The organism is Chryseobacterium soldanellicola (assembly GCF_900100115.1).
In the GTDB taxonomy this organism is placed as follows: domain Bacteria; phylum Bacteroidota; class Bacteroidia; order Flavobacteriales; family Weeksellaceae; genus Chryseobacterium; species Chryseobacterium soldanellicola.
The window spans coordinates 115,343-346,028 of record NZ_FNKL01000003.1 but is presented as its reverse complement, the minus strand read 5'-3'; the positions used below and the strand labels follow the sequence as shown (position 1 = coordinate 346,028).

The 230,686-nt window shown below is 35.3% G+C and carries 208 protein-coding genes, 2 tRNA genes and 2 riboswitches (2 of these 212 cut by a window edge); of the genes, 126 read left to right on the top strand and 84 right to left on the bottom strand.

Going from position 1 to position 230,686, the window contains the following annotated elements:
* A protein-coding gene (locus BLT04_RS11085; RefSeq protein ID WP_228421939.1) for a helix-turn-helix domain-containing protein crosses the window boundary here: on the bottom strand, positions 1 to 1,087 show its 5' portion. 533 nt of this gene lie to the left of the window's left edge; the window shows 1,087 of its 1,620 coding nt (coding positions 1-1,087); it begins with the start codon at positions 1,085 to 1,087; its stop codon lies beyond the left edge, outside the window.
* A 149-nt stretch (positions 1,088 to 1,236) separates the two neighbouring features.
* Between BLT04_RS11085 and BLT04_RS11080 the strand changes: the two genes are divergently transcribed.
* On the top strand, positions 1,237 to 2,550 hold the full coding sequence (locus BLT04_RS11080) for a T9SS type A sorting domain-containing protein (protein ID WP_089755873.1): 1,314 nt from the start codon (positions 1,237 to 1,239) through the stop codon (positions 2,548 to 2,550).
* A gap of 83 nt (positions 2,551 to 2,633) precedes the next feature.
* Here BLT04_RS11080 and BLT04_RS11075 read toward each other — a convergent pair whose 3' ends face one another.
* From BLT04_RS11075 to BLT04_RS11055, 5 genes are all read right to left on the bottom strand, one after another.
* Positions 2,634 to 3,425 carry a hypothetical protein gene (locus BLT04_RS11075; protein WP_089755872.1) on the bottom strand — a complete coding sequence of 264 codons (792 nt, stop codon included), beginning with the start codon at positions 3,423 to 3,425 and terminating at the stop codon, positions 2,634 to 2,636.
* A 327-nt stretch (positions 3,426 to 3,752) separates the two neighbouring features.
* Complete coding sequence (locus tag BLT04_RS11070) at positions 3,753 to 4,052, bottom strand: barstar family protein (RefSeq protein ID WP_089755871.1); 300 nt, start codon at positions 4,050 to 4,052, stop codon at positions 3,753 to 3,755.
* Positions 4,053 to 4,079: 27 nt separating this feature from the next.
* Positions 4,080 to 4,592 carry a ribonuclease domain-containing protein gene (locus BLT04_RS11065; protein WP_089755870.1) on the bottom strand — a complete coding sequence of 171 codons (513 nt, stop codon included), beginning with the start codon at positions 4,590 to 4,592 and terminating at the stop codon, positions 4,080 to 4,082.
* A 132-nt stretch (positions 4,593 to 4,724) separates the two neighbouring features.
* Positions 4,725 to 5,519, bottom strand: a complete 795-nt coding sequence (gene nadE / locus BLT04_RS11060; protein WP_089755869.1) for an NAD(+) synthase — start codon at positions 5,517 to 5,519, stop codon at positions 4,725 to 4,727.
* Between the two features lie 70 nt (positions 5,520 to 5,589).
* Positions 5,590 to 6,231, bottom strand: coding sequence for a leucine-rich repeat domain-containing protein (locus BLT04_RS11055; RefSeq protein WP_089755868.1), 642 nt, complete (start codon positions 6,229 to 6,231; stop codon positions 5,590 to 5,592).
* Between the two features lie 51 nt (positions 6,232 to 6,282).
* Between BLT04_RS11055 and gldB the strand changes: the two genes are divergently transcribed.
* The 9 genes from gldB to BLT04_RS11010 all read left to right on the top strand — a co-directional run bounded on the left by gldB (position 6,283) and on the right by BLT04_RS11010 (position 13,379).
* Positions 6,283 to 7,266 (top strand): gliding motility lipoprotein GldB, encoded by a 984-nt coding sequence (gldB, locus tag BLT04_RS11050; RefSeq protein WP_089755867.1) that lies wholly within the window; start codon positions 6,283 to 6,285, stop codon positions 7,264 to 7,266.
* Positions 7,267 to 7,322: 56 nt separating this feature from the next.
* Complete coding sequence (gldC, locus tag BLT04_RS11045; protein WP_089755866.1) at positions 7,323 to 7,649, top strand: gliding motility protein GldC; 327 nt, start codon at positions 7,323 to 7,325, stop codon at positions 7,647 to 7,649.
* A 127-nt stretch (positions 7,650 to 7,776) separates the two neighbouring features.
* On the top strand, positions 7,777 to 8,916 hold the full coding sequence (locus BLT04_RS11040) for a cystathionine gamma-synthase (RefSeq protein WP_089755865.1): 1,140 nt from the start codon (positions 7,777 to 7,779) through the stop codon (positions 8,914 to 8,916).
* Between the two features lie 167 nt (positions 8,917 to 9,083).
* Complete coding sequence (locus BLT04_RS11035; protein ID WP_089755864.1) at positions 9,084 to 9,560, top strand: nuclear transport factor 2 family protein; 477 nt, start codon at positions 9,084 to 9,086, stop codon at positions 9,558 to 9,560.
* Between the two features lie 7 nt (positions 9,561 to 9,567).
* Positions 9,568 to 10,017: a GNAT family N-acetyltransferase gene (locus BLT04_RS11030; RefSeq protein ID WP_089756417.1), complete on the top strand. Its 450-nt coding sequence runs from the start codon at positions 9,568 to 9,570 to the stop codon at positions 10,015 to 10,017.
* Positions 10,018 to 10,126: 109 nt separating this feature from the next.
* On the top strand, positions 10,127 to 10,630 hold the full coding sequence (locus BLT04_RS11025) for a DinB family protein (protein ID WP_089755863.1): 504 nt from the start codon (positions 10,127 to 10,129) through the stop codon (positions 10,628 to 10,630).
* 114 nt (positions 10,631 to 10,744) lie between these two features.
* Positions 10,745 to 11,170: an IS200/IS605 family transposase gene (gene tnpA / locus BLT04_RS11020; protein ID WP_089755862.1), complete on the top strand. Its 426-nt coding sequence runs from the start codon at positions 10,745 to 10,747 to the stop codon at positions 11,168 to 11,170.
* Between the two features lie 64 nt (positions 11,171 to 11,234).
* The gene (locus BLT04_RS11015; protein WP_089755861.1) at positions 11,235 to 11,783 is read left to right on the top strand and encodes an L-threonylcarbamoyladenylate synthase; all 549 of its coding nucleotides are present in this window, start codon (positions 11,235 to 11,237) and stop codon (positions 11,781 to 11,783) included.
* Between the two features lie 174 nt (positions 11,784 to 11,957).
* Complete coding sequence (locus tag BLT04_RS11010) at positions 11,958 to 13,379, top strand: CCA tRNA nucleotidyltransferase (RefSeq protein ID WP_089755860.1); 1,422 nt, start codon at positions 11,958 to 11,960, stop codon at positions 13,377 to 13,379.
* A 160-nt stretch (positions 13,380 to 13,539) separates the two neighbouring features.
* Here the strand turns inward: BLT04_RS11010 and BLT04_RS11005 are convergent, their stop codons facing one another.
* From BLT04_RS11005 to cdd, 3 genes are all read right to left on the bottom strand, one after another.
* Positions 13,540 to 14,577, bottom strand: coding sequence for a YncE family protein (locus BLT04_RS11005; RefSeq protein WP_228421938.1), 1,038 nt, complete (start codon positions 14,575 to 14,577; stop codon positions 13,540 to 13,542).
* 18 nt (positions 14,578 to 14,595) lie between these two features.
* Positions 14,596 to 16,422: a TonB-dependent receptor plug domain-containing protein gene (locus BLT04_RS11000; RefSeq protein ID WP_089755859.1), complete on the bottom strand. Its 1,827-nt coding sequence runs from the start codon at positions 16,420 to 16,422 to the stop codon at positions 14,596 to 14,598.
* Between the two features lie 33 nt (positions 16,423 to 16,455).
* Positions 16,456 to 16,632, bottom strand: a riboswitch (cobalamin riboswitch).
* Positions 16,633 to 17,262: 630 nt separating this feature from the next.
* A complete protein-coding gene (cdd, locus tag BLT04_RS10995; protein ID WP_089755858.1) occupies positions 17,263 to 17,745 on the bottom strand; it encodes a cytidine deaminase in 483 nt (160 codons plus the stop codon).
* Between the two features lie 104 nt (positions 17,746 to 17,849).
* Between cdd and namA the strand changes: the two genes are divergently transcribed.
* From namA to BLT04_RS10980, 3 genes are read left to right on the top strand one after another with little or no spacing between them, the layout of a single operon-like run.
* Positions 17,850 to 18,899: an NADPH dehydrogenase NamA gene (gene namA, locus BLT04_RS10990; RefSeq protein ID WP_089755857.1), complete on the top strand. Its 1,050-nt coding sequence runs from the start codon at positions 17,850 to 17,852 to the stop codon at positions 18,897 to 18,899.
* A gap of 25 nt (positions 18,900 to 18,924) precedes the next feature.
* Positions 18,925 to 19,218 carry a DUF2752 domain-containing protein gene (locus tag BLT04_RS10985; RefSeq protein ID WP_089755856.1) on the top strand — a complete coding sequence of 98 codons (294 nt, stop codon included), beginning with the start codon at positions 18,925 to 18,927 and terminating at the stop codon, positions 19,216 to 19,218.
* Between the two features lie 21 nt (positions 19,219 to 19,239).
* Positions 19,240 to 19,572 carry a CCC motif membrane protein gene (locus tag BLT04_RS10980; protein WP_089755855.1) on the top strand — a complete coding sequence of 111 codons (333 nt, stop codon included), beginning with the start codon at positions 19,240 to 19,242 and terminating at the stop codon, positions 19,570 to 19,572.
* Positions 19,573 to 19,637: 65 nt separating this feature from the next.
* Here BLT04_RS10980 and BLT04_RS10975 read toward each other — a convergent pair whose 3' ends face one another.
* A complete protein-coding gene (locus BLT04_RS10975; protein ID WP_089755854.1) occupies positions 19,638 to 21,164 on the bottom strand; it encodes an endonuclease in 1,527 nt (508 codons plus the stop codon).
* Positions 21,165 to 21,532: 368 nt separating this feature from the next.
* On the opposite strand from BLT04_RS10975, the gene BLT04_RS10970 reads away from it, so the two are divergent.
* Positions 21,533 to 22,342, top strand: a complete 810-nt coding sequence (locus BLT04_RS10970) for a T9SS type A sorting domain-containing protein (RefSeq protein ID WP_089755853.1) — start codon at positions 21,533 to 21,535, stop codon at positions 22,340 to 22,342.
* Positions 22,343 to 22,470: 128 nt separating this feature from the next.
* Here the strand turns inward: BLT04_RS10970 and BLT04_RS10965 are convergent, their stop codons facing one another.
* Positions 22,471 to 22,998, bottom strand: a complete 528-nt coding sequence (locus BLT04_RS10965) for a DUF4136 domain-containing protein (RefSeq protein WP_089755852.1) — start codon at positions 22,996 to 22,998, stop codon at positions 22,471 to 22,473.
* Between the two features lies 1 nt (position 22,999).
* Positions 23,000 to 23,182 (bottom strand): DUF5522 domain-containing protein, encoded by a 183-nt coding sequence (locus BLT04_RS10960; protein WP_029294953.1) that lies wholly within the window; start codon positions 23,180 to 23,182, stop codon positions 23,000 to 23,002.
* Between the two features lie 40 nt (positions 23,183 to 23,222).
* Here BLT04_RS10960 and BLT04_RS19045 point away from each other — a divergent pair, with 40 nt between their 5' ends.
* From BLT04_RS19045 to hemL, 4 genes are all read left to right on the top strand, one after another.
* Positions 23,223 to 23,549, top strand: coding sequence for a hypothetical protein (locus tag BLT04_RS19045; protein WP_089755851.1), 327 nt, complete (start codon positions 23,223 to 23,225; stop codon positions 23,547 to 23,549).
* Positions 23,550 to 23,972: 423 nt separating this feature from the next.
* On the top strand, positions 23,973 to 24,881 hold the full coding sequence (locus BLT04_RS10950; protein WP_089755850.1) for a 1-aminocyclopropane-1-carboxylate deaminase/D-cysteine desulfhydrase: 909 nt from the start codon (positions 23,973 to 23,975) through the stop codon (positions 24,879 to 24,881).
* A gap of 67 nt (positions 24,882 to 24,948) precedes the next feature.
* A complete protein-coding gene (locus BLT04_RS10945) occupies positions 24,949 to 26,007 on the top strand; it encodes a glucosaminidase domain-containing protein (RefSeq protein ID WP_089755849.1) in 1,059 nt (352 codons plus the stop codon).
* A gap of 87 nt (positions 26,008 to 26,094) precedes the next feature.
* Entirely contained in the window at positions 26,095 to 27,378 is a 1,284-nt protein-coding gene (gene hemL / locus BLT04_RS10940; protein ID WP_089755848.1) for a glutamate-1-semialdehyde 2,1-aminomutase, read from the top strand.
* 171 nt (positions 27,379 to 27,549) lie between these two features.
* On the opposite strand, the gene BLT04_RS10935 is transcribed toward hemL, so the two are convergent.
* Positions 27,550 to 28,761, bottom strand: a complete 1,212-nt coding sequence (locus BLT04_RS10935; protein WP_089755847.1) for a hypothetical protein — start codon at positions 28,759 to 28,761, stop codon at positions 27,550 to 27,552.
* Between the two features lie 24 nt (positions 28,762 to 28,785).
* Complete coding sequence (locus BLT04_RS10930) at positions 28,786 to 31,254, bottom strand: TonB-dependent receptor domain-containing protein (protein ID WP_170828467.1); 2,469 nt, start codon at positions 31,252 to 31,254, stop codon at positions 28,786 to 28,788.
* Positions 31,255 to 31,441: 187 nt separating this feature from the next.
* Between BLT04_RS10930 and BLT04_RS10925 the strand changes: the two genes are divergently transcribed.
* The 4 genes from BLT04_RS10925 to BLT04_RS10910 all read left to right on the top strand — a co-directional run bounded on the left by BLT04_RS10925 (position 31,442) and on the right by BLT04_RS10910 (position 35,708).
* Positions 31,442 to 32,119, top strand: coding sequence for a response regulator transcription factor (locus BLT04_RS10925; RefSeq protein WP_089755845.1), 678 nt, complete (start codon positions 31,442 to 31,444; stop codon positions 32,117 to 32,119).
* Between the two features lie 47 nt (positions 32,120 to 32,166).
* Positions 32,167 to 33,198 carry a sensor histidine kinase gene (locus BLT04_RS10920; RefSeq protein WP_089755844.1) on the top strand — a complete coding sequence of 344 codons (1,032 nt, stop codon included), beginning with the start codon at positions 32,167 to 32,169 and terminating at the stop codon, positions 33,196 to 33,198.
* A gap of 131 nt (positions 33,199 to 33,329) precedes the next feature.
* On the top strand, positions 33,330 to 33,929 hold the full coding sequence (locus BLT04_RS10915) for an IS1096 element passenger TnpR family protein (RefSeq protein WP_089756415.1): 600 nt from the start codon (positions 33,330 to 33,332) through the stop codon (positions 33,927 to 33,929).
* Positions 33,930 to 34,358: 429 nt separating this feature from the next.
* Entirely contained in the window at positions 34,359 to 35,708 is a 1,350-nt protein-coding gene (locus BLT04_RS10910; RefSeq protein ID WP_089755843.1) for an alpha-amylase family glycosyl hydrolase, read from the top strand.
* A 102-nt stretch (positions 35,709 to 35,810) separates the two neighbouring features.
* Here BLT04_RS10910 and BLT04_RS10905 read toward each other — a convergent pair whose 3' ends face one another.
* The gene (locus BLT04_RS10905; RefSeq protein ID WP_089755842.1) at positions 35,811 to 37,340 is read right to left on the bottom strand and encodes a hypothetical protein; all 1,530 of its coding nucleotides are present in this window, start codon (positions 37,338 to 37,340) and stop codon (positions 35,811 to 35,813) included.
* Positions 37,341 to 37,726: 386 nt separating this feature from the next.
* Between BLT04_RS10905 and BLT04_RS10900 the strand changes: the two genes are divergently transcribed.
* The 8 genes from BLT04_RS10900 (at position 37,727) to BLT04_RS10865 (ending at position 49,062) form a co-directional block, all read left to right on the top strand.
* The gene (locus tag BLT04_RS10900; protein WP_089755841.1) at positions 37,727 to 38,167 is read left to right on the top strand and encodes a hypothetical protein; all 441 of its coding nucleotides are present in this window, start codon (positions 37,727 to 37,729) and stop codon (positions 38,165 to 38,167) included.
* Positions 38,168 to 38,428: 261 nt separating this feature from the next.
* Positions 38,429 to 39,178 carry an SDR family NAD(P)-dependent oxidoreductase gene (locus tag BLT04_RS10895; RefSeq protein WP_089755840.1) on the top strand — a complete coding sequence of 250 codons (750 nt, stop codon included), beginning with the start codon at positions 38,429 to 38,431 and terminating at the stop codon, positions 39,176 to 39,178.
* 122 nt (positions 39,179 to 39,300) lie between these two features.
* Positions 39,301 to 40,095: a thymidylate synthase gene (locus BLT04_RS10890; RefSeq protein ID WP_089755839.1), complete on the top strand. Its 795-nt coding sequence runs from the start codon at positions 39,301 to 39,303 to the stop codon at positions 40,093 to 40,095.
* 83 nt (positions 40,096 to 40,178) lie between these two features.
* Complete coding sequence (locus tag BLT04_RS10885; protein WP_089755838.1) at positions 40,179 to 40,409, top strand: hypothetical protein; 231 nt, start codon at positions 40,179 to 40,181, stop codon at positions 40,407 to 40,409.
* Between the two features lie 12 nt (positions 40,410 to 40,421).
* A complete protein-coding gene (locus tag BLT04_RS10880; protein WP_089755837.1) occupies positions 40,422 to 42,935 on the top strand; it encodes a M1 family metallopeptidase in 2,514 nt (837 codons plus the stop codon).
* 142 nt (positions 42,936 to 43,077) lie between these two features.
* Complete coding sequence (locus BLT04_RS10875; protein ID WP_089755836.1) at positions 43,078 to 44,406, top strand: hydroxymethylglutaryl-CoA synthase family protein; 1,329 nt, start codon at positions 43,078 to 43,080, stop codon at positions 44,404 to 44,406.
* A gap of 375 nt (positions 44,407 to 44,781) precedes the next feature.
* Positions 44,782 to 47,583: a SusC/RagA family TonB-linked outer membrane protein gene (locus BLT04_RS10870; RefSeq protein ID WP_089755835.1), complete on the top strand. Its 2,802-nt coding sequence runs from the start codon at positions 44,782 to 44,784 to the stop codon at positions 47,581 to 47,583.
* Positions 47,584 to 47,595: 12 nt separating this feature from the next.
* Positions 47,596 to 49,062: a RagB/SusD family nutrient uptake outer membrane protein gene (locus BLT04_RS10865; RefSeq protein WP_089755834.1), complete on the top strand. Its 1,467-nt coding sequence runs from the start codon at positions 47,596 to 47,598 to the stop codon at positions 49,060 to 49,062.
* A 75-nt stretch (positions 49,063 to 49,137) separates the two neighbouring features.
* Here the strand turns inward: BLT04_RS10865 and BLT04_RS10860 are convergent, their stop codons facing one another.
* Positions 49,138 to 50,337, bottom strand: a complete 1,200-nt coding sequence (locus tag BLT04_RS10860) for a dicarboxylate/amino acid:cation symporter (protein ID WP_089755833.1) — start codon at positions 50,335 to 50,337, stop codon at positions 49,138 to 49,140.
* Positions 50,338 to 50,429: 92 nt separating this feature from the next.
* On the opposite strand from BLT04_RS10860, the gene BLT04_RS10855 reads away from it, so the two are divergent.
* The 3 genes from BLT04_RS10855 to BLT04_RS10845 all read left to right on the top strand — a co-directional run bounded on the left by BLT04_RS10855 (position 50,430) and on the right by BLT04_RS10845 (position 52,336).
* Positions 50,430 to 51,341 (top strand): DnaJ C-terminal domain-containing protein, encoded by a 912-nt coding sequence (locus BLT04_RS10855; RefSeq protein ID WP_089755832.1) that lies wholly within the window; start codon positions 50,430 to 50,432, stop codon positions 51,339 to 51,341.
* A gap of 3 nt (positions 51,342 to 51,344) precedes the next feature.
* Complete coding sequence (locus BLT04_RS10850; RefSeq protein ID WP_089755831.1) at positions 51,345 to 51,644, top strand: chaperone modulator CbpM; 300 nt, start codon at positions 51,345 to 51,347, stop codon at positions 51,642 to 51,644.
* Between the two features lie 164 nt (positions 51,645 to 51,808).
* Positions 51,809 to 52,336, top strand: a complete 528-nt coding sequence (locus BLT04_RS10845; protein WP_089755830.1) for a hypothetical protein — start codon at positions 51,809 to 51,811, stop codon at positions 52,334 to 52,336.
* 133 nt (positions 52,337 to 52,469) lie between these two features.
* Here the strand turns inward: BLT04_RS10845 and BLT04_RS10840 are convergent, their stop codons facing one another.
* Together BLT04_RS10840 and BLT04_RS10835 are read right to left on the bottom strand one after the other, a co-directional pair.
* Entirely contained in the window at positions 52,470 to 53,453 is a 984-nt protein-coding gene (locus tag BLT04_RS10840; RefSeq protein WP_089755829.1) for a PLP-dependent cysteine synthase family protein, read from the bottom strand.
* 471 nt (positions 53,454 to 53,924) lie between these two features.
* On the bottom strand, positions 53,925 to 55,154 hold the full coding sequence (locus BLT04_RS10835) for an ABC transporter permease (protein ID WP_089756414.1): 1,230 nt from the start codon (positions 55,152 to 55,154) through the stop codon (positions 53,925 to 53,927).
* Between the two features lie 4 nt (positions 55,155 to 55,158).
* Here BLT04_RS10835 and BLT04_RS10830 point away from each other — a divergent pair, with 4 nt between their 5' ends.
* Positions 55,159 to 56,355, top strand: a complete 1,197-nt coding sequence (locus BLT04_RS10830) for an exo-beta-N-acetylmuramidase NamZ family protein (RefSeq protein ID WP_089755828.1) — start codon at positions 55,159 to 55,161, stop codon at positions 56,353 to 56,355.
* Between the two features lie 105 nt (positions 56,356 to 56,460).
* Here BLT04_RS10830 and BLT04_RS10825 read toward each other — a convergent pair whose 3' ends face one another.
* The 3 genes from BLT04_RS10825 to BLT04_RS10815 are packed head-to-tail and all read right to left on the bottom strand — an operon-like array spanning position 56,461 to position 58,475.
* A complete protein-coding gene (locus BLT04_RS10825) occupies positions 56,461 to 56,667 on the bottom strand; it encodes a hypothetical protein (protein ID WP_089755827.1) in 207 nt (68 codons plus the stop codon).
* A 3-nt stretch (positions 56,668 to 56,670) separates the two neighbouring features.
* Positions 56,671 to 57,294 (bottom strand): DUF3575 domain-containing protein, encoded by a 624-nt coding sequence (locus BLT04_RS10820; RefSeq protein WP_089756413.1) that lies wholly within the window; start codon positions 57,292 to 57,294, stop codon positions 56,671 to 56,673.
* A gap of 5 nt (positions 57,295 to 57,299) precedes the next feature.
* The gene (locus BLT04_RS10815) at positions 57,300 to 58,475 is read right to left on the bottom strand and encodes a thioredoxin family protein (protein WP_089755826.1); all 1,176 of its coding nucleotides are present in this window, start codon (positions 58,473 to 58,475) and stop codon (positions 57,300 to 57,302) included.
* Between the two features lie 240 nt (positions 58,476 to 58,715).
* On the opposite strand from BLT04_RS10815, the gene BLT04_RS10810 reads away from it, so the two are divergent.
* The 11 genes from BLT04_RS10810 to BLT04_RS10760 all read left to right on the top strand — a co-directional run bounded on the left by BLT04_RS10810 (position 58,716) and on the right by BLT04_RS10760 (position 67,637).
* Positions 58,716 to 59,078, top strand: a complete 363-nt coding sequence (locus tag BLT04_RS10810) for a hypothetical protein (protein WP_089755825.1) — start codon at positions 58,716 to 58,718, stop codon at positions 59,076 to 59,078.
* A 141-nt stretch (positions 59,079 to 59,219) separates the two neighbouring features.
* Complete coding sequence (gene ureA / locus BLT04_RS10805) at positions 59,220 to 59,522, top strand: urease subunit gamma (protein ID WP_089755824.1); 303 nt, start codon at positions 59,220 to 59,222, stop codon at positions 59,520 to 59,522.
* Between the two features lie 77 nt (positions 59,523 to 59,599).
* Complete coding sequence (gene ureB / locus BLT04_RS10800; RefSeq protein ID WP_394331116.1) at positions 59,600 to 60,001, top strand: urease subunit beta; 402 nt, start codon at positions 59,600 to 59,602, stop codon at positions 59,999 to 60,001.
* A gap of 1 nt (position 60,002) precedes the next feature.
* Complete coding sequence (gene ureC, locus BLT04_RS10795) at positions 60,003 to 61,724, top strand: urease subunit alpha (protein WP_089755822.1); 1,722 nt, start codon at positions 60,003 to 60,005, stop codon at positions 61,722 to 61,724.
* Positions 61,725 to 61,782: 58 nt separating this feature from the next.
* Positions 61,783 to 62,295, top strand: coding sequence for an urease accessory protein UreE (gene ureE / locus BLT04_RS10790; protein ID WP_089755821.1), 513 nt, complete (start codon positions 61,783 to 61,785; stop codon positions 62,293 to 62,295).
* Between the two features lies 1 nt (position 62,296).
* Positions 62,297 to 62,986, top strand: a complete 690-nt coding sequence (locus tag BLT04_RS10785) for an urease accessory protein UreF (RefSeq protein ID WP_089756412.1) — start codon at positions 62,297 to 62,299, stop codon at positions 62,984 to 62,986.
* A 238-nt stretch (positions 62,987 to 63,224) separates the two neighbouring features.
* Positions 63,225 to 63,863 carry an urease accessory protein UreG gene (gene ureG / locus BLT04_RS10780; RefSeq protein WP_089755820.1) on the top strand — a complete coding sequence of 213 codons (639 nt, stop codon included), beginning with the start codon at positions 63,225 to 63,227 and terminating at the stop codon, positions 63,861 to 63,863.
* Positions 63,864 to 64,652: an urease accessory protein UreD gene (locus BLT04_RS10775; protein WP_089755819.1), complete on the top strand. Its 789-nt coding sequence runs from the start codon at positions 63,864 to 63,866 to the stop codon at positions 64,650 to 64,652. It begins immediately after the preceding gene.
* Between the two features lie 105 nt (positions 64,653 to 64,757).
* A complete protein-coding gene (locus BLT04_RS10770) occupies positions 64,758 to 65,459 on the top strand; it encodes a hypothetical protein (RefSeq protein ID WP_089755818.1) in 702 nt (233 codons plus the stop codon).
* A gap of 125 nt (positions 65,460 to 65,584) precedes the next feature.
* A complete protein-coding gene (locus BLT04_RS10765) occupies positions 65,585 to 66,472 on the top strand; it encodes an urea transporter (protein ID WP_089755817.1) in 888 nt (295 codons plus the stop codon).
* A gap of 274 nt (positions 66,473 to 66,746) precedes the next feature.
* Positions 66,747 to 67,637 carry a helix-turn-helix domain-containing protein gene (locus BLT04_RS10760; protein WP_089755816.1) on the top strand — a complete coding sequence of 297 codons (891 nt, stop codon included), beginning with the start codon at positions 66,747 to 66,749 and terminating at the stop codon, positions 67,635 to 67,637.
* A gap of 140 nt (positions 67,638 to 67,777) precedes the next feature.
* Here BLT04_RS10760 and BLT04_RS10755 read toward each other — a convergent pair.
* The 5 genes from BLT04_RS10755 to BLT04_RS10735 all read right to left on the bottom strand — a co-directional run bounded on the left by BLT04_RS10755 (position 67,778) and on the right by BLT04_RS10735 (position 72,693).
* A tRNA-Phe gene (locus BLT04_RS10755) sits at positions 67,778 to 67,850 on the bottom strand.
* A gap of 171 nt (positions 67,851 to 68,021) precedes the next feature.
* The gene (locus tag BLT04_RS10750) at positions 68,022 to 68,825 is read right to left on the bottom strand and encodes a hypothetical protein (RefSeq protein ID WP_089755815.1); all 804 of its coding nucleotides are present in this window, start codon (positions 68,823 to 68,825) and stop codon (positions 68,022 to 68,024) included.
* A gap of 6 nt (positions 68,826 to 68,831) precedes the next feature.
* Positions 68,832 to 69,563, bottom strand: coding sequence for an MIP/aquaporin family protein (locus tag BLT04_RS10745; RefSeq protein ID WP_089755814.1), 732 nt, complete (start codon positions 69,561 to 69,563; stop codon positions 68,832 to 68,834).
* 27 nt (positions 69,564 to 69,590) lie between these two features.
* Positions 69,591 to 71,087, bottom strand: a complete 1,497-nt coding sequence (gene glpK / locus BLT04_RS10740; protein WP_089755813.1) for a glycerol kinase GlpK — start codon at positions 71,085 to 71,087, stop codon at positions 69,591 to 69,593.
* Positions 71,080 to 72,693 (bottom strand): glycerol-3-phosphate dehydrogenase/oxidase, encoded by a 1,614-nt coding sequence (locus tag BLT04_RS10735; protein WP_089755812.1) that lies wholly within the window; start codon positions 72,691 to 72,693, stop codon positions 71,080 to 71,082. The genes glpK and BLT04_RS10735 overlap by 8 nt, the downstream gene beginning before the upstream one ends.
* A gap of 116 nt (positions 72,694 to 72,809) precedes the next feature.
* On the opposite strand from BLT04_RS10735, the gene BLT04_RS10730 reads away from it, so the two are divergent.
* Positions 72,810 to 73,574, top strand: coding sequence for a DeoR/GlpR family DNA-binding transcription regulator (locus tag BLT04_RS10730; RefSeq protein ID WP_089755811.1), 765 nt, complete (start codon positions 72,810 to 72,812; stop codon positions 73,572 to 73,574).
* A 90-nt stretch (positions 73,575 to 73,664) separates the two neighbouring features.
* Here BLT04_RS10730 and BLT04_RS10725 read toward each other — a convergent pair.
* From BLT04_RS10725 to BLT04_RS10715, 3 genes are all read right to left on the bottom strand, one after another.
* A tRNA-Phe gene (locus BLT04_RS10725) sits at positions 73,665 to 73,737 on the bottom strand.
* A 106-nt stretch (positions 73,738 to 73,843) separates the two neighbouring features.
* Complete coding sequence (locus BLT04_RS10720) at positions 73,844 to 75,685, bottom strand: lysophospholipid acyltransferase family protein (protein ID WP_089755810.1); 1,842 nt, start codon at positions 75,683 to 75,685, stop codon at positions 73,844 to 73,846.
* A gap of 22 nt (positions 75,686 to 75,707) precedes the next feature.
* Positions 75,708 to 76,946, bottom strand: coding sequence for an aspartate kinase (locus BLT04_RS10715; protein ID WP_089755809.1), 1,239 nt, complete (start codon positions 76,944 to 76,946; stop codon positions 75,708 to 75,710).
* Positions 76,947 to 77,258: 312 nt separating this feature from the next.
* Here BLT04_RS10715 and fbp point away from each other — a divergent pair, with 312 nt between their 5' ends.
* From fbp to BLT04_RS10685, 5 genes are all read left to right on the top strand, one after another.
* Positions 77,259 to 78,275 carry a class 1 fructose-bisphosphatase gene (fbp, locus tag BLT04_RS10710; protein ID WP_089755808.1) on the top strand — a complete coding sequence of 339 codons (1,017 nt, stop codon included), beginning with the start codon at positions 77,259 to 77,261 and terminating at the stop codon, positions 78,273 to 78,275.
* Positions 78,276 to 79,280 (top strand): o-succinylbenzoate synthase, encoded by a 1,005-nt coding sequence (locus BLT04_RS10705; protein ID WP_089755807.1) that lies wholly within the window; start codon positions 78,276 to 78,278, stop codon positions 79,278 to 79,280.
* 540 nt (positions 79,281 to 79,820) lie between these two features.
* Positions 79,821 to 81,494: a glutamine--tRNA ligase/YqeY domain fusion protein gene (locus BLT04_RS10700; RefSeq protein WP_089755806.1), complete on the top strand. Its 1,674-nt coding sequence runs from the start codon at positions 79,821 to 79,823 to the stop codon at positions 81,492 to 81,494.
* A 215-nt stretch (positions 81,495 to 81,709) separates the two neighbouring features.
* Entirely contained in the window at positions 81,710 to 82,939 is a 1,230-nt protein-coding gene (locus BLT04_RS10695; protein ID WP_394331115.1) for an MFS transporter, read from the top strand.
* 291 nt (positions 82,940 to 83,230) lie between these two features.
* A complete protein-coding gene (locus BLT04_RS10685; protein WP_089755803.1) occupies positions 83,231 to 85,261 on the top strand; it encodes a TonB-dependent receptor in 2,031 nt (676 codons plus the stop codon).
* 9 nt (positions 85,262 to 85,270) lie between these two features.
* Here BLT04_RS10685 and BLT04_RS10680 read toward each other — a convergent pair whose 3' ends face one another.
* Positions 85,271 to 86,257, bottom strand: a complete 987-nt coding sequence (locus BLT04_RS10680) for a S41 family peptidase (RefSeq protein ID WP_089755802.1) — start codon at positions 86,255 to 86,257, stop codon at positions 85,271 to 85,273.
* A 60-nt stretch (positions 86,258 to 86,317) separates the two neighbouring features.
* A complete protein-coding gene (locus BLT04_RS10675) occupies positions 86,318 to 87,280 on the bottom strand; it encodes a YpdA family putative bacillithiol disulfide reductase (RefSeq protein WP_089755801.1) in 963 nt (320 codons plus the stop codon).
* A 148-nt stretch (positions 87,281 to 87,428) separates the two neighbouring features.
* Here BLT04_RS10675 and BLT04_RS10670 point away from each other — a divergent pair, with 148 nt between their 5' ends.
* Positions 87,429 to 88,067, top strand: coding sequence for a hypothetical protein (locus tag BLT04_RS10670; RefSeq protein WP_089755800.1), 639 nt, complete (start codon positions 87,429 to 87,431; stop codon positions 88,065 to 88,067).
* On the opposite strand, the gene BLT04_RS10665 is transcribed toward BLT04_RS10670, so the two are convergent.
* The 6 genes from BLT04_RS10665 to BLT04_RS10640 all read right to left on the bottom strand — a co-directional run bounded on the left by BLT04_RS10665 (position 88,064) and on the right by BLT04_RS10640 (position 94,744).
* A complete protein-coding gene (locus BLT04_RS10665) occupies positions 88,064 to 89,365 on the bottom strand; it encodes a glycosyltransferase family protein (RefSeq protein WP_089756411.1) in 1,302 nt (433 codons plus the stop codon). The genes BLT04_RS10670 and BLT04_RS10665 overlap by 4 nt on opposite strands.
* 44 nt (positions 89,366 to 89,409) lie before the next feature.
* A complete protein-coding gene (locus BLT04_RS10660; RefSeq protein ID WP_089755799.1) occupies positions 89,410 to 91,947 on the bottom strand; it encodes a YfhO family protein in 2,538 nt (845 codons plus the stop codon).
* A 31-nt stretch (positions 91,948 to 91,978) separates the two neighbouring features.
* Positions 91,979 to 92,206 carry a hypothetical protein gene (locus BLT04_RS10655; protein WP_170828466.1) on the bottom strand — a complete coding sequence of 76 codons (228 nt, stop codon included), beginning with the start codon at positions 92,204 to 92,206 and terminating at the stop codon, positions 91,979 to 91,981.
* A gap of 120 nt (positions 92,207 to 92,326) precedes the next feature.
* Positions 92,327 to 93,379 (bottom strand): DUF6263 family protein, encoded by a 1,053-nt coding sequence (locus BLT04_RS10650; RefSeq protein ID WP_089755797.1) that lies wholly within the window; start codon positions 93,377 to 93,379, stop codon positions 92,327 to 92,329.
* A 23-nt stretch (positions 93,380 to 93,402) separates the two neighbouring features.
* A complete protein-coding gene (gene rlmB / locus BLT04_RS10645) occupies positions 93,403 to 94,155 on the bottom strand; it encodes a 23S rRNA (guanosine(2251)-2'-O)-methyltransferase RlmB (RefSeq protein WP_089755796.1) in 753 nt (250 codons plus the stop codon).
* 115 nt (positions 94,156 to 94,270) lie between these two features.
* The gene (locus BLT04_RS10640) at positions 94,271 to 94,744 is read right to left on the bottom strand and encodes a DinB family protein (protein WP_089755795.1); all 474 of its coding nucleotides are present in this window, start codon (positions 94,742 to 94,744) and stop codon (positions 94,271 to 94,273) included.
* Positions 94,745 to 94,995: 251 nt separating this feature from the next.
* Between BLT04_RS10640 and BLT04_RS10635 the strand changes: the two genes are divergently transcribed.
* The 10 genes from BLT04_RS10635 (at position 94,996) to BLT04_RS10590 (ending at position 103,780) form a co-directional block, all read left to right on the top strand.
* Entirely contained in the window at positions 94,996 to 96,000 is a 1,005-nt protein-coding gene (locus BLT04_RS10635) for an AAA family ATPase (RefSeq protein ID WP_089755794.1), read from the top strand.
* Positions 96,001 to 96,006: 6 nt separating this feature from the next.
* Positions 96,007 to 96,462: a GNAT family N-acetyltransferase gene (locus BLT04_RS10630; RefSeq protein ID WP_089755793.1), complete on the top strand. Its 456-nt coding sequence runs from the start codon at positions 96,007 to 96,009 to the stop codon at positions 96,460 to 96,462.
* Positions 96,463 to 96,525: 63 nt separating this feature from the next.
* Positions 96,526 to 97,389: a DUF58 domain-containing protein gene (locus tag BLT04_RS10625; protein WP_089755792.1), complete on the top strand. Its 864-nt coding sequence runs from the start codon at positions 96,526 to 96,528 to the stop codon at positions 97,387 to 97,389.
* Positions 97,390 to 97,464: 75 nt separating this feature from the next.
* Positions 97,465 to 98,361 (top strand): BatD family protein, encoded by an 897-nt coding sequence (locus tag BLT04_RS10620; RefSeq protein ID WP_089755791.1) that lies wholly within the window; start codon positions 97,465 to 97,467, stop codon positions 98,359 to 98,361.
* The gene (locus BLT04_RS10615; protein WP_089755790.1) at positions 98,354 to 99,346 is read left to right on the top strand and encodes a VWA domain-containing protein; all 993 of its coding nucleotides are present in this window, start codon (positions 98,354 to 98,356) and stop codon (positions 99,344 to 99,346) included. Before BLT04_RS10620 ends, BLT04_RS10615 begins: the two co-directional genes overlap by 8 nt.
* Entirely contained in the window at positions 99,346 to 100,353 is a 1,008-nt protein-coding gene (locus tag BLT04_RS10610) for a vWA domain-containing protein (protein WP_089755789.1), read from the top strand. Before BLT04_RS10615 ends, BLT04_RS10610 begins: the two co-directional genes overlap by 1 nt.
* Positions 100,354 to 100,450: 97 nt before the next feature.
* Positions 100,451 to 101,197, top strand: a complete 747-nt coding sequence (locus tag BLT04_RS10605; protein WP_089755788.1) for a tetratricopeptide repeat protein — start codon at positions 100,451 to 100,453, stop codon at positions 101,195 to 101,197.
* Positions 101,197 to 102,933: a BatD family protein gene (locus BLT04_RS10600; RefSeq protein ID WP_089755787.1), complete on the top strand. Its 1,737-nt coding sequence runs from the start codon at positions 101,197 to 101,199 to the stop codon at positions 102,931 to 102,933. Before BLT04_RS10605 ends, BLT04_RS10600 begins: the two co-directional genes overlap by 1 nt.
* Before the next feature lie 44 nt (positions 102,934 to 102,977).
* Positions 102,978 to 103,580: a MarC family protein gene (locus BLT04_RS10595; protein ID WP_089755786.1), complete on the top strand. Its 603-nt coding sequence runs from the start codon at positions 102,978 to 102,980 to the stop codon at positions 103,578 to 103,580.
* Between the two features lie 5 nt (positions 103,581 to 103,585).
* Positions 103,586 to 103,780 carry a hypothetical protein gene (locus BLT04_RS10590; RefSeq protein ID WP_089755785.1) on the top strand — a complete coding sequence of 65 codons (195 nt, stop codon included), beginning with the start codon at positions 103,586 to 103,588 and terminating at the stop codon, positions 103,778 to 103,780.
* 178 nt (positions 103,781 to 103,958) lie between these two features.
* On the opposite strand, the gene BLT04_RS10585 is transcribed toward BLT04_RS10590, so the two are convergent.
* The 9 genes from BLT04_RS10585 to BLT04_RS10545 all read right to left on the bottom strand — a co-directional run bounded on the left by BLT04_RS10585 (position 103,959) and on the right by BLT04_RS10545 (position 113,173).
* A complete protein-coding gene (locus BLT04_RS10585) occupies positions 103,959 to 104,927 on the bottom strand; it encodes a chorismate-binding protein (RefSeq protein WP_089755784.1) in 969 nt (322 codons plus the stop codon).
* A 21-nt stretch (positions 104,928 to 104,948) separates the two neighbouring features.
* Positions 104,949 to 105,842 carry a hypothetical protein gene (locus BLT04_RS10580; RefSeq protein ID WP_089755783.1) on the bottom strand — a complete coding sequence of 298 codons (894 nt, stop codon included), beginning with the start codon at positions 105,840 to 105,842 and terminating at the stop codon, positions 104,949 to 104,951.
* A gap of 10 nt (positions 105,843 to 105,852) precedes the next feature.
* On the bottom strand, positions 105,853 to 106,974 hold the full coding sequence (locus tag BLT04_RS10575) for an RNA polymerase sigma factor (protein WP_170828465.1): 1,122 nt from the start codon (positions 106,972 to 106,974) through the stop codon (positions 105,853 to 105,855).
* A 4-nt stretch (positions 106,975 to 106,978) separates the two neighbouring features.
* On the bottom strand, positions 106,979 to 108,055 hold the full coding sequence (locus tag BLT04_RS10570; RefSeq protein WP_139166238.1) for a hypothetical protein: 1,077 nt from the start codon (positions 108,053 to 108,055) through the stop codon (positions 106,979 to 106,981).
* Positions 108,056 to 108,169: 114 nt separating this feature from the next.
* Entirely contained in the window at positions 108,170 to 108,598 is a 429-nt protein-coding gene (locus tag BLT04_RS10565; protein WP_089755780.1) for a PaaI family thioesterase, read from the bottom strand.
* A gap of 78 nt (positions 108,599 to 108,676) precedes the next feature.
* A complete protein-coding gene (locus BLT04_RS10560; RefSeq protein ID WP_089755779.1) occupies positions 108,677 to 109,258 on the bottom strand; it encodes a 1-acyl-sn-glycerol-3-phosphate acyltransferase in 582 nt (193 codons plus the stop codon).
* Positions 109,259 to 109,561: 303 nt separating this feature from the next.
* Positions 109,562 to 111,280, bottom strand: coding sequence for a PspC domain-containing protein (locus tag BLT04_RS10555; RefSeq protein ID WP_089755778.1), 1,719 nt, complete (start codon positions 111,278 to 111,280; stop codon positions 109,562 to 109,564).
* Between the two features lie 11 nt (positions 111,281 to 111,291).
* Positions 111,292 to 111,621 (bottom strand): PadR family transcriptional regulator, encoded by a 330-nt coding sequence (locus BLT04_RS10550; RefSeq protein WP_089755777.1) that lies wholly within the window; start codon positions 111,619 to 111,621, stop codon positions 111,292 to 111,294.
* Positions 111,622 to 111,832: 211 nt separating this feature from the next.
* Positions 111,833 to 113,173, bottom strand: a complete 1,341-nt coding sequence (locus BLT04_RS10545; protein WP_089755776.1) for a cytochrome P450 — start codon at positions 113,171 to 113,173, stop codon at positions 111,833 to 111,835.
* Positions 113,174 to 113,599: 426 nt separating this feature from the next.
* Between BLT04_RS10545 and BLT04_RS10540 the strand changes: the two genes are divergently transcribed.
* Complete coding sequence (locus tag BLT04_RS10540) at positions 113,600 to 114,289, top strand: XAC2610-related protein (RefSeq protein ID WP_089755775.1); 690 nt, start codon at positions 113,600 to 113,602, stop codon at positions 114,287 to 114,289.
* A 2-nt stretch (positions 114,290 to 114,291) separates the two neighbouring features.
* Entirely contained in the window at positions 114,292 to 114,882 is a 591-nt protein-coding gene (locus tag BLT04_RS10535; RefSeq protein ID WP_089755774.1) for an HD domain-containing protein, read from the top strand.
* A 42-nt stretch (positions 114,883 to 114,924) separates the two neighbouring features.
* Here BLT04_RS10535 and BLT04_RS10530 read toward each other — a convergent pair whose 3' ends face one another.
* From BLT04_RS10530 to BLT04_RS10515, 4 genes are all read right to left on the bottom strand, one after another.
* Complete coding sequence (locus BLT04_RS10530) at positions 114,925 to 115,308, bottom strand: acyl-CoA thioesterase (RefSeq protein WP_089755773.1); 384 nt, start codon at positions 115,306 to 115,308, stop codon at positions 114,925 to 114,927.
* A 116-nt stretch (positions 115,309 to 115,424) separates the two neighbouring features.
* Positions 115,425 to 115,602: riboswitch (cobalamin riboswitch) on the bottom strand.
* A gap of 59 nt (positions 115,603 to 115,661) precedes the next feature.
* Complete coding sequence (locus tag BLT04_RS10525) at positions 115,662 to 116,462, bottom strand: hypothetical protein (RefSeq protein WP_089755772.1); 801 nt, start codon at positions 116,460 to 116,462, stop codon at positions 115,662 to 115,664.
* A 145-nt stretch (positions 116,463 to 116,607) separates the two neighbouring features.
* Positions 116,608 to 117,096 carry a YcxB family protein gene (locus BLT04_RS10520; protein ID WP_089755771.1) on the bottom strand — a complete coding sequence of 163 codons (489 nt, stop codon included), beginning with the start codon at positions 117,094 to 117,096 and terminating at the stop codon, positions 116,608 to 116,610.
* A 9-nt stretch (positions 117,097 to 117,105) separates the two neighbouring features.
* Positions 117,106 to 119,253 carry an endonuclease MutS2 gene (locus BLT04_RS10515; RefSeq protein ID WP_089755770.1) on the bottom strand — a complete coding sequence of 716 codons (2,148 nt, stop codon included), beginning with the start codon at positions 119,251 to 119,253 and terminating at the stop codon, positions 117,106 to 117,108.
* A gap of 161 nt (positions 119,254 to 119,414) precedes the next feature.
* Here BLT04_RS10515 and BLT04_RS10510 point away from each other — a divergent pair, with 161 nt between their 5' ends.
* The 3 genes from BLT04_RS10510 to BLT04_RS10500 are packed head-to-tail and all read left to right on the top strand — an operon-like array spanning position 119,415 to position 120,944.
* On the top strand, positions 119,415 to 119,924 hold the full coding sequence (locus BLT04_RS10510) for a GNAT family N-acetyltransferase (RefSeq protein ID WP_089755769.1): 510 nt from the start codon (positions 119,415 to 119,417) through the stop codon (positions 119,922 to 119,924).
* Positions 119,925 to 119,970: 46 nt separating this feature from the next.
* Complete coding sequence (locus BLT04_RS10505; RefSeq protein ID WP_089755768.1) at positions 119,971 to 120,273, top strand: hypothetical protein; 303 nt, start codon at positions 119,971 to 119,973, stop codon at positions 120,271 to 120,273.
* Between the two features lie 29 nt (positions 120,274 to 120,302).
* Positions 120,303 to 120,944: a uracil-DNA glycosylase gene (locus BLT04_RS10500; RefSeq protein WP_089755767.1), complete on the top strand. Its 642-nt coding sequence runs from the start codon at positions 120,303 to 120,305 to the stop codon at positions 120,942 to 120,944.
* Here the strand turns inward: BLT04_RS10500 and BLT04_RS10495 are convergent.
* The 3 genes from BLT04_RS10495 to BLT04_RS10485 form a co-directional block, all read right to left on the bottom strand.
* Positions 120,931 to 121,440, bottom strand: a complete 510-nt coding sequence (locus BLT04_RS10495) for a hypothetical protein (RefSeq protein ID WP_089755766.1) — start codon at positions 121,438 to 121,440, stop codon at positions 120,931 to 120,933. The genes BLT04_RS10500 and BLT04_RS10495 overlap by 14 nt on opposite strands.
* A gap of 11 nt (positions 121,441 to 121,451) precedes the next feature.
* Positions 121,452 to 121,943 carry a DUF456 domain-containing protein gene (locus tag BLT04_RS10490; RefSeq protein ID WP_089755765.1) on the bottom strand — a complete coding sequence of 164 codons (492 nt, stop codon included), beginning with the start codon at positions 121,941 to 121,943 and terminating at the stop codon, positions 121,452 to 121,454.
* A 76-nt stretch (positions 121,944 to 122,019) separates the two neighbouring features.
* Complete coding sequence (locus BLT04_RS10485) at positions 122,020 to 123,207, bottom strand: carboxypeptidase-like regulatory domain-containing protein (RefSeq protein ID WP_089755764.1); 1,188 nt, start codon at positions 123,205 to 123,207, stop codon at positions 122,020 to 122,022.
* A 302-nt stretch (positions 123,208 to 123,509) separates the two neighbouring features.
* On the opposite strand from BLT04_RS10485, the gene BLT04_RS10480 reads away from it, so the two are divergent.
* Positions 123,510 to 124,775 carry a mechanosensitive ion channel family protein gene (locus BLT04_RS10480; protein WP_089755763.1) on the top strand — a complete coding sequence of 422 codons (1,266 nt, stop codon included), beginning with the start codon at positions 123,510 to 123,512 and terminating at the stop codon, positions 124,773 to 124,775.
* A 108-nt stretch (positions 124,776 to 124,883) separates the two neighbouring features.
* Here the strand turns inward: BLT04_RS10480 and BLT04_RS10475 are convergent, their stop codons facing one another.
* Both BLT04_RS10475 and BLT04_RS10470 read right to left on the bottom strand, forming a co-directional pair.
* On the bottom strand, positions 124,884 to 126,581 hold the full coding sequence (locus BLT04_RS10475; protein WP_089755762.1) for a SusD/RagB family nutrient-binding outer membrane lipoprotein: 1,698 nt from the start codon (positions 126,579 to 126,581) through the stop codon (positions 124,884 to 124,886).
* 31 nt (positions 126,582 to 126,612) lie between these two features.
* A complete protein-coding gene (locus BLT04_RS10470; protein WP_089755761.1) occupies positions 126,613 to 129,750 on the bottom strand; it encodes a SusC/RagA family TonB-linked outer membrane protein in 3,138 nt (1,045 codons plus the stop codon).
* Between the two features lie 448 nt (positions 129,751 to 130,198).
* On the opposite strand from BLT04_RS10470, the gene BLT04_RS10465 reads away from it, so the two are divergent.
* The 9 genes from BLT04_RS10465 to BLT04_RS10425 all read left to right on the top strand — a co-directional run bounded on the left by BLT04_RS10465 (position 130,199) and on the right by BLT04_RS10425 (position 138,638).
* A complete protein-coding gene (locus BLT04_RS10465) occupies positions 130,199 to 130,924 on the top strand; it encodes a pyridoxine 5'-phosphate synthase (RefSeq protein ID WP_089755760.1) in 726 nt (241 codons plus the stop codon).
* A gap of 83 nt (positions 130,925 to 131,007) precedes the next feature.
* Positions 131,008 to 131,787 carry an alpha/beta fold hydrolase gene (locus BLT04_RS10460; RefSeq protein ID WP_089755759.1) on the top strand — a complete coding sequence of 260 codons (780 nt, stop codon included), beginning with the start codon at positions 131,008 to 131,010 and terminating at the stop codon, positions 131,785 to 131,787.
* A gap of 126 nt (positions 131,788 to 131,913) precedes the next feature.
* The gene (locus tag BLT04_RS10455; RefSeq protein WP_089755758.1) at positions 131,914 to 132,147 is read left to right on the top strand and encodes a microviridin/marinostatin family tricyclic proteinase inhibitor; all 234 of its coding nucleotides are present in this window, start codon (positions 131,914 to 131,916) and stop codon (positions 132,145 to 132,147) included.
* A gap of 27 nt (positions 132,148 to 132,174) precedes the next feature.
* Positions 132,175 to 132,372 (top strand): microviridin/marinostatin family tricyclic proteinase inhibitor, encoded by a 198-nt coding sequence (locus tag BLT04_RS10450; RefSeq protein ID WP_089755757.1) that lies wholly within the window; start codon positions 132,175 to 132,177, stop codon positions 132,370 to 132,372.
* A gap of 74 nt (positions 132,373 to 132,446) precedes the next feature.
* On the top strand, positions 132,447 to 133,403 hold the full coding sequence (locus BLT04_RS10445) for an MvdC/MvdD family ATP grasp protein (protein ID WP_089755756.1): 957 nt from the start codon (positions 132,447 to 132,449) through the stop codon (positions 133,401 to 133,403).
* Positions 133,393 to 134,400: an MvdC/MvdD family ATP grasp protein gene (locus BLT04_RS10440; RefSeq protein WP_089755755.1), complete on the top strand. Its 1,008-nt coding sequence runs from the start codon at positions 133,393 to 133,395 to the stop codon at positions 134,398 to 134,400. The genes BLT04_RS10445 and BLT04_RS10440 overlap by 11 nt, the downstream gene beginning before the upstream one ends.
* Positions 134,401 to 134,706: 306 nt before the next feature.
* Positions 134,707 to 135,720 (top strand): NAD-dependent epimerase/dehydratase family protein, encoded by a 1,014-nt coding sequence (locus tag BLT04_RS10435; protein ID WP_089756410.1) that lies wholly within the window; start codon positions 134,707 to 134,709, stop codon positions 135,718 to 135,720.
* Entirely contained in the window at positions 135,717 to 137,483 is a 1,767-nt protein-coding gene (locus BLT04_RS10430) for an AMP-dependent synthetase/ligase (RefSeq protein WP_089755754.1), read from the top strand. The genes BLT04_RS10435 and BLT04_RS10430 overlap by 4 nt, the downstream gene beginning before the upstream one ends.
* A 99-nt stretch (positions 137,484 to 137,582) precedes the next feature.
* Positions 137,583 to 138,638: a diphosphomevalonate decarboxylase gene (locus BLT04_RS10425; RefSeq protein ID WP_089755753.1), complete on the top strand. Its 1,056-nt coding sequence runs from the start codon at positions 137,583 to 137,585 to the stop codon at positions 138,636 to 138,638.
* 80 nt (positions 138,639 to 138,718) lie between these two features.
* Here BLT04_RS10425 and BLT04_RS10420 read toward each other — a convergent pair whose 3' ends face one another.
* Complete coding sequence (locus tag BLT04_RS10420; RefSeq protein ID WP_089755752.1) at positions 138,719 to 139,801, bottom strand: endonuclease/exonuclease/phosphatase family protein; 1,083 nt, start codon at positions 139,799 to 139,801, stop codon at positions 138,719 to 138,721.
* Positions 139,802 to 139,902: 101 nt separating this feature from the next.
* Between BLT04_RS10420 and BLT04_RS10415 the strand changes: the two genes are divergently transcribed.
* Together BLT04_RS10415 and gloA2 are read left to right on the top strand one after the other, a co-directional pair.
* Positions 139,903 to 140,346, top strand: coding sequence for a nuclear transport factor 2 family protein (locus BLT04_RS10415; protein WP_089755751.1), 444 nt, complete (start codon positions 139,903 to 139,905; stop codon positions 140,344 to 140,346).
* Between the two features lie 6 nt (positions 140,347 to 140,352).
* Positions 140,353 to 140,730, top strand: a complete 378-nt coding sequence (gene gloA2, locus BLT04_RS10410; RefSeq protein WP_089755750.1) for an SMU1112c/YaeR family gloxylase I-like metalloprotein — start codon at positions 140,353 to 140,355, stop codon at positions 140,728 to 140,730.
* A 3-nt stretch (positions 140,731 to 140,733) separates the two neighbouring features.
* On the opposite strand, the gene BLT04_RS10405 is transcribed toward gloA2, so the two are convergent.
* Together BLT04_RS10405 and BLT04_RS10400 are read right to left on the bottom strand one after the other, a co-directional pair.
* Positions 140,734 to 141,117 carry a DUF1634 domain-containing protein gene (locus tag BLT04_RS10405; protein WP_089755749.1) on the bottom strand — a complete coding sequence of 128 codons (384 nt, stop codon included), beginning with the start codon at positions 141,115 to 141,117 and terminating at the stop codon, positions 140,734 to 140,736.
* On the bottom strand, positions 141,117 to 141,947 hold the full coding sequence (locus BLT04_RS10400; protein ID WP_089755748.1) for a sulfite exporter TauE/SafE family protein: 831 nt from the start codon (positions 141,945 to 141,947) through the stop codon (positions 141,117 to 141,119). The genes BLT04_RS10405 and BLT04_RS10400 overlap by 1 nt, the downstream gene beginning before the upstream one ends.
* Positions 141,948 to 142,031: 84 nt before the next feature.
* Between BLT04_RS10400 and BLT04_RS10395 the strand changes: the two genes are divergently transcribed.
* Entirely contained in the window at positions 142,032 to 142,583 is a 552-nt protein-coding gene (locus tag BLT04_RS10395; protein ID WP_089755747.1) for a DUF1543 domain-containing protein, read from the top strand.
* A gap of 35 nt (positions 142,584 to 142,618) precedes the next feature.
* Complete coding sequence (locus BLT04_RS10390; RefSeq protein WP_089755746.1) at positions 142,619 to 143,731, top strand: 5-(carboxyamino)imidazole ribonucleotide synthase; 1,113 nt, start codon at positions 142,619 to 142,621, stop codon at positions 143,729 to 143,731.
* Positions 143,732 to 143,780: 49 nt separating this feature from the next.
* Here the strand turns inward: BLT04_RS10390 and BLT04_RS10385 are convergent, their stop codons facing one another.
* The gene (locus BLT04_RS10385) at positions 143,781 to 144,695 is read right to left on the bottom strand and encodes a DMT family transporter (RefSeq protein ID WP_089755745.1); all 915 of its coding nucleotides are present in this window, start codon (positions 144,693 to 144,695) and stop codon (positions 143,781 to 143,783) included.
* Between the two features lie 145 nt (positions 144,696 to 144,840).
* On the opposite strand from BLT04_RS10385, the gene purE reads away from it, so the two are divergent.
* Positions 144,841 to 145,344, top strand: coding sequence for a 5-(carboxyamino)imidazole ribonucleotide mutase (gene purE, locus BLT04_RS10380; protein ID WP_089755744.1), 504 nt, complete (start codon positions 144,841 to 144,843; stop codon positions 145,342 to 145,344).
* Between the two features lie 518 nt (positions 145,345 to 145,862).
* Here the strand turns inward: purE and ahcY are convergent.
* Positions 145,863 to 147,179, bottom strand: a complete 1,317-nt coding sequence (ahcY, locus tag BLT04_RS10375) for an adenosylhomocysteinase (protein WP_089755743.1) — start codon at positions 147,177 to 147,179, stop codon at positions 145,863 to 145,865.
* Positions 147,180 to 147,453: 274 nt separating this feature from the next.
* Here ahcY and BLT04_RS10370 point away from each other — a divergent pair, with 274 nt between their 5' ends.
* Positions 147,454 to 148,068: a 4'-phosphopantetheinyl transferase superfamily protein gene (locus BLT04_RS10370; RefSeq protein WP_089755742.1), complete on the top strand. Its 615-nt coding sequence runs from the start codon at positions 147,454 to 147,456 to the stop codon at positions 148,066 to 148,068.
* Here the strand turns inward: BLT04_RS10370 and BLT04_RS10365 are convergent.
* The 3 genes from BLT04_RS10365 to porU form a co-directional block, all read right to left on the bottom strand.
* Positions 148,049 to 150,310: an FUSC family protein gene (locus BLT04_RS10365; protein WP_089755741.1), complete on the bottom strand. Its 2,262-nt coding sequence runs from the start codon at positions 150,308 to 150,310 to the stop codon at positions 148,049 to 148,051. The two genes, BLT04_RS10370 and BLT04_RS10365, sit on opposite strands and share 20 nt — an antisense overlap.
* Positions 150,311 to 151,012: 702 nt before the next feature.
* A complete protein-coding gene (gene porV / locus BLT04_RS10360; RefSeq protein WP_089755740.1) occupies positions 151,013 to 152,176 on the bottom strand; it encodes a type IX secretion system outer membrane channel protein PorV in 1,164 nt (387 codons plus the stop codon).
* A 59-nt stretch (positions 152,177 to 152,235) separates the two neighbouring features.
* Complete coding sequence (gene porU / locus BLT04_RS10355; protein ID WP_089755739.1) at positions 152,236 to 156,132, bottom strand: type IX secretion system sortase PorU; 3,897 nt, start codon at positions 156,130 to 156,132, stop codon at positions 152,236 to 152,238.
* 164 nt (positions 156,133 to 156,296) lie between these two features.
* Here porU and gldJ point away from each other — a divergent pair, with 164 nt between their 5' ends.
* Together gldJ and BLT04_RS10345 are read left to right on the top strand one after the other, a co-directional pair.
* Complete coding sequence (gene gldJ, locus BLT04_RS10350; protein ID WP_089755738.1) at positions 156,297 to 157,898, top strand: gliding motility lipoprotein GldJ; 1,602 nt, start codon at positions 156,297 to 156,299, stop codon at positions 157,896 to 157,898.
* Between the two features lie 63 nt (positions 157,899 to 157,961).
* Entirely contained in the window at positions 157,962 to 159,233 is a 1,272-nt protein-coding gene (locus BLT04_RS10345; RefSeq protein WP_089755737.1) for a UDP-N-acetylmuramoyl-tripeptide--D-alanyl-D-alanine ligase, read from the top strand.
* On the opposite strand, the gene BLT04_RS10340 is transcribed toward BLT04_RS10345, so the two are convergent.
* On the bottom strand, positions 159,226 to 159,837 hold the full coding sequence (locus BLT04_RS10340) for an NUDIX hydrolase (protein WP_089755736.1): 612 nt from the start codon (positions 159,835 to 159,837) through the stop codon (positions 159,226 to 159,228). The genes BLT04_RS10345 and BLT04_RS10340 overlap by 8 nt on opposite strands.
* Before the next feature lie 35 nt (positions 159,838 to 159,872).
* Here BLT04_RS10340 and BLT04_RS10335 point away from each other — a divergent pair, with 35 nt between their 5' ends.
* Both BLT04_RS10335 and BLT04_RS10330 read left to right on the top strand, forming a co-directional pair.
* On the top strand, positions 159,873 to 160,262 hold the full coding sequence (locus BLT04_RS10335; RefSeq protein WP_089755735.1) for an orotate phosphoribosyltransferase: 390 nt from the start codon (positions 159,873 to 159,875) through the stop codon (positions 160,260 to 160,262).
* 139 nt (positions 160,263 to 160,401) lie between these two features.
* Positions 160,402 to 161,172, top strand: coding sequence for an alpha/beta hydrolase (locus tag BLT04_RS10330; protein ID WP_089755734.1), 771 nt, complete (start codon positions 160,402 to 160,404; stop codon positions 161,170 to 161,172).
* 4 nt (positions 161,173 to 161,176) lie between these two features.
* Here the strand turns inward: BLT04_RS10330 and BLT04_RS10325 are convergent, their stop codons facing one another.
* From BLT04_RS10325 to BLT04_RS10315, 3 genes are read right to left on the bottom strand one after another with little or no spacing between them, the layout of a single operon-like run.
* The gene (locus BLT04_RS10325) at positions 161,177 to 162,220 is read right to left on the bottom strand and encodes an anhydro-N-acetylmuramic acid kinase (RefSeq protein ID WP_089755733.1); all 1,044 of its coding nucleotides are present in this window, start codon (positions 162,218 to 162,220) and stop codon (positions 161,177 to 161,179) included.
* Positions 162,221 to 162,225: 5 nt separating this feature from the next.
* Positions 162,226 to 162,816: an LPS export ABC transporter periplasmic protein LptC gene (gene lptC / locus BLT04_RS10320; RefSeq protein ID WP_089755732.1), complete on the bottom strand. Its 591-nt coding sequence runs from the start codon at positions 162,814 to 162,816 to the stop codon at positions 162,226 to 162,228.
* A 1-nt stretch (position 162,817) separates the two neighbouring features.
* Positions 162,818 to 164,101 carry a hypothetical protein gene (locus BLT04_RS10315; protein ID WP_089755731.1) on the bottom strand — a complete coding sequence of 428 codons (1,284 nt, stop codon included), beginning with the start codon at positions 164,099 to 164,101 and terminating at the stop codon, positions 162,818 to 162,820.
* Between the two features lie 288 nt (positions 164,102 to 164,389).
* Between BLT04_RS10315 and BLT04_RS10310 the strand changes: the two genes are divergently transcribed.
* The 6 genes from BLT04_RS10310 to BLT04_RS10285 all read left to right on the top strand — a co-directional run bounded on the left by BLT04_RS10310 (position 164,390) and on the right by BLT04_RS10285 (position 172,280).
* Complete coding sequence (locus BLT04_RS10310; RefSeq protein WP_089755730.1) at positions 164,390 to 165,508, top strand: DNA polymerase III subunit; 1,119 nt, start codon at positions 164,390 to 164,392, stop codon at positions 165,506 to 165,508.
* A 330-nt stretch (positions 165,509 to 165,838) separates the two neighbouring features.
* Positions 165,839 to 166,465, top strand: a complete 627-nt coding sequence (locus BLT04_RS10305) for a TetR/AcrR family transcriptional regulator (protein ID WP_089755729.1) — start codon at positions 165,839 to 165,841, stop codon at positions 166,463 to 166,465.
* Positions 166,449 to 167,771: a TolC family protein gene (locus tag BLT04_RS10300; protein ID WP_089755728.1), complete on the top strand. Its 1,323-nt coding sequence runs from the start codon at positions 166,449 to 166,451 to the stop codon at positions 167,769 to 167,771. Before BLT04_RS10305 ends, BLT04_RS10300 begins: the two co-directional genes overlap by 17 nt.
* A 14-nt stretch (positions 167,772 to 167,785) precedes the next feature.
* The gene (locus BLT04_RS10295) at positions 167,786 to 168,889 is read left to right on the top strand and encodes an HlyD family secretion protein (RefSeq protein ID WP_089755727.1); all 1,104 of its coding nucleotides are present in this window, start codon (positions 167,786 to 167,788) and stop codon (positions 168,887 to 168,889) included.
* A 506-nt stretch (positions 168,890 to 169,395) separates the two neighbouring features.
* Complete coding sequence (locus tag BLT04_RS10290) at positions 169,396 to 170,973, top strand: DHA2 family efflux MFS transporter permease subunit (RefSeq protein WP_089755726.1); 1,578 nt, start codon at positions 169,396 to 169,398, stop codon at positions 170,971 to 170,973.
* A gap of 755 nt (positions 170,974 to 171,728) precedes the next feature.
* The gene (locus tag BLT04_RS10285) at positions 171,729 to 172,280 is read left to right on the top strand and encodes a DNA-3-methyladenine glycosylase I (protein ID WP_089755725.1); all 552 of its coding nucleotides are present in this window, start codon (positions 171,729 to 171,731) and stop codon (positions 172,278 to 172,280) included.
* A 155-nt stretch (positions 172,281 to 172,435) separates the two neighbouring features.
* Here the strand turns inward: BLT04_RS10285 and BLT04_RS10280 are convergent, their stop codons facing one another.
* The 5 genes from BLT04_RS10280 to BLT04_RS10260 form a co-directional block, all read right to left on the bottom strand.
* Positions 172,436 to 172,945 (bottom strand): hypothetical protein, encoded by a 510-nt coding sequence (locus BLT04_RS10280; protein WP_089755724.1) that lies wholly within the window; start codon positions 172,943 to 172,945, stop codon positions 172,436 to 172,438.
* A gap of 63 nt (positions 172,946 to 173,008) precedes the next feature.
* Positions 173,009 to 173,497, bottom strand: coding sequence for a hypothetical protein (locus BLT04_RS10275; protein ID WP_089755723.1), 489 nt, complete (start codon positions 173,495 to 173,497; stop codon positions 173,009 to 173,011).
* A 4-nt stretch (positions 173,498 to 173,501) separates the two neighbouring features.
* Positions 173,502 to 173,939, bottom strand: coding sequence for a hypothetical protein (locus BLT04_RS10270; protein WP_089755722.1), 438 nt, complete (start codon positions 173,937 to 173,939; stop codon positions 173,502 to 173,504).
* A 38-nt stretch (positions 173,940 to 173,977) separates the two neighbouring features.
* Positions 173,978 to 175,564: a patatin-like phospholipase family protein gene (locus tag BLT04_RS10265; protein ID WP_089755721.1), complete on the bottom strand. Its 1,587-nt coding sequence runs from the start codon at positions 175,562 to 175,564 to the stop codon at positions 173,978 to 173,980.
* A gap of 113 nt (positions 175,565 to 175,677) precedes the next feature.
* Complete coding sequence (locus BLT04_RS10260) at positions 175,678 to 176,577, bottom strand: magnesium transporter CorA family protein (protein ID WP_089755720.1); 900 nt, start codon at positions 176,575 to 176,577, stop codon at positions 175,678 to 175,680.
* A 73-nt stretch (positions 176,578 to 176,650) separates the two neighbouring features.
* Here BLT04_RS10260 and BLT04_RS10255 point away from each other — a divergent pair, with 73 nt between their 5' ends.
* The 6 genes from BLT04_RS10255 (at position 176,651) to BLT04_RS10230 (ending at position 184,434) form a co-directional block, all read left to right on the top strand.
* Positions 176,651 to 177,673 carry a 3-oxoacyl-ACP synthase III family protein gene (locus BLT04_RS10255; protein ID WP_089755719.1) on the top strand — a complete coding sequence of 341 codons (1,023 nt, stop codon included), beginning with the start codon at positions 176,651 to 176,653 and terminating at the stop codon, positions 177,671 to 177,673.
* 443 nt (positions 177,674 to 178,116) lie between these two features.
* Positions 178,117 to 179,226, top strand: a complete 1,110-nt coding sequence (locus tag BLT04_RS10250; protein WP_089755718.1) for a hypothetical protein — start codon at positions 178,117 to 178,119, stop codon at positions 179,224 to 179,226.
* A gap of 416 nt (positions 179,227 to 179,642) precedes the next feature.
* Positions 179,643 to 181,580 (top strand): hypothetical protein, encoded by a 1,938-nt coding sequence (locus tag BLT04_RS10245; protein ID WP_089755717.1) that lies wholly within the window; start codon positions 179,643 to 179,645, stop codon positions 181,578 to 181,580.
* A 539-nt stretch (positions 181,581 to 182,119) separates the two neighbouring features.
* The gene (locus tag BLT04_RS10240) at positions 182,120 to 182,872 is read left to right on the top strand and encodes a hypothetical protein (RefSeq protein WP_089755716.1); all 753 of its coding nucleotides are present in this window, start codon (positions 182,120 to 182,122) and stop codon (positions 182,870 to 182,872) included.
* Positions 182,873 to 183,036: 164 nt separating this feature from the next.
* Positions 183,037 to 183,639 carry a hypothetical protein gene (locus BLT04_RS10235; RefSeq protein ID WP_139166237.1) on the top strand — a complete coding sequence of 201 codons (603 nt, stop codon included), beginning with the start codon at positions 183,037 to 183,039 and terminating at the stop codon, positions 183,637 to 183,639.
* A 6-nt stretch (positions 183,640 to 183,645) separates the two neighbouring features.
* Positions 183,646 to 184,434 (top strand): hypothetical protein, encoded by a 789-nt coding sequence (locus BLT04_RS10230; protein WP_139166236.1) that lies wholly within the window; start codon positions 183,646 to 183,648, stop codon positions 184,432 to 184,434.
* A 77-nt stretch (positions 184,435 to 184,511) separates the two neighbouring features.
* Here the strand turns inward: BLT04_RS10230 and BLT04_RS10225 are convergent, their stop codons facing one another.
* The 4 genes from BLT04_RS10225 to pruA all read right to left on the bottom strand — a co-directional run bounded on the left by BLT04_RS10225 (position 184,512) and on the right by pruA (position 188,463).
* Positions 184,512 to 185,672 (bottom strand): thioredoxin family protein, encoded by a 1,161-nt coding sequence (locus BLT04_RS10225; protein WP_089755713.1) that lies wholly within the window; start codon positions 185,670 to 185,672, stop codon positions 184,512 to 184,514.
* A gap of 195 nt (positions 185,673 to 185,867) precedes the next feature.
* Complete coding sequence (locus tag BLT04_RS10220; RefSeq protein WP_089755712.1) at positions 185,868 to 186,077, bottom strand: hypothetical protein; 210 nt, start codon at positions 186,075 to 186,077, stop codon at positions 185,868 to 185,870.
* A gap of 243 nt (positions 186,078 to 186,320) precedes the next feature.
* Entirely contained in the window at positions 186,321 to 186,545 is a 225-nt protein-coding gene (locus BLT04_RS10215) for a cytochrome C551 (RefSeq protein WP_089755711.1), read from the bottom strand.
* A 292-nt stretch (positions 186,546 to 186,837) separates the two neighbouring features.
* The gene (gene pruA, locus BLT04_RS10210) at positions 186,838 to 188,463 is read right to left on the bottom strand and encodes an L-glutamate gamma-semialdehyde dehydrogenase (RefSeq protein ID WP_089755710.1); all 1,626 of its coding nucleotides are present in this window, start codon (positions 188,461 to 188,463) and stop codon (positions 186,838 to 186,840) included.
* Positions 188,464 to 188,599: 136 nt separating this feature from the next.
* On the opposite strand from pruA, the gene BLT04_RS10205 reads away from it, so the two are divergent.
* Complete coding sequence (locus BLT04_RS10205; protein ID WP_089755709.1) at positions 188,600 to 189,103, top strand: hypothetical protein; 504 nt, start codon at positions 188,600 to 188,602, stop codon at positions 189,101 to 189,103.
* A 3-nt stretch (positions 189,104 to 189,106) separates the two neighbouring features.
* Here the strand turns inward: BLT04_RS10205 and BLT04_RS10200 are convergent, their stop codons facing one another.
* Positions 189,107 to 190,213, bottom strand: a complete 1,107-nt coding sequence (locus BLT04_RS10200; protein WP_089755708.1) for a DNA topoisomerase IB — start codon at positions 190,211 to 190,213, stop codon at positions 189,107 to 189,109.
* A 201-nt stretch (positions 190,214 to 190,414) separates the two neighbouring features.
* Positions 190,415 to 190,852 carry a DUF6526 family protein gene (locus BLT04_RS10190; RefSeq protein ID WP_089755706.1) on the bottom strand — a complete coding sequence of 146 codons (438 nt, stop codon included), beginning with the start codon at positions 190,850 to 190,852 and terminating at the stop codon, positions 190,415 to 190,417.
* A 290-nt stretch (positions 190,853 to 191,142) separates the two neighbouring features.
* On the opposite strand from BLT04_RS10190, the gene BLT04_RS10185 reads away from it, so the two are divergent.
* The 4 genes from BLT04_RS10185 (at position 191,143) to BLT04_RS10165 (ending at position 198,639) form a co-directional block, all read left to right on the top strand.
* Entirely contained in the window at positions 191,143 to 192,912 is a 1,770-nt protein-coding gene (locus tag BLT04_RS10185) for an aminopeptidase P family protein (protein WP_089755705.1), read from the top strand.
* A 724-nt stretch (positions 192,913 to 193,636) separates the two neighbouring features.
* Positions 193,637 to 195,022, top strand: coding sequence for a tRNA uridine-5-carboxymethylaminomethyl(34) synthesis GTPase MnmE (mnmE, locus tag BLT04_RS10175; RefSeq protein ID WP_089755703.1), 1,386 nt, complete (start codon positions 193,637 to 193,639; stop codon positions 195,020 to 195,022).
* A 376-nt stretch (positions 195,023 to 195,398) separates the two neighbouring features.
* A complete protein-coding gene (locus tag BLT04_RS10170; RefSeq protein ID WP_139166235.1) occupies positions 195,399 to 197,744 on the top strand; it encodes an nSTAND3 domain-containing NTPase in 2,346 nt (781 codons plus the stop codon).
* Between the two features lie 325 nt (positions 197,745 to 198,069).
* Positions 198,070 to 198,639 (top strand): Crp/Fnr family transcriptional regulator, encoded by a 570-nt coding sequence (locus tag BLT04_RS10165; protein ID WP_089755701.1) that lies wholly within the window; start codon positions 198,070 to 198,072, stop codon positions 198,637 to 198,639.
* A gap of 26 nt (positions 198,640 to 198,665) precedes the next feature.
* Here the strand turns inward: BLT04_RS10165 and BLT04_RS10160 are convergent, their stop codons facing one another.
* The 3 genes from BLT04_RS10160 to BLT04_RS10150 are packed head-to-tail and all read right to left on the bottom strand — an operon-like array spanning position 198,666 to position 201,328.
* A complete protein-coding gene (locus BLT04_RS10160; RefSeq protein ID WP_089755700.1) occupies positions 198,666 to 199,580 on the bottom strand; it encodes a helix-turn-helix domain-containing protein in 915 nt (304 codons plus the stop codon).
* 18 nt (positions 199,581 to 199,598) lie between these two features.
* Positions 199,599 to 200,336 carry an SDR family oxidoreductase gene (locus tag BLT04_RS10155; protein WP_089755699.1) on the bottom strand — a complete coding sequence of 246 codons (738 nt, stop codon included), beginning with the start codon at positions 200,334 to 200,336 and terminating at the stop codon, positions 199,599 to 199,601.
* Positions 200,337 to 200,350: 14 nt separating this feature from the next.
* Positions 200,351 to 201,328: an aldo/keto reductase gene (locus BLT04_RS10150; protein ID WP_089755698.1), complete on the bottom strand. Its 978-nt coding sequence runs from the start codon at positions 201,326 to 201,328 to the stop codon at positions 200,351 to 200,353.
* Positions 201,329 to 201,648: 320 nt separating this feature from the next.
* Here BLT04_RS10150 and BLT04_RS10145 point away from each other — a divergent pair, with 320 nt between their 5' ends.
* From BLT04_RS10145 to BLT04_RS10085, 13 genes are all read left to right on the top strand, one after another.
* Entirely contained in the window at positions 201,649 to 202,902 is a 1,254-nt protein-coding gene (locus BLT04_RS10145; RefSeq protein WP_089755697.1) for a hypothetical protein, read from the top strand.
* Positions 202,903 to 203,030: 128 nt separating this feature from the next.
* Positions 203,031 to 203,708: a response regulator transcription factor gene (locus BLT04_RS10140; protein ID WP_089755696.1), complete on the top strand. Its 678-nt coding sequence runs from the start codon at positions 203,031 to 203,033 to the stop codon at positions 203,706 to 203,708.
* A 50-nt stretch (positions 203,709 to 203,758) separates the two neighbouring features.
* Positions 203,759 to 205,051 carry a sensor histidine kinase gene (locus tag BLT04_RS10135; RefSeq protein WP_089755695.1) on the top strand — a complete coding sequence of 431 codons (1,293 nt, stop codon included), beginning with the start codon at positions 203,759 to 203,761 and terminating at the stop codon, positions 205,049 to 205,051.
* A gap of 257 nt (positions 205,052 to 205,308) precedes the next feature.
* The gene (locus BLT04_RS10130) at positions 205,309 to 207,555 is read left to right on the top strand and encodes an outer membrane beta-barrel family protein (RefSeq protein WP_089755694.1); all 2,247 of its coding nucleotides are present in this window, start codon (positions 205,309 to 205,311) and stop codon (positions 207,553 to 207,555) included.
* 136 nt (positions 207,556 to 207,691) lie between these two features.
* Positions 207,692 to 208,726 carry a sulfite exporter TauE/SafE family protein gene (locus tag BLT04_RS10125; protein WP_089755693.1) on the top strand — a complete coding sequence of 345 codons (1,035 nt, stop codon included), beginning with the start codon at positions 207,692 to 207,694 and terminating at the stop codon, positions 208,724 to 208,726.
* Between the two features lie 30 nt (positions 208,727 to 208,756).
* Positions 208,757 to 209,341: an HD domain-containing protein gene (locus BLT04_RS10120; RefSeq protein WP_089755692.1), complete on the top strand. Its 585-nt coding sequence runs from the start codon at positions 208,757 to 208,759 to the stop codon at positions 209,339 to 209,341.
* 33 nt (positions 209,342 to 209,374) lie between these two features.
* Positions 209,375 to 210,172 (top strand): phosphatase PAP2 family protein, encoded by a 798-nt coding sequence (locus BLT04_RS10115; protein WP_089755691.1) that lies wholly within the window; start codon positions 209,375 to 209,377, stop codon positions 210,170 to 210,172.
* 279 nt (positions 210,173 to 210,451) lie between these two features.
* Positions 210,452 to 211,702: a hypothetical protein gene (locus tag BLT04_RS10110; protein WP_089755690.1), complete on the top strand. Its 1,251-nt coding sequence runs from the start codon at positions 210,452 to 210,454 to the stop codon at positions 211,700 to 211,702.
* A 124-nt stretch (positions 211,703 to 211,826) separates the two neighbouring features.
* Positions 211,827 to 212,393, top strand: a complete 567-nt coding sequence (locus tag BLT04_RS10105; protein ID WP_089755689.1) for a Crp/Fnr family transcriptional regulator — start codon at positions 211,827 to 211,829, stop codon at positions 212,391 to 212,393.
* 149 nt (positions 212,394 to 212,542) lie between these two features.
* Positions 212,543 to 212,935: a RidA family protein gene (locus tag BLT04_RS10100; RefSeq protein WP_089755688.1), complete on the top strand. Its 393-nt coding sequence runs from the start codon at positions 212,543 to 212,545 to the stop codon at positions 212,933 to 212,935.
* A gap of 135 nt (positions 212,936 to 213,070) precedes the next feature.
* A complete protein-coding gene (locus BLT04_RS10095) occupies positions 213,071 to 213,529 on the top strand; it encodes a VOC family protein (protein WP_089755687.1) in 459 nt (152 codons plus the stop codon).
* 451 nt (positions 213,530 to 213,980) lie between these two features.
* A complete protein-coding gene (locus tag BLT04_RS10090; protein WP_228421954.1) occupies positions 213,981 to 215,645 on the top strand; it encodes a sensor histidine kinase in 1,665 nt (554 codons plus the stop codon).
* Entirely contained in the window at positions 215,629 to 216,282 is a 654-nt protein-coding gene (locus BLT04_RS10085; RefSeq protein WP_089755685.1) for a LuxR C-terminal-related transcriptional regulator, read from the top strand. Before BLT04_RS10090 ends, BLT04_RS10085 begins: the two co-directional genes overlap by 17 nt.
* Positions 216,283 to 216,735: 453 nt before the next feature.
* Here the strand turns inward: BLT04_RS10085 and BLT04_RS10080 are convergent, their stop codons facing one another.
* Positions 216,736 to 217,197 (bottom strand): Lrp/AsnC family transcriptional regulator, encoded by a 462-nt coding sequence (locus tag BLT04_RS10080; RefSeq protein ID WP_089755684.1) that lies wholly within the window; start codon positions 217,195 to 217,197, stop codon positions 216,736 to 216,738.
* A 444-nt stretch (positions 217,198 to 217,641) separates the two neighbouring features.
* Positions 217,642 to 218,112 carry an Lrp/AsnC family transcriptional regulator gene (locus tag BLT04_RS10075; RefSeq protein ID WP_089756409.1) on the bottom strand — a complete coding sequence of 157 codons (471 nt, stop codon included), beginning with the start codon at positions 218,110 to 218,112 and terminating at the stop codon, positions 217,642 to 217,644.
* 143 nt (positions 218,113 to 218,255) lie between these two features.
* On the opposite strand from BLT04_RS10075, the gene BLT04_RS10070 reads away from it, so the two are divergent.
* The 3 genes from BLT04_RS10070 to BLT04_RS10060 all read left to right on the top strand — a co-directional run bounded on the left by BLT04_RS10070 (position 218,256) and on the right by BLT04_RS10060 (position 222,656).
* Positions 218,256 to 219,644: an MFS transporter gene (locus BLT04_RS10070; protein ID WP_089755683.1), complete on the top strand. Its 1,389-nt coding sequence runs from the start codon at positions 218,256 to 218,258 to the stop codon at positions 219,642 to 219,644.
* A 76-nt stretch (positions 219,645 to 219,720) separates the two neighbouring features.
* Complete coding sequence (locus BLT04_RS10065) at positions 219,721 to 221,886, top strand: outer membrane beta-barrel protein (RefSeq protein ID WP_089755682.1); 2,166 nt, start codon at positions 219,721 to 219,723, stop codon at positions 221,884 to 221,886.
* 221 nt (positions 221,887 to 222,107) lie between these two features.
* Entirely contained in the window at positions 222,108 to 222,656 is a 549-nt protein-coding gene (locus BLT04_RS10060) for a DUF2652 domain-containing protein (RefSeq protein ID WP_089755681.1), read from the top strand.
* A 455-nt stretch (positions 222,657 to 223,111) separates the two neighbouring features.
* Here the strand turns inward: BLT04_RS10060 and BLT04_RS10050 are convergent, their stop codons facing one another.
* Complete coding sequence (locus tag BLT04_RS10050) at positions 223,112 to 225,373, bottom strand: glycoside hydrolase family 3 C-terminal domain-containing protein (RefSeq protein WP_089755679.1); 2,262 nt, start codon at positions 225,371 to 225,373, stop codon at positions 223,112 to 223,114.
* A gap of 397 nt (positions 225,374 to 225,770) precedes the next feature.
* On the opposite strand from BLT04_RS10050, the gene BLT04_RS10040 reads away from it, so the two are divergent.
* From BLT04_RS10040 to BLT04_RS10015, 6 genes are all read left to right on the top strand, one after another.
* Positions 225,771 to 226,064 carry a GNAT family N-acetyltransferase gene (locus tag BLT04_RS10040; RefSeq protein WP_089755677.1) on the top strand — a complete coding sequence of 98 codons (294 nt, stop codon included), beginning with the start codon at positions 225,771 to 225,773 and terminating at the stop codon, positions 226,062 to 226,064.
* Positions 226,065 to 226,079: 15 nt separating this feature from the next.
* Entirely contained in the window at positions 226,080 to 226,391 is a 312-nt protein-coding gene (locus BLT04_RS10035) for a hypothetical protein (protein ID WP_089755676.1), read from the top strand.
* Positions 226,392 to 226,396: 5 nt separating this feature from the next.
* Positions 226,397 to 227,272 carry a pirin family protein gene (locus BLT04_RS10030; protein ID WP_089755675.1) on the top strand — a complete coding sequence of 292 codons (876 nt, stop codon included), beginning with the start codon at positions 226,397 to 226,399 and terminating at the stop codon, positions 227,270 to 227,272.
* A gap of 25 nt (positions 227,273 to 227,297) precedes the next feature.
* Positions 227,298 to 227,996 (top strand): M17 family peptidase N-terminal domain-containing protein, encoded by a 699-nt coding sequence (locus BLT04_RS10025; RefSeq protein ID WP_089755674.1) that lies wholly within the window; start codon positions 227,298 to 227,300, stop codon positions 227,994 to 227,996.
* 201 nt (positions 227,997 to 228,197) lie between these two features.
* Complete coding sequence (locus BLT04_RS10020) at positions 228,198 to 230,318, top strand: type IA DNA topoisomerase (RefSeq protein WP_089755673.1); 2,121 nt, start codon at positions 228,198 to 228,200, stop codon at positions 230,316 to 230,318.
* Positions 230,319 to 230,459: 141 nt separating this feature from the next.
* A protein-coding gene (locus BLT04_RS10015; protein WP_089755672.1) for a PaaI family thioesterase crosses the window boundary here: on the top strand, positions 230,460 to 230,686 show its 5' portion. Its footprint extends 196 nt past the window's final position; only the first 227 of its 423 coding nucleotides appear in the window; its start codon is at positions 230,460 to 230,462; the stop codon falls past the right edge of the window.

Here is a 230,686-nt window from a genome sequence, read left to right as displayed (position 1 = left end):
ATGCCAGAATCCAGAATCGCTTTAATTCATTCTGTTTCTGAAATTCAAGATTTTTATTCTGATAATTTTCTACTAGCTTAACAATATATCTGATTCCTTCTCTTTGGCCGGAATCCAGCTGGGTCTTTGTTTCCATATAAAGCTTGTTGTATTGATGGTACTTTTCATCATTATGCAAGGCAAAATAATTGTTGGATAAAGACTCATAAATCCTTACTTTTAGTCCGTTATACGGTAAATTTTGAATTTTTAATAATGATTTTTCTAAATTTTCAACTGCTTTTCCATAATCTTGTTTAATGAAAAAATAACGTGACAGATTTTCATAAGCCAAAGCGGTAAGAAATTGATAATTATAATGTTGATTGAGATTTATAATAACATTTTCAAGAAAAATTCTGGCTTCTTCCACTTTTCCCTGCTTCATTAAATAAGAAGAACGAAAAATTTTATTTTCAAAGCCGATAATTTTATTTTCTTCATTATGCGTGTCAATATATTGATCACTTTTGTCGAAATTTTCAAGAGCTTTATTGTAATCTCTTGTAATTCCGTAGTTTAAACCCTGAAGCTGATAGAGTTTTGCAATTGTTATTTTAGATTTCTGGTCATCATTTCTGAAGGTCTTTTTATCATTTAAAAGATCAGAAATAATTTTTTGTGACTGGTGATAAAGATCCAGATTTTGATATTGATCTGCGAGGCTGTAATCTGTAAAAAGCTTTAAAAATCCGGAGTAGTTTTGTTTCCCAGCATCTTCCATCTCGCCCGAAATCGTAACTGATTCTACATAATTGCCTTTCATCGCATAGGCTTGGGAAATAATATTTTGTAAAACAATTTTATGCTCTGTGTTCTGATCACTGTTTAATAAACTTTGCGTGTAATTAATGCAGTCATCGGGATTTTGATATAATTTCTGAAACGCTTTATCAGCTAAAATAGTAAAATCAGGTCCGGATTGTCCGTTTGTAAAAATGGAAACAAAGAATATAAGTAAAAAAAATAGACTGTTTTTGAATCTTTCAAATGAAAAAAATTCGTTAATTATTTCTTTTTTGTTAATATTTTTTAAGTTTTTGCCCAAAATTTGATTGATGTATATTATTGATTTTAAAGTATTTATTTTTTTAATTCTTTTAAATTTCATGAATTATGTAAGCCAAAAGCTTTTGAGAGCTTAAATATAATGTTAATATTGTTCTCACCAATTCAAAATATTAAACATAAACAATTATGAGAAAATTTTACAAAATTCGAATTCTGTTTTTGTTCGCTTTTTTAGTATTGAATATTTCTTTACTGAATGCTCAATTAACAGTAATGGCAACCGGCAATTACACAATAGGTGGAATTTCTGACAACGGAGTGGTAAGCATGCACACAAGCAGCGGAACAATTTATAAATGGGATTCAGCAAATGGTTTGGTACAGATCGGAAATATTTCCAATGGTTATCCTGCCGCAGGAAGAACGCTGATTACGGCGGATGGCTCAAAAATAGCTTCCTCGATTACCAACGCAGGGACCAATTTTAATGAAATATCGACTTATAACACCGGCTCATCAACCTGGACCAATCTTGGAGGTCTTGTGCCCACAGGTTGGGATGGCAGCGTAAGTTCTACCTGGGGAATGTCTCCAAACGGAAATACGATTGTTGGACTGGGCTGGATAAACGCAGGAACTGCACACGCCGTAAAATGGACCGCACAAAATGGCATGACAGATCTTGGAAGCATGATTGCCAACAGAAGTTCAAGAGCTAATGCCGTAAATGCTGATGGAAGTGTAATTGTAGGCTGGCAGGATCAGGCTGACGGCTTTAGAAGCGGCGCAAAATGGGTAGACGGTGTGGGAAGCTTTATAACAGATATAAATGGAAACAGTGTTGGCGAAGCGGGAGATGTTTCTGCTGACGGGAATACGATAATTGGTATGAATACGCCCGAACCTTACGTTTGGAACAGTACAACCGGACTTACATACATAACACATCCAAATTCCTCAGCCTTCTTCAGAGGTGGAGCAACGGGAATTTCTGCTGATGGCAGCAAGGTGATTGGCTTCTTTAGACCTTTCCCGGGACCGCCAATGACAGGAGAAGGCTTTTTTTGGACGGCGGCAGGTGGCAGAGTAAACCTTAATGATTACGCTACAAATTTAGGCATTAATACACAGGGAGTTACAATGTCTCTTCCGTTGGCGATTTCTCAAGACGGAAAAAAAATTGCAGGCGTAGGAATGAATGCTGCTAATCAGATTGTAGCTTTTTATCTTGATCTGACGGAGTATCTTTCTACAAGCGATGTTGTAAAAACAAAAAATACGATATCCATATATCCAAATCCTGTAGAAGATATTATTTATATCAAAAAGGCAGGTAAAATTGACAGAGCAGACGTATATAATAAGGTAGGTCAGAGGGTGGCATTTTTTGATTCTGTGGCAGATAGAATTGATGTATCATCTTTATCTCCGGGGAATTATGTTTTACAAATTTTTGTGAAAGGGGAAGTTTCACAAAGTTTTACATTCATAAAACAGTAAAAATTTAAATTAGACACAAGCCTCAACTTAGACCGGAAAACTCGCAGATTACTGCGAGTTTTTTTTATATAAAATTTATAAAATTATTTAATTGGTGTAGCTTTTACCTGAATATTATCTGATCCTGCATCCCCAAATAACAGTTTATATCCGGTATCACTGGCTCCACCACCTTTCATAGCAAGAGTATATGTTCCAGCCGGTAAGTTTAAAATGGCGTGAGGTGTAAGATAATAATACCCGCTGATTACATTTCCGTTTGTGGAAGAAGTATTGGTATAGGACATTGATGCCGATCCGAATTTTGAATTGACAGGAATTCCTGATGGAGCATTTGTAAATAGGAAATAGACACTGGCCAATTTCACGGAAGAATCGGTCAGCGGTAAATCCGTTACTTTGGTAAAAACACTCGAAATATTCCCGCTAAATTCTACGACTGATGGTTTGGTTAAAGTAAAAGAAGGGAGTGTTATCAGTGTTGCATCGTTGTAACTGCTGCCATCTCCGAGAGTCACCGAAGTAGGAGAGAGCTGGTCGGTAATAGTTCCGCCTACAAGCATTCTAGTTTCACTTGCTGTAATTTTTCTGTTCCATTGAGTGCCGTCATTGTAATATTCTCCCGGATATACAGGATTCGATGCACTTGAAGTATTGGTAGCAGTGTTATAGACGGTCATTCCGGCGATATGCGAACTTACTGGTGATGCATTATTGGTTGCAGTAAGAGCTACTCTGGGAAGTATAAATCCTTTATTTGTACTGCTTAACTCTAAAACTGAGTTAGTGTTTGGATAGGCGGTACCTATTCCAACCTGGCCATATAAAAACTGAACTGTAAGAAATAATAAAGAAGTAAATGTAATTTTTTTCATATTGTTTTTTAATAGAAAGTAAAAATAGAAAGACTTTAAACCATTTTCAACTTCTATTGAATTAATTTTGATAATTGACCTATATTGTTGTATTTGAACATATAACGGTTTATTTTTTTAAGTTTAATTTTAAATATTTCAGTAAAAATAATTCACTTAAGATGAATTGATTGTAGCGAAATTTAAAAAATTAAGATCTTTATAATTCTTTTTAAAGGGATTTAATTATAAAAAGATAAAAAAAATTAAGTTTTTATCATGCTGAAAAAAATTCATGAAAAAAGTCACCACATTAAGGGGTGACTTGGTATTTTTGATTATTAAACATTAAATTTCTTCGCTTTCTTCATCTTCATACTGTTCCAGATAATAGGTGAAAGAAAAGTCTTCAACCTGATCTTCAGCATCTTCAAGGGTCGTCAGCAGATCTTCAAAAAGTTCCAGCTGATCTACGCTCATATTAACGAATTCGATGTGAAGAGGCATTTCCAGTTCGCCTGTAATCACATCAGAAAGTGCATCCAGATTGTCTCCGAAATAATCGGGAAGGGGTAATTTTTCTTTTAACTGAGCATAGAAATCTTCATAATCTCCTATGTCTGTGAAATCTATATATATTGTCTTCATATTTTACTTTTTATCATTAAGGTCTACTTACTGCTTTTCAAAACTTTTATAATGATTTTTAGATAAATAAACATTGCCGTTTTTGGTAAATACAATTCTGTCTGCATTTCTGTTTCCGCAGTTGTAATTGACGTCGGCTTCAAAATATTTTTCACCTTTTGGAAGATTCCCTTCTCTGTTGCTGAAATAATCACCGCCAATTGCTTTTCCGGGCAAAACGTCACAAAGATTACCTTTTGAAGGGTTCCAGCCGGATTTTCGGGCTTCACTCTTAGTGATATAAAAATCAGGAAGTTGATGGTTTTGTTTTACATAATTAATGACTGCTTTCTCTTCCGTTAGCTGATCAATAGACTGATCCGAAGAAAAATTAGCAGGAGATACCGCAGGATTTTCATCGGCAGTTCCATATTCTATAACTGATTGATTGGTTGGATTACCTTTTGTATCCGCGATAAAATTATTATAAACATACATCACAGACATTCCGAAAAGAAGCCCTAAGCAAATAAAAAACAGAGACCTTATTTTACCATTCATATTTTTGTCAATTATTATATATGTGAATTGTCAATTTTACTTTGTAAGGCAACTGTCAATTTTAGATTTAATTTTCTAAATATCAAAAGTTTAATCACAAAAATTCACAATTGACCATTCACAATTCATTTTTTAATCTTCTCTCCATTCTTCCGGAATATCGCAAATCGGGATAGGAACCATTTTATGTTTGGCTGCTTTATGCATTCTGTCGAAAATTTCAAATACTTCTTTGTCGCGGCCTTCATAATCTCCGGCAGCTTTTACACCATACTCTTTCTGGATTTTTTCCAACTCGGGGTATGTGGCACCGATCTGATCTTCGTCGGTTCTTTCCGCATCCCAAAGGCCGTCTGTAGGAATAGCATTTTGAATGCTTTCGATAAGATTTAAAGCTCTTGCCAATTCATAAACTTCAGTTTTGTAGAGATCGGCAATTGGCGAAACGTCTACACCGCCGTCACCATATTTTGTGTAAAATCCAATCCCGAAATCTTCCACTTTATTTCCTGTTCCGCAAACCAAAAGCCCGTGAAGCTGCCCAAAATAATACAAATTCAGCATTCTGAAACGAGATCTGGTATTGGCAAGCGCCAGATTATTGCTCCATCTTCCTTCCACATGATCATGAACAACGGCTTCAAAGCTCTCAAAAACCGGCGTCAGATTGATGGTTTTTGCCTGCACATTTGGAAATTTTTTCTTTAAATCTTCCATATGATCCTGAGCGCGGTTTACCTGATCTTCTTTTTGGCGGATCGGCATTTCCAGAAGCAAAACTTCAAGTCCTGTCATTGCGCAAAGCGTAGAAACCACGCCGGAATCAACCCCTCCGGAAACTCCGATTACATAACCGTTTACCTTTGCTTTTACGGCGTAATCTTTCAGCCAGCTTACAATATGGTCTATTACTTTTTGTGTCTGCATTATTTTATTTTTTAGTCTATTTTGATTTTTTAGTTTAATTTAAATTTCAAAATTACTATATTTTTTACTTTTATTCCGGTTCGGCACCGAATAGGGTGAAATCCGTTTTTGCTCCTTTTTTAATATCAGATTCTTTCATTTTCGTTCCGCCGATATTTAAGGTTTGTAAATTAAGATTTTTAGAGATATTGAGCTTTGTAATCTGATTGTGTTCGACATTTAATTTTTTCAGGTTTTTAAGCGAACTGGTATCAATTGTTTTTAATTTATTCAGAGATATTGTTAGCTGATCAAGTCTTGTAAGGCCTTTGAACGAAATATTTTCAATTAAATTATTATCCAGATAAAGAGAAGCCAGGCTTTTAAGGTTTTCCGCACTGAAAGTTGAAATTTTACATCCGGTACACGAAAACAATTGAAGATATGTTAAATTCTTAATAGTCGCATTCGGGATCATATTGTCATCCAGGACAATCATCGTCGCATTGGGAAAAAAACTGAGATCATCAGTAGAAGTGATTCCTTTATTAACCAGGAATAAATTGGTAATCCTGTCTGCTTCAAGCTGATTGATAGAGCCGCTTCTGTCGGTGTCAAAGTTTTCCAGAAGTGCTTTTTCAATATTCTTATCCTTAAAAGTAAGATCCTGAGCATAAAAAAACGATAAACCCGAAAAAAGGGTGAGGGTTATAAATATTTTGTTTTTCATCATAAGATTGTGTTTTAATCCTTATTTTTGTAGCTTAAATTTCATGTAAAAATAATGAAGATTTTTAAAATTATTGCAATTTCCACCATTTTAGTTGTGAGCTTGAATTCTTGCAAAAAAGAGACCAAAGATCAATGGAAAGTAGAAGTGAAAAATCCTGCTGAAAAAGTTGAAATTACAGATATTTCCAAAGAATTTTACGATCAGAATGTTCCATTGGACCAGTTCAAGGCTAAATTTCCTTGGTTTCAGGGAACAGTAAGCGATGCAGATTTTGGAAAGAGAAGGGCTGATGCACAGGAAGTGAAAATTTACAAAGAAGCAATCGGGAAAATTGACCAGAAAAAGCTTCAAAAGGATCTTCAGGACTTATTTTCTCATATAAAATTTTATTTTCCTAAGTTTCAGAGTCCGAAAGTTTTCCTTTTTTCATCGGCATTGCAGATGGTTCAGGATCCTATTTTCTATGATGCAAAAGGAAATCTTTTATTCATCGATGTAACAGGTTTTATGGGTGATGGAAATGCCAATTACAAAGGCTTGGAGCTGTATTTCCAGAAATCAATGAATCCGAATAATATTGTTCCTAAAGTTTCAATGATTTTCGCCGAAAATTCTGTAATGGAATCTCAGGACCATCAGAAATTCATCGATCAATTGATTCTGAACGGGAAAATAATGATCTTACAGGATGCATTTTTGCCCGATTTCCCGGATTATCTGAAAATGAATTATACACAAAAACAATACGATTGGGCAGTCGCTAATGAAGCTAATATCTGGAATTATTTTGTGGAAAACAACCTTATTTTCGGTGATGACCCGAGATTGGTGGAAAGATTTATTACTCCAGGTCCGTTCTCAAAATTTTATACAGAAATTGATAACGAGTCTTCACCACAAATTGGGATTTTCACGGGCTGGCAGATTTGTAAAGCATATTTTAAGCAAAAACCTGAAACTAAATTAACAGATTTCCTGAAAATGGATGCAACGGTGATTTTTAATCAATCGGGTTATAAGCCAAAGCTGAAGTAAAATTTAGGTTAGAAATTAGAAATAGTAGAATTTAAATTATAGAAAAAATAGAAAAAATGAGAAAGACTCAGATAACGATAGATGTAGAGCTTGATGAAAACCATATCCCGGAAATAATGACCTGGAACGCTCAGGACGGAGGGGTTGAAAAGGAAGAAACGAAAGCGGTCATGATTTCTGTTTGGGACGAAAAAGCAATGGAAGCGTTGAGAATCGATCTTTGGACAAAAGAAATGCCGGTTGACCAGATGAAAATGTTTATGCATCAGATTTTGGTTTCTTTGGGAAATACTTATCAGAGAGCAACAGGAGAGGAAGATGTGGCACAATGGATTGAGCAAATGGCAGAAGAATTTGCTATCAAATCTGCAATAAAAATGTAAAACCGCTTTTGGCTTTTAGCAACTGGCAATTGGCTTTTTGCTAAAAGTAGTAAGCAAATAATAATAAAGTTTTGGCAGATTAGTTATACAGCTAAATGTCAAAAGCAATAAGCTAAAAGCAAAAAATATGAATTTTAATACAAAAGTTATTCACGGAGGACAGCATCACGAATCTGCAACAGGTTCTGTGAACGTTCCTGTATTTTTAACATCTACATTCGCACAAAAAAGTCCGGGAGTACATTCCGGGTATGAATATTCAAGAGCGGCAAACCCTACAAGACAGGCGTTGGAAGACTCTTTGGCAAGCATTGAAAACGGAGCGAGAGGTTTGGCTTTTGGATCTGGTTTGGCTGCTATCGACTGTGTTTTAAAATTATTAAATCCTGGAGATGAGGTAGTTGCCGTTGATGATCTTTACGGCGGAACATACAGAATGTTCACCAGACTTTTCGAAAAATATCAGTTGAAATTTACATTCGTGAATTTTGATGATGCGCCAAAAATTGCGGATGTTATTACAGATAAAACCAAGCTGATCTGGATTGAAACACCAACCAATCCGTTGATGAAATTGGTTGATATTAAAGCAGTTGTAGAAATAGCAAAAGGAAAAGATATCCTTGTTGCGGTTGATAATACTTTCGCAACACCTTATCTTCAAAGACCAATTGATTTGGGAGCTGATATTGTAATGCACTCTGCCACGAAATATTTGGGTGGCCACTCTGATGTGATCGCAGGAGCTTTAATTGCTAAAGATGTTGAATTAGGAGAGAAATTACACTTCATCCAGTTTGCAAGCGGCGGAATTTTAGGACCTCACGATTCTTATCTGGTATTGAGAGGGATTAAAACATTGGCATTAAGAGTTCAAAGACACTCAGAAAATGGGATGGCAGTGGCAAAATATCTTGAAAATCATCCTGCCGTTGCTCAGGTAATTTATCCGGGACTGGAATCTCATCCGCAATATGAATTGGCAAAATCTCAAATGAAAGATTTCGGAGGAATGGTTTCTTTCACCTTTAAATCAGGAAAAAAAGAAGATGCTGTGAAGTTTTTAGAGAAAGTAAAAGTTTTTACGCTGGCAGAATCGTTAGGAGGTGTTGAATCTTTGGCGAATCATCCGGCTTTAATGACTCATGCTTCAATTCCTGCTGAAAAGCGTGCAGAATTGGGTATTACAGACGATTTGGTTCGTTTAAGCGTGGGAATTGAAGATGCAGAAGATCTTATCGCAGATTTAGAAAAAGCTTTTTCTTAATTTAAATTTTTTTAGAAGCTGTTTCCCGCTTTCCACTATATCTTTTGTTACGCTTCGCTACACAAAAGGATGTCGTTGCAATCGGGGCTAGGTTTGTAATCGTTTATTTAAACATTTGGAAAATACTCACAAGTGTGAAAGTAAAATTAATTAAAAAATAAAAAATAATGAGAAAGATTCAGGTTTTATTGTTATTAATTTTAAGTCAGATTGCATATTCTCAGGTAAAAAATACCGATGAATTGTATAAAACGGTAAAAAAATTAGACAGTTTGATATTCGATATCGGATTCAATAAATGTGATCTTTCTCATTATGATACTATAATAAGCGATGATCTTGAATTTTATCATGACATTGGAGGAGTTACTTTAGGTAAGAAAGCATTTATTACATCTGCAAGAAATAATATTTGTGGCTCTCCGAATAAGTTAAAACGTGAGTTGGTTGCAAACAGTATGAAAGTGTATCCTTTATATAAAGATAAAACTCTTTATGGATTGATACAGGAAGGTAATCACGATTTTTTTTTCAGTGAAAACGGAACATGGAAAAAAGGAGGAAGCGCCAAATTCACGCATCTATGGATTCTTGAAAATAATCAATGGAAGCTTAAGCGCGTTTTAAGTTATGATCATCAATAAATTTCACATGAAAAATACAAGAAAAGCTACAATTCAGGATTTGGCTCAATTGGCTGAATTGTTCGATCAATACAGAGTTTTTTATCATAAAAATTCTGATATTCCGGCTGCTGAAATCTTCCTTAAAGAAAGAATTGAAAATAAAGATTCTGAAATTTTTGTTGCTGAAGAAAACGGAAATTTAGTTGGATTTGTACAGTTATATCCTTTGTTTTCATCAACAAGAATGAAACGGTATTGGTTATTGAATGACCTGTATGTCAACAAAAATTATCGTGGAAAAGGCTTTTCAAAAGAATTAATTGAGGAATCAAAAGAATTGGCAAAATCCACAAACGCAAGCGGAGTTCTACTGGAAACGGGGAAAAGCAACGACATCGGAAATCAATTGTATCCGGCTTGCGGTTTTGAATCGTATGATTCCGTAAATTTCTATGAATGGACGAACAATTCATAAACGATCATTGATCAATTATAAATGATGAAAAGTGTGATTATCATCATTTATCGCTTATTATTTATCAATTATTATTACTCATTACCAATTATTTGTTACTCATATTACCATGACTGATTTTCAGAAATACGTTCAGAGATATTTAGACAATATTCCATCCGAAAACTGGTTGGAAGAATTAAAAAAATCCGGAGAAAAGACGGTTGAAGTTTATTCAAATCTTTCAGAAGAACAATCGCATTTCGCCTATGACGACGGAAAATGGACGTTAAAAGAGATGCTTTTACATTTATCCGACACGGAAAGGGTTTTTCAATACCGAATTTTGGCTTTCGCAAGAGGAGAAGAAAATGAACTTCCCGGTTTTGATGAAGAAATTTATGCTAAAAATTCCTTCGCAAATGAAAGAAGCCTGCAATCATTATTGTATGAATATAAATTAGTCAGAAGATCTTCTCAGATTTTTTTAGAAACCCTGAATCCATCTGCTTTAAACAATATCGGAACAGCCAACGGAAACCAGATTTCTGTAGAAACAATCGCAAAATTGATCGTAGGGCATAATATTCATCATTTGAATATTATTGAGGAAAGATATTTGCCGAGATTGTAAATAAAAGATAATTTTATCAATAGGAACGGGCTTTAGCCCGTTTTCTTATTTAATAGATCAATCGGCTTTAGCCAAAACTTAAAAATAATTTATATTTTTGGCAAAACAACACAAATGCCTTTTATTAAAATTTATATTCATATTGTTTTTTCGACAATAAACAGGATCCATTATCTTAATACTTCAGACCTAGGAATAAATGTTTGGAAACATATTAAAGATAACGCAGCAGAAAAAGGAATTTTTTTAGATATGATAAATGGTTATTCGGATCACTGTCACTGTTTAATTTCATTAGGTTCAAATCAAAATATTGAAAAGATTGTTCAATTATTGAAGGGAGAGTCTTCTTATTGGATTAATAAAAACCAATTAACAAAAGAAAGATTTGCTTGGCAGGATGAATATTTTGCTGTTTCTATTTCGGAATCAATGGTGCAGTCTGTTCGAAATTATATTAAAAATCAGGAAATACATCATAAAAAGAAATCATTTGAAGAGGAATATCATGAGTTTATGGAAAAGTATGATTTTAGATAAGTTTTGGCTAAAGCCAAATGATTGCTTAATTTTGAAGGCGGGCTAAAGCCCACCCCTATTGAATATGGAAAACATCATACAAATATTAAAATCCGGCGGCACCATCCTTTATCCGACAGATACGATCTGGGGAATCGGTTGTGACGCGACAAATATTGAAGCGATCAACAAAATTTTTGATATCAAGAAACGTGAAAAAAACAAATCCATGATTATTTTGGTGGAAACTGAAAAGAGATTACAGGATTTGGTTGACGTTCCGGAAATGGCTTGGGAAATCATTGATTTAAGCGAAAAACCCGTAACAATGGTTTATGAAAATCCAAAAGGTTTACCGAAAGAATTATTGGCAGAAGACGGAAGTATAGGAATTCGTCTGGTGAAAAATGATTTCTGTAAAAAATTAATCACAAAATTAAACAGGCCTTTAGTTTCAACATCTGCCAATTTCAGTGGAGAAAAAAGTCCGTTGAAGTTTTCAGATATTTCAAAAGAAATAATTGATTTAGTGGATTATGCGGTGGAAGAAGACCGCGAAAAAGTTTCAAAATATTCCGGATCTTCAGTGATAAAAATCTGGAGTGACAACAGAATAAAGGTTCTTCGCGAGTAAAAGAAAAGATTTTAATTATCTTTGCAAAATCATTTAGCCATTAAGAAATTGGAATTTTAGTTTTTAAACTTAATAACCGGTTTCTTGATGGTTTTAAGTTAGATATTGTCAGTAGCTATAAACAGATAGTTGTACGGCTAACATCTAACATTTAACATCTAACATCTAAAAGAAATGTTCATTAATCTTAATCAAAATAAAAATCTAAAACTTTTCAAAATCATTTCTGAGGTTGCTGCAGAAAACAATCAGTCTGTATATATTGTTGGTGGCTACGTTCGGGATTTATTGATGAAAAGAAAAGCATCGACGGATATTGATTTTGTAACTGAACAAAGCGGAATTGAGCTTGCCCAGAATGTTGGAAAAGAAATTGATCCCAAAATGAAAGTTTCCGTTTTTAAAACATACGGAACGGCGATGATTAAATATAAAGATCTCGAACTTGAATTTGTAGGTGCCAGAAAAGAAAGTTATTCTGAAAACAGCCGCAAACCGGAGGTTGAAGGCGGAACAATTGAAGATGATCAGAAAAGGAGGGATTTTACCATTAATGCAATGGCAATTTCTCTAAATAAAGATAATTTTGGCGAGTTAATTGATCCTTTTAACGGAATTGACGATTTGAAAAAAGGTATTTTAAGAACACCTCTAGAGCCCGCCCAAACCTATTCTGACGATCCTTTGAGGATGATGAGAGCGATTCGTTTTGCATCAACTTTACAGTTCACGATAGAAGAAAATTCACTGGAAGCCATCAAACTGGAAGCGGAAAGAATCAAGATCGTTTCTATGGAAAGAATTATGGTTGAGTTTAACAAAATCATGCTTTCTGTAAAGCCGTCAATAGGGTTAAAATTAATGGAAGAAACAGGTTTAATGAAATTAATTATTCCTGAATTGATAGAATTAAAAGGCGTTGAAGAAGTTGAAGGGCAAACCCACAAAGACAATTTTTATCATACTCTGGAAGTGGTAGACAACATTTCTGAAAATACGGATAATCTTTGGCTGCGTTGGTCGGCATTGCTTCACGATATCGGAAAAGCTCCAACAAAAAAATTCGTTGAAGGAACAGGCTGGACGTTCCACGGGCATGAGTTTTTAGGTTCAAAAATGACAAAATCTCTCTTCCAGAGATTGAAGCTGCCTTTAGGACCTGATATGAAATATGTTCAGAAAATGGTTAAGCTTTCATCCCGCCCGATTGCTTTGATCACAGATGATGCTTCTGATTCTGCATTAAGAAGACTGTTATTCGATGCCGGAGAAAATCTGGAGGATTTGTTTACTCTTTGTAAAGCTGATATCACCACTAAAAATTCTAAAAAACAGGATAAGTTTAAAAAGAACTTTGAATATGTTGCCAATAAAATAAAAGAGGTTGAAGAAAAAGATCACGTAAGAAATTTTCAGCCGCCCATTTCCGGCGAAGAAATTATGGCAATGTTTGACCTTAAACCCGGACGCGAAATCGGGATTTTAAAGGAAAAAGTAAAAGAAGCTATTTTGGAAGGCGAAATTGCCAATAAAAAGGAAGAAGCAACCAAGTTTGTGATTGTAGAAGCGGAAAAATTAGGATTACAATTAAGCTAGAAAATAGTAACAATATAATGAAATGCAATCGATTTTTTCGGTTGCATTTTGTTTGAATACATGATAAAAAAATCCGGGCGGTTTCGAAGAAACCGCCCGGAAAAAAACACAAATGATGAAAAAAAATAAAATTTATAATAAATACCGAAGTATTAATTTCTTAGTTTGCGTAGAATCCGTTTGTACCTTTACCTGCTGTAAAAGTTTTAATGACAGATCCTGTAGATGAATACACAGTGATTTTGCTGTCTTCTGTAAATCCATTCGCATCTGATACGAAAATTCCGCCATTGATAACGTTAAATCCATATAAAGTAGAGTAAGGATCAGTGCTGCTCGCAACAGTGAATAGTGGAGCTGGAACAGTTGTAGCATTCATAGCCATTTTATAAACATTGTTTCCGGATGTGAAATAAAAATTACCATTTTCAATTTCAAGGTTTGTTGCGTTGGTAATACCTGTCAATGTCGTCGTTTTTGTAATGCTTCCTGCGCTTGAAATTTCATAGATATAAGAATCTGCCGTACCTGCAGCAATGGCGTACACTTTTTCATTGTTGGTGATCATTTTGTTGATGTCCCCGTTGGGAAGAGTGATCGTAGACTGCACTTCGTTGTTTGAAGTCGTGATATAAGAAATCTTATTCCCGAAACCGTAAGAGGCATTCTGAACAAAAATATTGTTTCCGGCTTCTACAACTCTTTCAGCTGCATCTGTAAAAGAGATTTTTTTAACGAAAGAATAATCTGAAGCTTTATAAACAGCGACATATTTTTCACCGTTAAATTTATCATTCGTTACATAAATATTATTATTAGCAAAAGCAAGATAACGAGGCTGGTTGATCTGAGAAGTGATCTCTGTTACTTTTTTGAAGGTATAACGGTTGACAACCTGGATTTTATTTGAATTGTTTAATAAAAGGTAAGCATTTTCACCATTAAAAGCGATAGTCTGCAAAACATCTCCAAGGTTTGAACCGCCGTTGTTAGCCGAGAAAATATTATCCTGTTTAAGGCTTAAATCTCCGGTTAGAAAAGTGACATCGGCATTAGGTTTCCCGAAATTTCCTTCATTGGCAACCAAAATACCATTACCATAGTACATCTCTTGCGTAAATTCAGAATCGCTGTTACAAGAAATGTTGAATAGTAAAAGGAATCCGAAAAATAGTTGTAAAAGTCTAGTTGTTTTCATATCTATCATTAATTAATTTTAAAAATTTATTGTAGCAAAAACGCTGTAATTTCTTTTAGGCATCGGGTAGTAAGAAACCGTTTCATACACTTGATCAGTTACATTATTTACCCTGAAACCTAGAGTATATTTCTTTAAGACTGTTGCAGAAATCCCTGTATTTAAAACAAAATAAGGTTCAATCGCATCAGCTCTTTTTTCGTCTGTTGTAGTATATGTCAATCCGTTAAAAAGCCCTTGTACAAACACTTTTAGGAAATCGTACCGATAATCGATATTTCCAAAAGCTTTATGAAGAGGCACATACGTCATCTGCTTTTTGGTTTCCTGGTTAATTGATTTTGCAAAATTATAGCCTGCATTAAGTGTAAAAGCGTGTTCCCCGAATTCTTTATGGAAAGTAATCTGAGATTCAAGACCGTAGGATTTTACCTGATATGTATTGAAAGGCGCCCAATATCCGTAAGGCGTCGGAAGCCAGTTAATATAATTTTTAATATCCATGTAGTACGGACTTAAAGTAATCTTGAAATCTCCAAAGCTCAATTCATGATCCATATCAAAATTGGTGGAAGTCTCCGATTTTAAATCAGGATTTCCGCCGGGCTGCCAATATAAATCATTAAATGAAGGAAATCTGAAGTTTCTGGAAACACTTAGATTAACATGATACCAATTCAAAGCATTCCATTTCCCGGAAAAAGAATATAAAAGTGGAGAAGTGATGTTTTCTACAAAATCTTTCTTAATTCCAGCTTCAAAACGAAGATCTTTTGTGGCAAAATAACGTATCAAACCAGCCAGAGAGCCTACATTTCTGCTGATATTTCCAATTCCTGATGCATAACCTTCCCCTTTATTCACCTGAAATTCTCCAATCGCATTGATATTGAATTTCGGCGAAATGAAATAATTAAAATCATTCTTAAAAATGTAGTTTTTACCTTCTGCGCCGCTGGATTTAGGTTGGTTTACATCTCCGAAATACTGGAAATTATCTTCCGTATAAGCTGCTTTTAAGCTGTTGGAAAGATTATTTTTATTAATATCCCAAGCCAATAAGCTTCTCAATGTCTGAGAATTATATTTTGTCTTATTGCCGTTTTCTACAAAAATAGGGTAGTGCTGCGAAGCATCATAGATCTGATTCTGCCAAGAAATCGTCTGATAAGGTGCAATTTTGTAAGAAGCTCCAACATTGAAAGTCGTGTTGTAATATCTGCCGTTTCTGTTGATATACTGTTTTTCTTCTACTTCATAATCATTCTGGCTGATAAAATAATTCCCAGAGACTTTCACGCTGAATTTATCATTGCTAAAAGAAGCTTTCGCAAAATTATTATACGTCGCAAAGGAAGAAACTTCGGAATAAACAGACGCATCAAAACCTTTGTTAAAAGCCAGTTCATTATTTAAATGAATACTTCCGCCAATCGCTCCGCTTCCGTAAACCACACTTCCGCCTCCGGATTTCACCTCCATCTGATCATACCCGAACAATGGAATATTATTAATATCGCCTTGCCCCAGAAAGTTAGAATTAATGTTAATCCCGTTCCAGACAAAAGCAGTCTGCTGCGATGAAGTTCCTCTGAAAGATGGTGAAGAAACTGCTCCACGACCGTTTTCTTTGATATAAACCGCCGTTTGAAATCGCAAAACATCTGATAAATTAGCCGAATTTTTTTGAATATCTGCAGGAGAAAGAGTGGTAATCTTATGAAAAAGCTTAACCTTATTCATTTGATTATCAAAAATATAAACAGTGTCTATGGTTTTCTCCTGTGCGAAAAGAAAACAGCTGTAAGACGACAATAGCAGTATTAAAGACTTTTTTATATGCATTACTATTTTACTTTTCCTCCGAAAGCAATCTATTTTTTGATTATAATTTTGGCAGGTCTCCTGACTTTCGCTTTTTTACACCTTCCCGTTTGCACAGTGGTTTTTCGTAAAAAATATTGTTGCGATCTACAGTTGCGGGGACAGTTTGGGCATCTCACCCAATTCCCTATTATTTCCAAACTCTTGGAAACCAAAATTTTTGCAAAGATAAGTTTTTAGATTGATTGCGCAAATTTGTAAAAAAAGCGAATGAGTATTACTTATTACCAATTATTCATATTTTTTGGAGTTATTTGACTTTGTCGAATTATTATTTATATTATTTTTAAGGAGCAATTTGATTACATCGAAAAGCTGTTTTTATTTTTATTTGAAGCTTTTTCCCGCTTTCCGTTGCAATCTTTTTCTTCAAAAAAGGATTTCCTCTTCAATCGGGGCTAGGGTATTTGTCTTTAACTCAAACTTTCATAACCATATCAACGCTCTGTTTATAAAGCCTTGACAAGGCTCACTCACAATTAATTCAGTACTCTGTTTGTCATCCTGAAACCTTTAGGTTCGACGTAGTCAAAGGATCTCGATATAGTATTAGCGATGTCATGCTGAGCTTGTCGAAGCATCTAAACCATTGCTTACCACTTAGTTTATCTTTCCGTAGGAATCTCAACAATATTATTTAAAAACTTAGTTTAGATTCCACGCTCCACTTTGTTCCGCTCTGAATGACAAAAATACCGCACAATCTTTACTGAGTGAAATCGAAGATTCGACGTAGTCAAACGCCCTTGCGCCTTAAAAAAACAATACAATTTTAAGAAAAACCTTGCGTCTTCGAACTTATTACAAAAACGTCGCATCAAAATAAAAAGGCAAAAGATCCTTAATAGAATACACTTTTACCACCTCTTCATTCATGCTTGAAAAATAAAGATCGATATCCTGGCTTTGTTTAGTTTCGTATTCGATCAAGCTTTGTCGGCACGCTCCACACGGCGGAATTGGCGGGTTTTTCTCATGAAATTCTCTCGGACCACCCACGACAAATATCTTTTCAATTTTTTCATTCGGGAAATTGGCGGCAACCCAGAAAAGGGTCGTCCTTTCTGCACAAAGGCCGGACGGAAAAGCTGCATTTTCCTGATTGTTCCCGGAATATATTTCTCCGTTTTCAAGAAGGATGGCGCAACCCACCAGAAAGTTGGAATAAGGGGCGTATGCATTTTCACGAGCTTGTTTTGCTCTGTCGAATAATGTCTTTTCTATATCGCTCAGTTCGCTGCTATTCTTAAAATATTCGTAACTGATGTGATTTTCTTTTTTCATATATTGTGGATTCAAAAAAGGGGGATAAATTTACCTCTTTTTAATAAGGTGGGCAATATTATTTTATTTTTCAAAATTTTAACTTTAAAATATTCAAATCAGAAATGTTATACACTCCAATTAAATTCAGAAATGTTGAGTTGAAAAACCGTTGGGTAATGTCACCGATGTGTATGTACTCTTGTGAAAATGGTCTTGCTAATGATTTTCATTTTGTGCATTACGGAAGCAGGTCGCAGGGCGGGACAGGATTAATAATGGTTGAGGCAACCGGAGTAGAGCCAAAAGGAAGGATTACCAATCACTGCATGGGAATCTGGAATGACGAACAGGCTGAAAAGCTGCAGAAAATTGTGGAATTTATTCACAAAAATTCAGAAAGTAAAGTTGGGATTCAGCTGGCTCACGCCGGAAGAAAGGGCTCAACATGGAATAACATTCAGATACCGATTGAAGAAGGCTGGGAAACAGTCGCACCGAGCCCGATTCCTTATCATCCGACGGAAAGAATTCCACATGCTTTGACGATTGATGAAATTAAAGAAATTGTTCAGAATTTTAAAAAAGCTGCAAAAAGAGCCATAAAAGCAGGATTTAATGTTATAGAAATTCACGGTGCGCATGGTTATCTGGTTCATCAGTTTTTATCGCCACTTTCCAATATCAGAACTGATGAATATGGCGGAAGCTTTGAAAATAGGATCCGATTTTTACTGGAAATTGTAGATGCCATCAACGAAGAACTGAATGAAAATACAGCTCTGTTTGTAAGAATTTCAGGAACAGAATACGCAGAAAACGGTTGGGAAATTAATGACAGTGTGGAATTAGCCAAAATATTGAAAAATCACAACGTTGATTTGGTAGATGTTTCAAGCGGCGGAAATATTCATGGTGTTAAAATTCCGCTTTTTGACGGCTATCAGGTTCCGCTTTCTTCACAGGTAAGAAATGAAGCTGAAATAAAAACTGGAGCTGTAGGATTAATCAAAAAGGTAGAACACGCGGAAGAAATTCTCCAAAAAGGCGATGCTGATTTAATTTTTATTGCAAGAGAGATATTAAGGAATCCTTACATTGCGGTTCAGGGGTCTTTTGAAATGAAAGAAGATTGTTTTTTTCCACATCAATATTTAAGAGCAAAAATTTCTTAATTTAGGCCGATCAAAAGTTTAAAATATGAAAATCGAAGACTTCATGCTGACCTGCCCAAGCAAAAAATTCCTGGGAATAGAATGCTTTGGCTGCGGAACTCAACGAGCGATTGTTATGGTTTTTGAAGGAAGATTTGCAGATGCTTTTCATATGTTTCCGGCAGTTTATACTTTACTGTTGTTTTTTGCAACCATTGTGCTGAATTTTGTAGACCGAAAAAGAAATTATGGTAACATATTGATTTTCCTGGCTATTATTAATGCAGTTATTATGGTAATTTCATATTTTTACAAGCACTTATACTTAAATACACACTAATCAAATATTAAAATTATAACTATGAACCAACAAAAATTACCAAACGCAACGGCGGTATTAGTTTTAGGAATTGTATCTATTGTCGGATGTTGCTGCTATGGGCTTCCGGGCTTAATTGCCGGAATTATTGCACTTGTTTTATACAGCAAAGACGCGAAACTGTATATGGCAAATCCTACGGAATACTCTAATTACAGTAACCTGAATACGGGTAGAATTTTAGCAATTATCGGGATTATTCTGAGTGTACTGTATGTGATTTACGTAATCGTATTGATCTCAACAGTGGGGTGGGAAGCAATGAAAGACCCTCAATTGATGCAGGAAAGGATAAAAGATATGATGGGACAATAATTAAATTACAATAAATAAAAAGACCGCAAATTGCGGTCTTTTTTATGAAAAATATGTTCTGTTTTCTACTTAACGATAAACTTTAGTGTAGAATGATCAAGCTTCAGCAAATAAATTCCCTGTTCTAAATTTTTAATTTTAATTGAATTTCTGTTATTCTTAAAGGGATTATCGATCGTCTGCATCACTTTGCCCTGAAGATTGTAGATTTCAGCTTTTTTGATGCTTTGAGTTTCACCTTTTACAAAAATTTCGTTATTTGTAATAGGATTCGGAGAAATCTGTAGATTTTTTACGTCATTAATTTCAGAAATATTTTGAATCTGTTTTGATGTTCCGGAATAACAGGTCCAGCTCAGATTATCAATCGCAACTCTGTTGCTTGTCGAGCTGTTAACCAAACTTACCACTACATTTCCGGAAACATTGATGTTGTTAATGGTTGTCGTTGTAGAATTTGCGTTGTAAGGAATTGTTCCAACGGTCGTTCCGTTTACTTTTACATCAAAAGTTCCGTTGCTTCCCGTGAATTTCAATTGAGTGGTTACCGTTAATGAACCGATTCCGTTGGCTGAGCTGCTCGATGTTAAAGAACCATTTCTTACGGTGATCGCTTTTGTAGAAATCGTCTGATCAGTTCTTGAATCTGTTGCTGTCCAGGTAATTCCGCTGTTTGTCCATGTTCTTGTTAAATAAGAACCCGAGCTTGCTGTAGGAATTGTCTCGAAAGTTTCATTCACGCAATCTGTGCCTGTGGGAGGATTTGTTGTTCCGCCGCCGCCAGAACCAGAACCCCAGATTTGATTCACATAACTCGGATTATCGATAAATGGATTTCTGTTTCCCTGATAGGTGTAAGATGCATTATTTCTGTTGATTTCTGCCTGAGAAACAGGGTCTTGACTGTTCCATGCTAATAAAACATTAAGCTCCCACGTCTGTAATCCCGGAAAAGCTGTATTTCCTAACATATTTCCTGAAGAAAATGTCGAAAGCTTGCTTTGATAACGCGTTACAAAATAGAAAATCATTCTCGCTACATCACCTTTAAATTCGTCAATTGGCTCAAAAACCACCCCGGAATATCCTGAAGAAACAGAATTTCCAAGCTTAGAACCATTTTTAGAAGTAAAAGTTGCGGTTCCTACTTTCCCGAAAGGATAATTTGATCTCATTCCGTTCACTTTTCCGTCAGTTGCTCTGATGAAATTGATGTCAGAAACCATTGGTGAAGCTTCATTAAATAAGCTTTGAGGAACGATATGCTCTCTATTGTAGCAATTTCCTTCAACGGAATATGTTCCGCATTGGCTGGTTCCAGGAGTGAATTTGTATGGATCTACCGTAGTTGGTTTTTCAGAATAAATATCCATAATTGAGCCGTCGTTTTCGTAGGTTTTATCGATATCAGTGGTTTTATAACCGGTCCAAAGTCCGTTGTAGCCTTTGTCTTGATGGCCGTTGGTGATAATTGTGCTTAAAGCTGTCTTTAAAGAAGCTCCCGACAGCCCATTGGCAGAACTGTAATATCCTGAAGGAGCCTGTGCATTCACTACACCTGCAAATACAAGAAATAATAGTGTTTTTTTCATATTAATTATAAATTTTTGTAAGATTAATACATTTTGGTGAATATAAAATTACGGAATTATTAAATTTCAATAGATGATGAATTATTGTTTAATCAAATCAAGATGCTTCGACTTGGCTCAGGATGACATTTCTAATACTAGACGTTTAATTTGTAGCGATTTCATCCTGAGCGGAGTCGAAGGATCTTTCAGTCAATAAATTCGTGTCATTTATGAAATTTGTGTTTTAATAATTCATATTAAAATATGGTTGGCTAATCAATTTAAAATCTTATATTAATTTTACATTACATTGATAAAAATCATAATATTTTTAAATAGTTTTAAAGATAAAATGAATTATTTTCGCAATATTATTTTTATTTAGAATGATTAAAAATTTACCTTTTACAATGTGCCTTCCTTTGATGGGATTAGTATTCGGCACCGCTGTCACCAATGCTCAATGCACTGCTGTTGACAGTTTTTCAGAAAATTTTGATGCTTATTCATGCTGCAATATGGGAGTTGTTCCTACATGCTGGAACAGTATTTTGTTAAACGGGGCAAGCCAGATTATTTCCAGCTCGCAGCCTGCTTCAGGAACGAGCCAGATCTATCAAAACGGTTATGGTGCAGGGAAAATTAGCATTGTGATTATGCCGCCAATTACTAATATCAATGCGGGAACACACCGATTGAGAGTGAAAATGAAAGCCAATAGTGCAGGATATTTAGAATTGGGATACATTAAAGACCCTGCAGATGCCAATACTTTCTTTGTTATCACGCCAATTACGATCACTAACAGTTCATATGACGGTACTTCAGAAAGAACGTTTACGATTCCGACGACAGTTCCTGACGGAGCGAGATTAGCAATTCGTAATCCGGGAACATCTTTCGCGGGACATTATTGGGATGATGCCGTTTGGGAACCGATTCCGAATTTAGGAACCAAGGATATTGCTTTGTCAAAAGTGGACATATATCCGAACCCTTTTAATGATGTTTTGAATATTTCTGATATTAAGGACGTGCAAACGATTACAATTTCAGACGCCATTGGAAGATTGATAAAAACGATCGAAAAACCGGAAACTAAATTACCGTTAAATGACCTTCAAAAAGGGATTTATTTTGTAACGCTTAATTACAAAAACGGAAATGATAAATCATTAAAAGTAATTAAGAACTAATTTTTAAACTTTGAACTTTAACTGAGAAGCTGCCGCATGTTGTGACAGCTTTTTCTATGATTAAACAAAAAAAGTCAACACAAAAATTTGCATTGACTTTCTATATATTTGATTGATTTAAATCTTAATTATTTTCTTTGTGGAGGATAATTTTTCATGATTTCCGCTACAATTTCAGGGATTTGTCTTTGTTTAGCTCTTGGAGAGTCTACAGAAATTCCGCTTCCGATCCCTTGCCAAACCAATTTTTGAGATTTTGAATCAACAAGATCGACAATGATAGCTCCTTCATTATAATTGCTGGACCAGGTTCTGCTCATTCCAACTCCCCAACCGAAAGGTCCGCCCCAACCGTACATTCCGTAAGGTGAGCCGCTGTTGATGTCTGTTACTTTTTTATGATTGGCTTTTACATTTACAATTAAATCAGGATTTTCGCCCGACTGAAGACCTTTGCTTTGAAGCTGTTTCGACAATTCATTCAAAACCCTGTCTTTATCAATATCGTTCAGCTTCAGATCGTCAATTCTTATTTTATACGTTTTATAAGAAGTGAAAGGAGCTGTCTCAGCATAATCTGAACGTACCTGAAAAGGACTACAAGATGTTAAACCCAACGTAGCCGCTGCTAACAAAATAAAAATATAATGTTTCATTTTATTTATTTTTTTTATCGTTTTTAATGAATGTATCGGTTTTTTTATCGTATCCGTACGGACAATGTCTACAGCCACTTTTACAGCAATGCCCTCTTTTCAGATGAAATTTTTCTGTAAAAACCTTATATCCCTGCTCGTTGTAGTAAAAGTCTTCACCTTCTTTGATGTCAAAAAGTGCCATAGGTTAAATCTCTAAGTCAAAAAACTTTATATTTGTTATTATGATAATTGTGTGCCAAAAGCCATTAAAAAAACTTAAAATTAATGGCATCGCTCTTTTTCCCTTTATCTTCATAAGAAAACCCGAAGATAAGGAAAATAAAATACTTATCAATCACGAAAAAATCCATCTCAGACAACAGCTTGAGATGCTCATTATTTTCTTCTATATTTTCTATATTATTGAATATTATTATTGGGTTTTTAAATTGAAAGACAGTTATTTAGCCTATAAAAAAATTTCTTTTGAAAGGGAAGCTTATGCCAATGAATCTGATTTAAATTATCTTAAAAAAAGAAAGTTCTGGAACTTCAGAAAGTTTTTGTAGTTAATTATGAATTATGAATTATGAATTATGAATTATGAATTATGAATTATGAATTATGAATTATGAATTATGAATTATGAATTATGAATTATGAATTATTTTTATTAAACACTATATTTTCCAACATCAATAGGAACGGGCTTTAGCCCGTTTATAAAAGTGAAAACCTTCATTTGGCTTTAGCCAAAACCTATTTTTAAACAAATTTCATAAATCTTTACACAATAACACAAACGTTATGTAAGAATTACTGTCTTTTTTGTCATTCCGTAGGAATCTAAATAATGCTTTTTAATTATTAATATCCCACTTCATTCCATTTCAGAATTACAACGTATAGGATAAAATAAGCTCTTTGCTAAGTGTTAGCTTCTCCAAACTTAAAAAAACAGTAATTTTGTTAAAACAATATCATTAATAAAAATGTTATTACAATTTCCAACAAACCCCGTTCCCATCCAGGAAATCTCCATCAATAAAAATATAAAGCTTTTTATTAAAAGAGAAGATTTAATTCATCCTCAAATTTCGGGAAATAAATATTGGAAGTTATTTTTCAGCATTAATGATTATTTACAAAAAAATCCCGAAAAGCCTTATATAATTACCTTTGGCGGAGCTTATTCAAATCATATTTCAGCCGTTTCATCTGTAGGGAATTTAGCAGAAATTCCAACCTTGGGAATTATTCGGGGAGAAGAATTAAAGAATAAATGGCGTGATAATCCGACTTTGACCTTCGCAAAAAGAAACGGAATGAATTTGCAGTTTGTCACCCGCGAAGAATACCGTCACAAAGAAAAATTAACCGAATTTTTACAGCAGGAATTTCCCGATGCATTGATCATTCCGGAAGGCGGAACCAATGAAGATGCAGTGCGCGGCGTGAAAATGATGCTCAATAACGATACAAAAGATTTTGATTATCTTTGCACTGCAGTCGGAACAGGAGGAACGATTGCCGGAATTTCCAGGTTTTGTGAAGATAATCAGAAAGTTATCGGTTTTAAGGTAGTTGATGATGTTTCACTGGAAAATAAAATTTTAGAATTAACCTTAAAGAAAAATTTTGATCTAATAGATTCATGTTTTGGAGGTTACGGTAAAATAAATGATGAAAACATCCGTTTTATCAATGATTTTAAAGAGAAATACGGAATTCCGTTGGAACCGATTTATACAGGAAAAATGATGCAGAAAGTTTTTGAACTTATCGATGAAGGATATTTTCCTGAAGACAGCAAAATTTTGTGCTTTCATACCGGTGGATTACAGGGAATTGAAGGGGCAAATTTGCTTTTAGAAAAACAGAACAGAAATTTAATTATATAAAGTAAATTGAAAAACGTGAAACATTAAGTGTTCCATCTTTCATTTTAAAAACAATAAAAATTATAAGATGAAAAGACTTTTCTTACTCGTAAGCCTTTTAGTTTTATCAAAATTCTCGGCTCAGACTTGGGCTACTGAAGATCAATACATTCAAAAATTCGCTCCATATGCGGTGGAAGAAATGGAAAAGTATAAAATTCCGGCTTCTATCACGCTTGCTCAGGGATTATTGGAAACCGGGGGAGGGCAGAGCAGGCTGGCTCTGGAAGGCAAAAATCACTTCGGAATTAAATGTAAGGAAGACTGGACAGGGAAGACCATGAAGCATACCGATGACGCTCCCAATGAGTGTTTCCGTGTGTATGATGACCCGAGACAATCGTATGAAGACCATTCGAAATTTTTATCTACAAGAAAATATTATACAGGTCTTTTCAATTTAGATATGAAAGATTACAAAGCGTGGGCTTATGGTCTTAAAAAGGCCGGTTATGCGACAAATCCGCGTTATGCATCAATCTTGATCGGTAAAATCGAGAGATATAAGCTGTACGAATTTGACAATACAAGCTCTAAAGAAGTTTTGTACGCGGTTCTGAAGATGTATCCTGATTTGAAAGACGACAGATCTTTTATGGCGCAGCTGGAACCTTCAAAAGCGGTGAAAAAATCTAAGGATCCTGTTACGGTAGAAGTTCCTTACAAGCAAACTTCTTACGCTCAACAACAAAAAAGAGTGGAAAGAATTAAGACAAAAGCAGAAATTCTTAATTCAATTTTAATTAAAAGTCATCCAAATGACGGATTGAAATATATTGTAATTCCTGAAGATACCAATGTGAAATTTATTGCCAATAAATTCAAAGTAAGCGAAAGCAGATTGATGAAATGGAATGAATTGGAAACTGATGTTTTACATAAAAACGATATCGTTTTCCTTGAATCTAAAAATTCCGATGGAAATACCGCAACCTACAAAGCGGAATCAGGCGAAGATATGCATGATATCGCTCAGAAATTCGGAATTAAATTAAATAAATTATACGCAAAAAACAGAATGGATGAAGGTCAACAGCCATCTGTAGGACAATTGATTTATTTAATCGACAAAAAACCAAGAAACTAAAAAAAGTTGCTAGTTGTTAGTTATCGGTTGACTGTTTACGTTTGCTGATAAACTGTCAACAAGTAACACTCAACCATCAACAAAAAAATGAAATATCAAAGAAGTTCGGCTTTATTCGATGAAGCTCACCAATACATTCCTGGAGGGGTAAATTCTCCTGTTCGTGCATTCAAATCAGTGGGAGGTGTTCCTGTTTTTATGAAGTCTGCAAAGGGCGCTTACCTTACAGATGCTGATGATAATACGTATATTGATTACATTAATTCCTGGGGACCTGCGATTTTAGGTCATACACACCCGGAGGTTTTGGAGGAATTAAAAATTCAGGCAGAGAAAGGTTTTTCTTTTGGTGCTCCGACAGAACTGGAAACGGAAATTGCAAAATTTATCGTAGAAAATGTTCCGAATATTGATCAGATCAGAATGGTTTCTTCGGGAACGGAAGCTTGTATGAGCGCAATCAGATTGGCGAGAGGTTTTACGGGAAGGGATAAATTCATAAAATTTGAAGGCTGTTATCACGGGCATTCAGATTCATTTTTGATTAAAGCGGGAAGTGGTGCCGCAACGTTTGGAAATCCGAATTCTCCGGGGGTAACTACGGGAACAGCAAAAGATACTTTATTGGCTAGATATAATGATTTTGAGCAGGTTGAAGACTTATTCAGACATAATCAGGGTGAAATTGCAGCCGTAATTATCGAACCGGTCGCCGGAAATATGGGTTGTGTACTCCCTGAAAATGAATTCCTTCAGAAATTAAGAAAAATCTGTGACGAAAATGGTGCCTTATTGATTTTTGATGAAGTTATGACGGGTTTCAGACTGGCTTTTGGCGGCGCTCAGGAACTGTATAATGTAAAAGCAGATCTGGTGACCTACGGAAAGGTAATCGGAGGCGGCTTGCCGGTTGGCGCTTTTGCAGGAAGAAATGAAATTATGGATCATTTAGCTCCAAAAGGCGGTGTTTACCAGGCCGGAACCTTGAGCGGAAATCCATTGGCAATGAGAGCGGGATTGAAAACGCTTCAATTGATCAAAAATGATGAGAATTTCTTTAACAGATTAAGCAAAACAACAGAAACGTTAGATTTTGAGATCGGAAAAATTTTAAACGAAAAAGGAATTGCCCATAAAATCAACAGAAAAGGGTCGATGATGTCTGTTTTCTTTCATATTAACAGGGTTTCTAATTTTGATGAAGCTCAGGAAGCAAATCACGCTTTATTCAATAATTTCTTTCATCAAATGCTGACAAATGGAATATACCTTCCGCCAAGTGGATATGAAACGTATTTCATTAGTGATGCCATTAAAGACAGAGAAATTGATATGACATTGGAAGCTGTCAGAAAATTTGAATATTCTTAACATTAAAAAATATAAAATATACAAAGGATGAGGTTTAAAGCTTCGTCCTTTTTTATTTTAATGAAAGTTAAAAATTAAATTTCACAGATGGTTTTTCAATAATAAAACACCCTCGGAAAATCAATTTCCGAGGGTGTTTTCAATTTGAATATGAAGAAACTAATTACTATCTTAATTCATAGAATCTGCAACGTCGTAGCTCGATAAGCCAGTCCAGCCTTTTGCCCAATCTGGCAAAGCAGTTCCGCTTCCGGCACCTAATGCAGATGCGTTTTCAGTATAAATTCCAGTAATATCTACAGCTGTACCAGCAGTATTTTTAGCTTTAGATTTAGTGGTAACGTTTACGAATCTTACGTTTTTAACATAAGAACCACCTTGGAACCAAGTTAAAGTTCTGTCTGTTTCAAGATCTAAACCTGTAGTGTAGTTTGCTAAAACGATGTTGTCAAACTGACCGTTTGATCCGGCTCTTACTTTTAAACCTTGAGATTCTGCACCAGAAGTATTTCCTAAGAAAGTAGCATTGGTGATCATAGGGTTAGAAGCTCCGTTTCCGAAAGTGGTATTAGGGTTTGTATCCTGAGTATCAGCTTCAATACCTCTGTTTCCAGGCTCAGTATTATTCTGATATTGTTTTTTTCTGGCAACATATAAGAAGCTAGCATTTCCTTTGTACCCTTCAGTCCAGTCAAAACCGTCATCTCCAACTCCTGTTACTACGATGTGGTCTACATTCGGGCTACCACCGAAACATTCAACGCCATCATCAGCACCGTCAGTTACGTATACATAAGAGATCGTCGTTCCGCTACCAACACCGAATAAAGAAAGTCCGTTGAATTCTTTTTCAGGGTTATATTTGAAACCGCTGTCTTTGATTACAACATATTTAATAACACCGGAGTTATCGTTATTATCAGTACCTCCGTACGTTAAATCACCTAATTCCGAAGTAGAAGTTCCCGCAGCACTTCTGTTTGATGGAGCGTTACCTAAAAGTACGATTCCTCCCCAGTGACCTTGCTTGTGAGTAGTACCTTCAAATACAACAGGGCTAGAAGCTGTACCGTTGATGAAAAGCTTACCACCTCTGTCTACGATAAGATAATTTGCACCTTCCGCTACAGTGATTCTTGTACCTGCAGGGATGATAAGGTTTGCACCGCTTTCCACTAAAACTCTTCCGGTGATTGTATATACTTTTGTCGGATCTAAAGTTACAGTAGTTCCTGCAGCGATTTTTCCTTGAAAGTTACTAGGATCTACAGATGATGTTGTGTTTTCTGTTTCATCATCATCGTTGCTACAAGAGATTGCGGTAGATGAAAATGCCGCAGCTAATGATAAGAAAAGAGCAGCTTTAAAAAATGTCTTTTTCATAACTATTATTAGATTTAAATTATATTAAAATTTGTATGATAAGTTTAATCCAACTTGACGACCCATTGTGTAGTCTCTGTTGATAAGGGTTGCAGTTTTGTTTTCCTGCTCTATTTTATTGTGAGGATTGATCAGGTTTTTAGCAGAAATACCGATTCCTATTTTGTCTAATGTAAAGTTTAGGTTTAGGTCTAAAAGATGTCTTGCTGCTTCGTAGAAGTTTCCGATATCTGTAGTTCCTACAGAATAAAGGTTTTTCCCGATGTGAGAATAAACGACTACAAAGTCTAAGCTGTTTAAGTTGTTATTCCATTTGTAGTTGTACCCTAAGTTTACGTTGGCAATGAAATCTGCAGCTCCCTGAAGGTCAGCTTTAGGATTAGAAAAGACAACCCTTTTACCGTGATTTTCCTTTGCTATTTGATCTTCAGATTTAAACTTCTGCTCAGAATGCATATACGTTCCGTTGATGAAAGTATAGATTTTTGAATTGCTCCAAGAATAAATATCTTTTCTTACCTCTACTTCAGCGCCTACGATATATCCATAATCCGAAAGGTTAAAATAAGTCATATCACTTGGTGCAGAACTTGCGTAGGTAGTTCTTGCAATTGGATTCTGAATATATTTTCCGAAAGCTGCTACTGAAATCAACTCACCGGATTTAGGAAAGAATTCCCATTTTAAATCTGCATTATAGTTATCAGAAGGAGTAAGATCCTGGTTACCGTAAACGTTCGTAGTTACATCATAATATGCAATCGGAGAAAGTTCTTTGGCCTGAGGCAGAGTATATGTTTTAGAGAAAGATAATCTTAAGTTTTGTTTGTCGCTAAGACTGTATTTAGCATTCAAAGCTGGTAAGAATTTGTTGTACTGCTTGTTCTTTTTACCATCCTGTAAAACAGCATCAAACCACTTCAGCTGCATATCGATGTAATCGAAACGACCGCCAACCTGCACTACAAATTTATCAGTAAGGTTAATGTCTACATTGGCAAACCCAGACTGAATATTTTGCTTCACATTAAAATAGAAAGGCTTGAACAAGTTTGTGCTCGGCTGGAATGTCTGATAAGAGAATAACCCGTTATTAGAAGCATTGATAAAGCCATCAATATTATTAGGATCTACCTGAGGCGAAAGGCTGAAGTTCATCCCAATCGTTGTATTGTCGAATTTTCTGTCCTTGTACTGCCCGTCGTATCCTACCGTAATTTTAAATTTGTCTAAAGTTTTAGATAAATAAGCGTGACCCAAAACCGTATTGTCTTTTAGCTCATCAAAATATCTGTGGTTATTGATCGCACTTCCTGTAATAAGCTGCATTGTTGTAGCATCAATTGTATTCTGCATACGATCAGGTCTTTTGCTGTTTAGCATATTGTGCCCAACTGCCCAATCAGCATTCCAAGTTTCACCCAACTTATGAGTACCGAATAACTGGTTGATCCAAGTACTTGTAATTTTGTTGTCTCCTCTGTTGATGATCACATTTTTATCGACATCATAAGAATATCCTGTGAATATTTTAGCCGTCTGATCAGAAGAGTGGATGAAATTTGAAGTGAAGTTAATTTTATTATTAGCGTTGAATTTATATCCTAAATTAATTAACGCTGTTGTATTTGTCTTATATTTAGAACGTTCAACATCAAACTTTTTGTTTGGTGTATTATCTGCGAAGTAGAATCCTTCCTGTCCTTTACTGTATTCGTAAGAGTTTTCAAATCCTGCATATCCAAACAAAGAGAATTTTCCGAAGCTTGCGCCTCCTTCAATATTCATATCTGTATTAAATGGGTTGTCAGCATTTTTGAAATTCCATTTTGAGGTAAAAGGATACGTTTGATAAGGATTTCCTTTAATGAATTTAGTTTCTTTGAATCCGAAGAATCCCGGAGCTCCATCCTGTACCTTGAAGTTATTGTTGTCAAAAGTCTGAAGATTGATGCTGCTTCCCAAACCTATTTTGAAATAAGGCTTTCCTGTATGTTCTTTAGAAACAATGCTTATGCTTGCTCCACCAAAGTCACCAAGCATTTTCGGATTATAAATTTTATCCAGTGAAATATACTCGATCATTGAAGTTTTGAAAATCGAAAGATCGATGTTTCTGTTTTCCGGATCATCTGACGGGATTGGCAACCCGTTTAAGGTTGTGCTGTTATATCTGTCACCAAGACCTCTTACGAAGATCTGCCCGCTTCCTTCCTGCTTTATTGTTCCGGTAGCTTTCGTTACAGCCGTTGCAGCATCTCCTACACCTTGTTTGGCAAGCTGTACAGAACCTACACGTTCTATTACTTCTACAGATTTCTTTTGTAAGTTGATAAGGTTGGCCTCAGTTCCTTTTTTAGTGGATCCTTTGATTACTACACCTTCAATCTTCTTTTCGTTCTTAACAGAATCCTTTTTGGTTTCTTGAGCGTAAAGTACAGTTCCTGATGTTGTCAAAAACAAAACCGCGATACTCAGTTTTCTAAAATTCATTTCTTTTTTACTATATTCTTTCGGTGCAAAGGAATGAAACATTAATGGTGAATATAGTTTAGCGAAATTTAAATTTTCCTTAACTATATATTAACAAAACGATATTATTGTTAACTTTATGTGAACGATAACCGTTTTGTTAAACTGTGCTTTAAAAATTATTAACTTTGACTCGTAAAAATTAAAAATGAATCAAAAGAAAATACTCTTAATAGACGACGAACTGGATATTTTAGAGATTCTGTCTTACAATTTAGAAAAAGAAGGCTACGACATCTACACAGCCACAAACGGTAACGAAGGTATCGAAAAAGCCAAAGAAATTGTCCCTGATCTTATACTGTTAGACGTAATGATGCCGGAAAAAGACGGTATCGAGACTTGTCAGGAGCTTCGTAAAGTGAAAGAACTTCAAAAAACACTTATCGTTTTCCTTTCCGCAAGAAGTGAAGAGTTTTCTCAATTAGCAGGTTTCCAGGCGGGAGCAAACGATTACATTGTAAAACTCATCAAACCGAAAATTCTTATTTCTAAAGTTAATGCTTTATTACAACTGACTTCTCAGGTTTCTGATAATGCTAAATTAATCGAAATCGGGGATTTGGTAATTGATAAAGATAATTTCAGAGTTTCTAAAGCCGGACAGCAGTTTTTACTTCCGAAAAAAGAATTCGATCTTCTTTATCTATTAGCTTCAAATACCGAAAAAGTGTTCAAAAGAGAAGAAATTCTTGAGAAAGTTTGGGGAAATGACGTAATTGTAGGAGAAAGAACGATCGACGTGCATATCAGAAGGTTGAGAGAAAAATTGGGAATCAATACCATTCAGACGTTAAAAGGAATAGGATATAAGCTGATCGTTTAATTAAAAAAATCCTACCTTTACCTTATAACCCATAAAATTTTGTAAAATTGAAATTTTACAGGCTTACCCTCGTAGCATCATGTCTCTTGACATTGGTGATGTTCCTTCTGGTCATCATTTTTGATTCATTGAAGGATATTTATTACAGAACACCTTTCTTTAAGATTGGCTTATTCATCTGTCTTGTCCTTATTTTTGTCATTAATTATGTGGTTTTAGAGCTGCTTTTTAATTATTATGCCAAAAAGCAGGTTCGTGGCCTTTCACAGATTTTACCTCAGGAAATCGTGCATGACAACGATGAAAATATTACCATCAAAGAATTGGGAGAAAGATTTTCTGATCTCAATCAGCAGCAGGTAACAGAAATCGACATGATGAAAGAAATGGAAAGCTACCGTAAGGAATATATAGGAAATGTTTCTCACGAGCTTAAAACACCATTATTTTCCATTCAGGGATATGTTGAGACCTTAAGAGATGGCGGGGTCGATAATATGACCATTCGTGACAAATATCTGGAGAGAATTGATACTTCCGTGGAACGCTTAATTGCCATTGTGACCGATTTAGATATGATCAATAGGCTTGAAGCCGGGGAAATCAACCTTACCGTTTCAAGATTTGATGTCAATCTTCTGGTTAAAGAAATCTTCGATCTGCTCGATCTTGAAGCCGAAAAACGCAACACAACTTTACAGATACAAACTTTACACCCGCAGATTTTTGTGGATGCTGACAAACAGAAAATCTCACAGGTTTTTATCAATTTAATTTCTAATGCCATTCATTACGCAAACCGGCAGGAAGCCAAAGTGGTCGTTAAAACAAGCATTCTCAAAAATAAAGTGCTCATTGAAGTCATAGATAACGGAATGGGAATAAAATCTGAAATTCTGCCCAGGATTTTTGAAAGATTTTACCGCGTGGAAACCAGCCGAAGCAGACGTGAAGGAGGCTCAGGGCTCGGTTTGGCGATTGTAAAGCATATTCTTGAAGCCCATAACGAAAACATTACAGTAGAGAGCGTCTACCTCGAAGGGACGAAATTTAGTTTTATGCTTGAAAAAAGTAAATAATTTTGCAAAATGTAAGAAAAAAAAATATTTTAAAAAATCCATAAATATTTTTTTGTCACATCTCATTTATTTTATATTTGCAACAGAAATTTATCATAATAATTAAGGCAAAAAGTAATTTAAAAACTGATATGGTTTACAAAATCCGCGTAATATTAGATGCGAAAGAAGATATTTTCCGAGATATCGAAGTTAAAGGAAAACAGACGCTATGGAACTTACACTTAGGAATTAAAAGTGCATTCAGCTTGCAGGGAGACGAGCTTTCTGCCTTTAATTTGCTGGAAGAAGACGGTACAATAGTAAAAAGTGTTCCGTTAGAAGATATGAGCGACGATGGTGATGGCGAAATTATGTCGGACGTGTATATCGATGAAGCCTTTGAAAATGCAGGGGATAAAGCGCAGTTTCAGTACGGGTTTCTTGATCTTTGGGAATTCTTCTGTGAGCTTGTTGAGGTGATCGACGAGACAAAAGGGGTCAATTATCCGATCACAGTCTACAGATTCGGAAACGTACCTTTGAAAGCGCCAAGCAAAAACGGAAGCGGTACAGGAGGTAAAAAGAAATCTGCAATGCCTTTAATGGATGATGATTTTACTTTTGAAGATGATTTTGAAAGCACCGGTAATTTCGCGGACGAAGATGATGAAAGCTTCGATGATGAGGAAGAAGAAAACTATGATGACGATGTTTTCGAAGATGAAGAAGATAACGACGATGAAAGATAACATCTGAAAAATATACAGCCCAGGATTTTTAATTCGGGGCTTTTTTTATTCCAGATTTTGGATTATTAATTACACATTACTTCTTACACATTATTTATTTTTAAAGAGCTATTTCCCGCTATCCACTCATACTCCTCACCCCACGCGCTCCAACACCTGAACCCTCAAACTCTCCAACTCCTGGCTGCGGGGTAACCGTTCCTATCGGGGCTAGGGTATTTGTCTTTCATTCAATTATCACAGCCGATTTAACACTCTGTTTTGAGAAAGAATTTAAGCCATTGCGAACTTAGTTCAGTAGCGACGAAGCAATGACTTTTGCCCACTATTTCTCTATTTTCACTTAAAATTCACGTGCAAAGCAAAATTCACCATTGACAATTCACCCTCTTATCTCACGATTCGTTATTTTTGTCTAAAATCAAATTAATGAAAAAGTTAATTTTATTAGCCGTAATTGGTCTGGGAATTGTTTCCTGTACCGTTCAAAATACAAATAAGAATACTATGGATTTGCCGAAAGACTGGAAGCACACAACGAATATTTATGAAGTAAACGTACGACAATATACAAAAGAAGGTACCTTCAAAGCATTTGAAAAAGAAATGCCGAGACTGAAATCAATGGGAGTGAAAACACTTTGGTTTATGCCTGTCACCCCGATTGCGCAGCAAAATAAAAAAGGAAGCCTGGGAAGTCAGTACGCAGCGTCAGACTATACCTCCATCAATCCTGAATTCGGAACTTTGAATGACTTTAAGCATATGGTAAATGAAGCTCACAGATTGGGATTTAAAGTGATTATCGATTGGGTAGCCAACCATACAGGATGGGATCACGTTTGGACAAAAACTCATCCCGAATTTTATCTAAAAGATACCGGCGGCAAATTTCATGTGGCTTCCGGAATGGATGATATCATTGAATTGGATTATAAAAATCAGGAAATGCGCCAGGCAATGATCGATGCGATGAAATTCTGGATACAGGAAACAAATATCGACGGTTTCAGATGTGATCTCGCTTCTTGGGTTGAGGTAGATTTCTGGCAACAGGCGCGTCCTGAAGTTGAAAAAATAAAGCCACTTTTCTGGATCGGAGAATTTGATGAATTAGAAAGCCCGGAATATGGGAAAATATTCGATGCAAGCTATTCCTGGAAATGGATGCATAAATCTGAAGATTATTACAAAAAAAACGAGCCGCTTCAAGAGCTTAAAGATCTTTTGATACAATATTCTAAAATCGGCGATAATTCAATGCGAGCCTGGTTTACCACCAACCACGATGAAAATTCCTGGAACGGGACAGAATATGAGAAATACGGAGTAATAGCAAAGCCAATGGCGGTTTTTTCAGCAACCTGGAACGGTATTCCTTTATTATATTCCGGTCAGGAGCTTCCTAATATGAAAAGATTAGAGTTTTTTGAAAAAGATGTCATAAAATGGACAAACACTTACCAAATGGCTGATTTTTATAAAACTTTATTCAATCTAAAAGCTTCAAATCCAGCTTTAAGAGGGGGTGATACAAATGTTTCAACTTATCTTCTCAACACGACAGCCAACGATAAAATTTTAGCTTATGTTAGAAAAAATGGAAAAAATGAGGTTTTAGTCGTTTTAAATATGTCAAAAGAGCCTGTGAATTTCAGTATTGAAGACGAAAACCTTTCAGGGACTTTTAAAAATATATTTGAAGGGACAAAAAGAGATTTCAATAACGGAAAGGATTTTAATTTTAAAGTTTCCGATTTTGCGGTCTTTGAAAAATGAAAATCTCAGCCCATAAGATTTTGATTAAAATTATAAACTGAAAATAAAATCCCTGCTTAGTTTTGTAAGCAGGGATTTATTAAAAGCAAATATTAAAATGTATTATGGAGCAACTAGTTTAATATCATCAACTACCCAATATTCATCTTGTGCAGCGGTTTGATTATGTTTTACGGTAATCCTGAATCTTAACTGAGAAACCGTATTCGGAATTCCTGTTATGGTAAGGGTGGAAGGGCCATTGGCAAGATTATTACCCGATCCTGAATTTTGGCTGAAATCAGAGCCGTAAGCAGCACTTGTAGAGCCTGTTGCGCTGAACGCCCAGTTGGCATTGCTGTTACCGCCTACCTGCACGGAAGCGGCACTGTAAGTTGATCCGCCATCAGAAGAAACTTCTACAAGGACAAAATCATTAGTCCCTGAATCAAGACCTGCGCCTGAAGCGGTTCCGAAAGCAGCTACTTTCATCGAAAAGGTCATGTTATTAGTGTATTGAGTAGCATTAATTACCGGCGAAATAAATACTGCACTGGCCCCACTGGCGCTCGCAGTACCGCCAAACTGATAGCCACGCGTTCCTGAAGCTGCTCTTGGGCTGTTTGCCGGGCTCCATCCAGATGCGGAATTTGAGTTTACAACGCCTGTATTGGTGTTTGCAGATGTTGTGGTTAATGCAAAATATCCATTTGCTGTTCCGGATTCAAACCCTTCATTAAATACATCTCCGGAAATAAGCGTTAATACAGCAATCGGCCCTTTATACGGCGAGCCGGTTTCGGAACCGTTTGTTGTGCCTGTAGTTGCAATCGGAGTTACATAAAATTTGATATATTTATTAACATCAGTTGCTGTTAAGGAGTAATTTTTGGTGTTGGCTCCTGCAATTGGTGTTTCATTGGTTCCTGATGCATCATCAGAACGGGTCCATCTGAAAGTTGATGTTCCCTGCGCATTTCCTTCGCTGTCATTATAAGTATAAACTCCTGTAAGGGTCTGACCCTGCGTTGCTGTCCCTGAAATATTGACATTTGAAGCGGTAGGAGGCTGGTTTAAGCTTACCGGTCCGCCCCAAGCAGAACATTTAATGTTTCCCGGTGATGCGCCCGCGGAAGATCCCGGAGTTACGCAGAATTGGATGTACTTATTTTGATCAGCAGCCACCAAAGTATAATTTTGTGAAGCTGCAGAAGGAATGATCACTGTATTTGCTCCTGTTGCAGTATCTGCTCTTTTCCAGACAAATGTGCTGGCGTCATCCGGATTGCTTTGCGCATCAGAAAACGTATAGTTTGCAGTAAGCAATGATCCTGTGGAGTAGGTTCCTGTAATGCTTAAATTAGTTGCGGCAGGAACGGTATTGATCTCTTCATAGCCCAGGTTTTGCCATTTAACGCCATCCCAGCCCAAAAAGGCTTTTTGCTCTTTATTGTAAACGATTAATCCCTCGCTTGCTGTAGTTGAAAGATCACTTACAGCTGCAGAGCTTAGTCTTGGAACAAGAATTCCTTTGGTATCGGAACTTACATCTAAAACGGCAGACGGGTCAGGATTTTGGGTGTTAATTCCGACTTGTGAAAAAATTGACGTGTAAGATGTAATTAATGCAATAGTAAATAATTTTTTTGTCATGAGTACTTTAAATAAAAATTAGGAGGCAAATATATGTATTGTTGTATTTTAAAACTTAATTATTAAAAAAGTTAAATAAAAGTTAATGATTATGTAATTTTTAATATTTTTTGTTATTGAATATTTGTTTGAAAAAATGAATAAAATTTGTCGATTATGTTAATTTTAATTTTGCATTCAATACAATAAATCTTTTATTGGAGAATTTAACGGTAAAATTTTTACAGCTTTTAAAATAGCTGCCGATGAATAATAATTCCTAAAATGAAGATTTAATCAGAAACATTTCGAAAAAAAATATTATTTTAAGTTTGTTAAATTTCATTAATATAGAAACTGTTTATTTTAATACATTTGATGACTTTTTATGCAAAACTGCCTGAATTATGGATAAATCTAAGATATTGGAAATCGTAAAAAATAAAATTTCAGATAAAATTCAACAGTTGGAAAATCTTATTGCTGAAACCAGAGCATCAAGCAATGACACCAAAAGCTCGATGGGGGATAAATATGAAACCGGCCGCGAAATGCTTCAGCAGGAAATCAACAATCTCCAGAGGCAGCTTAACGAAACACTGAATCAACAGGCAATTATTCAAAAAATAAGTTCTGATCCTTCATCTAAAGTGCAAAACGGTGCGTTGGTAAAAACGGATAAAGGCTTATTCTATATTTCGGCATCTATTGGAGAAATTAATTTTGAAAATCAAAAGATTATGACCATTTCTTCAGAATCTCCATTGGCAAAAATAATGTCAGGATTAAAAAAAGGAGAAAACTTTTCAATTAATAAAAATGATCAGGTTATTGAGAATATCTGGTAATGAGGTCTTTAATTAAATAATAGATTTGAAAAAAAATACTATTGTTTTTTATAATTAAAGCATCTGCGAAAATCTTTAAAATGTAATAATGAAAGTTTTAAATATTTGAATAAATTTTGTTTTTATTGATGTTGTTTTTGAAAATTTAATAGTAATCTCTAAAATTTAAGAAAACTTTATTGTTAAAGTTTAAAATGATAAAACGATTGTGTCGTAAATTAGACTTAGTTATTTAATAAAATCATATAAAATTTTATCAATATGGGAATTTTAGAAAATAAAGTGGCTCTGGTGACAGGTGCCGGCTCAGGAATCGGATTGGCAATTGCTCATGCCTATGCAAATGAAGGTGCAAAAGTGATAGTATCAGACATCAATGAAGAACATGGTAAACAAGCCGTTGAAAAGATTAAATCAGAAGGTGGTAACGCTGCTTTTGTAAAGGCGGACACCTCAGATCCAACAGAGGTTGAAGCACTTGTCAAGACAACAGTAGAAATATACGGAAGATTGGATATTGCCTGTAACAATGCCGGAATCGGTGGTGAACAAAAATTGACGGGTGAATACAGTCTGGATAGTTGGAGAAAAGTTTTAAGTGTAAATTTAGACGGTGTTTTCTATGGCTGTAAATATGAGCTCGAACAAATGGAGAAAAACGGCGGCGGAGTTATCGTTAACATCGCATCCATCCACGGAACGGTTGCAGCACCACTTTCATCAGCTTATACATCCGCAAAACATGCAGTTGTAGGCTTAACAAAAAATATCGGAGCAGAATACGGGCAGAAAAATATCCGTTGTAACGCGGTCGGTCCTGCATATATCGAAACTCCTCTTCTGGAAAGTGTAAGTGGAGATATGAAACAGGCTTTAATTGCAAAGCATCCCATGGGAAGATTGGGAAGACCGGAAGAAGTTGCCGAATTGGTATTATTTCTAAGTTCAGAAAAATCATCATTCATGACAGGTGGCTATTATCTTGTTGATGGTGGTTATACTGCGGTTTAGATAAATCAAAAATAAAATAATATAGAAAGCATTCATCAAAGTGAATGCTTTTTTTATGACTTATGATAACAAAAAATCGTTTGGTTTTTTCTAAATTTGAACCATAAAAATCGCTTTTCAACATGCAGAATTACTTAGACCTTTTACAGCATATTTTAGACAACGGAACAGATAAAACCGACAGAACGGGAACGGGAACGAGAAGTGTTTTCGGATATCAGCTGAGGTATGATCTGTCGAAAGGTTTTCCTCTGGTAACCACGAAAAAGGTGCATTTGAAATCAATTATCTACGAATTGCTTTGGTTTTTAAAAGGCGATACCAATATTAAATATTTAAAGGACAATGGCGTTTCAATCTGGGACGAATGGGCGGATGAAAACGGAGATTTAGGCCCTGTTTACGGTGCCCAGTGGAGAAGCTGGAAAGGTGCAGACGGAAAAGTTGTTGACCAGATTACCGAAGTGATCGATCAGATCAAAAAAAATCCCGATTCCAGAAGGTTGATCGTTTCTGCCTGGAATGTCGCGGAAATCCCAAATATGGCGCTGGCGCCTTGTCATGCGTTATTCCAATTTTATGTGGCCGACGGAAAATTGTCGCTTCAACTCTATCAGAGAAGTGCAGATGTTTTCCTGGGAGTGCCATTTAATATTGCGAGCTATGCCTTGTTATTGCTGATGGTTGCGCAGGTTTGTGATCTTGAAGTGGGTGATTATGTGCACAGTTTTGGAGATGTTCATATTTATAACAATCATTTTGAGCAGGTTAATAAGCAGCTTTCAAGAGAAACTAGGCCGCTTCCGACAATGAAATTAAATCCTGAAATTAAAAATATATTTGATTTTAATTTTGAAGATTTTACCTTAGAAAATTACGATCCGCATCCGGGGATTAAAGCGCCTGTTGCGATCTAATGAAAAATAAAATATAAATGAAAGTGAAGCTCAAAACTTCACTTTTTTTGTAACTTTCAAGGTAAATTTAACACTTATCAACTATGAAATATTTAAAAATAAATATAACAGAAAACACCGACGCCGAAAAGCTGAAAGAGCTTTTACTTCAGGTGAAAGGGATTGATTCAATAGAAATTATCGATGATGAAAATCCGGAAAGCGAACTGAAAAAGGCTTTTAACAAAACTAAAGAGCAGTTTAAAAAAGGAGATTACGAAACCGTTGTCAATGATATTTTTGATATTCTAACAAAAAATAATTCTAAAAAATAATTAAATAATAAAATGAAAAAAGCCATTTTATCGATTGCTATATTGGGCGGGATTTTCTTTTCCGCAAATGTATCAGCACAAACCGAAACTTCAGGCAGAGAAAAGGTCTACAGAGCCACTCATACCAAAGTAACGGAACTGAAACACACCAAGCTGAAAGTAAATTTCGATTATCAGAAGGAACAGATGAACGGGGAAGAATGGCTGACTGCCGCTCCTTTTTTCTATCCTGCCAACGAATTGACGCTTGATGCAAAAGGTATGTTGATTCATGAAGTAGCTTTAGATATTAATGGCAAAAAAACTCCTTTAAAATATGATTATAGCAATGATATTTTAAAAATCACTTTAGATAAGACCTATCAGAAAAACCAGGATTACACGGTTTATATTAAATATACTGCTCGTCCGAACGAGGTAAAACAACAGGGAAGCGCGGCAATTAATGATGCAAAAGGTCTGTATTTCATTAATCCTCAAGGTAAGGAAACCGGCAAGCCAACTCAAATCTGGACACAGGGGGAAACAGAATCTTCTTCCGCATGGTTCCCGACTATCGACAAACCGAATCAGAAGTCAACCGAAGAAATTTTCATGACAGTTCCTGATAAATATGTCACGCTTTCCAACGGAATTATGAAAGATTCTCAAAAAGAAGCCAACGGAATGAGAACCGATCACTGGGTGATGGATAAAAGGCATTCGACCTATCTTTTCTTCATGGCAGTAGGTGATTACGCGATCGTAAAAGATAAATGGAAAAATATTCCGGTTGATTATTATATTGAAAAAGAATACGAGCCATACGCAAAACAGATCTACGGAAATACACCCGAAATGATTGAGTTTTTCTCTAAAAAAATGGGCTACGACTATCCTTGGGCAAAGTATGCGCAAATTTCAGGAAGAGATTACGTAAGTGGTGCCATGGAAAACACGACAGCAACGTTACATGGAAGTGATATTTTACAAAAACCGGGACAGCTAATCGATGAAAATAAATGGGAAGATACCATCGCTCACGAGTTATTCCACCATTGGTTTGGAGATTTGGTCACAGCGGAAAGCTGGAGTAATTTAACGGTCAACGAATCTTTTGCAAACTACTCAGAATATCTTTGGAACGAATACAAATACGGAAAAGATCAGGCAGATTATCATCAGCAGGAAGATGTCAATCATTACATTCACAATCCTTCCGATTTTAAGAAAAATTTAGTGAGATTCAATTATGACTCCCGTGAAGATGTTTTCGATTTGGTTACCTATCAAAAAGGAGGCGGAATCCTTCATATGTTAAGAAATTATTTGGGTGATGATGCATTTTTTGCAGGAATGAATGATTATTTAAAAACAAATGAATATCAAAACGGAGAAGCTCATCAATTAAGATTATCATTTGAAAAAGTTTCGGGAAAAGATTTAAATTGGTTCTTTAATCAATGGTATTTCGGAAGCGGACACCCGAAAATCAATTATTCTTCCACTTTTGAACCTGTAAAAAAACAAGTTTCGGTTACCATTAATCAGACTCAGGATCAGCCGTTTGAATTTCCTTTAGCAATCGATGTTTACGATAACGGGAAACCGAAAAGATATAATGTTTGGGTGAATGCAGAAGCAAAAAATACATTCAATTTTGATGTTTCTAAAAATGCAGATTTGATTAACATCAATGCAGATGGTGTTTTGTTGGCAGATATTACCGAAACGAAAACTCCTGAGCAAAATTTAATGCAATTTACAGGTTCCAAGGAGTTTAAAAGCAGATACAATGCCTTAAATGCAATTAAAGATCAGGTTGGGAAAAATCCTGCAGCGACAAAATTATTGGCGGCAGCAATTAAAGATCCTTATTTCAGAGTGAGAATGAAAGCATTGGAATTAATGGATTTATCAAATGCGGATCAGTTTAAAGCATTAGGTTCTGATGTTGAAAAACTGGCTTCCAATGATCCTAAAACATTGGTTCAGGCTTCTGCAATCAAGGCATTGTCAAAAACAAAAGATAAAAAATACACTTCAATTTTCGAAAAAGGAATGAATGCGGTTTCTGATGCGGTAAAAGCAAATTCCGTGGCAGCAATTATTTCTGTTGATCCTTCAAGAATCAATAGTTTGGCCGATAAAATTAATCTGGAAGGCGCGTCTGATGATCTTTTGGAAGTTCTTTTGCCGGTTGTGGTAAAAAATAAAGTGACCTCACAAATGTCAAATATTGCTCAGATCGCAGCATTTTATCCTTTCATAAAATTCCAAAATCCTGAATTGGGAAAAGCAGGTGAAGATGGGTTTAACTGGATCATGACCTCAGATAATCTGGAGGCTACGCAAAGTATTACCAAGCTTTTAGGTCAGGCAAAAGGTCAAATGGGTGATAATCCGCAAGTTAAAATGATGATCGTTCAAATGTTAAAAGACGGTCTCAGCAAAAAAATGGAACTGTTAAAGCAAAATCCACAAAACGCAGCAAGCATCAATAAACAGATCGACGAGCTGAATAAAGCTATCGAAAATTTTAAATAATAACCAATTTTTTAAATTAATTGAAAGCACTTCGTTATGAGGTGCTTTTTTATGATACTTACACGAAAAGTGCAAAAAATTGAATAAAAACAAGAGTCTTTTTGAATTATCTTTTTTAAATTAGTATAAAAATTTATAAAATATGACTTTTGGAATTGAGGCTGCGAGCTATTATGTACCTTCTTTGTATTTGGAAATTAAAGATTTAGCTGAAAAAAGAGGAATAGAACCGGCAAAACTTGAAAAGGGGCTCGGTTTGCATAAAATGGGTTTTCCTGATGTACACGAAGATGCAGCGACTTTTGCGGCAGAAGCTTTATTAAAATTGATAAAAGATTATACGATTAATCCAAAAGATATTTCACGAATTTACTTAGGAACAGAAAGTGCCTTGGATGCAGCAAAACCAACCGCTTCATATGCAATGCAGATGGTTGAAAAAGCGTTGGAGAAAGAATTTGGAGAAAGGTGTTTCAAAAATTGTGATGTTGTAGATATGACTTTCGCCTGCATCGGAGCGGTAGATGCGCTTCATAATTCCCTTGATTTTGTAAGGTCAAATCCCGATAAAAAAGCAATTGTTATTGCAAGTGATTATGCGAAATATGAATTGGCTTCTTCCGGCGAATATACACAGGGCGGGGGAGCTGTTTCGTTGTTAGTTTCCACAAAACCAGATCTTTTGGAAATTGAAAACAAGTGGGGAATAGCTACAGAAAGTGTTTTTGATTTCTTCAAGCCAAGACGTCATTTCAAAAAAGAAAATCTTATTAATGCTCCCGAAACTTTCCCCGATAAAATTGAGGTTTTTACTGATGAACCGGTTTTTGACGGCCAATATTCTAATCAATGCTACCAGGACAGAATCAGAGAAGCATATGATCATTATAAGGAAATTACAGGAAAAAATAATCCTCATAAAAATTGGAAATATTTAATCTTCCATCTTCCGTATGCTTTTCATGGGAAAAGGGTTTTTACAGAAATTTACAGTTTGGAAAACGGACTTTCCTATGAAACACCTGAAGAGCAAAAGGCTGTTGCAAAATCTGAGGATTATATTCAGTTTATTAATGATAAAATAGAAAAATCTCAACGTGCATCTTCAGAAATCGGAAATATGTACACGGCTTCTATTTTTATGGCGCTATTGTCTGCCTTACAGGTTTCTTTTAATGAAAAAGAAGACCTCACTGGCTCTGAAATTGGGTTCTTAGGGTACGGAAGCGGTTCAAAATCAAAAGTTTTTTCCGGAAAAGTATCTCGAAACTGGAAAAATGTGGTCTCAAAATGGAATTTATTTGAAGATTTAAAAACCAGAACGGCAATTAGCTTTGAAACCTATGAAAAGCTGCACAGAAAGCAGCTTGAAGAGTCCGTCAACCCAAATTACAAAGGTTTTGGCTTACAATCCGTTGAGCTTGAAAATCCTTTGTTACTAGGAGCAAGATATTATGAATATAAGGCCTAATTTTAAATTATATACTACAAAACACCTCAATTGGGGTGTTTTTTTTATGTCATTTTACTTATAAGCTGGAATATGAAAAAATATTTAGTTTATTTTTTTAGCAATAAAGCTATTATTTAACAAATTTTATTATACAATACTTAAAATTATCATGATACTGCTTGATTTTGTTTGAATTAAAATAATTTCAGTTAACTGCTGTTTAGTAGTAATTTTTAAATGTTAAAATGAAATTTGTGTATTCATAAGTGGTAAATAGCCATAAATAAAGTTAATTTTTTTCTTTTTAATTGATTGTTAATCAGTGTTTTACATTTTTGATATGTTAATATTTCTTAACATATTTGTGATTCAAAAAATTAAATTTTGTTAAATATGAATGTAAAATTACGTGTATTAAGTGCTGGAGTACTCTTTTTTTTAGGGCAGACTTCCTTTGCACAAAAAACAAAAAATGATACTGTCCCTAAAGAGAAACAAATTGAAGAGGTTGTGGTTACAGGTTACCGAACCAAGAAAGCTGATGAGATTACTCAAGCTCAGTCTATTATTGGGAGCCAAGAATTAAAACAGCAATCAAACACACAGTCTTTAACAAATATGTTACAAGGGAAAGCTCCTGGGGTATTGGTTCAAACAAACAGCGGTCAGCCAGGAAGTGCAGGTTCAATAACAATTAGAGGTTTTTCTAATTTTTCTAATACAGGAGCTTTGGTTGTTATTGATGGACAATATTCAACTTTTGCTCAACTAAATGCTATAAATCCTAGTGATGTAGAATCTCAGGTTATCCTTAAGGATGCTGCCGCAACAGCACAGTACGGTTCAAGAGCAGCTGCGGGTGTTATTGTAGTAACAACTAAAAAGGGGACGAGAGGAAAAACAAACTATAGTTTTGAATCAAGATTTGGCACATCTTGGAAGGTTTCGGATAAAGAAATGAATTTCCAAATGATGGATGCTGGTCAAAAATTAGCTTTTGAAAATGCTATTTCTTCTATGGTTGGAAATACACCTCATACAGATGCAGAAGTATTAGAATTAACGGCTTTAAACCATGATTGGCAGAAAGATATTTTACGGAATTCTAGTGAAGAATCGTATTTTTTTACTGCAAGTGGAGGAACTGATAAAAGTATATTTTATTATTCATTAGGATATGATAGTAACTCAGGCATAATTAAATATATTGATGCATTAAAAAGATATAGTGCAAGATTTAACTTTGAGAACCAGTTAAGTGATAAAATAAAAATTGGAGTAAATGCATCATTACAATATCAGAAAACACAAAATCAAAGAGATTTAAATAATGGTCAAAATCCTTTTAGATTTATGTATGGTGCAAATCCCTATGAACCTGTGTTTTTAGATGATGGAAGTTATAATCCAACTACTTTAGGGTTTCCTGTACTGGAAGCTTTACAGCGAAATACATCTAATAACAGTAATATTAGACTAAATGGTAATATTTTTGGAGAATATAAATTTACAGATTGGTTAAAATTCAGATCTACATTATATAACACATTTGCTCAATTAAAAACTAAAACTGTTCTGGAGCCCGGATCATTTTTAGATGTCATTTTAGGATATAATGGACAGGTCAGTTTAGCTAATAATGATTTATACTATCTTACAGCAAATCAAAGACTAGATTTTGATAAAAGTTTTGGACGTCATAAAGTAAGCGCAACTGCTTTCTACGAGTATAGTACTGAAGATACTAATACTATGACTGCAACTGGTAGAAATTATAGAACTCCAGGTTTAGATATTCTAAGTAATATGGTTACTCCCAATGCTACTACAGGATCAAGAGTGCAAACAAGAAGAACCTCTTTAGCATTATTAACTGATTATAATTATGACCTAAGATATTTATTGAGTGCTTCAGTTAGAAGAGATGGCTCATCAAGATTTGGATTAGAAAATCAATTCGGAACTTTTTGGAGCGTGAGTGGTGCATGGAATATCGCTAAAGAATCATTTGTTAATATACCAAAATTAAAATCATTAAAATTAAGAGGATCATATGGTATAGCTGGAAATGATGCTCCTCTTCCTGACTATGTAAATCAGCCATATGTTGGCTTTGGATTGTATGGACCAAGTGCATCAACTGCTGTACCCATAACAGTTGGAAATAAACAATTAAAATGGGAAAAAGTAAAAATAACAAACCTTGGATTAGATTTTAATTATAACAATAGGATTAGAGGATCATTTGAGTATTTTATAAATAAGAGAAGTGATTTTTTACAGTTAATTCCTTATCCTACTGTACAAGGAGGTTATACCATTTATGATAACGCGGGAGATCTTGAAAATAAAGGTATTGAAGTAGAAATTTCTGCAGATATAATTAAAAAACAAGATTGGAGTTTTCAATTGAGAGGGAATATTTCAAATGTTAAAAACAAAATTTTAGCATTGAGACCTGGTGAAATGTCACGAAATATTGGAAATAACAATAAATTGGAAGTTGGAGAAATGCCATTTTACTATAGAATGGTACGATATGCTGGTGTAAATCCAGATACAGGAGACGCATTATATTTTACAAATCGTACTACTGCTGTTAACGGAGAGACTTTTTATGATTTGCCAGGTGGTAGGGCTACTAATGTATATACTACAAATGATATTCAGGATATTAAAGATAAGACCCCATTTCCTAAAATTTTTGGAGGATTTGGAGCTACATTTACTTATAAGAATTTTGATATAACGGCAGATTTTACCTATAAATTTGGTGGATATTCAGTAAATAATCAGGCTCACAGTTTGCTTGACCCATCATCATTTGATACTAATCTAAGGGTTGATGCTATAAATTACTGGCAAAATCCTGGTGATACAAATGTATTACCAAAACCAAACCCAGATGGAATTTGGTTAACAGATTACTTTTTACAAAAAACAGATTATATTAGATTTAGAAGCTTAAATATAGGATATACTTTTGATAAGAATTTTCTCGGAGATAATGTCCCTTTAAACTCAATCAGAGTTTATGCTCAAGCTCAGAACTTAATTTTATGGACAAACTATGAGGGAGATCCTGAAGTAGCTGTAGGTTCAGGAGAGGGTAATACAGATGTGCCAGGTTCTTATTCTTTATATACTTATCCTACTCAAAAGACTGTAACAGTTGGTGTTGAATTACAATTTTAAATTAACTAAATTATGAAAAATAAAATAATAAAATTAACAATATTAAGTATTTTTACAATTGTTGCTTTAAGTTCATGCGAGAGAGAATTAGATCAAAATGCTTTTAATCAAATTCCTCTTGATGATGCAATGACTTCAGAAACAAACTTTACTCAGGCTATTAATGGAGCATATAGTGCAATTAAAGGGACAGGATATTTTTCTGTTGATACTGGTAACCAAACTATAGTTCCAGATGTAACTACAGATAATTTAATTTATAATCCACAAGGACGAAGTTCTAACTTTACGGCTTATAACTGGAGCTTTTCACCGGACAATGCCTCTGTAACAGGGCTATTTACTCAAGCATATTTTGTAATTTCTAGAGCTAATATGCCATTGAAATATATCAATAATCTTCCTGTTGGTAGTTTTAGAAATAATATAGAAGCTCATGCGAAAGCAGTAAGAGCAGCAGCTCACTTTGATGTAGTAAGAGCTTATTGTAAGATACCAACGCAATCTTCTGATGCAAATACATCTATGGGAATTCCATATGTTACTGAATTTAATCCTTTAGAAACAACAACTATTAGAAATCTAACAGTAGCTCAGGTTTATGACAATATTATTTCGGATTTAAATTTTGCAGTAAATAATATTGTAGATGCACCGACTGATAAATCAAAATTCTCGAAAGCAGCTATATATGGTTTATTATCAAGAGTTTATTTATATAAAGGTGATTACAACAATGCTGTTGCAGCAGGTAATTCTAGTATTGCCTTATCTGCAAGCGTTGGGTCATTAGTGAACTTTCCTAATGTTTGGGGGTCTAATAATACAGATGGTGTACTTTTGAAAATACTTAATTCTACGCAAGAGAATATTACAGTTGGCGTTGCTTATCAACAAGGAGCAACTGCGACTGGTGGAAATATAAGATCTGAATATGTTGTACCAATGTCTCTATATAATCTATTTGTGAATACCGATATCAGAAAGAGTGCTTATATGAGAAGAAGTGCATATCAAAATGTACAAAGAAATCATGTTATTAAATGGGCATTTAATACGGGTGGAGGAACACCTTTAAATGTTGTTGAAGCAAAATATTTAAGAACTGCAGAAGTATACTTAAATGTTGCTGAAGCTGCGTATAAGCTAGGAAATGAAACATTAGCCAATACATTATTAAATACTTTAAAGACTCAAAGATATGCAGGATATACCCCTGTAACTTTATCAGGTACTACATTATGGAATGAGATTATGTTGCAAAGAAGACTTGAATTAGCTTTTGAAAATGATAGATTTTATACATTCAAGAGATTAGGTCTTACAATGCAAAGAACTGGTGAAGGACCAAATATTGATGGCACCGGTGTACCTTCTGTTATTCAAACTATAACTCCAAATGATACAAGATGGCAATGGCCAATTCCACAAGCAACAATTAATATAACTCCAACCTTCCAACAAAACCCTGGATACTAAATTAAATAATTATATTTTAAATAAAAAACCCTGCAAAAAAGCAGGGTTTTTTTTATTTAGTAAAATGATAAAACCTTAAACCTTCACAAACCGATTCACAAAAATCGCTGCCGCAAGCTGTCCGACAGCATTCAAGACGGTTGCCAGGGGATCAACCAATGTTCCGATGATCATTACTGCGGGAATTGCTTCCTGTGGTAATTTATAAACAGAAATCATTAACATTTCCCCAATATATCCGCCGTTTGGAATTCCGCCGGCGACAATACTTACAAAAACTGTAATTCCTAAGGCGAGCAAAAGATTGGTGGGTTCAAAAAAATCTCTTCCAATGATTAAAAAAGCAACATAAATTTTAATAATAGAAGACATTGAAGACCCGTTCTTGTGCAAAGTCGTCCCAATCGGAATCACCAGATTAGCAATTGAGCTGGGAATGCCAATTTTTGAAGCAGCCTGTAAATTGGCAGGCATTGTGGCAAAGCTGCTGCAAGTGCTTAATGCAGTTAATGTTGGATAAATAGCATTTTTCCAGAAACTTTTTACTCCATTTTGTCCGTTTGCCATGAAAGCGTACAATGAAAAAAATACAATGAAATAAATAATTCCGGCAATATAATACAGCCCTAAAGGTTTAGCATAAAATCCAAAAAGCTGAGGTCCCAAAGTGGCCACCTGATACGCGAAGTAAGCTCCCAACCCGATTGGTGCAATTTTCATAATTAATAAAAGCAGTTCTTTCATCACTTCATATCCTGAAGCGATAAAAAGCCTGAATGGCTGTCCTTTTTCCCCGGATTTTCTCGCTGCAAAACCTGTTAAGAAAGCAAAAATTAGAAGCGCTAACATATTTTTTCGAGAAAAAACCTCGGTAAACTCTCCAACAGTAAAAAAACTTACAATCCTGCTTCCCCATGTATCCTGATTTACGGTTTCAGTGATAACTTCTGAGCTTCCCGAAACACCCGAAACAGGGAAAAGGTAAACGACACAAATGGTAAAAACGGCAGCAGTTAGTATGAAAAACAGGAATGTTACAATCATCGTAAAAATAATTTTTCCGAATTTCGACTGCTGTTCCAGAGACGCAATAGAATTGGCCACTGCAAAAAATACCAACGGAACAACACTTACAAAAAGAAGGTTCAGGAAAATATCACCCAAAGGTTTTATATACTCAACAATCCCCGGAGCCACAATTCCGAGGATGCTTCCGACAGTGATCCCTAGGAGTAAAAGTATGATTCCCGAGTAATTTTTAAATACTTCTTTCATGTAGCTTTTTTATCAAAGATAGCTTTATTTTAACATTCTATTATATTATTTTCAGGCTTAAATTCGCTAAATTTGAGTAAATAATCGTTTTTATGGCTTATATAGATTACTATAAAATTTTAGGCGTAGATAAAAGCGCAACGCAGGATGACATCAAAAAAGCTTACCGGAAACTAGCCAGAAAGCTGCATCCTGACCTTAATCCCAACGATAAAGAAGCAGAAAAAAAATTCAAAGAGCTTAATGAAGCCAATGAGGTTCTCAGCAATCCCGAAAACCGTTCAAAGTATGATAAATACGGAGAAAACTGGAAACACGGCGAAGAATACGAAAAAGCGCAGCAACAGCAGAGACAATATCAAAGTCAGAATTATGGTGGCGGATTTTCCGGTGCTGATTTTGGGGAAGGTGAAGATTTTTCAGATTTTTTTCAGAGTATGTTTGGCGGCGCAGGAAGCGGTTTTGGCAGAAATTCGCGGGGAAGTGCATCGGGAAAGTTCAAAGGGCAGGATATTCAGGCTGAATTGAATTTAAGCTTAAAAGATGCCGCAACAACGCATCCGCAGACTTTTGATATTAATGGTAAAAAAGTACGGATTACAATTCCCGCAGGAGTATATGACGGACAGCAAATTAAGTTGAAAGGTCACGGAAGTCCAGGTTATAATGGCGGTCCGAGTGGAGATTTGTACATCACTTTCAATATTCCGGTGGATCCTGATTTTGAAAGAATAGAAGATGATTTAAAGACAAAAGTCACCATTGATTTATACACCGCAGTTTTAGGCGGAGACGTAAAAGTAAATACATTGGACGGAAGCGTGAACCTTAAAGTAAAACCCGAAACTCAAAACGGAACGACGGTGAGACTGAAAGGAAAAGGTTTTCCTGTGTATAAAAAAGACGGACAATTTGGTGATTTATTCGTGACTTATGAAGTAAAATTACCGACTAATCTTACCGAACAGCAGAAAGAACTTTTTGAAAAACTTAAAAATTCCTAAGCCATGAGTGAAAGAATATCGCGAGAAGAGCTCGTAAAAGTATACAATATTGAGATCACTTTTTTTGATGAATTGGTAGATTCCGGTTTATTGAGCATCCAAACGGAGAATGAGATTCGATATTTGATGTATGAAGATCTTCCGGTTTTTGAAAAATTTGCCAATTGGCATTATGATCTTGAAATCAATCTTCCGGGTTTGGAAGTTATTCATGATATGCTCCAAAAAATGGATGAATTAAAACAGAAAAACCGTGAATTAATGAATAAATTGTCTGCAATAAATAAACATAAAGAAGGGTAATTTTTCATCTAAGGAGTTCCGAAGGAACGACTTAATTCAGGATAGGATGAAATCCTATCAATAATTGCATAATATATTTTGAATTTTTGATTTATGCAGTCTTAATGCTTTATTGAAGATAAGATGAAAAAACTATCTTTGTACACATTAGAGAAAATTTAATTATGACTGAAGAAAAGGTTATTGTTTTAAAGCCTAAAAGACAGGATTTCGAAGATATTTACTTCAGCGGCAATGAGGGAAATTTATTTTTTTCGCCCACTACCAGGGGAAAAACAATTACAACGATCGTTGTAGGTTTAATTTTATTTATTCTGTTTTGTTTTAAAGATGATTTAAGCAAAGAAAAATTTGGGATTTTATATTTTGTGAGCTTTTTATTTTTGCTTTGTACAGTATATCTTTCTTTAAGCATCAATAAAGTTTCAAGATGGAAAAAACAGGTCAACAGATATTTAAAATCACTCGAAGATTCCAAAATATATGAGCTCAGATTTAATAATGAAATTTTTAATGTAAACCTTAACCATCAGGAGGAATTGAGTAAATGGGAAGATTTTAAGGAATTTGATATCAATGATCAATTTATTGCTTTAGAAGGCAAATTCAATTATATGTTCCCGAAAAAATCAATGAGCAAAGGAGATTATGATTTGCTTAAACAAACAATAAATAAAAATATCAAAGAATAAGAATAAGAATAAGAATAAGGAATAAAAAAATCAGAGTAAATTTTACTCTGATTTTTATTTATATAACTAATAAATTTGCTAATTGCTAATTGCTAATTGCTAATTGCTAATTGCTAATTGCTAATTGCTAATTTTAATCAAGCCAACCCATTTCTCTCATCCAGTCATCATTATAGATTTTTCCTACATATCTTGAACCGTGATCGTGAAGAAGAACAACAATGACATCATCTTTCGTAAACTGATCTTTCATCTGAATCAAAGAAGCGATCGCACTTCCGGCAGAATATCCACAGAAAATTCCTTCTTCTTTAGCCAGTTTTCTGGCATAGATTGCACCATCTTTATCAGTTACTTTTTCAAAATGATCGATTACCGACATATCATAGTTTTCAGGAATGATATCTTCACCAATTCCTTCTGTGATGTACGTGTAAGCATGATCGTAATGCAATTCACCCGTTTCATGGAATTCCTTCAAAATAGAACCGTACGTATCAACTCCGATCACTTTAATGTTAGGATTTTTCTCTTTGAAGAAAGTTCCGCAACCCGTAATTGTACCTCCCGTTCCGGCTCCAACCACAAAATGTGTTAATTTCCCGTCTGTCTGTTCCCAGATTTCAGGGGCAGTAGATTCGTAATGAGCGGTTCTGTTTGATAAATTATCATATTGATTCACATACCATCCGTTTTCTGTTTCGGTCGCCAGTCTTTTTGAAACCGAGTAATAAGAACGCGGATCTGTAGGTTTTACGTCGGTCGGACAGACAATTACTTCAGCTCCAACGGCACGAAGAATATCACATTTCTCTTTTGACTGTTTAGCATTGGTCACAAAAATACATTTGTAACCTTTGATGATCGCTGCAAGGGCCAGTCCCATCCCGGTATTTCCGGAAGTTCCTTCAATAATAGTTCCACCGGGTTTTAATCTTCCATCTTTTTCAGCATCTTCAATCATTTTCAGGGCCATTCTGTCTTTCACAGAGTTGCCCGGATTGAAGGTCTCAACCTTTGCCAAAACTAATGCCGGAAAATCTTCTCCCAAAACTTTATTAAGCTTTACAAGTGGTGTATTTCCGATAGTTTCAAGGATGTTTTGTGCGTATTTCATAAATGTTTTTTATAAGCGCAGCAAAGATACAGCTTTCAGATAATTAATAATTATGATTTGAATATTATTATAAAGTGAATGGTTAATTGTGAATGGAAAATTTAAAAATTAAACTGGAAAAATTGACAATTCACTACTGACAATTCACCATTCATCATTAAAGATTTCCAAAAGCTATTTCCCGCTTTCCGCACTCGCTATTTTTCTAGGGTTTCGGCGGCGGCAAAGCCGCCGCCGAAACCCTAGAAAAATGAGCTCAAACAAATGCTCCAATCGGGGCTAGGGTATTTGTCGTCATTATTGTCATTGCGAAGAGCGCAGCGATGAAGCAATCTCAATATAAAGAGAGTTAAGCTTAATGCTCTTAAATTCTTAATCCAACCTTAATAGTTAAAATTTTAAAATATTCAGAGGATAAATTAACAAAAGATTGCTTCACCTTCGGTTCGCAATGACATTATAGATTAAACCTTAATTATACTTAATCGCTTTCACCGGAGAAATCTTACTGATCAGATAACTCGGAATGATCAAAGCCAATGCAGAAATAATTAAAATGCCGACAGAAATTGAAATAATTGCAATCGGATTCAAATCAACAGGAACTGTGCTTACATAATAGTTTTCAGGATTAAGCTTAATAATTCCAAAAAACTTTTGAAGTAAAAGCAATCCTAAACCTATCGCATTCCCGTACAAAAGCCCGGGAATCATGATGATTAAAGTATAGTTGATAAAAGTTGCTCTGATCTGAGAATTGCTGGCGCCCAATGTTTTAAGCAAACCAATCGAATTCGTTCTTTCAATGATCAGAATTAAAAGAACCATAATAATATTGATTACCACAACAATCAGCATGATAATAATGATTAATGCAATATTTGTATCAAAAATACTGATCCAGTCGGTGATTTGAGGGAATTTTTCAGTTGCTTTTTCAGCATAGTTTTTATAGCCGATCAGTTTTTCGATTTCAGGAAAATCTCTGTCGATATCGTTGATGTTTTTCAGGAAAATATCGATTCCTCCCACTTCATCAGGCTTCATATCCTGAATTTTTCTTACATGATTGATCCCTCCGATAACGAACTGCTCGTCTATCATTTTAATATCAGTTTTATAAATCCCGACTACCTCAAATTTCCTGTAGATGGGCTTCTGATCAGCTTTTGAAAATATAGTGACAATGCTGTCTTTAACTTTTAAATGAAGGTCATTCGCTATTTTTTGAGAAATGGTAACACCGTTATTAAACCCGATTTCTGTAATTTTTGGTGTCGTTCCCGCAACAAGAAATTTTTTAAACCGTAAGCTGTCAAAATCCTTTCCGACACCCTTGAAAATAATGCCGGCAAAATTATTTTCGTTACGCATAATTCCTGTTACCATCGCATATTTCTGGACAGTTTCAACATCAGGAAGCTCTCTTATTTTCTGAATATTTAAACCCTGCTTATCGAGAACCGAAGTATTGTAGGAAGAATTTGACCGTGTAGATTTTACAGTAATATGGCCGCTGAAATCAGCCAGCCTTTCTTTAATCGCTTTCTTGGAGCCGAATCCGGTGGAAACGGTAATCAGGGAAACAATAATTCCTAAAGCCACCGAAAGCCTGCCAATGAAGATGATAACCCTCGAAAGGTTATTTTTGTTATCTTTGGAAAACGCTATTTTTCTAGAGAAATATAAAGGAAACTTCAAGCTTATGAATTTAGATTTCAAAATTAAAAATTTACTTCTGATTTGCCTAATTTTTTTAGGAGTATTCACCCAATATTATTCTCAGACTCATGATAAAATTGATTTTAAGACCGGTGCAGATCAACCTGAGTTGTATTTGCCTTTATTGAAAGGTAAAACGATCGGAGTTGTTACCAATCAGACAGGTTTGATGAGCGATCGAACTCATCTGGTAGATTTTTTAGTAAAAAACGGAATTAAAATAAAATCGATTTTCGCTCCTGAACATGGTTTCAGAGGCGATGCCGATGCAGGCGAAAAAGTGAAAAACGGAATCGACGTAAAAACAGGAATTCCCATCGTTTCTTTATACGGAAATAATAAAAAGCCAAAACAGGATCAGTTAAAAGGAATTGATGTCGTTGTATTTGATATTCAGGATGTTGGAGTGAGGTTTTACACCTATATTTCGACATTAACCTATTTAATGGAAGCCGGAGCGGAAAATAATGTTGAGATCATGGTTTTAGACCGTCCAAATCCGCATGACGGCTACACAGACGGCCCTGTTTTAAGAAAAAAATGGTCGAGTTTTGTCGGAATGCACGAAGTTCCTGTCGTTTACGGTCTGACAATCGGCGAATACGGAAAAATGGTCAACGGAGAAAAATGGCTTAAAAGTGGAGTTCAGGCAAAATATACTTTAATTCCAATGAAGAATTATCATAAAAAACAACGTTATGCTATTTTGGATAAGCCTTCGCCCAATTTACCGAATGATAAATCCATTAATTTATATCCAAGCTTATGCTTCTTTGAAGGCACTCAGGTTTCGGTGGGAAGAGGAACTGATCTGCCTTTCCAGATTTATGGTTCGCCCTGGACACCGAATTTACCTTACCAGTTTACGCCCAAACCAAATTCAGGAGCAAAAGACCCTTTTTTAAACGGAAAACTTTGTTATGGTGAAAACCTTTCCGATTTTTCAAAAGATTTAAAAGAATTAAACCTCGAATGGATCATTAAAGCTTACAAAAATTATAAAAATCCTGATCAGGACTTTTTTCTAAAAAACCTCTGGTTTGATACATTATCCGGAACAGATGAATTCAGAAAGCAAATTATCGCAGGAAAATCAGCTCAGGAAATCAAAGCTTCATGGAAACCCGATTTAGATAAATTTGAGAAGATCAGAACAAAATACGTCGTCTACGAAAACTAGAGAATTGGTCAGCTGTGAATAGTCAATCCGTTGTGCTTGTGAATTTTGCAGCCATTTTTAGATTGACTAAAAGTTAAATTGACGATTCACAATTTTGACATTGTCTTAATCAAAATCCGGTGGTGGAGTTTTGTCATCTTTGCCTTTTTTAAGGATAAAAAGCCCGATCGTTAAACCGATAACACCTGCGAAAGCGATCATTAATGCGCTCTGTATTTTATCCGGCTGATTATTTCCGATGTAATTCATTAAAAAAAGAATAACAAATGTAATAATTGAGATGATAATATGGTTTTTTCCAAATAATTTCATGAGTTATTTTATTTTGTAAGAAATCATGATTCCGCCTCTGTAAGGAAGAATTTCGCCACTTTTATTATATCCGTCGGCTACATCATAGCGTCTTCCCGTACTGCGGTCGTAACCTTTGTAGAAATCTTGTGAAGTTCCGATTGTTCCGTAGACATCAAGATTCCAGTTTTCAGATAACTGAAACTGGTATCCAGCCGTAAGACCTACAATGAGTGAAAATCCTTTTTGGTAAAGATTTGATTTTTCAAAAGTTTCATTATTATCATTAACATATGGCCCCCCTCCCCAATAATTCCACTTTTGCAAAACAAAAGATGCTGCTGAAAGATTAGCACCTAAATACCAGTGCTTAAAAGCCTCATCAAAATAATATCTGCCTTCTATTGATGCAGAATAATACTGGAATTCATGGCCCGCAAAAGATTTCCACGGAGAAATAAAAACGTCACCCTGCAAGGTGTATTTTTTGCTTAATTGATGCTCAACTCCCACATTTAAAACTCCGATTGGTATAAATAATGCGTTTCCTTTTACATAAACGCTAACATCTTTTTCCTGTTCCTGCGCAGTTAAATTTCCAAATAAAAAAATACTTAGAAAGCTTATTAAAATTGTATTCTTAAACATTAGCATTATTTAATTTGCTTTAATAATTCTTCCGCAAGATTAGAGTCTTTACCGGCTTGTTTTGCGAGATTTTTAGATATTTCGGCGTAAGATTTTGCCTGATCTTTATTTCCCGTCAAAGAATAAAGCTTCGCTAAAATGTAAGTATTTTCAGAGGTATCGCCTCTCATGACAGATTTTTCGGCCCATTCAACAGCTTTTTTTAATGAAGCCTGATTTTTTACGTGATCTGAAAATATCCAGGCAGCCTTTAATAGCTCATTAGGCTCAAAAGCATCTGAATTTTTATAATAGTCCAGCGCAGCTTTTTCATATTCCGGAAAGTTGGCATTTTGCTCGTAATACGTTAATTTCGTTTGATTTAGCTTAACCTGAGCGTCGTATTTTCCAACTAAAGGCTCTGCTGTCTTCATGAAATATTCATCATTAATTCTTTTGTTTTTATCATCAATAGATTGCTCCACAATTTTTCCTAAAAGCATTTGATTATTAAATTCTTTATAGGTTTCTTCGGGTAAAAATTTGATAATTTCAGCTTTTCTGGATGTAAAAACTTTATAATTCGGATCTTCTGATGATTTTACGAAATATAATAAAAGTCCGACATCATCTTTGGAAAGCTCTTCCGTATTTTTTTTGTTTTCAAAATATCTTTCAGAAGCTTTTTTAGCAAAATCAAAATCTGAGGTTGAATTTAATTTCATTATATTAATCAGGAATTCCGGATCTTTTTCTCCTTTTGCAAAACGTTCCTTTAAAGAACCTTTTTTGTTGTTGGGAGAGTTAACATCCTGAGCCATTGCAATAAAGGGGCTTTCATCCATATACCCGAAATTTTGTGAAACAAGCTCGCCGTCACCGTTTAAAAATAAATAAGTCGGATAAGAACGGACTCCGTATTTTGCTGCGATCTCTCTTCCTTCTCCTTTTTCCATATCGAATCTGGCATTCACAAAATTGGAGTTATAATAATCTCCGACCGTTTTTTTAGTGAAAATGTTTCTTTCCATCATTTTACAAGGGCCACACCAGGAAGCATACGCATCAATAAAGACAATTTTGTTTTCTTTTTTTGCTTTAGCTATAAGATCTTTAAACGGAATGTCCTGAAATTGAATAGCTTCTTGTGCGAATGTAATAATGGAGGTAAATAAAAATAATCCTAAGATGATCTTTTTCATTTTCAAATAAAATTTGCTAGCGAAGATAGGTAATTTTAAAGAGATGAACGGCGAGTTTAAGATTCTGATAGTTGATATTAACTAAAATTTAAGACTTCACCTCAGAAATTTGAGTTTTTTAATAGTAATAATAATTTTGCCTTAACGTACTTCATTTTGTCACGATTTTGAACATTTTAAATGATTTTTTCGATAGGTCCGGACTTTTGTTTGCTCTAATTTTACCCCATTAAGACAAATATGAAAAAAAGAATTGTATTGTTTTCTCTCGTGGTATTTTTCACGACTTTATGCGTAGGATTGTTTGCACATAAGGGCAATACTCATTTTTCACCTGATCTTTCCTCAAAAAGCAAGCTTTTACAAAAACCGGACTGTGATTCTCAACCTGAAATGTATATCCTTTCAGATGTTCAGGATAATGCTGATTCTGACGACCTTGAAAAGGAAAAATTTGATTTTTCTCTTATTCTAAAGGAGCATATAAGTTATTTTGTAACGGATTATTCTTTTAAAATTCAATCGGTTACTATTCCTGATTCTAATCATATTGCGGTACCCAGATATATTTTATATCATTCTTTGCAGGTTTCCGACCACTAATTTCTTATTTATGAACCTTCTTTGTGATTTGCATTGAATGCAGATTTGGAAGGTTCGTCTTTATTTTCCATTTTTTATATTCTTCAATTGCCTTTGCCGAAATGGCAGAAAAATATAGTATGTTCAATTTAAATAAATAATATGCATTTAACACCAAGAGAAACAGAAAAACTCATGCTTTATATGGCCGGAGAGCTGGCTTTGAAAAGAAAAGGCAGAGGCCTTAAACTAAATTATCCCGAATCTATAGCATTAATCAGTCATTTTTTGCTTGAAGGAGCAAGAGACGGTAAAAGAGTTGCCGAGCTGATGCAGGATGGAGCAAATCTTTTGACAATCGATGATGTAATGCCGGGAGTTGCAGATATGATTCACGATGTTCAGATCGAAGCAACTTTCCCGGACGGAACTAAGCTGGTTACTGTACATAACCCAATTCGCTAATTTAAATTATTATGAAAGAAAAAAAATATAAGAGTATTATTCCTAACAAAAATGTAGAGGATCTAGAGATAAAAGTAATTAATGCAGAAAATCTTCTCGGTGAAAAAATTGTAATACCGGGTGAAATTTTTGTAAAAGAAGGCACCATTGTCTGTAATGCAGGCAGGAAAACCGTAAAAATAAAAGTAACAAACACAGGTGACCGTCCTATTCAGGTTGGGTCTCACTTTCATTTTTTTGAGGTTAATAAAGCAATGAGCTTTGACCGTGAAAAAGCTTTCGGAAAAAGGCTGAATATCATAGCAAGTACAGCTGTCCGTTTTGAGCCGGGTGAAGAAAAAGAAATTGAATTAGTAGAAATCGGTGGACATAGAAAAGCAATGGGCTTTAATAATCTTGTTGACGGATCTGTAGATTCTGAAACATTAAAAAAAGAAAGTCTTGCAAAAGCCGAAGAATTAAATTTTAAAAATCATTAACATGAGCTTACATGTAGACAGGAAACAATATGCCAATATATTAGGACCCACAGCCGGAGACAAAATCAGACTGGGAGATACCGAAATTATTATTGAAATTGAAAAGGATTTTACACATTATGGAGATGAAGCCGTTTTTGGAGGGGGAAAAACCGTACGTGACGGAATGGGACAAAATGTTACCGCCAAAAGAGAAGCCGGAGTGCTTGATCTTTGCATCACAGGAGCTGTAATTATCGATCATTGGGGAATTGTAAAAGCTGATATCGGGATTAAAGACGGTAAAATCATAGCTATCGGAAAGGCAGGAAATCCTGACACGATGGATGGTGTAACACCCAATATGATTATCGGTGCTTCCACGGAAGTTCATGGCGGAAAAGGCTATATTGTAACCGCAGGAGGAATTGATACACATATTCATTTTATATGCCCGCAACAGATCGAAACGTCCTTATACAGCGGAATAACAACAATGATCGGCGGCGGAACCGGGCCAAATGACGGGACCAATGCGACCACCGTTACGCCAGGAAAATTCAATATGCAGAAAATGTTGGAAGCGGCAGAAGAATATCCTATGAATTTAGGTTTTTTCGGAAAAGGAAACTGTTCTGCAGAAGAACCGATTGAAGAGCAGGTGGAAGCCGGAGCTTTAGGTGTAAAAATTCATGAAGATTGGGGAGCAACTCCCGCAGTAATCGACGCTGCATTGAAAGTGGCCGATAAATATGATATTCAGGTAGCGATTCATACAGATACTTTAAATGAAAGCGGTTTTCTTGAAGATACAATGAGAGCAATCAATGGCAGAGTAATTCACACCTTTCATACAGAAGGGGCGGGTGGAGGCCACGCTCCGGATATTATTAAAGCTGCAATGTATCCTAATGTGCTTCCTGCTTCCACAAACCCGACGCGTCCTTATACGGTTAATACAATTGATGAGCATTTGGATATGTTGATGGTTTGCCATCATTTAAGTAAAAATATTCCTGAAGATGTAGCTTTTGCAGATTCACGTATTCGCCCGGAAACGATTGCTGCAGAAGATATTTTGCATGATATGGGAGTTTTCAGCATCATGAGCTCAGATTCTCAAGCGATGGGAAGACCCGGAGAAGTGATCACAAGAACGTGGCAGACCGCCAGTAAAATGAAAGAGCAGAGAGGTTTTTTACAAGAAGATGAAAATGAAGGAAACGATAATTACCGAGCCAAAAGATATATCGCTAAATATACGATCAACCCGGCTATTGCTCATGGAATTTCGGAATATGTCGGCTCTGTCGAAAAAGGAAAATTAGCAGATTTAGTCATCTGGAAACCTGCATTATTTGGAGTAAAACCTGAAATGATTGTAAAAGGAGGATTCGTAATTGCTGCAAAAATGGGCGACCCAAATGCGTCAATTCCTACACCACAACCTGTTATTTACAGAAACATGTTTGGTGCTCACGGAAAAGCTAAATACGGTATTTGCGCCAATTTTGTTTCTCAGATTTCTATCGATAACGGAACAATTGCAGATTATAAATTACAGAAAATGATTCTTCCGGTAAAAAACTGCAGAAATATTTCTAAAAAAGACCTTATTCATAATGATAAAACGCCTTTAATCGAAGTAAATCCTGAAAATTATAAAGTAACCGTTGATGGTGAATATATCACTTGTGAGCCTGCGGAAAAACTCCCGCTGACACAATTGTATTATTTGTTCTGACAATGAAATAAACCTTAGGTTCAGAAAAATATTAAGTCCAGCAAATAGAATTAGAAAAATGATTATTAACGAAACTATTGGAAATATTTCAGATCATGTTTTAGAAGGAAAAAACATCGATTATCTCGATCTGGAATGGTTTGAAGCCACAAAAAGAATTCAACGTAAAAAAACAAGGCAAGGACAAGATATTGCGATTAAATTTCTTAGAGAAGGGCAATATTTGCGGGAAGGAGATATTCTTTTTGAAAGTGAAGAAAAAATTATTGCCGTTAATATTCTGGAAACAGAAGCCATCGTCATGTCGCCTATATCTTTGCTGGAAATGGGAACGGTTTGCTATGAAATCGGAAACAAGCATATTCCGCTTTTTATCCAGAATGATAAAGTAATGCTGCCTTTTGAAATGCCGATGTACAGATGGCTGGAAGCAAGCGGATTTAATCCTGAAAAGCACTCCGTAAAATTGATGAATATTCTTAAATCTAATGTAGAGCCTCACGGCCACGGAAGCTTAGGATCAACAATTTTCTCTAAAATTTTAAAAATGGCAGCTCCAAAAGATGAATAAAATGAATTTAAATTTTTTATCCGGTTTATTGCATATTTCAGATCCTACATTGCCCATCGGCGGATACAGTCATTCAAGCGGCCTTGAGACCTATGTTCAGAAAAGGATTGTGAATAATCTGCAGACGGCAAAAGAGTTTGTAGAAAATATGCTGCAGTATAATCTTAAATATAATGACGGCGCTTTTGTTAAGCTGGCCTATGAAGCTGCTCAAAATGAAGATCTTCAATTATTAATAAAGCTTGATCATGAATGTAATGCAATAAAATGTCCGAAAGAAACCCGTCAGGCAAGCCAGAAATTAGGACTTCGACTGATTAAAATTTTTAAAAGAAAAGATAGTTTTCCATTGATGGAATCCTTTGAAAAAGCAGTTCAGAATAAAGAAGCCAATTCACATTACTGTATCGTGTTCGGAATTTATTGCTCACTGATGAGCATTCCTTTGTATGAAGCGCTTTTAGGGTTTTATTACACTTCTGTTGCGGGAATTATTACCAATGCAGTGAAGCTAGTCCCTCTCGGACAGCTCGACGGGCAGGATATTCTTTTCTCCTTGTATTCGGTGATGGAAAAAACGGTTTTGGAAACAATGGAACTCGACAGAGATCTGGTCGGGCTTTGCAATACGTCTTTCGACATCAGATGTATGCAGCATGAAAGACTGTATTCGAGGCTTTATATGTCTTAAAAGTGAATTGTAAAAAATAAATTGTAAATGGTGAATTGTCAATTTTTTTATGATGTATGTAAATTCACAATTCACCCTTTACAATTCACTTTTCTAGCCCCGATAGGAACGGTTACCCCACAGCTAGGAGTTGGAGAGTTTGAGGGTTCAGGTGTTGGCGCGTGTTGGCGCGAGGAGTAGGAGTGGATAGCGGGAAATTGCTCCTAAAAAATTAACTAAATCAGTCAAATCTAAGAAAATGGAAAACAGAAAATATATAAAAGTAGGCGTGGCAGGACCTGTAGGCTCAGGAAAAACAGCTTTACTGGAGCGTTTAAGCAGAAAAATGTTCGGAAAATATGATATCGGAGTAATAACCAATGATATTTATACAAAAGAAGATGCGGAATTTATGGCTAAAAACAGCCTGCTTCCTTATGAAAGAATTATCGGAGTGGAAACCGGAGGATGCCCCCACACAGCGATTCGTGAAGATGCCAGTATGAATCTGGAAGCGGTTGACGAGCTTGCAGAGCGTTTCCCGGAAATTGAATTGATTCTTATCGAAAGTGGCGGCGACAATTTATCGGCGACTTTCAGTCCGGATCTTGCAGACATTACCATTTTCATCATTGATGTGGCAGAAGGCGAGAAAATTCCCAGAAAAGGAGGCCCTGGAATTACAAGATCAGATCTGTTGATTATCAATAAAATCGACCTTGCACCTCATGTCGGGGCAAGCCTCGAAGTGATGGAAACGGATGCCAGAAGGATGAGAAACGGAAATCCTTTCGTATTTACCAATCTTAAAACCGATGAAGGCCTGGAAAAAGTGATCGGATGGATCAAAAAATATGCGCTTCTGGAAGATTGTGACGAACCGAACCTTGTACGATAAATGGACAGTCACTTAAATATAATCGCAGGATTCAAGAACGGAAAATCTTATGTGAAAGACCTTTATGTATCACTTCCTTTCAGGTGTGTTTCTGTCGGACAGCGTAAAAATGATGGCAAACTGTATCAGATGATTATGAGTTCCTCGCCCGGAATTCTCGATGGTGACCATTATCATTTAAAAGTTTCCCTGGAAAAAGGAGCTTCGCTGCAATTGCAGTCACAGTCGTATCAAAGGTTGTTTAATATGAAGGATAAAGCAGTTCAGGAGCTTGATATTGTGCTGGAAGATGAAACTTCTTTTGCCTATGTTCCACATCCGGTGGTTCCGCACGAAGATTCAAATTTTAAAAGTGAAGCTAAAATTCATATCGGAAAAAACAGTCAGATTATCATCAGCGAAATAATTACCTGCGGAAGAAAGCATTATGGTGAAGTTTTTAAACTAAAACGTTTCCAGAATCTCACGGAAATTTATCATGAAAATAAGTTGATAGTAAAGGATAATATTCTCATTCAGCCAGACTTGATTCCGATAAACAGTATTGGTAATCTTGAGCAGCATACCCATCAGGGAACATTTATTTTTTTCAGCACAAAAGATGATGTAAAAAGAGATGAATTGATAGATAATATTGTTGAATATGCCGAACGGTATCAGGGCGAAATGGAAATTGGAGTTTCAGCAATGGAAAATAACGGTTTTATTATCAGGTCTTTAGGGAATGGCGGTGAAATCATGTACAACTTTTTTCTGCATGTTCAGGAAGTTCTCTGGAATTTAAATTAAATACTATTAAGAATAAATTCTCCGGATGTATTTAACAGGAACGGGCTTTAGGCCCGTTCCCGGAAATTTTAAAAATCGATTGGCTTTAGCCAAAACTTATTAAAAATGGACAGTACAATTTGGGCACTTCTAATAAGTGCAATATCAATAAGTTTCATTCATACCGCGTCTGGACCGGATCATTATCTGCCGTTTATCGTGATCTCAAAATCTAAAAAATGGAGTCTTGTGAAAACTTCGGTTTTAACAATATTTTGCGGATTGGGACACGTTTTAAGCTCATTAATTCTAGGTTTTATCGGAGTTTTTCTGGGTTGGCAGCTTAATAAAATTTCGTGGTTTCAGAATTTAAGAGGAAATTTTTCCGGCTGGGCATTGCTCATTTTCGGTGTGATTTATCTGATTTACGGATTAATTCAGGCTATCCGAAATAAGCCGCATAAGCATTTTGATGTCATGGGCGAAGATGTCTATGTCTACGAGCATAATCACAGTGAAGTCGTAATGCCGCAAGCGAGAATAAAAGTTACGCCTCTGGTTCTTTTCATGATCTTCGTGATGGGGCCGAGCGAGCCGTTAATTCCTCTTTTATTCTATTCCGGAGTAAAACATTCAACCGCTGAAATTTCAGTTTTAGTGATTTCTTTTACCATAACGACGGTTTTTACAATGCTTGGGATTGTGCTGTTGGGTCGTTACGGATATTCAACTTTATTTAATACAGAAAAAATAGAAAGATATATGGGCGTCGTAAGCGGAGCTGTGGTCACAATCTGCGGAATCGGAATGGTCTTTTTAGGATGGTGATTTGATTGTGAATTTGTTAGATTTAATTTTAAAATTGACAATTGATTTGTAAATCAAATTCATCATTGCCAATTCACCGTTCACCGTTCATCATTCACCTTTTAAACCTTTAAACTCATTATTTTATGGACAAATTTTTTGAAAAATTCCCTTTTGTAGATATTATTTTAAAAGGAATCGGGCAGATTATGCTTCAGGAAAACCGATGGACTGGTCTTTTATTTCTAATTGGTATTTTCCTGGGGAGCTGGCAGGGTGGTGTTGCCGTCTTGCTTTCAACGGCCGCGGGCACTTTTACTGCGATGAAGCTTAATTATGACAAATCAGAGATCAATGCAGGATTGTACGGCTTCAGTGCTGCGTTGGTGGGTGTTGCGTTGTCTTTTGTGTTTCAGGCAACACTTCTCATCTGGATTCTTATCATTATTGGCGGTGCTTTGGCGACTATTATTCAGCATTTTTTTATTCAGAGAAAAATCCCGGTTTTTACACTTCCTTTTATTGTAATTACCTGGCTTTGTGTGTTTTTGCTGCATTATTTTACCCATATTCCACCATCGGAAATGATCTCGGCAAAAATAGAGCCTGTCGAAAATGATGATTTTTTAACCTCTATTAACGGATTTGGAGAAGTTATTTTTCAGGGTGGGATATTTTCAGGAATCATCTTTTTTATCGCTGTTTTTATCAGCTCTCCTGCCGCAGCGCTCTATGGTTTGACAGGTTCTGTGTTGGGTGCATATATTTCTCATGTTAACGGGGAACCGATTGAAGAAATTCACATGGGATTATTTGGCTTTAATGCGGTACTTTCTGCGATCGTTTTTTCAGGATTTAAGAAAATTAACGGGCTTTGGGTGCTTGTAGCTGTATTACTTACGGTGGCTATTGACGATTTCCTTATTGATAACAATATTCTCAGTGAAGTCGGCGGAGTGCTTACGTTTCCTTTTGTAGCCGGAACATGGGCTACATTATTGATCCAGAAAGTTTTGAAATTAAAAGAAAAATAATTTTAATAGAATCTAAAAAACGGGTTAAAATAAAATTGATTTGTGATGTTCGAAAAATCCTCTAATTAGATAAAGTACAGAAGTAATTACACTCATTTCGTCAACGATTGATTGGTGAAATTTCCTATAAATATTTATAATTTAAATGAAAAATTTAATAGCTAAAAAAAAAATAAATCATTATTAATTTTCTCATTGAAAATAGGTTTAATTCAATAAAATATGCCGAGTCAGTATTACATTTGTAAACCTTAAATAATTTATAATCAAGGATATGGAAATATTATCCAATTTTCAGTATAAAAAACTTTTTCTTCCCAACATAACGGAAAATATATTGACAAACAATGCAGATGTACAGCTTTACAGGCTCGAAAATTATCTTAAAGGAATTTTAATGCCGGTCATTCCGTACCGTACGACCTTTAATTTCATTATTTTCGTTACAAAAGGGCATATTAAGCAATATCTTGAAAATCAGGAATACCATGCAGAAAAGGGCAGCGTGATTTTTATCAGGCAAGGCACAATTACCGCGACAATAGATTTGTCTGATGATATTGAAGGTTATTTTTTAGCATATGAAAACAATATTTTATCTGAACAGGAACTGCCGAAACATAAAACGAACATTTTCTTTATGACACCTTTTCTTACTTTGGATAGCCTTACTTATGACACTGTTATTCAGCTTCTTCTGATCATGGAACAGGAATTATGGCTAAATACTCTAAAGGTAAATGATGTCGTAATCACAGTTTTACATCTTATTTTGATTAAAATATTAAGCACAGATTCTGATGGGCAACACAAATCCGCTACCCGCACCATGGAATTGTCACTTCAGTTCCGTGATCTTCTGTTCAAATATCATATAGGCGAAAAAAGAGTGGCTTTTTATGCTGATAAACTGTCTGTTACAGAAAATTATCTTAATAAATGTGTGAAAAATGTAACACAAAAATCTCCAAAACAATGGATTAACGAAATTGATATTAATTATAGCAAAGCATTACTGCATTCAAGTAAAGATATTGCCGAAATTGCTTATGAGCTTAATTTTCATACGGCTTCACACTTTACCCAGCTTTTCAAAAAAATTGCCGGAATTACTCCCAAAGAATATAGAATTCAATTCCTTAAAAATAAAATGATGTCATTCTAAGCTAAATATGTTATTAACTGTAATTCTGAAAATTTACAGCTGATGTTGATTTTTCAAGCAATTTTAATGAAGACAGGTTTATTCAAATTAAATGTAAAAAAAAAAATCCCTTGTAAACATTTGTTTAAAAGGGATTTAAGTGGTTTCTCCAGGAATCGAACCAGGGACACATGGATTTTCAATCCATTGCTCTACCAACTGAGCTAAGAAACCATTAATAACGTTTGTTACTTCGTTATTTAAAGTGGTTGCAAAAGTAATAATTTTTATTATACTGTACAAATATTTTTTTCGTTTGGAATAAAAAGCTCTCTGATTAAGCATAAAAATGATATTTAATAAAGAAAACTCCTCCAACTATTGATTGGAGGAGTTAAAATGCTATTAAAATATCGTTGCTCCGAGCTGAATTCTTGCATATTTGTTTGCAGGATTCCACATGGCCGTCATAAAAACAGGAAGGCTGTAATGTTCAGTAATTTTAATCGATTTACTGGCTTTTAAGCCTACATTTACAATTTCGAAACTGCTTTTTCCGTTCCCGTACAGAAAATTGGTGTCATTAAGGGCAAATCCTGCACCGATAAAAGTATCAAGATTCACTTTTTTACCCGATATTACCGGATAACTTACCTGGACGTAGGTTGAATATTTGTTCTTTTTATAAGTTCCGTCAGGTTTTAAAACCACTTCTCCGGCGTTGGCGCCTCCGTATAGCATAACATCTGCTTCAATATTGATTGGAAATGAAGGTCCGAAGGTATAATTGGTCCTTAAATCGATAATATGAGCCGTTCTTCTGTTTGAATAATTAAAAATATCGTCTGAAGCAACTTCAGTATTGATGTTTCTGGCATTAAATAAGTCCCATAATCCGATATAAAACCGCCCGTCTGAATATTGCACATAATAATTGATTTCTTTATAATGCGTTCCGTCTTTATCATCCGTCATGGAAGATGCGCCCCAAAGTCCGACTTTCCATTTTTTTTCTGCATCTAAGGCATAAGAAAGATTTCCCATAACAACTGGTTTGTCAGTAATAATAAGTCCTCTCCAAAGATGATTGGTTTGGATATTTGCTGTGAAATCGAGCCTGTTATCGTCTTTATTTTCTGTTGCTTCCTGGGCAAAAAGCTTCCCTGTGCCCAGTGTTGCCAGGCATATAATTATTGAAATTTTTTTCATTTGTATTTAATTTAAAATCATATATAAGAATGCTGCAAGTGCGGCTCCCAAGATTGGTCCCACAACGGGAATCCATGCATAACCCCAGTCGCTGCTTCCTTTTACCGGAAGAATGGCGTGCATAATTCTCGGCCCCAGATCCCGTGCAGGATTGATTGCGTAGCCCGTTGTTCCACCCAACGAAAGGCCGATTGCCCAAACCAATAAGGTTACAGGAAGAGCACCAACGGATCCTAATCCTACTTTTGCCGCAGGATCATTGTGTAAAGAAATGCTGGCATCAGAAAAATGAAAAATAACGAATACAAGAACAAAAGTACCGATGGTTTCACTGATAATATTTGAAAAAGTGTTTCTAATTGCCGGCCCGGTACTGAAACAGGCTAATTTTGCGCCTTCGTCTTCTGTGATGGCAAAATGATCTTTATTAAATAGCCATACCAGAAACGCGCCCAATGCTGCACCTGTCATTTGTGCCGCAATGTACAGCGGAACCTGGTCCCATGAGAATTTTCCGGCAATAGCCAGACCAATTGTTACGGCAGGATTAAGGTGAGCGCCGCTAATGGGGCCTGCGACCTGAACACCTACAAAAACGGCCAGAGCCCAGGCGGTGGTAATAACGATCCATCCGGAATTATTTCCTTTTGTACCTTTTAGAACAACATTGGCTACAACGCCGTTACCTAATAATATAAGAAGCATTGTACCAATTACTTCTGCTATAAATGGAGTCATATTTGTATTTTTTTTATGTGAATGAGATTAATCTTCTATCCAGTTTTGAGAACGTTTTACAGCCTTATTCCAGGTATGAATCATTTTTTCTGATTTTTCTTTGTCTAATTTTGCATGAAAATCTTTGTCAACGATCCATTGAGATTGTATTTCATCAATATTTTTCCAATATCCAACGGCAAGCCCGGCAAGGTAAGCTGCGCCTAAAGCAGTTGTTTCCAGTGTTTTAGGTCTTGTAATTTTAAATCCGAACAAATCTGCCTGTATCTGCATTAGTAGATCACTGGCTGAAGCTCCGCCATCGACTCTTAATTCAACGCTTGGGGTCCCGGAGTCAGCTTCCATGGCTTTTACAATGTCGTAAACCTGAAATGCAATGCCTTCCAGAGTGGCTCTGGCAATATGTCCGTTGGTTGTTCCGCGGGTTACGCCAACGATGGTTCCTCTTGCGTATTGATCCCAATACGGAGCTCCCAAACCGGTAAGCGCGGGAACAAAATAAACGCCGCCATTATCTTCTACAGTTTGAGCGAGATCGTTTATTTCTTCTGCAGAATTAATGAGTTTAAGCCCGTCTCTTAACCACTGAATGGCTGCTCCTCCAACAAAAACGCTGCCTTCAAGGGCGTAATTTACTTCTCCGTTTATTTTCCAGGCAACGGTTGTTAACAAATTATTTTTGGATGAAACCGCTTCTTTTCCTGTATTCATTAACAGGAAACAACCTGTTCCATAGGTATTTTTTACCATTCCCGGCGTGGTGCACATTTGCCCGAATAACGCGGCTTGCTGATCTCCTGCAATCCCGGAAATAGGAATTTTAGTTGAAAACAAAGTCGTTGATGTTTCACCATAAATTTCACTGCTTTGCTTTACTTCAGGCAAAATAGCTTTCGGAATACTAAATAATTTCAATAAATCTTCATCCCATTCAAGCGTATGAATGTTCAAAAGCATCGTACGGCTGGCATTAGAAACATCCGTAATAAACATTTTTCCGCGGGTAAGTTTCCAGACAAGCCAGGTATCAACAGTTCCGAAGCATAATCTTCCGGCTTCAGCATCTTCTCTTGCGCCTTCTACATTATCAAGAATCCATTTTAATTTTGTTGCAGAAAAATAAGCATCCAGAACAAGGCCTGTTTTTTCTTTGATCATGTCGGTATATCCTTCTTCCTTCAAAGAATCACAATATTTGGATGTTCTTCTGTCCTGCCACACAATAGCATTATAAACGGGCTCACCGGTTTCTTTATTCCAAACAATGGTGGTTTCCCGCTGATTGGTAATACCGATTGCGGCTACTTCTAAACCTGAAATGCCTGCTTTTGCGATCACTTCGGCTGCTACAGAAATCTGGGACGACCAGATTTCATTGGGATTGTGCTCTACCCAGCCCGGAGTAGGGTATATCTGTTCAAAACTCTTCTGAGAAATGTATTCTATTTCTCCGCTGTGATTGAATAAAATAGCTCTAGATGAGGTTGTACCTTGATCTAAAGCAAGAATTAATTTTTTACTCATATTGTGTATTGATTAAGGTTGATTGTTTAGGAGAGTAGGGAGTCAATAAATACCCTTTTGCTAATTCAATGAATTCTTTTTCCTGCTGAGCTGCCCATTCCTGAGGAAATCCTTTTTCTTTCGCAATAATTAATGCTACTTTATGTGCGCTGTCAATTGCAGCTCTTGCATCTAAAAATAACAAACGGACTCTTCTGGCTAGAATATCTTCTATGGTTTCTGCCATTTCATTTCTTATCGCCCATATTATTTCTGCGACGGTAAATTCATGATCGGGATGGATTTTTTCTGAATATTCAGGGTTATTATGCTGTAAAGCTTTTATAGAAGGAATATCTGATCCGTAAACGTACAGATGGCTGCTTCTATCGACCTGTTCTGCTTTCATATTACCATGGATGGACAGGTTTTCAGTTTTGGATGTTGTCATTCCCAGTCTGTGAATTTCCATGGCTTTGTTGATGGTATCTTCTGCCATTTTTCTGTAGGTGGTCCATTTTCCGCCGATAATAGAAACCAATCCTGTATCTGATGTTATGACTTTATGGCTTCTGGAAACTTCTTTTGTGCTTTTTCCTTCACCTTCAGGAGCCGCGAGTGGTCTGAGACCTGCAAAAACAGACTTTACATCTTCCCGGGTTGGTTTTTTAGATAAATATTGTCTTGCGGTATTTAAAACAAAATTAATTTCTTCTTCCAAAGCCCGCGGTTCAAAACTTTCGTTTTCCAATAAAGTATCTGTTGTGCCCACCAAAGCTCTGTCGTGCCACGGAACAACGAATAAAACCCTTCCGTCCGAAGTTTTAGGAATCATAATGGCATCATCACTTTTTAAGAAAGATTTATCTAAAACCAAATGTATTCCCTGGCTTGGAACAACAAATTTACCATGCTTGGGATTATTCATATTAAGAATATCATTGGTGAAAACTCCTGTCGCATTAATGACCACTTTAGCGGAAATTTCATACCTTTTTTGGGAAAACTGATCTTCAGCAACAACTCCGGTTATTTTATTGGAATCATTTTTTAGAAGATTAACCACTTTTAAATAATTAATGGCGCTTCCACCTTTTTCAATGATGGTTTGTGCAAGATTAATTGCTAACCGGGCATCATCAAATTGCCCGTCCTGATAAATAACTCCGCTCACAAGATTTTTTTGCTCTATGGTCGGAAGTTTGCTGACAGTCTTTGATTTGCTGATATATTGTGTTCTTCCAAGGCTTAATTTGCCTGCCAGAAAATCATAAATGGATAAGCCTATTTTGTAATAGATGCCTCCCCACCATGTGTAATTCGGAATAATAAAAGATTGATTTTTAACTACATGAGCTGCATTTTGGGCCAATAATCCTCTTTCTTTTAAAGCCTCCTTTACCAATCCGATATCTCCTTGCGCAAGGTATCTTACGCCGCCATGCACCAGTTTTGTGCTTCGGCTGGAAGTTGCTTTTGCGAAATCATGAGATTCAAGCAATAAGGTTTTAAATCCTCTGCTTGTAGCGTCTAATGCTGAACCTAAACCGCTAGCTCCACCGCCTATAACCACAAAATCCCATTCTTTGGTGACGGCTAATTTATTGAGTTCTTCATTTCGTTTCATTATTCTTTCTTTTTGGTTTCGTTTTCAAATTTATAAATTAAAAATGAAACAAAAAAGAAAATAAATGAAATTTTTTTGATGTTAAAAAAAATGATAAATTTGATAAAATAAATTGAATGGAAAAGTTAATAGCAAGACATACGGACATTTTGAAGGTTTTAGATGAAAAAGATTATGTGCTTGTTCAGGATTTGTGTGAAAAATTTAATGTGTCGTCTGTTACGATTCGAAAGGATTTGAACTATTTAGAAAGTTTAGGCCTGCTTTTTCGAAATCACGGTGGAGCAAGTAAGTATGTAAGATTTGCCTATGAAAGAAATGTAGACGAAAAAGAAAATATTAATGTAGAAGCAAAGCAAAACATTGCTAAAGCCGCTTTACAGCTCATTCAGGAGAATGACTGCATTATTTTGGCTTCAGGGACGACCATGCATTATCTTGCCAGAATGCTGGTGAATTTTGGTCAGCTTACTGTTCTTACTTCTTCATTAAGAGTGGCTCTTGAGCTCTGTAATAACCCGAATATCAATATTATACAATTGGGAGGCGAGGTTAGAAAAAGCTCTACTTCTATCGTTGGCTCCATATCAGAAACTATTCTTAAGCAGTTTTCTTGTAATAAGCTTTTTCTGGGAGTTGACGGAATTGATCTTGACTTCGGAATCAGCACATCCAATGCTGCAGAAGCACATCTTAATCAGCTGATGATCGACTGTTCCGACAAGGTAATGATCTTGGCCGATTCTTCAAAATTAAATAAAAAAGGTTTCGGAAAAATTGCTCCGTTGGATAAAATCGATTATCTGATAACTGATAATGATATTTTGGAAGAAGATAAAAAACGACTCGAAGAAATCGGAATATCTGTCATTACAAAATAGATTATTTTTACACTTAAGACGTAAATTTTTTCATAAAAAAAATCCCTCAAAATGATTTGAGGGATTTAATCAGAAATTATTAATTTCTAGTGGTTTCTCCAGGAATCGAACCAGGGACACATGGATTTTCAATCCATTGCTCTACCAACTGAGCTAAGAAACCATATATTTTGTTTAACTTACTTCGTTGTTTTAAAGTGATGCAAAAGTAGTAAGTTTTCATATATGAAGCAAGTATTAATACTACTTTTTTTAACAAAACTTAAAACTTACTGATTCTCAGCCGAATTATTTTCCTGTTCCTTTCTTATCTGCTCACTCATTTCCTCTAATACAGGCTTTATCGTACTTTCAGGAAGGTCGCTGATTCTGATATACATCAGTCCGTCGATCGCGTCATTAAAGTTCGGATCAACATTAAATGCAATAACTTTTGCGTTTTGTTTAATATATTTCTTAATTAAAACCGGTAATCTCAGTTCAGGTTCCAGATCATCGATGATTTTATCTAATTTATTTAAATCAGATTCCATTTCATCAAAAAAAAGATTTTTATCCCTGTCACGAAGCTTTACCTTATATTCATTTCTTGGTGTAATGTATTGAGCAACAGCGGAATCGTAGTAATTCGAGCGCATGAACTCAATCATTAAAGATTTTGAAAATTCAGAAAATTTATTGGAAATACTTACCCCGCCCATTAAAAATTTGTGATCGGGATTCCTTAGACAAACGTGTACAATTCCTCGCCACAAAAGGAAAAGAGGAAGCGGTTTCTGCTGATATTCTTCACAGATATAAGCGCGCCCCATTTCAATTACTTTTTTGAAAAAAGGATGAATGTCCTGTTCAAATTCAAATAGAGAGCTTGTGTAAAAGCCTTTAATTCCAGACTTTTTCATGACTTCTTTACCCAAAGCCATTCTGTATGCCCCGACCAGTTTTTCCTCGGCATTGTCCCAAAGGAAAAGATGGTGATAATGCTTATCGTATTCATCCAGATCAAAAGGCATATTGCTTCCTTCACCCACTGCACGGAACGTAAGCTCTCTCTGACGGCCGATTTCCCTCATAATAGACGGGATTTCTTCGTAAGCCGTAAAGTACACCTCATAATTTCCGTTGCTGAAAAACATTTTATCGGTGCCTTTCAACTTGTTGATATCTTTAAGGATATCTTCTTTCGGAGTTTCGTCAATAATATTCTGAACAATATTTTCTTCCTTTAATAAAGGGAATTTTACCGATAAATTCTGAAGATTAATACTTTGGGCTAATGATTTTCTTTTTTCATAGTAAGATTTCATCATATAAACCTTACGTTTCAAAAATTCACCCAATTCTTCGATATTTTCCATATCATCCATCGCTTTTACGGCGATAGGTCTTCCTATTCTGATACGGATCGGCTTTTCCCTGTCGTTCATCATTTCTGCAGGAAGCATCAGGGTCTGTAAATTCGGATGCAGCTTTGAAACCTGATAAAATAAACGACTGTTTTTTGCATGAAAATACATAGGAACCACCGGCACTTTTGCCATTTTTATCAGCTTAAGAGCCGGTTTTTCCCATTCTTTATCTAAAATTTCTCCGTAAGGATTGTTTTTGTTTGAAACTTCTCCTGCCGGGAAAATGCCTACACAGCCTCCGTTTTGTAAATGCTTTAAGGTTTCACGCATTCCGGCTGAGCTGCTGTAAGCTCCTTTTCTGTTTTCAAAAGGGTTTACAGAAATTACATACGGCTCCATCGGCTTGATTTTTTCCAAAAGGAAATTCCCCATCACCTTGAAATCCGGACGAACTTCTGATAAGATCTTGCACATCAAAATCCCATCAATCGCGCCAAGCGGATGATTGGAAACCAAAATAAACGGCCCCGTTTTCGGAATTTTTGCCAAATCTTCTTCAAAAGCAATGTAGCTTAAGTTCCGTTCTCTCACAAATGAGTCGAAAAAGTCTTTACCTTCCTTGTTTTTTAATTTATCATATAGCCTGTTTACTTCATTTATTTTAGTAAGGCTCATCACAGCAGATGCCACAGGATTTTTCAGAAATCCTATTTTACCTAAGCCGGAAGCTTGAATTAGATCGTTTTTCGAAATTAAACTCATGTGTGTTTAGTCGCAATTAGTTTTATTGTGTTACCATTTGAAGCGTATTCTTTGAAATCTGTTCCAATAATACACTTTTTTCCTGGTAAAATTTATCAATGTTCTCCATTTTCGCATTTCTTACCGTAAATAAAGATACATTTTTTACAACTTCTGTTTTAAATACTTTTTGTAATTCTTCATTCAAATCATCTACTGTACTAAATTTATCTTCCAGACATAAAGCTAATGAAATTGCAGAATTCTGCATCAGGGAAACTTTAATTTTGTATTTAGATAAATATCCGAAAATCAGACTCATATGATCTTCCGCGATGAAAGAAAAGTCTCTTGTTGAGATTTTAAGCAGCGTTTGATTTTCTTTTAAAATATAAGACTCTTCGCTCTGATTTTTCTCTGAAGCACCTACTTTTGTTCCACCTTTTGTAGGATCCACGAAAGATTTTACATAAAAAGGAATGTTTTTTTGCTGTAATGGCTGCAATGTTTTCGGATGAATTACACTGGCTCCGTAATACGCCATTTCGATCGCCTCTTCATAAGAAATATTTGAAAGAAGTGTCACATCCTTGAATTTTCTCGGGTCACCTGTCATCACGCCCGGAACATCTTTCCAGATCGTCATGGCCTCTGCATTTAAGCAATAAGCGAAAATCGCGGCAGAATAATCCGAACCTTCTCTTCCCAGCGTTACTGTGAAATTATTTTCATCAGAACCGATAAAACCTTGCGTTACGTAGCAAATTTCAGTATTCAGATGAGAGATAAATTCTTCCGTTTTTTTCCAGTCTACATTACCGTCTCTGTAAGAATTATCCGTTTTTATATAATCTCTGGCATCAAGCCATTGATTGGTAAATTGGATCTCGTTTAAATATTCACTTAAAATTTTAGTAGAAATCATTTCACCGGAACTTACCACCTGATCGTACACAAAATTGTAATTCGGAGATTTATTTCTTCTTAAAAATGAATCAACATCATCGAAAAATAAGTTGATTTCTGCAAAAACCGCATGATTTTCAGGAAATAAGCCTTCTGCAATTTCGATGTGTTTTCGTTTTATCTTTTCAATTTCTGTTTGGTAATTATCCTTCTTGAAATAAAGTTCTACAACCTTTTCCAATTCATTAGTCGTTTTGCCCATCGCTGAAATCACCAGCAAACATTTGGCAAATCCCTGGCTTTTTAAAACCATAGACACATTTTTTACGCTTTCAGCATCTTTTACTGATGCTCCACCAAACTTGAAAATTTTCATTAAATTGTTAAAAATAAAATTGTTAGATAAAAATTATATGAGTTTTTTACGGGTGTCAAAATTATAAATTTACAACGAGATATGAAAGAGCCTGTTAATTTGGAGGGCTTAAGATTTTATTAAAATCAAAAAAAGGTGTCAGATATTCAGATTGCCGTAACAAATTGGGGAAAATTTAATGATAAAATTTTAGGTAAATTCTTAAAATAATCTTGTATAATATTGATTAATAGGTGCTAAGGTCTTTTAACAGAAAATTCTTTAAAATGTAATAAATTTTACGAAATTTGAGCAAAACGTAAAAAGAAAAATATGTCAGATCAACCATTACAGACTTTAGGAGAGTTTCTTATTGATAAGCAGGACGATTTTCAATATTCTACAGGTGAATTTTCACGTCTTCTGAGTGCGATAAGACTGGCTTCAAAAGTAGTAAACAGGGAAGTAAATAAGGCCGGAATTGCAGATATCATCGGAAAAGCAGGGAATGAAAATATTCAGGGGGAAGAGCAGCAGAAGCTTGATGTAATCGCCAATGAAATTTTTATTACAGCATTATCGCAAAGAGAAGTCGTTTGTGGTATCGCTTCTGAGGAAAATGATGATTTTATTGACATTAAATGCGGCGAAAACGGGCATTTGAGCAAATATGTTGTATTAATTGATCCCCTGGACGGTTCTTCAAATATTGACGTCAATGTTTCTGTAGGTACAATTTTCTCCATTTACAGAAGAGTCACTGAACCGGGAACTCCTGTTCAGCTTGAAGATTTTTTACAGAAAGGAGTTAATCAGATTGCGGCGGGATATGTTATTTACGGTTCATCAACCATGATTGTTTATACGACAGGAAATGGAGTAAACGGTTTTACGCTTGACCCGTCTTTAGGTACTTACTATCTTTCCCACCCGAATATGACATTTCCGAGAACGGGTAAAATTTATTCTATCAACGAAGGAAATTATATAAAATTCCCTCAGGGAGTTAAAAATTATCTTAAATATTGCCAGATGGAAGAAGGTGACAGACCTTATACTTCAAGATATATTGGTTCGTTAGTTGCTGATTTTCATCGGAATATGCTAAAAGGTGGAATTTATATTTATCCTTCCTATTCACAATCTCCAAATGGTAAATTAAGATTATTATACGAATGTAATCCGATGGCATTTTTGGCTGAGCAGGCTGGTGGAAAAGCAACCGACGGTTTCAGAAGAATTTTGGAGATTGAACCTACAGAATTACATCAAAGAATTCCGTTTTTCTGCGGAAGTGTCGATATGGTGGAAAAAGCAGAAGAATTTATGCGAATCGATAGTGTAAAATAAATGAAAGCAGAATATTCTAAATATTTATTACAATTTAAACGCCCGAGTGGAACATCTCGCGGCGTTTTGCTTGATAAAGAAACTTTTATTCTTGAAATTTCTGAAGGCGAAAAAAAAGGAATAGGAGAATGTGCAGTTTTCAGAGGATTAAGCTTTGATGATAGACCCGATTATGAAGAAAAGCTACAATGGCTTTGTGAAAATATTCAACAGGATTATGAATTTTTAAAGAAAGAATTAAAAGAATTTCCATCAATTTGGCTGGGGTACGAACAGGCCGTTTTGAATTTAAAACACGGTGAAAATCTTTATTTTCCGAGCGAATTTACAAATGGTCAAACTCCAATTATCATCAATGGTTTAATCTGGATGGGCGATATTGGTTATATGGAAGAACAGATTCACGAAAAATTGGAGAAAGGTTTTCATTGTATTAAATTAAAAATCGGTGTCGACTGGAAATCTGAGCATGAAGTTCTTCAAAAGTTGAGAGAAAAATTCTCAAAAGATCAATTGGAGCTTCGGGTTGACGCCAACGGAGGTTTTAATAAAGAAGATGCAAAAATTGTGTTGCAGCAATTGGCAGATTTGTCAATTCATTCGATCGAGCAGCCCATTAAAGCAGGAAATTGGCATGATATGGCTGAATTATGTGTCCAAACTCCGACTCCAATTGCTTTAGATGAAGAATTAATCGGAATTATTGATTGTAATGAAAAGAAAAAGCTTTTAGAAACAATACAACCTCAATATATCATCTTAAAACCATCTTTGGTAGGAGGTTTTACAGGTTCAGATGAATGGATTTCTCTTGCTCAGGAGCAAAACATAGGCTGGTGGATCACTTCTGCTTTAGAAAGTAATATAGGATTGAATGCAATTGCTCAATATACATTTACAAAAAATAATAAAATGCCTCAAGGTTTAGGCACAGGAAATTTGTTTACCAATAACTTTGACAGCCGGTTGGATCTGCAGGGCGAGCGTTTGTTCTTTAAAAGATAATGTAGTTTTATATTCGGATAATCAATGTTTTGTAATTAATAATCAGTTAGTTAAATCACATCCTTTACGAAAATTACTTTCTTAATATACTCTATTAAATAAGAAAACTTTCTTTTAACTTTCTTCATGATATAAAATTTAGTGTTTCTTTACTTTAAAATTTTTACAATCTCTGTGCCATAATATATGGAGCCTTTTGATCTATTTCATGATTTTTTTCATATTGTTAAATAATTTATTTTATTATAAGGTAATTGCGAAAATATTTTCATTATTTTTTAGTCTATTAGCATTAAAATTTTTATTTATACCATATAAATTTGAAATTTAGCGCTTAACTCTGAGCCAAATCCTTTATGGTTTCAACATCAATTTAATTTGATTAGCAGATCGATTTTTGAGAAAGGATAGATTATTCCTAAATTAAGAAAAATATTGAATTATTAATAATTATAGTTTTAAATTATAATTTCCGTAAACCCTTAAAATTTCCTAAATTTGCAAATTGTCGTATTATTCGACATCTTAAAGCGAATTTTAATGGAAGAAGAAAAAAAATCACTCAATTTTATTGAGCAAATTATCGAAGATGATTTGGCAAACGGTCTGAAAAGAGAACAGATCCGTTTCCGTTTTCCGCCTGAACCAAACGGTTATCTGCATGTAGGTCACACAAAAGCGATCTGCATCAACTTCGGTTTGGGTGAAAAATACAATGCTCCCGTAAACCTTCGTTTCGACGATACGAATCCTGAAAAAGAAGAGCAGGAATTCGTAGATTCTATTATGAAAGACGTTGAATGGCTGGGCTTTAAATGGGATAAAGTCTTGTATGCATCCGATTACTTCCAGCAGCTTTATGATTGGGCTGTTCAGCTGATTAAAGAAGGAAAAGCTTATGTAGATGAGCAGCCGTCGGAGGTCATTACTGAGCAAAGAAAAAATCCTACAGAACCGGGAATTGAATCTCCATTTAGAAATCGTCCTGTTGAAGAGTCTTTAGACTTATTTGAAAGGATGAAAAATGGTGAGTTTGAAGAAGGTTCAATGTCTCTTCGCGCAAAAATCGATATGGTTTCACCTAATATGAATATGCGTGACCCTGTGATGTACAGAATTTTAAAAAGACCTCACCACAGAACAGGAACAACATGGAAAATTTATCCGATGTACGACTGGGCACACGGTGAATCTGATTATATTGAACAAATTTCGCACTCGCTTTGCTCTTTAGAGTTTGAAAACCACAGACCATTATATAACTGGTATTTAGACCAAGTATATGAAGAAGGAAGGGTTAAAAACAAGCAAAGAGAATTCGCCAGGATGAATGTTTCTTACATGATCACTTCCAAAAGAAAACTGCAAAGGCTGATCGCTGAAAATGTAGTCAACGGATGGGATGATCCAAGAATGCCTACGATTTCCGGAATGAGAAGAAAAGGCTATACACCTGCTTCTATCAGAAATTTTATAGATAAAGTTGGCGTTGCAAAAAGAGAAAATTTAATTGAAATTCAGTTGTTGGATTTCTGTGTCCGTGAAGACCTGAATAAGGTTGCAAAACGTGTCATGGCGGTTGTAGATCCTATTAAATTAGTCATTGAAAACTATCCTGAAGGTCAGGAAGAATGGCTTGAAACCGAGAATAATCCTGAACAGGAAAATGCAGGAACAAGACAAATTCCATTTTCAAGAGAATTGTATATTGAGCGTGAAGATTTCAAGGAAGAAGCTGGTAACAAGTTCTTTAGACTGAAATTAGGAGGCGAAGTCCGTTTAAAATCTGCTTACATCATTAAAGGTGAAAGAGTTGAAAAGGACGAAAACGGAGAAATTACCACCATTTATGCGACTTATGACGAAAAATCTAAGTCTGGAAGTGGAACTGAGGAAAGTTTAAGAAAAGTAAAAGGTACTATTCACTGGGTTTCTGCAAAACATGCAATTCCTGTGGAAGTAAGAAATTACGAGAAATTATTCACTGTGGAACAGCCTGATGCTGAGAAAGATGTAGATTTCTTAAACTTCATCAATCCGGAATCTATTTCTACGATTCAAGGATTTGGTGAGCCTGGTTTAAAGGATGTTGCTGTTGGAGAGCCGCTTCAATTCCAGAGAATTGGTTATTTCACCAAAGATCAGGATTCTACAGATACAAATTATGTATTTAACCGTACTGTGACTTTAAAAGACTCTTATAAGCCGGAGTAAAATTTATTTATATCATTATAAATGAAACAGGGCTTAATTTTTAAGCTCTGTTTTTTTATGTCATTGCGAGGAGCGAAGCGACGAAGCAATCTCTTGGTAGTAAGGTCTTGCTGAGTGAAACACTTTGCGAGCTTAACTCAAAGAGTCCCGAAGGGACGATTTAACGAAGAATAGGATGAAATCCTATCTAAAAAATATTAATTAAAACATAAGAAATTGTGAAAATAATAAAAATATATACCAATTCATTCAAAGGACTTTCCCAGGAAAGTTGGATGCTCGCGTTGGTAATGCTCATCAATCGGGCGGGTTCGATGGTGCTTCCGTTTTTGGGAGTTTATATGACGAATCATTTACATTTCAGCATAGAAAATACAGGAATTGTTTTAAGCTTTTTCGGGATCGGTTCTGTAATCGGATCCTGGCTGGGAGGTTTTATTACGGATAAAATTGGAGAATATAAAGTTCAGTATATGAGCTTGTTATTGAGTGTGCCTTTATTTTGCTTAATTCCGGTCTTTAAAACAGAAATTGGAGTTGCAAGTATAATTTTACTGCAAAGTATTGTGAGTGACACTTTTCGTCCTGCCAATTCGGTGGCGATCACAAAATATGCAAAACCGGAAAATATTACAAGGGCATTTTCATTAAATCGTATGGCGGTCAATTTGGGATTCTCCATTGGCCCTGCGTTGGGTGGAATTTTATCTGCAATTTCCTACAATTTTTTGTTTTACAGTAATGCTTTAGCGGCTTTACTCGCTGGGATATTGTACATTTCTTTCTTTTACAAACGAAATAAATTAGCAAAAATAAAAATCACAAAAGTAAAAGAAGCGATTGAAGTAAGAAAAGAAAATTCGCCTTACCGGGATGGTAAATTCTTGATTTACTGTTTCTTTTGTTTGCTATTTTCGATGTGTTTTTTTCAGCTATTCAGCACTTTGACGATATTTTATAAAGATGTTGCGAAGTTGAGTCAGGAAAATATAGGCTATATTTTAGGATACAGCGGTTTTCTTATCGTATTGCTCGAAATGGGCTTTGTACAGATTGCAGAAAAATATTTTAATCTGGCTTTTACCATGCTTTTAGGGACTTTCATTTGCGGATTTTCGTATGCGATGATGGCTTTTGATTACAGCATACTCGGGCTGATTATTTCAATGACATTACTTTGTATCGGAGAAATCTGGACACTTCCTTTCATGTCGACCATCACTGCAAAACGTTCCGGACAAAACAATAAAGGAGCTTACATGGGACTGAACGGGATTTCTTTTTCCGCGGCATTTATTATTACGCCATACTTAGGGACTTTATTGGCTGAAAAATTCGGGTTTAATGCCTTGTGGATCGGAACAGGAGTTCTGGCGACGATTATTGCCGTTGCTTTTTACTTTATCGTTCCGTGGATGATTGATGATAAGAAAGAAGAAGCATAATTATTTATTGGGGCGTGTCCTAGAGATTTGCCAGCTCCGGTCCATTCCACAAATCTCTAGGACCGGGCTGCTTTGGGGTCCGCTTCGCTTCCGTACTCGTTCGTTCCTCACTCGCACCGGCTCCTTCGTCGCCGCCCGCCGCATCCCTCACGCAAAAGAGGGCCACAAAAATATTCCCTTGTCGAGGGTTTGAACCTTGACAAGGGAATATTTTCATTAAAAAACAACCATTTACAAAACTTTAGCCTTAAATTAAATAAGAAAAGAATAATTTTTGCTATCAACTATTCAATGACAAAAATATATTTTCTACTTTCCTTATTTTCCGTTTCATTTTTCTTTTCACAAAAGAAAGATTCCGCGACATTGATTTCGGAAGTTAGGATTGATGCCTATAAAAAATCAACGCCTTTTATGGCTTCTACAAAGTCAGTTTCGGTGGTTTCTGAAAATTTATTGAATCAAAATACACCGGAAAGAATGTTAGAATCCATTAATCAAATTGCAGGAGCCCGAATGGAAGAACGTTCTCCCGGAAGTTACAGGATTTCCCTTCGTGGAAGCACGTTGAGATCACCTTTTGGTGTCAGGAATGTGAAGGTTTATCTGGATGATTTTATTTTGTCGGATGCTTCAGGAAATATCTATTTCAATCTTATTTCTCCCGAATTAATTCATAAAATTGAAGTTTATAAAGGTCCAGAAAGTGGCGATTACGGCGCAGTAACGGGTGGAACGCTTCTTCTTAAAACGAAAGATTCCGAGAATTTATCTGCTAATCTTGCCATCGGAAGCTATGGAATTTTTAATCAGAGTTTTGATATTTCGAAACAATTGGAAAAACATTTTGTTGAGATTTTTCAGAATTATTATCGAACCGATTCTTACAGAGAGCAGTCTGCTGTTGAAAGAAAGCAGATTTTTATTAAAGACGATTTTCAATATTCAAAAAAAGCTATTTTGAAAGCCATGCTGTTGTATTCTGATCTTGGTTATGAAACTCCGGGCGGGTTGACGTTTGAGCAGATGCAAGCCAATAGAAAACAAGCCAGGCCAGGAACAGCAACACTTCCCGGCGCAAAAGAGCAAAACGCAGGAATTCAAAATAAAATGATTCTTGCCGGACTTTCACATGAGTTTACGATCAGTCCGACTTTCTCACATTTTCTTTTAGTTCAAGGCTCGTATGTTGACTTTGAAAATCCTTTTATTACCAATTTTGAAAACCGTTTTGAAAAGAATTTTGTATTACGAACTCATTTTAATTATGAGAAAAGCTGGAGTAATGTTTCATTAGCTTACAGATTTGGTTTTGAGGGCGGAATCAATGATATTTTGATTAAAAACTATGATAACAACAAAGGGATTGAAGGGAATCCACAGAATTTTGACCAGATTAAAAATACTTCAGGATTTTATTTTCTTTCGCAAAAATTAAATTTTAACGAAAAATTATTTACAGATGTTTCTATCAGCTTAAATTCCAATTCTTATAAATTTGAAAGACTTTTCCCGACTTCTGAAAATGGAAATGTTAAGTTTAAAAATCAATGGCTTCCCAATTTTGGAGTGACTTATCTTTTTGCAAAAGGATTTTCAATCAGAGGAAAGATCGGAAAAGGAAATTCTGCTCCGACCAACGAAGAAATTCGTTCTTCTAATCAACAATTTAATGTAAATCTTGTTCCCGAATATGGTTGGAATAAAGAAATTGGAATCAGAAAACAATTTGGAAACTCTATTTTTGTAGAAGGAAGTTATTTTGATTTTCGAATGCAAGACGCGATTGTCAGAAGGCAAAATGAAGCAGGACAGGAGTATTTTGTAAACTCGGGTGAAACAGTTCAAAAAGGCGTTGAAGTTCTTTTGGAATCTAAGAATTTTAACTTTAAAAATAATGTTTTCAGTAATTTCAGATTCAGATTTTCCGGAAGTTTTTATCAGTTTAAATTTGAAAATTATAAACAAGACAACAATGATTTTTCCGGAAACGATTTAACCGGAGTTCCACGAACAACAATAAATAGTTTATTAAATTTTACTTTCTTTAAAAAGCTTTCCGTTGATTATTACCATTTTTATACCTCAAAAATGCCTTTGAATGATGCCAATTCCGTTTGGTCGGAATCAAGTTTTGTAGGAAATATTCAATTCAGATTTCCTATAGATTTTGAAAAAACGAGACTGAATTTATATCTGCAAATTCAGAATTTGTACAATACAGATTACGTTTTAGGCTTTGATATCAATGCTTTTGGAAACCGTTTTTACAATCCGGCTGCAAAACGGAATTTTATTTTTGGTGTAAAGATTGATTTTTAAATTTGCTGATTATTTGCCATCAATATATTTAAAAGCTTTATTCAAATATTCCTCGTTGGTTTTTCCTTCGTCGCTTGATTTTTCTACCTTGATATTTGGGAAAATACCCTCGCCGATTTTAGCATATTCCTTTCCGGTTCTGTCAACGATATTTCCGATCGTTAGAACAAGAAAAGATCCGTCCGACAGCTTATATTCTTGATTCCCTGAAGTTAAACCCTGCGTATTTACACCAATTAATTTTACATTTTTTTGACCGACAAAAGCTGCTGCAATAAATTCTGCGGAACTGCCGGTTACTTTATTTACCAATATGGCAACTGGTTTTTCTGTCTGTTTTGGATTTTTTTGCGTTAACTGAAATTGCTGAGTTACCTGTGAGCCTTCGTAAAATTTACCGTTTTCATAATTAAAATAGGTAATTTTTCCTTCTGCATCCTTAGTTCCGACGACATTTTTCTTATCTAAAAACGGAGCAATTGCGGCGTACATCGGATAAAGCATTCCACCAAAATTTTCTCTCAGATCAATAATCCAGCCTTTTAGTTTGTGTTTTTGTAGTTCATTGACCTTCGAATAAAAAGTATCTATATACAAATTCCAGTCATCATTGTTAAACGATCCGATGTTTGGTAAACTGATATAGGCATAATTGTTTTTTAAAAGCTCACTTTTTATTACCGGAAATTCTTGACCGGTTGCCTTGTAACCCATTGTGTACGCTCTTACTACATCTTCAGGATAAAAATTAGAATGGGCGTCTTGTAATGAATGTAATGCGTCTTTTATAACAGGATAAGTTTCCTTAATTGTTTTTGCTTTTGAAGATTCACGTAATGTTTTGTCATAAATTTCCTTCCAATTTACCTTTGCTTTATTTACAGATTTATCTTTCATGATATTCAATGCATTGGTAACGTAGACCTTAATACTGTCCACCTGAGCCGAAACACTCATTGTAGTCATTAAAGTTAAGATGATTGAAAGTTTTTTCATATTGGAAATTTAATTCCTCAAAAGTAGTGACTTATATTGTAAATTTTTTTAATGAAATAATTATTTAGAAAGAATATTTTTTATAATCATTTCCGCATGAATTCTAGAGTTCTCAATAAACCAAAGGTGGGTGTCTTTTCCACCACAGACAACCCCAGCCAAATAAAGATTCTCAACGTTAGTTTCCATCGTTTCAGGATTGTACAACGGATTTAAGCATTCTCCCTGCAGTTCAATTCCCGAGTTTTTCAAAAAATCAAAATCGGGAAGATAGCCAGTCATAGCCAAAACAAAATCATTGTCAATTTCCTGGATTTGTCCGTTTTCATCTTTGAAAATGACTGTTTTTTCTTTGATTTCGATAATTTCAGAATTAAAATGCACTGCAATACTTCCTTCTTCGATCCGGTTTTCGATGTCAGGTTTTACCCAATATTTCACACTTTTTGATATTTCAGAATGGCGTACGATCATCGTAACTTGAGCTCCTTTTCTATAAGTTTCCAATGCGGCATCTACCGCTGAATTACTCGAGCCAACGACCACAATTTTCTGTTTTGCATATGGATAGGGCTCTGTATAATAATGTTTTACTTTTTCCAGATTTTCTCCCGGAATATTCATCGTATTTGGAATATCATAGAATCCTGTTGATATGATTACGTTTTTAGCGAAATATTTTCCTTTTGAGGTTTCAACTTCAAATACATCATTTTCTTTTGAAACTTTTAAGACCTTTTCATAAAGATTAATGTTGATGCTTTTCTGTCTGGCGATTCCCTGATAATACTCCAAAGCTTCTTGTCTGCCTGGTTTTGGAGCAGTTGAGATGAACGGAATTTCATCGATTTCTAATTTTTCTGCCGTTGAAAAAAAACGCATATATAAAGGATAATTATATAAAGAATTGACGATGGTTCCTTTTTCTATAATCAAATATGTAAGGTTATTTTTTTTAGCTGCAAGGGCACAATTCAGTCCTATTGGCCCGGCTCCGACAATGAGAATATCCAGAATTTTCATAGAGCAAATGTACAAAAAAGCAGTAATTTAAAAGACTTCAGGCTTTAAGCAAACTATATTTATCAAAATTAAGCCCCATTTCAAACCTCAAACGCTCACATTCAAAAATGGCATCAGTTTTGTCGTTTAATTCAATTAATATTAAAAAATGAAAAAATTATTTCTTTCAGTATTCATTGTAAGTTTGGTGGGATGTACTAAAGAACCCAGCAAAAATAATGACAAAAAAACTGATTCTACAGCCCAAACCAATGTAAAAGAACCATATCCTGATCAGATAAAAATAAGCAAAGAAGAAAGCATAAAAAAAGCTAATGATGATATTTTAAACACCTTAAAAAATCATGATTATAAACAATTTGCACAATTTATTCATCCTGAAAAAGGAGTTCGGTTTTCAATGTATGCCTTTGTAGATCCAAAGGAAGATAAGCATTTTTCAAAAGCTGATTTTGATAAATACCAGCCGACAAAAACAATTTTCACCTGGGGAACGATGGATGGTTCCGGAGATTTGTATAAAGCGACAATTGACGATTATTTTACCAAATGGGTGTATTCAAAAGATTTTGTAACTGGACAGTTTTCATTCAATAAATTCCAGGGAAAGGGAAATTCATTGAATAATTTAAAGGAAATTTATCCTAAAGCAGATTTCACAGAAAATTTTATCAAAGGTTCACAAGCCAATGCCGAAATGGATTGGAAGTGTCTTCGATTGGTTTTTGAAGAGTTTCAGGGGAAATATTATCTGGTTGGTGTTATTAATGACCAGTGGACAATTTAGCCTAAAATCTCAGTCAATTTTTTTGTCAAATTTCTTCTTGAAAATTGTTCTATATTTTGAGTGTTTTCAAGAAGATCTCCATTTTTCCACAATTCAAATTTTTCTAAAATGAAATTTTTGATGCTTTCGGAATCATCATAACTGAAATGCTTTCCTGCATTGGTTTCATTTAAAATTGAAGAGACATCGGCTTCATTTGGGCCAAACGAAATAATTTGCTTTCCGGTGGCCAAATATTCAAATATTTTTCCGGGAATAATCCCTTTTGATGATTCATTAGGGAAGTTGGTTATTAATAAAAGCGAAGATTTTGCCATTTCACTGATTGCTTTGTCATGTGAAATATAACCTAAATTAAGAACATGATTTTTTAAACCGGAATTTTCAATTGAGTGTAAAATTTTATCATCAATTCTTCCCGCAAACTTTAATGTAAAATTTTCAGCAAAATCTGAATTTATATTCACTAAATTATCGAGCGTTTTCCAAAGATTTTCGGGATTTCGGAGTTGCTCTAAAACACCGATATAACTCAATGTAAATTTTTGTTTGAGAGTCTGAGAATTTGAGGGTTTGAGGATTTGAGAAGCGTCTGTTTCATCAAAACCGTTCGTGATACAAACTGCGTTCGCTCCTTTTTTGCGGAAATTTTCAGCGTCTGTATAACTTGTTGCCAATGTAATGTCTGCATTTTTGAAAACATCGCTTTCTAATTGGCGGTGCTTTTTGTCTGAATTTTTGGTTAGTTTTAAATGGTTATAGTAAGAAATTTCTGTCCATGGATCACGAAAATCAGCGATCCATTTTAGATTCGGAAGCTTCTTTTTTAATTTTAAACCAATCAAATGCAGAGAGTGTGGCGGACCGGAAGTCACCAAAACATCAATTTTATTTTCTTTTAAATATTGTTCTAAAAATTTTGTCGAAGGTTTTACCCAAAAAATCCGGGCATCAGGAATGAAAAAGTTTCCTCTTACCCAAATCGAAAGCTTGGATTTCCAGCTTTGGTTTTTGCCGACATCAAACTGTCCGGCTTTGAATTTTTTATTGCTTTTATTAAGCTTTTCAGCCAATTGATAAGGTTCCCAGATCTTTGTTTTAATAATTTCCAAGTTTTCAGGAACATCTTTCAGCAGGCTTTCATCCAACAAAGGATAACTCGGATTTTCAGGCGTAAAAATAATAGGTTTCCAGCCGAATTCAGGTAAATATTTTGCAAATTTTAACCATCTCTGAACACCGGGACCTCCCGCAGGAGGCCAGTAATAGGTGATGATCAATATTTTTTTTTGTTCCATTAACTTATGAATTCTTTTTGTCATTCTGAATGACAATGCGAAGTTTAAGCTTTTTCAATTAAAATTTCCTTCTTCTTGTTTTTATTCATCCAGAAAATTCCGAAACCACTTAATAAAATAAATAATCCGAAGCAAAGAAGAGAAATCCATTTTCCTGTTTCGATAACTTCCGGTTCGAAAATCATTCTGATATTATGTTTTCCGGCAGGAACGTGTACTGCGCGAAGCAAATAATCTGCTTTGATGTACGGAACTTCTTTTTCATCAATAAACATTTTCCAGCCGTGAGGATAGTAAATTTCAGAGAAAACTGCCAGTTGCGGAGTTTTAGATTCAGATTTGAACTCAAGCTCGTTGGGCTGATATTTTGTTAATTTGATAAATGCCGTAGGATCTGCCTGAACAGGTTTTGTATTAAAATAATTTTTATCAGAAGCTGCAATTACAGCTGTTTTTTTACTATCGATTACTCCGATAGATTTAATTTCTTCGTTTGGAGTATTTACAAATTTTAAATCACTTATAAACCACGCATTTCCGTTTGCTCTTGGATTTGGAATGGCTTGTGGCTGCTCCGGCCCGCCAAGAACCAGATATTTTGTATTTAAAAGGCTTAGAACTTTCGGAACTCTTACAGAATCCATGGTCTGGAAATATTCATTGATCACATCATCGTATCTTCTCAGTTTTACGGCATGATAACCACCGATCGAAGATTTGAAATAGGATGTATTTGTTTCACTGAATGTCCCTAAAACATTGTTGAAAATTCTATAATGAGTTTTGTCTCTTTCAGCGATGGTTTCAAGGGTTTTATTAACATTTACACTTGATAAAATCGATTCTAAATTTGGATTTCCCTGCACTTTATCAGCCAATAAATCCGAACTTTCCGTTTGAAAAGGATTTTCAGCAAAGATCTTATCAACGTAATTTTCATCATTTAAATATCGCTTGTTTACAGACCAAAGATCGAATAAACTTACAGCTCCAATGATAATTAAAGCAATATTCTGACTTAGTTTTTGTTTTAAAGCCATGAATAAAGCTCCCGCAGCAATTGCAACATAGAGGAATGCTTTTAAGGCATCGATTCTAAATAGTTTAAACCTTTCATCCACCAGATAATCCAATAAGAAAGGAGGTAAGTATGTTTTTTCGTTTTCTGTATGGAAGCCTAGTAAAGATTTCCCGAAAACTAAAAGAATTAATAATAAACCTAGCGTTCCGCCACTTACATACAAGAGAATTTTCTGTTTGTATTCCTGTGTTAATTTTTCGTCTGTGAAAAATCTGTATAACCCGATAATCGCAATTAAAGGGAATAATAACTCCACCACAACCAAAATAGAAGACGGCGCACGGAATTTGTTGTAGAACGGAACAAAATCAATGAAAAAGTCTGATAAAGGCATAAAATTACTTCCCCAAGCCAATAAAACAGTTAAAATTGATGCTCCTAAAATCCAGTAACGGTATTTTTTCCATCCAAAAAAGAATCCTAAAAAGGCTAAGAAACAGACAATGGCGCCCTGATAAGCAGGTCCTGAAGTTCCCGGCTGATCACCCCAATAAGTCACTGATCCAAAGCCTTTTGTAACTCTGTCCATTTCAGCTTGAGAAGTTACATTTTCCTGAACTAATTCCTGAATTTTATTCATCATTTCCTTTCCTTCAGGCTCCTGGCTTCCGCCACCCATTAATCTGGGGATGAATAAGTTAAGGGTTTCCAATTTTCCGTAGCTCCACATCAGCATGCTTTCTTTATCCATTCCGGATTCTCCTGAAATATGGCTGTCGTTGGTCAAGATTTGTTTTCCACGAACGGTTTCTTTGATGTACTCGGAATTAGCCATAATTCGTTGAGAATTCATCCCGACTCCGATCACACAAGCAGCAGCAATAATTCCCGAAGAAATTAAGAAATGCTTCATTGGCGTTTTTTTCTGAATTGCTCTGATTAATTCTGATAAGAATAAAAATCCTAATGCAATGAACAGATAATAAGTCATTTGCGGATGGTTTGCCGCTATTTGTAATCCCATGAAAAGGGTTGTGACAATGAATCCCCAAATGTAATTTTTCCGAATATAAACGAGCAAAATCCCGGCTAAAAGCGGTGCGAAATATTCAATGGTATTGACTTTTCCGTTGTGTCCTGCCGCGATAATGATATAAAAATAAGTCGAAAGCCCGAAAAAAGTAGCTCCCAAAAGAGCATATTTCCAGTTTCTGACGGCAACCATTCCCAAAAGGAAAAAGCCTGCAAAAAGCAAGAAAAGATAATTGACAGGCCTTGGAAGAACATTCAGATAGCTGTCGATTTTTTTGATGATATCGCCATCAAAACGGCTTCCCATCTGATAGGTCGGCATTCCTCCAAACATGGAATCACTCCAGTACGTTTCTTTTCCGGTGTCGGCTCTGTAATCGAGAAGTTCTTTTGCGCCTCCTCTGTACTGCACGATATCATGCTGAAAAAGCTGTTTTCCTGTAAAGACAGGAGTGGAATAAAAAAATGCTAAAACTATAAATACAACTAATGAAATTGCAATATAAATTGCGTTTTTGTTTTTCGCCATGTTGGTTATTATCTTTATTTTTTCCTGGGAATTACCTTTTGTCTTTAGTTTCCTTTACCTCTTCATAATCCACGGTTTCTGCATCCCAATGGATTTTTTTGTTATTCTTTTCAGAATTTTGCAGGTCCTGTTGCTTATTATTCTGGTTGTTATTGTTAAATCTGTAACTGTAAAAAGTTTTAAAGAAGATCCTTTTAAGAATATTCCAGACAAAAAACATAATAATAGCGGTAAGTACCAGCTCAAAAATGAACTTCATAATAATAAATTTTATTTAAAATTCGAAGTTTAGGGTTTGAGGTTGTTGCTAGTTTGTTATTAAAAATTATTCGTTCTCAAACTCTCCAACGCTCCAATTCTCAAACTCTTTCTACTTCATTTATTTTCCTGAAGGATTTACCATTACAGCAGTATTTGAAACACTTTTCATAGACTGAGTCTGTTTTCCGTCAGAAATTGATTCAATCTGTGTCGTTACTACTTTAATATTCTGGTTGGTAATCCATCCTGTATTCTGGTCAAATTTTATGGTACCGTTTTGTGCTAATTCGCTGCTCAAGCTGTGAGTAATTGCTCCCTGGTTTTTCTTTTCGGTTTTCTTGGGAATACCTCCTGAGATCCCGATTTCAACAATTCCGTTTCCTGCGCTTTTCAATACGTAGTTTGAAGTCACTTTGATGCTTCCTGTTGGATCTGCATTTTCAGAATTTGTCCATTTATCACCTACTTTTACTCCTTTTTTAGGAATAAGAGTGATGATTTTGCTTAATTGATCTTTTAAAACTTTTTCATTAAAGCTTTCCTTAAGACTTGCAACAACACTTGCTTTTTGATTGGCATCTTTCACAAGAGTTCCCACCGCAGTTGAAACTTTAGCATAAATAGGATCAAAGCCGGTAATAGAAATAATATTTCCTTTGGTATCCATTTTTACATTTAATTTGTTGCCTGTCAATGCTTTATTGATGTTCCAGATCATTTTGAGATCATCTTCTTTTGGAATTGGCAGCTTTGTATCAACGATAACCGTTTTTCCCTGAGCGGTCTGTGAATTTCTTTTTCCGACAAGATTTAATGTTAAATCATACACATTTCCTTTAATATCATTCATGGTAAAAGACATTTCGTCGGTAGATTCACTCGTTCCGTTCATGGTTTGCCCTTTAGGATCGGTCATTGTTTTTGTATCTCTCTGATACGTTGTCAGAGGATATGTTTTTCCTTTTTCAAACTTAAAGGTCTGTTTAAAAATACCCGCAGAATCTTTGATTGCAGGATTTTCTGCTACTTTTGCTACAGAATCGGCAGGAACTTCCACTGTAATCGTTTTCCCTGTTTTCGGGTCTAATTTTGTGATTTTTGTGGTTTCTTTCTTATTACAAGATACTAAAGCTATGGTTGAGATTAGCGCTAATGCTGCTATGTTTTTCATTGTTTAAATTTTAATGTTATCGATTAATTTGTTTTCACTAATTTCTGTCTCATTGCTTCATACAAGATCGCGCCACACGCTACAGAAACATTTAATGATTGTGTTTTTCCTTCAATAGGAAGTTTTATTTTTTCGTCTGAATGATGCAGAACTTCTTTGGAAATCCCTGTTTCTTCATTTCCCATTACGATCGCGCAAGGTTCTGTGAAGCTGACATCATAAATTAATTTTTGAGCTTTTTCTGTTGCTGAAAATACCGAAATTCCGCTTTGCTGAAGGTAATCAACAACGTGCGCTAAATTAGGTTCCTTACAAATTTTAATATTGTAAAGTGCTCCTGCTGAAGTTTTTATAGAATCAGAATTGATAGGTGCACCTCCTTTTTCCGGGATGATAACGGCGTCGATTCCGACACATTCTGCTGTTCTGCAGATTGCTCCGAAGTTTCTAACGTCCGTCAATCTGTCCAAAATCAATAAAAACGGAGTTTTTCCTTCTTCAAATAGCTGAGGAACAATATCTTCCACTCTATGAAAAGGAACGTCCGAAATAAAAGCAACTACACCCTGGTGATTTTTTCTCGTAAAACGGTTCAGCTTCTCAATCGGAACATAGTTGGGACGAATTTTATTCTGAGCTAAAATAGCTTTCAATTCTGCATAAATTTCCCCTTGCAATGCATTTTGTACAAAGATCTTGTCAATTGTTTTTCCTGCTTCAATAGCTTCAATTACGGGACGGAGCCCAAAAATAAAATCGTCTTTTTTATCTGTCATTTTAATATTTTAAATAGTGAATTTGTCAAATATCAATTTTACTTTGTCAATCAATTGGTTGTGCTTTAAAATTCACATTTGACCATTGACTTACGCAGCAAAAATTCATTTTTAACTATCTTCCTTTTTCTCCTAAAATTGCTCTTTTTTGCGACATGGCATAACCGTAATGCAAGCTCTCGTGCATATTATTAAAGATAATGGCATCTTGAATACTTTTCAGATCCATCCCGAAACTTGTGGTGTAGGGTGTGTAATCTGAGAAAAAATCACTGTCATAATCCTTCATTAAAATCTTTGAAGTTTCGGTCAGTAAAAATTCCAGATCTTCAACTTCTGATTTTTGCACGTTCAGATTGGGTAAGGTGCCTTTTTTGTAGGTTTCAATCCAATATTTATCGATTCTGAAAGGGTTTCCGCTTAGATAATAATGTAAAAGCTGCTGTGTAGCAACGGTGTGCGCAATATTCCAGTAAAGATTATTGTTAAAACCATCCGGGATCAGCAAAAGATCTTCATGAGAAGTATTTTGTAAGATATCCAGAAGGTTTTTTCTTACCTGTCTGTGAGCTTGAAAATGATAATTCATTTTGCAAAATTTTTAATCACCAAAAATAGTTTAATAAACTGGAAATGACAATTTTTGAAAGGTACATTAAAGCAAATTTTATATATTTTTATGAAAAAAAATACTAATCTTATTGAGTTTTAAGGTTTATACTATTCGGAATCTTGCATTAATGCTGGAATATTTAACAAACTTTAACTCAAAAATGGCATTAATTGTGTTGATTAATGCAAGTATTTATTAGAAATTTACCAATTATTTTAAATTAAGCTATGTCAGATACGTATCAAGCAGAAGATATTCGTCAATTAACGGAAAAAGTAAAGGAAAAAAACTACTTATTTGCTCTTCTGAGACAGGAAATCAACAAAGTTATTATTGGGCAGGAATACATGATAGACCGTCTTTTAGTAGGCCTTTTGGGGAATGGTCACGTCCTTTTGGAGGGTGTTCCGGGGTTGGCAAAAACTTTAGCGATAAAGACTTTGGCAGAAGCTGTGCACGGTGATTTTTCAAGGATCCAGTTTACCCCAGATTTGCTTCCGGCAGATGTGGTGGGAACGATGATCTTCAATATTAAAGACAATGATTTTTCGATAAAAAAAGGTCCGGTTTTCGCGAATTTCGTATTGGCGGATGAGATCAACCGTGCGCCTGCAAAGGTACAGTCGGCTCTTTTGGAAGTGATGCAGGAAAAGCAGGTTACAATCGGGGATGAAACGATGAAACTTCCAAAACCGTTTTTGGTATTGGCAACGCAAAACCCGATCGATCAGGAAGGAACTTATCTTTTACCGGAAGCTCAGAGCGACCGTTTTATGTTGAAATGTACCATCGATTATCCTGAATTTGAGGATGAAAGAAAAGTAATGAGAATGGTTTCAACTTCACATCAACCGGAAATTAAGCCTGTGATTTCTTTACAGGATATTGTTGAGGCTAAAGAATTGATTAATCAGATTTATTTAGACGAAAAAATCGAAAAATATATTCTGGATATGGTTTTTGCAACCCGTTATCCTGAAAGATACGGACTTGCAGAGCTTAAAAATTATATCAGTTTCGGGGCTTCTCCGAGAGCGTCAATCAACCTGGCGATCGCATCCAGAGCGTATGCATTCTTGAGAGGAAGAGCTTTTGTGATTCCTGAAGATGTAAAAGCGCTGGCGAAAGATGTGTTGAGACACAGAATTGGATTAACTTTCGAGGCGGAAGCAGAAGAGGTTTCATCAGAAGAAATTGTCAACAGAATTTTAGCTAAAATTCAGGCTCCTTAATTTTTAATGGAAGAAATTATAATCAGAAAAGCAGTCCGGAAAGATTGTGCTGCGATGTTGGAGTTAATTAAAGAATTGGCCAACTATGAAAAGGCTTTGCATGAAGTTACCTTAACTTTAGAGCAATTCATGGAAGACGGATTCGGAAAATCTCCGGTTTGGGGAGCTTTTGTAGCGGAATTTAATGGAGAAATCGTCGGAATCTCATTATATTATGACCGATATTCAACCTGGAAAGGAAGAAGATTGTATCTGGAAGATTTGGTGGTGACGGAGAAATTGAGAGGAAAGCAAATCGGAAAGAAATTATTTGAAGCCACATTGGAACACGGAAAATCAAATCAATACAGCGGAATGGTTTTTCAGGTGTTGAATTGGAATGAGCCTGCAATTAATTTTTATAAAAAATACAGCCCGAAATTTGATGATGAATGGTTTAACGTGTCGATTGAGTTTAAATAAAGAAAAGATGGAAGTTCAAATACTCAAAAAACACTCAAACTCTAAAACCCTCAAACACAAAACATGCAGATAAAAGATATTGTAAAAAAAGTCAAACAGATAGAAATCCGTACCCGAAAGAAGACGGAAGCTTCTTTGATGGGACAATATCACAGTGCTTTTAAAGGGCAGGGAATGACTTTTTCAGAGGTTCGCCCGTATCAGTTCGGCGATGTAATCCGTAGAATCGACTGGAATAAAACAGCCCGTTTCCGCGAGCCTTTTGTGAAGGTGATGGAAGAGGAAAGGGAATTGACGATGATGATTTTGGTTGATATTTCCGCTTCAATGGATTACGGAACGAAAACCCAGCTGAAAAGAGAATATGTTGCAGAAATAGCTGCAAGTTTAGGGTTTTCAGCAGCGGGAAATAATGATAAAGTGGGATTGATTTTGTTTGCGGATAAGGTTTATAAAGTAATTCCGCCACAAAAAGGCAGAAAGCATATTTTGTCGATTATCAGTACGATTTTAACGGCAGATTACGTCCCGGCAGAATCCAAAATTGATAAGGCGATGGAGTATATGATGGGGATTTTTAAAAGAAAATCACTGGTTTTCCTTTTTTCGGATTTTGAGGATGAATATGATTCTAAAATGTTGAGGGTGGCCTCCAAAAAGCATCAGCTGTTAGGAATGAGGATTTTTGATGACAAAGACAATGAAATTCCCGATGTAGGATACACACTTTTATATGATTCCGAAACAGGAAAACAGGTTTGGGCAAATACTTCCAGCGCAAGATGGAGATATACTTTTGCCGAAGCTCAGAAACAAAAGTTGAGAGCCCTTGAAGAAGATTTTGCCAACAGTTCCGCCAGTTTTATGAATATCAGCACTGGCGAAGATTATTCGAGATTATTGTATAATTATTTTCAAAAGAAATAATCAATAGGAGCGGACTTTAGTCCGCTTAGAATTAGAAATAAAACATAGGCTTTAGCCAAAATTTATTATTTAAAATTGAAAAAAATACTATTTATAATATGTTCCTTGGTCTGTGCAAATGCTTTTTCACAGATACTTTCTTCAAATATTGAGAAGAAAACCCTTGCATTGGGCGAGGTGGATCAGCTGGTTATAAAAATTGATAATTTAAGTAATCAAAAAGTTTCTGCAGCAGCAAAAAATGAGCTGTTGCCTTTTCATTTTGAAGAAATAAAAGACAGCATCGGGCAAAATCAAAATCTTTATGAAAGAAGAATTGAGTTTGCTGTTTTTGAAGAAGGAAAATTTACTATTCCCGAGCTGGAATTTAAAGTCGGGGATAAAATTTTAAAAACCATTCCTTACGAAATTGAAGTCATCAATACTGCTCAAAAAGGCGATCAGATCAATGACATCATGAATAATAAAGAGGTAAAGCTTGAAGTAAAAGATTACTGGGAACTTTACAAATTCTACATTTTGGCTGCATTGGCGGTTATAGCGTTGATTGTTGCCATCATTATGTTCGTGAAATGGGGAAGAAAATCAAAAGATTCACCAGTTGTGGCGACCAATCAGACTTTAAAGGAATTGGATTCACTTAAAAAGAAAAAATACATAGAAAGTGGTGATTATCGCGCTTTTTATGTTGAATTAATTGATATTTCAAGAAAATTTATCACAAAACAATACGGTTTGCCGGCAGATGTTCTTTTAACGGATGATTTGATTGATTTAATGAAGAAAAATAACACCATTTCTCAGGAAAATGAAAAAGTGGTAGAAAATGTATTTCTGAGAGGGGATTTGGTGAAATTTGCCAAAACTTTCCCTGATAATGTGACGATGGAAAAGGATTTTGCAGATATCAAAGATTTCGTGAAGAGGTCTTCAAAAGATATAGAATTTGAAAACTTGAGAAAGGATGCTTAATTTTGAGTTTTACAGTCCATGGTTTTTATTGCTTTTTCTTTTGTTTATTCCTCTTTTAATCAGGGATATAAGCAAGCAAAAAAGGAAAGGAATAAAAGTTCCTACGGTTAAAAATATGGATGGCAGCAACGGAATTCTGCCTGTGCTTTTCTTATTAAGAATATCAAAGTACATCATACTTTCTGCGTTGATCGTTGCGATGGCGAGACCACGAACTTTCACTGTTTCTCAGGACAGGGACGATACGAAAGGGATTGATATTATGCTTTCCGTGGATGTTTCTTTGAGTATGCTCGCGAAAGATCTGACGCCGGACCGTTTGACCGCCCTAAAAGATATTGCCATAAAATTTGTCGAAAAAAGACCAAACGACAGGTTGGGTTTGGTGACTTATTCAGGGGAAGCTTTTACGAAAGTTCCTGTAACTTCTGATCATCAGGTTGTTATCGATGAATTGAAAAATTTGAATCCTCTCGAGCTTGAGCCAGGAACTGCAATCGGAGAAGGGCTTTCCGTTGCTGTCAATCACCTGAAGAACAGCAAAGCAAAGAGCAAAATCATCATTTTAATGACTGACGGTGTGAATACGATTGAAAATGCAATGCCGCCACAAATTGCTGCAGAACTGGCGAAAAACAACAATATTAAAGTGTATTCAATAGGAATCGGAACAAACGGTTATGCTTTGATGCCGACTCAGACAGATATTTTTGGGGATTTGGTTTTTACAGAAGCGGAAGTGAAGATTGATGAACCGGTGTTAAAAGATATTGCTCAAATGACGGGCGGAAGATATTTCAGGGCAACGTCGAACAGCAGTTTGGAGGAAGTTTATGATGAAATTAATCAATTAGAGAAATCTGATGTAAAAGTTTCAAAGCTTTACAATTATGAAGAATATTTTAAAATCTTTCTTTGGATTGCGCTAGGAATGTTGTTTTTAGATGCGCTGTTGAGATGGGTTGTTTATAAAATTTTAAGTTAATGGATTGGTATTTAGGGAATTATTGGTATTTATTATTGCTGTTGCTTTTGCCGCTGTTCGCTTTCTTTTTGATCCGTTATTTAAAATGGAAAAATAAGAAAAGAGAAATTTTTGCAGAAAGTAAATTTCATGAAGAATTATTTGAAAAAAAATCAGCGTTCACGAAATTTTTTCCGGTTTTATATCTTTTAGCAACGTTATTTTTAATTTTTTCGATCATTGATTTATTGAGTGGTTCTGAAGAAGTCGAAACTCAACAAAAATTAAATAATGTGATTTTTATGCTTGATGTTTCCAACTCGATGAATGCGGAAGATGTTAATCCCAGCCGTTTGACGGAAGCAAAAAATCTGATGATCAACACCATGCAGAAAATGCGGAACGACAAGATCGGGATCGTGATTTTTGCAGGCCAGGCCGCTTCTATTATGCCTTTAACGACAGATTATAATTCTGCCGAAACCTATATTAATGCCATTGAGACAAACTCGATGCAGATTCAGGGGACGGATTTTTTAAAAGCAATGGAAATTGCGGTTCAAAAATTTAAAAATGTTAATAAAGGTTCTCGAAAAGTCGTTTTGCTAAGCGATGGTGAAGATAATGAGGGAAATGATGATGAAGCGATAAGACTGGCCAATAAAGAAGGAATAATGATAACTTCTGTCGGGATAGGTTCTGAAGAAGGTGCTCCCGTTCCGGAATATGTTTTTGGACAGTTGATGGGCTATAAATCTGACAGAAACGGGCAAACCGTAATCTCCAAAAGACAAACCGAAGCTCTTTCTAAAATGGCTCAGGCGACAGGCGGAACATACATCGACGGAAATAATATCAATGAAGCTCCCGACAGAATTCTGGATGCTTTAAATAAAAAAATGTCTTCAATGGTAACGACGGTTAAATCCCAAAATGCCAATCATTATTATCAATACTTTTTGGCTGTTTCAATATTTTTCTTCGCGATCATTTATATTTTTAATCCAAAAAGAGATTTTAATGTTTAATATAATTTTATCGTAAAAATTTCAAATCCATACTTTAACCCAACTTTAACAAATAAGACTCTGTTTCTTAACATATAAAGGAATAATTTTGCAGTAGATGAATACTAAAATCATATTTTTATCGTTAATAATTGCTTTTTCATTCTCAGGCTTTTTGTTTGGGCAGGAAAATTACAGGACTTTAGTCTACGACGGCAATCAAAAATTTAACGGAAAAGACTATGATGGAGCGTCTTCAAAGTATATGGAGGCTATAAAATCTAATGCAAAAGATTTTACGGCGCATTATAATTTGGGAAACGCTTTGTATAAGAATAAAAAATATGAAGAAGCCAGGGCTGAATTTGAGAAAGCCCAGCAGCTTTCCCAGTCGTTACCGGATAAAGCGGCTGCTCTTCATAATTTGGGAAATACTTATATGCAAATGAATCAGCCTGAAAAAGCGGCAGATTATTATAAGCAATCCTTAAAGCAAAATCCCCGCAGTGAAGCGACAAGAAAGAATTACGAAATTGCCAAGCTGAAGGAAAAAGAAAACCAGCAAAAGAAAAACCAACAGAATAACTCAGGTAAAGGAGGCGGTGGTAAAGACCAACAACAAAATGATGATCAAAAAGGAAATCCTAAAGATCAGAAACAAGATCAGGGAAAAGGGCAACAGAATCAAGGGGAAAGCCCACAAGGAAATAACCCTGATCCAAAGAAAAATAATGAAGGCAAAATACCGAAAGATCTTGAAAACGCAATATTAAATAAAGTAAGCGATAAAGAAAAAGAAACCGCCAGAAGAATTTTAAACAAAAATTCTTATTCGATGCCCGAAAGCAACGAGAAAGATTGGTGATGCAGAATAGACTGATCTACATATTATTCATTTTCACGTCCGTAATTTCTTACGGACAGATCAACTTTTCAGTAACGCCGGATAAAACCGATTACAACGGTAAAGAAGTGATCAACCTTACGATCGTTCTGGAAATGAACGGGAGCGAATATAATCAGCAAACGCCTTTACGCCTTCCGGATCTGTCTAAATTTAATATAATAGGCAGTGGCTCTGTCAATAACGGATTCATGGATCCTGAAACCAATACGGTCGTTACACAAACAGTAACAAGATTAGCTTTAGAACCCAAGCAAAAAGGAAAAGTAAAAATAGGATCTGTACTTGTTACCATTAATAACAGAATCTACAAAACAGAACCGTTCGACGTTTTTATAAAAGATATTGAGAAAAAAGCGGTTGCGAGCAATGTATCCAAAGATGTTTATCTGAACATGGAAATTGAGGACAAAGATGTCTATCAGGATCAGGCGACTTTTGCTGTTTTAAAGGTCTATTCTAAAAACATGGATAACCTTAGAAAGGTAAAAAATATTAACCTTCCCGAGCAGGAGAACATCGATGTGCATCCCGTGAGCTTTGTGAAATCAGAGATCGATCCTTCAGGGTACGGAAATATGGCGTCACAGATTTTGGCCGTATTCATGGTATTTCCGAATGAGGCAGGTTATGTTGAAGTTCCGGGTGTCTCGGCTTCTGTGAATACTTTCAGCAAAAATAATCATATTGTTTCCAATAAGGTAAAGCTTAATGTTAAAAAGCTTCCGGAAGGCTCTCCTGAATGCTTTAAAAATGCGGTCGGAAATTTTAATGTAAGTATTTTAAATGCTTCAAAAGAGAAAGTTGAGGTTAAAAAACCAATTAATGTTGTGGTAAGGGTAACGGGCGAAGGAAACATCTCAGACATGGAGTTGCCGAAAATTGCAGCTTCTCCCGATTACGAAATTTTTGCTCCGAAAATCACCTCGAATGTTGCCGCAGGAACAACCGGAATGAAAGGAGAGATTTTGGCAAATTATGTAATTATTCCAAAAAAAGCTGGAGAGATCGCTATAAAAACAGACCAGTTTGCCTTTTTTAATCCGGCTAATAAAGAATATGTGGATCTGGGACAGCAGACGTTGGCTCTAAATGCTTTTTCCCACGATCAGATTTTGGAATCCCGTACGACGGTTGAAAAAGTAAATGAATACACGAATAATTTACTAGAAACGGTAAATACTCCGGTTTTAAAAACAACTTCATTTAAAGTAAAAGAAAAAAGTAAGTTCCACTGGAATATACTTTTAACCAATATTGCTATTTTAATAGGATTATTTATAGTTTATCTTTTATTCAAGACTTGGCAAAAAAAACGTACTTTAATTAGAGAAACCGTACCATCAAAACCTTTGGGTTCTGTTGCGGAAACTGAAAAAGAAATACGAGAAAGATTAAAAACCGATGTTTCTGATTATTTCGGTTATTTGGAAAATCTTAAAGATAATGGAGATTATCAGAAATTTTTTCAAACTGTTGACGAGTTGGATTCTGAGGTGAGAAATCAATATTTCCAAAGCTCTGCGGAAGATTTCAGAAACTTTTTAGAGAGTTATAAAGGTGCTGCAATTGCCGAGGAATACAGAAATCTTTCACAAAAGATCCAAATTGAAAAGTATGCTCCCGTAAAATCTGCCGACGGGATAGATGAACTTTTAAAGGCTATTGTTAATTTGTATTCTCAAATTAGCAAATAATCAATAATTTTTCATATTTTTGCGAAATTTTTAATTACAAAACGATGGAAATTTTTGATCATTTTTCTTTTAAGGAAATTATAACCTGCTTTATGGTTCTTTTTGCGGTGATTGATATTATCGGCTCAGTTCCTGTTGTGGTAAGTTTACAGCAGAAATTCGGAAAGATTGAAGCAGAAAGGGCATCACTTACGGCCGGAGCAATTATGCTTGTTTTCCTTTTTGTGGGTGATAAAATTCTAAAATTTATCGGAGTAGATGTAAATTCTTTCGCAATTGCAGGTGCATTTGTGATTTTTATCATTGCCTTGGAAATGATTTTAGGGATTGAAATTAATAAAACCTCAGAGGCAAAGTCTGCATCCATTGTTCCCATTGCTTTTCCGCTGGTTGCAGGGGCCGGAACGCTGACAACGACTTTATCTCTTAAAGCTGAATTTCATGATATTAATATTATTTTTGGAATTATTCTCAATACAATTTTCGTATATTTGGTGCTGAAATCATCAACATGGTTAGAAAAGAAAATGGGAGAGGCTACATTGGCTATCCTACAGAAGGTTTTCGGAATTATCCTGTTGGCGATCTCAATTAAATTATTCACCGCAAACTTTGCACAATTGGTGCAGACTTATATTAATTTTTAAGAATTATGCAGAAGTTTTATAAAGTATTTTTAATACTGTTTATCGTTTTTATTGCCATCAATCTTTACGCTATCGACTGGCAGACAGATGTTTTATCTGAAGATAATCTGAAATTTGTATTCTCGATCGCTTCTGCGGTTATCGGTCTGATTATCGTGTTTGTAATGAATACTTGGAGTAAAATCGGACTTAAGAAATAAGAAATATTTTTTTGATATACATTATAAACCCTTTCAATTTGGAAGGGTTATTTTTTTGAAATATGAGATGCTTCGACAAGCTCAGCATGACACCGCTAAAACATGCTGTCTGAATTGAGTAGTTGGTATTAGAAATGTCATGCTGAGCTTGTCGAAGCATCTCTAAACGTAAAGTTAATTAAGCAATAACCAAATTCTTTAAAACCGCTTCAGACTTCAATTCGGTTTCACGCCACTCTTTTTCGGGATTGCTTTGTGCTGTGATGCCACCGCCGACAAATAAATGAACCGAATCTTTATACAATCTCGCGCATCTAAGATTTACAAAATATTGCACAAAATTCTCAGTTTCCACCTTACTATATCCGGCATACAATTCACGGGGGAATTTTTCAAATTCTTCAATTTTTTCTTTACAAAATTCTTTGGGAATTCCGCAAACAGCCGGAGTAGGATGAAGTTCTTTAATAATTTTATCTAAATCCTGAGGATTTATTTTCGCTTTAAAATCTGTACGCAAATGCTTAATATTCCCTGAAATATGGTCGTATGTTTCAGACTTTTCAATAGCATCTGAATAATTTTCTAGAATATTCTGAATGTAGGTAGAAACGGGTTTTTGTTCTTCAATCTCTTTCTCAGACCATTCTTCTAAGACTGGAAGAGTGCCCGCAAGGCTCATCGTTTCAAATTCATGAGTCGTTGTATTGAATTTTCCTAAAACCTCCGAGAAAGCACCCATCCACGAGTTTTCTCCATCAATAAAGATATACCGGAAAGCATTTGGATAAGTATTACAGAGATTTTTAAAGCTTTCTGTTAAATCAATGGTGTTGAAATCTGTGAAAATTTTTCTACGAGAATAGACTAATTTAGGAAGATTATTCTTTTTAATCACTTCAATGACCTGATCTAAATTTTTTAAATACTCTTCTTTAGTTTCCGCAATAAAATGATTGTTATCTTCTGGTAAAGAATCGCTTGTAATAAGCTGTTGTTCAAAGTTTTTGGGATTTATTTCAATAATATTTCCTTTGAAATTTATTTGCTTTAAACCATCAAATGAATAAAAATTCACAGAATTGATATTTGGATTTTCATCCGTTGAATACAGCTTTTCGTCAAAAGGAAATTTGAAATAGATCATAGGTAAGCATTTTAAGAAATATCATTTTGAGATCGTATAGGCTATCCCAAGATTGATTTTTCTTTCTGCAAAGGTATTATTAGTCTTAAAGATGTCAAAATCAAATGAGCTGTTTTTTAAGGATACATTTTTCATTTCGTACTGCTGATAGTCGACAGACACTAGAAACCTTTTGAAAATGCGATATTGAAGACCAAAAGAAAATCCTAAATTGTTTTGAGTGGTTTTGAAATCATCGAGTTTATCCAGAACATTATTTTTGGGAACCAGGAATTGCATTTTATAAATATTTCTGTTAACCAAAACGCCTACATATGGACGAATATTTTTCCATTCATAGAATAATTTTAACTGAATGGCGTATTCAAAATGTTTATTATTAAACTTTTGGAACAGTAATGGTTGATGATCTTCAGTGAAGTAAAAGCCGTCGAGATAAGTTTCTTCCTTATTGGCATCCAAGTCGAAACTAGAGTTCCAATAATAAATATCAGCAGAAAACATGAATGTTAGAGGAACGGCGGTAAGTCTTTTTGAAGTCCAAATCCCGATATTTTCCCCAAATTGTTGCTTATTATTTGAAATCTCTTTACCCCAGCTGCTGTTTTTTAAGCCAATTCCGGCTTCGATTCCGTATTCGAAAGTTCTTATTTTTTTTCTTATAGCTTTATTGATTGCTGTTTGCTTTTCAATTTCTTTTTTATAAACATTTCGTATGAATTTTGGTTGCTCAACTTTTAATTCTGAAAATAATAAACCATTTTGTTTTAATCTTATAGGTTTTGTTACATAAACCGTGTCGTAAACGATAACTTTTTCGTAAACGTAAACCGTGTCGATCTTTTTTTTCTTTTGTGCTAGTAAAAAATTAGCAATAATTATGAATAAAAGGAAAATTATCTTTTTTAAAAGCATGGTTAATAATTTATCTTTCTACAAATATTGTATCTCTTTGAATAATTTTTTTAACAATAATTACTTTTTGATTGGCTTCTTCTTTTGCTGAGTCTTTAAGAATAATTTTTTTTGATTGATTATTTTCTTTCAGAACTTCTTTTTTATCTTCTTGAACTAAATTATTTTCAGAAATACTTTTTTTTGAATTGGTAGAATTTACATTTTCACTGATGGAAATATTTTCAAATTTAGTTTCGTTATTTTTTGTTGGAGTTTCTAATAATGGCGGATTTTCTTTTTTATTAATTATATCAGAATTAATTTTTGCATGATCATTATTCATCATAAAAAATAAAGTTTTTGGATTGAATGCAAAAATCGAAATTGCTATGATGATGAGAACTACAGAACCAATAATTATTTTCTTTTTTAAGTTTTGGTTTGTATAATTTGAAAATACTGATTGATTAATTGTAATGTTCTCAGGAATTTCAAGTTTTCTTAAAGGAGAAATGCTGAAGTCTGAAAATTTGCTGTTAAAAGTCTGTGCCCAAAGCAAGCCTCCCAATCCGAAAATAACAAATAATTGTGCCAGCTTCTTTTTATTTTTCGGCGTATCCTGATTAATGAAATTATCAATTAAAAAGTTCTGAACAGATTTTTTTGCCCTCATCAAATGAGATTTCGAGGTATTGACAGTGATTCCCAACATCCCGGAAATTTCGGCGTGAGAATGATTTTCAATAAAAAATAAATTGAAAACAGATTTGTGATGTTCCGGCAGACTGTCTATCGAAGACAGAAGCTGATCTCTTGTAAAATCATATATAAAAATATGTTTTTCGTCTAAAGAAGGGTGATTCATCTCGGAAAGGGTATCTGGAATTTCTGATGTTTCGGTATTTAAAAAAACTTCTTTACTGTGTTTTCGCAAATACATTAAGGCGTTATTTACAACAATTTTTTTAAGCCAGGCGAATAAAGCCTTTTCATCATTCAGCTGATGATTTTTTTGTATGGCTACAATAAAACTGTCTTGTACGATATCTTCAGCGGTGTGAATATCCTGTATATATCTGCGGCAAATCCCCAAGAGCCTTGGGGATAAACCTGAATAAATTTCGTTCCAATCCGGTTTTATTGTAGACATGACTTTAGTTTGCTTCGACATAAACTGCATTAAAAGTTCCGGTATAATTTTGAGAACTGTTTTGTGTGCTTGTTATAGCTTGTGTTTCTACCCCGTTAATAAATACTTTTCCTGTATATACAGCATTGTCTGTCTCATATTTAATTATGTATGTATTGTTATTTAAAGCAAATAAATCCTGAATAAAATGCAGAGAAGAGAAGCTTGCTACAACAGTAGCCGTATTTTTATAATAATTGTATCCGTAATTAGAATATATGGTATACAGATCGCCGGTTTCTTTATCGGCAGTTATTTTTCCGTAAAAAGGAACTGCAAGATTGTAATTTCCGATCAGGGATTCTACATTTGTGAAAACGTTTTTAGTATAATATTTATTATTTTTCTGAAATAAAATGTAGAGTCCGTTATTATTTTTTGCAAAATTGTATACATTGCTCGACTGATCCAGAGAATTAAATGTTGTATTTTTAAAATAACCTCTGTCTATATTTTGATTATTATCAGCAATTCTGGCAGATACATAAACATCTGTACCTGATGTTGAATTATTTACAGCAATACCTTCAGATACAGGTACATACTGGCTTTTGTAAAGAATCGTTTTAGTGCCGTTTTTCCAGTAGCAAAGTTCATATTGGTCCATCGGAGTTGCCGGTGAAGGATTTTCTACATAACCTGAAAAATAAATATCTCCGTTGTTTACAGTAAATCCTGTAATATCGCTCAGTCCGGTATTGGGAAGACTCAAGTATTGTTTAATTTCATTTTTTACTCCATTTTTCCAAAAATAATGGATTGGTTTGAATGATGTAGGAGTAGATCCGTTACTGCCCGTTACATATACATTATTGTTCTGAGCCATGATTTCCAGAGGAGTTATATTATCTCCACCTGTAAGGTCGGTTTTTACGTTGTTTTTCCAATAACAGGCTTTGTTGTTTTCTTTGCCTGCGATATATACATCGTAAGATTGTGCAACAGTTTTTGCAACATCTTCATCCATTAAATTATCGTTGCTTGTACAAGAATTAAAGAAAGATAAAGTAAGTGCAAGAAAAGGTAAAAATAGCTTTTTCATAAAAATTGTTTTAAAGATTTCTATATATAAGATGCAGGAATGTAAAAAGGTTGCAGTCATGATACAAAAAAAGCTCAAAAAAATTGAGCTTTATATTTTAATAATAAATTTACATTATTTATTGATAATATTATTTGTCATTGTGGTATGATTGATGAGCTGTCCTTTTTCATCACGAATTTCTATCTCGGAAACGTGCATTGTTTTCCCTTTTCTGATAAATCTTGCGACTGCGGTTACAATTCCGTCTTTTTTACTTCTCAAATGGTTTGAATTGATATTCGTACCGACCCCGTAAAATTTTGTTCCGTCGATAAAAAGATTAGACAGGCTGGAGCCCATTGTTTCTGCCAAAACGCAGCTTGCACCACCGTGAAGAATCCCGAAAGGCTGATGAACCTTAGGACCGACAGGCATGGTTGCCGTTAATGTTTCATTTTCCTGATCTATATCGATGAATTTTATTTCTAATGTTTTTGCCAAGGTAACTTCTCCGCCCCAGCTGTTTAAAAATGCTAAAATCTCTTCTTTAGTTCCTTTCATTTTTTATAAATGATAAATGATAAATGTACCTGATAAATAAGCAACGTTATTCCTAATCCCTAATTCCTAATTCATAACTTAATCGTTCCCTATAATATTCGGGTTCCAGTTGGCGGGAATTTTTGGGACGATGTCGTTTTTGATGTAATAATTTTGAATTTCCTCCATAATTTCTGAATAAGAAGCAGAAGCTATTCTTTCATAAGGAATTGTATAGCCAAGATATACGATTTTCCGTTTAAAATCTCCTGCCGCCAAAACGATAGGCACTTTCGCTGCCAGAGCCATATGATAAAAGCCTTTTCGCCATTTCGGAACCCAGCTTCTTGTACCTTCCGGCGTGATTACCAGGCTGAAATCTTCTTTTGCAAACTGATCGGCAACAAATTTCACAAGGTCATTTTTCTGGCTTCTGTCGATCCCGATACCTCCCAGGCCTTTTACGACACTGCCGTACCAGGCTTTGGTGTGAGCGTCTTTAATAATGATTTTTAAAGGCTTTTTTAAAGACCAATAGGCAAGATTTCCCAATAAATATTCCATGTTGTGGGTGTGTGGCGCTACAACAAGAATACATCTGTTGAGACTGTTTGCATCGCCCTGAAGAACGACTTTCCAGCCTAACATTTTTAACATCAATTTGCCAATCAGCTTTCTCATATATCTTGAATTAAAAACAAAAAAAGCATAACCAAAAGTGGTTATACTTTACAAATATATTGAAATATTATCGCTCTTAAAACAAACCGCTGATTAAATCTACGATTTTCATTACAATTTCTAGTGCTAGCTGTATCATTTGGTGATGTTTTGATTTGGGTTATTAATTTGAATACGAAGATAATATAATTTCTTGATATACAGTGTTTAATTTTTATCTTTTTTAATCTTTAAAGAGAAGAAGAGTGTGAATTTCAAACAATTGGCTATCCATTCACACCTTCCGCCACTCTCTGCAGTTAATTATTTAGTTTTAATAGAAATTTCGTTTTTATCCTCGTTTACTTTGATGTCAACATTACCGCCTTTCATTTTTTTGATATTTGATTTCATTGAGTCAATTACCTGATCGGCTTGGTTGGCAGGAACTTTTTTCCCATTAATAATAATGCTGTCTTCATCGTCAGAGCTGTATTCGATGGTAGAACCGTTTACTGAGATTTTATTTTTCTCGATTCTGATGTTTCCATGCTCATCTCTTTCCTGATCATCATCGTTGATACCATCTCCGTTTAAATCTCCGTTTAAATCAATTCCGTCTTTTTTAGCCGGGAGTACCACTGTTTTAGAAGGAATTACCAATTCATAATCGATGCTGTAATTTCTGAATCTGTGCTCGTACGGATATTTAATATAGTTCGGAAGAATAATTTTGTTGTTAACAACTTCTACCGGAACATTTACATTTAACGGAAGATTATAGCCTTTGGCCTCTTTTTTAATGATCAGATAAGGCGTTTTGATATCCGCTTTTCTTGTCACATCTACATGAATCCAGTCTTTTTCGTAGACAGAAATTTTGTCGGAATAAAGATCATCTTCGTATCCTGTAAAGTTCTGTGGAATAGCTATCTGCTTATAATCTACATATAGAGTATCAGATGTTGTGTTGATAGAAACTTCCTCAGTATCTTCTTTATGACCTTTTAGGAACATTTCTTTTTTCGCCATACTGATTCCGAAATAGGTTGATACTGCGATCAATGCAAGGATCAAAGCTCCGATTACCCAGCCTGTATTTCTTAATTTTGTTTTAGGTGAAATTAATTTAATACTTAATAAAGCAAAAACCATTGCAGGAATTAAGCTACCTAAAACGATCATGATCATGATGACATATTTCATTCCGTCGTTGTCGAAATAATAGTCCATCTGGTTGATCGGAGGGAAGTCATTATTTCCCATAAATCCGAAGATCACAAATACACCGGTAAGACATCCAAAAGCCATTAGGGCAAAAATTCCTCCTAAAATATATCTTACAACATTCCAGATTCCGCTTCCTGCGTTGTTGATGTAAGGTTTGTTTTCGATATAGATTTCTCCGACCCTTTGAGTAGATTCGTTGGCAAATTGTACCAGTTTATTAGACTCATTTTTAAGATTGTCGAAGTTCATAGGCTTTCCCTTCATTTTAAGGAAATCTGCTGCAGTTTCTGCTTTTGGCAATACAATCCAAAGGATAATATAAAGTAGGAAAACCAATGTTGAAGAAACGGCTGCCGTGAAAATTCCCAGCACGAAAATTCCCAGCCAGATGGCTCTCATTGCAGTAATGTCCATTCCTACATAATGAGCTAACCCTGCGCAAACACCTGCGATTTTTTGTCTTTCCGGATCACGGAACAGTTGTTTTTTGTCCGTGTATTCAGTTCCAGTGGTGTATGTTTTCTTGGTGTTTTTTTCAGAATAATAAGCTTCTTCCTGCTCTTCGATTTTTTCCGGAGTACCGATCTGTGCAATTACTCTTTCAACATCTGTATCGTTGATCACTTCACGTTTTCCTAAAGAATCTCTGAAGATTTCCACCATTCTGATTTCTATGTCATGCATTACCTCATCTGCTTCTGAAGCGTCTAATGAGCTTCTCAGTGCATTCAGGTAATCGCTGAGCTTTATATATGCGTGTTCTTCTATGGTAAAAGAAAAACCTGCGAGTCCTATTGAGAGTGTCTTGTTCATAGCTTTGTTTTTTAATTTTTTTGAGTGATTTGGTTGACTGAATCTGTTAATTCGTTCCAGGTATTTAGAAGTTCGCTTAAAAACAGCTTTCCTTTTTCTGTGATCTGGTAGTATTTTCTTGGCGGCCCTCCGGTAGATTCTTCCCATCTGTAAGAGAGAAACTCACCGTTTTTCAATCTTGTTAAAAGAGGGTAGAGTGTTCCTTCCACTACATCCAGTTTTCCTTTTTTCAGTTCATCTATTAAGTCGGAAACATACATTTCACGATGATTGATGAGACTTAAAATACAGAATTCCAGAATTCCTTTTCGCATTTGCGCTTTGGTATTTTCGGTATTCATCTTTAATAAGTTTTGTTAATTAGTTATAATTTTCGAAGTTCGGAACCTAGCTAGTTGTACCTGCTTCGATTTTACATTACAAAGATATGTAATTAAAATGGTAATATGCAATACAAAGTAGTGTAATTTTTAAAATAAATATGTTAACTAATTGACAATCAGTTTAATTATTTTTATTGCTAAATTTTGCAAGATGAAGATTATAGAGAAATCAGGCTAAATTTTTGATAATTTTACCTTTTAAGCTGGTAGGTCTTAGCGTAACAAGAGCTTTTTTCTCTAATTGTTTCTGATATGATATAAAACTGAAGTTTTTGTAGAATTTACGGACGATAAGTGCCATTTCCATCATGGCAAAGTGTTCACCTATGCACAATCTCGGACCGGCTCCAAAAGGGTAGTAAGCGAAATTCTTTGCATTTTCATCGTCAAAACGCTCCGGAATGAATGAATTTGGTTTGTCCCAATATTTCGGATTTCTGTGAAGTCCGGTTATATAAAGGATGATTAAAGTATCTTTCGGCCACGAATATCCTTGGAAGCTATCAGCTTCTAGTGCCTGCCGATCGATTGCCCAAGCCGGAGAATGCAGTCGCATCGCTTCTTTGATGATATTTGATGTGTAAGATTTTTTCATTAAACTTTCAGTCGTGAAAATATTTTCAGATTCTTCTACAATTTCCTGTTTTAATTTTTTCTCCGCTTCAGGATTCTGACTGATTTCAAAAAAAATAAAGCTTAAAGCATTGGCTGTTGTTTCATGGCCTGCAATGAAAAGAATAAGCATCTCATCAACCAGCTGTTCATCAGACATTGGAAGGTTTGTATCTTCATATCGCGTCTGAATCAGCATATCCAGCAGGTCGTTTTTTTCTTCTCCCGAATTTCTTCGTTTGTCCAGAACTCCCTGAATAATGTCTTTTGACCTCTTACTCTTCTGAATATTTTTATCAATAACCCCGAATATTTTTAAAATTTGAGAATAAAAAGGCAAACGCACTTCTTTCGCAAAAACCTCCTGAATTTCGGTGATGTTTTTGCCTAATTCTTTCACGGTATTTTCGTCAATATCAGAACTGAAAAGGGTTTTCGCAACAATATTAAAAGCCAGTGTATGAAAGAAATCGTATAGATCAGCTTCTGTATTAACATCAAATGACTGGAAAGATTTGTCAATTTCCTCTTCCATAATATTTACCAAACTTGCGATTTTGGCTTTACTGAAACCGGGCTGAATCAATCTTCGCTGTTTGAGCCAGTCTTTGCCGTTGTTGGTAAGCAGTCCGTTTCCCAGGTATTTCCCCAGCGTGACGGATTGTATTTCAGATTTATAATAATTCTTATGATTCTGTTTTAAAATATATTCAACGAATTCTTTATCCTGAGAAAAAATAAAATTTTTATTGGTAAAACTTGCTTTGATGTAATAATTGTCTCCCGCAAATTGATGGTTTCCACTGATGACCTCCAAAGGATTTTTTACTCCCTTAAATAAAGAATACAACTTTCTTTTTCCCTTAATTTCTGTCGGATAATTGAATTTTGAATCCATATTAATATTTTACATAAAATTACAACTTAAACTTTAAACTTGTTTACACTTTTACCTTAGTTATTCGTTACTTTTCAGAACATTTGTTATCCTTAAAGGATCTGAACGGAGTATTAGAGGCTATGGAAATTCGGGCCTGGATCTTTTTAGGATGACACATGTTTTAATATTTCCAAATGCTTAATGGCCGACTGCAACCATATAGCCCTGATTGGAGCTTTGTTTGAGCTCATTTTAGAAAGTTTTTGGTTGCGGCGGCAAAGCCGCCGCAACCAAAAACTTTCTAAAATAGCGAGTGCGGAAAGCAGGAAATTGCTCCTTAAAATAAATTAAAATAACAATTCGACGAAGTCAAACAGCTTTAAATCAAAACCCTTATTTTTGCATAGAATTTGTTTAAAATTCAATTAAAATTAAAATACACTTATGATCAATTCTCGTTTATTATTACTATTTGCCCTTTTGGGAACTGCTGTTTTTGGGCAACATCATTTTGAATTGAATGATGCTTCAAAGAATTACAACATTAAAATTGATGTTCAAACCTGTGAAAACAACGAATGCAGCGGAAAAGCAAGCATTGATTTACTTGATAAAAGGACCTCAAAAAAGTTTCAGACTTTGACTTCCGATAATCTTAATTTTTATTTAAATGAAGATCAAAAACCTACTGCAAACATTATCCAGCTGTATAACGAACAAAGTCCGTTGATTTTTGACGATTTTAATTTTGACGGAACAGAAGATATTGCCATCAGAAACGGAAACGAAAGCGGCTATGGCGGACCTTCATATGATATTTATGTTTTTAATAGTACAAAAAAACAGTTTGTCCCAAGTGAAGAACTGACGGCCCTTGCTCACGAAAATTTGGGAATGTTTAATACAGATTCTGAACGTAAAAGATTAGTTACCTATTCGAAATCAGGATGTTGCTGGCATCTGACAACGGAATACACCGTGCTTCCACAAAGAGGCTTGTTTAAAGTCTACGAACTGGAAGAGGATGCAACAGGTGGAGAAACCGTAAAAGTCACAAAAAAAGAATTTATCGATGATAAATGGACTACAAATATTAAAACTTATCCAATAAGCGAATATTATAAAGAAAATTAATAATGAAGATACAAAAGGAGATTGATTTTATTCTTGCAGTAGATGCCCTGAAAAATGTACAGAGAAGAAATTACAATGCTGACGATTCCAGGAGGGAAAATACCGCTGAACATTCGTGGCAGATCATTATTTTAGCTCAAATTCTTTTTCCTTACGCGAAAAACAGAGCGGATATCGACTTGCTGAGAGTGATCAGAATGCTGTCAATTCACGATTTGGTTGAAATTGAAGCCGGAGATACTTTCTTGTTTGATGAAGCAGCAATGATCGGAAAATTTGAAAGAGAAAAGATTTCAGCACAAAATATCTTCGGAATTTTAGATGAACCTTTAAGAACAGAATTTTTTAATCTTTGGCTTGAATTTGAAGAGGAACAAACACCTGATGCGATTTTTGCCTGCGCCATCGATAGGATTATGCCTTTTATTCTAAATTCTCACACTTCCGGAAAAAGCTGGACCGAAGCCGGAGTTACAGAAAAACAAATCAGAAATATGCTTGAAAATGCAATCAGCAGAGCTTCTGACGAATTAGGAGAAGCTTTTCAGTTTTTAATGATTAAAAATTTGGAAACGGATAAGGTTGTAAAATAAAATTAGTTTCGGCGGGCTTTGCCCGCCGAAACCTTTCACTGCTTATAGTATCTGGATTGGTTTTTTAAATTCATCAATCGCCACAAAAGTAAAATCACCGACGATGGCTCTTTCTCTTTCGTAAGAATACATTTGTTCGGTATAGATTTCTACGTTTACTTTCATACTTGTTGTTCCGACGTGGGCAACTTTCCCGATCAGTTCAACGATTGTTCCTGCGGGAATAGGTTTTTTAAAATCGATTTTATCGCTGCTTACGGTTACCACCCTTTTTCTGGCAAAACGGGTTGCGGTAATGAATGCCACTTCATCCATCAATTGCATCGCTGTACCTCCGAAAAGTGTGTCGTAATGATTGGTTGTGTTGGGGAAAACTGCTTTAAAGATTCTGGTTTCCGAGGCTTCAATTCTTTCTTCTGTAGTCATATTTCATTATTAAATTAAAGCGAAAAGAAATACTATTGAAACAAAACAGAAGATTTCAAGAACATGAAATTCCTGAAATAAGCCATCAGATCAATAAACTTCAGATCGCGAAAGTTTTTGTCTTAAAGAAATAGGCAGGTCTCCTGACTTGTAACATCTTTATTTCCTTCCCATGACTTGCACAGTGGATTTTAATAAAGACTTCAGTTACTTACAGTTGCGCGACAGTTCGTGATTTTCACACGATTCCCTTTTAATCTGCAGCTAAGCAGAACCGGTTTCTGAAAAGCTATAAGCCAAAAGCAAAATAACTTTTCGGTGCAAAAATAAGGATTATAGAAAAGATAAACGAATTATTCCGGGTTTTTGTAGATAATCTGGCTGATTGCTCTTCCTTCTTTGATCGTCCAGAGTGTTACATATCTGTTTTCACCCGAACCGTTAATCATGTAAAGAAAAATATGATCAGGATCAAGAGATGTCACTCCGATGTTTTCAAAATCCATCGTGGGCTGGAACATATTTTTGATGGCTTCCCTCACAAAAACCGAACCTCTTCCGGGTTGTTGAACGCGGATAGACTTGATTTCCGTCATTCCCTGCGGTAGCTCATTGCTGATTCCCCAAGGTTTTACTTTATCAAGAGTGATGATATTTCCGTTGGTGTCTTTTTCCTGTTTGCGGTAGCTTGCATTCGAAGGATAAACATCGATAATAACTTTACTTCTCTGCGCAGTCGGAATTTTAGGATTGGAATTATCAGTGAAAATTAAAGATTTTCCGTTCTTAGATTTTGATGGCGTGAATTGTGGCAGCTGATCAATAAAAGCAATTCGCTCTTTGTTGACCATTCCTTCTTTGTCAAGCGTTTCATATCTTACGAAAGGCTTTTCTTCCTGACTTTTTTCAGGATATTTGATCCAGATCCATTCTGTTTCGCCGGGAGCGGGCTTTACATACACAAAAACATCACCTCTTCGCATACGGATCTTATCTACAATTTTTCTGTAATCATCCTTATGAACACGTACATTGGCATACCCTTCTTCAGCTTTTACAACACCAAAAGGCACTTTATTCTGCCCTTTCATTAAACCTAAAGAAAATATACTGAAAACCGATAAATAAAAAGCTTTGTTTGCGAAAATCATCATGAAAATTTTTGACACTTCAAATATATAAATTAATTATTTTGAGATTTCTTATTTTAAAAATTATATTTGATTGTTTAATGAATTTTTATGAAACAGCTTTAAATAATAAAAAAGAGCGCCAAATTTGACACTCCCTTTATTTTGATTAATCGTTTCTAAGTTTTGCTTTTACTCCTTTATTTTTAATTATTGATCTAAGTTCAAGAATCTGGTCTTTAGCAAAATATTGTTTCGGAACCATATTCATGACTTGTGCGTTTTGATAGATTAAGAACCAGTCTTTTTTTTCTTTTACTTTATATACCGTATTCCAGGTAAATTCTCCATCAAAAGTTTCTCCTTTTATCTGAATATTTTCATTGGTAAATGTATAAACAATAGATTCCTGAATCTGTTTGTTGGAATAAAAAACCTTTTTCACAGTAAAATAAGTACGAATGATGATAAACACAAATAAAATCAACAGCCAGATTGTTAATGACTCAAGAAATTCTCTGTTATCATTGTCTGCATTATAATAATTCACACCAAAGAAAATCAACGCAATTATTGGAAATACAATGATTCGTACTAATGAATTTTTTAAATGAAATAGTAAAAAATCCTTGAAAGTAATCTGAGTTTTTACAATCATAGTTAATTTTTAAATCCTCTCCAATTCATCCGCATCAATCGTTGTCTTGAAAGTTCCGTAATTCACAATTACTTTATTTCTGGAAATCTTTTCAATCGTTCCAACGCTTGTACTTCCTGTAATACGAACGCGTTGCCCGATTTTCATCCAAACGGCGCGGTCTGTTTTACGTTTTTCTTCGATTTTTTCGTTGGTTTCCGTGATTTTTTCAATAACATCCTCTTTTTTCAGCTGTTGGGTTATTTTTCTCTTGACAACCTGAAGTCTTTTGGTTTCATCTTTATCAGCTCCGAGTTTTCTGAACTTTTCCTGTTCTAAGATCTTCACAAAATCTTTCACCACATCCTTTCGGGACCTGCCTTTTATATAACCGTCGATAAAGGTTTCAATCTTATTTCCAAACTGGAGTTTACGGTGTTCTTCTTCGTACAATTTCTGGAAATTGAAGAGCTTTTGCTGAAGCTGTTCGTTCAGTTTCTGTAAATTATCACGCTTGTCTTCAACGGATTCTTTTCTTTCGGCAAGATCAGTTTTCAACTTTTCAACTTCGTATTTTTCCTGTTGAAGTTTTACGATCGTTTTATCAAGATTTACGATGTCATGTTCCACTTTTTTCTTCGCAGAATGAATGATAAACCTGGGGATTTTATTCTTTTCAGCAACTTCAAAAGTAAATGAGCTTCCCGCTTGTCCGACTTCCAGTTTGTACATCGGTTCCAGCGTTTCTTCATTAAATAGCATCGCTGCATTTTCTGCATTCGGAAGCTGTTCTACAACCAATTTAATGTTCGTGTAATGCGTTGTAATGATCGCAAAGCTCTTTTTATCGTAGAAAAACTCAAGAAAGCTCTCTGCCAAAGCGCCACCCAGTTCAGGATCAGAACCTGTACCAAATTCATCGATCAGCAAAAGCGTTTCTGCATCGGCTTCACGAATGATTCCGCTCATTTTCTTCAATCGTGATGAGTAGGTAGAAAGATGATTTTCAATTGATTGATTATCACCAATATCCGTCATGATTTTATCAAAGAAAAACATTTCGGATTTCGGATGTGTTGGCACTAAAATTCCGCTTTGAATCATTAATTGAAGCAAGCCAACCGTTTTCAGAGTAATGGATTTTCCTCCCGCATTCGGCCCGGAAATACAGATGATTCTGTTGTGTTCCGTCAAAGCTAACGTTTGAGGATAAATGGTTTTATTTTCCGCTTTATTTCTCAGCCACAGCAAAGGATGGAAAGCGTCTTTTAATTTTAACGTTTTATGACGGTTGATTTTCGGTAAAATTCCATTGACCAATTCTGCAAATTTGGCTTTTGCTCTCGTTAAATCAAGGTCAAAAATATACATTTGATATCTCCAGAGCTGAGGTTGGAATTCTGCCAGTTCTGCTGTTAATTTTCTCAGAATTTTGTCAATTTCCTTCTTTTCTTCTTCTTCATTTTCCTTGAGTTTGAAGTAATGTTTTACGACGCTATCCGGTTGAATATAGGTGATTGAACCTGTCTTTGAAAGTCCAAGCACTCTTCCCGGGACTCTTTTTTTGTAGGCAGATTTTACCGCTAAAACTCTGATGTCTTCAATATTACTCTCCCGGATATCATCAAGAAAATCGCTTTGTCCGTAATTGAACAAAACCCTGTTAAAATTTTCCTGAATGGCTTTTTTCGCCTGCTGAATTTCCGTTCTCAATGTTTTTAAAATCGGAGAAGCTTCACTTTTTACTTCACCAAAACGGTTAAAAACTTTATCAACTTTATCAATAATCTCTTTCTTAAATTCCAAGACGGAAGCGTCTTCCATTAAATTAGGAAAAGTTTCGGGCATGGTCGGGAAAAACTTCTGAAGTTTTCCTATCTGTTCCGTGATGGTTTTGATTTTGATGAAAGCGTTGTTTTCCAGACGATAATTCTCGATCAGCATTACTTTTAATTCACTTTCAATATCTTCATATTCATCAAACGGAATTGCATTTGAACTTTCAAAACTCGACAAATATTCGGACGTTTTTTTCAATGAAAGCTCAGCCTCGTCAATTTCCATCGGACGAAGTTGAAGAATTTTTTCTCTCGTTTTCGGAGAATACGCAAAAGGAGAAATTTCCGCGAGCAATTGCGGAAACTCTAATTCGTTTAAATCTTCTTTATTTATATACACACTGCAAATTTAGTGAAAAATGTGCATTTTATTTTGGAAATGAGTTAATTTGAGAATTGAAAATCTTTGATTTTCTTGCGCCTTGAAATATGATTTATAATTTTTAAAAAATTGCGCCTTTACAAGTGTCAACAGAATTTAAGTTTTATTAAATTTGAGAGATGAAACTGGAAACCGAAAGATTATTATTAAAAGAAATTAACGAAACCAACGTCGAAGATATTTTACGTATTCGAAGCAATGAAGTCATCAATCAGTTTGTGCAGAGAAAATCACCAAAAAACAATTATGATGCATTGCAGTTTATTTTAACCATTAAAGAAAGAACTCGAAATAATGAAACCTTTTACTGGGGGATTTCTTTAAAAAATCAACCTAATCTGATCGGAACAATCTGCCTTTGGAATTTCTCAGAAGACAGAAAAACGGCAGAAGTCGGATATGAATTATTACCCGATTATCACAGAAAAGGAATCATGTCGGAAGCTTTAAGTGCTGTTTTAAATTTTGGTTTTAATGATTTACATTTGAAGGAAATTGTAGCAATGACCAACAAGTTTAATGAAAACTCGAAAGGGCTTCTTTTAAAACATAATTTTATATTGGAAGAAGGGCGAGAAGATGAGGGTTTTCCGGAGAATATTATTTTTAGTTTAAAGAAAAACATATAATTTTGTTTTTTCAAAAGAAATTGCTTTTTAAATTAATTATATAAAAATGGCAAAAATAATTATCAACCGCACATCAGAATATTCAAACAAATTACGATCAATAGGAATTTATCTGGATGATAAAAAAATAGGAGATATTGCAGATGGTGAATCTAAAGAATTTGAAGTTGAGCAAGGTGAGCATAGATTAAGAGCTAAAATTGATTGGTGCCGTTCAAATCCTATTGATTTAAAAATAAATTCTGATGAAACTTTGAGATTTAATTTAAGCGGAAGAAATCCATTTTTGGCATTATTTTATATTACATTTGGAAAAGACCATTATTTAGAATTGATTCCTATAAAGTAAACAGTTCTTCAAATTATTAAATCAGACTCATGACCTGGACAGAAATACTAGCCCCGATAAAAAATACAGAATACTTTACCAGCCTTTGGGAAAAAGTAAAGCAAGAATACGCAACGACGAAAGTTTTTCCGCCAAAAAGCCAGATTTTCAGGGCGTTGGAAATTACGCCTTTCGATGATGTGGAGGTGGTAATTCTTGGTCAGGATCCTTATCATAATGATTTTCAGGCGAATGGATTGTGTTTTTCAGTTTCCGAGCAGGTTACGGCACCACCTTCGCTTAAAAATATTTTTATCGAGCTTAAAAATGACATCGGCGTTGAAAGAACATCAAAAGAATTGGATGATTGGGGAAAACAGGGCGTTTTATTATTGAATGCCACATTGACCGTGCGTGCTCATTCTCCCAATTCTCATAAAGATTTAGGCTGGGAAAAGTTTACGGATTTTATTATTAAAGAAATTTCGGACAAAAAAGAAAATGTAGTTTTCGTTTTATGGGGCGCTTTTGCACAAAAAAAAGCCGAACTTATTGATCCGGCTAAACATTTTATTTTAAAATCTGCGCATCCGTCACCTTTTTCTGTTCACAGAGGTTTTTTCGGGAGCAAACCTTTCTCAAAAATTAATGAATATCTTGTTTCAAAAGGGAAAAAGCCTATTTCGTGGTAGAATTCTGAGCTTCTCCTTTTTTAATGATAATTCCGACTTTATATTTTCCGATCAGCGCTTTTGCGCCGTCCTGAGACTCGGGATAGGGCGTAACTTCTGCTAATGAAATGCTGTACCCGTTATATTGGGCGGATTTATGATAATTTCTTCCTTCATTATCGGTTGTGGCCAAGTTTAAAACCATTGGTCTTGTTGTGGTTCCCATGACCTCGATCTGCGCAACGGCAACTCCCGCCCAGATGCAGCTTACGCCTTTCGGGCATCGGCTGTCTTCGGAAATGTTTTTGAAAGTGACATTCATTTCATATTCTTTCAAAAATCTGTTTTCACCTTCATTAAGATAAATAATGTCGCCTTCTTTGCTCATTGTTTGTGCGGTTTCTATTGTGGTATTGTCTGCAACATTGACCTTTGTTGAGGTTTTTGTCTCTTTCTGAGCGTTGCAATTCATTAAGCTTAAGAATCCCAGACTGAATATAATGGTTTTGTGTAGCATGATTTCTTTTTTTAAATAACATTAAGCATATCCAATACTACTACCAAAAACATTGCCACACCTACCACAAGGCTGAAACCTGTGCCATAAACGAAGCCGATAAAAGCTCCTTTTGTAGATTTTAAGGCCTTATTCATGTCTTTGCTGTCGTGTAATAATTCACCGACAAAAACTCCGGCAAACATTCCGATTAAAAAACCTAATGGGATTGGCAAAAACATTCCGATAATCATTCCGACAACAGATCCTATGCTTCCCCAGCGGGTTCCGCCGTATTTCTGATTGGTTTTAGCGGGGATAACATAGCTTAAAACTGCTGATATTACAGTTAAAATTCCAAAAGCCCAGATATAGATCATCGGTAAATCTGCATCTGTCCCGAATTTATAGATCAGTAATCCGCAAATGCTTAATAATAATCCGGGCAAAACAGGAAGAAAAGTTCCTAAAATTCCCAAAAACAATAAAACAAGACAGAGAATATTAATTAATGCTGTATCCATTCTTAAAAATTATAAGTGCAAGATAAAAAAAAGTGGCCTTAAAAAAAGCCACCTTTCAGTTTAAGTTAAAAATTTATTATAAGTTTAAGATTACGTATTGTAGAATTACACCTGCATTTCCAATGTTTCCTGAAGCATGATTATGGAAAGTAGTGTAATAAATATATCCACTTGTTGAAGATCCCGAGCAAGGTCCTACTGTTGCCCCTAATGCCACCAAATAAGGAACCAATACCTGAGGAACTGAAATGCTGACCTGAATATTTCCCGGAAGAGTAATGCAAACCGTTACAAATGTTGAAGTTGGAGCATTTCCTATCGGAGTATTCGGAACACCTGTTGCCGTAAAATGATTGGATCTGATCATCAAAGCGTCATTGGATGAGGTTTCTTTAACCAAAACTTCCCAATATGCCGGGTCATAGTTAATTATTTTTTGCCAGGCGCCTAAATCATAGTTGATATTAAGTGTATTAAATCCTAAAGCCGTTGTAAGTCCGGCATTATTTACGGTAGCGCCTACCATTCCTACGCTTCCGATATTTTTAGAGCATAATTTTGTGTCAGGAACAAAACCTCCTGCAAGCGAGCAGTTATTGGTATTGCTTGTCCCTCCGACTAAATACGCAACATCCCAGTCTGAAGCATAAATACTTCCTCCATTTGCGACGAAAGTTGCTAAATTAGTGTCAATTACAGTATAAAGTGCCGGATTTGAAGAGTAATTGTTTCTTGAACCACAGTTAAGAAAGATGATATCATACTGGGCAATAGTCGTTAAATTAGCAAGATCATTATTGGTGATTTCCGTGGCAGTATATCCTAAAGTCTGAATAATATCTTCAATTTTATCATACGCCCCTTTTACGTAGGCAATTCTTGCAACCTGATTTAGCTTGGTCTGGGCAGCGTCGAGATTTACCGTTTCATTGTCTTTTACGGTAGCAGAAATTTCCGTGCGGAAGTTGCTGCCATTACCAGTTTGAATATGAAGGGTACGGTCTCCAACCGGAGCTTCCAAAGTGAAATTACCATCAGCGTCTGAAGTAGTATAATAGATTTTATACTTATCATCAAAAGTAAAAACTGAAGCCCCACCAATAGGTTTGGTTCCGTTTTGTGACATTACTTTTCCTGTAAGTTTTCCTGTTTTTACAACTGTAGGACCTACATTTTCTGAAACTATTGCAGAATCTTCGTTTCCTGCACAATTGGTTAAAAGTGTGAATACACACAACAGAATAAATAAGTAGTGTTTTCTCATATCTGATTGATTTTGATTTGTTTAGTTTTAATCAAATTTAATAAATAAATACATATAAAATCATAAAATTCGATAAATTTTTAATATAATTTATATTTAATAATGATTTTTAACGGATTTTTTATTTATTAATCGAAGTTTCGGAGGATTTAATAATAGGTATGTTTGAGTTTTTATTTTTAACCACAAAAGTCATAAAGCTATCTTTTATTTTAAGTATTACTCTAAAAATATTTTGGGATGAAAATTGATGGAAAATTTTTTAATTTAAATCAACCTTAAATTTCCTAAATTTGCTGTAAATGAAAGACGAAATACAAGATACCAAAAATTTTATTCAGGAGCTGAGTGAAGTGCTTTATAACTATATATCAGGAATATCGCCATCCGGAATGGAGTTTATTCTTCATATTGTTATAAAGATTGGGTTGCTTATCGGAATATTTTTAATCATTGATTTCATTTTAAAGTTTATTATTAATAGCGGTTCACGGTTTTTTCACAACCAGGAAAAATACCCCATTCTGAATTCTATTAAGGCCTCTAAAGTCACCAATTCCCTTGCTCATTTTATTGCGCTAACAATTGTGGGAGGAATACAGAATTTTATCTTTACCGGTCATTTACCAAGCACCACGTTTTTTATTGTAAGAATGGTCAATCTTGGTTTAGTTCTGATCGTTGCAGGAATGCTTTACCGATCCTTGACAGCCTTCCGGAATTATTTTGTCATCAAGCAGGATTTCTATAATATCATGGCTTTGAATGCCATTTCTGAAACGGTGAAAATTCTGGGGATTTTTATTTTTTCAATTGTTGGAATCTGTGTGATCTTTGGAATAAAAGGAAGCACGATTGTTGGGAGCTTAGGAGCCATTACGGCAGTTTTGGTATTGGTTTTCCGGGATACGATCTTAGGATTTGTAACGGGAATTCATGTGGCGACCTCCAAAAGCCTGAAAGTGGGAGACTGGGTAAGTATTCCCAAGTATAGCATTGAAGGAAATATCGCTGATATCAGCCTTTTAACGACGAAAATAAATAATTTTGATAAAACGATCTCTTCGATTCCGACCTATGATTTACTGACCACTGAGATCAAAAATCTTCAGGTGATGTCTGAATCAAACACAAGAAGAATTAAAAAGTCAATTTATTTTAACATTAATTCTTTTAAATTCTTGAGAGAGGAAGATATTGAAAGATTAAAGGATATTAATTTAATTTCAGAATATCTTGAAGGAAAAAGTGTTGAATTAAGAAAAGAAAAAGAAAATATCGACCATAAAGAGAATATCATTAACGGCAGACAGCTAACTAACATTGGGGTTTTCAGATATTATGCCCAACGATATATTGAAAACGATCCGGATATTGATCATAATGGTGCTATGATGGTCCGCCAGCTAGATATTACCCCTCAGGGGCTGCCTTTGGAAGTGTATTGTTTTGCAAATGACTCAAAATGGGAGCATTTCGAGCAAATCCAGGCTGATATTTTTGATCATTTATTGGTGGCTTCAAAAGAATTTGATCTGCAGGTGATGCAGGTGAATGTAAAAGTATAGTTAGTTAAAAATTTACCGGTAATAATTAAATTTAAATAAAAATAGGGTCTGCTGAGTTGTCAACAGGCCCTATTATTTAAAAGAATTTATAGAATAAGGAAATTGTTTTTATTTTTTATCCCACCATATACGCCCTTGAATGTCGCTTTCACTCGTTCCAAAATCAGGGTCGTCCTTCATCTGTTTTAAAGCATTTATTTGATTGGTGTAGTTTAAATTATTTGCTGACGGAGTAGGAAGAACGATTCTTCTTGGCATTGTCAGCGGGAGTCCTGCGTTGGTCATGGCGGCCTCTAATTTCAGCGCTGTGGAGGTATTCGGCATGTCGGTTCTTTTGATAAGGGCCCACACTTCGTTAGGTTGCTTAAAATAATTCAAATATTCTTGTATGATGATCTGTTCAATAGCTTTTGACGGATTAAATAATACATCAGATGCATTTTGATATGCTGATATTTCACTGCTTGTCGGAAAAGAATAAGTTGTTTCTCCCGCAGGCATCTCTATAACGGCTTCTTTTGCCATATAATCATAAGCCTGAATAGACGCTTCAATCCCCGTATTATAAAGCAATTGAGTGCTTTGGCCTGTATTTATAAGTCCTCTTGCCTGTAATTCGGCCTTTAATAGAGTATAATCTGCAAAGGTTAACATATTAAATATGGCATTTCCTGTTCCTGAATTATATTCCGGCTGCCAAATCCTGTATTGAAGCTTGGATATGGTATCGTAGATTACTCCATTCAGTGTTCTTTTCGCGGACGTGTAATATCTGCTGTGGTTAACGCTTACCATATAGGGACTGGCAGGGCCTCCTACATATCTCCACTTTGTATTGGTGGTCATAGTGTCTGAAGAGGGGATTGCCACGGTATTCAGCTGGCCTGCTGCCTGCAGCCTGTGGATGGCAGTTTTAGAATACGAGTTTTTTTGAAAAAATATACGCAGTCTTGGATCATTATTTGAACCCATAAAATCTACCATAGGTTTAGAAGCTGAAAAACCAATGGGATTAAAGTTGCCGTGCTCGGTAAATCTTCTTGCCCTTAAAGAAAAGCTTTCATTATTGCCGGATATTTGGTCTCTTGATAATACTTGGGTAGCGATCGAGATAAGCTTAGCCGGATTTCTTTTCATCAATCTTGATGCAATTTTTAACCTTAAAGAATTGGAAATTTTTTTCCATTTTGAAATATCTCCGTTAAAGAACAGATCTCCGCTTCCGGGTTTCACCTGTATAGATTGGTTTGCTCCTTCTATTGCGGTATAAACGTTATTCAGCTGATTGTCAAAAATATCATACAATTGCTCCTGTGTTTCAAACTTCGGAGTCAGAGTGCCTCCATAACGAGCCTGGAAAGCTTCTGTGTAAGCGATGCTTCCGTTGACATCGGTAACATACCATGCATAATACACCTTTAGGATGGTGGCAATACTTTTAATGTTGACATATCTGGCTTGCTGGTCAGCAGGCATTTGGTCTATCTTGTAAATAATATCTGTAAGTAAAGCACCGTGATCGCCATAAAAAACATCCTTTCGCTGGTTCATATTAGATCCGTCGTTCATAAAATCATCAATATTACCGGTACTGGGAACCAATGTCTGAGTCCATGGCATTATTCTGCGGTAATAATCATAATAATATTCAAAGCTGGCATCGTATCCCTTTTTGATAGCCATTGGTAAAAGTGCTTCCGGGGTTGTGTTTACGATATCCAAAGGGTTTGTATTGGTTTCGGCAAAATCATCTGTACAAGAATTAAAGATATACAGTGAAGCTGCAATTAGAAATATTTTTTTCATTTGTTTAAATTTTTATAGTAAGTAAAATGGATTAGAAAGAGAAATCTAAATTAAATCCGATATATCGTGACATCGGTGAGCCTCCGTATTCCGCAAAGCTTCCGGAATTGTTGTTGTACATTCCTTCAGGATTGATGCCGTCCGGAAGCTTATTATAGATGTAGAAAAGGTTTCTTCCTATCAAAGAGGCATTTAATGTATTTATTCCCAAAGGTTTTATTAATGCAGGTGCAAAAGAATACGTTAATTTCAGCTCCCGAAGAGAAACCCAAGTGTTCTCGAAAATAGCATTTTCTCTAATTCCACTGCCCCAAGATCCCAGGTTTCTGTAATATAAATCGGTACGCAGAGGATTGATCCATCCTCTTTCAAAAACTTCCTGATAAGTCATCCCTCCCACATCCCGTGTCGTGCCTTGCTTATCTTTGATCTGGGTGTTTTGAGCAAATACACCTTCAGGAATTACTCCAAACTGAACCTGCCCGTTTGCATCCGTATATTTAATACCGCCTCTTTCTTCATCCCGGTATTGCAAAGTTGAAGGTAAATTACCAAATTGAGTCCCGTAATTATAGGTGGCTGATAAAATATCTCCGCCCACTCTGGCATCAATTAAAACACTTAATGCTATATTTTTATATTTGAAGGTATTTCTAAAGCTTGTCAGGAAATCAGGTGTTAATTTTCCCACCGTTACATATCCTTGATTTTGATAAGAATCGGAACGCATATAGGTGCCTCCGGGTTTAAGGACTCTCATGCCGTTTCTGGGATCGTCAATCTTATTTCCATTGGCATCAAGAGCCTGATAGGTTGCAAAGGCATAGTTGGTCTGTATAAGCCCATATTCCTGACCGGGAACCGCTATGCTTTTTACATCCCTGCCCATTGCCCACTGAAGTACATATTCTTCAACGCCGGGAGCTAGCTCAAGAATTTTATCCTGATTTTTGGCGAATGTAAGGCTTGTGTCCCATTTAAAATTATTTGATTTTATTGGAACCGCATTCAGAATGATCTCTATACCTGTATTTTGTAGGTTTCCTGCATTAATTTGCATTGACTCTTCTCCGGACTCTTGCGGCAGGGGAAGTGTTAATACTTGATTCGTAGTATTGGTTCTGTAAACAGAAACATCAAAATCTAATCTGTTGTTAAGAAACGCCATATTTAAGCCTAATTCGATAGATCTGCTTAATTCATTTTTTAAATTGGCATTGGCAAGGGTTCTGCTGTTAAAGCCGATCAAAGGAATACGGGTGCCATCCGGAGAATTATAAGCTGATGGATCGCCTCTGTAATAAAACCCTGAACTCGTATTATACGGTGAAGTATCTTTACCCACCCACGCCAGACTTCCTCTTAAGCTCCCAAACATAGATTGTGGAAAGTTGAAAGATTTAGAAAATGTCCAGTTTCCAACAAATGAAGGATAAAAATAACTTACGGAGCCATGACCGTCCGGATAAGCTAATGTTGAAGACCAGTCGTTACGCCCTGTAATATCTAAAAATAATTGATCTTTCCATGCAAAATTGGCAAAAGCGTATAAAGATTGAATCTTTTTAGGAGATACGTTTCCGTCTGTATAAACAGGCTCATAACCGGGAGCATCTACAGAATTCTGGATTTCAAAAATTCCCGGGATTCTAAGCCCGTTGTTGGTAAATAATCTGGTAGATTTATATTTTGAGCTGAAGCTTTCTCCTCCAATGGAAGCATTCATCGTTAAATTATCAGTCAATTTAAAATTGGCATTGGCTAAAAACTTAATGGTATTTTGCTCTTTTCTGCCTTCCAGAATACTGTAGCCTCCACCTTTAAAGCCGGGATCTGAACCTAAAATTTTGGATTCATTTGTGAAATTATAATTGTTGAAGTTGCCGCCAACAATAACGTTCAGCCAGTCTGTAAGCTGGGATTTCACTTCCAAGCGGCCGATATAATTGTTTTCTTTTTGGCTTCTTGTATTTTGAAAAAGATCAAAATATTGGCCCGCCATTCCATAAGGGTCATAATCACCCTGTTTTATCCCGCCATTCACAGGATCTAAGTAGTTGTGACTCCAGTAATTGGCATCAAAGCTTCTTGGAGTTCCATATATAAAGCTGAATAAAGGGCTGCTGTTTCCACCCTGTGGGACGGGATTTTCACCATATGATCTTGTATAATTAAAGCTCGTGTCTAATTGAAGATACTTATTAAATTCATGGGTCGCACGCAAGAAATAAGCATTTTTAGTAAACTTATTACGGGGTAAGATTCCTTCTGCTTCCTGGTTGGTAAAGCTTAACAAAAATGTTGATTTATCATTGCCTCCGGAAAGTTCAACGGAGTTTTTCCTGTCAATTCCTACCTGATATAGTTCCAGGTAATTTTTGGGTTGGGAATTATATAAAACTGTTCTTCCGTCAATATCCACGACAGGTTTACCGTCAAATTTAGGTCCGTAGCTGTAGAAAAAAGTATTGGGGTCAATAAAACGATTTCCGTTACTGTCTGTTGGGAAGGCTGACCCGACGCCGGCACCATATTCATTCTGAAGTTTTGGCCCTGCATATACGCTTTGAGTCGTAAGTGAGGAGTTTATTTTAATGCCAATTCCATTTCTGCTGCGTCCTTTTTTTGTTGTGATCACAATTACGCCGTTGGATGCCCTGGAACCGTAAAGAGCAGAAGCGGCGGCACCTCTAAGTACAGATACAGACTCGAAAACATCAGAATTGAGATTTTTCATCTCGTTTCCAAAATCATATCCCGATCCCCATTCATCAGCTCCGGTAACAGAATTATCGATAACAACTCCGTCAACAACAATCAATGGCTGATTATTTTTTCCCAAAGAGGTATTTCCCCGGATTTGAATCCTTGCGCTGGATTGCGGGCCTCCTGATCCTGCAATAACCTGTACGCCGGGTAGTTTTCCCTGAAGAGCTTCCATCGGATTGACAACGCCCGCTTGAGTTACATCTTTGCTGTCAACTTTAGAAATAGCATAGCCTAGTTTTCTCTGGTCTCTTTTAATGCCTAGAGCAGTTACCACAACTTCTTCAATTTCTTTTGTCTTGATAGAATCCTTTTTTATTTTTTGTGCATATATTTGGCCGGTAGTTCCAAACAAAAAACAGAAAACACCTACTGTAAAAGAGGTTTTAGCATTTAATTTCATATCATCTGGTTTAATAATGTAATATTAGTAAAAAAACATTATTTATTTATGATATTTTCATTAAAAACGTTTTTATTTTATAAATAATTAATTAAATTATATAAATTTTGTTATTTTAAGTATTTTATTAACTTATTTTAACTGTTGTGTATAATGAATGTCAATTTTATCCGGCAAAAATATTTTAATTACTATATCGGCCTGTATTTTTTGAATATTATTAGTCAAAATCTTAATGAATTCATAGTAAATAAGAAAATACCAGCTGTTTTTATTCTTTTACACAATTGATAGTGATTTTTAATCATTAAATTTGCAGCGTTTACATATTTGTTTAAATTTAAAACGTCACAGATGTTTTTAATATAAGCTTAATTAAGGCTTGAAATTTTACACAATCACGTAAACTGAATTCTATAATCTAATTTCTAATATCTGGATTAAAAAAATGACAAAACTAAGTGTAAACATTAATAAAATTGCCACACTGAGAAATGCAAGAGGAGGTGAAACGCCAAGTGTAACGGAAGCTGCAATAAAAATTCAGGAGTTTGGCGGACAGGGAATTACGATCCACCCAAGACCGGATGAAAGACATATCACAAAAAAAGATGTTTATGATCTGAAGCCTTTGGTGACGACCGAATTTAATATTGAAGGAAACCCGCACCGTGAGTTTATCGACATGGTTTTGGATGTAAAACCGGAGCAAGTGACCCTGGTTCCTGATGCAGACGACGCTATTACGTCAAATGCTGGCTGGGATACCAAAAAACATCTGGATTTTCTTACCGAGATAATTACTGAGTTTAAAAATGCAGGAATCAGAACTTCTATTTTTCTTGATCCGACTCCGGAATTAGTAGAATATGCTGCAAAAACCGGAACTGATAGAATTGAATTATACACCGAAGCATATGCAAAGAATTATTTAATCAATAAAGAGCAGGCCATAAAACCTTATTACGAAACGGCTGTTGTCGCAACAGATTTCGGATTGGGAGTGAATGCCGGTCATGATTTAAGTTTAGAAAATTTAAAATATTTTGCTGATAATCTCCCAAATTTACTGGAAGTTTCCATCGGTCATGCTTTGGTTTCTGAGGCTTTGTACATGGGCTTGGAAAATACAGTTCAGGCTTATTTAAAGAGATTGGCAAAATGGGGTAATTAGAAACTAGAGGTTAGAAATTAGAAGTTAGCACAGCGTTTTGTCCTAAAATCTAGTTTCTGACTTCTAACATCTTATAAGAAACTATGGAAATTTTACATTCAAAAATATTTGGCGAGAATCTATCGTCTACGCCGCTTTTGGTATTCCACGGGTTGTTTGGGATGCTTGATAATTGGGGGAGTTTCGGGAAAGATTTAGGTGATCTTTTGCCGGTTCATTTAATTGATTTGAGAAATCACGGAAGGAGTTTTCATTCTGAAAGCATGACTCATGATGATCTGGCAGATGATATTGCCAATTATATGGATCATTACGGAATTCAGAAAGCCCACGTTTTGGGACATTCTTTAGGCGGAAAAGCGGTGATGCAGTTTGCAATAAAGTACCCTGAAAAAGTAGAAAAACTGATTGTTGTCGATATTTCACCAAAAGCGTATCCTCCACATCATCAGGGGATTATCAAAGCTTTAGAAACAGTTGATTTCAATACAGTAGGTTCCAGAAATGAGGTGGAAGCTGTTTTAAGTCAGTATATTCCCGAAAAATCAACGATTCAGTTTTTAGCTAAAAACCTCTATTGGGATGATGATAAGAAGCTGAACTGGAGATTTAATCTTAAAACCTTGTCAGAAAAATATGCGGAATTTGTTTCAAATGCGATCAAATTTGGTGTTTTTGAAGGCGAAACTTTATTTATTTCCGGAGAAAAATCAAACTATATTCTTCCGCAGGATGAGTTCGCGATTAAGCAACAATTTCCAAAAGCTAAAATTGTAAAGGTGAAAAATGCCGCACATTGGGTTCAGGCAGATAATCCGGTTGATTTTGCTAATGTTGTTAAAGATTTTTTAGGTTTGAATTAAATTGATGAGAAATATTCACGTTTTGTTAAACTTTTCTTAAAATAATATTTTATTTCTCCATGTATTGAAAATTTTGTACTTTTAGATTTATTAAAATGTTTATCAAATCATTAAAATTTTTAACCCATGGAAAAGAAAAACTCAAAAAAACCTTTCTTTGCTTCGTTTTTAGAGAAACAAATTAAGGATCCTCAAGCCGTTCAGGGAGGAGGTCTTACGACACCTCGTACGGATATTGTGACGTTACCGACAAATGATACGATCACTTCGCCGACATTTGACAACGTAAGTACACCTACAAACGACCATGTAACGTTGAAATATCCTTCTGACAGCGACGAAGCCGGAGATTTATCTTAATTAAAATATATACCAAATTAAAAGATTATGAAAAACAAAAATTCAAAAAAGAAGCCATTTTTTGCATCATTTTTAGAAAAGCAAGTGAAAGATCCTGAAACTGTAAAAGGAGGATCAGGCATTATTACAATTCCTGAGAGAGATACAGTGACCAAGCCGACTTTAGATTTGGCTCAGACTCAAAAATATCCGTCAGACGGTGATGATGATGTACAATCTGTTTAAATAGAACATATTAACAAAATCATATTCAAAGGAAACTTAAACTTTAAGTTTCCTTTTTTAATAACAATCGGCCAATGATTCTTTGTATTACCCATTCCCAGGATTTTTATAATATTGATCTCTTTTTTGATTATTTACGGTCGAAAAATGTCTCTTATTTCAGGTTAAATTCCGACCATATCAATCATCTTCAGAAAATCAGCATGAATGAAGACTTTTTTGAAATTACAGATGAAAACGGAAACACTGTCAGTTCAAAAGAAATAAAAGCGGTATGGCACAGAAAAGCCTGGAAAATAAGTGTTCCCGAAGAACTCGATGAAGATTATGAGAAAATATTTTTAAATGAATACGGAAGTTTACGCTACAATCTTTTGACAATATTGGAAGATCTTCCCTGGAGCAATCCTTATGAAAAGGAAAGGAAAATTGACGGGAATAAAATGTATCAGTTAAAAATCGCTCAGAAAAATAATCTTATCATTCCTAAAACACTTTTTTCCAATAATGAAGAGAAAATTACCCAATTTTTTTATGAGCATTGTAATGGAAAAGCAGTTGCCAAGCTTCATGGAGTCATTTCAAAATCAATGTCCGGAGAAAATTTTCTTTCAACAACAATTATTGATGAAAATAATTTAGAATTTATTTCAGATATCACGTATTGTCCGATGATTTTTCAGCCTTATATCGAAAAGGAATATGAATTGAGAATTGTTTACGTTGACGGTGAATTTTTTACAGGAAAAATCAATAACAGCGAAAATGCCGACTGGCGCGTAAGTCAGGGTAATGTTTGGTCAAAATACAATTTACCTGAAAATATTAAAGCTGATTTAACTTCCATGATGAAAGAAATGGGGCTTTATGTCGGGGCAATCGATATGATAAAAAGTACTAATGGAAATTATTATTTTCTCGAAGTCAATCCACAGGGAGAATGGGGAATGCTGCAAAAAGAACTGAATTTTCCCATTGCGGAAACCATCGCCGATAACCTTATAAAAAGAATGAAAACCAATGAACAATAAAATTTTAATTATAACACACACTGCAGATAACTTTTCAATCGAAAAAGTAACGGAATATATTGCACAAAATGGCTGCGAAGTCATTCGTTTTGATGTTGATTTGTATCCTTTACAAAATAAACTGACCACCAAATTTGAAGACGGAAAATGGATCAGTATTTTAGAAACTCCGGACGCGAAACATCGTCTTGATGATATTGCAGCGGTTTGGTACAGAAGAGCTTACAATATTGCAAATGGTTTAAAAGAAGAAATTGATACTAAATTTTACGGTGCGGCAATGGGCGAAATCCGCAATACGCTTTTCGGATTTTTAGAATCTATTGACACCTATTCTTTAGGAAAACCGAGTATTTACAGAAGACTTGACAGCAAGGAAGAGCAGTTGAAAATCGCTCATAAAATCGGACTTACCGTTCCGGAAACCTGTCTCACCAACAATCCGGAAGAAGCAAAGCAGTTTATTATTAAGCATAAAAATGTCGTTGCAAAAATGCAGACAGGTTTTGCCATTTACGAAGATGGTGTTGAAAGTGTGGTATTTACAAATGTTGTAGGAGAAGAGAAGTTTGAAGAATTAGATTCGCTTTTATACTGCCCGATGCAGTTTCAGAAAATGATCCAAAAGAAAAAAGAATTGAGAGTAACTGTTGTCGGACAAGACGTTTACGCTTTCGAAATTGACTCTCAGCAATCTGAAGACGCCAAAGTCGACTGGAGAAAAGACGGCGTCAATTTAATTGATAAATGGGTTCAGACCGAGCTTCCAAAAGAGGTTGAAGAAAAAGTTCTGGAACTTTTGGATGTTTATAACGTCGATTACGGAGCGTTAGACATCATTGTTTCTCCCGAAGACGAATATTTTTTCATCGAAATCAATGCCGCAGGAGAATTCTTCTGGCTCGATAATCTTACAGAAGGGCATCAAATTTCTAAAAGTATTGCCGATGTGCTTTGCGACAAGGCTCCGAGAAGAAATAACATGGTTTTGGCTTAAATTTTTAAGCACAAAAAATCATAAATTATTTTCACGGACAACATAAAATATCATTCAATAGGAGCGGGCTTTAGCCCGCTTTTTTCATTTAGTCGGAAGAAAGGCTTTAGCCAAAATCTGAAAAATTCTTCAAGACTGAAAAAAAGTAGAGGTTTAAGAACTTTTGTGAGTAATTAAATTAATATTCTCCTTTAAAAATCGCAAATTTGCAGATACTGTTTTCCGGTAATTTTTCATCAGCACAAAGAATTGCCGAATAGAAAATATTATCATAATTTAGTCAACAATCAAGCAGAATATAATTTGATGGTTTTTGTAACGGGCGCCACCGGAATTTTGGGCAGAGTAATTGTTTTAGAGCTTCTTAAAAAAGGCAAAAAAGTTCGGGCATCAAAAAGGGCGACAAGCAATTTAAACGAAGTACGACATTCCTATAGCTTTTATACGGAAAATCCTGACGGTTTTTTTAATAAAATTGAATGGGTAGATGTGGATTTTGATGATATTCATTCCTTGCAGGACGCTTTGAAAGGGGTAGATGAGGTATATCATTGCGCGGCAAAAGTCAGCTTTAATCCTAAAGATGAAAAAGAAATGTACCATACCAATATCAAGGGTACGGAAAATCTCTTGTTTGCCTGTGAAGGCTCAGATGTGAAAAAATTTCTTCACGTAAGTTCTGTGGCTGTTCTGGATAATTTTAATGAAAAAGGAGAATTGGATGAAGAATCTGAATTTAATCCGAAAATAGAACATTCTGCGTATGCGATTTCCAAGCATTTATCTGAAATGGAAGTGTGGAGAGCTTCTGCAGAAGGTTTGAATACCGTAATTATCAATCCCGGAATGATCATCGGAAGCGGAAACTGGGGCCAAAGCAGTGGCGAATTGTTTCAGACTTTTGAAAAGAATAGTTTTACATTTTCAGGCGGAACAAGCTATGTTGATGTAAGAGATGTTGCAAAAATTGCGATTGAATTAATGGAAAAAAATATTTTCGGAGAACGTTTTTTACTTGTTTCAGAAACTACAAAATATGCTGATTTCGGAGGTCAGATCAGACAAAAATTAGGACTGAAAAAGGCAATAATATTGTCAAGAAGTCAGTTGAATGTAGGAAGAGTAGCAAATATACTTTTCGGATGGCTTATTCCAAAATTAAGAATGGTGACCCAATCGAATATTGAAGCGGTATCATCATTGAACATTATTTCCAATCAAAAAATTAAAGAAAGGCTTGATTATCAATTTATTCCCGTTTCGGAAAGTGTTGATTTTCATCTTAATAATTATAGTAACGACAAAAAGCTGAAGAAATGAATCTTGCAGAGGCGATTATCAATAAAAATGTAGAAAAACATCCTGTAAAATCAGCGATTGGATTTAAAAAGAAAGATGGCTGGAAGGAATTAAGCTGGAAAAAATTCAATGAAATTATCTTTAAAACCGCCAATTCACTGAAAAACGCAGGAATTGAAGAAAATGATAAAGTTGCCATCTACGCCGAAAATTCTGCAGAATGGATGATTTTTGATCTGGCTGTTTTGTCGATTGGTGCGATTACGGTTCCGATTTATTCTACAAACAATGCTGAGCAGGCAGAATATATCATCAATGATTCTCAGTCTAAAGCGATTTTAGTCGGAGATCAGCAGCAGTATGACGCCTGTCTTGCGATTTTACAGAAAGAAGAAAGTGTTCTTCAGACAATTATTATATCTAAAAAAGCAGTTTGGATTAAGAAAGAATTCGGCAGTTTTTATCTGGAAGATTTTATTGCAAAAGCTTCCCCGGAATTTGAAATTATCAAAAAAAAATACGAAGATATCGCGACTTTAATCTATACTTCCGGAACCACCGGAACTCCGAAAGGCGTGATGCTTACCCACGGAAATTTTGTCAAAGCCTTCGATGCACATTTTGAATTTTTTAAGTTTAAGAATTTTGAGGAAGAGCTTTCACTGGCATTTTTACCTTTGACTCACGTTTTCGAAAGAAGCTGGAGTTTACTGTGCTTATACGGCGGCGCAAGGGTGTATTTCCTTGAAGATCCAAAAGATATTGCCAAAGCACTGGAAGAGGTAAAACCGACTATGATGTGTGCGGTTCCGAGATTTTTCCAAAAAGTGTATGCCGGAGTCTTGGAAAAAGCTGAAGAAAGCTCGCCATTTAAGAAAAAAATCTTCAATTGGGCACTGGAAGTTGGAAAACAGACTGCAGAATTAAGAAGAAAAGATCAACCGGTTCCTTTTGGATTAAATTTGAAACATTCCGTTGCAAATGCATTGGTTTTTAATAAAGTGAAACAAAAAATGGGTGGAAGATTGTGGTTTTTGCCTTGCGGTGGGGCTTCTGTTTCTCCCGACGTAACTCGCTTATTTGAAGCAATGGGCCTTCATATCACGGTTGGTTATGGTTTGACAGAGACTACAGCGACATTGACGGCTTTTCCGTTGGCTCATTTTGAGCATGGAACTTGTGGACTTCCTTTGCCGGGCGTTGAAATTCGGATCGGTGAAAACGACGAAATTCAGGCAAAAGGAAACGGCGTCATGAAAGGATATTACAATAAACCTGAAGAAACACAAAAAGTTTTCACGGAAGATGGTTGGTTTAAAACAGGTGATGCAGGGAAATTCGATGAAAAAGGAAATCTCATTATTACAGACAGAATCAAAGATCTGATGAAAACTTCCAACGGAAAATACATCGCCCCGCAACAAATTGAAAATATTTTGACCAATAATAATTTTATCAGTCAGATTGTACTGATTGCGGAAGGAAGACAGTTTGTTTCAGCCTTGATTGTTCCGAATTTTGAGTTTTTAAAAGATTATTTGAAGAAAATCAATATTCCTTTTACAAATTGGGAAGAAATTGTCCAAAAAAAGGAAATTAACGATTTTTATAAAGATAAAATTAAAGAATTACAAAACCATTTATCTGATTTTGAAAAAGTGAAGAAATTTACTTTGATGCCTGCAGAATTTGAGATTGGCAGCGGAGAAATCACTCCGACATTGAAAGTAAAACGAAATGTGGTACTAAAAAAATATGCAGATATTATTGAGAAAATGTATTAAATAAAACAATGAAAAGCCACAGGATGTAGTGAAATTTGTGAAAACATTTGTGCTATTTGTGGTTTAATGAATCAAGTTTTATTATTTTAAATTTAAACTATGACAACACAGGAATTTCTAGGAAAAAACGATTTTAATATAAGTCCGCAAACGGTTTCGGAAAGTTGCCCGTCAAATATTGCCCTGATCAAATATTGGGGAAAATATGATGGTCAGATTCCTGCAAATCCAAGCATAAGCTATACTTTAAACCATTGTAAAACCAATACCACAATTGAATTTCTGGCAAACGAACCGTTTTCTGTACAGACATTTTTATCAGGAAATGAAGAAGTGAAATTTGCCGAAAAAATAGAAAAATATTTTAAAAATATCGAGCAATATCTTCCCTGGATTTTAAAAGGAAAATACATTATCAGAACAGAAAATACATTTCCTCACAGCTCAGGAATCGCGAGTTCTGCGTCTGGTTTTGGTGCAATTGCAAAATGTCTGATGAATTTAGATGAAACGTTTTCAGGAAAAAATTCTGACGAAGAATCATTAAAAAAAGCATCATTTCTGGCAAGATTGGGAAGCGGAAGCGCCTGTAGAAGCCTCTACAACGGATTGGTTGTTTGGGGACAGTCTCAGATAAAAGACAGTTCGGATCTATTTGCCGTAAAGTATCCGGATGATGAAATTCATGAGATTTTTAAACACTTTAATGATTGGGTTTTATTGATCCATGAAGGGGAGAAAAGTGTTTCTTCGACTGTGGGACATGGTTTGATGAAGTCAAATCCGTATGCAGAAAGAAGGTTTCAGGAAGCAAGAGAAAATTTTATTCCGATGATAGAAATCCTGAAAAATGGTGATCTTCAAGGTTTTATAAAATTAGTTGAGCATGAAGCATTGACACTTCACGCGATGATGATGATGAGCGATCCTGCTTTTATTTTAATGAAAACAGGAACCTTAGAAGTGATCAATAAAGTCTGGGATTTTAGGAGAGAAACTGATTTGCCTTTATTTTTTACACTGGATGCGGGGGCAAATGTTCATCTTTTATTTCCAAATAATGGTTCTGAAGAAAAAATTAAATCTTTTATTGAAACGGAATTATTGCAGCACACCCAGAAAAATGGAGTAGTGAAAGATATAATGAAATTTTAAACGATTAAAAATATCAATAGAGGCGGGCTTTAGCCCGTTTTCTTTTATCGGAAGACAATTGACTTTAGTCAAAATATAAATCAATCCTCAGTCACCACAGCATCACGGTCTCCGTTTTCTTCTTTTCCTTCTTGGATCATCTCTTCAGCTTCATTTTTTTCTTCGGAAGTTGCTGTTTCTATTCTTTTTTCCTGTTCATCGTTGTGATGATCTATAAAAAATTCGCAATATACAGGCAAATGATCGGATCCGAAATTTTCTAAAGTGGTAAGTTTTTCAATGAAAATATCTTCGCTGTGAAACATCAGATCAATAGGGAATCTTAGTAAACGATATTTTGCGTGAAATGTAGATACAAAATCACGACCGATTCTGGGATCAATTAAATGACTCGTTTTTCTGAATAAAATTGACGATTTGGACCAGGCAACATTATTAAAATCACCAACTACGATCACAGGTTTATGAATTTCTGTCACGCGTTTCGCGGTACTTAGCAAATCACCGTCCCTTTCTTTTGAGGTTTCCTCTTCTGTAGGGCTTGGAGGTGGAGGATGAACACCGAAAAAGACAAAAGAAAACCCATCTTTCGTCGTTAAATGAATCTCAATACTCGGAATATCATCAGCAACAAAATAATGCGTTTTTGCCTCTTTTATTTCAAATTTTGAATAAAAATGCATCCCGTATGTATTTTCTAACGTCACTTTATGCTGATAAGGATAATTTTTTTCAAGAATTCTTAATGCTTTTTCCCAATCGCCATTACTTTCCATGGTCAGGAAAATTTCAGGATTATCTCTCTCAATTATTTTAATAAATCTGCTGTATTCTGTGTTAAACTGATAAACATTCGCAGAAATAAAATGTATTTTTTGAGACGATTTTGATTGTCGCGGATATTTCTTTACAGGATAAATCGGAGTATATTTTATAAGTGTAATACCATGATGAATGAATAATATAACCAAAAGCCCTTGGGAATACCATAAAATTTTAGAAGAATCGATAAAAAGCCCGAAAATAAATGTAATAAAAATAAAATACGTAATCTGGATTTTACCAAATTCCGGAACCCGGAATATCCAATGTGAATTTTGAATTTTTGGCAGCAGCGTTAAAGTGAGCATCAGTACAACTAAGATCAGATAGGTGTTCCACATGTTTGTTAAAATAATGCCTAAAAGTATGATTTACTTTTTAAAATGTTGCAAAATTTCTATAATATTTTTCCTATTTTTATTCTAAGTTTAAGATAAACAAGATGAAAAAAATACTTGCCATCACTCTATTTTTAAGTACTTTCTGCTTTGCGCAAAATAATCAGAATCAGGAAATAGAAAAACCGATCCGTAATCTTTTTCTTGCTATGAAAAACGCAGATCCAGAATTGTTAAAATCAGCTTTTTCGGGAACAGCAATTCTTCAGACCATTACAAAAGATGGGGTGAAAAATGAGGATATAAAAGATTTTATTTCTTCAGTTTCTAAAGCCTCAAAAGATGATCTGGACGAAAGAATTATGATAGATATCATTCATACAGACGGAAATCTTGCGAGTGTTTTTACGCCTTACCAGTTTTACTACAAAGGAAAATTTTCACATTGCGGAGCCAATAGTTTTCAATTAGTTAAACAAAATAATGAATGGAAAATTCAATATATAATTGATACGAGAAGAAAGGAAAATTGTAAAAATTTAAATTAAATTAAAATGAAAATTCATCATATTGCTATTATTTGTTCAGATTACGAGGTTTCCAAAAAATTCTACACAGAGATTTTGGGATTAAATATTATCCGTGAAGTGTATCGTGAAGAAAGGCATTCTTATAAGCTTGATCTGGCGATCGGAGATGATTATGTGATCGAATTATTTTCGTTTCCAAATCCACCGGAAAGGCCTTCAAGACCTGAAGCATGTGGTTTAAGACATTTGGCTTTTTCGGTTGAAAATGTTAATGAAAAACGTCAGGAATTAATTCTAAAAGGAGTAATATGTGAAGAAATCAGAATCGATGAATTTACCGGTAAAGAATTTTTCTTTACTCAGGATCCGGATCAGTTGCCATTGGAATTTTATGAAATGTAAAAATTAATGTGCGTATCCTGTAAAGAAGCTTATTGCCATAATTGCTAAAACAATTGAGGAAATGATTACATAGACATAATCTTTTTCTTTTAAATACCCAATAAGAGCGAAAACAATTCTCATTAAAGGGGTAATAATCAGGATAAGAATTCCCAATTGAATAATGGCCATTCCTTCTCCCGAACACAGGGAATGCCAGAAATGCCCCCAAACTTTCTCTGAAGAAGAACCGATATCTAAGCTTGTGTATTTCTTCGGCATTTTAAAACCTTCCAAAAAAAGCTTTATAAAGCCAATCAGTGAAATGATTACAGACAAAATAACGCCCAATCTCAGGAGATTTCCAACGGAACGGTTCAAATCCACATCTGTGAAGTTCTTTTTCATTATCTGAAACTTTTATTTATTCCGTTATACATCATATAAATAGACAAAATAGTGATTACAATGGCAAAAAATGTTTTCAGTTTTTTTGTCTTGGAAACCATTAATGTTTTTGAACCTATAAAACTGCCCACTACCACACCAATTAAAACGGGAGCCGCAATTACAGGGATAATTTCACCTCTTTGAAAATAGATCATGGCACTTGCAACAGCAGTTACACCGATCATAAAGTTACTTGTCGTCGTAGAAACCTTGAAAGGCAGCTTCATCATATTGTCCATCGCCAAAACTTTCAACGCCCCTGAACCTATTCCTAAAAGTCCGGACATCGCACCGGCAAACATCATCATTAAAAATCCCGGAACTGTATTTCTTGCAGAATAACTTTTTAAAACACCTTTATCTGGAAATGTTCCGAATAGCTTTAGTTTTTCCTCTAAACTTCCTTTTATTACGGGTTCCTGATGGTCAGGCTTTCCTTTAAGGTTTAAAATAACAGTCAGAATAAGAATACTGGCGAAAATAATCCCCAAAGTATTAGGATTCAGCATACCTGAAACCAGGGCTCCGATAATTGCTCCGGCTGTGGTTCCGATCTCTAAAAACATCCCGATCCGCATATTTGTGAAGCCTTCTTTAACAAAAGCAACGGCAGCTCCGGAAGATGTTCCGATTACAGATATTAATGAAGCACCAATCGCATAATGCATTGGAACTCCGAAACCAAGCGTCAATAAAGGGATGATGATAACTCCTCCTCCTAAACCGGTAAGCGAACCCAAAAGACCGGCAGAGATGGCTCCGAGAAAGAGAATAATAATTTCCGACATGGTACAAATATAAAACTATTGGCGTTGTCTGACAAACTTTTAAAAAAGATTATTTTAACGTAATTTTGCAGAAACAAATCGGTAATGAATTTATTTTATGTAATTCTGGGAGCAACTCCTAAAGGAAGGAATATTGAGCAGCATGACGTGTTTTTTGGGATTGCAGAAACTTTGAAAGACCTGGTCCCGGATATGAAAGACTTTTGGAAAGAGGCGGAAGGGAAAATTCACATTGACTGTCATCAAAAAGTAAAATTTGCGGACGGATATAAAGTTAAAATCGTTGAAAAGACAGATAAACTCTCAGAAAATCAATTGTATTTTATCAATTTCGGGGGTTATAAGAAAGGGTTTTTTGAAGAATTCCATGAGCAGCATTTGATGGTCGGAAAATCGATGGGTGAGATTATAAAAAGAGCAAAAAATACTGAATTTTATCAGACCATGGGCTTTGAAGGCGCAGTCAGCCACATCGACGATAAGCACGGGGTAGATATTGATGATATTTTTAATGTAAATGATATTCTGCCTGAAAAAATGAAAGAAAAATATTCAATTATTCTTGAGAAATCCAATATTGAAAATCAGGAAAATGAAATAGGATTAGGATATTTAAAAATTGATAAAATTCAGTAAAAATTAAATCTAAAAGAAAAAATAAAAGTAATAAAATGAAAATAGGAATTTTAGGAGGCGGACAATTAGGAAGAATGTTCATTCAGAACGCTTTGAAATATGACGATCAGTTTTATACGCTAGATCCGGCTTCAGATGCGCCTTGTCATAACATTTCATATTTTACGCAGGGAAATTTCAACGATTATGAAACCGTTTTAAACTTCGGAAAAGATAAAGATGTTGTAACAATTGAAATTGAGCACGTAAATGCCGAAGCTTTGGCTGAATTGGAAAATCAAGGAATAAAAGTCGTTCCTAATTCTAAAATTATTAAAACTATTCAACAGAAAATCCTTCAAAAAGAATTTTATAAAGCTCATGATATTCCAAGCCCGGAATTTGAGATAATGGACGGAAGCTCGGATGAGATTAAAATGTCTTTTCCTTTTGTACAGAAGCTTAATACGGGAGGTTATGATGGAAAAGGGGTGCAAATAATCCGTTCGGCAGAAGATTTGAGAAATTTATGGACGAAAGATTCCGTGATCGAAAGTTTGGTCGATATTGATAAAGAATTGTCCGTCATTGTTGCCAGAAATGAAAATGGGGAAACCAAAACGTTTCCTGTAACAGAAATGGTTGCCGATCCGAAATTGAACTTATTGGATTTCAATATTTGTCCGGTTTTTTTAAGTGAAAATATTCAAAATCAAATTGATTCAATTACCCAAAAATTCCTGAATGCGATAAATTCTCCCGGGCTTTTTGCCATCGAATTATTTTTAGATAAGGAGGGAAAAGTCTGGGTAAACGAAACGGCGCCAAGACTACATAATTCCGGGCATCAAAGCCAGGAAGGAAATGCCAATTCGCAATTCGAGCAAATGTATCGTGTAGTGAAAAATCTTCCTTTGGCAGACACAGATTCTCTGACATACAGCGGAATGCTGAACTTAGTCGGGGGCGAAGAATTCTCCGGAAAAGTGATTTATGAAGGAATGGATGACGTTTTAAAAATGCCAAAAACCTACGTTCACCTTTATGGAAAAACAGAAACCAAACCCGGTAGAAAAATGGGACACATCAATGTTTTAGCAGATTCCAAAGAGGAACTGATGGAAAAGCTGGTGAAAGTGAAAGCGATGGTGAGAGTAATTGCGGAATAAACAAATTTATTATACTGAAAAAGATCGTTGGAAAGGCGGTCTTTTTTATTTATTTTAAATTATCAACTCTCTGCTTCTTAAATATCTGTGAATTATAATTAATCACAAACACTCCAAAAATAATTAAAATGGCGGCAATTATGAATTTAGCTGAAATTTCTTCATCTAAAATCAGCCAGCTTAGAAAAATAGAAATTATAGTATTTACGTAAGCTAAAATCGAAACCTGAACAGGTGAGACTTTCGTTAAAGCATAATGATAAGCAAAAAAAGCAGCTACAGAACCGAATACAGACAGATAAATCATGGCCGAAACACTTTTAAAAGTCCAGTTTCCGAAGTTATAATCTTCTGAAAATGCAAACGCAAAAATAATCTGTAAAATTCCTGCAAACGCAAACTGGTAAAAGAGATTCAATGAAATATTTTTACTTTGAATATTCATTTTTTTTGTAAAAATCGTTCCCGAAGCCCAGCCTCCGATTGCGATAAAGAGAAATAAAATTCCTAATGCATATTCTGGATTTGAAAGGTCTTTAATGCCGTCCCAGAATATAAAAAGAATGCCGCTGAAACACATCGCAACTCCTATAAAAGCCCTGATAGTAAACTTTTGCAGGCCAATGGCAACGCTTCCAAGAAATACAACGATGGGCGAGCATGCGCTTATCAATGAAGTCAGGCTGCTGGTTACGGTTTCTTCGGCCACAGTGGTCATTCCGTTTGCGATCACAAGCATCAGTAAAGAAAAAATAATCTGGTATCTGAGGTTTTTCCAGCCGATCCAACTGAATTCTTTCCTGTAAAGCAGAATCAAAAGCATAATCAAAGCTGCTAAAAACTGTCTTATTCCCGCAACAAACCATGCAGGAATGGTTTCTACGGCAACACGGATCGATAAAAATGTAGTTCCCCAAACGATGGCAACGGTGAAAATGGCGAGAGTCAGTTTGTAATCTTTCATTCAATATCAAATTAACAAAAGTATTTAATTTAAAATGCCGGTGAGCACAGTTTCTAAATTATTTAGGTAACAGAGCAACTTTTACGCCTTTTTGCATTTAAACTTATTAATTCTTTATCTTTGGGCATCTAATAAAAATTGAAGAATGGTAGGAATTATTATGGGAAGTCAGAGCGACTTACCGATCATGGAACAGGCTGCGAATTTTTTAAAATCTTTAGACATCTCTTACGAATTGACGGTGGTTTCTGCGCACAGAACTCCTGAAAGGATGTTTGATTATGCAAAAACTGCCCAGGAAAGAGGCTTGAAGGTAATTATAGCAGGAGCCGGTGGTGCGGCGCATCTTCCGGGAATGGTGGCGAGCTGTACGACGTTACCTGTGATCGGTGTTCCGATTTTGTCGAGTAATTCTATTGATGGTTGGGATTCTGTATTATCGATTCTTCAAATGCCGGGCGGAATTCCTGTCGCAACGGTTGCCTTAAATGGTGCTTTAAATGCCGGAATTTTAGCAGCAAAAATTATCGGGACCGGTAATGTTCAGGTTGCAGATCAGCTTCAGAAGTATCAGGATGCTTTAAAAGACAAAGTGTTGGGAACGGTTGATGATATTAAAGCGCAACATCCGAACCAGTATGATAAATAAGGTGAATGATGAATCGTCAATTTGCTTTGCTGTCAATTTATATTGCAGTGTAAAGTTCATAATTGTCCTATATAATTTACAAAAAGCCTCACAATCCGTGAGGCTTTTGTTATTACTGAATCATATTTAATCTAAAAAGGCAGTGATATTTAAAAGAATTTTTAACGGAATAGTATTCCACAGAGTGAATTTTAAAAGTGAATGGTCAATGGTTAATTTTTTATTTGAACGTAAATTCACAATTTATGTTGACATTCACTTTTCTAGCCCAGATCGCAGCAATTGTTTGAGCTCATTTTGTGTTTATTGGGGCGGCGGCGAAGCCGCCGCCCCAATAAACACAAAATAGCGAGTGCGGAGAGCGGGAAAAAGCTTCAAATAAAAAATAAAACAGCTTTTCGATGTAATCAAATAGCTTCTGAAAAATTAGTAATTAGCAATCAGTGATTATTAACTTTGATTCACAAAAAAACCGTTCAAAACTAATTGAACGGCTTTATATTTTTGCTAATTGCTAATTAATATCTGTAATATTCAGGTTTGTATGGGCCTTTCACATCAACACCGATATATTCAGCTTGTTCAGGAGAAAGAGTTTCCAATTCAACGCTTAACTTTTTAAGGTGTAAAGCCGCTACTTTTTCATCTAAATGTTTAGGTAACATATACACTTCATTTTTGTAAGCTGCAGAGTTATTCCAAAGTTCGATCTGAGCCAAAGTCTGGTTTGAGAAAGAGTTTGACATTACAAAACTTGGGTGACCCGTTGCACAACCTAGGTTTACCAATCTACCTTCCGCAAGGATGATCACTTCTTTGCCACCTTCCAATGTGTAGATGTCTACCTGAGGCTTAACTTCAGACTTTGTGTGACCGTAGTTTGTGTTTAACCAAGCCATATCGATTTCGTTATCAAAGTGACCGATGTTACAAACGACAGCTTTATCTTTCATTTTAAGGAAATGTTCTCCTCTTACGATGTTGAAGTTACCTGTAGTCGTGATGATGATATCTGCGTTATCAACCACGGTATCAAGTCTTTTTACCTCATAACCGTCCATTGCAGCCTGAAGCGCACAAATTGGATCAATTTCAGTTACGGTAACGATAGAACCGGCTCCTCTGAAAGATGCAGCAGTCCCTTTACCTACGTCTCCGTATCCGCAAACTACCACTCTTTTTCCAGCCAGCATAAGGTCTGTTGCTCTTCTTACAGCATCTACTGCAGATTCTTTACATCCGTATTTGTTGTCGAATTTTGATTTAGTCACTGAATCATTTACGTTGATTGCAGGCATTACCAAAGTTCCGTTTTTCATTCTTTCGTACAATCTGTGAACTCCGGTTGTCGTTTCTTCAGAAAGACCTTTGATATCTTTTGTGAATTCAGGATATTTATCAAAAACCATGTTTGTTAAATCTCCACCATCATCCAAAATCATGTTTAATGGCTTTCTGTCTTCACCGAAGAATAAAGTCTGCTCTATACACCAGTCGAATTCTTCTTCATTTAAACCTTTCCAGGCATAAACAGGGATTCCTGCAGCAGCGATTGCAGCAGCAGCGTGATCTTGTGTAGAGAAAATATTACAAGAAGACCAAGTAACTTCAGCTCCTAAAGCTACCAAAGTCTCGATTAGCACAGCCGTTTGGATAGTCATGTGAAGACATCCGGCGATTCTTGCGCCTTTAAGCGGTTGAGATGGCCCGTATTCTTCACGGATAGACATCAAACCAGGCATTTCAGCTTCTGCAAGGGTAATTTCTTTTCTTCCCCATTCTGCCAGGGAAATGTCCTTAACTTTGTAAGGAACGTATTGTGTTGTAGTACTCATATGTAAAATGAATAAGTTTAAAATTCAAATTTATAAGGAACAAAATTACAATTAATAATTAAGATAAAAAAACGGGATGTCAACTTGATGTATATGAGATGATACAGGATTCAGTTAATTTAGTTGAAATCTGAACAGCGTATCTGAGGACCCGTAAATTTGCAAATTCATCCTGACCGCTCTTCAGCCAACAAACATTTCTATGTTGAAAACAGTCTTTCGTCTTACCGCTTGCAGCCAAATTTTTCACTAATTTTACCCAATAATTTATCCAATGCCTCTTTATCGCGATTTTTCAGATGACACCGCCACGATCCTCGTATGGAAATACGATGACACCGAAGATTTGAATATTGATGAGCTTTTAGAACCGGAAAATGCCGAAAAAGTAAAAGATTATCATCCCAAAAAGCTTCTGGAAGTATTAATGGTGCGGAAAATGCTCAAAGGTTTAAAACCCAATTCAAAGATTTTATATAAAGAAAGGGAACCTTTTCTGTCTCCGAAAGATGCTGAAATTTCTATCACGCATTCTTTCCCGTTTGCAGCAATTGCTATTTCAAAAAATAAAATCGGGATCGATATTGAGAAATTCAACCCTAAAATTTTACGGGTAATCGACAAATTTACCTATGAAAATGAAAGAGGTTTCATTCCTTTTGATAACGAGGTCACTTATTATACGATCATTTGGAGCGTGAAAGAAAGCATGTACAAGATTCACCATTCAAAATATTGGTCTTTGAAGAAAAATTATGAAGTGAAACCTTTTGAATTAAAGCACCTTCATCATATTAAATGCAGGGTTTATGATGAGCAGTTTTCAGATGAATTCAAAGCTAAGGTAGAATTCTTCGACGATTTTTGTTTTACGATTGTGGAGGAGTAATTTCCTCATTTTTGTATTTTTCGATCACTTTTCTCTGCTCTTTGGCAACGTCATAGATCAGCTCCAACACATCATGAATATTTTTCAATTCCGTTAAATGAGAGATTTTATTCGGATCTCTCCGGTCGTAAGATTCGTCTTCCATCAATTCATTTTTCCTTTGAATGATCAGATCTTCAATCGAAGAATCTTCCGGCTCGATGCGGCTTTCCATTTTTAAAGCTTCATTGATCTCGTTTCCTTTTAATAAGGTATAAGTCTGGTTCATTTCTGCTTCCACTTTTTTACTCCAGCTTTCAGCATCGATTTCGGGATATGTTTCATTATTTTGAGAATACTGCGAAAGAGAAGCTGTGTAAGCCGTTAGAAGGTGTGAAGTCGCTACAAACTGATGCACAACTTCCAGTTTTTTCTGTTGATTTTTAGGCTCGGAAATCATTCTCTGAAAGTTGTCGGAAAGGTTGGCGAGTGATATAATTGCGTTTTTACGTTTAACTTTATAATCTTCAAGATTGAAATCATCGGTCAGAAATTTTGACATCACACTTTGGAAATAAACCAAATTACTTTCTGCGGATTTTTTCATTAAATCTAAATTCTGCGTGTGTTCCCAAACCGGAAGAATGATATAGGAAACAGCAAAAGCAATAATTCCTGCAACGATCGTATCGACAATTCTGTCTCTAAAAATAGCATCAATATTTCCCGGACTTAAAAAGTTAAAGCTTAAGAAAACATAAATTGTCATAAATAAAACCGCCCAGAAATATTTTCCCTTTAAAAAGCTGAAACACATGATCATACTTATTAAAAGAATGCCAAACAATAAGCTGCCTATGTGTAAAAAATGTAAAATGCCGTACGCGATCACGGCTCCGGCAATGGTTCCGTAGAGACGAAGGAGATTTCTCTGTTTGGTAATGGAGTAGGCCGGCTTTAAAATCGCAACGATGGTGATCAAAACCCAATAGGTATGCCCGATTCCCAAAAATTGAAACTGCGAAAAGAGATATCCTATCAATAAAGCAATCGTAATCCGGATTGCATGCCGGAAATGCGATGATGAAAAGGAAATATTGTTTTTTAAAACTTTAAAATTAAGCTTCTCCTCATTCGGTAAAAATTTTCTCAGATCAAGACCTGTGGAAAGGCTTTTTGCGAGTTTTACATCTTGTGAAAAGACCTTATAAATTTCACTGATTTCTTTGGTGATTTCATTGATACGCATTAAAATCTGGCGCAAAATCATGAAATTTTCCAGATTGTCAACCGACATTTCCTTATTTCTAAGCTCAAAATAATGATAATTAAGATTCTGCATCTCCAGATCTAAATTAAACATCGGTTTTGCTCTTGTCCCGATTTGAAGTGAGATTCCGATGTTGGTGATTTCCTCTGAAAGCAAATTAAGATAATCATGAATCTGAACCAGAATCATACTGTCTTCAAAACTCTGCTGAAGCTTTTGATAATCACTTTCGGAGGTCATTAATTTCTCATGAAGATCCATTGAATTTAAGAACATCAGCATTAATAAACGGCTCGTTGTGGTCGATTCATTAACGATGGTTCTTGTTTTGAAAACGGTTTCGCGGGTTTCTTCCTGAAGGTTTTTTATTTCGATCTGCTTGGCAATAACCTGAGTGGTCAGTTTATCGAAATCCGGATTTTTCTGATAATAATTGGCTTTAATTTTTAAAAATTCGCCCAATTGAAGATAGTTTTCACCAATCATCTGACTGGCAAGCTTATACGGCTGAATGGTCGTTACAATTAAGAAGATCAATAAGAACCAGGCACATCCACAAGCAAAAATAAATAAGCTTTTAAAAATATTCTCTCCTGTAAGATGCCCGTCAATGAAGATCGCTAAAACGACCAATGATAATGAACCTACCGCTGCCAATCGTTGTCCGTAAACCCCGATAATCGAGAAAAACATTCCGAAAACAATGATTTCAAGGATCACCAGCAGAAATATTTTCATCACCAGGCTTGCAATAAGAGCCACCACAACAAAGCAGAAAATAGCAAATGTTAAAGCATTTCTTCTGCGGATGAAAGGCCCGGGCTGATCGGTCAGTGCCACAAAGCTGGTTCCGAGAGGAAAGAGGAAGTATTGTTTTAAAATTCCGAAGTGGGCGAGAACCAAACAGGGTAAAACAGTTGCTAATGTAATTCTGATGGCAGAATATACATATTGACTGGTTATGAATTTTTTTAGTTCCGCGGAATAGTTCATAATGCAAAAATAAGCGTTAAATATGAATTGTCAGTTTTACTTGGTAAGTGAATTGTGAATTTTTTTTAATATCCTATTTAAATTTAGCAGGAAAAAATGAATTGACAATTAAGAGCTCCCTTTTTTCATTGATAAAAGGTCGGATTTGTCCTAATGTTTTTGTATACTATGACTTCCCATTTAGTTTGTCATCCGGGAAGGATCTAAATATAGTATTAGAAATGAGTTTAGGTCATTGCGAGCAGACTGAAGGCCTGCGAACGTAGTTCAGAAGTGACTAAGCAATCTCTTTCTTTAAAGACAAATGGCACTAATTTCACACAAATAGCACAAAATTGGAGCTCTAATAGTATATTTAGATCCTTCCAGGATGACAAACTTTGTGGAGATTTCCAAATATTTGAATCAACGATTGCAACCCTAGCCCCGATCGAGCATTTGTTTGAGCTCATTTTCTTGTTTTCGGCGGCGGCGAAGCCGCCGCCGAAAACAAGAAAATAGCAAGTGCGGAGAGCGGGAAAAGCTTCAAATAAAAATACAACAGCTTTTCGATGTAATCAAATTGCTTCTTAAAAATAAAATAAAAATAACAATTCGACTAATTAAGAGCTCCGGAAAAATAAATTAAAAGCTCTCTGTTTATAAAAACAAAAAAAGCTCCATCAAATGGAGCTTTTTGTAAACTTGTAAGTTTATATTTTCTTAATTATCTACGTTAGAAGTTTCATCACCAATATTCCAGGTTAACCCGAAACGAATTGTGTTATCCAAAGCAGTATTAATTTTAGACATATTAATCAGGTAAGAAATATCAAGTCCGAAAGAACGGTACTTAAGACCAACACCCGCCGTAGCAAATTGTCTTGCGCCCTGCTCTTCACTTTCATGGAAATAACCTCCTCTTACAGCGAATGCATTGTCATAAGAATATTCTAATGCACCACTCATCATAACAGAGTTCTTATTCTTGAAAGATTTCCCGATACCTGCGATAGGACCCACGTTTGGCACTTCGTAGATAGGCTGTCTTGTGTTGGGATCCATACCAACGAATTCAGAACCCGGAACTAAGATTTTAGAACCTTCAAAACTGATCCCGATTTTGTTTAAATCATCAAGATACATATCATAACCAAGTCCCAACCTTGCCATTGTAGGAAGATAAGATCTTGATTCTTCATTTCCTGTGTAATCTAATTTCGGACCAAGGTTCTGGATTGCCAAACCGGCATTCACTTTACCATCGTACCCTCCGATACTAGAGAATCTTGGAGATGTATAGTAAGCTGAAACGTCTACTGCGAAAGAGTTTGCAGGCTTAAGCGTAGTATCTGTGTTGAATCCTCCGGCTAAATCTGAACGAATGAATCTACCCGTTACGGCCATTGAATACGAGTCAGAAAGCTTCAGACCGTATGCAACGTCGATGGAGAATTCGTTAGGTTTTGATGTACCCATAGAAGTTACTTCGTTCCCTACTAATTGAGTCAAGTCTACCTCACCCATGTTGAAGTAATAGATACTCGCAGAGATGGTAGATCTTTCGTCTTGTCCTAAGAATTTATGGAATGCACCATATAATAAGAATACATCATTGGTAAGTTTTCCCATATAAGGTGTGTAGTTTAACCCTACAGAAGAACTTGTTCTGCTAAAAGGATATTTTGCAGCGTTCCAGAACTGGGAAAACGCATCCGGAGAGGTAACCACCCCTTGATCTCCCATACCTCCAGACCTTGCATCAGGTGCGATTCTTAAAAAAGGAGCTCCGGTTAAAACAGGTCTTACTTGACTTAGATCTTGTGAATAACCTAAAAAGCCAGCACTTAACCCAATCCCTAAAAGCAGTTTAGTAGTTAAATTCATATGTTGTCTTTTATATATTATCAGTTTTTTGTTAATATTATTATCTATTGTTATTTAAATTATTTCAAAAGTACCATTTTTTCTACAGCTGTAGCACTTCCTTTGCATTTTTCTTGATTTTGACTTTTTGCAAATATCTTAAAAATATACGTACCTTTTGCTACTGTTGCCCCAAAATCGTCTCTTCCGTCCCATTCTATTGCCTGGCGTGGCGTTCTAAAGCCCTGTAGGAACGGTTCCGCAACAACAGGCGTAGATAAAGTTCTTACTAATTTTCCTGTTATTGTATAAATCTGAACGTTGACATCCAGAATATCATCACAATTATGCTCGAACTGAATGTACGTTTTGTTGGTAAAAGGATTCGGCCAGTTCAATGGTCTGTTAATTACCAAATGCTGGTCTGCCTCGTCCTTAACTTCAAAATTTAACGTAGAGGTCGTCGAATTATTGTTTATGTCCCAAACTTTAAATGTTAATTGATGCTGTCCTATCGCTAAATTCCTGAAAGGATAGGTTACATTCCCTTTTTGGTAATCTGCCAAGCTTGGGCTTAAACATCCGTTTCCTTCTCCTGAAGCAAAGAAATCATTTAACACCACCGTGTTGATAATTTGCCCGTCCAAATATACAGTAATATCGTGACCAATACCAGATCCTGTGGAATTAATTCCTGTATCATCCGTAACACAAGCCAACAGCATAGGATTTTGATCCGTAATACCGCCATTTGCGAAGTTGGTGTTATTCATATATAATTTCACTTTCGGAGGCTCGCTGTCGTTGATTCCGTTAGGATTAATATCTCCGACCTGTACCGCCTGATTGTTGAAAACATCGATTACTTTATTATCGGCATATCCTAAGATTCTACCTTGTCCTACAGCATAATTAATGTCTTTAGGAACATAAAATTCTACAGTGAAAACTCCATTTACAGCCGTTCCTGAAGCTTTTACAATGGCGCTTCCTTCTTCTGTGTATTCTAAGATAGGAGTTAAATTTCCATCATTATTTAAGGTCTTTTTATTTAATCTTTTATCAAAAATATTGATGACAACCCTTCCGTTAAAAGTAGTGTTAATACCTCCGCCCGGATTATTGATATGTCCTTTTATTTTAACAAAATCCAACCCTCTGATCAATCCCGGAACCGGCGTATCGATATTATCGATCACCAATAATCTTTGCGGACGGCTCAGTTTCATCGCCGGATCACCCAGGAAATTAACCTTTAAATGGTTTCCGTCAGCTGTTTTTTGTTTTTTAGCATTTAAATGAGCATATCCTAATGTATCAAAATCGTCATTGGTAAGCTTAAAAATATTCTGAGTGAAAATATTAGTAAAATCAATACCGTAACCTACCGCAATGGCACGGCTTGAGGTGATCATGGTTGCAGGACCGCCTTGTTTTAATTTAATAAACTGTTCGCCCGCCGAAGAGGTTTCAGGATCATCCCAAAGCGTAAATTCACAGGTAATAGTTGATACAAAAGGGAATCTGCTGTACACATTAGAGAAATTATTCGAATTTTGAATTTCATCTGTTGTTAAAACTCTTTCCTGCGCCCAGCCGTTGATTCCTCCATGCCCGAAATAGAACAGATAAAGGCTGTTTCCGATGTCATTAGAAATCGCCTGATTTACCTGAGGATATCTTTGTCCGCCCGCTGTACTTTGCGCCTGGAAAGCATCCAGATATAGTTTTCTAACATTGTATTCTTTAAGATTTGTGTTCGCCGGCTGCTCAAAAACGGTTACCAGAGAATTATTCATTACAGTATGGAAAGGATCACCGCCATCATTATCATCATCCGCAACAAAATCAAGCTTCATTCTCCATTCCCCGAAAGGAGTGGATTGGCCTGATAAAGAGTTGTAGTAAGCCAGTGTTTTATCCATCATATTCCCGGCTTCCGTTACATTGGCAGCGGGAAGTCTTCCTACCGGAAGATCAGGAAGGTTACCGCCGATAGTCGTAGAATTTTGAGGCTGGGTCATGACAATATAGTCATCCGTAACAAAAGAATTCACAAAATCTGCCGATTCTTCACTCTGATAACTTATAACAACATTGGTGTTATTTTGGATCCTGTTTTTAAAGTCATAAGAAGTATCTCCTAAAATAAATACATACTTTAATGTTCCGACCGGTGTATTTAACTTAGTTACAAAATCCCTGATTGCTGTAAGATCTCTGCTTCCGCTTCCAAATTCATTATAAATTTTGGTAGCATCTACAATCTGTACATTATAATTGTTTTTTGTCTGATGATAATTGGCCAGCCTTTGAGCCTGCCCCATCATTTCCGGAGTGGTAATAATCAAATAATCTACATTTTGTAAAGCCGAAAGATTCTGATTGGCAATTCTTTCCACAAATTGAGGGCTGTAAGCTGCAGAAGCTTTAAAAGCTACGAATTCATTGTTAAAGTTTTGGTCGGAAGTTACATAAGCGAAGTTAAAAGATGCTCCCCCCGTTGCTTTATTTACCCTTCTGTTAGCGTTTGTAATATCGGTAACATCCCAAACCTGCTCCATTCCCGAAGGATTTGCGATGCTGAAGCCGTAGCTGGTATTAGTTCCGCTTTCGAGGGAAAAGTCCCTGAAATTCATCTGGGCTCCGTTATACGTAAGGTTTTCTTTATACTGTACTTCCAGATAATCCGGGTAAAAAACGCCATTAGGATTTACAGTGATATTAGGATTATAATTGAAAGTTATCTGATTTCCGCTAAGTCCGGATACCGTTCCTGAATATCTTGTCGGGAAAAAGTCATACGCATAATTCGGAGAATTGGCAGGAACACTAATTGTTACGGGATTTTGATTGTTGATGTTAAAAGTAACACTGTTCTGCTGAGATTTATATCCAATTACCTGCGCTCGGTACCGGATCACATCGCCACTCTGAATTGGAGATTTTGTATTTAAAGTGATGGCTTTATTCGTTGTAAAAGGCGCATCTTCCACCCATATTCTTCCTAATTTCAATAAATTTTTCTGGTCATTATTGATTACCTGATAGTCATCATATCTTGTAATTAACGGAGTAGTGGGTAAATTTACATCAACCGGCTGAACTCTTTTTCCGGCCCCTTTGTCAAAATTAATATAGTAATATGAAAAATCTTCGTAAATATTTTTTAAGTTTTCACTCGTGTCATTTCTCGTATCAACTCTTTTGAAACCGTTACCGTTTGTTGTATTATAAAGATTGTAACCGTTCGGTCCCTGCGCGTAGAATAGAGCATAATCACCGTCATTCCAAACTCCGTCGTCCTCACCGACAACCTGAATGGCATTTTCCTGCAAAGCACTGTATTTTACATCCTGGTTGTATTCGGGAAGCATTACACCGCCGTTACCATAAATTCTGAAATTTTTAGGATTTACAGAAGAGGGGTTGATTCCGTTGGCGCTTAAAAACTGAGAATCGATTTTGAAAATCCCAGATTTATCAACCTTGATTTTATAAAAATTACCGGTTGATAAAGGGTTTGCAGTGGTTCCTACTTTTGCTGTGCCGAATTTGTTGGAAGAGCCACTATCAGAAATTTCAAAGGAAGAAAGCCTTAAAGCTTTTCCTTTTACGTTTTTAAATAACGCCACATGAATACTCGCATATCGCTCTCCTTCAAGGTAATAATAGCTTATATCTGTAATGTCGCGCCCCTGTAAAAGATCTTTATTAAGCTCAAATAAATCTTTATTAGAGGCACTTTCCCAAACAAGATTGGAAATTTTTAGCTGTCTTTCTCCAATTTTTTGTTTGGTTGTTATAAAAATGTTATTTTGGCTGAATGAAAAACCTTCATTTTTAAAATGGGGGAGCGTTAATTTTGTATCGCCAAAGTCTTGGATTTTCGATCCGTCCCATTCGATGGTCGTTCTTTGAGCCCAAAGCATTGATACAAAAGTAATTAGAAATAAAAGAGTGATTTTTTGTTTCATGTTTATGATTGAAATTTCTAAATTACAAAATAAATGAAAATTTTATAATTAAATTGTGATACAATAAAATTAATTTGTTAACGTTTTTCAAAAAAATCAAATCTTTACTTGATTTATTGAATAATTTATTTTTTCTTTGTACTTTGAAAATATTTATATCGACTATGAAAAAACTACAGTTGTTTTCATTAATAGCATTAAGTTCTACACTTGCATTAACCAGTTGTGGTGGCGGAGGTACTAACAAAGGTGGCGGTACTAAAAAATTTGTCAGTAAGACAGGTTGGAAGCCAAACGAAAAACAAGGTTGGTTTTTTGCAGGAAAGCAACAAAAGCAAAAAGGTTGGCCGGGGATGGTATATGTAGAAGGTGGAACTTTTACAATGGGATTAGTGAAAGATGATGTTATGCACGATTGGAATAACGCGCCTCGCAGAATGCAGGTAAGCTCATTCTTTATCGGTGAAACAGAAATTACTAACTACGAATACCGCGAATACCTTACATGGTTGAAGTATGTATTCCCACCAAGTGATCCGAGTTTCAAGGAAATCTACAACGGTGCCTTACCAGATACCTTATTGTGGGATAACAAACTATCTAGAAACGATTATAACGAAACTTATTTCCGTTCTCCTGAATTCGATTATTACCCGGTAGTAGGTGTTTCTTGGACACAGGCAAACAGATATTGCGAATGGCTTTCTGACAGAGCGAACGAAAAAGCTTTAATGCAAGCGGGAATTATCGCTAAGGATTTGTATATCAACGAATCTAATAACCAAGGAGGAACAGCATTCAACATGGATAAATTCAAATCGAATGATCCTGAAATGCAAGGTTATATAAATGAACAAAGAATGCAGCAAAAGACAGGTTTGAAAACTACAAACCAAAGATTGCTTGCTGCCAACAGAGCTCCAAACGCTGCAATGGTAACAAAATTCAGACTTCCGACAGAAGTTGAATGGGAATACGCAGCTCTTGGAATGGCTAAAAATAGAGAATACAATCAATATTTAGGTAAAAAGCCTGAAATTGAATTATTAAGAGGTACTAAAGGAAGAGACAGAGGGATGTTCCTTGAAAACTTCAAAATGGGGAAAGGTGACTACTCAGGTATTGCAGGATGGAAAAATGATGGAGCTGCAAGAACATCTGATGTTAGACAATACCCTTCTAACGACCTAGGAATCTACGGTATGTACGGAAACGTTGCTGAGTGGACTGCCGATGTATACAGACCGATCATTGACGAAGATTTCAGTGATTTCAACTACTACAGAGGAAATATGCCTCAGGCTGTTGTGAAAAACGGTGATGGTACTTACAAAATGGTAGACGAAAGCAATATCAAGTATGATACTTTAGCGGACGGTAGATTAGTATACAGAAACTTACCAGGTCAGTTCGAAAGAGAAACTATCAGTGACTACAGAAACTACAGAGATGGCGACAGACAATCTTCTTTAGATTACAGAAACACCTCTGATTCTGCATCTTCTTACAATATGTACAATGCTCCTAAAACAAGATTTATTGTAGATGGAGGTGGTAAAGTAATATTACAGAAAGATACAAAAGACAGAACTTCTGCTATGTCTAATGATATTAGAGTAGTAAAAGGAGGTTCTTGGCAAGACACCGCTTATTGGTTGGATCCGGGTCAAAGAAGATATAAGAACCAGGATAGAGCTTATGGATGGGTTGGATTCCGTGTTGCTCAGGATGCCAGAGGAAATGACAAGGCTAGAACTAGAAGATAATATTTATCAAAAATACTTACAAAAAACCTTCCGAATTTTCGGAAGGTTTTTTATTTTTGAGCTATGAATACAGAACAGTTTTATCCTTTATTTTTACAGGCTGATAAAGTAACGATCGATAGCAGAAAGGTCGGGAAAAATGATATTTTCTTTGCTTTTTCAGGAGAAAATTTCAATGCCGCAACGTTAGCAGAAAAAGCGATTAATGAAGGAGCTTTAGCTGCAATCGTTGAGCAGAAAAATTTTGAGAATCAGGATAAAAATATTTTCTATGTCCCTTCAACACTAGAGTTTTTACAGCAATTGGCACTGCACCACAGAAAGCAATTGCAGATCCCATTTATTGGTCTTACAGGAAGTAATGGGAAAACAACTACGAAAGAAATAATTCATGCCGTTCTTTCAGAAAAATTCAATGTTCAATATACTTCCGGAAATTTAAATAATCATATAGGAGTTCCTTTGACCATCCTTTCCATCAAGCCGGAACATGAAATGGCGGTGATCGAAATGGGTGCCAACCATCAAAAAGAAATTGAGTTTTTATGTACCATAGCACAACCTGATTTTGGATATATTACCAATTTCGGGAAAGCGCATTTAGAAGGTTTCGGTGGTTTTGAAGGCGTAATAAAAGGTAAATCCGAGCTATATGACTATTTGAAAAATAATCATAAAACTATCTTAGTTAATGAAAATGATCCTATTCAATTAGAAAAAAATGAAAATTATTCACCAAAAATCACTTTTGGAAAAGAAAATTCAGACTATAATTTTGAAGCTTTTTCAGAGGAACATTTCGTTGGATTATCTTATCAGACTTATAAAGCGGTTTCAAAGCTTACCGGAGAATATAATTTCACGAATCTTTGTGCGGCGGCAAGCTTAGGACTTCATTTTGAGATCGATTTTGAAAAGATCAAAAAAGCTATTGAGAATTACACGCCGACAAATATGCGCTCTCAGATCGTAAAAAAAGAAAATAAAACGTTGGTCTTAGATACTTACAATGCTAATCCGAGTTCTATGACGGCTTCTTTACATAATTTTATCACCTTTGAAGGAAGCAAAACGATCATTATCGGGGATATGTTGGAATTAGGTGAAGAGAGCCAAAAAGAGCATCAAAATATACTAAATCTGGCTCAGGATTTAGGTTTTGATGAAATTATCACGGTTGGGATACATTTTAAAGATGTAAATTTTTCTAAAAATTCCTTTGAAAACACAATAGAATTAATCGAATATTTAAAATTGAATAAGATTAATTCTGCAAATATTTTGTTAAAAGGCTCAAGAGGAATTGCTTTAGAAAAAGCGATAGACTTTATTTAGTCTTCATATCCCAGAATTCTTTTACAATTAACTTGATATTTTTAAACGTACTTGGGAAAACCTCTTTTTCGATTTGAGAGGTATTTTTCCAGGCAACTTCGGTGATCCCTTCCTCGATTTGGGGCTTTGAAGTGTCTTCACCATTGAAGTTCATTTCAAACCAATGCGTGCATTTCAGGATTTTTTCACCGTTTCTTTCTACATAAATATGATAAGTTGTATTGATAAACTGTACGAGTTCTACGTCTTTTAAACCGGTTTCCTCCTCAATTTCCCTTACAGCAGACTCTTCCCGCGATTCGCCTTTCTCCATTTTTCCTTTCGGAAGATCCCATTTTCCCAGCCTTTTAATGAAAAGAATATCACCTTCAGGATTGTTGACAAGGCCGCCAGCAGCTTCAATGATTCTGAAAAGGCTTTGAAATTCCTTCCAAATCTCATCAATATTCTCTCCAAATACATTCAATTCTTTTACAGATGTATTCTCAAGAAGATCTAAAGCGATCTCTAAAGTCGTAACGTCTTCGTACCCGAGTGTTTTTTCAAGGTTTTCAGACTGCTTAGACAGTAATAATTTTTTTTCGTTCACAAAAACTTTATACATTTGTAAGAATTAAGAATTAAATACAAAAATAAAAAATGAATTTAGAAGGACGAAAGATTATTGTCAATAAATCATCTAAAGAGCTGTCGGAAATACTAAAATCACCTGAAAACTACAAAGATTTTATGCCGGACGGTCTTCAAAAGTTTGAAACAAGAGAAGACGGCTTCAAATTCGGGTTACAGGGAATGCCGGAAATTGCTCTCAAAATAGATGAAGTAAACGAGCAGAAAGCGGTTTTAAAATCTGCAAGTTCAAGTCTGGATTTTTCATTAACGGCAACTTTGAATCCAATTAATGAAAATCAAACGGAAGTTCAGATGCTTTTTGAAGGTAAATTCAATCCTTTCATTAAAATGATGGTAGAAAAACCTCTGCAAAACTTCATCAATACGCTTACAGATAAGATCGAAGCTTACAAATAAAAAGAAATACTGCTTGAAAAGGCGGTATTTTTTTTACACTATTTTTTCAATTCTAGCATTTTTTTCTTTTCGGGCTTGAATTTTCATTAATTTTATAATGGGGCTTTACATATTTCATTACTAACCTTAATCAATTATTATGAAAACCAAATCGATTTTTGAAAGACTAAATGCCATATTGCTGATATTGGCTTTACTGATCACTAGCAGCTTTTATTCCCAGGAAAATAAAGCGGTGAAAAATGTTGTGCTTGTACACGGCGCATTCGTTGACGGTTCGGGATGGCAGGGAGTTTATGATGTTTTAGTGAAAAAAGGATATCATGTTTCTGTAACACAGCATACATTGTTGTCATTTGATGAAGATGTAAAAGCCGTTAACCGAATTATCGATCAGCAGGACGGGCCCTGCATTTTGGTAGGACACAGCTATGGAGGAGCAATCATTACGACAGCCGGAAATAATCCGAAAGTTGTTGGTTTGGTGTATGTTGCAGCCCATGCCCCGGATGAAGGTGAGTCAGAGGCAGATAACGGAAAAGCGTATCCGCCTGCCTATAAGTCTATTATAAAAGGGGAGGATGGATTTAATTATATTGATCCTGCTAAATTCCCAAGCGATTTTGCGGGGGGAGTACCGAAAGAAAAAGCAAATTTCATGGCAATGTCACAAACGCCAACTGCTGATGTAGCCTTTCATGCTATTATTAAAAATCCGGCATGGAAAACTAAACCAAGTTGGTATGTAGTTGCAAAATCAGACAGAATTATCAATCCCGATCTTGAAAGAATGTACGCAAAAAGGGCGAAAAGCACTACGATAGAAGTTGACGCAAGTCATTGTGTTTTCATGACGAATCCGAAAGAAGTTGCAGGCCTGATTGTTGATGCTTCTAAAATAAGTAAGTAAGATTTTAAGCAATAATTCCTGAGCTGTGATCGCGGGAACTTCCCGTTGCGGAAGATAGGACATTAATTTCATTATTAAGTCTTAAAACACCCATGAAAGCGAAAATCAACGCTTCTTTGTAATCAATGATTTCTTTTCCCGGAATGATGATTTCGGCGGTTGTTTTTTCTTTAATTTTTTGAATTAAATAATGATTGTAAGTTCCACCACCCGTAAATAGAATATTTTTCAGTTTATATTCATTGATTATTGTAGAAATTTGCTGTGCAATATGTTCTATGAAGGTCGCCAATAGATCAATAGTTTCGAAATTTTCAAATTGAGGAAAAATAAACTCATTACACCATTCGATTCCTAAAGATTTCGGATGTGATTTTTTATAAAAATCGAGTGAATTAAGCTTATTTAATAGGTTTTCAATTACTTTCCCTGTCCGTGCCAAATCTCCGTTTTCATCAAAATTTTTATTGAATTTCTGAGCTAATTTATTCAGAATAATATTCACGGGAACAATATCAAAAGCGATTCTTTTATCGCTAATTTTTAATGAAATATTCGAAAATCCGCCTAAATTAAGACAGGCATCATATTGGGAAAACAGCAATTCATCACCGATTGGCACGAGTGGAGCACCGTTTCCGCCCATTAAAACGTCTTGACTTCTGAAATCATAGATAACCGGTAAATTATTTTCTATTTTAATGGCCCGTCCGTCGCCGATTTGTAATGTAAATTTCTTTTGAGGCTGATGAAAAACGGTGTGACCATGAGAAGCTATCAGATCTATGTTTTTCAGACTATATTTTTGGATAAATTCACGAACCAATTGACCTAAATAAAATCCGTATTCAGAATTTAACTCTAATAATTCCTGAGCAGAAATATTGATAGAATTCCGAAGTTTATCTTCCCATATTTTAGGGTAAGGGATGGTTTCAGCTTTTAGAATCTGAAACTCCCAGTTGTTGTGCTTTTCAAATCTTGCAAAACAGAGGTCTACACCATCCAAACTTGTTCCGGACATTAATCCAATCGCCTGCAGGACCATAAAAATTATTTTTTAGATTCGGATAATTGCTTGGTGCTGAAATCTCCCGTATTTTTATAAAAAGTATATTCCGAGAAGTCATCTTTTGCGGTCATTCCGTTGGCCCCAATAAGGGTAGAGCCATCTTCCATTGTGACAAAAACAGTGTCGTGAGTATAAATACGATTCTTTTTTTGATCCCAGTAAACACTTTGCATGGCAAATTTCTGACCTTCATTTGTGGTAATTCTTACATCGCCTTTTGCTTCGTAGAATTTTTTGTAATCATAAAACTTGGCATATTTTGCTTTGATCGTTCCGGGAACTTTGGGATTTTTCTTGTCAAAAAACTGAATATCAACCCCCTTTCTTGCCACTGTATAAGGGCTGTCTATCAATTCATATTTCTCAATAATCGGCGCTAAAGCCTTCATCGTCACAAACCCGGAATCTCTTTGGGTAATCTTGGCATTATTGATGATTTGTGAAGGAAAATTTTTACTTTTATTGCCGTTGGCCTTGGTAAGATCCTCTTCACAGGATGTCAATATAAAAAATATAGCACAACTAAAAAGGTATGCTATATTTTTATATGATATGTTTGTAACAAACTTCATTTTAGTTATATAAAGTCTTTCTGAACCACTTATCAGCAAAGTTGAAGCCAACTCTCAAGTTGATGTAGTTTTGGTTGATCAGGTTATTGTCAAGTGTTCCTCTTTTTCCCAATTCAACACCTAATTCAAGACCGCTCATTCTCGTAATACTACTTGTTTTGAACGGAAGAAGAACGCCTGCAGAAATACCGAATTTGTTGATATTTGTTCCTGCGATTTTTAAGCTTCCTTTTTCATAAAACGCTCCGTATCTGTAGACAACCCTCGAAAAATAGCTTCTGAAGTTGTTGGCATTTGGTAGATACCAGCCCCCCGCAGCAATTCTGTAAGAATCCTGTAAATCTAAGGTATTTCCAAAATAAGCAATGCTTTCTCCTTTTTTATAATCTACCTGACCGGAAACAAACCAATGGTTTTCATCACCATATCCAACTCCAACTGAAGCCTGTAATGGTAAAAGATTTTTTGAATTTATGCTCTTTTGCTCAATAATGCTTTCATTAGATTTTGCCTCTCCTGCAGCATCCGTATAAAAATAGGTGCTATTTGTATATTGAGTAGACATATTGCTAGTGTTCCCAAAAGTAGTTGTGGCACCGATCGTCAATTTATGATCAGTACTGGGATTGATGTTCTGATAGCTTGCTCCTAAAGTAAAATTAAAGTTTTTGATACTGTTTTTAGTTTCATAACCGTTAATCAGCTCTGCATTTGAATACGCAAGCTCATTAAGATCATACAGATTACCAAAATACAGGTTTGCTCTCACACCCGCAGAAAAGGCAGGTGATATTTTATAGGATAAGGCAACCTGTGCCGTATTCAATGTACCGCTTCCCTTAAAACGATTTGCTACGGTAGTGCCGTCTGATAATGTTTCAGAATGAAGGATATCGTAGCTTTTTGAGCTGTAAGGCTGGTAAGAAATTCCCATTTTAATCTTGGAAGAAATCGGGAATGCCAATGAAATATTAGAAAGATACGTAGAATGTTTTGTAGACTTCGTATCATTATAATTCGTTTTGAAATAATTGTTTTCGTTGGTTGCTTCCAGCTTTATACTGGTAAGCTCGAAATTAGCGTTATTTGCAGGGTTTGCAAAGTTGAAGCTGCTCGTAAAATCACTTACGTAGGCTGTTGATATACCACCCATTGAGGCAGTTTCAATAGTATTATCATATTTTACATCTCCAATTCCGTATGTTGCGTATGGCGAGTTGCTTAAACTCTGTGCATTTAGGAAGTACCCGACTGATATAAATGATAGTACAAAGATTTTTTTCATTCTTTATTTTTAAAACAATGCGCAAATATCTTAAATATTAATGAATTGTAAAAATTATATGAGGTTAAAGTTTGTTAAGGGGGATTAATAGTGAATTTTGCTTCGCAAATGAATAGTCAATTAACTTTGTTGTCAATTTTTAAAGAACTGTTTATAATTATTAAGAAAAATTCACAATTGACTTGCGAAGCAAAAATTGACAATTCACCTTATCTTTTGCGAAGCAAAATTCACATACAAAGTAAAATTGACGAGCTATCAAATTACAATTTTCTTTATCTTTGAGCCATGAATTGGGAGAACATTGCCGGACAAGAAAATCTGAAAAAACTTCTTAAAGACAGCATCACTGAAAACAGAGTGAGTCACGCCCAGCTTTTCGTAGGAAAAGAAGGGTACGGTACATTGCCGATGGCTCTAGCATATGCAAAAGAGATTTTGAGTGGCGAAAATGAACATGCCGCTTCAAAAGTTGAGCATTTAAACCATCTTGATTTACATTTCAGTTTCCCGGTTTTTACGGATAATAAAAATTCCTTAAGTAAAAATAAATTTGAAGAATTCAGGGAGATGATCATTTCTTCTCCTTATGCGAGCTATGATGACTGGACGGCATTTTTAGAATCAGAAAATAAGCAGCTTTTCATTTCTGCGGATGAAATTGATGATCAGAATCAAAAATTTTCATTAAAAAGCTATGAAGGCGGCACCAAAATTCTGATTGTCTGGAGAGCGGATAAAATGAACGTTGCCGCATCCAACAAATTTCTTAAATTTTTAGAAGAGCCACCCGCAAAAACGATAATTCTTCTGACAGCAGAGTCTACCAATGATATTCTACCGACGATTCTTTCGAGAACGCAAATCGTGGAAGTTCCAAGAATTATTGATGAAGATCTGGAAAATTATATCAGGAAAAACTTTTCCGTTTCCGAAGAAAAAGTAAGGGAAATCAGTCATGAAGCTCAGGGAGATCTGAATGATGCCATTAAATTACTGAATTCAGGAACTAAGAACGAGGAGTTTGAAAAATTGTTTGTTCAATGGGTTCGTGATGCTTTTATGGTAAAAAAGAAACCCGAATTTCTGAAAAGTATCATTCTTTGGGCCAGAGAAATTGCTGGCTGGAACAGGGAAAAACAAAAAAACTTTTTAAATTACTGTTCTGAGATTTTCAGATTGGCTTTGCTTCAGAATTATCAGTCGGAAAATTTAGTGTATAAAAAAATTAATGCCAACGGATTCAATTGGGTTGGTTTTTCAAAATTCATCAGCGGAGCCAATATTGAAAGTATTTTAGAAGAAATCAACACCGCTGATCTTCACCTTACAAGAAACGGAAACCCTAAAATTGTCTGGACAGATTTAGGAATCAAATTATCGAGATATATTCATAAAAATTCATAAAAAAACTCCGGCGCGATTGTCGGAGTTTTGTTTTTTTAGATGCTCCGACAAACTCAGCATGACATGTTAAATTATTATGCATAATTTCTGATTAATAATTAAAAAGTTAGTATTCGCGATGTCATTCTGAGCTTTGTTGAAGCATCTAAACAGTATAATTTAAACTGTTTTCTTTGTTCTTTAGTATATTCTTTAATTTTTATTAACCTTAAATGTAATAATTTCCAGGTACTTATATAAGTCAATATTAAAAAATAATTAAAAAATCAATCAATCGTTTGATTTATCAGAAATCTGTTGTACATTTGCGGCTTGAAAAATGAGAATATAATGATTTCAAAAGAAGAGAATATATTATTTGCTGCCGAAAAGCTCTTTGCTGAAAAGGGTTTTGAAGGTACTTCCACAAGGGAGATCGCAAAATCTGCGAATGTGAATATTTCTATGATCTCTTACTATTTCGGTTCAAAAGAAAAATTGTATGAAAAGCTTGTAGAATACAGGATGAGTGAAGGTCAGTTTTTTTCAAAAGACATCTTGGAAAGAACAGATATTAATGAATGGGAAAAAATAGAAAAGATCGTAGATCAGTTTGCAGGAAAAGTAAGACATAATAAATGTTTTTACAGAATCATGCAACGGGAGCAGCTTTACACAGAAAACCCTCATATCGTGGAATTTCTGAAGGAAACAAAAATGGGATTTATCGCCATGTATTCAAAAATATTGGAAAGCGGACTGGAAAAAGGAGTTTTCACAAAAAATCCTCCGATTTACATGCTTCATTCAACGGTAAGCGGAACTTTATTTTATGCATCAAATGCCAAAGAAATGTATAAAGAATTCCTTAATGATACGGATGATGAAGATGTTTTTGATGAAAAATATTACACAGAACTTAATAAACATATTAAATATTTACTAAAAGACCTTTTAGGTTATGAAGAAAATAAATAACACCGTTATTGCTCTTTCCTTTTTTATAGGAATCGCAAACACAAATGCTCAGGAGAAAAAAACACTGACTTTGGATGAGGCTGTACAACTGGGAATCCAAAACAGCAAGAATCTAAAGATCGACGCAGCTAAAATCGAAGAAGCTACAGCTGATCTTTTGGACGCAAAAAATAAGCAGCTTCCGGATTTTAAACTTTCGGCAAGCTACATGCGTTTAACGAATGCAAAAGTAGACATTAAGTTTTTAAATGAATCCGGTAGTGGAGAAGGCGGCGGAATGGCCGCTCCGAAATCTGTTTTCCTGGGTCAGGCAAATCTTTCAATGCCATTGTACGCAGGTGGAAGAATCAGATACGGAATTGAATCAGCAAAATATTTAGTTGAAGCATCAAAATTAAGCACGGAAAATGATAAAATTTCAATTGCTTATAACGTTGCGCAGGCTTATAATAATTTATTTAAAGCCAATCAGTCAATCAAAGTTTTAGAAGAAAACCTTACCGCTTCTCAAAAAAGGGACGAAACTTTTCTTAAGCTTGAAAACAACGGCGTTATCGCAAGAAATGACCGTTTAAAGGCAAATCTTCAGACTTCAAACATCGAATTGCAGTTATTGGAAGCCAAAAACAACTACAATATTGCCAACATCAATATGGATTTATTATTAGGCCTTCCGGAAACAACGGAAATTGAAGTTGATCAAAAATATATTGATGAAGCTGAGGAAATAAAACCTGTCGATTATTACGTAAATACAGCAAAAGAAAACCGTAAAGACCTTCAGGCTTTGGACCAACAGAGAAAGGCCGCGCAAATGGGAACGAAAGCGGCAAAAGCTGAAAATTATCCTACAGTGGCTTTAACGGGAGGTTATATCGCAGCAGATGCCCCAAAATTTCTTACCGTTTACAATGCTGTAAATGTGGGAGTCGGGATTTCCTATAATTTAGCTAATCTATGGAAGCAGAATTCGGCATTTAAGCAGTCTCAGGCAAGAGAAATGCAGCTGGAAGCAACCAATGAATTATTAAATGATAACATTAAGCTCGATGTCAACAGAGAATATCAAAATACAGATTACTCGAAAAAAAGAATCGCAGTATATGAAAAATCTGCTGAGCAGGCGAATGAAAACTACAGAATTACTAAAAATAAATATGATAACGGTCTCGCAACAATGACCGAACTTTTGGATGCAGATGCAGCACAGATTTCAGCAAACGTTGGAGTAATCAATGCAAAAGCAGACGCAGCCTTGGCTTACAGAAAACTATTACAAACTACAGGAACTTTAACAATTAAATAAGATTAAGACCAACAATGGAAAATAATAATACACAAGCAGCTGAACCTAAAAAGAAAAAAAGTTTAGTTTTCCCGATAATTTTAGCGGTTGTCGTAGTAGTGGGAGGGATTTATGGATACAGAACGTATTCTTACGGCCAGTTCCACGAGGAAACGGATGATGCACAAATCGCATCAAATCTGAGCCCCGTGATCTCTAAAGTTTCAGGGTATGTAACGCAGGTAAAAGTAAAAGACAACCAGTTCGTTAAAAAAGGCGATACTTTGGTGATTTTAGATAACAGAGATCAGAAAATGGCTTTAGAGCAGGCTGAGGCGGCTTTATCTACCGCAAAAAGCAATATCTCAAATGCACAGGCTACAACGACTGCAACTTCAAAAAATATTAATTCTTCTGAAGCAGCCGTTACAACAGCAAATGCACAGATCGAAGCCGCAAAAGTTAATGTCTGGAAAACAGGTCAGGATTTAAAAAGATATTCAGTTCTGGTAAAAGATCATTCAATTACAGAGCAGCAATATGAGCAGGCTTTAGCAGCAAAACAATCTGCAGACAGACAGCTGCAGGTGCTGATTGATCAGAGAAATCAAATTGCTCAGCAAACGACAATCGCATCTTCTCAGACAGCAGCAAGCTCTCAGCAAATCAGTGTTGCGGGTTCTGTGGCTAAACAGAGAGAAGTAGATGTTGAAAATGCAAAATTAAACTTGTCATATACAGTAATCACGGCTCCGGAAGACGGTTTCGTAGGAAAAGTTCCGATTCAGGCAGGACAATATCTTCAGGCAGGTTCGCAATTATTTGCTTTAGTTAAAAACGACCAGAAATGGGTGGTGGCCAACTTTAAAGAAACGCAGGTTGACAGAATGGTGGAAGGTCAGAAAGTGAAAATCGAGATCGATGCTTTCCCTGATACGGATTTTGAAGGAGTAGTAAGCTCATTCTCTCCCGCGACTGGCGCTACGTTCTCAATTCTTCCTCCGGATAACGCGAGTGGAAACTTTGTGAAGGTTGTGCAGAGACTTCCTGTAAAAATCGACTTTGTAAACCTTGATAAAAATATCGCGAAAAAGTTGAGAACGGGAATGAATGTGAAAGCAGAGGTTTCTTTGAAATAATAATAAAATAAGTGAATTGTCAGTTTTGCAGAGGCAAGTCAAATTGTAAATGTAAGATGAAGCAGTAAAATTGATCATGAAGCGGATACCGGTTTGCAGAGGAAAATCAATGATGAAATTGGAAATGAAGTAGTAAAATTGACAACATAGTTGATTGACCATTGACAATTCACTTTAAAAAAATAATTAAAAGATTAAGATTTAAGAGATTTGGAAATTACTTAAATCATTTAAAATTAAAAAGATTTAAGGATTGAAAGAGAAAATTAGGCGTGAAATAAGGTTCATCAATAGGAGCGGGCTTTAGCCCGTTTAAAAAAGATTAAAATCTCATTGGCTTTAGCCAAAACCTATCTAAACCTCAACCTTAACTTAACCTCAATCTTAAAATCATCAATACAGAAATTTAATTATTAAAAAGAATAAAGTTAGTTCGTAAAAAACTTGTTCTGATTTCTAAAATTTCTGAATCTCATCTCTTAATTTTTTAATACCTATTAAAAACTATGCAAGATTCATTAGTAGAATATGGAGCCCGAAGAGTGATCATCACGATCACGGCAATTCTTTGTGCTCTGCTTGAAATTGTAGACTCCACGATTGTAAACGTTGCCCTGAATGAGATGAAGGGTAACCTGGGAGCCACACTTTCTGAAGTAGGTTGGGTAATTACGGCTTATGCAATAGGTAACGTAATTATTGTACCGATGACGAGCTGGCTGTCACAGCAGTTTGGGCGTAGAAACTATTTCGCTGCCTCGGTGGTGATCTTTACCATATTTTCATTTTTATGTGGAAATGCAGATAACATCTGGGAATTGGTATTCTTCCGGCTATGTCAGGGAATTGGGGGTGGAGCGCTTCTGGTGACTTCACAGACAATCATTACGGAATCTTATCCGATCGAAAAAAGAAGTATGGCTCAGGCGATCTATGGATTAGGAGTAATTATCGGTCCAACTTTAGGTCCGCCATTAGGAGGTTATATTGTTGATAATTTCAGCTGGCCATATATTTTCTATATTAATATTCCGATTGGGATTGCCGCAACATTAATGACATTACAATTCGTGAAAAGCCCGAAATATGCCGAAAAACGCAAAGCCTCAGATGTCGACTGGCTGGGAATTGCTTTATTGGCAGTTACAGTAGGATCATTACAGTTTATCCTGGAAAGAGGTCATGAAGAAGACTGGTTTGCCAGCGGAATGATCGTGACATTTACCGTAACGGCAGTTTTAGGATTTATTCTCTTCCTCTGGAGGGAGCTCACCTTTAAATATCCGATCGTAGAGCTCAGGGTTTTGAAGAACGGTAATTTAAGGATCGGGACGGCCATGTCCTTTGTATTAGGATTCGGTTTGTATGGTTCCACCTTTATCGTTCCGCTGTATACGCAGAGTATTTTGGGATGGACGGCCCTTCAGTCGGGAGCTTTGATGATTCCGGCAGCGCTTACAACCGCTTTTATGATGCCGATCATTGGCCGCTTACTTTCAAAAGGAGCAAAACAGCAGATCCTGGTAGCTTTAGGGCTGTTCGTATTCTTTATATATAGTTTCTGGGGATATAAAATCCTGACACCCGATACCAGTAAAGAAGCCTTTTTCTGGATGCTGATGGTAAGGGGAGCGGGTCTCGGGCTGCTATTTATCCCGATCACTTCCTTATCATTAAGTACGCTGAAAGGACAGGAGATCGGTCAGGGCGCCGCATTTACAGGGATGATGAGACAGCTTGGCGGCTCTTTCGGGATTGCAGCCATTACAACATTCATTGCGAATGCCAGCCAGAGATACAGGGTAAATTTGATTTCCCATCTCGATGAAACTGATTTTGCGGTTCAGCAAAGATTGGCAGGTTTAAAAGCCAGTTTCGTAGCCAAAGGAATGACCCCCGATGCAGCCATGAATGCAGCCTATAAAATGCTTGATCTGACGGTAACAAAACAGGCGACAGTACTCTCTTATATGGATGTATTCCTTTATTTGGGAATAGCGTTCCTGATCTGTATTCCGTTTATATTGTTCATCAGAGAGCGAAAAAGTAAAGAGAAAATAGATTTGAGTGAAGCTATGCACTAAATTTAAATGAATAGAAAAAACCTCCGCAATTGTGGAGGTTTTTTTGTTTTAAAAGAGACTCTTATCTTCCTACAAGTTTTAAACAACAAAACTTTTCACGAAGGATCATAACAAAGAAGCAGCTTGCTTAATGGTAAAAACAATATCATAAGAGGAATGGTAGGGATAGTAAGGGAATCTGCCCACTTGCAGAAGTGGCTAAAGGTAGTTTGATAAGGAGTTGCAGGCAGTTGGGTAAGGGGCTATGGGGGGTTAGGTAAGGGGGGTAATGCCCTTGGTGAAGGGGGTGTCGGGACTTGTATAACGGGGTATAGATACTTAGTGAGGGGCTTTAGCCCCTTATGCAAGTAGGTGGAGACGGTTAGAGAAGTGGATAAAGAGGGTTTGGAAGGGGGTATAGCCTTTGCCTCAGTGTTGGTTGTTCATAATAATTAGCAATTCAATTGCAATAAATAACAGCTGTAAATTAAGGTTACTTATCAACTTAGCAGTATATTTTTCAACTTGTCCGCTAAGATTCACATGTGAATAACTTCATTATTTTTTCTCTCCTGCCAGACAGTTGTCACAAACCCGGCTTATCTTTGTTATATGAAATCAAACTCGCCTGTTTATTTAAATTGATCAGCATTGCATCAAATAATGGGGCAGTCTTCACCGATACATCCGCTGATTTTTTATCTTAGCAGACCAAAACGGGATTGATAGTAAAGAACCTTTAGAAAATTTTTAACCAATACAGAAAATATACTGAAATGAGTTATTGTGCAGCCATAGAAGGAATGAAGCCTGAAAGCAGGAGAGAACTTCATAAAAATTACCACGACAATCACTACGGATTTCCGATTCATGATGATAATGAGTTGTTCGGAAGACTGGTCATGGAAATCAATCAGGCAGGATTAAGCTGGGAAACGATCTTGAAGAAAGAAGAAAGTTTCAGGAAAGCATACGACAATTTTGATATTCAAAAAGTGGCGGCTTACACAGAAGAAGACCGCGAAAGATTATTAAGTGATCCCGGAATTATTCGAAATAAATTAAAGGTAAACGCAGCCATCGAAAACGCAAAAACCATTATCGAGCTGCAAAAAGAATTCGGCTCATTTGAAAAGTGGCTTGAGCATCACCATCCTAAAGATTTGCAGGAATGGATGAAATTATTCAAAAAAACGTTCAAATTCACAGGCGGTGAAATTGTCAATGAATTTCTAATGAGCATTGGTTATCTGAAAGGCGCACACTCGGAAAATTGTGCTGTTTACAAAAATGTTTTGAAACAAAACCCCATGTGGAAAAGTGAATAAATAATATATTAAGATGCTTCGACAAGCTCAGCATGACATCGCTAAAAAAGACTGTTAATTAATTAGTTAGTATTAGAAATGTCATGCTGAGCTTGTCGAATCATCTAATAATCTTAATCACTAAATTTATCCTTAATGATTTAATTTTTAATATCTTATTTCAAACTTCTCACCGAAACATCAGGTTTTTCACCCTGCGGAACAATAAAAATAGCATCATCGGTGATGACATCTCCTGCGTCAAAATAATAGCTTCCCGTTACAGGAATTACGCTATTCGTAAACTTCCCTGATTTGTCGTAAGCAGAATAAGTGACGTTGATGATCTGGGCTTTCATTTTCAGCTGAATCTTTTTGGAAGTCAGTTTTGCACCGGTTGCGTTGATGCAGTCTAATTCTACAAGTCCGATATTGCTGACGATCTGAGGGTACGATGATAATCTGATATTATATGATTTATCCGAGGTATTTTTTACGGAAGCCGAAACTTTATAACGGTCAAACTGTTTCCCGCCCACCTGAAAACTTTCTTTATTCGTGATATTGAACGTGACATTCATTCCGCCGACATCTAGAGATTGTCCGTCTGATATTTTTTGAGCTTTTACAAAAGCCCCGAAACCGATAAATACAAATGTGAATAGTAAAAGAATTGAGTTTTTCATAGTTTATTATTTTGTTGAATAAAGTTACGAAAAAGATTATACGTATTTATTGTTTGGATCGAACTATGTTTTCGGTTTTGTCATATAATCTTCGTTAAACTTTTGTAAGTCTATAGCTTCATCTTCAAAATATTCTTTAAACTTATTTGAAAGCTTTTCATCTTTGAACTTCACAATTGTATAGGCACTGTCAAAAGCTACAATTTCAACATAAGATTCCGGAATTAGAAATTGATTATTTTTCCAGGCATTCAAATCCTCAGCAGATAAATTTGAAATTGAATTTGTATTTAATTGAAGATTTTTAGGAGTGGCAGAAATTATACCCCAAATAATTTGAGTTTCAGATTGATATAGTTTTTCAAACTGTTCTTTGTTTAAGATAAAATAATCATGGTTGAAATCAATGTGAATATCGTTATCGTCGGACATAAAATCTAAATCCGTCAAAACCCAATTATATTCAAAAAGATCTTTCCAAATTGGCTTTAAAACTTCAGTAAGATTGGTGTGAAACTTAATTCTTTTTGTATTTCTGATGATCCAATTCATGATGTTAATCTGTTAAATATTTTCTTATAACATTACTGTCAATATTAAAAGGAACTTCTTGGTATTTCCATCCATTTTTAGGAATTTTTAATCCTGTATAATCTTCGGGAACGGGATATAATGCAAGAGTTTGTACGTTTTTAGGTTTTAAAGAATCATAAATGATCAAAAATTTATCACCTTTTCTATATGAAAAACCTGTTGTCTCGTTATAGACTTTGTTATTGATTTTATAACTATAATCGGTGCCAACACCGTTATTATTTTTTTGATGCCAATCGGTAGTGGCTATGGCGATAGTATATTTAGGTCTTGTGAGCATTTTTCCAATCCAAATTTTCTCATTTATGAAACCGGAAATTATAAATAATACTATTAAAATTGCTAAAATGATATAAAAATTCTTAGTTAGATATTTTATAATTTGTGAAAATTTATTCATTACTTCTATTTAAACCTATTTAATTTTTCAAATTCCTTTTACCCCACTGTCGGCGTATCCTCCTCATTCAAAATCTTTTTCTCTTTCATAGAGACCATCATTCTTTCGCATTTATATTTTTCCCAGTCGAAATTATTGAGGAAATCGAGGGCGGCTACAAAGCCTCGGTTGAAAAGCTCTTCTTTTTCCTCTTTTTTCATGAAGAAATTCAACCAGTTGCTGGTTCCGCAATTTACGGTCTGGATGCTGAAAAGATGGTAAAAAGTATGTTTTGTAAGGAATGATTTATCATTAAAACCTTTTAAAGTGCTGATGATATTTCCTGCGAAAGTTAAGGGTGATTTTAAAATTTCTTGGCTCGTTTTTCCTTTTTCGGAGAGAATATCGGAGTCGCTGGTCAACTGTACGCCAAATAACGGCATTCTCGGATAAAAAATATCGATAGAATGGAAGAGGTCGATCGGGAAATTGGAAATGCTGCCGCCATCGATAAAAACGCCGACAGGATTGATGTTTTCCTGCTTGGTATTCATCCAGAATTTCCAGGCGTATTTTACGGAATCATCCTCTTTATTGATCTGTTTCTGGAAAGGCTCAAAAAAGAAAGGAACAGACATCGAAGCGCGCACAAATTCAGCCGGGCTGATGTGTTTCAGCTCTTCTTCAGACCAGTATAAATTGGCCATTGTGGGCAGTTCAACCTTTATTTTGGCATTAATATCAGTCGTAATAACAACGTATTCGGACTGTAATTTGTAGAAAGGGTCTTTTTTATAATATTCATTGTTTACGGCACTTTCGTAGAAAATTTTATATCGTACCTCATCAATATGATCTTTATTATTCACTCTGATTTCTTCGATGCTGTTTAAGGCAATGGCGTAATATTCCATGCCGTTTCCGTAGCGGTAATTGAGGTTGAGGTTTTTCCCGGATTGTACGAATTTCTCGTTAAGTCCGGCGACCGTTGTTATCCCAAAACCCTCAAGGACATTTTTCATCTGATTCAAAAAAGTATTTCCCGGATTAAGTCCTGAATTGGCTTTTTTCAAGTCTTTATATAATTTTCTGAAATAAAAAAACGCAATAATAAGAGGAATAATAGGAACCAGAAAAAACAGCTTGGCCTGTAAGGTGGTCTCAGACTTAATAAAAAACGGTGCGAGAACAAGGATTCCCATGATTACTGCTGCAATAATTGCATTGATCCTGATGAAATTCTTATTGTTTAATATCGAATGAATGGTCGTTTTTACGTAAGATTTTCCATCCATGAAATCGGCAAAATTCCAGTTGAAGAGAATATCTTTAATAAGCTCACTTTTAGCTTCTTCTTTGGTTTTACAGGCCGCGATAAGCATGGTGTTAATGGCTCCCGCGCTCGTTCCGGCAACTTTTAAAAAACGGATCCCGAAAATTTCGAGTCCGTAAAGATATCCGACCAGTGCGCTGCCCCAGACTCCGCCACCTTCCTGCACAAACTCTACATATTGGTTTCCGTGCGCATCCAGAAGATCGGAAAACTCTTTAGACGAAATATTTTCATGCAAAGCAGCAAGCTTTTCCTTCGATTCTTTGGAAAGGACATTTTCCTCCAGAATTTTGTTGAGAGTTTCGGTTTTCATGATTCAGTTTGGTGTTTTTGCTGTAATAAATTTACAACAGTTTGGATATTAGTTTTTATGTTTTAAAAATAATTAATATTACATTTAAAACTCTGGGTATTTTTACTGTTTTTTTACCATTGTTTTCTTCTTGCGTAAATGAAAGTGCAGATTACGATTAAAGCCATTAACCCTAAAGTGAAAAAATAGCCGTTTTTATGATGCAGCTCAGGCATATTGTCGAAATTCATTCCGTACACGCCGGCAATAAATGTGATGGGTAAAAAGTACACCGAATAAATGGCCAGAACTTTCATCACCTGATTGGCTTTTTGATCAGAAAGGGCCAGAAACATTGAAATAAGGTTGGTGATCTGAATATTTAAATGATCAAAATCTGCTACAACATCTTTATGCTTATCCTTTAAATCTACCACCTCGGAATCCTGTAATCCCAATAATTTAAACTTATCGATCGCATCTGTAGAAATCGTCAGAACCCTGGAATTTAATCCTGCTTTTCTCTTTAATTTATATAATCTTTTAATCTGAGTGGTGTGATTGGTGTTTTTAAGGAAAATTTCATTTTCAATATTATCCATTGTTTCCATGAGGCTTATGGATTCATCATCAAAGCTTTTCATGATTAATAAGCTGATCATTAGGGCTATTTTTTCTGAAGTTGTCTCACCCTCGGCGCAGGAAAGCTGCTTTTTTGTCTGGGCAATACTTTTGGTTTTCATCCTGTGAATGGTGATTATGGTATTGTCAATGAGAAAAATCCCGATTTTTGTGCTGATGTCACTTATTGTATTCAGGTTTTTCCTTTCCAATTCCGTGCTTTCGCGGAGCAGGAAAAATTTTACGTTTCCGTCTTCTTCATATTTTGGTAAGTGATTGGGATCCAGCGTGTCTTCAAGCAGGAGGTTATTGATTTCGTATCTTTCATGAAGGAATTTCAGATCTTCTTCTGTAGGAGCTTCTACATCAATCCATTCGCAATGCGAATCTCTGTATATTGTATCAATTGGCATAAAGTAAAAATACTAATATTTTGAAATACTATGTGTTAAATAAGTCTATCTTTGCCAAAATTAAAAAAACTATATGATTAAAAGTACAATAAAAGGAATCGGATTTCATGTTCCGGAAAACATTGTTACGAATGATGATTTAGCTAAATTAATGACTACCAATGACGAATGGATCACGGAAAGAACGGGTATCAAAGAAAGACGACACAGAAAAAACAGGAATGATTCTCAGGAAACCACAGCTTATTTAGGTTTCAAAGCTTCAGAAAAAGCGCTTGAAAAAGCGGGTATGACTGCAAAAGATATCGATTATATTGTTTTTGCCACGCTGTCTCCGGATTATTATTTTCCCGGATGCGGGGTTCAGCTTCAGGATATGTTGGGTTGCGATACGATCGGTGCTTTGGATGTAAGAAACCAGTGTTCGGGGTTTGTGTATGCGATGAGCGTTGCCAATGCATTCATTAAATCAGGGACTTATAAAAATATTTTGGTTGTAGGAGCAGAAATTCATTCTTTCGGATTAGATTTTTCTGATGAAGGAAGAGGGGTTTCCGTTATTTTCGGGGACGGAGCGGGAGCGATTGTTCTTTGCGCAACTGAAGATGAAAATGCAGGCGATATTTTAGCGGTAAATATGCATTCAGAAGGTAAATATGCCGATGAATTGTGCACACAGTTCCCGGGTTCTAAATACGGATGGAGTGACAGGATGAGAAAAGAGCCTGAAAATGTGACGAATAAAGAAGTTTATCCGATCATGAACGGGAATTTTGTTTTCAAGCATGCCGTAACAAGATTTCCTGAGACGATGATGGAAGCTTTAAATAAAGCCGGGAAAAAGATTGAAGATCTCGATATGTTTATCCCGCATCAGGCGAATTTGAGAATTGCTCAGTTTGTTCAGCAGAAATTCGGGCTGCCGGATGAAAAAATCCATAATAATATCCAGAAGTATGGAAATACAACGGCTGCTTCTATTCCGATTGCTTTAAATGAAGCAATTGAGCTGGGTAAAATAAAAAGAGGAGATTTGGTTCTTCTTTCAGCATTCGGAAGCGGTTTTACCTGGGGAAGTGTATTGTTTGAATATTAATCAAAAATAAATAAATATAAAACCGCGGATTTTCTGCGGTTTTTTTGTTTTTATGCATATTTTTTATGCATTTCTTACTTGCGTTATATAATATTCATAAATATTGGAGTTAATTTAAACCTGTTTTTATGCCGGTATTATAAATAATTAGTCGGAATAGTGATATAACAGGCATTCCAGGCTATACGTATTCAATAATACTTTTTAGATGAGAATTTATTAGTGAATTAATGATTATTGTTGATAATTTTAGTTTTATTTCTAAAATCTAAATCTTTTTTTATGTAAAATCTAAATTTTGTGAATTAAATTTAATTAATTGTACTTCAGTTATTTAAATAAAAATGGTATACGGATGGTATACCATTTTTTTTGAATTTAAAATAATTTTCTATCTCTTTGCCGAAGAAAATTTTTAAACACTAATTTTTAAAAACAGATAGATGAAAAAAAAATCTTTAACAATTTTATTATTTGCCATTGCCACTACATGTATACAGGCACAAGTTGGAATTAATACTGCATCTCCAAAATCAACACTTGATGTGGCAGCTAAAAATGCTACCGGAGCTACTACTAATGTAGACGGGCTTTTGATTCCGAGAGTAGACAGACAAAGAGCTCAAAGCATGACGGGAGTTCCTGCTTCTACATTGATATATGTAAACAGTATCACAACAGGAGCTGCTGCCGGTACAGCTATAAACATCGATGCCCCGGGATATTATTATTTTGATGAAACAAATGTGTGGACAAAATTAAAAACATCCGCAGCGGCCGATATTAATATTTATAAAGACAATGGGACTCTGACAAGCAATAGAACGGTAAGCCAGGTGGATAAAACGCTTGCATTTACAGGAACGGCTACCAATGCATTTTCGGTAGATGGGAATACTTTGTCTGTCGATGCTGCTAATAACCGAGTGGGGATAGGCACTGCCCAACCTACATCTCAATTGCATACTACAGGAACTGTAAGATTTGAAAACTACCCGGACTATAGTTTACTGGCCACAAATGCGAATGGAGAGCTTATTGAGGGGAATGTTAATTTTGATGATCTGGGAATCCCCAGACCCGCTGTTTTCGAGCTGTCGACAAATATTACTAACTTTCTTAATGGTGTGCCGGAAGGAGGTAAACAAAATGTTCCCATGGCATTAGTGGCAAATTATACAGGAGCTAACGGGATTACTTTTAATGCGTCTACAAACCAAATTACATATCAGCCGGGTTTATACCAGATAAGCTTTGTTTATGAAGCAAAGCACGATAGTCCCGGATGTACAATTTCTTCACATATTGTAGATTTTCCGGGTGTCGTATTTAATGGTCTTGATGATAATCCTGGAAGAGTGCATTCCACAGCTGCTCATATCGAAGGTATTAATTCATATTATGGTGGCACTGTTACATATACAGTAAAATTAACAACTCCAAAAGTATGGAGGATTGCCCTTGGAAGAGGTGCATCCGGAAATTGTACTGGTACGGGAAATACGCTATTTAAAAAATCAACCCAATTATCAATACTTAGAATAGGTAACTAATTAAAACGACAGTTATCTCATTATGAGTTGAATCTTGTTTTCAGGCATGAAATAACAAATGTTTTGCTTGAATAATAATACAAAGATTAACCAATATAAACCGCGGATCTTTTGCGGTTTTTTGCATGAAAATCACTTACTGTTTTAAAATCTAAAGCCTGAAATGATAATTTGGCGTGTTATTTATCATATGAAAATGGTATTAATAAAATATTGTTTTTATTATTAATAAACTAATTGATTGTTATTACTACATTATTTATAATTCAATTATTGTAAAATAAAATTAATCGATTGTTTTCCAGTTATTTATGCGAAAGTGGTATATAAATGGTATACCTCTTTTTTTGAGCTTGATGTAATTTTTCATCTATTTAATGAAGAAATTTTAATGACAAATTATTAATCCAAAATAGATGAAAAAACAGATTTTAAGCATTTTATTATTAACTACTACTACAATATTAATAAAGTCTCAGGTGGGTATTAATAATTTAACACCGCAGGCAACATTAGACATCACCGCTAAAAATGGCGCAGAACCGGACGGGCTTTTGGTTCCGAGAATCGATAGGTTAAGAGCCCAAAATATGGCAGGAGTCCAAAATTCTACCTTAATATTCGTCAATAATGTTTCTAATGGAACGCAAACAGGACAGGCTGCAAATATAGATATAACGGGATATTATTATTATGATACTGCTACTACTGCATGGGTGAAGCTAAATCCTGTAGCTGCTCCTCCAGCAAGTGTCAATATTTATAATGCCGACGGTACACTTACCGGAAACAGGGTGGTAACTCAAAATGCAAATACATTAACGTTTAATGCAACCTCTACCAATGCTTTTTCTGTAGACGGGAATACGTTTTCTGTTGATGCCGCTAATAACAGAATAGGAATGGGAACAGCAGCTCCCGCCGGTAAACTTGATGTTATTATGGATAATTTAGGAGGAGGCGCGGGAAATGATATGTACTTTACGGGGTTTGGTAGTTCTGCTTATCCTGCTTTTTTCCTCGGCAGCGCAAGGGGAACAGTGGCCGCACCTGCTAATTTATCAAGTGGTGATATAGTAGGGGCCTATTATTTTAATCCAAGATTTAACAATACTTCTTCTTATACAAATGCCGGGATGGTATCCGTTTACAAAGGAGATGGTACAACGGCGCTATCGGATCTTACCTTGCGTGCTTCGGGCGCAGACAGGGTTCATATCAATGAAATTGGAAATGTAGGTATAGGAACTTTAAGCCCAAATGCAAAACTAGAAGTGAATTCCGGAACGGCCAATACTTCCGGCATAAGAATGACAAATCTTACTTCTGCTTCACCTACAAGCACAGGACAAATATTAGGAGTAGATGCGAGTGGTAATGTAATTACTTTAGCTCCTGCTGCAGCCCCCGCAAGTGTCAATATATACAATGCTGACGGTACACTTACCGGAAACCGGGTGGTAACTCAAAACGGAAATACTTTAGCTTTTAATGCCACATCGACTAATGCGTTTTCTGTAGATGGCTCTACGTTTTCTGTAGATGCTGTAAATGACAGAATAGGAATTGGTACCACTGCGCCTATGGCAAAATTAGATATGGTAGGAACAACTTTTGGTATGAAAAATTCTTCTGGAAGCGGGAGCTGGGATAATCTTTGGTTTAATGTTGGGCCGTCTGTTCCTTCTATCAATGCATCGGGGGCAGACTCAGGTTTACAGTTTAATGTGGGTGCTAATGCTGTCGGGACTTATGGTGACGGGCAGACCTTAACAACGGTAGCTACCATGTTACCCAATGGAAATATGGGAATAGGCACTACAACTCCTGCGGCAAAATTACATACCGTAAGTTCGACGCCCTATGCAGCGTTCCAGATGCAGGATGGCAGCCAGGGTACAAATAAAGTTCTTGTAAGTGATGCTAACGGTGGTGCTACATGGCAAAAAAATACAGGTAATATTCCGGTTGTATTTGCAGCAATTAGCGCTACCGGATATACGGGTACTAATACCGGTGTTCAGGATTTAGGTACAAATATTACACTGCCTCCCGGGAAATGGATTGTTAACACTAATGTATTATTGAAATGTCAGACTGCTCTAAACGTAAGCCAGGCAATCTGGGTAAAGCTTACGTGGTCCGCCACAGCCGGTGGATCTGCTTCCGGTGATATTGCCGGTGGGCCGTTTGCTTCCGGAGCATTAACTGGGCCTTCGGATTATGGAATGGCCACAGGAAACATTGTTATCAATAATACTTCAGGCGCTAATAAAACATATTATTTATCACAGAATAATCATATAAATTACGGAACTACCTGCAGTTTTGATAAGTTGGGCTCTAGTGCCTGAAGCGAGAATAATATTGTTGCTTTTCCGGCCAATTAAATAAATAATTGATTAAAAAAAGAGCCATCATTTATGACGGCTCTTTTTTTATTTTCTAAATGAAAGTAGAATTTTCTTTTTCTTTTTATGTTGCATTTCAAGCATTCAAACATATATTGAATCCACTTCAATTTACAGATTTATATAAGTGAAATAGGGTAATGAATTATTGTAAATGACTGTAATTTAGGTATTTAATTGAAAATAGTATATGGATGGTATATCCTTTTTTTTGAGATTGGCATGATTTTCCTTTCCTTTGTCTCAAAATCTAAACACAACATTAATGAAAAACAAAATAACAGCTTATAGACTTCTATGTCTTTACTAGCTTTTTACAGATACTTACTTTAAGGATGTTATTACATCCAATATCCATTTAATTATTTTACAGATTTATCAATAGAACTTGTTAAGTTAATTAGAACTGATGTGGCAATTAGCATTATAATGTCATATCCTCAGAATGGACTATTAAATAAAATATATTAAAAACACTATAAATGAAAAAAATTATTTTACTAACTCTTCTGAGTGGCTTTATCTATGCCCAAACCGGAAGTGTAGGCATAGGAACTGTTTCACCCGACCCATCTGCCATTCTTGATATAAAAGCTACTAATAAAGGTATGCTTCTCCCAGTAGTTTCGCTTACCTCAGCTACTGATCTGACAACAGTTGCCAATCCTAAAACGGGATTTATTATCTATAATAAGGCTATCTCCGGAGTAGGTACAAACGTTGTTGATAAAGGCCTGTATGCTTTTAATGGAACAATTTGGGAAAAAATGTGGACCAAAGACAACGTGAAAACAGAGATCGAGAAAATTCCTTTTATTACTCCGGTTTTTGCAGCAAGTAATATGGCCACTGCCGGATCTTTTGCAGCCGGATCTATTAGTAATATTACCTTTAATACACTATATAAAGACTTTCCGACAGGGGTACAGGGACCAGCGGGAGGGTACACAGGATATATGATTCAAAAAGCGGGAGGCTACGTAATTTCTTATACAGTTGATATCAGAAATGCATCAGGAGATACAAATACTGGAACGATTATCTATGTTCAAAAGAACGGTACAACGGCTTGTTCATATGGGACTGAAAAAAATTATCAGTTTGGAGGCGTATCAAGCACCTGTACTTTGAATCTTGCTGCTGGAGATGTGATCAGTTTCAGGGCACAATCTTCTAATGCATCATACAATATAGTAAATCCTAATGTTTCAATTTCAAAAATATCTAATAATTAATCATGAAATTTAAAATAATAATCACATTGCTTCTTATATTTCTGGCAATAAAAGCAAATGCTCAAGTTGTCATAGGTTCCAAAAATACATCACCTGCGGCTATTCTAAAGTTAGATGCCGGTAATAAGGCATTAAGAATACCCAATCTATCTGTAACCAATAGAGTGAGTACAATTGCTCCTATCGCATCTCCCGCTACTGGGGTTATGCTTTACAATACCAATACCAATATCAATACTGATATCGCTAAAGGAGTGACATATTGGGGAAGTGATAATAGCTATCATTCTGAAGCTTCTTATTCAGCTACGGAGGCTATTATCTCTTCATCGAATATTCCATTGCTGGTATTTAGTGCGGCTATAGGACAAAAACCTAATGTGCCTGTGGGATATACTGCTGGGGGGCCTTTTACAAACCTTTCATTAACAGGACCGGAAATATTATTCGATAAATATGCTGCGTGGAATCCGGCAGGCAATCAATATAAAATACCTGCTAGCGGAGTTTATATGGTGGAATATATTTCAGAAATGTCTAATGCAGCTAATATGGGAGGAACACCGAGTTTAAGAATTTCTAACAGTACAACAAATACTAATATAATTACCGGATATGGAAGATTTATTCCGTTAGCAAACAGGATGTACACGACTTTAATAATTACTCAAAATTTATTATCTACTGATGTTTTAATTTTTAAATACATCTATACAGACAATAATTACCGAATGGAAAAAGGAACTCTTAATATTTATAAATATTAATAAATCATGAAAATACAATTTATATATTTACCATTATTATTTCTCGGCATTTTTATGAAGGCTCAGGTGGGAATAGGCACTAACAGTCCGGATGCTAATACTGTCTTAGATCTATACAGTACCAGTAAGGGATTACTTATTCCGAGAGTTCAGCTTACCGGAATTAATGATACAGCGACAATTCCTGTGACATCTTCTGCATCTTCTCCGGAGCAGGGCACGGTTGTTTACAATTTATCAAATGCAGGAACCTCGCCGTCTAATGTTTTTAAAGATACTTTCTACATATGGACAGGCACGCAATGGGAAGGTATAGCCGACCTTACTGATGTACGAACGGAAATTGGCATCAGAAATACAACTCATATGTTATTTACAGGAAATTCTGCCACAGTATCAACAGCTTACACACCATCAGCATATTCTGCCTGGACCAATATGGATTTCTCAACAGAAAGGTTGGATATTGGGAATATTCATGCTGGGGGTACCTTTACAATTCCGACGACCGGATTATATTCTTTTTTTGGGATCGTAGCATTAGAGGTGTCAACTAATTCTGGTAATGTTAAATCATTTGGAGCCCGTATTATTAATGCAAATACATCTAAAGTTTTGGCAACTTCATACTATGGGACAGTAAATGGGGGAGATGAAGGTGATATGCCCCTATATTGGATGGGAACGCTTACTGCGGGAACACAAATTCAAATACAATACAGGATGAGAGATGTGGTGTCCAGCACAGTATCTACTGTTCCAACATCTAATATCACTGTGAGAAAACACTTTTAGGATATTCTAAATCGACATATAAATAAACAATCTTCAAAACAAAACGCATCATTTAGATGCGTTTTGTTGTTTTATATTTAAAGGCTTTTCAATAATTTTTCGGTGTCAGAAGAATCCTGCCCTGTGGCTTTTGCCAGCTCGATTGACTTTTCAGCCCACATTTTAGCGTTCTTTTTGTCACCTATCTTGTTGTAAAGATTAGCTAAAGTATCTGTATTCGCATAATTCTGATCTTTTTTTACAGATTCCTGAGCCCATTTTACAGCAGTTTCAAGAGAAGATTTTGTATTCACATTTTCAAAGAAATTCCATGCTAATGAATTAAGTTCTTCAGAAGTTGCGGCAGATGTATCTTTATTAAGGTCTAAGCTCAATTTCTCATAGGTTGCAATATCCTTATTTTTTAAAGCTCTGGAAGATTTTGCTCTTTTTAATATTTTTTCAGCTTCATCTTTGGATAAGAATTTTTGAGTTTCCGTTAAAAAATAATTGTCATCCCAAGTTTTTGTATCTGCATTATAGGCTTTTTTAGCGATAGAATTCAACTTAATATTTTTATCGAATTTCTCATACTTATCTTCAGGGAAGATTTTAATAATTTCTGCTTTTCTATCCTTAAATATTTGATATGACGGGCTTTCTGTGCTCTGAGTACCGGTAAGCAACATTTGTATATCTTCCTGATCCAGGCTTGGTTTTGATTTAAAATAACGTTCCATAACTCTTCCTGCAAACGTAGGATCACTGTAAAGTGTAAGCCCTGCAAGATTTTTTAAGAATTCAGGATCTTTTTCGCCGTCTTCGAACTTTTGCTTTAATGTATTTAACCGCTTACTTGGATCTCCTGCATCTTTTGCAAACTGAATAAAGTCATTTTCCTCTGTATATCCCAATGTTCTGTGTACAATTTCGCCATTTCCGTCAACAAATAAATAAGTAGGAAAGGCTTTAACATTGTATTTTTTAGCCAGCTCAATACCTTCTCCTTTTTCCATGTCTATTTTTGCACTCACGAAATGTGAATTATAATAATCTCCAACGGTTTTTAACGGAAAAATATTCTTTACCATTAATTTACAAGGTCCGCACCACGAAGCATACGCATCAATAAATACCAGCTTATTCTCTTTTTTAGCTTTTGCTAAAACAGCAGCGAAATTGGTGTCTTCAAATTTAATTCCTTGTGCGAAAGCAACGGCTCCGACAAATAAGGAAAATAATATTGCTATTTTTTTCATAAAATACTTTTTACTGATGCAAATGTAATAATTATACAATTATAAGAATGCGGTAGTGTAAAATAGTTATACTAAATATCGTAAAAATTCTAAAAAATTCACTTACTGATAAATTGTTTAAATATATTATTGAATAAATTAACTGTAAGATTGTTCCATAAAAATAAAAACCGCAGAAATAATCTGCGGTTTTGTTTATTTTGTTTTTACGGTGTCCTTAATTTTTACAGTATCTGAAACTGTTGCCGTTGCATGTTCAGAATTAGCGACTGCGGAATCTCCCATTTCGTTTCTTAAAGCATTTTTATCGTGATCATTTTTAAATTCTTCCCGGTTTTCTTTATTCTGCGCGCAGCTTCCTAAAAATAATAAGCCTAAAACAGCTCCTATCCATAATTTTTTCATAGTAAATTTCTTTTAAATGTTTAGTAGTAATCAAATATAATGATTTAATTAAAAGATTAAAAGATTAAAAGATTAAAAGATTAAAAGATTAAAAGATTAAAAGATTAAAAGATTAAAAGATTAAAAGATTAAAAGATTAAAAGATTAAAAGATTAAAAGATTAAAAGATTAAAAGATTATTTATAAACAAAAAAATCCGCAGAGCTTTCATCTGCGGATTTTCCATTTTAAAGTTAGACTTTTTTATTTGGTTGCTGGAGATGCTGATGCTGAATCCTTTGTAATCTTGATGCTGTCAGGATTTGTTGTCGGAGAAGCTACTGTATCTGTTGTTGTTGCAGGTGGAGTGCTTTGTGCTGTTTCCGCTGCTGTAGAATCAGTATTGCTTGTTGACATTGAGGATTCTTTAGTTCCGCAACTCACGGCAAATGTTCCTAAAACTATTGCTGTTAAAAAAAACTTTTTCATAATATTTTATTTTGGTGTTTAATGGGTGTACTAGTAATTATTCAATAATTATTCCGAAATAGGTTTATAAATTATTAAAAAACAGATAAAATAGTTTAAATTATGTTAAAAAGTGTCACATTATAGGAATTAGGGCTTAAGGTAGGGTTTAGTTTAAATTTTATAACTTAAATTTTTATCATTTATCATTTATCACTTATCAATTATAATTTATAAAAAAGCCCCGAAACCGAAATTCCGAGGCGATATTTTATTAACGAACAATTACTTATTGCCCATTACTAATTACTCATTAACCCAAATATGGATATTTGTAATCTTTAGGAGAAACAAAAGTTTCTTTGATACTTCTTACAGACGTCCATCTCAGTAAGTTCATTTTAGAACCTGCTTTATCGTTTGTTCCTGAAGCTCTACCACCTCCGAAAGGCTGCTGGCCAACAACCGCGCCTGTAGGTTTATCATTGATATAGAAGTTTCCTGATGCATTTTCCAATGCTTTAAAAGCTTCATTCACAGCATAACGATCTTGTGCAAACACAGAACCAGTCAATGAATAAGGAGAAGAAGAGTCAACAACTTTCAACGTTTCTGCCCAGTCATTGTCTTCATAAACAAAAACAGATAAAATTGGTCCGAAAATCTCTTCAACCATACTTTCGTATTGAGGATTTGTCGTTTCGATCACTGTTGGATGTACAAACCATCCTTTAGAATCATCAGTTTTTCCACCGATTATTACGTTTGCTTCGCTTGATGCGTTGGCTCTGTCGATATAACCTTTGCATTTTTCGAAAGAATTTTTATCGATTACCGCATTCACAAAGTTGGAAGGATCTTCAGGAGAACCGATTTTTATTGAATTGATCTGAGTTTCCATTACTTTTTTTACATCAGCCCAAAGAGACTGAGGAATATAAGCTCTTGAAGCCGCAGAACATTTTTGTCCCTGATATTCGAAAGAACCTCTTACCAAAGCAGTTGCAACAGCTTCTACATTTGCAGACGGGTGAGCGATAACGAAATCTTTTCCACCAGTTTCACCGACAATTCTTGGATAAGTTCTGTAGTTGTGAATATTATCACCGATCATTTTCCACATTCCCTGGAAAACTTTTGTAGAACCTGTAAAGTGAAGTCCTGCAAAATCTCTGTGTGCCAAAACTTTCTCAGCAGTTTCTTTTCCGTCCGTGAAAATCATGTTGATAACCCCTGCAGGAAGACCAGCTTCCGTAAGAACATCCATGATCACTTTTGCAGAATAAACCTGCTTGTCAGAAGGCTTCCAAACTACTACATTTCCAAGCATTGCCATACAAGTCGGCAAGTTTCCTGAGATCGCTGTAAAGTTGAACGGAGTTACCGCAAAACAAAATCCTTCTAATGGTCTGTATTCAACTCTGTTCCAGATTCCTGAGTCGGAAACGGGTTGCTCAGAATACATTTCCGTCATAAATTCTACGTTGAATCTTAAGAAATCGATCAATTCACAAGCGGAATCAATTTCAGCCTGATGTACATTTTTAGATTGTCCGATCATTGTTGCTGCGTTGATCACATCTCTGTAAGGTCCCGCCAATAGATCAGCAGCTTTTAAGAAAATCGCTGCACGCTGTTCCCAACCTAGCTCATTCCATTCTTTTTTAGCAGCTAATGCAGCGTTGATGGCGTCATCTACGTGCTGCATTGTTCCTTTATGATAAAAACCGAAATCATGTGCATGATCCTGAGGCGACTGAAGCTGAACCGTATCACCAGTTTTTACTTCTTTACCATTGATAACCATAGGGATTTCTATTTTCTCAGCCCACATTTTTTTGTATTGAGCGATAAGGCTTTTAACTTCTGGAGAACCCGGAACATAAGAATTTACCGGCTCATTTATTGCAAATGGTACTTGCGAAATTGCTTTAGACATATTACGTTGTATTATTTTAAAATTTGCTAATGTTACAAATTTACAACAATTAATTTGTACAAAAAATCGATACAAACTATTTCAATTTTATTGTTATAATAATGATATATTTGATTTGTTATTAAACTTTTATAAAATGAAAAAAATAATCTTTATTCTTTTATGCTTTTCGCAAATTGTATTTGCACAGCACAAGAAAAAAAAAGTTGAGAAAATTCCCTTAAAGCAGCAAATAGAAAAATATAAAACTCCTGATGATCAATTGTTAAATGGAACTTTAAAAGGCTCAAAGTGGTATTTTGATATGAAAAATTATAAAGAAGGTAAGCTGTATTTAAATAAAGACAATACGAAACCTGATGTATTAAATTTCGTCGATGATAAAAAAATCCAGATTAATATTAATCAGAAAAACTGTAAAAGTTTAATAAGAGGTACTTATGAGATCTTGAAAAATGATGGCAGTACAACTATGCCAATGGGATACCATCCTTTTAAAATTACATCACTTGCACAAAAATGTGCTGAAAATTTATCTGGATTTTTATCCGGAGCTGTTGATGTTTTTTTTGATGAAAACTCACAGGTAATAGAGCTGACAGAAGGTGAAAATTTTCCACCAATTGTTCCTGGGCAGTAAAGTCTACATTTTTTCGTTTTCCAGAATTTTTAACACAAGTTTTTCTTCATGAGTTAAACCCGCTTTACCGTCATTTTCTTCGATTTGTTCTAACTCGTCAAAATATTTTTTGATCGTATTATTTTCGTAAAGGTTGATGACCAAAGGATGAACATAATATTTTCTGCAAACCGTGCTCGTATTTCCCAGATGAGAAGCAACGATTTCCAAGGCTTCTTTTACTTTTCGTTTGTATTCTGTATTGTTTTCGGCATAACCGATTTCTTTAAATGCAATTAAAGCATTCACGGTTCCAGACCAGGTTCTGAAATCTTTTGCCGTAAAATCTTCACCGCTTATTTCCTTAATATAATCATTCACCATTCCCGAATCGATCGAGTGGCGGTTTCCTTCATCATCATAAAACTGAAAAAGTTCTTTTCCCGGAATATCTTTACATTTCTGAACCAATCTTGAAAGCCTTTTACTTCTAAGGTCGATATTATGCATGATTCCTTTTTTACCTTTAAAAGAGAAAGTCATTTTTTGTCCGTTGATCTTAACGTGTTTGTCTTTTAAAGTGGTTAAGCCAAACGAGCCGTACAGTTTTTCATAAGCATTATTTCCAATACGGATATTTGTTCGTTGCATTAAGCTGACAATCAATGCTAAAATTTTTCTTTTTTCGAAATTTCTTAAGGCTAAATCTTTTTCAACCTGCAGACGAATGGCAGGCAATGCATATCCGAACTGAAGCATTCTGTAAAATTTGGTATGATTTCTCAACGCGCTCCACAAAGGATGATAGCGGTATTGCTTGCGTTTTTTGGCATCAAAGCCTGTCGCCTGCAAATGGCCGTTATCCAATGCACAGATCCATACATTTTCCCATGCTGGAGGAATAACCAGCCCGTTAATTCTTTTAATTTCGTCCTTATCCTTGATTTTTTCTCCGTCTTTGAAATAGGAGTATTTTTTGCCCTTTTTTTTGCGAATGATCCCAGCAGACTCTGCATCGGAGGTATATATAAGATGTACCGCCTTTGCAGATGCCACCGGATCCTTCATAATTTTTACAATTTTGGAAGGTTTTAGGTGAGAAATAATTTCTAAGTCTGTATTCTTCTCCATAAAAAATGGTTAAGAGTTCTTACCCTTCGAAAAGATTAGTAAAAGAATTACAACAACTGCACAGACTAAAAGAATTCCCCACCACATTCCTGCCTTGAAAATTGTTTCCACTGCTTCGCAACTCGTCAACAATAATAAACTGAATATTGTAAGACTGTATAAGGTTAATTTTTTCATAGTTTTATTTTTTAGTGTTATTATTTAAATTCTATGATGATCGGCTCTCCAACGGGTGATGGATTTTTTAATCTCATCTCCTGAAATATCGTCTTTAAGAGCTTTTTCAAGTAAAATTTTAAATTCATCATCATAAGCAAATCGTAAGGCCGCAATTTGACTGAATTTCAGCTTCTCTTCAACTTCATCAGATCTCAGATTAAAGATTTCAAAATATCTTTGCTTAAATTCTAGTCTTACCAATCTGTTTTGGAGCCCCAAAGCATAATGTTGACGAACCATGAATGCCAGATAAAAAATCAGAAAAATAACAACTGAAAACAAAATCCATACAAGCTGGTTTTGCGAATCATTCCCTATTTTATAAATTCCAACTGCTTCTAAAACAATCAATAACGGAAGTAAAATGAAATGGTGTGGCGCATAAAACTTCCTGTGATTTTTATAACTCTGGTTTTCCATGGAAGCTATACTGCAAGAATCTTTCCAAAACTTTATATTTTTAATAATAATTGATTTTTGTGGTATATAATATGATTTGTTTTGGCTAAATGACAATATTATTTACCGTTTTGTGAATTGGATTTTGTGAAACTTACATTCAAAAAATTTTATTGAATGAAATAGTTTGCGAACTTCAAAACAAATAAAAATTTAAAAATCTTTACAGACATTGCGGTTAAAAACTCATAAATTCATTCTCAAACCTCAAAAAATTTGTAACTTCACCTCTTTAAAAAAATCATTAAAAAATGACTTCAAAGGAAAAAGTAGCTGCGCTTCGTGAAGAAATGCAGAAAAATAATGTTGATGCATTTATAGTATATTCTGCGGATCCGCATATGAGTGAATATCTGCCTGAAGAATGGCAGGAAAGGGCTTGGCTGTCGGGATTTTTGGGTTCTGCAGGTTTTGTGGTAATCACTAAAGATAAAGCAGGACTTTGGACGGACGGAAGATATTTTACCCAGGCTGCCATTGAATTAGAAGGCTCAGGAATCGATCTTTTTAAAGACGGAATGGAAGGAACTCCCAATTATATCGACTGGATCATTTCCGAGATTCCTGCCAACGGAAAAGTCGCTGTAAACGGTGTGGCAACTTCTCACGCCAACTGGGAATTATTGCATCAGAAATTACATTCAAAAAATATAACGCTGGTTGATCTTCCTCTTTTAAAGGAAATCTGGAAAGACCGCGGAACCCCGTCAAAAAATCCAATATTTGTACATCCTGTTGAAAGGGCAGGAAGGTCAGTAACCGATAAAATATCTGCAATCCGTCAGAAAATGGAAGAGCAGGACGTGACCGTTCATATCATTTCAAGTTTGGATGATGTGGCCTGGACACTGAATTTAAGAGGAAGCGATGTACAAAGCAATCCCGTATTTTTAGGATATATTATTATCACTAAAAATGATGCGATCCTGTTCACCGATTTAGAAAAGCTGGAGGTTGAAGCAAGAAAGCAGATGGACGAATCTTTCGTGAAAATGATGCCTTATGAAGAGTTTTATAATCATTTAAGAACAATCAGAAACGAAAAAGTTTTAATCTCTCCAAACAGCAATCAATCTATTTTTGAAGCTTTAAAAATTGATAATCAATTCATCAAAGCTCCGGTTCCCGGAAATTTAATGAAAGCCCAGAAAAACGAAACGGAGCTGGAAGGTTTCAGAAAAGTAATGGTGAGAGACGGTGTTGCGATGGTGAAATTCCTTTACTGGCTGACTCACAATGCAGGAAAAGAACCGATGAACGAATATTCTATCGGCGAAAAATTAAGAAGTTTCCGTGCGGAAGGTGAAAATTTTGTCGGAGAAAGCTTCGGAAGCATTGTCGGATATAAAGATAATGGTGCGATCATGCATTATTCCGCAAAAAGTGAAGGAAGTAAAGAAGTGACCAATGATTCGAGTATTTTGGTCGATTCAGGAGGTCAATATCTTGAGGGAACAACGGATATTACGAGAACCTTGGCTTTGGGAGAGGTTTCTAATGAGTTTAAAAGAAATTCAACGTTGGTTTTACAGGGAATGATCCGTTTATCAATGGTGAAATTTCCGAAAGGTACAAAAGGTGTTCATCTGGATGCAGTTGCAAGGCTTCCGTTGTGGATGGAAGGTAAAGACTTCAACCACGGAACGGGTCACGGTGTGGGAAGCTTCATGAATGTACATGAAGGGCCTCAAAATATCAGAAAAGACATGAATCCGCAGGATCTTTTGGTAGGCATGGTTGTTTCAAACGAGCCGGGCTATTATTTAGAAGGAGATTACGGAATCCGTCATGAGAATCTGATCGCTGTAAAAGAATCGGAAACAACCATTCACGGGACCTTTTATGAATTTGAAACATTAACTTTCTGTCCGTTTTTCAAAGATACGATTGTCAAAGAAATCCTTTCTGAAAAAGAAATCGCATGGCTGAACAGTTATCACAAAACCTGCGAAGAAAAAATCGCTCCTTATTTAGAAGGTGATGTTAAAAGCTGGTTTTTAGAATTGGTAAGTCCGCTGTAAAATAGTTGATGGTTTATAATTAGTTGACAGGAAAATTAAACGTATCATTTTAAGCATTGAACCTTAATCTTTAAACTAAGAGAATTGTTAGATAAACAAAAGGCTCTGTAACAATGTTGCAGGGCTTTTTCATTTTCACAACCGTATTTTTACGGATAAAATTACAGGGTTTATCCTGAGTTTTTGAAGTCTGAGAGGGTCTATCTTTGTATCAACAAAAAGAAACATCATTCATATCTTCATATACTTAGTAAATTCAAAGCAGTAATCACCTCGTTCAGGGGTGATTTTTTTGTTTTAGAAGCTTTTTACTTCATATTTTAAAGGAGCAACTTGATTACATCGAAAAACTGTTTTTTTTATTTGAAGCTTTTTCCAGCTTTCCGCACTCGCTATTTTTTTTGGAATTTCGGCGGCAAAGCCGCCGCCGAAATTCCAAAAAAAATGAGCTCAAACAATGCTTCAATCTGGGCTAGGTATTTGTCGTTCCTTTCAATCTATTACAATCAATTCAACATTCAGGTTGCCATTTGTATAGGTATAAGAATAACGACAAACTTTGTGGATAATGAGCGTGTAATATTGGTCGAGTTCTGAGATTTCGTTGCTTCAGCTCTTCATTCCGCTTCGTTACTTTTAGAATGACCGTGAAAAACAAAACAGAAAATCATCACAATAGATAATGTATATGGTTCTTTGCGATTAAAAACCTTAAATTTGCACTATGAATAACGATACCATTTGTGCACTGGCTACCGCCAATGGAGTAGGTGCTTTAGGCATAATCAGAGTTTCCGGAAATGATGCTTTACCGGTTGTTCAGAAATCTTTTCCCGGGAAAAATTTAGATAAGCAAAAATCTCATACAATCCATTACGGATATTTTATGGATGGCGATGAGGCGATCGATGAGGTGATGCTGTCTATTTTTCTCGCACCGAAAAGCTTTACGACTGAAAACTCTGTGGAAATTGCTTTTCACGGCTCGCCACACATCGGAAAACGTATTCTTGAAACATTGATCAAAAACGGGGCAAGAATGGCAAAAGCGGGAGAATTTACCCTTCGTGCTTTTATAAATGGCAGAATCGATCTTTCTCAGGCTGAAGCAATTGCTGATGTGATTGCTTCTGAAAATGAGGCTTCCAGAAAAGTCGCTATCAATCAGCTGAAAGGCGGAATTACTAATGAAATATCGTTTTTAAGAACAGATTTACTGAATTTTGTTTCATTAATTGAATTAGAACTTGATTTTGCAGAAGAAGATGTGGAATTCGCTGATAGAAGTGCTTTAAATCAGTTACTTGATAAAATTGAATTAAAATTAAATTCCCTGATTGAAAGCTTTCAATACGGAAATGCCATTAAAAACGGAACCGCCGTTGCCATCATCGGGAAACCCAACGCCGGAAAATCAACTCTTTTGAATGCTTTGCTGAAAGAAGAACGAGCGATTGTCAGCAATATTGCCGGAACAACGAGAGATACGATTGAAGAAATCCTACATATTAAAGGGCATGCTTTTCGTTTGATCGATACAGCCGGTTTACGTGAAACGGTAGATGAAATTGAGGCCATCGGGGTAAAAAAAGCCAAAGAAAAGGTTGAGAATGCCAATATTCTGGTGTATTTGGCTGATGCTGCAACAGAAGATTTTTCAGAAGATATTGAAATGATTAAATCTTTGCAAAGGGATGATTTAAAGCTGATTATCTGCGCAACAAAAATTGATGAAGTTTCTCCTGTAACCTATGAAAAAGCAGAAAATATTTTCAGAAATGAAATTTCCCAGGAGTTTGACTTCATTACAATTTCAGCCGTAGAAAATCAAAATATCCAGGATCTGAAAAACGAATTGTCTTCTTACGTAGAGCACCTAAAATCAGCAGAAAATAACGTTGTGATTACTAATCAGCGTCATTTTGAAGCGTTACAGAAGTCTTCGGACGCAGTACATAAAGTGAGAGAAGCAATCACTTTTCAGATCTCAACAGAATTATTGGCATATGAGCTTCGAAATGCCTTAGAATATCTTGGGCTGATATCCGGTGAAGTGACAAATGATGAGGTATTAGGAAATATTTTCTCTAAATTTTGTATCGGGAAATAATCCAAATAAATCACTGAAAATCAGTATCTTAAACTAAAAAGAATAAAATTTAGGAAATATCCGGTAAGGTGCTGTTTTACAGTGCTTTACGTATTTTAAATAAAGAAATTAACGTTATAAGTTACTGAATTTGTCCCTCAATTCCAAAGTAAAAACTTCAAGATTCCACAGGCCAATTGTTTCAAATTGATTTTTAAATCAGCAGTATACAAAAGGGAAATATTTTATAAAGCAACTGATAGATTATTGATTCGATGTAAACCATTTTTTATTATTAATTACTATTTTATATCAATCAATTAATCTTTTATTCATATTTTTAATATTCAATATTACAATGAAAATGAACAATAATATATTCTAATATGACCAGATAATGTTGCAATATGATCTAAATATTTTTTCTCCAATTGAATTCGAAGATTTCAGTAGGAATCTTTTGCAAAGAAAATTAAGAGTATATATGGAGTCTTTTACACCAGGTAAAGATGAAGGAATTGATTTTAGAATTTCCACTAAAGAAGGAGATATTATCATTCAGACAAAACGCTATGAAAATTTTAGGTTGTTGTTGAATAGTTTAAAAAAAGAGGTGCCCAAAATTAAAAAATTAGCTCCAAAATCTTATATTATAACAACAAGCGTGGGATTAACTCCTAATAATAAGAAAGAAATACAAAATCTCTTTACCCCATATATTAAATCTACAGAAGATATCTATGGCAAGAATGATTTGTTAAATATTCTCGCAGAAAATGGGGATATTGAAGAAATGTATTACAAACTATGGATTGGAAGTATTAGAGTATTAAAAAAAGTATTACAAAGTAAATATAACAATACACCTTTTGAATTAAGAAATTTACAGGATAAAATAAAAGTACATGTTCAAAATAAGAGTTTCTCTACTTCACTAAGTATACTAAAAGAACATCAATACATTATTATTTCAGGGGTTCCTGGAATTGGAAAAACAACTCTATTAGAAGCTTTGATTCACCATTATCTTTCTCTTGACTATGAACCAGTTTATTTAGGTGAGGACATAAGCTATAAAAATCTTTATCTAAATGATAGCAAAAAACAAATATTTTGGTTTGATGATTTTCTGGGAGAAAATTTTTTTGATCATAAAAACGGAACAAAAAGGATCCATCTTATTATCGAATTTATCAAAGATATCAGAAAAGCACAAAATAAGCTTTTAATTTTAACCACAAGAGAAAATATATTAAACCAAGCTAAAGAAATTTATGAAAAATTCAAGATAGAGAATATTGAAATAGCAAAGAATACAATTGACCTATCAATTTACACAAGATTAATTCGGGCAAAAATTTTATATAACCATCTATTTCATGCAGGAATCCCTCAGACACATCTTAATAATCTTATTGAGAATAAAAATTATGAGGTATTAATTAATCATGTTAATTATAATCCCAGAATTATAGAAACAATTATTAAACAAAAGATATGGAATAGTTGTACACCAGATCATTTTTTTGAAGTCATCAAAGCTTTCTTTGATAATCCGGAAACTGTTTGGTTACATAGCTTTGAAAATACAATAGATAGATTTTCTCAATATTTACTTTTGGTATTATTCACTCTTCCAAGTCCAGTATTAATTGATGATCTTGAAACTGCAACAGAGTCTTTTTTCTTCAATAATCCAAGACTAGGAATAAATTATGATCCTATTCAATTTTTAAAATCTATTAGAGAATTAGAAAACACGTTTATCAATACAGTAAAAACAGGTCCAGAATCAAGAATTGATGAATTAAGAATACAAAAAAGAGTAGGAGGCTGGGATACAAGTGATCCAGACTTAGACCTAAAAGGAAAAATTTTTGTTAAATATCAAAATCCATCTATTTATGACTTCCTATTTAATTACTTACTTGATAAAGAAAAACTTGTAGATTATCTACTAAACTCTTTTATTTTTATCGAACAATTTCACACCTTATTTTCAGTCCAAAAGTTCAATGAAACAATTGATTTAGACCAAACATTTATCAATAAGGTAGCAGCAAGGTTATTGCAAATAGAAAACAATCTAAGCTCTTGTAAAATAAATATTATAAATATTGGGTATAATTTACATACGTATCAGAAGGGCAAACCTTTTTATATATTTTTGAATTTCCTATATGATTGTTTATCTGATCACAATAAAGATATAGAAGAATTTGTCTATAGAAATTTTAAAACTGAATTAAGCTCCGAAGAATTTATTTATGATTCTGTATATGTGGACTTATTAGGAAAACTTGATTTGGCAAAATTTAGCATCAATGAAAATAAAATATTTAATAATTTTTTAAATTATAGCTTTGAAATAGCTGACCTAGACTTAAGTTCGTTTGAAAAACTTAAATTGATATTTCCAGATAAATATCAAAAATACATTGCATCGAAATATTTTTCAAATATAATTAATGAAAAAGCAAAAAATGCAATAAAGTTTTGTATGGGTAGTGGTGTTATCATTACTAATAAAGTATATGATTATAGATTTAGGCTAGAATATATTACAAAAAACTTTCAAATAAATTTAGATAAATATATCAAACAAATAGATGAAGTGCTTAGTTCCATTCAATTTCCAGAACAAAATTACGAAGAAAACGATATTGAGGAAGAAATGGTGATAAATGAAGAAATGGAAGATGAAATGGTTATAAGGAACCTATTTAACAAGTTACAAAAGTAGGGTAATATTTCGCTAAATATGACCAACTCGCTAAGCACACAAAGAGAAAGATAACTAAAAATATATTGTGAATTTTGACTAACAACAGTTTAATATTTATATTTTTTAAAAAACTGTAAAAATTATATTCTTCAGCCATCTTAGATCTAATATCTAATTAGTTGTTTTTAATTTATTTTTATAATCCGTAACTTTGTTATAATTATTAATAGTTGGAAAAAATTCAAACCCTATTTACCCCTTGTGGTAAGTTAAACTGCTGACTATCAAGGTTATTCATTTTTGTATCGGAAAATAAGGTTCGTTATAAATTGAAATTTGTAAAATGGAAGAATTTGTTAATTATATACTGCAGTTCGGTAACCTGAATAGTCAACAGATTGAACTGATCCTGAGCAAGGCAGAAACGCTGGAGCTCCGCAAAGAGGAATATTTTTCGGAAGCTGGTAAAGTTCCCAGATATGTAGGTTTTCTTCTTAAAGGAGTAACCAGATTCTGTTATTATAATAATAAAAGCGAAGAGATTACGCATTCTTTCGTTGAAGAAAATAATTTCGTTTCTGACCAGCAAAAATTTGAAATGCAAATGGTTGCTTCGGAGTATATACAAGCCATAACAGATTGTCAGTTGCTTGTCTTTTCAAAAAAGAACTGGGACGAGATCGGAAATACTATTGTCGGCTGGAAAGAGATGGAGAATCTCATTGTCAAAAACTGTCTCCTGAAGGCGATAGAAAGGAGAAGCCCGTTGGTATCAGAAGACGCAACGAGCCGCTATCTTTCATTTCTTAACCAGTTTCCTGGGCTTGTCAACCGTGTCCCGCTTTCGCATGTGGCCTCTTATCTTGGTATAACTCAGCAGTCATTAAGCAGGATAAGAAAAAATATCCGTTGAGTGATTCTCAGCTTATAGCTAACTTTTTAATTAAATGACTGTCTGAACTGCAATGGCGAGACGTTTGTCTTTGTCTTGAAAAGTTTACTGAACGATTGTGAATGCTCAAAGCCCAATTCATAAGCAATTTCCGAGACGGAAAGATTCGTCGTGGATAATTTTTCTTTGGCTTTCTCTATAATTGCATTCTGAATGTATTGTTGTGTGTTCAGTCCTGTCAATGAACGCAGCATGTCGCTTAAATAGCGCTGCGATAATTTTAATTCCGTGCTGATATAATTCACGGACGGCAAGCCGTTTCTCAGACTGCTTTCTTTTTCAAAATAATTATTTAAAAGCTTATCCAAAGAAGTGATAATGTCGTGATTGACTGCTTTCCTGGTAATAAATTGCCTGTTGTAAAAGCGATTGCTGTAATTCAATAACAATTCTATTTGCGAAACCAGAACATCCTGGCTGAAACTGTCAATATTATTGTCTAATTCATTGGCTATTGAAGCAAACAAACCGGCTATAATTTCTTTTTCTTTCAATGATAAAAATAAGGCTTCTGAAACATCGTAAGAAAAAAAGCCATATTGACTGATCGTTTTTCCTAACGGATAATTCCGGATAAAGTCCGGATGGAAATACAAAGCAATCCCTTCATAGCTTTCTGTATCTTCCGGTGAAAAAACAATCTGCTTAGGCTTCAGAAATGCCAGTCCGCCTTCTTCAAAATCGTAATAGCCCTGTCCGTATTTTATATGTCCTGTAAATGATGGCTTAAAGGAAATTTTGTAAAAATCAAGGCTTATTTTTTGCCCTTTCGGAAATATTTCAATCGGAACAGTATTGTAGTCCACCAATGCGATCAGTGGATGCAACGGCGCAGGAAGTCCCAATAGCCGCACCAGTTGCGATATACTTTTAATATGGTGTATGTTAGATTGTTGCTGCATTTTCTTTTACGAATGTAATCAATTTTGCTTTGACGGACGAATCACAATATCGCCGATTTCAACATCGTCAGGCTGGCTTACTGCATAAATCACAGCATTCGCAATAGCAACGGGATTTATTGCAATTTGTTCCATTCCTTGTTGAATGGCTGTTTTCATATCTTCGTTTTTGAGGTTGTTTGCAAAATCTGTTTTCACAAATCCGGGCGAAATGCCTGTAATGCGAATGTTTCCGTCTGATTCCTGACGAAAAGCTTCTGCAATTGTGCGAATGGCATTTTTAGTTCCCGCATAAACGCCCTGCATAGGCACAATCTTTATTCCTGATGTTGAAATAATATTGACAATATGCCCCGACTGTTGTTGCTTGAAAACGGGAATTGCAGCTGCCATTCCGTAAAGAACGCCTTTAAGATTTATGTCAATCATTTCTTCCCAACCGGCAATATCCAATTCGTCAATTCGGCTTAACTGACTGATACCTGCGTTGTTTACCATAACATCTAATCTTCCGTATTTTTCAACCGCAGCATTTACCAATTGAACCAGATCGGCTTTATCCTTCACATCAACTTGATGAAAAATGGCTTCACCACCTGTATTTTTAATTTCTTCAACAATTTGTTGTAATTTTTCTGTTCGTCTTGCGCCCAAAACAACCTTTGCGCCGTTTTTTGCCAACTCCAGCGCAATGGCTTTACCTATTCCGCTGCTGGCGCCTGTAATGGCAACTACTTTTCCTTTAATATTTTGCATTGCTGTTCGTTTTTTTATTTGTCTATTTGTTTTTCTAAAAATTCCGGATAACGGTCACCAATAAGGGTAATTCCACTGACTGTTTTATTGATTTTTTCAAGTTCATCAGATGTTAAGACAATATTTGTACTGCCAATATTTTCTTCTAAACGATGTAATTTTGTAGTTCCGGGGATTGGGGCTATCCAGGGTTTTTGAGCTAAAAGCCAGGCTAATGCCAATTGTCCTGTGGTAATATTTTTTTGTTGAGCAATCTCATAAAGTGCGTCAACTAAAACCATATTGGCTTTTATATTTTCTTCACTGAAACGGGGAAGAACATTTCTGCGGTCAATATCCTCTAATTTTTTATTGATAATACCTGTAAGAAAGCCTTTTCCCAAAGGACTGAACGGCACGAAGCCAATTCCTAATTCTTCTAAAGTCGGGATAATCTCGTTTTCCGGTTCGCGCCAAAACAAAGAGTATTCGCTTTGCAATGCTGATACCGGTTGAATGGAATGTGCTTTTCGAATTGTTTTAGGACTTGCTTCCGATAAACCGAAATATTTTACTTTTCCCTCCTGGATCAGGTCTTTTACGGTTCCTGCAACATCTTCTATCGGAACATTTGGATCCACTCTATGCTGATACAACAAATCGATATAATCTGTTTTTAATCTTTTCAATGATGCTTCAGTAACTGCTCGTATCGTTTCTGGCCTACTGTCTAAACCTACCGCTGGTCTGGCATCTTTACAGCCAAACTTTGTAGCGATCACTACATCTTTTCTGTAAGGCTGCAATGCCTCGCCAACAAGTTCCTCATTGGTGTAAGGTCCGTAAGCTTCGGCAGTATCAAAAAATGTAATGCCTCTTTCAACCGCGTTGTGTAGAAGAGTGATGGCTTCTTTTTTATCAAGACCTTTTCCGTCCAGAAAGTTTAAACCCATACAGCCAAATCCTAGTGCAGAAACTTCTAATCCGCTATTTCCTAATTTTCTTTTTTGCATAATTCTTTTTTTAATTTTTTAAAACTGATTCTAATCTCAAGTACAAAATTCCTGATTTACGTTCTATAAAAAGTAGTCTAATTGGTAGTTGTTGTAGTTAGATTTTCAAACCATATAAATTTTAGTCCGCTACGTTTGTCAAACGATTTGGAGATTAAAAATATATGTCATTAAGTTAAATTAAAGATAACTGCGCTTTTATCCGAGATAGGGATTTGAATCATAAATTTAATACATAATTAACGATGATGTGATCTACATAAAAAGAGAATCTGATAGTTTCGCAGGCAATTACAAACTATTAAAAGAATTAATTAATCATGATTCAAAGACAACAACTCCTTGGATGGATGTTTATGCTGCTTACAGTAACGGCCATTGGATGTCAGAATAATGACATCGCTTCAGCTTCAAATGAAGAAGAGCTTTCTTCAAAAATCACTACCCATAAAGCAGCTACGGATGTAAGCGTCAATGCTTACGTGGATACAAGTACGTACATCAATTCTGGCTTTAGCTTTCTAAACCCGTCTCAGATTGATAAAAATCGTCAGGCTATAGGCGGAAATTCTTACACCGAAGTCTATGGGTTCAATGTCCCTGAAGAAAACAGGGTAAGAGGAATCCGTTGGAATACCGATGATGAGACTACATCAATCTGGAGGCCTCAGGGGATCGCAGGATTTACCAAAGATGGTGTGCGTTATCTGTTGGTGAGCTGGTATGCAAAGGATGATGCTGAGTATAAAGGCTCCCGTATTACTTTGATTGACATCAGCCCGAGTTCAAGCACGTATCTCACGTATCGTCATATTCTTTTAGTGCAGCCTGATATTCCGGCAAGTACAACAACCTATTCACAGTATGGATCTTACGCTCCGTTGAACGTACATGCTGGTGGAATTGCTTATTTTAAAGGTAAAATATATCTCAGCAGCACGAATTTAGGTGTTCGTGTATTTGACTTAAATAAAATAATTGAAGTAAGTACAGGTGACACGACCAATGATAAATGTGGTAAAGATGCCAACGGGAATTTATTCGCCTTTAATTATCGGTATATATTGCCTCAGATAGGGTATCAAAAAATCAACAATGCCAGTCCTTTTTCCACTATTCAGGTGAATGATGAAGGAACGCAGTTCTGGACAGGACAATATTATGCAGGGAGCGCCGATGCTTCTATTGTTCCTCAGGTATTTGGTTTTCCTGTTGATGCAAATGGAACGCTTCAAAATACAGGAATTGTCGCAGTAGCCCCAAAAAACAGTCTTTTCGCAGATAATCACGCTCACGGAATCCAGGGGGTGTTCCGAAAAGGAAACAGAACATGGCTTTCATGTACCGGATCTCCAAGCAATTCTTATGGCTCAAATGCAAGATTGGCCCGTTATACCGATGGAGCCGATGATACGGTACGTTACCGATGGCCGTATGGCGCAGAATCGCTCTATTATGAATCTCAATATAATTATCTGTGGAGCTTGACGGAGTTTGAGCCCAATGCCGGAGCGCAGAACGGAAGTCAGGTGAATCGATGCATATTTGCGGTTGATTTTTCTAAATATGAATAGCAGAAAATGCTTTAGAAATTAACAAATAAAAAAGAGACTGTCTCAAAAGGCAGTCTCTTTTATTTTTTAAGTGTATCTTCATTTATTAATTCAAAATTTCTTCAAAATTGAATGTTTAAATTAGCAAAATGAAAATCCTGATCATTGAAGATGAAATAGAATTGGCAAAAAGTATTTCCGAATATCTTTCCGGAGAAAATTACTTATGCGAGTTTGCTGCTACATTTCGTGACGCGATGGATAAGATAGAAGCCTTCCAGTATGACTGTATTTTGCTTGATATTATGCTTCCGGACGGCAACGGCCTTGCCATTTTGGAAGAATTGGAAAAACAGGATAAACAAGACGGTGTTATTATTATTTCTGCAAAAAATGCGTTGGATGACAAAATAAAAGGCTTACAGTTGGGTGCAGATGATTATATTACAAAACCTTTTCATCTTTCGGAGCTGATGGCAAGAATTTATTCTATTATCCGTAGAAAACAGTTTAATAATTCAAATATTGTAAAGCAAAATGAGCTGCAGATCGATCTCTTAGCTAAAACGGTGACAATCAACAGTAAAACAATTATTCTCACAAAGAAAGAATTTGATCTTTTAATCTATTTTATAGGAAATAAGAATAAAGTGATTTCTAAAAGCACTTTAGCAGAGCATCTTTCCGGGGATTTTGCAGATATGCTGGATAATCATGATTTTGTGTATGCTCATGTGAAAAATTTAAAGAAAAAATTATACGACGCAGGCTGTGATCATTATCTGAAAACCGTGTACGGCACAGGATATAAATGGGAAGCGAATTGAGCATTATTATTCAAAAAGATAACATTAAAAACTCATAATTCATAATTTCGTTGAAGCCTTTATTAACCAAAACAACAAAACCATTTATTATCTATGTCCTCATTATTCTGGTCATCAGCATTCCCGTATATTATTTTGTGGTTGATACGATTTGGAAAAGTGAGCTGGATGAGCACAACCTCACGATAGCGGAAAAAACGGCGTATGAATTTAATAATTTAAAGCTTTCGGATAAAGAATTAGAAAAAAGCATCAATCTTTGGAATCAGATCCAGCCGGGGGCTGATATTGAAAAAATGCCCTTCAAGTGCGTAAAGAAAGATCACTTTTTCACGATTGAAAAGCAAAAATCTTTTACTTCAAAACCTGAAATAGAACGCTACCGATGTTTGAAAACAATAGTTTATATCAATAAAAAAGCTTTTCTTTTTACTATAGAAACCAATATTGAAGAATCTCAGGAAACCGTTGCTGCCATTGCTCTGATAACTGTTTTTTTCTTTGTTCTTATTGTTATCGGGCTATTATTTTTAAACAAAAAACTCTCTGCTTCGATCTGGAAACCATTCCGGAATACTTTAGACCGGCTTAAAACATTTAATCTCAATAATCAGACTAAAATTGAGTTTGAAAAGACGGATATAACAGAATTTGAAGAACTTAATCAATCTTTAAATAAATTAATAGAACATACGGTTTCTGTATTTAAAACTCAAAAAGAATTCACAGAAAATGCTTCACATGAGCTGCAGACTCCTTTGGCAATCCTGAAGAATAAGCTTGATATTTTACTGCAAAATGAAGATCTTACGCAAAAACAATATCAGATTGCAGAGGAAATGAATAAAGCCTTAACCAGAAGTTCAAGAATTAATAAAAACCTTTTGTTGTTGGCTAAAATTGATAATAACCAGTTTGATAACTCAGAAATTATTCAGTTTGACGGATTATTGGATCAAAGCATGGACATGTTGCAGGAGCATTTCGAGCAAAAAAACATTTCTGTTCATAAAAATATTTCTTCCGATGTTCAAGTAAACGGAAACGGCAGCTTAGCCGAAATTATGATTAATAATCTTATACTGAATGCAATTCGCCATACTTCAAATGAAGGAACAATTTCTGTGAAATTAACGGATTCTGTATTTGAAATCGCTAATTCCGGGACAGAAAAGCTGAACACTGACTTACTGTTTAAAAGGTTTTCAAAATTATCAACGGATAAAAACGGAAGCGGACTGGGATTGGCAATCATCAGTGAAATTTGTAAATTCCATCAATGGACAATCAATTACAAATTTGAAAATAATTCACATGTTTTTTCTGTAATGATGAATAATTAAATTTCTTCATAAACTTTTTGAATCTCTGTTTTCTCAACCTAAAATGAAAAACTTTGTGTTCTTTTTAAGTAGAACGCCTTTGTGTAGCTTAAAAAACTTTAGTAGTCAAAAAATCTTTATAGACTTTGCGTTTAAAAACGAATTATCAATTAAATTTTTATTTTGCTTCATATTTTCAATATTTAATACATAATAATTCTTTTATTCAAAATTAATTCAAAATTAAGAATCATTTTTGTGCTTAATAATACAGCACTGTGAAACAACTACCAATCCTTTTGGCATTACTATTTTTTATATTAACGAATGCACAAACTTCAAATTCAGGAGCAGTAACTGAAAAACAACAAGATCCCTTACCACAAAATAAAATAAAAACCATTCAGGAAGTTACCATCATCGGTAAAAAAGTGGTTGTTGAAAATAAAATTGATAAGATCATTTACAACGTTGCGAATGATCTTACATCTCAAAACGGGGCAGCAATCGATGTTTTAAGAAAAGTACCACAAGTCACCGTAGATGCGGACGGAAATGTGGAATTACAAGGAAATCCTAATGTCAGGTTTCTGATCAACGGAAAACCTTCAAGCATATTCGGAAACAGTCTTGCCGATGCGCTGGCTTCGATTCCTGCGAGTCAGATTAAAAGCATAGAGGCGGTAACAAGTCCCGGAGCAAAATACGATGCACAGGGAACGGGAGGAATTATTAATATCATTCTGAATGAAAGCAAAGTAAAAGGCATCAACGGACTCATTAATATGTCTGCCGGCACGCGCTTCGAAACGGGATCTTTGAATCTTAATTTCAGAAATAACAACTTCAGCCTGAATGCTTTTTTCAGTGGAAATGCACAATTGAAATCCAGAACACCTTCTTCACAGGACAGGATTTCACATGATCCTGCATTACAAACTCAAACACGGTTATTACAGGAAGGATACACAGACTTTCAAAGACACGGTTATCGCACAGGCTTAGGTTTTGATTGGTCAATTAACAAAAATAATACATTAAGCGGTTCAGTTTCTTACAATGATTTTGCCAATAAAAGCATCGGTTTTATTAACCAGGAACAATATATCACCGATTTTTCTAATTCTGGCGAACAGTCGATCATTGGATACAGAAATTCTGACAACCGTTCATCGGTGAATTCTATTGACGGAAATTTAAGCTACAGAAAAACTTTTGAAAAAATAGGGCAGGAGCTGACCGCAGATTATGTTGTAAGCTACGGTTTGCCTAAAAGTAATTACTTTCAGACTCAGAGTTTAACAGGAGCATTATTTCCCTATAATGGTATTTCGGGGAGCAATCCGGGAACAGATTATAGTCATAACTTATCAGTAGATTATGTACAGCCTGTCAATGAAAATGCTACGTTTGAAATGGGAGCGAAGGCTATTTTTCAGCATATTACCAATGCTACTGATGTCAATGTTTTAGATCCTTTATCGGGACAGTATGAAACTGATCCTTTGCAGTCTTACCGTTTACAATATGATATGAAAATTTATGCTGGATATCTTTCTTCTACATTAAAATTATTCAATTGGCTGGATATAAGAGCCGGTGCACGCTACGAGTACACAACGGTTAAAATAGATTTTCAGAATACCAATATTCCATCTTATAGTCTGCTTGTGCCTTCATTTATTTTGTCTCATAAATTTGAGAGTAGAGAAACAGTAAAACTTTCCTATACGAGAAGAGTTGAAAGACCTGAATATGCTGAATTGAACCCGTTTTTAAACTTCAGTGATCCTCATAACATCACAACCGGGAATCCAAAATTAAAGCCTGAAATAGCAGATAATATGGAATTTGGATACAGTAAGAATTTCAAAAATGGTGGTAATATTTCATTTACACTTACAGAAAGGATTAACAGTCAGGATTTAAAACAAATCACTACTTTTTATCCGATTTATCCTGTAAATGGCACAGATTATACGAATGTTTCAGTCACCACAAGAGAAAATATAGGAAAAGAATACAATTCCGGAGGGGTTTTGTCGGGTTCTGTGTCTTTTTTTAATAATAAATTGAATATCCGTGGAAATATGATGCTTTTCCACCGATATATTGTCAGTCATATTTATGTTGGAAATCTGGACATGGGCTTCCGTTATCGATTAAATTTAAATATGAATTATCAGTTTCCCAAAGATTTTGTTGTAGAAATGTTTGGGAATTATAACTCTGCAGCGAAAAATATTCAGGGTAAAAATCCTCAGTCCATCACTTACAGTATGGCAGCGAGAAAACAATTCTGGAATAAAAAGGCAAGTATAGGCTTAACAATGACAAATCCTTTTAATAAATACATCAGACAGATTACAACTGTTGATACAGATGATTACAGCTCGTATTCTATACGTGAATTACCGCTTCGTTCTTTTGGGATCAGCTTCAGCTACAAGTTCGGAAAAATGGATTTTAAAAAAGAAAAAGATATTAGTAATGATTATTTGAATGAAGCATCACAAGGAAATTAGATGCGAGTATTAACGATCAATTATCAGTTTGAAAATAATTCATCTGTTTTTTTATTTTATGATATAAAATTCAAAATTTCTTCAAAATCGGGTTGCACTTTTGTAGCATAAAATAACAAGTGTAATCCTTTAGAAAATGATTTTTGAACTCGTTTTACTGTTCTGCGGAACTGTTCTTGCGTTTTGGCTAAGTGCTATTTGTGGAGGTGGGGCAAGTCTTATTCTGATTCCGATTCTGAATTTGCTGTTATTTGCATCAGTGGTCCCATTTTCCTTGACTGTAGGCACTTTTACCAGTTCTGTATCGAGAATAGCCGTATTTAAGAAACATATCAACTGGAAAATTTTCTTTTGGTTTGTTCCTTTTTCTATTCCTGCAGTTTTAATTGGTGCTTATTTGATAAAATTTATTAATCCGAATTATTTGCAATTAATTGTTGCTCTGTTTCTTATAAGTAATCTTCCTCAACTATTTAAATCAAAGAAAAGAGAAGAAAAGCCAGAAAAGCTATATCCAAAATTTGCATTGGCAATGATTGGTTTTCTAGCAGGTTTTGTTTCAGGAATTACGGGAGCGATAGGGCTTTTATTCAATAGATTTTATTTGAAATTCGGACTTACAAAAGAAGAGATCGTAGCTACGCGTGCGGCAAATGAAATTTTTTTGCATTTCATTAAATTGATCATTTATATTTCTCTTGGTCTGTATTCTCATTTAGCATTATGGTTGGGTTTGGCAATTGCCGTTGCCACTATAGTTTCGTCTTATACTGTCAAATATATTCTTCCTTATTTAAGCGAAAATCTATTCAGAAAAATAGGGTACGGAGCGATGGTAATTTCCGGAATCGCTTTATTGGTGGGAACTTCCGACAAGCTTATTAAACAAGATAACATTAATTTTTCAACGATTCATGATGGTAAAGAGGTGAATTCTGTTATTTCCTGGAGAAACACCGATTTTGTTCTGGAATATGCTATTGATGATGGTTTGGAAATAGAAAGACCGATTCAGCAGGAAGAATTACCACACAATCTCAGAGAAAAATATAACGTCTTAAAAAAACAATATGACATTATTTATATTGAAAAAGTTTTCACTTTCGGAAAAAGACCGACACACGAATTTTATTGCTACAAAAATAATCATCTTACAAAATTTGAAATATAGCATTCAGTATAAGTTTTAAATATAATTGTTATGAATAATTTACTAGAGGCTGTAAGCAATTATGTGATATTATTTCTTTCGGAAAACCTTTCTGACCAGCTTTCTTTTCATACTATCGGTCATACCTATGATGTTGTGGGTGCGGTACAGGAGATTGGTTTAGAAAGTGACCTTTCTGATGATGAAATGCTTGTTGTACAGGTTTCTGCATGGTTTCACGATTGTGGATATGTAAACACATATATCGGCCACGAGGATGAAAGTAAAAAAACGGCAAAAAATTTTTTAGAAAACTTTGGATGTGAAAAAGATTTTATAGAAACTGTTTTAAACTGTATTAATTCCACAAAATATCCTCCAAAACCTTATTCTCTACTTGAAAAAGTGATGTGTGATGCAGATATGTATCATTTGACACGCCCGGATTATCCAAAGTACGGGAAAGCATTAAGACTGGAATTTGAAAAATACCTGGGCCTTACTTATACGGATAGGGAATGGCAGATAAAAAACTGCAATTTCTTTAAAGATCATAAATATTATACAGAGTATGGTCAAAATATTCTTACCAAGTTTAAAGAGGTGAATATTCAATTAATGAATTGCCATGAATAAATTTTAAAATCAATTAATTACTTGTTATTTGAAATGTTAAGATTCCTAAAAAAAATAGTATTCTGCCTTTTAATGGTAAGTGTAGCTTGCGGAAAGATAACTGCACAAAGTTATATCGATACAATCCGGACTCCGGAAATCCAACAAGACACAGCAGTTATACTGAAAACCGAAAAAAATCATTTGCATTATAAAAGCTTAATTATTCCTACGGTATTTATCGGATATGGCGTCGCCAGCTTAACGGTGAAAGACCTGAAACAAATTAATTTTTCTACCAGAGAAGAAATTAATGAGCACAAACCCGATCATATCAAATTGGATAGTTATGCTCAATTTGCACCTGCAGCTCTGGTTTACGGATTAAATGCAGCCGGAGTGAAAGGAAAACATAATTTTAAAGACAGAAGCATTATCTACGGAACTTCAATGTTGATCACATCAGTAATTACACTTCCTTTAAAGCATATTGTTCAAGAAGAAAGACCGGATCAGTCTAACAATTTATCGTTTCCTTCGGGTCATACGGCGATTGCTTTTGCCTCTGCGCAGTTTATGTTCAGAGAATACAAAGACACCAATTTCTGGCTGGGGATTTCCGGGTATTCTTTGGCTGTTTTTACCGGAGCCTACAGAATGTTAAACGATAAGCATTGGCTTGGAGATGTCGTGGCGGGAGCGGGTTTTGGTATTCTTTCCACAGAATTGGCGTATTGGTTATATCCTAAAATTAATAATATGTTTGAGGGTAAAAACAAAAATTCAGCGACAATGTTGATGCCTTTTTATCAGAATAAAAGTGTAGGAATCGGCCTTGTTAAAACTTTTTAATGCTACTATAAATTATATATTTCACACATAGTCTAGGGGAAAGATATTTTTAACGTTATTCATTTTAATTAATTTGTAATACCATCTTTATTGTTTTAAAGACAATTTTAAGCTTGCTTTGTTTGTTGCAGCTAGATAATATTAAATAAAATTTATAACTGTTGTAATTAACTGATCCATAGAAATAAGACAGGATGGGACAGGATGCTGCTTTTTTGGTTTGTAGGTAGATTAGTCAGACAGAAAAATCTTAGTATTTAAGCCATCAAACCAATCATTATGTTTCGGAAAATCTCTATATCTTTATTTTTAAGTTTGTTCTTTGGATTCACTACCGCACAGCAACTTGCTTTTCCCGGAGCAGAAGGATTTGGGCGTTTTGCAGCCGGCGGGCGTGGTGGCAATGTTTATCATGTGACCAATCTTAATGACACAGGCAAAGGCTCATTTAGAGATGCAGTCAGCCAGACGGGAAGAACGATTGTTTTTGATGTTGCCGGTGTGATCAGAATTAAAGAAAAGATTGCCGCAGCCCCCGGAATTACCATTGTAGGTCAGACAGCACCGGGTACCGGTATCACTGTTTATGGGAATGGCGTATCTTTTGGCGGGAACACTATTGTAAGATATATCAGATTCAGAGGAAGCATTAATATGCCTAAAGGAGCATGCACCGTAGTGGCAGATGATCTGAAGGATATTATTTTCGACCACGTTTCTATAGAATGGGGCAGATGGGATAATCTTCATATAAAAAACAGCTCCAATATTACACTGCAATATTGCCTTATAGGTGAAGGGATTGATCCTCAACGTTTTGGAGCCTTACTCGAAAATCCTATAGATCTCACTGTGCATCATAGTTTATGGACAGGAAATCAAAGCCGTAGCCCTAAAGCAAAAGCCAAAATCGAATACCTTAATAATGTAGTCTATAACTGGGGTAAAAGCGCTTTTATCGGAGGGCATTCTGCTACAGATCATTATCAGGACCTTGTAGGTAATTATTTTATTGCCGGGCCAAGCTCCACCGATGATTTTTTAAGCATGTTTACCCCTACAGATCATGTTTATCATAAGGATAATTATGTAGACCTTAATAAAGACGGCAAAGTAAACGGCAGATTGGTAACTGATGCAGATTTTATCAAACAAACGGCCACGCTCGTTAAAGAGCCGTCCGCCTTATCAAGAAGTAATGTCAGCATCAGCCCTGCGGATGATGCCTGGAAAATTGTCATGGCTAAAGCCGGTTCTTCCCTGAAACGTGATGCAGTGGATAAACGCATTATCGGTTATTTTAAAAGCCTTGGAAAGAAAGGTCAGATCTTTAAAACTGAAGCTGATGCCGGCGGACAGCCTGAGGTAAAGCAGGAAGCTTCAAAACTAAAAGATACAGATTCAGATGGCATTCCCGATAACTGGGAAAATAAAAATAAGCTGAATGCTAAAAATTCGGCAGACGCGGCAGCGATAACTCAAACAGGATATACAAATCTGGAAAACTATATAAACAGTCTTGTAAAATAGCGTATAAACAAGCTTAAATATTAAAGAAACATTTTTATACGGAACTTTAAAGAGAATTAAAAAACAGTTTGATCATTAATTAATATATTTGATTCTACATAGCTTTAATCTGAAAACAGGCAACATGGAGAAGTTATTTAGAGATCATATAGAAAAAATCGTAGCCATTACTGATGATGAGTTCAAATATATCATGTCACATTTTTCATTAATGAATTTCAAAAAGCGTGATTTTCTGATTCGTGAAGGTGAACCGGTTAAGTATGTATTTTGGGTAGTTTCCGGGCTTTTAAAGCTTGATTATCAGGATGCATCCGGTAGACAGCATGTTGTGGCTTTTGCTATGGAAGATTGGTGGGAAGGGGATTATCATGCATTTTTTAATCAAAGTTTTGCGACAATGTCTCTGCAGGCTCTTGAAAACACACAGGTTCTTTCTATGACTCTTCATGATTACAACGCTTTATGCAGGAATTTTCCCAAAATGACCTATTTTTTTCTTGAGAAGGCCAACAGAGGACATATCAGTTCCCAACAACGAATCCTGGAATTAATCAGCACCAACGCCAAAGAACGTTATGATAAGCTCTTACAACGATATCCGATACTTTTTCAACGCGTTCCGCATACGCTGATTGCCTCTTATCTCGGGGTAACACGGGAAACACTGAGCAGGCTTACGGCACAATAATAATCAGCTATAAAAATTGTGAGATTTGTCACGGAAAATGAGAAAGCCTTTTTTCGAAATTTGATGTATAAAATTAAGCATAAAGATTTGCTTGAATTTTAAATAATACATTAAATAACGCACTGATTGGTGCAAAAATAAAAGAAAAAATGGAAAAAAGAGAAATCAGTCCGTGGCAATGGCAGGACAGGCTCAGCTATGTACAGGCTGTTGAAGTAAAAAATGTACAGGGAACACTTTATGTATCAGGTCAGGCAGCAGTGCATGCTGACGGCACTTCCAGCAATGCCGATATGCGCACCCAGCTTGGGCTGGCAATAGAAAATCTCGAAAAGGTTATCAGTGAAGCAGGCTATGAACCTAAAAATATCGTTAGGCTGACGATTTATTCAACTTCTTCTGATGAATTTATTGAAAGCTGCTTTGATTTATTCCAGGATTTTGTAGCAAAGCACGGAATGAAACAAACGGTCACACTGATGCAGGTGGTTGCTCTTTTCGAAACGCTGAATATAGAGCTGGAAGCTACGGTAGTAAAATAATTTAATAAGATTAATGAAGGCCATGTAAATAATACGTGGCCTTTTTATTATTGATTGAATGTTTACTAATTTTTATGTTTAAGATGAAAATACCAACTATTTTGTATATTTAAAAAGATAAAAATTGGAATAAGCATGTCAAAAAATAAATTATTACGAATGGACAATATGGGCATCGTTGTAAAATCTCTCGATGAAGCCATTTTATTTTTCACGGAAATTGGCCTTAAGCTTGAAGGGCGCGCTACTATTGAAGGAGAATGGGCTGGCCGTGTTACAGGATTAGGCTCCCAGAATGTCGAAGTTGCGATGATGATTACCCCGGATGGGCACAGCAGGCTCGAGCTTTCGAGATTTATCAGTCCGTCTGTTATTTCTGACCATAGAAATGCTCCTGTAAATGCTTTGGGCTATCTTCGTGCTATGTTTACGGTTGAGGATATTGAAGAATTGGTCTTCAGGCTTCAGAATATTGGTGCTGAGTTGGTTGGAGAAATAGTTCAGTATGAAAATTCGTATAAGCTTTGCTATATTCGCAGTAAGGATGGCCTTTTAATAGGGTTGGCGGAAGAAATTGGCCACAAATCATCATAAATTTTCCAATACTCTAAATTCATTTTTATATTCCTTTTTTTGCATAACGAGGTGAGAAATGCAATATTTCTTTCTATAAAAAAGTTTTATGAATTTCAAAATGTACAATTTTGAATTAAAGTATTGAATATCTTTCTGAATTAAAAAACATCTTTTTCTCTGAAAACTTTAACAGCCCGAAATTTTTAAAAGTTTTGGTCAAATTTACTATAAAGAATTATTCGCTGCATTCTATCTGATATTTACTGTAAGAAAAAAACAAAAATTACTTTAACTTTGTCTAAATATTCGCTAATCACTGATATTTTAGTGAAAATAGTATATGCTTAAAAAACTAAACCAAAATGAAACCAAAGAGCCAGAGAACTAATTTAGCTGCAAAATAGACATGAAATATAAATTCTTACATTTTAAGTTGAGGAAAATTATCCATTATTCATTGATATTGTGTGTGTTATTGATACAAATCATTATTGCAGGTTTTTTTTATAATGAATTTATTAATCGGAAAAAACTGCAATTCATCGAAAGTCAGCTCCAGGAAAGCCGGGCTTTGGAAAAATTAACCAATAATTCAAGAAAAGATTTTATAGAAGCACAGAGTTATCTTCAAAAATATATGATAAGCCAGGATAACAAAGATTTGAAATTATATTTTCAGTCTCTTGGAAAGCTTAAATATAATTTTGATAAAATTAATGAAAACGAAAATATAGCCCCAAGACTTGAAAACAGCGTGGCTATGCATCAAAAAGATACGCTGAAAGTTACAAGGTTTAAAACTTTGATCGATTCCGTTTATCAGGTTTCTCTCAAGCCGCCCGTAACGATTGAAAACCAGAAGATTGAACCGGAAAAATATAAAAACAATTTTGAAGATTTAAATATCCAGACGCATACTTTTTCTGATACTATTAAAAAGAAAGGCCTCATGGGGCGCCTTAAAGATGCAATTGCCGGTAAAGTCGATGTACAAAAGGAAAGTACCGTTATCACGTTAACAAATAATAAAGTTGCGGACCTTTCTAAAGTAAAATCCGAGATGAATAACACCATAAAATCTATGGACAGGCATTATTCAACGGAAATAAAGAAAATTCAGCTGCATACGGCTCAGAATCAAAAGAATATGATGCTTTTTTACGGAAATTTCAATAAATTGCTGATTTATAGCAACGGTTTGATCAATGTCTATGAAAATGCTGTTAAAGGCTTTAAATCAGACCTGGAAAAAGAGCTCGAAAAGCAAAATTCAATCAATAATAAAATCAGGAATTATCTGGTGCTGGGATTAATGATCTTAATGTTTATGGTATCAATTCTGATCATGTATTTTACAAGAGTCGCATTTATTTATGAATGGAAACTGAATGCTGCCAATAAGGAAATTAAAAATAATCTTAATTTCAAAAACAGAATTCTGGGAATGCTAAGCCACGAACTAAGATCACCATTAAAAATCATTAATATTTTTATCGATAAAATCAACAGAACAACGCATGACGAGACCACAAAAGAGTACCTCAAATCGATAAAATTCACCAACAGCACTTTGCTGATACAATCTAATCAGATTTTAGAATACACCAAAAACCAACACGCCGATCAAAAGCTGGTAAAGACGGTTTTTAACCTTAAAGACGAGATCAGTTCTATCGTAACGGCCATCAAGCCTTATATTGAAACCAGAAATAATAAATTTATTGTATCCGACAGGATTCCTGAAAATACAGTTGTATATTCGGATAATATAAAAATCAACCAGTTATTGATGAATATTCTGGGAAATGCCAATAAATTTACTGAAAACGGCCAAATTGATCTCACAATGGAAACCGCGCGTATTGACGAAAACACCATTTCCCTGACAACAGTAATCAGCGATACAGGCGTCGGAATATCAGAATCTGATGTCGGAAAAATCTTTGAACCGTATTATCAGGGAATGATTTCTGATGAAATTGATAATCTCGGAGCCGGTTTAGGACTTAATTTATGTAAAGAAATCGTAGAGCTTTTTAATGGTGAAATATCCGTTTCGAGTAAGTTATATAAAGGAACAAAAATAATATTCAGGATCAATTTAAATATCAGCAACAATGGAAATGCCAATTGAAAATAAAGAGATTATATTCCTTCTAGCAGACGACCACAGCATTGTACGTCAGGGAATTGAGATCATTATCAATGATATTGCTCCAAATGCTAAAGTCTATCATACCTCGTCTCTACAGCGGATTCTTGAGCTGGTGGAAACAAAAGGGATAGAAATGGCCATTATTGATGCTCATTTTCCGGAAGGAAACAGCCTCCATATTTTGTCACAGATGAAAAGTGTGAATCCTGAGATTAAAATTTTAGTTTTTACGGGCCTTGAGGAAGATCTTCATGTGCTGAAATTTATCAAAGCCGGCGCTAACGGATATCTCAGTAAATTAAGTGAAGAGGAAGAAGTAAGAAAAGCTATTTCGATTTTTATAAATAAAGGCGAATATTTTTCTCCAGTTTCTCAAAAATTGTTGGTACAGTTCGCTTATAATCCGAATTTGATTAATCCTCTCAGCAGCCTTACCAAACGTGAGCTGGAAATCGCGGACATGTATGCCGACGGATACGGCAATCTTGAAATTGCAAACCAACTGAATATCAAGCAAAATACAGTGAGCACGATTAAAAAAAATATATTCGATAAACTGAATATAGAAAATCTTGTTGAGCTTATTGATCTTATTAAAACCCACCATAAAATTTAAGCTTTTACATCCTGTTTCTTTATTTGCCCACTTTTTGTGCAGTTTTATCGATAAATATCTAGACGTTTATCGATATATATCTATGGCTGTTATACGTAATTTTATTCGGCAATGTCGTTACTTTGTATCAGAAAATTAAGACAAACAAAAAGAGCAGAATTAACAAATAATGTTTTTCAGTTTTTAATTTTTTAACACAAATGAGAAAATATTTATGACTATAAAATAATAAACTATAGTTATATATAAAAGCGCAAGTGATGAAATTAAATATAGTGTAAAAGCGTAACTGCTAACCAACTTCTTAAAAGCTGATTTATTAAAAAAACACAATATAACATAAAGAAGTGAGCTTGGTTTTTAGGTTATTTAATTACAGAGAAAAGAAGGCTGCTATTGCCTGCTAAAATCAGAAGATTTTTCTTCTGATTTTTTTTTGTAAATATTTTGCAATTATATTGTTAAACCATGTATATTTTTCACCTGAGCCATTACAAATGTGCTGTGCGTGCTTCCGATTGATTTTACGGAACCTAATATATTGAATACAAAATTCTGATACTGTTTCATATCCCGGACATGTACTTTTAGAAGAAAATCAAAATCACCCGAAATACTGTAGCATTCTGCAACTTCTTCAATTTCAAGAATTTCCCTTTCGAATTCTATCGCCAAATAACTGTCATTACTTTTTAATTTTAACTGGCAGTAAACCGTAAACCCAAGATTAAGCTTTTCTGCATCAAGAATAGCAGCATATTTTTTGACATATCCTTCCTGCTCAAGCCGTTTTACTCTTTCAAAAACCGGTGAAGGAGAGAGATTAACTTCTTTACCAAGTTCTTTAACCGTAAGTTTTGCATCTTTTTGAAGCAATCTGAGGAGCTGTAAATCTTTACTGTCAAGCTGTTCCATAGAATATTATTCTTTTAAAGTGATATTTGTTCAAATATACAGAATTATATTCTTTGTAATTTTTATTTTAAAGATTATTTTGCTTAATTATAACAAAAATGCTGTTTGTTTATTCTTTATAATTATTTTTATGAAAGTTAAACATCAAGAAATAATTTTTTAAGAATTATATGAAATAAATAAAAAGTAAAAGGGAATATTTTTATTTTGAGATCATTCCCACTGTGGATTGATCTCTTTTTAAAAGCTTAGTTAGAAAAAATAATGATTTCCTTGATTTTTGTTGTTTAAAAATGTCTTAATTATAAGTAGAAAGTAAAACGATCTGCAAAAAATATTTTCATCAAGAAAATTTTACTTATTAAATAATCTTAGGGAAAGCAGCTGTACATTTTGTATGGCTGCTTTTTGTTGGCTGCTGATGTAGAAATTCTTTTGTTAAATCTATACAATCTCAGTACTTTCCTTAATGCTGTTCATTACAAAAATACTTTTCGTTTGTCCGATTCCTTCAATTTCAGATAATTTATTGACAAAAAAATCATGAAACTCATCCATATTAGCCGCCAGAATTTTCAGCATAAAATCAAAATCCCCACTGATATTGTAAAATTCAATCACTTCTTTCAGCCTGCTGACTTCCTCAATAAATTGCCCGGCGGTTTTTTTATTGTGAACATTCAGGGCGATCATGCAAATCACCGTCATGCCTTTATTTACCTTTTTTCGATCGACAACGGTGGTGTATTCTTTAATGATTCCCAATTTTTCCATGCGTTTAATCCGTTCATGGGTTGGGGTAGGGCTGAGATTAATTTTATTTGCAATATCACGGATACTCAATTTTGCGTCCTTCTGCAATATTCGCAGGATAGAAAGATCTTTTTCGTCAGGTGTATAATTTTCAGCTGCCATTTGTTCTGTTTTTATGATTTTTACTTTGCTTAAAAGAATATTTGTTCTTTTAAATTGATGTAGTTTTAAAATATGTTCCAAATTTAAAGTATAATTTTTATAAATGTTCTATTAAATTTAATTTTGCAGAAAATTTGAATAGAATGGAAGCAAGGAAAAATTTAATATTAATTTTAGCATCGGTAGGAACTTTTGTAGAGGCTTTGGATATTGCCATTATTAATTTAACGATTCCTTCTATTCAGAAACAATTTGGGATTGGTGCAGAAACGGTTCAATGGCTGCAAACGCTTTATGTATTATTTTTCGGAGGATTTTTGATCATCGGAGGAAAACTTTCAGACCAGATCGGGCGAAAAAAAATATTCCTTTTGGGCGGACTGATCTTCATGCTGACATCTTTAGGTGCAGGCTTATCAACGAATTTTGAAATGTTGGCTATTTTCCGTGCTTTGCAGGGATTGGGAGCGGCTTTTATCATGCCTTCCGCTATGTCGATCGTTACCAATACTTTTAGAGAAGATCAGGAAAGAAACCGCGCTATCGGAATTTTCAGTTCGTTTGCGGCGATTGGTTCTGGGAGCGGTTTGTCAATTGGCGGGATTATCAGTACGTATTTAAGCTGGCATTGGGTTTTCCTGATCAATGTTCCGATTCTTTTGATAACTCTAATTTTTGCCTATCAATATTTACCTTCAGATGAGAAGAGCGAAAAGTCTCAAAAAACAGATATTTTATCAGGTCTGATGCTGGTTTTGGGATTACTGAGCTTAACCTATGGAGCGCACGAATTACTTCATATTAAAGAACAGCCATTCTTAATTATAGGTTCGATTTTGTTATCAATTTTATTTCTGGGAATTGTTTTTTTTCGTTTAAAAAATGTTACGCAACCTTTAATTGATTTAAAATTATTCAAATACAGATCATTAATGGTTTCCAATATGGTATTTTTTACTTTGGGAGCGTTTTTTATAGGATTTTTATTCTTAATTTCTTTGATCTTGCAGAAAGATATGAATTACAGTGCAGCTTCGGCGGGCTTATTATTGGTTCCGTTCAGTGTTTTATCGGCATTGGTTTCAAAATTTATTTTACCCCATATTTCTAAAAGGTTAAATTCTGCACAAATGAGCATTTTAGGCTGGTTATCAATGTTTACGGGCGCTTTATCTTTATTGATTTCGGTTTTTACCGGTCATCCGTTGACGATCGTTTTGTTCGGGGCAGCCTGTATTTCGGGAATTGGAATGACGTTTTGTTTTACAGGATTATCGATCTTAGGAATTAAAGATATTCAGCCTGCGCATTACGGTGTTGCTTCAAGTTTGAGCACCACAAGTTATTTTTTGGGGGCTGGAATCGGCTTGTCTTTTATGACATTAATGAGTCAGATTTTTCCGTCAAAAAATGCAGTCGGAAGTTTAAGTTTAGAAATTTTAATTGGTTACGCTGTTTGTGCTCTTGGAATTTTAATCTATTTAATTTTGAAAGAAATAAAAGTAAAAAAAGCTGAAATGGCGGTTTCTTAAAGTATATTATTTTTTTTTAGAATATGATGTAACATATTTCCGGAAATGATTGTCTAATAGATAAGACTTGATTTCCATGAAAATACACCTAGCACCAATCGCTATATTAATAAGCTCTTTTGCTTTTGCACAGGCACAAGACAAAGATACCCTGAAACAGAAAGAAATAGAAGCTGTCAGCATCATTGTAAAAAAACCGACGGTAGAATCGAAAGTTGACCGAACGGTTTTTAACGTCGCCAACAGCTCAATTGTCGCCGGAAATACAACCTGGGACGTCCTTAGAATGACGCCTTTGGTGAGTATTGATAACAATGATGCCATCAAAGCGGAAGGTGAATCGGTGACGGTGTACATCAACGACCGGAAATCTGTTTTCACAGGGAAGGAATTAAAAGAATATCTAGCGACCATTCCGGCTGATAATCTGTTGAAAATTGAAGTAATTACAAGTCCTTCTTCTCGTTATGAAACGGCAGGATCTGTTATCAATATCGTTCTTAAAAAGAGAGATGATGAAGGTTTAAAGGGCAGCGCAACATTCAACAACAGACAAAACAGGAAAAACTCCCAATACACCAACCTGAATCTTAATTATCATAAGAAAAAATTTACCCAGACATTGATCGGAAGCTACAGCGACAACACCTATGTTCAGCAGAATTCGATCTTCAACACGTTATATGAAAACAATAAAATTACCCAGATAGAGAGCGAAAGCATCTATAAAAACAGAAGCCCGTCTCTTTCCTCAACATCTGAATTTGAACTGAATGATAAAAATAACATAGGCTTTATTCTGGAATATTATCAGAGCAAAACAACTTCCTCTTCTGATGCAAGCGGAATTAATTTTATGAATGATGCTTTTACAGATTCTTATATTCAGAATCAAAATTCAAACGGGCTAAACCGAACATTAGGAACCAATCTTTTTTATAAATATTACGATAAAGAGAAAAATAAAATTTTAGATATTAATATCGGAACCAATTATAATTCCCAGGAAGATAACAGCTTTTTTGTAAAAAATATCAGCACAGAATCTATACCGAATGAATTGGGAATTACTTCTGATAATCAGATGCGGAATTATTATCTGAAAGTGGATTACACCCAACCTTTGGGAAAATCGGGAGCGACACTGGAAGTAGGCGGGAAAATGGATTTTAACAATAACATTATCCCAAATAATCTCTATGGAAATCATCTTGACAGCGATCTCAGAACGAATGATATTTTCCGATATGAGGATAATATTAATTCGATTTACGTAAATTATAGTAAAACTTTCTTTAAAAAACTGGAAACCAGAATCGGACTTCGTTACGAGCATATTGATTTTAAAGTCCGTGAAGATGTTGCCGGAACCAGCAGAAAAGACTCTTACGGAACTTTTTTGCCTAATTTATTGTTAAAATATTCTTTTTCTGATAAATATGATCTGAGCCTGACGTATAACCGTAACATTTGGCGCCCGTGGTACGCAGAATTTAATCCGTTTCTTGTTCCTAATAACGACGGCATTTATACCCGTGGAAATATGGATTTAGAACCGAATCCCAGCGACAGGGTTGTCATGAAATTAGGCCTTTTTAAGAAATATTTCCTTTCTGCAAGGTATATGTTCACCGACCAGGATTATTGGACGACCTATGATTATCAAAACAATAAAACCATTTCCTATCCCGGCAATTTCCCCGGAAAAGTAGAAAAATACTATGTTTTTGCCAGTACTAATCAGACTTTTCTTAAAAATAAGCTGAGCGTAAATCTAGGCTTTGGATGGTATTATATCGACAACAGTGATTTTAATGCAAAGAACGGACTTAATAAAGAGGACGGTTCAGGGCCTAAAAACTATATCAGCTATTGGGGCGGATCTACCAATATTTCCTACACCAATCTTTTTAATAAAAACATTAATGTAAGTGCCTGGGTTGAGCTTTCTAATCAGAATAACGGAAATTCTCTGGCCAACAGAACAAACGTTTTCCATAATATTTCTGTGACCAAAATTTTCCCGAAAACACAGATGGAAGCCAGTTTACAGCTCATGAATATTTTCCAGAGACCTAATTTTGATGCAACAACTTTTAGCCCGGAGGGAACTTTCAGAAATGCTTCGAAATCTGACTGGTACGGCATTTCGCTCACCTTCGTAAAACGTTTCGGAAACCAAAAAGTAAAAGGAAATACCAAAACCGATGTTGAAAAAGGCGGCGGCGGCGGAGAAAAATAATTATTTTAATTTAAAATAGATGAATTTAAAAAGCGACTGAATATTTCAGCCGCTTTTTTGTTTTGGCTCAATGTGTATCCATGATAGTATGATTTGATACTATCATATTTATACTTTAAAGCAAAGCTGTTAAAAATTAAATAGTAAAAAATTAGCAATTCATAAAGTAAAATAAAACCTGCAACGTCTATGGCTATGAAGATTTTATTCAAAAATTAATTATGAAAAATCCTAATTTACATGATGGTATTATACTCATTCCTGATTTCAGCGGATTTACAGAATTTGTGTTCAATACAAAACTTTTTACAGGTGAATATATTGTAAGACAGCTGCTTTCTATTTTGATTGATGAAAACAATCAGTACTTTAAAATCTCAGAAATCGAAGGCGACGCCATTCTATTTTACCGCTACGACCCAAAACCGTCGTATGAAAAAATTTCGAAAATGCTTCGAAATATGAAGAATGCATTCAACAGAAAAGTGCAGGAGCTTACAGAAGCATTAAGTATTCCGATAGATTTATCATTAAAATTTATCGTTCATTACGGAAAATTTTCACAGTACAATATTGGCAGTTTCAGAAAACTGTACGGAAAAACGATTGTGGAAGCTCACCAAATGCTGAAAAACGGTTTTGCAGAGCAGCCTTCTTATATTTTGTACAGCAATTCTTTTTTGGAAAGCAGCAGAAACAGCACTATAAATGCCGGTTGCGACCACCAGAATCTCTCTGAGGTCGGTGTTATCCAATATTTTGAGAACTAAAACCCTGAAACAGGTTGTTTGTAATCTCATACAACTTACAAAGGGTCCAAACAGGGTTGTGGGAGATTAATGTAATTTGTATTTCATTTAAAACAGGGTTGTTTGTAATCTCATACAACTTACAAAGGGTCCAAACAGGGTTGTGGGAGACTAATGTAATTTGTATTTCATTTAAAACAGGTGTGTTTGTAATCTCATACAACTTACAAAGGGTCCAAACAGGGTTGTGGGAGACTAATGTAATTTGTATTTCATTTAAAACAGGGTTGTTTGTAACCTCATACAACTTACAAAGGTTCCAAACAGGGTTGTGCGAGATTAATGTAATTTGTATTTTATTTAAAACAAGTGTGTTTGTAATTCTCGGCTTTTTGTAATTAATTCTTAAAATTTTACATAAAAAAATGCCCGAATTAAATTCAGGCATCCGTTTTAGAAATATAATATAAGTAAAATTACTTCAAAGTAAATTTGACTTTCGTCTTAATCGCATCCGAAGAATTACCGATCAGCGCTTCAAAATCACCAGGTTCTGCAACCCAATCGTGTTTATCAGCATCAAAATAACTCAAAGCTGTTTTATCAATCGTAAAGGTCACTTCTTTTTCCTCTCCGGGATTTAAAAATATTTTTTCAAAACCTTTCAATTCCTTTGCAGGACGCGGAAGAGAAGATTTTACATCAGAAATATATAATTGGGCAACTTCAGCTCCGGCTCTTTTTCCTGTATTTTTAACAGAAACCGTGAATGTGATGGTATCATCTTGAGAAATCGTCGTTTTATCGGCTTTTGCTTTTCCGAATTCAAAAGTGGTATAACTTAAACCATGCCCAAAACTGAACAATGGCTTAATTTTTTTCGTGTCATGCCAACGGTAGCCTACAAAAATTCCTTCGTTATAGGTAATATTGATCGGATTTTTTTGGTCTTTTCCTTTTCCGGCAGCAAATTCGTCTTTTTGTCCGGGATATTCGCCCAATTGATGAGCCGCATTATCTTCAAGCTTAACAGGGAAAGTAAAAGGCAGTTTCCCGGAAGGATTTGCATCACCAGCCAGCACAGAAGCGATAGAATTTCCGGCTTCAGAACCCAAATACCAAGCCTGAACAATCGTCGGAACTTCCTTGATCCAAGGCATGGCAACCGCATTTCCTGAAATCAAAACTACGGCAAGGTTTTTATTAGCTTTTGAGAGTGCCGCAATCAGATTATCCTGATTATAAGGCAATCCGTAGCTTTTTCTGTCATTTCCTTCACTGTCCTGAAAGTCGGCTTTATTCAATCCGCCAATGAAAATGACATAGTCCGATTTTTTGGCTAATTCTACAGCTTCATTTAATAATTCAGCTGCAGAACGATCGTCTTTTAAGTTCTGTCCGGATTTTACACCATTGTACTCCCCGCCAATATCTCCAACATAACCTCTCGCATACTGTACATCCGACTGTTTCCCGAATCTTGCTTTGATTCCGTCTAAAGGAAGGGTTTCGTATTTCACTTTTAATGAAGAAGAACCACCGCCGACCGTCATGATTTTAATAGCATTTTCACCGATAACAGCAATTTTTTTAGCTTTATTGATATCAACCGGAAGTACATTTCCCTGGTTTTTCAATAAAACAATTCCTTCTTCACCGATTTCTTTTGCAACAGCTTTATGCTCTTCAGAAGCGATGTTTCCGAAGGGTTTGTTTCGGTTCATTGTTGTTTTATAAGCGAGATTCAAAAGTCTTGAAACCTTGTCATCAAGCTCTTTTGTCCCTACTTTTCCGGATTTAATTAAATCTAAATAAGGTTTTGCTAAATAATAATTGTCGTATGCATTTTTTGTTCCCGCTGAAAGTCCGTTTGTCCAGCTTCCGAATTCAAGGTCTAATCCGTTGTGAATGGCCTGTTCGGTATTATTAACAGCACCCCAGTCGGAAACGACAACGCCTTTGTATTTCCATTCACCTTTTAAAATTTTATTTAAAAGATACTCATTCTGGCTTGCATACTGGTTTTTGTACATATCATAAGCGCCCATGATCGTCCATGAATCTCCTTCTGTCACTGCCGCTTTGAAAGCCGGAAGATAAATTTCATAAAGTGCTCTGTCATCCACATTTACATTGCTTGTATGACGGAACATTTCCTGATTATTCAAGGCAAAATGCTTCACAGAAGTTGCTACACCGTTTGATTGCACTCCTTTAATGTAAGGAACGACCATTTTTGAGGTTAAATAAGGATCTTCGCCCATATACTCAAAGTTTCTTCCGTTCAAAGGAGTTCTGTAAATATTCACTCCGGGTCCCAGGAGAATGTCTTTTTTTCTGTAACGGGCTTCCTCTCCAAGTGCTTTACCATAATTCCATGACATTTTTTTGTTCCATGTTGCGGAAAGGGCTGTTAATGCAGGATAAGCGATGATGGAATCGTTGGTCCATCCGGCCTGGTTCCATTCGTCCCACATCACTTCAGGACGTACCCCGTGAGGGCCGTCTGTGGTCCAGAATTCAGGAATTCCCAATCTTGGAACTCCCGGTGAGCTAAATTTTGACTGCGCATGAAGCATTGCCACTTTTTCTTCCAAAGTCATTCTGGAAAGCGCATCCTGAACGCGTTGTTCAACGGGTTTGGATTCATCTAAATAAATGGGTAGAGTAGTATTTTGAGCCATATAAGAAACAGAAATAAAAGTGAATAAACTTACAATGGCAGTTTTCTTTAACATAAAAGCCTTTTTATTGATTGGTAACAAAAATAGCAAAAATATTTATTATCTCAGATTGAGAAAATGAAGATTTTCAATAAATGGTTATTAATAACCAGTTGGTTACTTCAAGATGTAATTTTTCTAATCCTGAATTTTTGTTTTGCATTAAGACAAAAGAAAAAGCATTTATTAAATGGGTTAATATTCATCATTTTAAATCAAAATAATTTAGAATCAAATAAAAAAATAACACCTACTTACGAAATTATCATAGATCATTATTCAATTTTGATAAAGACTCTACCTTAGCTAAAGATTTTAAAAACAAAAAGATAAAAGATTCAAAAATTTAAGCTAACAACTAAAAACTAAAAACATTGAATTTTAAACACTAAACATTAAACAATCAGAAATTATGGAAAGAACAGAAGTAGTTTTAGGAAATATTAAAGGTGAAATTCAGCTTTTCTCAGACGATAAAAAAGCAGGGAAAATGGATATTTCGTTGGTCGGAAAAAAATTAACCGTTTATCACACAGAGGTTAATCCGGAATATGAAGGAAAAGGTTTTGCGAAAATTCTTTTGGAAAAATTAGTTTCTTATGCAAGGGAAAATGATCTGAAGATTTTGGCGTTATGTCCGTATGTTCATGCACAATTCACGCGTCATCCTGATGAATACAGTGATGTTTGGTTAAAAGAAAATTAATTTTAAACTGACAAAATGAAAAATCTGAAATTTTTGGTCATCGGAAAAAATCAGGAAATCCTGGAAACCTTAAAGAGAATTATTGAAAATAATGAAGGCTGGAACGCAGAAATTCAAAGTGATGAAGATTTCTGTTATCAATATATTAAGGAAAACCAAGTAGATATTGTTCTTTTAAGCTCGGGTTTGGATGAACAATTTGAAAAAGAGATCAAGGTTTTTTGTGAAAATTTGGACAAGGAAGTTAAAGTCATCGATCATTACGGAGGTGGAAGCGGGCTGTTAAAAAATGAAGTGTACAGTCTTTTTCCTAATTTAAATAACTAACAGATATGGACAGAAAAGATTTTTTAAAGAAAGGTTTACTAGGAACAGGAATGTTTGTCGCATCAGCTTCATTAGGCAACACCATGAAAAACGAAATTGATGAAATCGAACCATTAGAACCGATCGGCTATAATCATTTACCAAATCCTGAGTCGAAAATCAAAGATAATTCAGTCATTCATAAAGCAGATTCAAGAGGAAAAGCAGATCATGGCTGGCTGGTAAGCAATCATACTTTTAGTTTTGCCAATTATCATAATCCTGAAAGAATGCATTTCGGAGTTTTAAGGGTTTTAAATGATGATAAAGTAGATGCAGGAAGAGGTTTCGGAACACATCCTCACGATAATATGGAAATTATCAGCATTCCGTTGGAAGGCGATTTGGAGCATAAAGACAGCATGGGAAATACAGCTGTGATTAAAAGTGGAGACATTCAGGTGATGAGTGCAGGAACAGGAATTATGCACAGTGAATATAATAAAAACAGTGATCAGCCAGTGAAATTCCTTCAAATCTGGGTATATCCCAATAAAAGAAATGTCACACCGAGATATGACCAGATTACCTTGGATAAAGAAAAAAGCAAAAATAAATTTCAGCAGATATTATCTCCAAATACTGATGATGAAGGCGTTTGGATTCATCAGGATGCCTGGTTTCACTTAGGAAATTTTGAAAATAATAAGGAAATCAATTATCAGATCAGGAAGAAGGGAAACGGCGTTTATGCTTTTATCATTAAAGGCAGCGCAGAAATCGAAGATCAGGAATTAGAGCAAAGAGACGGTTTTGGAGTTTGGGATATTTCAGATTTGAATATTAAAGCAACAGCAGAAAATACCGAAATTTTATTAATGGAAGTTCCGATGACAATGTAATAATTAATATTGAAAATTAAAATCTATGAAAAATTTTATTTTATCCTTTATAGCGGGCTTATTATCATTAACGCTGGCTGCTCAGGATACAACATCAGTCGGAACATCAAAGAATTGGGGCTCCGTAGACGGGATTTCAATGATCGGCTTGGTTCAGGGGCCATCTTCTGCGGATGCTCAGCTTCAGGTGGCCTGTCTTTTCGAGTATACAGAAAATGACATCCACAGCGCGCAGGCTTTACCTGCAAATTTAAATGGCTTGGTACATTTAGATGATGCTTTGAAAGGTGAATTAACCAAAATCAGGGAATCGGGACAGTTTCAGGCACATGCTTTGGAAACGATTTTAATAACACCTCCTGCAGGCTCTTTGTCCTCAAAAAAGTTGTTATTAATAGGTTTAGGCGATCGCAATAAATTCACTCCCGAACTGATGACTTCCGTTGCTGAAGTTGCCGCTCGTGAAGCCATGAGATTAGGTGTTACCAACTTCGCATTTGCAAGCGATCTGAAAGATGCCGGAATTGATTCCCCGACCGCTCTGGTAGCCGGAAATGTAGTAAAAGGTATTGTGTTGGCCAACCGTTTCGAAACGTATTTAAAAGAACATAAACTTTCTGATACGAAGAAATTAGAAAAAGTATATCTGCTGGCCGGGCCGTCTTTTTTTGAAATTGCCGGCGGCGGAATTCAGGATGCAATTAAAGAAATTAAAAAGAATTAATGAATCTTGTTTCATAATTATTGTTAGTGAGCTCTCTTTTTAGGGAGCTTTTTTAATTTAAAACAGATAAGTATTGATAGTTTAATGCTGATTTTCCGTAACATTCAAGCTATCAGCTTTCAACCAAGAACTCTCAACTAAATTAGCAAAATCCAAAAAAAATCCCGATTTTTGCAACCCTTCCTATAATTCTGAATATTCATGAAACTTTGTATTGCCGAAAAACCAAGTGTTGCCAGAGATATCGCCAAAGTATTGGGCGCAACTACGCCTAAACAGGGCTATATGGAAGGAAACGGCTATTGTGTGACATGGACTTTCGGGCATCTTTGTACCCTCAAAGAACCTCACGATTACGGTCCGCAATACAAATCCTGGAATCTGTTTCTGCTTCCCATTATTCCCAATAACTTCGGCATCAAATTAATTCCAAATAAAGGCGTTGAAAATCAGTTTAAAGTCATTGAAAGATTGGTAGCAGAATGTGATGAGGTAATCAATTGCGGGGATGCCGGGCAAGAAGGTGAGCTGATTCAGCGTTGGGTTCTGCAGAAAGCAAAATGCAATAAGCCGATTCAGCGTTTATGGATTTCTTCCCTTACGGAAGAGGCTATTAAAGAAGGTTTTGCGAGCTTAAAGCCTGCTGAAGATTATAAAAATCTCTACCTTGCAGGGAATGCAAGAGCAATCGGAGATTGGTTGCTGGGAATTAATGCCACACGACTTTTTACTAAAAAATTTGGCGGAAACAAAGCCGTTTTATCTATTGGAAGAGTGCAGACCCCGACATTGGCGATGCTGGTTCAGCGCCAGAAAGAAATCGATGCTTTTACCACCGAAGAATATTGGGAGCTCAAAACAAAATACCGTGACGTAATTTTTAATGCCGCGATTGACAGGCTTAAAACATTGGACCGCGCAGAAAAAGGCCTGGAATATTTAAAACAAAACCCTTTTGAGATCGTTTCTTTTGAAATTAAAGAAGGAAAGGAAAAGAATCCAAGGCTTTTTGACCTTACCGGACTTCAGGTGGAGGCCAACAAAAAATATGGCTATTCTGCAGACAGCACATTGAAGTATATTCAAAGTCTTTATGAGAAAAAGCATGTGACCTATCCGCGTGTAGACACCACTTATTTATCTGAAAGCTTATATCCTAAAATTGAAGGTATTCTTCGGAAAATGCATTTTTATCAGGAATTGATTGCTCCTTTACTGGAAGCACCGATTCCAAAATCGAAAGCGGTTTTTGATGATGCAAAAGTGACGGATCACCATGCCATCATTCCGACTGAAGTTCCGCCTTCTCAAAATTTAAGCAGAGAAGAAAAACTGATCTATGATCTTATAGCCAAACGTTTTATCTCCGTTTTTTATCCTGAATGTAAAATTTCAAATACCCTGGTGGAAGGCCAGGTTGGGACCATCCCTTTTAAAACAAGCGGAAGACAGGTTTTAGAACCGGGATGGAGAGCGGTTTATGCGAAAGACGCCAAAGAAGAACCTGCTGATAAAGAGAAAGATAAGGAAGAAGAGCAGACAATTCCTGAGTTCACCGTTGGAGAAACCGGGCCGCATGATCCGATGATTCACCAAGGGAAAACCTCACCGCCGAAACCTTACACCGAAGCCACCCTTCTGAGAGCCATGGAAACTGCCGGAAAGCAGGTGGAGGACGAAGAGCTTCGAGAATTATTAAAAAATAACGGCATCGGAAGACCATCAACCAGAGCCAATATCATAGAAACACTTTTCAAACGAAAATATATTGAAAAGAAAAGAAAAAATCTGATCGCCACCCAAACCGGAATTCAGTTAATTGATACCATTGAAGATGAATTGCTGAAAAGTCCGGAACTTACCGGTGAATGGGAATTAAAGCTTCGTAAAATCGAAAGCGGCGAATATGAAGCCAATCAGTTTAAAGAAGAATTGATTCAAATGGTAACGGAACTGACCAAAAAAGTAGTGTACGGAAAAGGAAAAACAATCAGTTTACACGAAGAAGAAAAAGTTGCTGAAAAGAAAAAACGCGAGCCTGCCGTAAAAAAAGAGCTTCAGTCGTGGGAGGAAACTAAATGCCCGAAATGCAAAGAACATAATCTGATAAAGGGAAAAACCGCTGTCGGGTGTTCTGATTTTAAAAATTGCGGCTTTAAGATTACTTTTGAGATTTTAGGAAAAAAGATTTCTGATAAGCAGCTTTTAGATTTAATTTTAAAAGGGAAAACTTCAAAATTAAAGGGTTTTACAACGCATCCTGATAGTTTGACAGAAGGAATTTTATCTTTAGGTAATGATTTTCAAATTATTTTAATGTAGAAAAGAGATACTTCGACAGGCTCAGCATGACATCTCTAATACTAACTGCTTTTTTTTAGCGGTTATTTTGTAGCACTGTCATGCTGAGCCTGTCGAAGTATCCAAACAACTTCATTATCTTTATCATTCAAATAACAATCAATGACTCCACAAAAAAAACAACTCATCACAGACAGTTTCAGCCGTTCGGAAACTTTACAGTTCTATAAGGCTGAATTATTGGAAGTTGACACCGATTTTATTTCCATGAAGATCCCGAAAATGGAATTAATGACCAGAAAAGCCGGAATGTTTAATGGAGCAATGATCGCTTCTCTGGTAGATGTTTCTTCAGGATACGCCGCAGTAACTCATTATGAAGAAGATTG

What these genes read in the sequence shown, in the direction of transcription:
- BLT04_RS11080 (WP_089755873.1), top strand. Translation starts at nt 1,237, where the DNA reads ATGAGAAAATTTTACAAAATTCGAATTCTGTTTTTGTTCGCTTTTTTA.
- BLT04_RS11075 (WP_089755872.1), bottom strand. Translation starts at nt 3,425, where the DNA reads ATGAAAAAAATTACATTTACTTCTTTATTATTTCTTACAGTTCAGTTT.
- BLT04_RS11070 (WP_089755871.1), bottom strand. Translation starts at nt 4,052, where the DNA reads ATGAAGACAATATATATAGATTTCACAGACATAGGAGATTATGAAGAT.
- BLT04_RS11065 (WP_089755870.1), bottom strand. Translation starts at nt 4,592, where the DNA reads ATGAATGGTAAAATAAGGTCTCTGTTTTTTATTTGCTTAGGGCTTCTT.
- nadE (WP_089755869.1), bottom strand. Translation starts at nt 5,519, where the DNA reads ATGCAGACACAAAAAGTAATAGACCATATTGTAAGCTGGCTGAAAGAT.
- BLT04_RS11055 (WP_089755868.1), bottom strand. Translation starts at nt 6,231, where the DNA reads ATGATGAAAAACAAAATATTTATAACCCTCACCCTTTTTTCGGGTTTA.
- gldB (WP_089755867.1), top strand. Translation starts at nt 6,283, where the DNA reads ATGAAGATTTTTAAAATTATTGCAATTTCCACCATTTTAGTTGTGAGC.
- gldC (WP_089755866.1), top strand. Translation starts at nt 7,323, where the DNA reads ATGAGAAAGACTCAGATAACGATAGATGTAGAGCTTGATGAAAACCAT.
- BLT04_RS11040 (WP_089755865.1), top strand. Translation starts at nt 7,777, where the DNA reads ATGAATTTTAATACAAAAGTTATTCACGGAGGACAGCATCACGAATCT.
- BLT04_RS11035 (WP_089755864.1), top strand. Translation starts at nt 9,084, where the DNA reads ATGAGAAAGATTCAGGTTTTATTGTTATTAATTTTAAGTCAGATTGCA.
- BLT04_RS11030 (WP_089756417.1), top strand. Translation starts at nt 9,568, where the DNA reads ATGAAAAATACAAGAAAAGCTACAATTCAGGATTTGGCTCAATTGGCT.
- BLT04_RS11025 (WP_089755863.1), top strand. Translation starts at nt 10,127, where the DNA reads ATGACTGATTTTCAGAAATACGTTCAGAGATATTTAGACAATATTCCA.
- tnpA (WP_089755862.1), top strand. Translation starts at nt 10,745, where the DNA reads ATGCCTTTTATTAAAATTTATATTCATATTGTTTTTTCGACAATAAAC.
- BLT04_RS11015 (WP_089755861.1), top strand. Translation starts at nt 11,235, where the DNA reads ATGGAAAACATCATACAAATATTAAAATCCGGCGGCACCATCCTTTAT.
- BLT04_RS11010 (WP_089755860.1), top strand. Translation starts at nt 11,958, where the DNA reads ATGTTCATTAATCTTAATCAAAATAAAAATCTAAAACTTTTCAAAATC.
- BLT04_RS11005 (WP_228421938.1), bottom strand. Translation starts at nt 14,577, where the DNA reads ATGAAAACAACTAGACTTTTACAACTATTTTTCGGATTCCTTTTACTA.
- BLT04_RS11000 (WP_089755859.1), bottom strand. Translation starts at nt 16,422, where the DNA reads ATGCATATAAAAAAGTCTTTAATACTGCTATTGTCGTCTTACAGCTGT.
- cdd (WP_089755858.1), bottom strand. Translation starts at nt 17,745, where the DNA reads ATGAAAAAAGAAAATCACATCAGTTACGAATATTTTAAGAATAGCAGC.
- namA (WP_089755857.1), top strand. Translation starts at nt 17,850, where the DNA reads ATGTTATACACTCCAATTAAATTCAGAAATGTTGAGTTGAAAAACCGT.
- BLT04_RS10985 (WP_089755856.1), top strand. Translation starts at nt 18,925, where the DNA reads ATGAAAATCGAAGACTTCATGCTGACCTGCCCAAGCAAAAAATTCCTG.
- BLT04_RS10980 (WP_089755855.1), top strand. Translation starts at nt 19,240, where the DNA reads ATGAACCAACAAAAATTACCAAACGCAACGGCGGTATTAGTTTTAGGA.
- BLT04_RS10975 (WP_089755854.1), bottom strand. Translation starts at nt 21,164, where the DNA reads ATGAAAAAAACACTATTATTTCTTGTATTTGCAGGTGTAGTGAATGCA.
- BLT04_RS10970 (WP_089755853.1), top strand. Translation starts at nt 21,533, where the DNA reads ATGATTAAAAATTTACCTTTTACAATGTGCCTTCCTTTGATGGGATTA.
- BLT04_RS10965 (WP_089755852.1), bottom strand. Translation starts at nt 22,998, where the DNA reads ATGAAACATTATATTTTTATTTTGTTAGCAGCGGCTACGTTGGGTTTA.
- BLT04_RS10960 (WP_029294953.1), bottom strand. Translation starts at nt 23,182, where the DNA reads ATGGCACTTTTTGACATCAAAGAAGGTGAAGACTTTTACTACAACGAG.
- BLT04_RS19045 (WP_089755851.1), top strand. Translation starts at nt 23,223, where the DNA reads ATGATAATTGTGTGCCAAAAGCCATTAAAAAAACTTAAAATTAATGGC.
- BLT04_RS10950 (WP_089755850.1), top strand. Translation starts at nt 23,973, where the DNA reads ATGTTATTACAATTTCCAACAAACCCCGTTCCCATCCAGGAAATCTCC.
- BLT04_RS10945 (WP_089755849.1), top strand. Translation starts at nt 24,949, where the DNA reads ATGAAAAGACTTTTCTTACTCGTAAGCCTTTTAGTTTTATCAAAATTC.
- hemL (WP_089755848.1), top strand. Translation starts at nt 26,095, where the DNA reads ATGAAATATCAAAGAAGTTCGGCTTTATTCGATGAAGCTCACCAATAC.
- BLT04_RS10935 (WP_089755847.1), bottom strand. Translation starts at nt 28,761, where the DNA reads ATGAAAAAGACATTTTTTAAAGCTGCTCTTTTCTTATCATTAGCTGCG.
- BLT04_RS10930 (WP_170828467.1), bottom strand. Translation starts at nt 31,254, where the DNA reads ATGAATTTTAGAAAACTGAGTATCGCGGTTTTGTTTTTGACAACATCA.
- BLT04_RS10925 (WP_089755845.1), top strand. Translation starts at nt 31,442, where the DNA reads ATGAATCAAAAGAAAATACTCTTAATAGACGACGAACTGGATATTTTA.
- BLT04_RS10915 (WP_089756415.1), top strand. Translation starts at nt 33,330, where the DNA reads ATGGTTTACAAAATCCGCGTAATATTAGATGCGAAAGAAGATATTTTC.
- BLT04_RS10910 (WP_089755843.1), top strand. Translation starts at nt 34,359, where the DNA reads ATGAAAAAGTTAATTTTATTAGCCGTAATTGGTCTGGGAATTGTTTCC.
- BLT04_RS10905 (WP_089755842.1), bottom strand. Translation starts at nt 37,340, where the DNA reads ATGACAAAAAAATTATTTACTATTGCATTAATTACATCTTACACGTCA.
- BLT04_RS10900 (WP_089755841.1), top strand. Translation starts at nt 37,727, where the DNA reads ATGGATAAATCTAAGATATTGGAAATCGTAAAAAATAAAATTTCAGAT.
- BLT04_RS10895 (WP_089755840.1), top strand. Translation starts at nt 38,429, where the DNA reads ATGGGAATTTTAGAAAATAAAGTGGCTCTGGTGACAGGTGCCGGCTCA.
- BLT04_RS10890 (WP_089755839.1), top strand. Translation starts at nt 39,301, where the DNA reads ATGCAGAATTACTTAGACCTTTTACAGCATATTTTAGACAACGGAACA.
- BLT04_RS10885 (WP_089755838.1), top strand. Translation starts at nt 40,179, where the DNA reads ATGAAATATTTAAAAATAAATATAACAGAAAACACCGACGCCGAAAAG.
- BLT04_RS10880 (WP_089755837.1), top strand. Translation starts at nt 40,422, where the DNA reads ATGAAAAAAGCCATTTTATCGATTGCTATATTGGGCGGGATTTTCTTT.
- BLT04_RS10875 (WP_089755836.1), top strand. Translation starts at nt 43,078, where the DNA reads ATGACTTTTGGAATTGAGGCTGCGAGCTATTATGTACCTTCTTTGTAT.
- BLT04_RS10870 (WP_089755835.1), top strand. Translation starts at nt 44,782, where the DNA reads ATGAATGTAAAATTACGTGTATTAAGTGCTGGAGTACTCTTTTTTTTA.
- BLT04_RS10865 (WP_089755834.1), top strand. Translation starts at nt 47,596, where the DNA reads ATGAAAAATAAAATAATAAAATTAACAATATTAAGTATTTTTACAATT.
- BLT04_RS10860 (WP_089755833.1), bottom strand. Translation starts at nt 50,337, where the DNA reads ATGAAAGAAGTATTTAAAAATTACTCGGGAATCATACTTTTACTCCTA.
- BLT04_RS10855 (WP_089755832.1), top strand. Translation starts at nt 50,430, where the DNA reads ATGGCTTATATAGATTACTATAAAATTTTAGGCGTAGATAAAAGCGCA.
- BLT04_RS10850 (WP_089755831.1), top strand. Translation starts at nt 51,345, where the DNA reads ATGAGTGAAAGAATATCGCGAGAAGAGCTCGTAAAAGTATACAATATT.
- BLT04_RS10845 (WP_089755830.1), top strand. Translation starts at nt 51,809, where the DNA reads ATGACTGAAGAAAAGGTTATTGTTTTAAAGCCTAAAAGACAGGATTTC.
- BLT04_RS10840 (WP_089755829.1), bottom strand. Translation starts at nt 53,453, where the DNA reads ATGAAATACGCACAAAACATCCTTGAAACTATCGGAAATACACCACTT.
- BLT04_RS10830 (WP_089755828.1), top strand. Translation starts at nt 55,159, where the DNA reads ATGAATTTAGATTTCAAAATTAAAAATTTACTTCTGATTTGCCTAATT.
- BLT04_RS10825 (WP_089755827.1), bottom strand. Translation starts at nt 56,667, where the DNA reads ATGAAATTATTTGGAAAAAACCATATTATCATCTCAATTATTACATTT.
- BLT04_RS10820 (WP_089756413.1), bottom strand. Translation starts at nt 57,294, where the DNA reads ATGTTTAAGAATACAATTTTAATAAGCTTTCTAAGTATTTTTTTATTT.
- BLT04_RS10815 (WP_089755826.1), bottom strand. Translation starts at nt 58,475, where the DNA reads ATGAAAAAGATCATCTTAGGATTATTTTTATTTACCTCCATTATTACA.
- BLT04_RS10810 (WP_089755825.1), top strand. Translation starts at nt 58,716, where the DNA reads ATGAAAAAAAGAATTGTATTGTTTTCTCTCGTGGTATTTTTCACGACT.
- ureA (WP_089755824.1), top strand. Translation starts at nt 59,220, where the DNA reads ATGCATTTAACACCAAGAGAAACAGAAAAACTCATGCTTTATATGGCC.
- ureC (WP_089755822.1), top strand. Translation starts at nt 60,003, where the DNA reads ATGAGCTTACATGTAGACAGGAAACAATATGCCAATATATTAGGACCC.
- ureE (WP_089755821.1), top strand. Translation starts at nt 61,783, where the DNA reads ATGATTATTAACGAAACTATTGGAAATATTTCAGATCATGTTTTAGAA.
- BLT04_RS10785 (WP_089756412.1), top strand. Translation starts at nt 62,297, where the DNA reads ATGAATTTAAATTTTTTATCCGGTTTATTGCATATTTCAGATCCTACA.
- ureG (WP_089755820.1), top strand. Translation starts at nt 63,225, where the DNA reads ATGGAAAACAGAAAATATATAAAAGTAGGCGTGGCAGGACCTGTAGGC.
- BLT04_RS10775 (WP_089755819.1), top strand. Translation starts at nt 63,864, where the DNA reads ATGGACAGTCACTTAAATATAATCGCAGGATTCAAGAACGGAAAATCT.
- BLT04_RS10770 (WP_089755818.1), top strand. Translation starts at nt 64,758, where the DNA reads ATGGACAGTACAATTTGGGCACTTCTAATAAGTGCAATATCAATAAGT.
- BLT04_RS10765 (WP_089755817.1), top strand. Translation starts at nt 65,585, where the DNA reads ATGGACAAATTTTTTGAAAAATTCCCTTTTGTAGATATTATTTTAAAA.
- BLT04_RS10760 (WP_089755816.1), top strand. Translation starts at nt 66,747, where the DNA reads ATGGAAATATTATCCAATTTTCAGTATAAAAAACTTTTTCTTCCCAAC.
- BLT04_RS10750 (WP_089755815.1), bottom strand. Translation starts at nt 68,825, where the DNA reads ATGAAAAAAATTTCAATAATTATATGCCTGGCAACACTGGGCACAGGG.
- BLT04_RS10745 (WP_089755814.1), bottom strand. Translation starts at nt 69,563, where the DNA reads ATGACTCCATTTATAGCAGAAGTAATTGGTACAATGCTTCTTATATTA.
- glpK (WP_089755813.1), bottom strand. Translation starts at nt 71,087, where the DNA reads ATGAGTAAAAAATTAATTCTTGCTTTAGATCAAGGTACAACCTCATCT.
- BLT04_RS10735 (WP_089755812.1), bottom strand. Translation starts at nt 72,693, where the DNA reads ATGAAACGAAATGAAGAACTCAATAAATTAGCCGTCACCAAAGAATGG.
- BLT04_RS10730 (WP_089755811.1), top strand. Translation starts at nt 72,810, where the DNA reads ATGGAAAAGTTAATAGCAAGACATACGGACATTTTGAAGGTTTTAGAT.
- BLT04_RS10720 (WP_089755810.1), bottom strand. Translation starts at nt 75,685, where the DNA reads ATGAGTTTAATTTCGAAAAACGATCTAATTCAAGCTTCCGGCTTAGGT.
- BLT04_RS10715 (WP_089755809.1), bottom strand. Translation starts at nt 76,946, where the DNA reads ATGAAAATTTTCAAGTTTGGTGGAGCATCAGTAAAAGATGCTGAAAGC.
- fbp (WP_089755808.1), top strand. Translation starts at nt 77,259, where the DNA reads ATGTCAGATCAACCATTACAGACTTTAGGAGAGTTTCTTATTGATAAG.
- BLT04_RS10705 (WP_089755807.1), top strand. Translation starts at nt 78,276, where the DNA reads ATGAAAGCAGAATATTCTAAATATTTATTACAATTTAAACGCCCGAGT.
- BLT04_RS10700 (WP_089755806.1), top strand. Translation starts at nt 79,821, where the DNA reads ATGGAAGAAGAAAAAAAATCACTCAATTTTATTGAGCAAATTATCGAA.
- BLT04_RS10685 (WP_089755803.1), top strand. Translation starts at nt 83,231, where the DNA reads ATGACAAAAATATATTTTCTACTTTCCTTATTTTCCGTTTCATTTTTC.
- BLT04_RS10680 (WP_089755802.1), bottom strand. Translation starts at nt 86,257, where the DNA reads ATGAAAAAACTTTCAATCATCTTAACTTTAATGACTACAATGAGTGTT.
- BLT04_RS10675 (WP_089755801.1), bottom strand. Translation starts at nt 87,280, where the DNA reads ATGAAAATTCTGGATATTCTCATTGTCGGAGCCGGGCCAATAGGACTG.
- BLT04_RS10670 (WP_089755800.1), top strand. Translation starts at nt 87,429, where the DNA reads ATGAAAAAATTATTTCTTTCAGTATTCATTGTAAGTTTGGTGGGATGT.
- BLT04_RS10665 (WP_089756411.1), bottom strand. Translation starts at nt 89,365, where the DNA reads ATGGAACAAAAAAAAATATTGATCATCACCTATTACTGGCCTCCTGCG.
- BLT04_RS10660 (WP_089755799.1), bottom strand. Translation starts at nt 91,947, where the DNA reads ATGGCGAAAAACAAAAACGCAATTTATATTGCAATTTCATTAGTTGTA.
- BLT04_RS10655 (WP_170828466.1), bottom strand. Translation starts at nt 92,206, where the DNA reads ATGAAGTTCATTTTTGAGCTGGTACTTACCGCTATTATTATGTTTTTT.
- BLT04_RS10650 (WP_089755797.1), bottom strand. Translation starts at nt 93,379, where the DNA reads ATGAAAAACATAGCAGCATTAGCGCTAATCTCAACCATAGCTTTAGTA.
- rlmB (WP_089755796.1), bottom strand. Translation starts at nt 94,155, where the DNA reads ATGACAGATAAAAAAGACGATTTTATTTTTGGGCTCCGTCCCGTAATT.
- BLT04_RS10640 (WP_089755795.1), bottom strand. Translation starts at nt 94,744, where the DNA reads ATGAATTATCATTTTCAAGCTCACAGACAGGTAAGAAAAAACCTTCTG.
- BLT04_RS10635 (WP_089755794.1), top strand. Translation starts at nt 94,996, where the DNA reads ATGTCAGATACGTATCAAGCAGAAGATATTCGTCAATTAACGGAAAAA.
- BLT04_RS10630 (WP_089755793.1), top strand. Translation starts at nt 96,007, where the DNA reads ATGGAAGAAATTATAATCAGAAAAGCAGTCCGGAAAGATTGTGCTGCG.
- BLT04_RS10625 (WP_089755792.1), top strand. Translation starts at nt 96,526, where the DNA reads ATGCAGATAAAAGATATTGTAAAAAAAGTCAAACAGATAGAAATCCGT.
- BLT04_RS10615 (WP_089755790.1), top strand. Translation starts at nt 98,354, where the DNA reads ATGCTTAATTTTGAGTTTTACAGTCCATGGTTTTTATTGCTTTTTCTT.
- BLT04_RS10610 (WP_089755789.1), top strand. Translation starts at nt 99,346, where the DNA reads ATGGATTGGTATTTAGGGAATTATTGGTATTTATTATTGCTGTTGCTT.
- BLT04_RS10605 (WP_089755788.1), top strand. Translation starts at nt 100,451, where the DNA reads ATGAATACTAAAATCATATTTTTATCGTTAATAATTGCTTTTTCATTC.
- BLT04_RS10600 (WP_089755787.1), top strand. Translation starts at nt 101,197, where the DNA reads ATGCAGAATAGACTGATCTACATATTATTCATTTTCACGTCCGTAATT.
- BLT04_RS10595 (WP_089755786.1), top strand. Translation starts at nt 102,978, where the DNA reads ATGGAAATTTTTGATCATTTTTCTTTTAAGGAAATTATAACCTGCTTT.
- BLT04_RS10590 (WP_089755785.1), top strand. Translation starts at nt 103,586, where the DNA reads ATGCAGAAGTTTTATAAAGTATTTTTAATACTGTTTATCGTTTTTATT.
- BLT04_RS10585 (WP_089755784.1), bottom strand. Translation starts at nt 104,927, where the DNA reads ATGATCTATTTCAAATTTCCTTTTGACGAAAAGCTGTATTCAACGGAT.
- BLT04_RS10580 (WP_089755783.1), bottom strand. Translation starts at nt 105,842, where the DNA reads ATGCTTTTAAAAAAGATAATTTTCCTTTTATTCATAATTATTGCTAAT.
- BLT04_RS10575 (WP_170828465.1), bottom strand. Translation starts at nt 106,974, where the DNA reads ATGTCTACAATAAAACCGGATTGGAACGAAATTTATTCAGGTTTATCC.
- BLT04_RS10570 (WP_139166238.1), bottom strand. Translation starts at nt 108,055, where the DNA reads ATGAAAAAGCTATTTTTACCTTTTCTTGCACTTACTTTATCTTTCTTT.
- BLT04_RS10565 (WP_089755780.1), bottom strand. Translation starts at nt 108,598, where the DNA reads ATGAAAGGAACTAAAGAAGAGATTTTAGCATTTTTAAACAGCTGGGGC.
- BLT04_RS10560 (WP_089755779.1), bottom strand. Translation starts at nt 109,258, where the DNA reads ATGAGAAAGCTGATTGGCAAATTGATGTTAAAAATGTTAGGCTGGAAA.
- BLT04_RS10555 (WP_089755778.1), bottom strand. Translation starts at nt 111,280, where the DNA reads ATGAACAAGACACTCTCAATAGGACTCGCAGGTTTTTCTTTTACCATA.
- BLT04_RS10550 (WP_089755777.1), bottom strand. Translation starts at nt 111,621, where the DNA reads ATGAATACCGAAAATACCAAAGCGCAAATGCGAAAAGGAATTCTGGAA.
- BLT04_RS10545 (WP_089755776.1), bottom strand. Translation starts at nt 113,173, where the DNA reads ATGGATTCAAAATTCAATTATCCGACAGAAATTAAGGGAAAAAGAAAG.
- BLT04_RS10540 (WP_089755775.1), top strand. Translation starts at nt 113,600, where the DNA reads ATGATCAATTCTCGTTTATTATTACTATTTGCCCTTTTGGGAACTGCT.
- BLT04_RS10535 (WP_089755774.1), top strand. Translation starts at nt 114,292, where the DNA reads ATGAAGATACAAAAGGAGATTGATTTTATTCTTGCAGTAGATGCCCTG.
- BLT04_RS10530 (WP_089755773.1), bottom strand. Translation starts at nt 115,308, where the DNA reads ATGACTACAGAAGAAAGAATTGAAGCCTCGGAAACCAGAATCTTTAAA.
- BLT04_RS10525 (WP_089755772.1), bottom strand. Translation starts at nt 116,462, where the DNA reads ATGATGATTTTCGCAAACAAAGCTTTTTATTTATCGGTTTTCAGTATA.
- BLT04_RS10520 (WP_089755771.1), bottom strand. Translation starts at nt 117,096, where the DNA reads ATGATTGTAAAAACTCAGATTACTTTCAAGGATTTTTTACTATTTCAT.
- BLT04_RS10510 (WP_089755769.1), top strand. Translation starts at nt 119,415, where the DNA reads ATGAAACTGGAAACCGAAAGATTATTATTAAAAGAAATTAACGAAACC.
- BLT04_RS10505 (WP_089755768.1), top strand. Translation starts at nt 119,971, where the DNA reads ATGGCAAAAATAATTATCAACCGCACATCAGAATATTCAAACAAATTA.
- BLT04_RS10500 (WP_089755767.1), top strand. Translation starts at nt 120,303, where the DNA reads ATGACCTGGACAGAAATACTAGCCCCGATAAAAAATACAGAATACTTT.
- BLT04_RS10495 (WP_089755766.1), bottom strand. Translation starts at nt 121,440, where the DNA reads ATGCTACACAAAACCATTATATTCAGTCTGGGATTCTTAAGCTTAATG.
- BLT04_RS10490 (WP_089755765.1), bottom strand. Translation starts at nt 121,943, where the DNA reads ATGGATACAGCATTAATTAATATTCTCTGTCTTGTTTTATTGTTTTTG.
- BLT04_RS10485 (WP_089755764.1), bottom strand. Translation starts at nt 123,207, where the DNA reads ATGAGAAAACACTACTTATTTATTCTGTTGTGTGTATTCACACTTTTA.
- BLT04_RS10480 (WP_089755763.1), top strand. Translation starts at nt 123,510, where the DNA reads ATGAAAGACGAAATACAAGATACCAAAAATTTTATTCAGGAGCTGAGT.
- BLT04_RS10475 (WP_089755762.1), bottom strand. Translation starts at nt 126,581, where the DNA reads ATGAAAAAAATATTTCTAATTGCAGCTTCACTGTATATCTTTAATTCT.
- BLT04_RS10470 (WP_089755761.1), bottom strand. Translation starts at nt 129,750, where the DNA reads ATGAAATTAAATGCTAAAACCTCTTTTACAGTAGGTGTTTTCTGTTTT.
- BLT04_RS10465 (WP_089755760.1), top strand. Translation starts at nt 130,199, where the DNA reads ATGACAAAACTAAGTGTAAACATTAATAAAATTGCCACACTGAGAAAT.
- BLT04_RS10460 (WP_089755759.1), top strand. Translation starts at nt 131,008, where the DNA reads ATGGAAATTTTACATTCAAAAATATTTGGCGAGAATCTATCGTCTACG.
- BLT04_RS10455 (WP_089755758.1), top strand. Translation starts at nt 131,914, where the DNA reads ATGGAAAAGAAAAACTCAAAAAAACCTTTCTTTGCTTCGTTTTTAGAG.
- BLT04_RS10450 (WP_089755757.1), top strand. Translation starts at nt 132,175, where the DNA reads ATGAAAAACAAAAATTCAAAAAAGAAGCCATTTTTTGCATCATTTTTA.
- BLT04_RS10445 (WP_089755756.1), top strand. Translation starts at nt 132,447, where the DNA reads ATGATTCTTTGTATTACCCATTCCCAGGATTTTTATAATATTGATCTC.
- BLT04_RS10440 (WP_089755755.1), top strand. Translation starts at nt 133,393, where the DNA reads ATGAACAATAAAATTTTAATTATAACACACACTGCAGATAACTTTTCA.
- BLT04_RS10435 (WP_089756410.1), top strand. Translation starts at nt 134,707, where the DNA reads ATGGTTTTTGTAACGGGCGCCACCGGAATTTTGGGCAGAGTAATTGTT.
- BLT04_RS10430 (WP_089755754.1), top strand. Translation starts at nt 135,717, where the DNA reads ATGAATCTTGCAGAGGCGATTATCAATAAAAATGTAGAAAAACATCCT.
- BLT04_RS10425 (WP_089755753.1), top strand. Translation starts at nt 137,583, where the DNA reads ATGACAACACAGGAATTTCTAGGAAAAAACGATTTTAATATAAGTCCG.
- BLT04_RS10420 (WP_089755752.1), bottom strand. Translation starts at nt 139,801, where the DNA reads ATGTGGAACACCTATCTGATCTTAGTTGTACTGATGCTCACTTTAACG.
- BLT04_RS10415 (WP_089755751.1), top strand. Translation starts at nt 139,903, where the DNA reads ATGAAAAAAATACTTGCCATCACTCTATTTTTAAGTACTTTCTGCTTT.
- gloA2 (WP_089755750.1), top strand. Translation starts at nt 140,353, where the DNA reads ATGAAAATTCATCATATTGCTATTATTTGTTCAGATTACGAGGTTTCC.
- BLT04_RS10405 (WP_089755749.1), bottom strand. Translation starts at nt 141,117, where the DNA reads ATGAAAAAGAACTTCACAGATGTGGATTTGAACCGTTCCGTTGGAAAT.
- BLT04_RS10400 (WP_089755748.1), bottom strand. Translation starts at nt 141,947, where the DNA reads ATGTCGGAAATTATTATTCTCTTTCTCGGAGCCATCTCTGCCGGTCTT.
- BLT04_RS10395 (WP_089755747.1), top strand. Translation starts at nt 142,032, where the DNA reads ATGAATTTATTTTATGTAATTCTGGGAGCAACTCCTAAAGGAAGGAAT.
- BLT04_RS10390 (WP_089755746.1), top strand. Translation starts at nt 142,619, where the DNA reads ATGAAAATAGGAATTTTAGGAGGCGGACAATTAGGAAGAATGTTCATT.
- BLT04_RS10385 (WP_089755745.1), bottom strand. Translation starts at nt 144,695, where the DNA reads ATGAAAGATTACAAACTGACTCTCGCCATTTTCACCGTTGCCATCGTT.
- purE (WP_089755744.1), top strand. Translation starts at nt 144,841, where the DNA reads ATGGTAGGAATTATTATGGGAAGTCAGAGCGACTTACCGATCATGGAA.
- ahcY (WP_089755743.1), bottom strand. Translation starts at nt 147,179, where the DNA reads ATGAGTACTACAACACAATACGTTCCTTACAAAGTTAAGGACATTTCC.
- BLT04_RS10370 (WP_089755742.1), top strand. Translation starts at nt 147,454, where the DNA reads ATGCCTCTTTATCGCGATTTTTCAGATGACACCGCCACGATCCTCGTA.
- BLT04_RS10365 (WP_089755741.1), bottom strand. Translation starts at nt 150,310, where the DNA reads ATGAACTATTCCGCGGAACTAAAAAAATTCATAACCAGTCAATATGTA.
- porV (WP_089755740.1), bottom strand. Translation starts at nt 152,176, where the DNA reads ATGAATTTAACTACTAAACTGCTTTTAGGGATTGGGTTAAGTGCTGGC.
- porU (WP_089755739.1), bottom strand. Translation starts at nt 156,132, where the DNA reads ATGAAACAAAAAATCACTCTTTTATTTCTAATTACTTTTGTATCAATG.
- gldJ (WP_089755738.1), top strand. Translation starts at nt 156,297, where the DNA reads ATGAAAAAACTACAGTTGTTTTCATTAATAGCATTAAGTTCTACACTT.
- BLT04_RS10345 (WP_089755737.1), top strand. Translation starts at nt 157,962, where the DNA reads ATGAATACAGAACAGTTTTATCCTTTATTTTTACAGGCTGATAAAGTA.
- BLT04_RS10340 (WP_089755736.1), bottom strand. Translation starts at nt 159,837, where the DNA reads ATGTATAAAGTTTTTGTGAACGAAAAAAAATTATTACTGTCTAAGCAG.
- BLT04_RS10335 (WP_089755735.1), top strand. Translation starts at nt 159,873, where the DNA reads ATGAATTTAGAAGGACGAAAGATTATTGTCAATAAATCATCTAAAGAG.
- BLT04_RS10330 (WP_089755734.1), top strand. Translation starts at nt 160,402, where the DNA reads ATGAAAACCAAATCGATTTTTGAAAGACTAAATGCCATATTGCTGATA.
- BLT04_RS10325 (WP_089755733.1), bottom strand. Translation starts at nt 162,220, where the DNA reads ATGGTCCTGCAGGCGATTGGATTAATGTCCGGAACAAGTTTGGATGGT.
- lptC (WP_089755732.1), bottom strand. Translation starts at nt 162,816, where the DNA reads ATGAAGTTTGTTACAAACATATCATATAAAAATATAGCATACCTTTTT.
- BLT04_RS10315 (WP_089755731.1), bottom strand. Translation starts at nt 164,101, where the DNA reads ATGAAAAAAATCTTTGTACTATCATTTATATCAGTCGGGTACTTCCTA.
- BLT04_RS10310 (WP_089755730.1), top strand. Translation starts at nt 164,390, where the DNA reads ATGAATTGGGAGAACATTGCCGGACAAGAAAATCTGAAAAAACTTCTT.
- BLT04_RS10305 (WP_089755729.1), top strand. Translation starts at nt 165,839, where the DNA reads ATGATTTCAAAAGAAGAGAATATATTATTTGCTGCCGAAAAGCTCTTT.
- BLT04_RS10300 (WP_089755728.1), top strand. Translation starts at nt 166,449, where the DNA reads ATGAAGAAAATAAATAACACCGTTATTGCTCTTTCCTTTTTTATAGGA.
- BLT04_RS10295 (WP_089755727.1), top strand. Translation starts at nt 167,786, where the DNA reads ATGGAAAATAATAATACACAAGCAGCTGAACCTAAAAAGAAAAAAAGT.
- BLT04_RS10290 (WP_089755726.1), top strand. Translation starts at nt 169,396, where the DNA reads ATGCAAGATTCATTAGTAGAATATGGAGCCCGAAGAGTGATCATCACG.
- BLT04_RS10285 (WP_089755725.1), top strand. Translation starts at nt 171,729, where the DNA reads ATGAGTTATTGTGCAGCCATAGAAGGAATGAAGCCTGAAAGCAGGAGA.
- BLT04_RS10280 (WP_089755724.1), bottom strand. Translation starts at nt 172,945, where the DNA reads ATGAAAAACTCAATTCTTTTACTATTCACATTTGTATTTATCGGTTTC.
- BLT04_RS10275 (WP_089755723.1), bottom strand. Translation starts at nt 173,497, where the DNA reads ATGAATTGGATCATCAGAAATACAAAAAGAATTAAGTTTCACACCAAT.
- BLT04_RS10270 (WP_089755722.1), bottom strand. Translation starts at nt 173,939, where the DNA reads ATGAATAAATTTTCACAAATTATAAAATATCTAACTAAGAATTTTTAT.
- BLT04_RS10265 (WP_089755721.1), bottom strand. Translation starts at nt 175,564, where the DNA reads ATGAAAACCGAAACTCTCAACAAAATTCTGGAGGAAAATGTCCTTTCC.
- BLT04_RS10260 (WP_089755720.1), bottom strand. Translation starts at nt 176,577, where the DNA reads ATGCCAATTGATACAATATACAGAGATTCGCATTGCGAATGGATTGAT.
- BLT04_RS10255 (WP_089755719.1), top strand. Translation starts at nt 176,651, where the DNA reads ATGATTAAAAGTACAATAAAAGGAATCGGATTTCATGTTCCGGAAAAC.
- BLT04_RS10250 (WP_089755718.1), top strand. Translation starts at nt 178,117, where the DNA reads ATGAAAAAAAAATCTTTAACAATTTTATTATTTGCCATTGCCACTACA.
- BLT04_RS10245 (WP_089755717.1), top strand. Translation starts at nt 179,643, where the DNA reads ATGAAAAAACAGATTTTAAGCATTTTATTATTAACTACTACTACAATA.
- BLT04_RS10240 (WP_089755716.1), top strand. Translation starts at nt 182,120, where the DNA reads ATGAAAAAAATTATTTTACTAACTCTTCTGAGTGGCTTTATCTATGCC.
- BLT04_RS10230 (WP_139166236.1), top strand. Translation starts at nt 183,646, where the DNA reads ATGAAAATACAATTTATATATTTACCATTATTATTTCTCGGCATTTTT.
- BLT04_RS10225 (WP_089755713.1), bottom strand. Translation starts at nt 185,672, where the DNA reads ATGAAAAAAATAGCAATATTATTTTCCTTATTTGTCGGAGCCGTTGCT.
- BLT04_RS10220 (WP_089755712.1), bottom strand. Translation starts at nt 186,077, where the DNA reads ATGAAAAAATTATGGATAGGAGCTGTTTTAGGCTTATTATTTTTAGGA.
- BLT04_RS10215 (WP_089755711.1), bottom strand. Translation starts at nt 186,545, where the DNA reads ATGAAAAAGTTTTTTTTAACAGCAATAGTTTTAGGAACATTTGCCGTG.
- pruA (WP_089755710.1), bottom strand. Translation starts at nt 188,463, where the DNA reads ATGTCTAAAGCAATTTCGCAAGTACCATTTGCAATAAATGAGCCGGTA.
- BLT04_RS10205 (WP_089755709.1), top strand. Translation starts at nt 188,600, where the DNA reads ATGAAAAAAATAATCTTTATTCTTTTATGCTTTTCGCAAATTGTATTT.
- BLT04_RS10200 (WP_089755708.1), bottom strand. Translation starts at nt 190,213, where the DNA reads ATGGAGAAGAATACAGACTTAGAAATTATTTCTCACCTAAAACCTTCC.
- BLT04_RS10190 (WP_089755706.1), bottom strand. Translation starts at nt 190,852, where the DNA reads ATGGAAAACCAGAGTTATAAAAATCACAGGAAGTTTTATGCGCCACAC.
- BLT04_RS10185 (WP_089755705.1), top strand. Translation starts at nt 191,143, where the DNA reads ATGACTTCAAAGGAAAAAGTAGCTGCGCTTCGTGAAGAAATGCAGAAA.
- mnmE (WP_089755703.1), top strand. Translation starts at nt 193,637, where the DNA reads ATGAATAACGATACCATTTGTGCACTGGCTACCGCCAATGGAGTAGGT.
- BLT04_RS10170 (WP_139166235.1), top strand. Translation starts at nt 195,399, where the DNA reads ATGTTGCAATATGATCTAAATATTTTTTCTCCAATTGAATTCGAAGAT.
- BLT04_RS10165 (WP_089755701.1), top strand. Translation starts at nt 198,070, where the DNA reads ATGGAAGAATTTGTTAATTATATACTGCAGTTCGGTAACCTGAATAGT.
- BLT04_RS10160 (WP_089755700.1), bottom strand. Translation starts at nt 199,580, where the DNA reads ATGCAGCAACAATCTAACATACACCATATTAAAAGTATATCGCAACTG.
- BLT04_RS10155 (WP_089755699.1), bottom strand. Translation starts at nt 200,336, where the DNA reads ATGCAAAATATTAAAGGAAAAGTAGTTGCCATTACAGGCGCCAGCAGC.
- BLT04_RS10150 (WP_089755698.1), bottom strand. Translation starts at nt 201,328, where the DNA reads ATGCAAAAAAGAAAATTAGGAAATAGCGGATTAGAAGTTTCTGCACTA.
- BLT04_RS10145 (WP_089755697.1), top strand. Translation starts at nt 201,649, where the DNA reads ATGATTCAAAGACAACAACTCCTTGGATGGATGTTTATGCTGCTTACA.
- BLT04_RS10140 (WP_089755696.1), top strand. Translation starts at nt 203,031, where the DNA reads ATGAAAATCCTGATCATTGAAGATGAAATAGAATTGGCAAAAAGTATT.
- BLT04_RS10125 (WP_089755693.1), top strand. Translation starts at nt 207,692, where the DNA reads ATGATTTTTGAACTCGTTTTACTGTTCTGCGGAACTGTTCTTGCGTTT.
- BLT04_RS10120 (WP_089755692.1), top strand. Translation starts at nt 208,757, where the DNA reads ATGAATAATTTACTAGAGGCTGTAAGCAATTATGTGATATTATTTCTT.
- BLT04_RS10115 (WP_089755691.1), top strand. Translation starts at nt 209,375, where the DNA reads ATGTTAAGATTCCTAAAAAAAATAGTATTCTGCCTTTTAATGGTAAGT.
- BLT04_RS10110 (WP_089755690.1), top strand. Translation starts at nt 210,452, where the DNA reads ATGTTTCGGAAAATCTCTATATCTTTATTTTTAAGTTTGTTCTTTGGA.
- BLT04_RS10105 (WP_089755689.1), top strand. Translation starts at nt 211,827, where the DNA reads ATGGAGAAGTTATTTAGAGATCATATAGAAAAAATCGTAGCCATTACT.
- BLT04_RS10100 (WP_089755688.1), top strand. Translation starts at nt 212,543, where the DNA reads ATGGAAAAAAGAGAAATCAGTCCGTGGCAATGGCAGGACAGGCTCAGC.
- BLT04_RS10095 (WP_089755687.1), top strand. Translation starts at nt 213,071, where the DNA reads ATGTCAAAAAATAAATTATTACGAATGGACAATATGGGCATCGTTGTA.
- BLT04_RS10085 (WP_089755685.1), top strand. Translation starts at nt 215,629, where the DNA reads ATGGAAATGCCAATTGAAAATAAAGAGATTATATTCCTTCTAGCAGAC.
- BLT04_RS10080 (WP_089755684.1), bottom strand. Translation starts at nt 217,197, where the DNA reads ATGGAACAGCTTGACAGTAAAGATTTACAGCTCCTCAGATTGCTTCAA.
- BLT04_RS10075 (WP_089756409.1), bottom strand. Translation starts at nt 218,112, where the DNA reads ATGGCAGCTGAAAATTATACACCTGACGAAAAAGATCTTTCTATCCTG.
- BLT04_RS10070 (WP_089755683.1), top strand. Translation starts at nt 218,256, where the DNA reads ATGGAAGCAAGGAAAAATTTAATATTAATTTTAGCATCGGTAGGAACT.
- BLT04_RS10065 (WP_089755682.1), top strand. Translation starts at nt 219,721, where the DNA reads ATGAAAATACACCTAGCACCAATCGCTATATTAATAAGCTCTTTTGCT.
- BLT04_RS10060 (WP_089755681.1), top strand. Translation starts at nt 222,108, where the DNA reads ATGAAAAATCCTAATTTACATGATGGTATTATACTCATTCCTGATTTC.
- BLT04_RS10050 (WP_089755679.1), bottom strand. Translation starts at nt 225,373, where the DNA reads ATGTTAAAGAAAACTGCCATTGTAAGTTTATTCACTTTTATTTCTGTT.
- BLT04_RS10040 (WP_089755677.1), top strand. Translation starts at nt 225,771, where the DNA reads ATGGAAAGAACAGAAGTAGTTTTAGGAAATATTAAAGGTGAAATTCAG.
- BLT04_RS10035 (WP_089755676.1), top strand. Translation starts at nt 226,080, where the DNA reads ATGAAAAATCTGAAATTTTTGGTCATCGGAAAAAATCAGGAAATCCTG.
- BLT04_RS10030 (WP_089755675.1), top strand. Translation starts at nt 226,397, where the DNA reads ATGGACAGAAAAGATTTTTTAAAGAAAGGTTTACTAGGAACAGGAATG.
- BLT04_RS10025 (WP_089755674.1), top strand. Translation starts at nt 227,298, where the DNA reads ATGAAAAATTTTATTTTATCCTTTATAGCGGGCTTATTATCATTAACG.
- BLT04_RS10020 (WP_089755673.1), top strand. Translation starts at nt 228,198, where the DNA reads ATGAAACTTTGTATTGCCGAAAAACCAAGTGTTGCCAGAGATATCGCC.